A 222,020-nucleotide genomic window follows, 5' to 3' on the forward strand; every position below is an offset into this window, starting at 1 on the left:
TAACAGCGTCCCATTCATAAGCCTCCGTGCAACGTTCTGTTTTGATACAGAATTTGCACTTCGGATGTGAATCCACCTGCTCTGGCTAAGGATCTTTATAATCAGTATTATGTATATTTAATATACTTGAGGAAACGCCGGTTCATCTTGGTCCTTCCATCCCGCGCGACAAATCACCTATGCTGAAACCAGAGGATCAAATACGGTGGGAGGATTGGAATGGCAGATCGGTATGAGACCGGCAAGCAGATGCGCAGGACGGTTCTCGGCGATCAGCATGTCGATCTGGCCGAGGCGCGTCGGACCGATCTGGACGGCCCATTTCAGGACCTTATCATCGAAGCTGCCTGGGGCACGGTTTGGGCGTCGGATGGGATCAGCTTGCGCGAGCGCTCGATGCTGACGCTTGCGCTGCTGGCTGCGACCGGGAATTTTGACGAGATACCAATGCACATCCGGGCCACGGCGAATACCGGTGCGAGCCAGCAGGATGTGGTCGAAACCTTTCAGCACGTGGCGATCTACGCGGGCGTGCCGCGGGCCAACCACGCATTGAAACTGGCCCGGGCCACGTTCGACGAGATGGCGCAACAGGCATGACCGACCTCAAGGGCGGTATGATCCCGCGGGACTGGCGCCATCAACCGCCCGCGTTCACGCCTGACTACAAAAGCAGCCGCTTGCGCTCACCCAAACTGCCGAAACTCTCCATGCCGAGCACGCCCAGCGAGGACAGCGGACCGGTGTTCACACGGGAGATCCTGGGCCCGCTCGACGATGACCTGACCCTGAACCACGCGGCACCGGGAGAAATGGCCATCGGGCCACGGATCATCGTGCACGGCCAAGTAAAGGACGAGATGGGCCGCGGCGTTCCGGGCGCTTTGCTGGAGATCTGGCAAGCCAACGCAGGCGGGCGATATCGCCACAAGAACGATGGCTACCTTGCGCCACTCGACCCGAATTTCGGCGGCTGCGGCCGAGCGATCACGGACGACGAGGGCGGGTATCGCTTCCATACGGTGCTTCCAGGCCCCTACCCCTGGCCCAATGGCGCGAACGACTGGCGCCCCGCCCACATCCATTTTTCTGTTTTTGGTCAAAGCTTTGCGCAGCGACTTGTGACTCAGATGTACTTCGAGGGCGACCCGCTGATCTGGCGTTGCCCGATTGTGGCCACCATCCCGGATCGCGCCGCGATCGAGCGCTTGATCGCGCCGCTCGACATGGCGGCAACGGTGCCCTTCGATGCGCGCGCTTATCGCTTCGACCTTCTGCTGCGCGGACGACACGCGAGCCCATTTGAGAACCGGCCGGAGGGTCTGTGAGGATGAAGCTGCATGAGACAGCATCGCAGACGGTTGGTCCTTACGTGCACATCGGCTGCATGCCAAATGCGATCGGGCTGCATGACGTCTATCCCGAAGATCTCGGCGCCCGTATGCGGGGTGAGAGTACCGAAGGCCAGAAGATCACTATTGAAGGCATCATCCGGGACGGCGCCGGCGCACCGTTGACTGACGCGCTGGTGGAGATCTGGCAAGCCGACGCTCGGGGCCGCTATGGCGCCGACGGCTCAGGGTTTACGGGCTGGGGCCGTGCGGCCGCCGATGCGCAGAGCGGTGTGTGGCGGTTCGAGACGATCAAGCCGGGTGCGGTCGAAGCGATGGCGCCGCATATCACCTTCTGGATCGCCGCGCGGGGCATCAATATGGCACTGCATACGCGCATGTATTTTCCTGAGGACGAAACGCTGCAGGCGAGCGACCCGGTGCTCGCAGGTTTTGTGCCTGCACCCCGCCGCAACACACTGATTGCACAGAAAACGGCAGACTTTATGTACCAGTTCAATATACATCTGCAAGGATCTGAAGAAACAGTGTTTTTTGATGTCTGACCCCTGCATCATTTGTGTCGCCATTACGGGAAGTGTTCCGACCAAGGCAGCGAACCCGGCTGTACCCATTTCGGTTGCCGAGCAGCTTGAAAGCACGCATGAGGCCTTCGAGGCCGGGGCCGCCATCTGTCATGCCCACGTGCGAAACCCCGACGAGACGCCCTCCTCCGACCCGGAGAAGTTTGCGCGCCTGAAGGAAGGCCTCGAGACGCACTGCCCCGGCATGATCATCCAGTTCTCGACGGGCGGGCGCTCCGGTGCCGGGCGGGAGCGCGGGGGGATGCTGCCGCTGCGCCCCGACATGGCGTCGCTCTCGGTGGGGTCCAACAACTTTCCCACGCGGGTCTACGAGAACCCGCCCGATCTTGTCGCCTGGCTCGCCAGCGAGATGCAGACCTATGAGGTGACACCCGAGATCGAGGCCTTCGATTTGTCGCATATCCTGCACGCCATCCGGCTGCATGAGGCGGGAGCGCTCTTTGGCAGGCTCTACGTGCAATTCGTGATGGGTGTGAAGAACGCGATGCCGGCCGACCGCCGGGTGTTTGATTTCTACGTCGAGACGATGAAGACGCGTGCGCCTGGCGCGCTCTGGTGTGCGGCCGGAATCGGCCCGACGCAGATCGAGGTCAACGAGTGGGCGATTGCTGCCGGCGGGCATACCCGCGCAGGTCTCGAAGACAACGTGCGGCTCGACCGGGAGACGCTGGCGCCATCGAACGCCGCGCTGATCCGGCGCGCGGTGGAGCTTTGCGAGAAATACGAACGCCCCGTCGCCACGCCGAGCCAGGCGCGCGAAATGCTGGGGCTGCGGCCAGCCGCAGCCTGAGGCCCCTACCCCAGCGCGTAGCCCGCGCCGCGCACCGTGCGCAGCGGGTCCGAGCCGCCGTGTTGTGTCAGCGCCTTGCGCAGCCGCCCGATATGCACGTCGACCGTGCGGGTATCGACATAGATGTCGCGCCCCCAGACCCGGTCGAGCAGCTGCTCGCGCGAGAAGACGCGCCCCGGCTTTTCCATGAAGGTCGACAGCAGCCGAAACTCGGTCGGGCCCAGTTTCAACTCGGCCTCCCCACGGTTCACGCGGTGGCTCACGGAATCGAGCACGATGTCTTCGTATTCCAGGCGCTCGCCCGCCGCCGCAGGACGGACACGGCGCAGCTGGCTGCGCACCCGCGCCATCAGCTCGATCACCGAATAGGGCTTGATCACATAGTCGTCCGCGCCGGTCTCGAGCCCGCGCACGCGGTCGACTTCTTCGGAGCGCGCCGACAGCATGATGATCGGGATCGATCGCGTCTCGGACTTGATCTTGAGCCTTCGGCAGACTTCGATCCCTGAGAGGTTCGGCATCATCCAGTCGAGCACGATGACATCCGGCGCCGTCTCGTCGACAAGCATCAGCGCCTCCTCGCCATTTTCGGCGCTGCTGACAGCGAAGCCTTCGGCCTCGAGATTGTAGGCCAGAACCTCGCGTTGTGCAGGCTCATCCTCGACGACCAGAACACGGGGTTGATCGGCGGACATGGGACTTATCCTTCTGCTACCACGGATGTTTTGTCAGCTTTCGGGCGCGCATCTTCAGGGTGCTCGCCGGTCACCAGATAGACCACCTGCTCGGCGATCGAGGTCACGTGATCGCCCATGCGTTCGACGTTCTTGGCGATGAAATGCAAGTGCATGCAGGCGGTGATGTTGCGCGGGTCTTCCATCATGAAGGTCAGGAATTCGCGGAAAAGCGCATTGTACATCTGGTCGACCTCGCGGTCGCGGTTGATGACTTCCAGCGCCCATTCCGCATCGCGCTGGATATAGGCGTCGAGCGCGTCCTTCAGCATCCGTTCGACCTCGCGTGACATCCGCCGCAGCGCGCCGGTGCTGTCATCCACGGGCGCCATCTGCGACAGCACGCCGGTGCGCTTGGCCATGTTCTTGGCATAATCGCCGATGCGTTCCAGGTTGGCGCTGATCTTGATGACGCTCAGGATCAAGCGCAGATCGCGCGCGGTGGGCGCGCGCAGGGCGATCACGCGCGCGGCTTCCTCGTTGATCATCTCTTCGAGATCGTCGATGGCCCGGTCGCCCTTGCGCACCTGCTCGGCAAGGTCTTCATCGCGCGTGTCCAGAGACTGCGCGCCTTCGCGGATCGCGGCCTCGACAAGGCCGCCCATCTTCATGATCTGGGCCTGAATGGCCTCCAGATCGCGGTCGAAGGCTGAAGCAATATGTTGGTCTTGCATTTTTTTATCCAATCCGACCGGTGATGTAGCTCTCGGTGCGCGGGTCTTCGGGGTTGGTGAAGATGGTGCCTGTTTCACCATATTCGACGAGGTTGCCGAGGTGGAAGAAGGCGGTCTTCTGGCTGACGCGGGCGGCCTGCTGCATCGAGTGTGTCACGATCACCACCGAGTAGTTCTGCCGCAGCTCGTCGATCAGCTCTTCCACTTGCGCCGTGGCAATCGGGTCAAGCGCCGAGCACGGCTCGTCCATGAGCAGCACCTCGGGTTCGGTCGCAACCGCGCGCGCAATGCACAGGCGCTGCTGCTGTCCGCCCGAGAGGCCCGTCCCGGGCTCTTGCAGACGGTCCTTGACCTCGTCCCAGATCGCGCCGCGGCGCAGCGCGCGTTCTACGATATCGTCGAGCTCGACCTTGTTCTTGGCCAGACCGTGGATCTTGGGCCCATAGGCCACATTGTCATAGATTGACTTGGGGAACGGGTTCGGTTTCTGGAAAACCATGCCCACCTTCGCGCGCAGCTGCACCGGGTCCACCCGCTTGTCGTAGATATCCTCGCCGTCGATGTGGATGTCGCCCTCGACGCGGCAGATATCGATGGTGTCGTTCATCCGGTTCAGGCACCGCAGGAAGGTGGATTTGCCGCAGCCCGAGGGGCCGATGAAGGCGGTGACGGTCTTGTCCTGGATGTCGACGTCCACATCCTTGATGGCATGGATGTCGCCATAATAGACCTGAACGCCCCGTGCGGCGATTTTGATGGCGTCAGCGTCCACGTCTCTCTCCAGTATTCTCATGTCGTTCATTGGGCTGCCTCCCCTTACCAGCGCCGCTCGAACCTGCGGCGCAGGATGACGGCTATGGTGTTCATGGTGATCAGGAACAAGAGCAGGATGATGATACCACCCCAGGCGCGTTCATAATAGGCGGGGTCGGCGCGCTTGGCCCATTCGTAGATCTGCGCGGGCATGGCCGAGTTGGGGTCGAGCAGACCGCTGGCAATGCTGTCCGGTGCGTTCGACGCGATGAACCCCACCATCCCGATCAGCAGCAGCGGCGCGGTTTCCCCGAGCGCCTGGGCCAGTCCGATGATCGTCCCGGTCAGAATGCCGGGCGCGGCCAGCGGCAGAACGTGGTGGAACACCGACTGCATCTTGGACGCCCCAACCCCCAGTGCAGCATCCCGGATCGAAGGCGGCACGGCCTTCAGCGAGGCGCGGGTCGAGATGATGATCGTCGGCAGGGTCATCAGCGTCAGCACCATGCCGCCGACCAGCGGTGCGGATTGCGGCAGATGCATGAACTGGATGAAGACCGCAAGGCCGAGGATCCCGAAGACGATGGAGGGCACGGCCGCAAGATTGGCGATGTTCACCTCGATCAGGTCCGTCAGCCGGTTCTTCGGTGCGAACTCTTCAAGATAGATCGAGGCCGCCACGCCAATCGGCAGGGCCAGTACCAGCACGACCAGCATCATGAAGAAGGACCCGATCATCGACACGCCCATCCCCGCCGCTTCGGCACGGCTTTCCGAGGCGTCTGCGCCGGTGATGAAATCCATGTTGAAGGTCTTCTGCACGATGCCCAGGGGGACCAGCGCATCCACCAGATCGAGGTGCTCGGCGTCTATGTTCTTGTCACGCGCCACATCCTCGCGCTTCACACGGTCCTTCAGGTAGCCGTCGACCCGGCTGGAGGCGAGAATGCGGAACTCGACCGTCTCGCCGATCAGGTCGGGATTGGCCAGAACCGTATCGCGCACCTGGGCGGCAGCAGAGGCCGAGATCATCGCCTTCATGTCGCCGCGGTCCTCCAGCGGCGTCTCGATCCCGTTGTCCTGAACCTGCTGCAGCAACGCGTCCTGAATGAGCGGTGTGTAACCGAAGGTCGACACCTTCGCGATGTCCGACGGATTGCGCTCGCCGTTCTTGTCGAGCTTTTCCGGATCGAGATAGACCGGCACGTTGATGAAGGTCTGTTGAAACGCGCCTGTTCCGCTGCCCACGATCGAGGCCAGGAGAACGAGCAGGAAGAAGATGCCGGTGGCAATTCCCGCAATGCCGTACATGCGGAATCGGGCCTCGGCGGCCTTGCGCTTTTTTGTGCGCGCATCGACGGTTGTCAGAGAGCCGCGGGGCGCTGCGTGCGGCGTGGTCGGCATGCTGGCTTCGGTCATTCGTACTGCTCCCTGTACTTGCGCACGATGTAAAGCGCGAAGACGTTCAGCCCGAGGGTGAGGACGAACAGCGTGATCCCCAGCGCAAAGGCGACGAGGGCTTCGGGCGAGGCAAAGTCGCTGTCACCGGTCAGCTGCGAGACGATCTTCGCGGTCACGGTGGTCATGGCCTCAAAGGGGTTCAGCGACAGCCGTGCCGCGGCCCCTGCACCCAAGACCACGATCATGGTCTCGCCAATGGCACGGCTGGCGGCCAGCAGGATCGCACCGACGATGCCCGGAAGGGCGGCTGGCAGCACCACCTGCTTGATCGTTTCCGACCGTGTGGCACCCAGGCCGTAGGAGCCGTCGCGCAGCGATTGCGGCACGGCGTTGATGATATCGTCCGACAGCGAGCTGACGAAGGGGATCAGCATGATCCCCATCGCGATGCCCGCGGTCATCACCGAGCGCCCGCCGCCCATCCAGCCCACACCGTTTTGGCCGAACACGCTGACCAGCAACGGCCCGATGGTCAGCAGGGCGAAGAGACCGTAGACGATTGTCGGAATGCCGGCGAGGATTTCCAGCATCGGCTTGGCGATGCCGCGCATCCTTTGCGAGGCGTACTCCGAGAGGTAAATCGCCGAGAACAGGCCAATCGGCACCGCCACAATCAGGGCCACGATCGAGATGTAAATGGTACCCCAGAGCAGCGGCAGAATACCTAAGCTGGAGGCCCCGCCCCGTCCCGAGAAGCTCGGCGCCCACTCCAGCAGCGTGAAGAACTCGGCCGCTGGGTACAGTCGGAAGAATTCGATGGTGTTGAAAATCAGCGATAGGACAATCCCAATGGTTGTCAGGATCGCCACCGAGGCCGCGGCGATCAGGATGACAAGCACCCCCTGCTCCACCACGTTGCGGGCCCGGAAGTCGCGTCTGCTTTGCATCACGCCCCAGCCCGCCCCAAGCAATGCAACCGCGAGAACTGCGGCGGTCATGACCGCATTGGAGGTGGCGCTCATCTGTCGGTAGGCCTGCGCCGCGCGCAGGACCGGTTGGGTGATCTGATTGGTGACAACCTGCCCTGCGTCTTTCAAGCGTGCGGTCATGTCGGTGAAGTCCGCCCGTCCGTTGCTGGCCGTATCTTCGTCGAGAAAACCTCTCGCAACCGCGTTGTCGAGACCCTCGGCGGTGCGGCGCACCTCGGCCATCACAAGGCTCAGATTGGCATCATCTGCGATCTCCGAGGCCGGGATCATATCGGCGATCCGGTTCTGTATCACCAGCGGCTGCGCTAACTGCCAGATCACCATCAGACCCAGAGCCGGGACAATCGACTTCATCAGCGCATTCATCCCGTAGTAGACGGGCAAAGAGTGCAGGCCCCGGTTGTCGCCACCGGTACTCGCCAGCGCGCGGTGGCGGCCCAAGGCATAGCCGATGAGTGACAGCGCGATCACGATTGCGGTAAGCCAGAGTAGTGGCATATGTCCCCCAAGTGTCCTGCGTGACGGGTGGTCATGGCACGCAACGGGATGAGCGGCGTGGGCCGCCGCTCATATCTATTTCAATGCTGTTGTCGGGTCTGGATCAGCTGCCGCCGCCCATGACCTTCTCGCCAGAGACGATCTCTTGCGTGCTGGCCAGCTCCGGGTCGGACACCAGACCGTAGGCAGCCAGAGGACCGTCAGGGCCTGCGATCTCATCGGAGACGAAGAACTCTGCGAATTCCTTCAGGCCCGGGATCACGCCGATATGCGCTTTCTTCACGTAGAAGAAGAGCGGACGCGACACGGGATACTCACCGGCAGCGATGGTCTCGGTGGTGGGTTCGATACCCGACATGGTCGCCACTTTCAGCGTGTCGGTGTTGTTCTCGTAGAACGCCAGACCGAAGACGCCGATGGCGTTGGCGTTGGCGTCGATGGAAGCCAGAGTCTCGGTGTAGTCGCCGTCGATGTCGACCGAGCGGCCATCGGTGCGCACTTCGAGGCACGCGTCTTCCGCGTCATCCTCGGACATACCGCCCGCGATCATCGCTTCCATGGCGCCGGTCGCTTCACAGCCTGCCGCGATCACCTTCTCTTCGAAGACTTCGCGTGTGCCGTGCTTGGTGCCCGGGATGAAGGCCAGGATGTCTTCGGCCGGCAGGTCAGGGTTGAAGTCGGACCACTGCGCGTAGGGATTGTCGACCAGTTCGCCATCCACCATCACCTTGGGTGCCAGCGCATTGAAAATGTCCGACGGGGTGAAGGCCGTGTACTCAGGTCCATCGAGCTGGCTGGCGAAGACGATGCCATCGTAACCAATGCGAACCTCGATGATATCGGTCACACCGTTTTCAGCGCAGGCCGCGATCTCTTTCTCACGGATCGCGCGTGAAGAGTTCGCGATATCCGTATGTTCGGTGCCGACGCCCTGGCAGAAGCGCTTCAGACCTGCAGACGACCCGCCCGATTCAATGACCGGCGTCGGGAACTCGAAATTCTCGCCAAACGCTTCCGCGACAATGGACGCGTAGGGCAGCACCGTGGAGGACCCGGCGACTTGCACCTGGTCACGCGCAGCAGCGGTTGTGGCAGACATGGCCGCCAGCGCCAGCGCGGAGGTGGTGAGTTTTGCAAACGACATGATATCTCCTGTCATTGTTCGTTTTTCGAATCTGGTCACCTTCCCGGCGACCTTGAGCTCGTGGGATACGGGCCTCACACAATGCTTTTGTGACAGTTTGGTAACGGTTTTATGACAGCGATTGGCAGATGAGGGAGACCTCTGTAACGCCTTGATTTTAATTCGTTTTTCAGATTGCTCGCCAAAATTGAGTTCGAGCAACCTGCAAAGGCCGGTCCGCTAGCTCTGCGACTCACTGCCGACAGCGGCGATCTGCAAGGGCAGCACAACGGTGAATTGCGCCCCATGTCCCAGCTCGCTGTCGATCTTCAGGTGACCGCGGTGTCGATTGATGATGTGTTTGACAATCGCCAGGCCAAGCCCAGTGCCGCCCAGAGCCCGGCTGCGGTGACTGTCGGCCCTGTAAAACCGCTCGGTCAGACGCGGCAGATGGATCGTGTCGATCCCCGCGCCATAGTCGATCACATGCACCCGGACACCCGGCGCCCGCAAGGCCGGGTCACGCTCCGACCGGTCCAGCCGCACCGTCACGCGCCCGCCTGACGCACCATATTTGATCGCGTTTTCAATGAGGTTCGTGAAGACCTGCATCAGCTGGTCGGCATCGCCTGTCAGCATCACGTCCCCCGCGCCGAAATCCTCTTCGAAGACCACGCCGGCATCGGCTGCCAGTGGCTTGAGCGTGCGCAGCACGGAGGCCAGAAGCGCGGTCAGATTGACCTGATCGCGCGGCCGGACGCGCTCGTCACCTTCCACGCGGCTCAGCGACAGAAGGTCGCCCACCAGCCGGTTCATGCGCCCTGCTTCGCCCTCCATGATGTCGAGAAAGCGGTCGCGGGCCTCGGCATCGCCCCGCGCAGGACCACGCAGTGTTTCGATAAAGCCCATCAGCGCCGTCAGCGGGGTGCGCAGCTCGTGGCTGACATTGGCGACAAAGTCCCGCCGCATCTGTCCGGCCTGCTCGACATCGGTCACATCGAGAAAGCACAAAAGGATGACGCGCTGGTCCGAGATCACGCGGGCGGTGACCCGGAATGTCGTCTCCTGCACGCCGTCATTCGCGAGATAGGGGGCCACGCGCGGGCGGCTGTCGCGCAAGACCGCCTCGACCGCGTCGATCAGGGCCGGCTGCCGCAGCATGGTGACGAAGTTGCGCCCTTCGATCCCCCGCCCGATCAAAGCGCGGGCATCCTCGTTGGCCCCGACAATGCGTTCGCTTCCGTCGATCAGCAGCGCAGGCAGCGGCACCGCATCCAGCATATCGGAGAGCGCCTTGCTCATCTGCCCGGTCTAGGTGCCTGTGGCCGCAGCTACGGCATCGCGGAAGATCCGGCACAGTGCCTCGGGATCCTCCAGCCCGACGGAGACGCGGAAAAACCCCTCGGACATGCCCAGCGCGGCCCGTCGCTCCGGCGTCAGCGCGCGATGGGAGGAGGAGGCAGGATGCGAGAGCGTGGTGCCAACGTCGCCCAGTGTCGGCGCGAAGCTCAGCCCATCCGCCGCCTTCGTGAAGGCGTTGGCAGTCGCCCGGTCCCCCGCCAACTCGAAGCTCACCATGTTGCAGAACTGACCATCCAGAAGATGCTGCGCGCGGGCGTGATCCGGGTGATCGGCGCGTCCCGGATAGATGACGCGCGTCACGCCGGGCAGCGCCGCCAGTGTGTCGGCCAGCTGCGCGGCGGAGGATTGCGCGCGATCATAGCGCAGATCGAAGGACAGAAGGCCACGCTCGGCCAGCCAGCAATCAAAGGGGCTTGGGTTCAGCCCGGCCGTCACGGCAAAGACCCGCAGCCTATCGTTCAGCACCCTATCCCGCGCGGCCACATAGCCCAGCATCACATCGGAATGCCCGGCAAGCAGCTTGGTCAGCGAATGGATCACGATATCCGCGCCCCAGTCGAAGGGCCGGATCGCGCGCGGCGTGGTGAAGGTGTTGTCCACCACCAGCAGCACGCCCCGCTCCTTGCAGAGGGCTGCGAGCCCCTCCAGTTCCGCGACCCGCAGCGTCGGGTTCGAGACCACCTCGATGAAGATCAGCCGCGTCTCGGGCCTGAGCGCTGCGCGCATGGCCGCCACATCGCCGGGATCGACCAGCGTCGTGGCAATGCCTAGCCGCGGCAGATCCTCTGTCATCATGCGCAGCGACCGGCCGTAAAGCTGGTTGCCGCCGATCACATGATCGCCCGCCTGCGTCAGGCCCAGCAGCACCGCCGAGACCGCGCCCATACCCGAGGCTGTCACGACGCCCATATGCGGCGCGTTCTCCAGGCGGTCGATGCGCTTGGCCACCACGTCCGCGTTCGGATGCCCCTCCCGCGCGTAGGTATAGCCGTGCAGATCGCCGTCATATTGCCGGTCCAGCATGTCGGGCGTGTCGGAGGCGTAGACCACCGAGGGGCTCAGCGGTGTCACCACCGGGCGGCTGGCGCTCTCGGGCAGAGCGTCGGGGCGCATCAGAGAGCCGGCGTCGTTTTTCATCTCACCCCTCGATCGGCTGCATGTCGGTCCGGAAGCGGCGCATGTTCTCCTGGTAGTGCAAGGCACTGAGCGTGAGGCCGTGGATCGCCTCGGCATCGAGTTCGCGCACGACCTTGCCCGGCACACCCATCACCAGGCTGCCATCGGGGATCTCCTTGTTCTCGGTGATCAGGGCCCCGGCTCCGATCAGGCAGTTGGAACCGATCTTTGCCCCGTTCAGCACTGTCGCCCCCATCCCGATCAGGGAATTGTCGCCAATGGTGCAGCCGTGCAGCATGACCTTGTGCCCGATTGTGCAATTCTCTCCGATGCTGAGCGGGTAGCCCGCGTCGATGTGAAAGACGCAGTTCTCCTGCACGTTGGAGCCACGGCCCACCCGGATCTCCTCGTGATCGGCCCGGATCGTCGTGCCGAACCAGACCGAGGCGCCCTCCTCCAGCACAACCTGTCCGATCAGATTGGCGTCGGGCGCGACCCAGGTGTTCGAATGAATCTGCGGCTGGCGGTTTCCCAATGCATAAAGTGTCATGACACCTCCTCGAATTCCGATTGCAGGCGGCGCACGTGCTCGGTCAGCTGCGGCTGCTGGCTGCGCCGGAGGCGTGTCGCCGACAGGATCGTTTTCAGTTGCGCTTCGGTCTGGTCCAGATCGTCGTTGACGATCACGAAGTCATAGGCGCCCCAATGGCTGATCTCGTCCCAGCTTTTGGACATGCGCCGGGCGATTGTCGCGGCGTCATCCTGGCCGCGTTTCTCCAGCCGCTGGCGCAGCTCGCGGATCGAAGGCGGCAGCAGGAAGATGGACAGCGTATGCGCGCCGAGGGCCGAATTGGTGATCTGCTGTGCGCCCTGCCAGTCGATGTCGAAGAGCACGTCGCGCCCCTCGTCGATCGCCGCCTGAACGGGCGCCTTGGGCGAGCCGTAGAAATTGCCGAAGACATGGGCATGCTCCAGCATGCCGCCTGCCGCCACCTGCGCCTTGAAGCTGGCCTCATTGACGAAATGGTACTCACGCCCATCGACCTCGCCCGGGCGCGGCGCCCGCGTTGTCGCCGAGATGGAAAACTCGATCTCCGGATCCCAGGCGCGCAGCCGCCGGGCGAGCGTGGACTTGCCCGCGCCCGAGGGCGAGCTGAGGATGATCAGAAGACCACGGCGCGTCGGTGTCATGACTCACTCCACATTCTGAACCTGCTCGCGCATCTGGTCGATCACCGTCTTGAGGGCCAGCCCGCAGCGCGTCAGCTCGGTGTTCTGCGCCTTGGCGCAGAGCGTGTTGGCCTCGCGGTTGAACTCCTGCATCAGGAAATCGAGCTTGCGCCCCACCGGACCGCCCTCGGCGATCAGATCGCGTGCGGCCTCCACATGGGCGGCGAGGCGGTCGATTTCTTCCGTGACATCGGACTTCACGGCGATCAGCGCGAGCTCTTGCGCGACGCGGTCGGGATCTGCGGCGTCGGTGTTCTCCATCACCTTGGCGAGGTTGCGCTTGAGCGTCTCTGCCAGGGTTGCGCCGCGGGCATCGGCGAGCCTTGCCGCCTCGGCGGTCAGCGCCGCGATCTCGTCGAGCTGCGCCAGAAGCAGCTTGCGCAGCGCGGCGCCTTCGCCCACGCGCATCTCGTTGAAATCCGCCAGCAGCGCTTCGGCTTCGGTCATGAGCGCTGCGGCCAGCGGGCCGGCGTCATCCTCGGTGGCGGCTTGCTCCAGCACCCCGCGCAGCGTCACGATGTCGGCGGCACTTGCGGGCGCGAGGCGCACGCCGGCGGCATCGGCCCGCCCTTCGATCACGGCCATCGCCTCGAGAACCGATGCAAGCTGTGCCTCGTTGACCCGCATGGCGCCCGACTGCTCGTCACGGGCCAGGCGCAGCGACAGCGTCAGGTTTCCGCGCTTGACCTCGGCGCTCAGCAGCTTGCGCAGCCCGGCTTCCAGCCCGTCGATCCAGTCGGGCAAGCGCAGGCGCAGATCGAGCCCCTTGCCGTTCACTGCGCGCAACTCCCAGTCCCAGGCATGGGGGGGGAGGCTGCCGCTGGCAGAGGCAAAACCGGTCATGGAGCGGATCATGGTGAGGGCCCTTTCGGCGGTCCGATGTGCCAGCCTTATGGCGATTTGGAGCGGCGGGGCAACCCCTGAGCGCACTCTCGCCGGTCTCCGCCCACTGCTGCAAGGGTTAACCAATTATAAAGATATCGGGGCATTTGTAGAAAATTGATGATATTAATTTTCCGGTAACCAGTTCGGCGCCGTGGTACAGTGTAAAGGCGGTGCTGCGATGTTGATAAGTGAAGAACGCGAGCACCGCATTTTGAAAAGGGGTGGGCGATGGACAACGGCGGCCAAAACACGCACAATGTATTTCGTATGACGCAGCATGTTTCAAAGACCGGTTTTGCACCGCTGGCGCAACTCGAGGCTTATTGGGAAGCCTTGCGCGGCAACCGGTTGATGCCGAACCGCTCCGAGATCGATCCGCGCGGGATCGAACAGGCGCTGGAGTATTCCTTCATCGTCGAGAGAATCGCGCCTGGTATCGCGCGGTTGCGGATCGCAGGCAGCCACCTGAGCGACCTGATGGGCATGGAGGTGCGCGGCATGCCGCTGACCTCCTTCATTGCACCCTCTTCGCGCCGCCAGCTCAGTGACATTCTTGAGGAAGTCTTCGAGACACCGGCAATTTGCTCGATCGAGCTGCACTCCGAACAGAGCGGCAACCTGCCGCCGCTGGATGCGCGCATGCTTCTGATGCCGCTGAAGAGCGATCTGGGAGATGTGAGCCGTATTCTCGGGGCGTTGGTCTCGGTCGGCGACATGGGCCGCAGCCCGCGGCGCTTCGAGATCACGCGTTCCGCCCTGCGTCCGATTGTTGCGGATGCAGCGCTGCCCCCGGTCAAGCGCCGGGAGACACCACCGCCTGCGCCGCAGGCACCGGCGAAGCAGTCCGAACCGGCGTTCCGTGAGACGCAGGCGCCGTTCCGCACGGTGACCCCGCGCCGCGATGCACCCTATTTGCGTCTGGTGAAATCCGACGACTGATTTCTTTTCAGTACGAAGACCTTTCATCTCGGGACCACCCGCACAGAACGTGCGGGTGGTTTCAGTTTGAGCGGTCTCTGATCAGCGCGGCCCGTTGCCTCGGGCGGGACTGCACGGAAGCGCGCAGCGTTTAGCCGGCGGCCTGGCTGCGATGCGCGTCGCGGCGGTTCGACAATTCATCCGCGACCAGGAAGGCGAGTTCAAGCGACTGGCTGGCGTTCAGGCGCGGGTCGCAGGCGGTATGGTAGCGATCTGACAGGTCTTCGTCGCTGACGGCGCGGACACCTCCGGTGCACTCGGTCACGTCTTGCCCGGTCATCTCGAAATGCACACCCCCCGGCACGGTGCCCTCGGCGGCATGCACGGCGAAGAATTCGCGCACCTCGCGCAGCACCGCATCGAAGGGCCGCGTCTTGTAGCCGCTGGACGACTTGATGGTGTTGCCGTGCATCGCATCGCAGACCCAGGTGACATTGGCGCCTTCCTCGCGGACGGTCTTGATCAGCCGCGGCAGATGCTCCCCCACGGCTCCGGCGCCGAAGCGGGCAATCAGCGTCAGCCGGCCTTCCTCGTTCTCCGGGTTCAGCTTGGCCATCAGCTCTTTCAGGTCGTCCGAGGTCATTGTCGGGCCGGCTTTCAGGCCGATCGGGTTCTGCACGCCGCGGGCGAACTCCACATGCGCGCCATCGGGCTGCCGCGTCCGGTCGCCGATCCAGATCATGTGGCCGGAGCCTGCGAGCCATTTGCCGGTGGTGCTGTCGACGCGGGTCAGCGCCTCTTCATACTCCAGCAGCAGGGATTCATGGCTGGTGTAGAACTCCACCGATTTCAGCGTGTGCGCTGTGTCACCGTTCACACCGGCAGCCGTCATGAAGTCCAGCGTGTCGGAAATGCGGTTGGCGATCTCGCGGTACCGCTCGACCTTCTCGCTCTCGGTGAAGCCCAATGTCCAGGCGTGCACCTGATGCACATCGGCATAGCCGCCCGTCGAAAACGCGCGGATCAGGTTCAGCGTGGCTGCGGCCTGCGTGTAGGCGCGCAGCATCTTCTCCGGATCGGGGATCCGGGCCTCGGCGGTGAAGTCGAGCTCGTTGATGATGTCGCCGCGATAGCTCGGCAACTCCACACCGTTCACGGTTTCGGTCGGGGCCGAGCGCGGCTTGGCGAATTGCCCCGCCATGCGGCCGACCTTGATCACCGGCACCTTGGCGCCATGGGTCAGCACGATCGCCATCTGCAGCATCACCTTGAAGGTGTCGCGGATCGCATCTGAGCTGAACTGGTCGAAGCTCTCTGCACAATCGCCGCCCTGCAACAGGAACGCCTCGCCGCGCCCTGCGGCAGCCAGATGCTTCTTCAGGCGCCGCGCCTCGCCGGCGAAAACCAGAAGCGGAAACCGCGCAAGCTGGGCCTCGACAGCTTCCAATGCAGCCTGATCCGGATACTCCGGCATCTGGATCCGCGGTTTGGCGCGCCAGCTCGATTTGGTCCATTCACTCATCGTTTCAACTCCGGGTTGGGCTCGCCCCTCTGCGAGCGCTCACATCACAGCGCTCTCTATACAAAAGGCTTATCGCGGTGACCATATCACAAATTCGACCTCTTGACGTCGCGGATCGCTCATGACCATCTGAGATGGAGACAGGCGCCGATAGCCCTGCCCCCGGGAAGAGATAAGATCAAGAGACGGCCATGTCCCAACAGCACTCCGCCACACGGACCGACCCGCCTGCCGAGAAGCCCCGGCGCTTTGTCTTCGTCCTGCTTGAGAATTTCACCTTGCTCTGTTTTGCCGCGGCGGTGGAAAGCCTGCGGATCGCCAACCGCATGGCGGGGCGCAAGCTCTATGACTGGCACATCGTCGGCGAAGGCGGCGAGATGATCTATTGCTCCGCCGGCAGCGGTTTCAAGCTCGACGGCGATCTCGAGGAGCTGACCCGCGATGATACGGTCATGGTCTGCGGCGGCATCGACGTACAGGCCGCCACCACCAAGCGGGTGCTCGGATGGCTGCGGCGCGAGGCGCGCAAGGGGGTGCTGATGGGCGGGCTTTGCACCGCCGCGCATACACTTGCGAAAGCGGGGCTGCTCGACGGCAAGCGCGCCACGATCCATTGGGAAAACCAGGACAGTTTCTCGGAAGAGTTTCCCGAGGTCGATCTGACCAAATCGGTCTTTGTGGTCGACGGCAACCGCATCACCACGGCGGGCGGGACCTCGTCCATCGACCTGATGCTCAAGCTCGTTGCCGATCATCAAGGCGAGGAGCTGGCCAATATGGTGGCCGATCAGCTGATCTATGCTTCGATCCGGACCGATCAGGACACGCAGCGCCTGTCGGTGCCGACGCGCATCGGGGTGCGGCACCCCAAGCTGAGCAAGGTCATCCAGATGATGGAGAGCAATATCGAAGAGCCGATCAGCCCCTCGATCCTCGCCAAGGACGTGGGCATGAGCACACGTCAACTGGAGCGACTCTTCCGCCGCTATCTCAACCGCTCGCCCAAGCGCTATTACATGGAGCTGCGGCTGCAAAAGGCGCGCAACCTGCTGATGCAGACCGACATGAGCGTGATCAACGTCGCCCTCGCCTGCGGCTTTGCCTCACCGTCGCATTTCTCCAAATGCTACCGCGCGCATTACGACACCACGCCGTATCGCGAACGCGGCAGTCACGCGACGCGGCTGTCGATCTGATCAGGCGCCCGGGCGCGCCATGCGGTAGATCGCGCCGTCGCCCACAGAGACGAACAGGATGCTGCCATCGGGCGCCTCGATGATGTCGCGCACGCGGCTGGTCTCGCCCGTCTCGATCTGTTCGGCTTCGCGGGCACCGTCGCCCGACACTTCCAGCCGCGCGATATAGTCGAACTTGAGCGAGCCCACGAAGACATCACCTTGCCAATCCGGGAACATCTCGCCCTGATAGACCAGCAGGCCCGAGGGCGCCATCGACGGGTCCCAGTAGTATGCCGGTTGCTCCATGCCGGCTTTCGACGTGCCCTCACCGATCGCCCCGCCCGAGTAATGCCGACCGTAGGAGATAACCGGCCAGCCGAAGTTGGCGCCTTTCTTGACGCGGTTGAGCTCATCGCCGCCGCGCGCGCCATGCTCGGAGGTCCAGAGCTGACCGGACGCATCGAACCCTGCGCCCTGCGGATTGCGGTGCCCGAAGGACCAGATTTCCGGCAGAACCCCCTGCTGCCCCACAAAGGGATTGTCCGCTGGCACCGATCCGTCGCGGTTGATCCGCACGATGGTGCCGTTGTGGTTGCTCCGATCCTGTGCCGACGGGCGGTCGCCCCGATCGCCGATCGTGACGAAGAGGGTGCCGTCGGAGGCCTCGACCACACGGCTGCCGAAGTGCCGCCCGCCCGAGCTGCCGGGCGCAGATTCAAAGAGGATACGCAGATCATCAAGGCGCGCGCCATCCGCCGAGAGACGCGCCGCGGCCAGTGCCGTCCCCGCGCCGCCTGTCTGCGGTTTGGAATAGGTCAGGAAGATCTCGCGGGTCTGCGCAAAATCGCGCGCTGCCGTGACGTCGAGCAAGCCCCCCTGCCCGCCTGCCTGCACCTCTGGAACGCCCTCAACGCGCGTCGCCGCCCCGTCCTTGATGTGCAGCAGCGCGCCGTCCCGCTCGGTCACCAGCAAGGCGCCATCCGGCAACACCTCAACGGCCCAGGGCGTGTCGAGCCCCTGCACGACGGGGGTGATCGCCACGCCGCTCTGGGCCAGCGCGGCACCAGGCAACGCGGCAGCGAGAGAGACGTGAAAAAAGATGGCTTTGAGGGTGCGGAAACGGATCATGACACGGTCCTTCTCAACAGTCGGCGATACCGGGTCAGCTAGCGTCGTGCGGCCCCGTCTCAAGCCCCCTGACCGGAATGTGAGTCTGTGCGAAAGCGCTTTTCTTTTCAGCAGACCGGGCATAACCTGTCGCCCGAACGTGATGTTCCAATATGGGAGAAACCAATGAAAAAGATGCTTCTGGCCTCGACGGCCGCAGCACTTGTGGCGACCTCGGCGCTGGCCGACGGTCATGCAAAAGAAGTCAAGCTGGGCATCCTGATCGGCTTTACCGGGCCCATTGAATCGCTCGCAGGCCCCATGGCCGCTGGTGCGGAACTGGCCATGCAGGAAGCGACCGACAGCGGCAAGCTGCTCGACGCGGCCACGGTCACGCCGATGCGCGCCGACACCGGCTGTATCGACAACGGTCTCAGCACGTCGAACGGTGAGCGTCTGCTGGCCGACGGTGTGCACGGCATCATCGGCGGCGATTGCTCGGGTGTCACCGGTGCGATCCTGCAGAACGTGGCCATTCCGAATGGCATGGTGATGATCTCGCCGTCTGCGACCTCTCCGGGCCTGTCGACCGTGGAAGACAATGACCTCTTCTTCCGCACCGCACCGTCGGATGCGCGCGAAGGTGAAGTGATGGCCGAGGTGCTGCAGGAGCGTGGCGTGCAATCCATCGCCCTGACCTATACCAACAACGATTACGGCAAGGGTCTGGCCGACGCAATTGAGAGCAATTTCAAGAAGATCGGGGGCGAAGTGACCATCGTGGCCGCGCATGAAGACGGCAAGGCCGACTACTCCGCCGAGATGGGTGCGCTGGCCTCCGCCGGTGGCGACATCCTCGTGGTCGCAGGGTATCTGGACCAGGGTGGCCTGGGCATCATCAACGCAGCACTCGATTCTGGTGCCTTCGACACCTTCGGCCTGCCCGGCGGCATGATCGGAGACAGCCTGCCCGCAAACGTGGGACCGGCGCTCGATGGTTCATACGGCCAGATCGCGGGGTCGGGCGGCGAAGGCATCGACAAGCTGACCGCGCTGGCGGGGGACGCCTTCGATGCGACCTCGCCCTACACGCCGGAAAGCTACGATGCCGCGGCGCTCTTCATGCTGGCGATGCAGGCGGCGGACAGCACCGACCCTGCGGACTATGGTCCGAAGATCCTCGAGGTGGCCAACGCACCGGGTGAGAAGATCTATCCCGGCGAGCTTGGCAAGGCCTTCGACATCCTGCGCGAGGGCGGCGACATCGACTATGTGGGCGCGTCGGCAGTCGAGCTGATCGGCCCAGGGGAGTCGGCGGGCACCTATCGCCTGATCGAGGTGAAAGACGGCGAGAACACCACCATCGGGTTCAAGTAAGCCGCCGCATCACGACTTGAGCAGCCCGGAGCCATGCGCTCTGGGCTGTTCCAATGATAAGACACGCGCAGCCAGCGCGGATGGGGACTTCGGATGATCGTCGTTCACGACCTTCACAAGCATTTCGGCGGCTTCCATGCCGTTGATGGCGCCAGCCTGGAAATCGAAAAGGGTATGATCACCGGGTTGATCGGCCCGAATGGTGCCGGAAAGACAACTCTTTTCAACGTGATCGCGGGCGTTCTTGAACCAACCTCCGGCCGGGTGACGATGGATGGCGAGGACATCACGGGCCTGCCGCCGCATACGCTCTTTCACAAAGGGCTGCTGCGCACCTTCCAGATCGCACATGAGTTTTCCTCCATGACCTGCCGCGAGAACCTGATGATGGTGCCGGGGCATCAGTCGGGCGAGACGCTGTGGAACACCTGGTTCGGGCGCCGGCGGATTGCGGATGAAGAGCGCGCGCTGAAGGCCAAGGCCGATGAGGTCTTGGAGTTCCTGACCATCGCGCATCTGGCGGATCACAAGGCGGGGCAGATCTCGGGCGGGCAGAAAAAGCTCCTGGAGTTGGGCCGCACGATGATGGTGGACGCCAAGATCGTCTTTCTCGATGAGGTGGGCGCGGGCGTGAACCGGACCCTGCTGAACACCATCGGCGACGCCATCATCCGGCTGAACCAGGACCGCGGCTATACCTTCGTGGTCATCGAACATGACATGGATTTCATCGGGCGTCTCTGCGATCCGGTGATCTGCATGGCCGAGGGCAAGGTACTCGCCGAAGGCACGCTCGACGAGATCAAGGCGAATGAGCAGGTGATCGAGGCCTATCTGGGCACCGGTCTGAAGAACAAGGACAAGGTGGACGCATGAGTGTGGGTGATCCTTGGGGCGCCGCCCCGTTCGGCCCTCAACCTGTCCGCTGGACAGGTTGCCGCTCGCGCGGACCGGGCCTCACCCCCCGGAGTATTTTTGGACGGGTGAAGACATGAGTTCGGATCCCTACTCCGATCGCGGCAACAAGGATCTATCGCTGGGGAATCCGGCGGGCATGGGGACGGCGCGGCCCGTGAAATCCGGCGGGCGTGCCCATGCCGCGGCGGGCGGGCCGTTCCTGATCGGCGAGAAGATGACCGGCGGCTATGGTGCCGGGCCGGACATTCTGCACGATTGCACCATCGCGGTGGATCGGGGGGAGATTGCCGTGATCGTTGGGCCCAATGGGGCGGGCAAGTCGACGGGGATGAAGGCCGTGTTCGGGATGCTGAACTTGCGCGCCGGTCATGTGCGGCTGGATGGGGAGGATATTACCGCGCTGTCGCCGCAGGACCGGGTGGCCAAGGGCATGGGCTTCGTGCCGCAGACCTCGAACATCTTCACCTCCATGACCGTGGAGGAGAACCTGGAGATGGGGGCGTTCATTCGCACCGATGACATCCGCCCCACCATGGAGCAGATCTATGACCTCTTCCCCATCCTACGCGAGAAGCGGCGGCAGCCGGCGGGGGAGCTCTCGGGCGGGCAGCGCCAGCAAGTGGCGGTGGGCCGCGCGCTGATGACGCAGCCCAAGGTGCTGATGCTGGATGAGCCGACGGCGGGGGTGAGCCCCATCGTGATGGATGAGCTGTTTGACCGGATCATCGAGGTGGCCCGCACGGGCATTCCGATCCTGATGGTGGAGCAGAACGCGCGGCAGGCGCTGGAGATCGCGGACAAGGGCTATGTGCTGATGCAGGGGCGGAATGCGTATACGGGGACAGGTAAGGAACTGTTGGCCGATCCCGAAGTGCGCAAGTCGTTTTTGGGGGGGTGAGGATGCGGACGATTTCACTACTTGCATTCGTTTCGTCGCTTGGCTTCTCAACCGGGCTCTACGCTCAAGGATCCATAAAGGAATTCTTCTTTGACGAGTTAGCGCCACGCATCGTTGATGCAGGGGGACTTGAAGTTGCTTGTTTGGTGGAGAACCAATGCATCGATGCAGCCTGTACTGAGCATTCTGATAATAGCGTGTTGGTCGTGAAGCAGCCCGAAGATGGTCGCTCAATCGATCAGCTTCCGGTCTCTGAAATCGCGGCTTTGGAAGCATTGCTTTGGATGGGTAACACGCTGTTAAGCTTGGAAGGCGGCGGTAATGTGGATCATTTCTGGGGTCTTGGGATTCCAAGTTACAACGATGACCTTAGGGCGTCTTTCGTAGCTTCGCTGCAAGGTGGGCAGATGTCACTCACGTTGCAGAATACAAAAACCATGCAAACAATAAGCTACTTTGGAACTTGTGAGGCAGAGAGCTGATGGACTTCCTCAACGCTTTCATCGCCCTCTCGAACTTCGTGATCGTCCCGGCTGTGGCCTATGGCTCGCAATTGGCGCTGGGGGCGCTGGGGGTTACGCTGATCTACGGCATTCTGCGGTTCTCGAATTTTGCCCATGGGGACACCATGGCTTTTGGGGCGATGGTGACAGTGCTCATGACCTGGCTCTTTCAGGCGCAGGGGGTGAGCCTGGGGCCGCTGCCGACCGCCCTGCTCGCCCTGCCCTTCGGGATTCTGGGGTGTATGCTGCTGGTGCTGATCACCGACCGGGCCGTTTATCGGTTTTACCGGGCGCAGAAGGCCAAGCCGGTGATTTTTGTAATTGTGTCGCTGGGGGTGACCTTCATTTTGAACGGCATTGTGCGCTTCATTATCGGGCCGGATGACCAGCGGTTTCTGGACGGTGAGCGCTTCATCGTCTCGGCGCGGACCTTCCGCGAGATGACCGGGTTGCGCGAGGGGCTGGCGTTCAAGACGACGCAGGGCATCACCATTGTCACGGCGGTGGTCGTGGTCGCCCTGCTCTTCTGGTTTTTGAACCGCACGCGCACGGGCAAGTCGATGCGGGCCTATTCGGACAATGAGGATCTGGCGCTGCTCTCAGGCATCAACCCGGAGCGCGTCGTCATGGTGACCTGGCTGATCGTGGCCGCACTCGCCACCACGGCGGGTGTGCTCTACGGGCTCGACAAGTCGTTCAAGCCCTTCACCTATTTCCAGCTGCTGCTGCCGATCTTTGCGAGCGCCATCGTGGGCGGCTTGGGCAATCCGCTGGGGGCGATTGCAGGGGGCTTTGTCATCGCCTTTTCCGAGGTCACAGTGACCTATGCGTGGAAGAAGGTGGTGACATACATCGTGCCGGAGGAGATGGCGCCGAGCGGGCTGCTGCAATTGCTCTCCACCGACTACAAGTTCGCGGTGAGCTTCCTCATTCTGCTCATCGTGTTGCTCTTCAAGCCGACGGGGCTTTTCAAGGGGAAAGCGGTATGAACGCGCCTCTGGTCAAGAACATGATGCTCTTTGCGATTGTCGCCGTACTGATCGCTTATGTGGGGGTGACGCAGGGCTGGAACACGGCGCTGGTGATCGTCAACATGGGGCTGATCTCGGCGATCATGGCGCTGGGGGTGAACCTGCAGTGGGGGTTTGCGGGGCTCTTCAACGTCGGGATCATGGGGTTCGTGGCCCTTGGCGGGCTGGCCGCGGTGCTGATGGGGATGCCGGCGACCCCCGGCGCCTTCGAAGCCGGGGGTTGGACCATCCTCGGGGCGCTTGCCTTTGCGGTGGCAGTGATCGGCGCCGTGGTGTTGCTGCGGTCGCGCATGGCGCCGGGGGTGCTGCGCAAGCTGGTGGTCGTGGGGATGCTGGTGGCCGGGTTCTTCATTTACCGCGCGCTCTTTGATCCGGGCGTGGCGGCGGTGGAGGAGATCAACCCCGCGCTGACCGGCTATCTCGGCGGGCTCGGGATCAACCAGGGGCTCTGGGTGGCGCTGGCCTGGCCGGTGGGCGGGCTCTTTGCCGCCGCGGCGGCCTGGGTGATCGGGAAGACGGCGCTGGGGTTGCGCTCGGACTATCTGGCGATTGCGACCCTGGGAATTGCGGAGATCATTATCTCGGTGCTGAAGAACGAGGATTGGCTGTCGCGGGGGGTGAAGAATGTGGTCGGCCTGCCCCGGCCCACGCCCTTCGAGATCGAGTTGCAGAACGACCCGGCCTTTGTGGAGCGCGCGGCGGGTCTCGGGTTCACCGCTGTCGAGGCCTCGACGCTCTATGTGAAGCTGCTCTATGCGGGGCTGTTCCTGATCGTGCTGCTGGTGCTTCTCTGGATGGCGCAGCGGGCGCTCAACAGCCCCTGGGGGCGGATGATGCGGGCCATTCGCGACAATGAGGTGGCGGCGGAGGCCATGGGCAAGGATGTGACCGCCCGGCATTTACAGATCTTCGTGTTGGGCTCGGCGATCTGCGGGATCGCGGGGGCGATGATGACGACGCTCGACGGGCAGCTGACGCCGGGGACGTATCAGCCGCTGCGGTTCACCTTCTTGGTCTGGGTCATGGTGATCGTGGGCGGCTCGGGCAACAACTTCGGAGCCGTGCTGGGCGGGTTCCTGATCTGGTTCCTCTGGGTGCAGGTGGAGCCGATGGGGCTGTGGCTGATGGAGCTGATCACCTCCGGCATGGCCGATGGCTCGCCACTGAAGGCGCATCTGATCGAGAGCGCGGCGCATATGCGGCTTTTCACGATGGGGCTGGTGCTGCTGCTGGTGCTGCGGTTCAGCCCGCGAGGGTTGATCCCGGAGAGGTAAACTGTCTCTTAAATCTTGCGGAAAAACTCACCCACCGCTCTTGACGAAAGACAACTCGTTTATTCCTGCTTCCGAAAAGCCTCTTCGACTGCAATCGGAACAAAGACCGGCCAACACAATAAAACAACGCCGTTGATGATGGCAGCCCAAAGGTAGTCAAACCGAAATCCAACCACAAAAATGGAGATAAGAGCTGGCGAAGCATATCCGAGCAAGAAGAAAAGGAAGCCTTGTTTGAAGAGCTGAATTCGAGTTTTCTTCATCCTGCATCCTCTGGGTGCAACAGACATACTCTGTGATATATGGTGGAATACACTGAATTGCTTTGGACAACTGGGCTGCAGAGCGATGTAATTCTTTGTGGCATTGAATAGAGTAGAGAGCGTGAAGCATAAAAACAACCGTTGGCTTCAGTTGGTGCTTTGGCTAGTGACTGTTGTTATTGCACTGAATGATCACATCAACGGTATAGACAGCGGCCCTGGTGTTCGCGCTGTCAAAGTCTACGCCTCGGTTGGTTGGATTTATGTGGGTTATTTGTTTGTGAAGTTTAACAGAATTGGGTGACGCACGACAGCGACGTCCGTATGTGCTGCCAGGTGATATAGCCTGCCACAAAAATGCCTATTCGTTTGCGTGAACCGTATTATTCTCGCGCTTTATGCAGCGCGCCCAGATATCCGCCGCGCTGCACCACGATTTTTTGCACCCGCGCATAAGACATTTCGCTTTGCGCAGCTAGCATAAAAACTCCATGACCGAGTCGGGCTCAAAGCCGAAGCAGACGACATCCGCCTTCAAGGCTCACCGCCCCTTGAACAACCCGCCCAAAATGCCGCGGACGAGGCGGCGGCCGGTGGTGCCGGAGAGCTCTTTGATCACCGCATTCGCGACGGCGCCGCCGAGGCTTTGGGACTGGCGGCTGCTTGCGCGGGAGGTAGAGCGGGCGACGCGGGTGCCGGTGTAGCGGCGCGCGGCGCTGAATTCGCGCGCGAGTGGGGACTCCTCTTCCTCGGCGGCTTCTTCGGCTTTAGCGGCCTCTTGCGCGGCCTGATCCGCTCGGCTCTTGAGGATTTCGAAGGCGGATTTTCGGTCCACGGGATCGTCATACTTCCCGGCCATGTCGGAGGCCACCATGAGCGCGGCCCGTTCCGCCTTGGTGATCGGCCCCAGTTGTGAGGACGGCGGTCGGATCAGGGTGCGTTCGACCACGCCCGGCACGCCCTTTTTCTGCAGCATCGACGTCACGGCCTCGCCCACGCCGACCTCGCGGATCGCCTCTTCGGTGTCGAAAGCGGGGTTCTCGCGGTAGGTCTCGGCGGCCAGGCGCAGCTCCTTGCGGTCCTTCGCGGTGAAGGCGCGCAGGGCGTGCTGGATGCGGTTGCCAAGCTGGCCAAGGATGTCTTCGGGCACATCCGCCGGGTTCTGGGTGATGAAATAGACGCCCACACCCTTGGAGCGGATGAGCCGCGCCACCTGCTCGACCTTGTCGACCAGCGCCTTGGGGGCGTCGTCGAAGAGCAGGTGTGCTTCGTCGAAGAAGAAGACCAGCTTGGGTTTCTCCGGGTCGCCCACTTCGGGCAGCTCCTCGAAAAGCTCGGAGAGCAGCCAGAGCAGGAAGGTGGCGTAGAGGCCGGGCGCGCCCATGAGCTTGTCGGCGGCGAGGATGTTGATCTGGCCCTTGCCGTCTGTCCCTACGCGCATGAGGTCGGAGAGCGCCAGCGCAGGCTCGCCGAAGAGCCCTGCCCCGCCCTGGTTCTCCAGCACCAGCAAGCGCCGCTGGATCGCGCCGATGGAGGCGGCGGAGACATTGCCGTAGCGCAGCGAGAGTTCCTTGGCGTTCTCGCCGATCCAGACCAGCAGCGATTGCAGATCTTTCAGATCCAGCAGCGGCAGCCCGTCTTCGTCGGCAAGACGGAAGGCGATGTTGAGGATACCCTCCTGCGCCTCGGTGAGCTCCAGCAGGCGGGCGAGCAGCAGAGGCCCCATCTCGGAAACCGTGGTGCGCACCGGGTGGCCCTGATCGCCGAAGAGGTCCCAGAAGGTGACCGGGAAGGCCTCGTAGACATAGTCGTCGAAGCCGATCTTCTGCGCGCGGTCCGTGAAGGGCCCATGCAGCTTGTGCGCCTCGCTGCCCGGCTTGGCGAGGCCCGACAGATCGCCCTTCACATCGGAGAGGAACACCGGCACGCCGGCCTTCGAGAACCCCTCGGCCATGATCTGCAGCGTGACGGTCTTGCCCGTGCCGGTGGCGCCCGCGATCAGCCCGTGGCGGTTGGCGTAGCGCAGTGAGAGGTGCTGCTGCGTGCCATAATCCGGCCCGCCGCCGCCGATGAAGATGCCTGATGTCATGTGCCGGAGCTCCCCGCCTTCAAAAAAGTCTTTTGTCAGCATAGGTTTTTAACCTTTGCGCGCCATAGTCAATTCGTCCGAGCCGGTACACATGTCCTTCCCGGCGCGGACATCCTCCCTGTCAGACTGGCCGTGCCGCTTATCGGTACGGCCTTTTTTCCGGATGCACGAAATATTTATGTAAGCGGTCTCATTTTTGACGAGTTTCCGGTTGACGCAGCCGATGCCGTCTCGTAGCTTCGCACGCAATAAGTCGGCCAGTCCGACGGGGAGAAAAGAATCGGGGAAGGGATGCGTGTCGCATCCCTTTTCTTATGGGCGGCTTCCCACGAAAAAATGATGGTTTTGGCGGCGATTTGCAGCGCATGGGACTGACAGCCCCCAGGCCACATGCTACACCACGCGAAAGCAATGAGAACGGAGCAATCATGCCCAAGCTGATGTCATTCCCCCTTGCCGGTGCGGCGCTGGCTGTGCCCCTGGCATTTGCCGCCTCGCTGGCTCTGGCGCAGACCGAGACCACCGAAGAGACGCCCGCACAGCCCGCGGAAGAGCAGCAAGCCCCCGGCCCTGCGGACGAGTTGAGCCTCGGGGAACAGGCCTCGAATGAGCCGCAGGTTGGCCAGCCCTATATCACCGAAACCTTCGGGGATTGGAGCCTGCGCTGCATCAAGACCGAAAGTGGCGAGGACCCCTGCCAGATGTACCAGTTGCTGGAGGACGGGGAAGGCGCGCCGATCTCGGAATTCACGCTGTTCCGCCTGCCCGATGGCGGACAGGCCAAGGCGGGCGCGACCATCGTCGTGCCGCTCGAGACATCCTTGCAGGCCCAGCTGACCATGCAGATCGACAACCAGCCGGCGCGGCGCTATCCCTTTGCCTTCTGCAACAACGTCGGCTGCTACGCGCGGATCGGGCTGACCGAAGACGATGTGAATGCCTTCAAGCGCGGCAATGAAGCGATGCTGACGATTGTGCCGGTTCTGGCACCGGATCAGAAGGTCGACATCGTGCTGTCGCTCTCCGGTTTTACGGCAGGATACGAGAAGGCCTCCGTCATCCAGCAATAAGCACCTGGTTGAGGCGTGTGGGTTGCTCCTACGTGGGGCGGTCTGTCTTACGCGGCGCGCAGGGCCAGCACCGCGTTCATACCACCGAACGCGAAGGCATTGGAGATCGCCACCTTGACCTCTGCGTCGCGCGCGTCGTTCGGCACCACATCGAGCGCACACTCGGGATCGGGTTCTTCGTAACCGATCGTGGGGGCGATCACGCCGTCGCGCAGCGCCATGATGCAGGCCAGCAGTTCCACTGCGCCGGTGCCGCCGATCAGGTGGCCGTGCATGGATTTGGTCGAGGAGATCATCAGCTTGTCGGCATGCGGCCCAAAGACATCGGCGACGGCGGCGCATTCGGTCTTGTCGTTGGCCGCTGTCCCGGTGCCATGGGCGTTGATGTAACCGACCTCCTCGCGGCTGATGCCTGCGTCAGCCAGAGCACCCGCCATCGCGCGCGCAGCGCCGTTTTTCGACGGCATCACGATGTCGCTCGCATCTGACGACATCGCAAACCCTGCGACTTCGCAGAGGATCTGGGCGCCGCGGGCGCGGGCGTGTTCGTATTCTTCGAAGACGAACACGCCCGCGCCCTCCCCCTGGACCATACCGTTGCGATTGGCCGAGAACGGACGGCAGGCATCGCGGCTCATCACCCGCAGCCCCTCCCAGGCCTTCACACCGCCGAAACAGAGCATCGATTCCGAGCCGCCCGTGATCATCGCAGGCGCGAGGCCAGAACGGACCATGGTGAAGGCCTGCGCCATCGCGTGGTTCGACGACGCACAGGCCGTCGAGACGGTGAATGAGGGGCCCTTGAGGTTGTGCTCCATGCTCACGTGGCTGGCCGCTGCGTTGTTCATCAGCTTCGGCACCACGAAGGGATGCACGCGGTTCTTGCCGTCCTCATAGACGGAGCGGTAGTTGTCGTCCCAGGTGCTCACCCCACCGCCCGCGGTGCCAAGGACGACGCCCGATTTCGCGGCCAGCTCGCCGCTGAAGCTGAGGCCGGATTGATCGATGGCCTCCTTGGCGGCCGCCAGGGTGAACTGCGTGAACCGGTCGTAAAGCGAGATCTGCTGACGGTTGTAGCGCCCTTCGGCCTCGAACCCGCGCACCTGCCCGCCGATCTGGATCGAGAGCCGCTCCACGTCGCGCAGCTCCAGCGGGCCAATGCCACAGACGCCCTCCCGCATCGCCGCAAGCGTGGAGGGCACGTCATGCCCCAGTGCGTTGATGGTCCCTGCCCCGGTGATGACGACGCGCTTCATCGCCCGTCAGCTCTGCTCCGCCTGGAGCCGCTCGATCCCCGCGACAATCGACGCAACGGTCGAGATATCAAAGTCCGACGCCTGCGGGTCATTGGCGTTGAAAGGCACGGAGATGTCGAATTCCTCCTCGATGGAGAAGATGCTCTCCACCAGGCCGAGACTGTCGATGCCGAGGTCTTCGAGGGTGCTCTCCATGCTCACTTCGGAGGGCTCGAGAACAGCCTGTTCCGCGATGATGGCGATGACTTTGTCCTTGATGCTCATGCGCGCGATCCTCCGGGGCCGTTCGCCTTCGGATTTAGTCATTCCCGCCAGATTTGAAAACCGCTTTCTGAAGGGCCGCGACGTCACGCATCAGCCGCGGCAGGCGGCGCGTGGCCTTGTAGCTTTCCACATGTGTCTCCATTTTCACCGCCGGATAGCCCAGGAGCGAGCGGCCTGCAGGCACGTTGGAGAGGATCTTGCTGCCCCCGCCCGCGATCACCCCGTCGCCGATGAAGATATTGTCGCTGACGCCCACCTGGCCGCCCAGGATCACGTAGTTGCCGATGTCCACCGAGCCTGCGATGCCAACGCAGCCGCAAATCAGACAGTCGGTGCCGATCACGCAGTTGTGGCCGATGTGCACGAGGTTGTCGATCTTGGTGCGGTCGCCCACGACCGTGTCTCGGATGGTGCCGCAGTCGATCACGGAATTCATGCCGATTTCCACATCATCGCCGAGAGTTACGGCGCCCAGTGAGTGGATGCGTGTCCAGGACTGCGCTTGCGTGTCTTGCTGATCGCCCAGCGTGCTGCGCGTGGCTTCAACGGCCGAGCGGTCGGGCGTGACGTAGGAGAAGCCGTCGCCGCCGATGCGCGCACCCGGCTGCGCGATGAAGCGCGCGCCGATGCGGACACGGGCGCCGATGCCGACCCCTTCGCGCAGGAAGGCGCCCTCGCCCAACTCCGCGTCCCAGCCGATGAAGCATTGCGGGCCGATGACAGAGCCTGCGCCGATCTTGGCCCCCGGCCCGATCACCGTCAGGGGGCCCACGCTGACGTGCTCGCCCAGCTCCGCGGTCGGGTCGATCACCGCGGAGGGGTGAATGCCCTCTCCGAACCCCTGGCCCGGGTCCATCAGCTTGGTGATGCCCGACATGGCATACCGCGGCCGCGTCGGGATGATGGCGGCCTTGAGGCCGAGGGCGGCCCAGTCGGCACCCTCCCAAAGCAGGCCGACCTGCGCCGCGCCTGCGCTCAGCGCATCCGCGTATGTCTGGTTGGTGGCGATGGCCAGATCGTCGGGACCTGCCGTCTGCGGCTCGGCCGCGCGGGCAACGCGCAGGCTCGTGTCGCCGAAGGCGTCTGCTGCCAGCGCTGCGGCGATCTCTTCAACGCTGTGGCTGGTCTCTGGCATGATGCGGCCCCCGGTGTCCCCGGGCGCAGATTTACCCCTGAACTGCGCGCAGCGCCACCCCTGCTTTCGCCAGCGCCTCCCAGATCCGGGCGTCACGGCCATAGATGTCGCGGCGGAATTGGGTGCGGCCCTTGCCGTCCACAAAGGCGGTCCGGTAGATGATATGCACCGGGACCGGCTCTTTCAGGTCGACCTGGGTTTCCTTGCCGGTCGCCAACGTCCTCTGAAACAGCCCTTCGGGATCGTTCGTCTGTTTGGCAAGCAGCGTGTAAGCGAAATCGAACGGGTCCGCGAGGCGGATGCAGCCGTGGCTGTAGGCGCGCACTTCGCGACCAAAGAGGTTTTTGGCGGGCGTGTCGTGCAGGTAGATGTTGTGCTTGTTCGGAAACATGAACTTCACCAGTCCAAGCGCATTGCCCCGGCTTGGCGGCTGGCGCATGGCGAAGGGGAAGTTGCGCGCCGTGAACTGGGTGAAATCCACCGCCGACCGGTCCACGCGCCGGCCGCTGCGATCGGTGATCTCGATGTGGTTCACCGCATAGGGGTTGGCCTGCAGTTCCGGCAGATACTCCTTGGTCACGATCGAGCGCGGCACATACCAACTGGGGTTGATCACCATGAACTCCATCACGTCGGAGAACTCGGGCGACTGACGGTCATGCGCGCGGTGGCCGATCACCGAGCGCGTCTCGAAGGTGGTTTTGCCGTTGTCGATGATCTTGGCGCTGAAATCCGTAAGGTTGACCTCGATGTGCCGTTTGCCGCGCTCCTGGTTAATCCAGCGTTCGCGCTCCATCGCCACGATCACCGATTGCAGACGCTCCTGTACGGAGATGTTGATCTCGGTCATCGTGCCGGGTCCGGCGACCCCATCCTGAGCAAGGCCGTGAGCGCGCTGAAAGTCCTGCACCGCGGCGGTCATGTTTGCGTCATAGGTTGGCGCGGCCGTGCGCTTCAGATAGCCCATCCGCACCAGACGGTCACGCAGGGCCACCACGCTGGACCCGGACACGCCGGGCTTGAGCGTCTGGGCCGGCACGGTCTTGCCCCAGCCGCCCTCGGCGAGCAAGCGTTCCAGCCGCAGTTTTTCTTTCATGAGCGCCGTGTACTCGTGGGTCTGCGGCGCCAGAGCGCGAAAAAAGCCCTTTGGTGAAGACTTCGCGAAGTTGACCAGATAGGAGGTGCGGTCGCGATACGGCACGGTGCGGACGATGGCCTTGTCGATGCGGCCCGGGATCAGAACGCCGGTCTGTACGTCGCGGGCGTATTGCAGAAAGACCCGGGCCATCTCGACCTCCAGCAATCCAAGATCACGCGGGGTGCGCGCCGCCTTCATGCGGGCATGCAGGCCGTCCACATCATAGCGTTCTGCCGGCAGACCGTGGTGATCGGCCTTGCGCAGTGCCTCGATGAGGGCGGCGCGGCGGTTCCGGTCGCGCCCCTTGCCGGTCCAGATGCCTTCATAGCCGTTGGCTTGATAGAAGGCGGCGAGATCCTCGTCGCGCGCAGCGGCCTCGGCCACCGCCTGCTTGAAGGCCGTGACCTCGGCTGTGGCGGGCGCCGGTACAATGTACGTCGCCGCTGCCAGTAAGATGCCGGCCAGCATCGTCATCAGCGGTTGTCTGGTCGCCGTCACAAAAGCCATTCTGGACCCCTTACCCAAGTTTTGCCTATGGGTTTTCGCCGGTGCCTCCTGTCAAGTCCAATAACAATTGACCTTTAAGTCAAAGAAACGAGGACGTGATGCAGCGTTGCATCGGCAAAGGAAAAATCGCGACCCGGCAGCAGAATTGGCGAGATTTTGCCTAAAATTGTCCCAAAATTAGCGCTCGGCGTTTCAGGACTTGGTTAACAATCCCCGCTATGACATACCAAAGTTGCATCTGGGGAAGAGATGACATCCTCGTGTAACATCACGGGCAAAGGCAGAATACGGGGCTAAAACCACATGACGACAGACGTTGCATCGAGCATGTCTCGCCGCACTCTTTTGAGCGCGTTTGCGGCAACAGCCATCACCGCAGCACCAACATTCGCCAATGCGGCGGGCTTTCTGCGCGGCGGCGGTGACATCAGGCGGATCAAGATGTACTCCGGCCGGACGGGCGAGCGGATCGACATGATCTACTGGATCGAGGGTGAGTACATCCGCGATGCAGTCAAGGAAATCAATCACTTCATGCGCGATTGGCGCACCGATGGCGTGAAGTCCATGGACCTGCGGACCATCGACATCATGTCGGCTACGCACAACCTTCTCGACGCGACGGAGCCGTACATGCTGCTCTCGGGCTACCGCAGCCCGCAGACCAACGCGATGCTGCGCTCGCGCAGCCGGGGCGTGGCCAAGAACTCGCTGCACGTCAAGGGCCAGGCGGCCGACCTGCGCCTGTCGAGCCGGACGGTCAGCCAGGTTGCTCGCGCCGCCGCTGCGTGCCGCGGCGGTGGTGTTGGTAAATACTCCCGCTCCAATTTCGTGCACATGGACTGCGGCGTGGTGCGCACCTGGGGGCGGTGACACCATCGAATCCGCGCACGCCAGCGCGCAAAGCGGCCTAAGGGCCGCTTTTTTTTGTGTCATTCGGAACTCCGGCCCGCCTACCCTGTCTTGCGTCCGCGCGGGCAGATCGCCCGGATCGCTGAAACACGGTTGTCTTCGACGGACGGACGTCAGAATTCAGGAGCGCAAACGGAGATCTTGATGCTCGCCGGTCCCGGGGAGGAGAAGATTGGTGCGTTGCAACCCGCCCGTGTGCAGTGGGTTGCAACGCCCTTCCGGCTTGCCCAAGCGTTACGCACTTGAATTCTGATTCCGGATGCGAAAATGGAACTTCAAATGAGCAGCTAGTGAAAAGCAAACTTTGGTACTCGTTATTCGACTGCACTCAACTGTGCAAACGATATCCAACACCCACACTGTGCCATTGTTTTGCCTCAATTATGTGCGCGGGTAAATTCGTGTCATTACGTAGGTAAAGTTACCTATGCCGGGGCCGACGCTCAGATCCGCTCGAAGAGCTTCGTCGTGATCGACAAATCCACCAGCTCGGCCACCGAATTCACTCGCATCTTTTCCAGGATGCGAGCGCGGTGATGGTCCACCGTGCGCGGGCTGATCTTGAGCTGGCGCGCCACATCCTTGCTGGAGGCGCTGGACGGGTTCGAGACGAAGATCTCGGCGATCTCGCGCTCGCGGTCGGTCAATTTTTCGAAGCGGGCCCGGGCGTTGCGCGCCTTGTCCCGCCCCTTGCGTCGCTGCGTGTCGATCTTCAGAGCGGCATCGACCTGCTTGATCAGGGCCTCCTGACGAAAGGGTTTTTCCAGAAAGTCGATGGCGCCGAGCTTCATCGCCTGAACCGATTCAGGCACTCCCCCGTGGCCGGTCACGAAGATCACCGGCAGCCCGTAGCCGCGGGTCACCAGCAGCTTCTGCAACTCGAGCCCGGACATCTCGGGCATCCCGTAGTCCAGGATCAGGCAACCCGACTGATCGGGCTCGTATCCGTCAAGAAAGGCCTGCGCCGAATCGAACACGCGGGTGGCGTAGCCGCGCGTTCGCAGCGCCCGCGACAGCGACGTCCGGATGTCTTCATCATCGTCAACGATGAAAATGCAAGGATCAGACGCTGAATTCATTGCGCTTCTCTTTTGCGACCTTCGGCACGAGGGCCGGCACAGTAAAGCAGAACTGCGAGCGGCCGCGCCCGTCCTGCTGATACCACAGTTTGCCACCGTGCGCCTCGATGATCGACCGGCAGATGGACAGCCCCAGCCCCATACCGTCTTCTTTGGTGGTTTCAAACTGCTCGAAAAGGTTGGACGACGGGTCGAACCCTGGCCCCGTATCGGTGATCCGCACCGTGAGCCCACCATCGGCACTGTCCGCCTCGATCGAGACCACGCGTTGCGCCGCGTCGCTGTCGTTGATCGCTTCGATGGCGTTGCGCAGGAGATTGAGCAAGACCTGAGCGATCTGCACGCGCGAGCCGTAGACCGGATCGAGCCCCTGCGTCCGGGTCCGAATGGAGATGCCGTGGTCCTTCGCCTCCGAACCGACCAGGTGCAAGGTCTGCTCCATCAACTCGGCAAAGTCGAACTCGGCCTTCTCGACCCCGTCCTTTTTCACGAAGCCGCGCAGGGCCCTGATGATGTCCCCTGCCCTATGCGCGTGACGGTCAGTCTCTTCGAGGATGGTTTTCAGCTCCTCCGGATCGCTGGCATTCTGCTTCAGCTGATAGAGCGCGCTGTCCATGTTCTGGGTGATCGCCAGAAGCGGCTGGTTCAGCTCATGCGCCAGACTCGTCGCCATCTGCCCCATCACGTTGACACGGCTGGAGTGCGACAGCTCGCGGTTGAGCCGCTGGATCTTGCTTTCGGCGGCCTTGCGTTCGGTGATGTCGTCTACGGTCATGACCGCGTGGCGCGAGTTGCCCGCGTCGTCGCGGATCACGATCACGTTCTCGCTGACCCAGATCACGCTGCCGTCTTTGCGCAGCAACCGCTTCTCATGCAGGTATTCCGACCGGTTGTGGCTGCCGTCTTCGAAGAAGAAGCCCGCGACCGCATCGTCGGGGTGCGAGATCTCATGCACGGTCATGCCGAGCACCTCGGAGGCCTCATAGCCGAGCATCTGCGCGAATTTGTTATTCACGCGCATCAGACGTCCGGTACCCTCCTCGACCTGCGCCATACCCCGCGAAGCCAGATCGAAGGTACGGCCGAATTCGGCCTCGGATCGTTTCCGCTCGGCGATGGCCTGCACCAGTGTCTCGTTTGCCCGCTCCAACTCGCGGTAGGTCTTGGGCAGCGGGTCCGAGGCCGAAATCTCGCCTTGCGAGACGAGTGAAGAGCGCACGGCGAAGGCGCGCACGGGTTTGTGGATGAAATTCGCAAGTGCGAGCCCCAGCACCGCGGTGCAGACCGCGATGGAGGCGGCGATCCAGACGTTCTGTGTCCGGTTGGCCTTGATTTCGCCGGTGAAATCCGCTTCCGGTGCGTAGACGGCGATGGTCCAGGGCAAGGCCTCGCTGATCACGGGCATCAGCGTTGAGACATAGGTAGAGCCGCCGTGGGAAAAGCGGCTGTAGATCTCGCGCTCGACCGAGATATCCGCGTCACCGCTCAGATCGCCAAAGGCCGCCTGTGCGACGGGGTCCCCGATTTCACCGATATTGACAAAACGGAAGGTCCCATCGGCATTTGCGGTGCTGATCAGGTCCTGATTGGGGTGCGCGATCACATCGCCGTTGCGGTTCAGGATCAGCGCCTTGCCGTTGTCACCGATGTTCAGCCGCGACAGGAATTCCGAGATCGAGTCGATGCCGATATCGACACCCACGACACCTTGGAGCGCACCCTCATCGTCGAAGACGGGTGAGGCTGCGGTGATCCCGGGGGTCTGCGATGTGAAAAAGATGTACGGATCGGTCCAGATACTTGTGAGTTTTTCACTCGCGGTCTGATACCAGAGCCGGCTGCGCGGATCGAAGCTGTCCTCGGGGTCCCGACGGTACTCGACCGCAGCATAGGTGTTGTCGCGCCAGATCAGATCGGTCTGGCGGCCGGTTTCGTCCTGACGAATGATCTTCGTCCGGAAAGGCCCTGGCCCGCCGCTGCGCATCACGTAGACGAAGTTGCCCGCTTCATCGCCATAGAACAGCCCTGCGAACTGCGGCGAAATCTGCAACTGCTGAAAGAGAAGCTTCTCCAGCTGTTGGAAATTGTCGCTTGCGATCACCTGATTTTCAGCAAGGCGCGTGGCCAGTTCAGCAGCCCCCTTCGCGGGGGTCAGGAAGCCCTTCGAGTGCTCTATGGTGTTCGTGCCCACATCGCTCAGCAGTTGCCGCGCGTGCTCCAACAGCACCTTCTCCGAGGTGAGAAAGGACGAGAACACCACCACGGTGACTGCAACGAATTGCAGGCCCGCAAGGCAAAGTGCCAGGATCATGCCGAGCGACAGTTTCACCGCAGGTCTCCCGAGCGGCCGTCGCGCAAGGCACCGCAGGGTGGTCGATTTGGCGATAGCGGCTGCGCATGCGGGTACCGCCGTCCTTTGTCCGCCAACAGACCGGTCCGTCTCGTCCGTCTTCGATGCACGCTGTCTTCGTCTCCCCTTCGGAGCCATTGTCGCACAATTTCAAGATTGGGAAAGCCGCAGAGCCTCGAATTGAGCGACAATTCGCTGTATCGCTTCAATATCTGCACTGGTCCAGCGCCGGACAACCACGTCTGCGACAGCCACAACGCCGATCAGTTCCCGGGCCGTACCGCGGATTGGCGCGGCGAGGAAGGCCCGCATGCGGTGGCCCGACCGGATGTCGGCGCGCCGGATCAGCGGATGCGCATAGATGTCGTCGATCGCGAGGCCCGTGTGCAGCGTGACCGTATGTGCGGCGAGCTGGCGCGCCTGGGCGAGCATCGCGTCTTTCTGCGGAGCCGACGGCGCTGGCGCGCGCGCCGTGAGTGTGGCCATGCTGAAAAAGTAGATATTTGGTGCGCCGAACCGGTCGAAGAGGCGTTGGGTCAGAAGATTGCGCTCGAGAGTCGCGCGGCGGGCCCGGTCGGACGACGATTGCGGGTTGCCGGGCGTCTGACCCACGCTGATCGGCTCGCCCCGTTGGCTCGAGGCGGGCATCTGATCCGGTTTGATGCCGGTGTTCACGTATGTCTCCGACCGATGACTGTGAAAAGTGTGCCCGAAATCCAAAGGTGCGAGAATAAGCAGAATTACCTAAGTAGAATTGCCTATCGCAAAGATCCGCGCATCGGCCGCAGCCATCGCGAACGCGCAGCACTCGCGTCCACGGACCCGATCTTGTCGCCTTTGACGTGCGGATGTCGTTGAAGTGGTGGCGGACCCTAGAGGATTCGAACCTCTGGCCTCTGCCTTCGGAGGGCAGCGCTCTATCCAGCTGAGCTAAGGGTCCATCTGCGGGGCGGTATAGCGGGGCGGCTGCGGCGCCGCAACGGCAAAAGACGCGCCGTCCCGTCCCTCAGGCAAAGAGGTCGTGCGCCAACTCCAGCGCTTCGACCAGCACATCCACCTCGGATTTCGTGTTGTAGAGACCGAATGAGGCGCGGCAACTCGCCGGGATGCCGAGATGCGCCATCAACGGGCCCACGCAATGCTGGCCCGCGCGCACCGCGACGCCCTTCTTGTCGAGGATCGTCGAGATATCGTGCGCGTGCCCTGCTCCATCCATGGTGAAGCTGAAAATCGCGCCCTTGTCGGGTGTTGTGCCCTGCACCTGAAGCCAGTTGAGCCCACCCAGCCGCTCGACCGTGTAGTCGCGCAGGCTGTCTTCATGGGCTGCGATGTTCTGCATCCCCAGCCCCATCATGTACTCCAGCGCCACCCCAAGGCCAATGGTCTGCACGATGCCCGGCGTGCCCGCTTCGAACTTCATCGGCGGGTCGTTGTAGATCACCGCGTCCTTGCTGACCTCTTTGATCATGTCGCCGCCGCCGATGAAGGGCTGCATCTCGGCCATGCGCTCGGCTTTGCAGTAGATCGCACCCGAGCCCGAGGGCCCATAGAGCTTGTGGCCTGTGATCGCGTAGAAGTCGGGATCGATGTCCTGCAGATCCACCGGCTGGTGCACCGCGGCCTGACTGCCGTCGATGAGCACGGGGACACCACGGGCATGCGCCTCAGTGCAGATGGTCTTCACATCGACGCGGGTGCCGAGCACATTCGACAGATGCGTGACGGCGATCAGCTTGGTCTTAGGCGTGATCGCATCGATCACCGCCTGCGGGTCGAGCGCACCGGTGCTGTCCACATCGACCCATTTCAGCACCACGCCCTGCCTCTCGCGCAGGAAATGCCAGGGCACGATGTTGGCGTGATGCTCCATCACGCTGAGGATGATCTCATCGCCCGCCTGCATCCGCGGCATGGCCCAGCCATAGGCCACCATGTTGATGCCCTCGGTCGTGCCCGAATTCAGAACAATCTCGTCTTCGGAGGCGGCGTTGAGGAACTTTGCGATGACGCCGCGGACGCTCTCGTACTTCTCGGTTGCAAGATTAGAAAGGTAGTGCAAGCCTCTGTGAACATTTGCATATTCTTGTGCGTAAGCCTGAGTGACCGCGTCGATCACCACCTGAGGTTTCTGTGCGGACGCGCCGTTGTCGAGATAGACCAGCGGCTTGCCGTTCACCTCACGTGACAGGATGGGGAAATCGCCCCGGATTTTTTCGACATCATACATTCGACGGTACCCCCAGCGAGCCGACCCCGATCATCGACAGAACAATGGACAAGCCGACCGACATGGCCAGCGCACCTGCGATCAACACGAAAAAGGCGCGCATCAGCGAGTTCAGATGCAGCCCGACGCTGATGAAGTTGAGAAAGACCCAGAGCGTAGCGACTGCGACGAAGAGCACGAGAAGGCTTGCCAGCGGCGGCACCATCAGAACAGCGATGACGATGGCGACCTGCGCCGCAGCGCGCAGCGTCTGCATCCACACCAGAAGCGCCAGCAGATCGCTCATGTCTTCCGCGCCGCCGATGGCGCGCCCGGTCCAGAACAGCGCATGCACGGTGATGATGAAACCGCCCGCGATGATCATGAAGAGCGTGAAGGGGCTCGACACCATGTTCGCCAGCGGCTCGGGCACCGGGATCACGATGTTGGAGAGGGTCGACATAAAGGTGCTGACGATCGCCACCAGCGCAGCAGCCATCCATAGCACCGCGCGGGGGATCTGCCAGCTCATGATTTCAGCCGCGGCAGACTTCGGATCCCGCAGGGTCAACAGGGCAAGCTGCGGCCAGTTCACGGTTGCGGGAATCATAACGGTGCCCTCTCGGCCGCGATCAGACCGCTGATCCAGAACCAGCCGAAGACCAGAAACCAGGCAAGTCCAACGGTCTGCAGCTCGAGCCCGGGGCCGATGAACCCCGCGATGAGCCCCCAGAGCAGCATCAGCGGCGATGCGGCCAGAAGCGCCCAAAAGAGCGCCAGCCGCGCGCCATAATGGCTGCCCTGCCCGCGAAAAAGCTTGGCGACGAGATGGCTCAACGCCGCCAGACAGTAGAGCGCGAGCGGTGCGATGAAAATCCACGCCATCAGCGAGGCCCCGAGCAGCATGTTGAGCTCGGCCCCCGTGAGATGCGCCTCACGCGCCAGCCGCGGCAACTGCGCGATGAAGACGATCATGCAAGCCGCCATCAGGTAGGCCAGCGCGCGGTCTTCGCGCGGCCCAAGGGCCAGCAACCCGCGCAAGGTTTTGCCCGGGTTGCGATAGGTTGCCGTGATATTGCGTGTGACCGCCATCAGCTGCGATGCCGCTCCAGCCAGGCGGCGAGCCGCCCATTGATCTCTTCGCGCAGGTCCTCGTCCTCGATCTCCTCGACCGCCTCGGCCAGGAAGGCAAGCGTCAGAAGGTCGGTTGCAGGCCCTTTGGGCAACCCGCGTGAGCGCAGGTAGAACAGTGCCTCTTCGTCGATGGCACCCGAGGTGCTCCCGTGCGAACACGCCACATCGTCGGCATAAATCTCCAGTTCCGGCTTGGCAAGGAACTGGCTGTCGTCGTCGAGCAGCAGCGATTGGCTGATCTGGTAGCCGTCGGTTTTCTGCGCGCCGGGTTGCACCAGGATCTTGCCCTGGAAGACACCCGTCGCACCATTGCGCAGCACCTTCTTGAACACCTGCCGGCTTTCGCAGTTCACCGCGTCATGAGTGATGAACACCGTGTCGTCGTGATGAAAATCGCCATCGCCCACACAGGCGCCCGCCACATGCGCCACCGCGTCGTCGCCGGTCAGCTCGATCACGCATTCGTTGCGTGTCAGCACGCCATTTGCGGTCAGCGTGAAGCTCTTGAACACCGATTCCGCCCCAAGCCGCGCAAAGATATGCGTGGCGGCCCTGCGCTCGTGGTCGCGGCCCTGCGCGCGCACATGGTGGAAGATGGCCCCATCGGCGACCTCCACCTCCATGCACTTGTTGAAGCGCGCCGCAGCGGGCCCATTCTCCAGCACCGTGATCTCGGCGCCCGGATCCAGCTTGATCACGTGATGGAGGATCGCATCCGAGGTCTCGGACCGGTGATGATACGTGAGGTTGATCGGCTTGGAGGGCTTGCCGGTCACATGGATCAGCACGCCATCCGTGGCAAATGCCGTGTTCAGCGCAGCCAGCGGACGGTGCACCGGGCTTTGCCCTTTCGCTTCCAGCGTGCCGTAGAGATCACGCGCCCAGTGTATGTCGGTCGTGGCCTCGGCCAGCCGATCGATCCGCACGCCCTCGAGGCTGAGATCATCGGAGGCGTCGGCGTCGAACACCCCGTCGACGAAGACGATGTTCAGCCGGTCCAGCGCTCCGAAGATCGGCGCCTCGTCGTTGTCGAAGAGCGCCGCCGGCACCGCACCCGGCTGTGTCAGCGTGTCGGGGCGCGTGTATTTCCAGTATTCATCTCGCCGTTGCGGCAGACCCATCTGGCGCAGTCGGGCGAGCGCATCGCTGCGCGCCGCCTCCGGCCAGCCGCCCACAGGCAGCGTGAGGTCAGCCAGCCGCGCTTCCGTGGACGAGAGAGTTTCTGCAGCCGCCCCCATCACGCCACCTCTGCCAGGATATCGCCATATCCGTTGGTCTCGACCTCCAGCGCCAGCTCCGGCCCGCCGGACTTGACGATTTTGCCGTCGGCCATGATGTGCACCACGTCCGGCTTGATGTGGTCGAGCAGGCGCTGGTAGTGCGTGATCACCAGGAACCCGCGCCCTTCGTTGCGGAGCGCATTCACACCTTCGGCGACCAGTTTCATCGCATCCACATCGAGGCCCGAGTCGGTCTCGTCCAGGATGCACATCTTTGGTTCCAGCATCGCCATCTGTAGGATTTCATTGCGCTTTTTCTCGCCGCCCGAGAAACCGACGTTCACCGGGCGTTTCAGCATCTCCGCGTCGATCTTCAGCTCCTTGGCGCGCGCCCGGATGAGCTTGAGGAACTCGGCGGCCGAGATTTCTTCCTCGCCCCGCGCCTTGCGTTGTGCGTTCACCGCCGTGCGCAGGAAGGTCATGTTGCCCACGCCGGGGATCTCGACGGGATACTGAAACGCGAGAAACAGGCCCGCCGCGGCGCGCTCTTCCGGCTCCATGTCGAGGATGTCTTCCCCTTCGAGCAGCGCCTCACCGCTTGTGACCTCATAGCCGTCTTTGCCCGAGAGCACGTAGGACAGCGTCGACTTGCCCGATCCGTTCGGCCCCATGATGGCGTGCACCTTGCCGGCCTCGATCTCCAGATCGACGCCCTTGAGGATCGCCTTGTCCTCTTCTTCCAGCTTCACGTGCAGGTTCTTGATGCTCAGCATATGTGTCGTCCTTCTCCTCGCCTCCGTTCGGTGGAGTGCTTCCATTTCAATATGTTACGTACGTTTCTTCAGGTGATCACCACGGCGGTGCCTGAGGCGGAGACCATCAGCATGCTGTCCCCGATCACCTCGTAATCCAGATCGATGCCGACCACCGCATTGGCGCCCAGAGCGCGGGCACGCTCTTCGATCTCGGCCATCGCCTCGTCACGGGCGTCCTTCAGCTTGCTCTCGTAGGCGCCCGAGCGACCGCCGATCACATCCGTAACGCTCGCAAAGAAGTCCCGCACGATATTGGCGCCCATGATTGCCTCACCCACGACGATGCCCTTGTAGGCACTGATCGGACGGCCCTCGACGGTGTTGGTGGTGGTCAGGATCATTGCTGGACCTCATCCTGCACAACCACCTTCCGGCAGTCGGGACAGATCTCGGTATGCGTGCGCGCGCGCTGCAGGATGCTGACCAGTCGCCAGGTCAGCGCGCTCCAGCAGAGAAAGAGAACAAGGCCGATGGCGATCTCGAAGCGTTCGGCGTATGGGGCGATGACCCAGCCGTCAGCGACCATCTCGGCCACAATTTCGTCGTGCCCCATGGACAGCGAGAAGATGATCACATGGCCAAGCGCCAGCAGCGTCAGCGCGCGGGTCTCCGGCAGCAGGCGCCCTGGATGACCCAAACGCACCCGCAGACCGCGCCCCGTATGCGGCTGATCCAGTGCCACTAGCCCGCCGCTCCTGCCGGTGTCGCGCTGCGTATGACCCGCGAGAAAGGACCTCCGATCACATCCGGGACGGAGGCGAAAAAATCCCGCACGATAGTTGCGCCCATGATCGCTTCGCCGACGACGATGCCTTTATAGGCGCTGATCGTGTGGCCTTCGACGGAGTTGGTTGTGGTGAGGATCATTGATACTTCTTCTTTTGTATATCAGCCATCTTCGCATCGCGTTCCACTTTTTGCCGCCGCGCAAAATCATATTTAATTTCGGCTTCAATTTGCTGCGCACGCCTAACTTCCGGAGCTAACCTTCTGGCATGTACCAGCGAAAGCAATGTACTTGTTCCAAACGCTATTAGAACGCCAAGGACAATCAGCCTAATTCCGGTCAGCGCTCCGATTGGAACTAGTATGAAAGGGCCCAGAACGAACAACAGGATGAACAAAAGCGAACCTCCCGCACCAAAAACGAGCGCGGCTTCACTTGCAACCCGCCTACGTGCCGTTTTGGCAATGCGCATTTGTTGCTCAATATCGTAAACAGGTTGTTCCATCTTATGAGTTCCGAGGGCTCACCCCACCGACCCTTCGAGCGAAATCGCCACCAGTTGTTGCGCTTCCATGGCGAACTCCATTGGCAGCGCCTGAAGCACGTCCTTGCAGAAGCCGTTGACCACCAGCGCCACGGCCTCCTCTTCATCCATACCGCGCGAGCGGCAATAGAAGAGTTGATCATCGTCCACCTTCGAGGTCGTCGCCTCATGCTCAACGCGGCTCGAATTGTTCTTCACCTCGATATACGGCACCGTATGGGCGCCGCATTTGTCGCCGATCAGCAAGCTGTCGCATTGCGTATAGTTGCGGCTGTCCTTCGCCTTCGGGTGCATCGAGACGAGGCCGCGGTAGGTGTTCTGCGCCTTGCCCGCCGAGATGCCCTTGGAGACGATCCGCGACTTGGTACGCTTGCCCAGATGCACCATCTTGGTGCCCGTATCGGCCTGCTGCATGTTGTTGGCGATGGCGATGGAATAGAATTCGCCCTGCGTGTCATCCCCGCGCAGGATGCAGCTGGGATACTTCCAGGTCACGGCCGAGCCGGTCTCCACCTGCGTCCACATCACCTTGGCCCGGTCGCCCCGGCAGTCGGCGCGCTTGGTCACGAAGTTGTAGATCCCGCCCTTGCCGTTCTCATCGCCCGGATACCAGTTCTGCACGGTGGAGTACTTCACCTCCGCGTCTTCCTCGACGATGATCTCGACCACCGCCGCGTGCAGCTGCGCGATGTCACGCTGCGGCGCGGTGCAGCCTTCGAGATAGGACACGTATGAGCCCTTGTCGGCGATGATCAGCGTGCGCTCGAACTGGCCGGTGTTCTCCGCATTGATGCGGAAGTACGTCGACAGCTCCATCGGGCAGCGGACGCCCGGCGGCACATAGACGAACGAGCCATCGGAGAAAACGGCCGAATTCAGCGTCGCATAATAGTTGTCGGAGACCGGCACGACGGAGCCGAGGTACTTCTTCACCAGCTCCGGATACTCCTGGATCGCCTCGGAGATCGAGCAGAAAATCACGCCCGCCTTCTTCAGCTCATCCTGGAAGGTGGTCCCGACCGAGACGGAATCGAACACCGCGTCCACGGCGACCTTGCGCGGCGCATCGCCCAGTTCCTCGGCGCCTTCGACGCCGGCGAGGATCATCTGCTCTTTCAGCGGAATGCCGAGCTTCTTGTAGGTCTCCAGCAGCTTGGGGTCGACCTCGTCCAGCGACTTGGGCTTCACTTCCATCGATTTCGGACGGGCGTAGTAATATTGGTCCTGGAAGTCGATTTCCGGGTAGTCGACCATCGCCCACTTCGGCTCTTTCTTCTGCAGCCAACGGTCGTAGGCGGCAAGCCGCCACTCGGTCATCCACTCGGGTTCTTCGTTCTTCTCGGAGATCAGGCGCACGATATCGGGAGAGAGGCCCTTGGGCGCATACTCCATCTCGATGTCCGTCGACCAGCCGTATTTGTACTTGCCGCCAACCTCACGGACAGCGTCCACGGTTTCCTGGTCCACGCCCTCTTTGACGCGGACATCCTCAGCGGTCGAGTGATCAAAAGCTGCCATCTTGCCCTCCAAAGCTCACGCCGCACGGGCGCGGTATCTACGTTCTTGAGCAAGCCAGGCTTCGGCGAACCTCAGCACGTCCTGCTCTGTTGTCTCGAGCCCCAGCGACACCCGGATGGCGCTGCTGGCGGTTTCGTCGTCATAGCCCATCGCACGCAACACCGTGCTGGCGCGCACCTTGCCACTGGAGCAGGCCGAGCCCGCGCTGATGGCAAATCCGGCCAGATCCATCTGCATCACCTGGGTCTCGCCCTTCCAGCCGGGTGTGGCGAAACAGGAGGTGTTCGGCAGGCGGTTGGCGCCTTTCCCGACAAAAATAGTCTCCTTCGCTTCCCCTGCAAGAGCGTTTTCTAGAATCTTTCTAAGTTTTTCGACCGCGTCCCAACGCCCCGCATCCACATCTCGTTTGGCCGCGGCCGCAGCAGCCCCAAATCCTGCAATGCCGATGACGTTCTCGGTGCCCGACCGCCGCCCCATCTCCTGCCCGCCGCCGCGGATCTGTGCGGTCACGTCGAGCCCGTGTTTCACGATCAGCGCGCCGACCCCCTTGGGCCCGCCGAGCTTGTGCGCCGAGGCCATCACGAAATCCGCGCCGGATCGGGCGAAGGAGAACGGGACCTTCCCCAGCGCCTGCACGGCGTCCACCAGGACCCTTACGTCACGCTTCAGCGCCCAGAGCGCTTGCGCGTGGGGCATCGTGTCCTGCAAGACGCCGGTCTCGCTGTTTGCGGCCTGCATGGCGACCACGTCATCCCAGATCTTGTCCTCGAAGCTTTCGCCCTGCGCCGTGCCGGTCAGCACCCCCTCCGCGTTCACATCCAGCAGATGCGTGAGGTCCGCGCCCTCGCTCTGAACCCAGGACAGCACCGCGTCATGCTCGATCCCCGCACTGGAGACGGTTGCAAAGGCGGGGATCGCGAGGCACGCTGCCTCGGTGGCGCCGGAGGTGAACACGACCTCGCCCGGGCTGCACCCGACCAACTCCGCCACCTGCGCCCGCGCGCGCTCAACCAGCGCTTTGGCCGCGCGTCCTTCGCCATGCACGGAGGACGGGTTGCCCACCACCTCCATCGCCGCGATCATCGCATCGCGCGCCTCGGGCCTCAGCGGCGCCGTCGCATTATGGTCAAGATAAACGCGGCTCATTCCCCTTCACCCGTCCCAAAATACTTCGGGGGAGGCGCGCAGCGCCGGGGGCAGCGCCCCCTCATTCGTCCACCACCGCGAAGAGGCTCGGCACCGCGGGACAGGGTGCCAGATCGTTGCTGATGATATCCGACAGCCGTGTCTGATGCAGAAAGACGTAGACATGTGCGCTCAGGCTCTCCCAGAGCCGATTGGTCAGCGACTGCGCCCGGCTGCCCGAGGCCCCACCGGAGACCCCTGCCCCTTTGTGCATCGCATCCACCGTCTCATCCACCGCCGCCAGCACATCCGCCACCCGGATATCCGAGGCCGTGCGCGCGAGCCGATAGCCGCCCCCGGGCCCACGCACGGAGGTCACCAGATCCGCCCGGCGCAGCTTGACGAACAACTGCTCGAGATACGGCAGCGAGATCGACTGCCGCTCCGCAATCTCGCTCAGCGTGATCAGGCTGCCCTCTGGTTGCAGCGCGATGTCGGCCAGTGCGACCATCGCATAGCGCCCCTTCGTCGACAGTTTCATCTCAGAGCCCCTCCAGAAGCGGCTTCCGCCCGCAATGATTGACGCGAGCGTGTTTAACGCCTAAGTGCAGACTTCGCACTGCATCACACGAGTGCGCACTATTTAGAACCGTTCTAAAGAGCCTGAGCGAAGCCGTCAAGATTTCACACTCGGGTCAGGAACACTGTTACAGGGATGCTCATGCCCGAGGTCATTTTTCCCGGACCCGAAGGCCGCCTCGAAGGCCGCTATCACCCCCAGAAAGAGCGCGACGCGCCGATTGCCATCATCCTGCACCCGCACCCGCAATTCGGCGGGACCATGAACCACGTGATCGTGCACCGCATGCACTATGCCTTTTACAATATGGGCTTTACCGTGCTGCGCTTTAACTTCCGCGGTGTCGGGCGCAGCCAGGGCGAATACGACCAGGGCATCGGCGAGCTTTCGGATGCGGCCTCGGCGCTCGATTATCTGCAGTCGATGAACAACAATTCCAAGCATTGCTGGGTGGCGGGCTTCTCTTTCGGGGCGTGGATCGGCATGCAATTGCTGATGCGGCGGCCCGAGATCACCGGCTTCATCTCGGTGGCACCCCCCGCGAACATGTATGATTTCTCCTTCCTCGCGCCCTGCCCCGCCTCGGGGTTGATCATCAATGGCACCGCCGACCGCGTGGCCCCGCCGTCGGACACGGAATCGCTGGTCGCCAAGCTGCACGAGCAGAAAGGCATCACTATCACCCACGAGCAGGTCGAAGGCGCCGGACACTTCTTTGAAGAGCCGCACCTCGAAACCCTGATCGACACGACGACGGCCTATGTGAAGCGGCGGCTGACAGAAACAACGAGGTAAGCTGATGGGCATCGTCGAAGACGTCGCGGACGAACTGGCACTGGAAAGCCTCAAGATCATCAATGCCACCGGCGACGACGCCTTTGTGCAGCGCATTGCCGACACGATCGGCGGATCTTCGCAGACCATGGAAGAGGCGTATCTCACCGCCGTGCGCGTGCGCCGGGCCGAGCAGCGGGCGCGCGAGCTCCTGAAGACGCTCAAGGAGGACTTGGCGCGGCAGCAGGAGCCACCCGCCGGTGAGTGACCGGCTTTCCGCCCAGATTGCCTTCCTGAACGAAGCTGACAAGCTCAAGTCCGTCCTCCGTGCCTCGCGTCTGCATGATGACAGCCGGTTCGAGAATTCGGCCGAGCATTCCTGGCACGTGATGCTGCACGCCCTCGTGCTGGCCGAACATGCGCCCGAGGGCGTGCAGGCCGCCCGTGTGCTGCAGATGCTGCTGATCCACGATCTGGTCGAGATCGACGCCGGCGACACGCCGATCCACGGCGAGGTGGACGTGGCTGCACAGGAGGCGGCGGAACAGGCGGCCGCCGACCGACTGTTTGGCTTGCTGCCGGAGGATCAGGCCGCTGCCTACCGCGCGCTTTGGGAAGAGTTCGAAGCCGCAGAGACCCGCGACGCGCAGTTCGCCAAGGCCATCGACCGGCTGACCACGCCACTTGCCAATCTGGAAAACGGCGGCGCGTCCTGGGCGGCCTATGGTGTCACGATGGACGATATGGAGGCGCGTGTCGGAACCCCGATCGGGCGCGGGGCGCCGGTGCTCTGGGCCTGGCTGCGTCCTCGGCTCGCTGCATTTTTTGCGCGGGCGGGAGGTTAACAGGGGCTCACCCCACCGTGCGCCGCGCACCGACGTGATACCGACGTCATACCGACGCGATACCGACAGGCCACCGACAGCTGTTTTGCGCGCGCCCCGGCGAGCCGCGCGCCCGGTGCAAACCGGTCGGCATATTTCCGGTATACATCTGTATACAGGCTTTCAAAGCGGCGCCAACTGCGCTACACCGCGCGCGACTTGACTCGATACTCGCAACAGGAGCGCTCCATGACCAAGATCAAGGTGGACAACCCCGTCGTCGAACTCGACGGCGATGAAATGACCCGGATCATCTGGGATTTCATCAAGAAGAAACTCATTCTGCCTTATCTGGATGTGGACCTGAAATACTACGACCTCGGGATCGAAGCGCGCGACGAAACCGACGACCAGATCACCGTCGATGCGGCCCACGCGATCAAGGAATACGGCGTCGGCGTCAAATGCGCCACCATCACACCGGATGAGGCACGGGTCGAGGAGTTTGGCCTGAAACAGATGTGGCGCTCGCCCAACGGCACCATCCGCAACATCCTCGGCGGTGTGATCTTCCGCCAGCCGATCATCTGCAAGAACGTCCCGCGCCTCGTGCCGGGCTGGACCAAGCCCATCGTGGTCGGCCGCCACGCTTTTGGGGACCAGTACCGCGCCACCGACTTCAAATTCCCCGGCAAGGGCAAGCTGACGATCAAATTCGTCGGCGAGGATGGCACCGAGATCGAGAAGGAGGTGTTCGACGCGCCGGGCGCCGGTGTGACGATGGCGATGTACAACCTCGATCAGTCGATCATCGACTTTGCGCGCGCCTCCATGAACTATGGTCTCAGCCTCGGCTGGCCGGTGTATCTCAGCACCAAGAACACCATTCTCAAGCAATACGACGGGCGCTTCCTGGAGCTCTTTCAGCACATCTATGACACGGAATTCAAAGAGAAATTCGAAGCAGCCGGGATCACCTACGAGCACCGCCTGATCGACGATATGGTGGCCTGTGCGATGAAGTGGAATGGTGGTTACGTCTGGGCCTGCAAGAACTACGACGGCGACGTGCAATCCGACACGGTGGCGCAGGGCTTCGGCTCGCTCGGCCTCATGACCTCGGTGCTGATGACACCCGATGGCCAGACCGTCGAGGCGGAAGCGGCGCATGGCACTGTGACCCGGCACTATCGCCAGCACCAGAAGGGTGAGGAGACCTCGACCAACTCCATTGCCTCGATCTACGCCTGGACCGGCGGCCTCAAGCACCGCGCCAAGCTGGACGACAACGCGCCGCTTCTGAACTTCGCTGAGACGCTGGAGAAGGTCATTGTCGACACCGTGGAAAGCGGCTTCATGACCAAGGACCTCGCGCTGCTCGTGGGCCCCGATCAGAAGTGGCTGACCACCATGGGTTTCCTCGAGAAAGTCGACGAGAACCTGAACAAGGCCCTGGCGGGCTGAGCCACCGCCATGTCGGAGCTATGGGCCGCAGCGATGCGGCCCTTTTTCTTGTCAGTGGCCGCGATTGTGCAGCCGGTGGTACAGCCGTGCGATGATCCGGCTCGCCGTCTTCTCGAAAAGGCAGGGAACAAAGGCATGCACAAGCGCGGCACCCGCCGCTGCGAAGAGCGATGCGGCAAACCGCAAGGCGAACAGCATGTGTTGAAAGAACGTCTCATCCACGGTCGCGGGATGGGCGAGAAAGATGCGCTGGAACATGGCAGACCTCCTGATGTTTTGCGCAAGCTATCACCAGTGACCTGTGATCGAATCCCAAAATGTCTCTTGATTTCGATTGACGGTGAGATTTTTTCCACACTAGCTTGCCTGAATAATGACACTCGATGAAATCGACCGCAAACTCCTGCGCCTGCTTCAGGCGGATGCGAACACGCCGCTGGACCGGCTGGGCGAGGCCGTGCACCTCAGCCGGAACGCCTGCTGGCGGCGGATCAAGGCGTTGGAGAGCGCAGGCATCATCACCGGGCGGGTCACCGTGCTCGACCCCGAAAAGATCGGTCTCGGGCTGACGGTCTTCATCCTGATCCGCACGAATGCCCACGCGCCCGACTGGCTCGACCGCTTTCGCAAGGCAACGCGCAGCATGCCGGAGATCCTGGGCGTGTACCGCATGAGTGGTGATCTGGACTATCTGCTGCGCGCGCAGGTCGCCGACATGAAGGATTATGACCGGCTTTACCAAGCCCTGATCCAGCGCGTCCCCCTGTCGGATGTGTCAGCGAGCTTCGTGATGGAGCAAATCAAGGAAACAGCGCAGCTTCCGCTTTGAAAGGTCCGCGATGCCCCTGCACTACCTTTACCTGATCGCCGCCGTTGTGGCCGAGACCATAGGCACCACTGCGTTGCAGGCCTCCGCGCAGTTCAGCCGGTTCTGGCCTTCCGTGCTCGTCGTCCTCGCCTATGGCATTTCCTTCTATCTGCTGGCGCTGACGCTGCGGTTCATGCCGGTGGGCGTCGTCTATGCGATCTGGTCCGGGTTGGGCATCGTCCTCATCGCGGCAATCGGCTTTCTGGTGTTCGGGCAGCGGCTCGACCTGCCTGCGATCGTCGGGCTCGGCCTCATCATTACGGGCATCCTCGTGATCCATCTGCTGTCAAATACGACAGCGCATTAACCGCCCTGCCCAGCAGCGCCGGTTTTCGCTGGCATTCGGACCCGTGGCGGGGTATGCGCCCGGCAACATCCGCGCCGCGGCGCGTTTTTCCCCAAGTCAAAGGCTCGGTTCATGGATCTGCGCAACATCGCAATCATCGCTCACGTTGATCACGGCAAGACCACGCTGGTGGACGAATTGCTCAAGCAGTCCGGGACCTTCCGCGAGAACCAGGCGACCACCGAGCGTGCCATGGACAGCAACGATCTGGAGCGCGAGCGCGGCATCACGATCCTGGCAAAGGCGACCTCGGTGGAATGGAACGGCACGCGGATCAATATCGTCGACACGCCGGGCCACGCCGACTTTGGCGGCGAAGTCGAGCGCATTCTCAGTATGGTCGATGGCGTCGTGCTGCTGGTCGATGCCGCTGAAGGGCCGATGCCGCAGACCAAATTCGTGACCTCCAAGGCGCTGGCGCTGGGGCTGCGGCCCATCGTGGTGCTGAACAAGGTCGACAAGCCCGATGCCGAGCCGGATCGCGCGCTTGACGAGGTCTTCGATCTCTTCGCCAATCTCGGCGCCGATGACGAACAACTCGACTTCCCGGCCATGTATGCCTCGGGCCGGAACGGCTGGGCGGATGTGGAGCTGGATGGCCCGCGCAAGGACCTCTCCGCGCTCTTCGATCTCATCGTCGATCACGTGCCGGCGCCGTCACAGGTGGCGCAGCGCGACGACCCCTTCCGCATGCTGGCCACCACCTTGGGTGCCGATCCCTTCATCGGGCGCATCCTGACCGGCCGCGTCGAGTCGGGGACACTGAAAGCCGGTGAGACGGTCAAGGCGCTGACGCGCGACGGCGATCTTGTCGAGAATTTCCGGGTGACCAAGATCCTCGCCTTCCGCGGTCTCACCCAGCAGCCGATCGAGCTGGCCGAAGCGGGTGACATCGTCAGCCTCGCAGGCATGTCCAAGGCGACGGTGGCGGACAGTATCGTGGCCCCGCAGGTGACCGACGCCCTGCCCGCCCAGCCCATCGATCCGCCGACCATCACCGTCACCTTCGGCATCAACGACAGTCCGCTCGCGGGCCGTGACGGTAAGAAAGTGCAGAGCCGGGTGATCCGCGAGCGGCTGATGAAAGAGGCCGAAAGCAATGTGGCGATCAAGGTGACGGACACGCCCGGTGGCGAGGCCTTCGAGGTCGCGGGGCGTGGCGAGCTGCAGATGGGCGTGCTGATCGAGAACATGCGCCGCGAGGGGTTCGAGCTCAGCATTTCGCGCCCGCAGGTGCTCTTCCGCGAAATCGACGGGGTGCGGCACGAGCCCATCGAAGAGGCCACAATCGACGTGGACGATGAATACTCCGGGGCTGTCATCGAGAAGATCACCGGGGCGCGGCGTGGCGAGCTGGTCGAGATGAAACCCGCGGGCGCCGGCAAGACCCGGATCGTGGCCCATGTCCCCTCCCGCGGGCTCATCGGCTATCACGGCGAGTTTCTGACGGACACGCGCGGCACCGGTGTGCTGAACCGCGTGTTTCACGGCTGGGCGCCACATAAGGGGCCCATCCCCGGACGGCGCGCGGGTGTGCTGATTTCCATGGAGAACGGCTCTTCCGTCGCTTACGCGCTGTGGAACCTCGAAGAGCGTGGGCGCATGATGATCGGCGCGCAGACGGATGTGTACACCGGTATGATCATTGGCGAACACAGCCGCGAAAACGATCTGGAAGTAAACCCGCTCAAGGGCAAGAAGCTGACCAACGTGCGGGCGTCGGGCAGCGACGAGGCGGTGCGGCTGACCACGCCGATGATGCTGTCACTGGAAGAGGCGATCGCCTATATCGACGACGATGAGCTGGTCGAGGTCACCCCGAATGCGATCCGGTTGCGCAAGCGCTATCTCGATCCGCATGAGCGCAAGCGGATGGCGAAGGCGGGCTGACGCCGGGCCGGGGGCCAGCCCCCGGACCCCCGGAGTATTTTGCGACGGGTGAAGCTGGAACCGGCTATTCGCTGGTTTCGATGATCATCAGTTCGCGTTCGGACGCGTCCCGGGCGTGGTTTAAGGCGCGCTGATAAGCCTCTGAATTGTAGCATTTCTCAGCCGTCTCGACGTCTGGAAACCGGGCCACAACATTGCGCGGCCGCGCCTGGCCTTCGAGTTGCACGAAACGACCCCCGCGCGCGATGAAATGCCCGCCATGCGCGGCGATGGCTTCTGTCGCGAGCGCCGCGTATTTGGCATAGGCTTCGTCATCGGTGACGGTGACATGTGCGATCCAGAGTGCACCCATTGGATTTATCCTCCCAAGACTTTTTCAGCAGCGGCGATGGCGGCATCGGCATTCGCGGCATTTTTTGCGCCACCCTGCGCCATATCCGCCCGACCACCTCCGCCCTGGCCACCCAGTTCGGCCACAGCGGCTTTGACTACGTCCACAGCGGAGAGCTGATCGGTGAGGTCCGGTGTCACCCCTGCGGCAACGGCGGCTTTGCCGTCCGTATCCGCAATCAGCAGCACAGCGCCGCGGCCGAGCTTCTCCTTGAACTGGTCCACCAGCGCGGGTAGGTCCTTGCCGGTCACCCCCGACAGCACCTGCGCCAGGAAGGGGATACCGGCGATTTCGCGCGTTTCCGGTGCGCTGGAGGTGCCACCGCCGGCCATCGCCAGTTCGCGGCGCAGCTGTGCGACTTCATTGCTCAGGGCGCGCCGTTCCTCCAGCAGGGCCCGGACGCGATCCGGCACGTCCGCGGCCTGCGCCTTGAGGTCCGAGGCCACCTCGGCGAGGCGATGGTCCTGCGCGCGCAGATAGTCCATGGCCGCAGCTCCCGTCAGGGCCTCGATGCGACGCACGCCGGCGCTGCTTGCGCTGTCACCGAGCGTCACGAAGGCACCGATGTCGCCTGTCTGGCGCACATGGGTGCCGCCACAGAGCTCCAGCGAATAGGTCTCGCCATCGGCGCCCTTGCCCGAGCCCGATTTGCGGCCCATGGAGACCACGCGCACCTCATCGCCGTATTTCTCGCCAAAGAGCGCCTGGGCGCCGAGCGCGCGGGCGTCATCCGGCGTCATGATCCGGGTCTCTACGGGCGCGTTCTGGCGAATGTAGGCGTTCACGTCTGCCTCGACCCGGGCGAGTTCCTCAAGACTGAGCGCTTGCGTGTGGCTGAAGTCGAACCGCAGCCTGTCATCGGCGTTGAGCGAGCCGCGTTGGGCCACGTGATCGCCCAAAGCTTCACGCAGCGCCTCATGCAGCAGATGCGTGGCCGAGTGATTGGCGCGGATGGCGCTGCGGCGCTTGTGATCGACCTCCAACTGAACGGCGTCGCCGACAGCGAGGCGCCCGGTGTCGACGGTGAGGTAGTGCGCAAACAGACCCTCACCACGCTTCTGCACGTCGCTCACATGTCCGGAAAACCGTGTCTCGGAGGCCTCATGCGTGCCTTCGAGGATCCGCATATACCCGTGATCGCCGACCTGGCCACCGGATTCCGCATAAAACGGCGTCTGGTTCAGAACGACCCAACCGGCATCGCCTTCGCTGTCCAGCGCGTCGACCTCCTGGCCGTCGCTGGTGACGATTGCGAGCACGACCCCCTCGGCCGTTTCGGTGTCATAGCCCAGGAAGTCGGTTGCACCATGTGTATCGGCCAAATCGAACCAGACGGTGGCATCTGCGGTTTCGCCCGAGCCGGACCACGCGGCGCGCGCCTTGGCCTTCTGTTCGGCCATGGCGGCATCGAAGCCTTCAGTGTCGACGCCCCGCCCCTTTTCGCGCAGCGCATCCTGCGTGAGATCAAGCGGAAAGCCATAGGTGTCATAGAGCTTGAACGCCGCATCGCCCGGTAGATCGGCGCCCTCGGGCAGTTGTGAGAGCTCGTCATCGAGCAGCTTCAAGCCGCGGTCCAGCGTCTGGCGAAAGCGGGTCTCTTCCTGCAGCAGCGTCTGTTCGATCATGCTCTGCGCCTGTCCGAGCTCGGGATAGGCCGCCCCCATTTTCTGCACCAGCGCGGGCACCAGGCGGTGCATCAGCGGATCTTTCGCGCCCAGCAGATGCGCGTGCCGCATGGCCCGCCGCATGATCCGGCGCAGCACGTAACCCCGCCCGTCGTTGGAGGGCATCACGCCGTCGGCCATCAGGAAAGAGGTGGAGCGCAGATGGTCCGCAATCACCCGGTGATGCGTCTTGCCGGGGCCATCGGGGTCCGTGCTGCTGGCATCCGCCGAGGCTTCGATGAGTGCGCGCATGAGATCCGTGGCGTAGTTGTCGTTTGTCCCCTGCAAAAGCGCCGCCACGCGCTCGATGCCCATGCCGGTGTCGATGGATTGCGCCGCGAGGTCACGCCGCGTGCCGTCTTGGAACTGCTCGTACTGCATGAAGACGAGGTTCCAGATCTCGACGAACCGGTCACCATCCTCTTCCGGACTGCCCGGCGGGCCGCCCCAGATGTGATCGCCGTGGTCGTAGAAAATCTCGGTACACGGGCCGCAGGGGCCCGTCGGCCCCGCCGACCAGAAGTTATCGTCCGTGGCGATCCGGATGATCCGATCCTCCGGCACGCCGACCTTCTTCCAGATGTCCGCGGCCTCGTCATCGGTGTGGTAGATCGTGACGTAAAGGCGCGATTTGTCGATGCCCAGATCGCCGGTGACCAGATCCCAGGCGAAGGCGATCGCCTCGTCCTTGAAATAGTCGCCAAAGCTGAAATTCCCCAGCATTTCAAAGAACGTATGGTGCCTTGCGGTGTAGCCGACGTTGTCGAGATCGTTGTGCTTGCCGCCGGCGCGCACACACTTTTGAGCGGTCACGGCCCGAGTGTAATCGCGCTTTTCCAAACCGGTAAAGAGGTTCTTGAACTGCACCATGCCAGCCGCCGTGAACAACAGCGTGGGGTCGTTGCGCGGCACCAGAGGGCTCGACGGCACAACCGCGTGACCCTGCTTGTCGAAATAGGACAGGAAGGTGGAGCGGATATCATTCAGCGTTTGCATGGCGAGCCTTTGCGCGTGAGGTTAGCTCGGGAGAAATAACCCGGCGCTTCGCGCCTGTCCACGGCGATTGCGAACGAAAACAGGGCCGCTCTGAGGAGCGGCCCTGTGTCCGGAGGTGTTGCGGCAGCAAAGTGCCGGACGGGTGACGCCTGTCTTACGCCTCGAGGATGTCGTCATCCTCGCTGTGTTCATGCTCGGGCATGTCGAAATCGAGCCCGTGCGCGGCGCGGATCTTGTCCTCGATCTCCAGTGCCATGGCGGGGTTTTCTTTCAGGAAGGCCTTGGCGTTCTCACGCCCCTGCCCGATCCGCTCGTCGCCGTAGCTGAACCAGGAGCCGGACTTGTCGACAACGCCTGCAGCGACACCCAGATCGAGCAGCTCGCCCATCTTGGAGATGCCTTCGCCGTACATGATGTCGAATTCCACCTGCTTGAAGGGGGCGGCCACCTTATTCTTCACGACCTTCACGCGGGTGTGGTTGCCCACGACCTCGTCGCGGTCCTTCAGCGCGCCGATGCGGCGGATATCCAGGCGGACGGAGGAGTAGAACTTCAGCGCATTGCCGCCTGTCGTGGTCTCGGGCGAGCCGAACATGACGCCGATCTTCATGCGGATCTGGTTGATGAAGATCACCATGCAGTTCGACCGCGCGATCGAGCCTGTCAGCTTGCGCATGGCCTGGCTCATCAGCCGCGCCTGCACACCGACGGAGCTGTCGCCCATATCGCCTTCCAGCTCGGATTTCGGCGTCAGGGCCGCAACCGAGTCGACAATGACCATGTTCACAGCCCCCGAGCGCACCAGCGTGTCGGTGATTTCGAGCGCCTGTTCGCCTGTGTCGGGCTGGCTGATCAGCAGCTCATCGAGGTCGACGCCCAGCTTCTTGGCGTAGGTCGGGTCGAGCGCATGTTCCGCATCGACAAAGGCGCAGACGCCGCCGGCCTTCTGCTGCTCGGCCACGCAGTGCAGCGTCAGCGTCGTCTTGCCCGAGCTTTCGGGCCCGTAGATCTCCACGATCCGCCCCATGGGCAGCCCGCCGATGCCAAGCGCGATGTCGAGACCGAGCGAGCCGGTCGAACTCGCCTTGATGTCCTGCACGGCCCCTTCCTGGCCCAGCTTCATGATCGAGCCCTTGCCGAACTGGCGCTCGATCTGTGCCAGCGCTGACTCAAGCGCCTTCTGCTTGTCTGCGGTTTTCTTGCTGTCCATGCTCAGTAAATCTGCCGTTGCCATTTTGCGCTTCCTCTTAGTGTCACACTTCGCGAAACACGGCAATGCGGGCCAGCGTTTCGTATTGCGATGTTCTCATTGTGTTCCTTATGGGATCAAAAAGAGAACATTTCAATCAAAATTTCATAAAACAACTCTGTGCCGAATCTGGTTAAGGAGAGGTTTAAGGCGGCCCGCCGGGCCCCCGCTGGGCCGTTCGCTCCGGTCACACGCCCGCGCGGCGCGGCGCGCCTGCGATTGGGATTTCGCGAGGCAGCGGGGCGCTCAGTGCAGCTGCTGGTGCACCGTGTCGGTCAGATCGTTGAGTGAAAACGGCTTCGGCAGGAAGACCGAGTTGGGGATCTTGATCTGGGTTTCGCCAAAGCTGTCTTCGGCATAGCCCGAGACGAAGACAACCCGCACCCCCGGCCGATCCTTCAGCGCCTTGCGGACCCAACTCGGCCCGTCCATCCCCGGCATCACCACGTCGGTCACGAAGACATCGACATTGAGGGAGGAATCCTCCAGCGTCTTGAGGGCCGCTTCGGCCGAATCTGCCTCGAGCACCGTATACCCCCGAAGACGCAACGCACGGCTCGCGAAGGCGCGGACCGGCGCTTCGTCTTCGACCAGAAGGATCACGCCGTCGCCGTGTTTCGCGGCGGCTTTCGGCTTCTCCTCGCGCGGCGCGGGCGCGACGACTTCGGAGCGCTCCAGCACGGGGAAGTAGAGCGTGAAACAGGTGCCCGAGCCCACGGTGCTGTCCACGAAGATGTATCCGCCGGTCTGCTTGATGATGCCGTAGGCGGTGGACAGGCCCAGGCCAGTGCCCTCCCCCGTCCGCTTGGTGGTGAAGAAGGGCTCGAAGACCTTTTGCAGCTTGTCGGACGGGATACCCACGCCATCGTCCGAAACCTGCACCGTCACATAGCGTCCGGGCGGCACGCGCACCCGGTCGCGCTCCAGCGGCTTTTCGAGGTCCGTGCATTCGGTGACGATCCGGATCTGCCCGCCTTGCGGCATCGCATCTCGTGCGTTGACAACGAGGTTCATCAGCACCTGCTCGAGCTGCCGCTTGTCGGCGCGTATGGGTTCCAGCACCGGGTCGTGGCTGAGCGTCAAGGTGATCTTCTCGCCCACCAGCCGGTTCAGCAAATGCGTGAGATCCGAGAGCGTATCGCGCATGTCCAGCGTTTCGGGGCGCAGGGTCTGTTTGCGTGAAAACGCCAGCAATTGGCCGACCAATGCTGCAGCGCGGTTCGCGTTCTGGTTGATCTGCACGAGGTCACTGAAATCCGGGTCGCCCTGATCGTGGCGCAGCAGCAGAAGGTCGCAGTGGCCCGAGATCGCGGTCAGCAGATTGTTGAAGTCGTGGGCCACACCGCCCGCCAGCTGTCCGATGGCCTGCATCTTCTGGCTCTGGACGAACTGCGCCTCCAGCGACTTGAGCTCGGTCGCATCGTTCAACACGGCGATGAGCGCGGGCTTGCCGTCTTCGTTCACGCGGTTCAGCGTGACCTGCACAAAGACCTCCTTGTCCGTGCGCTTCAGGCGGAGAAACTCCGATTGCTGCGGGCCACGCCCGGCCAGGGTCTCGGACAGCCAATCGGTGATGGAGCGGCCCAGCCCCTCCATCAGGTCGGCCAGATGCACCTTGTCCTTCAGGCCGACGCCGATCAGCCCGGCTGCCAGCCGGTTGTAGGCCTGGATGTCGCCGTCCTGGCCCACCTTGAGGAGCGGCACGGGCAGGTCCTGAAAGACGTTCCAGCCGTCCTTCGACATGGTCTCGAGCCCGGGCGGCAGAAGGTAGAGCGCGCGGCGGCCGGCGCCTGCGTCCATCTCGCAGATCCGCACCCGCGCGGGCCCGTTTGTGCCGACGATCTCGCAGACGGTACCCGGGATGACTGGCAGTTGTTCGAAGAGGCGATCGAGCGTCTTCACGCGCCCGCCCGCGATCTTGCGGGCCTGCTCGTTCATATAGAGCACCGCATTGGTCCGCCCGACGAGGATCATCGGCAAGGCGGGCCCATCCGTGGCCTGGGCGCCCGCGGGCACATCTTCGAGCCGCCACAGGTACATCTCTTCGCCCGCCTGATGCACAGCCAGGCGAATATGCCCGCGCCGCGTCACCAGATCTTCGCGCGCCGCCCCTTCCTGATCGGCGCGCGACTGCAGGCGAAAGACGATTCCGCTGGGGTTGGCCAGCGTGTTCTTCAGGGTGCTGCTCAGCGTCTCTTCGAGATCCTTGGCAAAGCGTTTCTGGGCCGAGCCATTGGCTGACAGGATCTCGCCCTGCGGATCGACCAGGAAGCTCGGCGACGAATCGTTCAGGATGAGGTCGGAGATCATTGCGACCGTCGCAGCCCGCCGCCGCAGGTGCCGCTGTGCGATGGCCATCAGGACGCAGCAGATCGCGAGCAAGGACAGGCATCCCGCAAAGAGAGCGCGGCGCGTGGTCAGGTCCGACGCGGACAGCGCCAGAACCCCAAGCAAAACAGAGATCAGAACCAAGGTTCCGAGCCGCTTTTGCGCGTTCACGGCGAAGTATGTCAGCTTGGAAGAGGAGAGTGCGCCACGCGACAAAATCAGGCCCCCAGACGGTTCGAATCGCTCCTGCAACTACACGCCTGATGTCTTAATCTAGGCTTAACCACGTCGGCCGTTGCTCGTAAAGGTTGAGTATCCTCAGAGTTTGACGCGCGTCAAGTGTGCTGTGAAAAAACCGTCGCCGTGTTGCTGAATGTCAAACCTCTGCTCCAAGCGGCAAAACCAGCCATTGTGGCCTGCGAGGAAGGCGGCGATACGGTCTTCATTTTCCCGCCTCAAAACCGAACATGTGGCATAGACCAGATGCCCCCCGGCGCCCACCAGGTCCTTCGCTGTGTCGAGAATGCTGTCCTGCACCGCGGTCAACTCGGCCAGGCGCTCGGGCGTCAGGGTCCATTTGCCATGCGGTGCCCGCCGCCACGCGCCGCTCCCGGAACAGGGCGCATCGCAGAGCACGACATCGAAGGGGCGCTCCTGCTCCAGACCCGCGCGGTCGAGCAACCGAATGGCAGCCCCTGCCCGCTGCGCGCGGGATGGCAGATCCTTCATGCGGCCGGCGTCGATATCATGGGCGAAGGTCGTGCGGCCGTCGGCGGCCATTGCAAGCGCCTTGCCGCCGCCGCCGGCGCAATAGTCGAGACACCGCGCGCCGGACGGCAGGGCCGCGACAACTGCCTGAGACGCGGCATCCTGCAGCTCGATCCAGCCTTGAGCAAAGGGTGCGGACTGCTTCACGCGGCGCGCGCCTTCCGTGACCGTCAGCGCCGTCGCGCAGAGCGGGTTCGGGGCGCAGAGAATGCCCTCGGCTTGCAGCGCGTCCTGCGCCTCCGCCCGGCTGGCTTTCCGCAGATTGACCCGCAGCGTCACGGGCGCGCGGCTCTGTAGGGCCTGCGCCGTTGCTTCAGCATGTGCGCCCAGGCTCTCGGCAAACTCCGGCAGCAGCCAGTCCGGCAGGTTCCATCGGACACCGCGGGCCGGCGTCGGCTCCGGCACCTGCGCTTCGTCGTGCGAGAGCGGCTCGGGCGCATGCCTCTCTCCGGTGAAAAGTTGCGCCGGATCGGTCCCGTCTTCCCGCAGCAGCCCTATCATCACCGCCCGCCCGCTCTGCCCGCCGCCCGCGGCCCCGGCCGAGCGCCATCGCCGCAGTGCGTCGAAGACGTGGTCGCGCACAGCCGCGCGGTCCTTCGCGCCGGCAAAGCGGCTGCGCCGCGCCCATTGGGTGAGCGCCTGCTCCGCTGCAGCACCTGCTGTGATGGCGTCGAGAATATCGATCGCCGCCGCGATGCGAGCGCCGGGCGTCATACTTCAAGTAAAGCTTGAGAAAGATCGTGCAAATATTTGTAAAGTAACATCACCCAACCCGGTAGTTGGGACTCTCACGAGTGATCTGCACATCGTGCACATGGCTTTCTTTCAGCCCCGCGCCGGTGATCTTCACGAATTGGCAGTTGGTCCGCATCTCATCCACCGTGGCGCAGCCGGTGTATCCCATCGCAGCGCGCAGACCACCGACCAGCTGGTGGATCACGGCGCTCGCGCTGCCCTTGTAGGCCACCTGCCCCTCGATGCCCTCGGGCACCAGCTTGTCGCTGGCCGCGTCCTTCTGAAAGTAGCGATCCGCCGAGCCGCTGGCCATCGCTCCGAGGCTGCCCATCCCGCGGTAGCTTTTGAAGCTGCGGCCCTGATAGAGGATCACCTCGCCGGGCGACTCGTCGGTGCCGGCAATCATGCTGCCCACCATGGCGCAGGAGGCACCCGCCGCGATGGCCTTGGCAAAGTCGCCGGAGAACTTGATGCCCCCGTCCGCGATCACCGGCGTGTCGCCGGCGGCCTTCGCACAATCCATGATGGCGGTGAGCTGCGGCACGCCCACACCCGCCACCACCCGCGTGGTGCAGATGGAGCCCGGCCCGATACCGACCTTGACCGCATCTGCCCCGGCGTCGATCAGCGCGCGCGTCGCCTCGCCTGTCGCCACGTTGCCCGCCACGATCTGCACTTCGTTGGAGAGCGCCTTGGCCCGGCGCACGGCAGCCGCGACCCCATCGGAGTGGCCATGCGCAGTGTCGATCACGATCATATCGGCCCCGGCATCCACCAGCGCTTCGGAGCGCTCGAAACCCGCATCGCCCACGGTGGTCGCGGCCGCGACGCGCAAGCGCCCCAGTCCATCCTTGCACGCGGTGGGGTTCAGCACCGCCTGTTCGGTGTCCTTCAGCGTCAGAAGCCCCGTGAGCTTGCCGGTCTTGTCGGTGATCAGCAACTTCTCGATCCGGCGCGCCTTCATCAGGCTGATGGCTTCGTCCCGGTCCGCGGGCTCATGCAGGATCGCGAGATTGTCTGAGGTCATCATGACCGAAACCGGCGTGGCATCGTCACTGGCAAACCGCATGTCGCGATTGGTGACGATCCCCACGACACGGCCCTTCTCATCGACGACCGGAAATCCGGTGACGCGATAGCGATCTTGCAGCGCCTTGGCGTCGGCCAGAGTCTGATCGGCACGCAGGGTGATCGGGTTGTAGACGATCCCGCTCTCGAAGCGTTTCACGCGCCGGATCTCGCGCGCCTGTTCTTCGATGCTGAGGTTGCGGTGCACCACGCCGATGCCGCCCGCCTGTGCCATGGCAATGGCCATGCGCCCCTCGGTCACCGTGTCCATGGCCGAACTCAGAAGCGGGATGTTCATGGAAATCGCGCGTGTGACGCGTGTACGGGTATCGGCGGTCGAGGGCAGAACCGAGGAAGCGCCGGGCACCAGCAGCACATCATCAAAGGTAAGGGCCTCACGAATCTCCATTAGCATACCTCGCGCGCGGAGTGACTCATTTGGCAGTTTCCTATTTCACGCGTGGGCCGAAATGAAAAGACCTAAATCTGCGCTGGCCTAGCCCCGCGTACGGCGCCCGGATCGCGCCCAACTGTGCGGCGTTTCACGCAAGTTCATAATCGTTATGACAAATTCAGAGGGGCAATGCCGCGCCCGGCGTATTAAGTGACGCAGATCAGCATGTGCCGGGGCCAGCCCGCGCTAAGGTCCCGCGCAGGGACAGAACAGGTGTGACGAAAAGATGAGTAGCGATCCCCTCGTGGTTTTCACCCCCTCCGGCAAGCGCGGGCGGTTCCCGGTCGGCACCCCGATCCTGACCGCGGCCCGGCAGCTCGGTGTCGACCTCGATTCCGTCTGTGGTGGGCGCGGCATCTGTTCCAAGTGCCAGATCACGCCGAGCTATGGCGAGTTCTCGAAGCACGGCGTCACGGTCCGCGACGACGCGCTGTCGGCCTGGAACAGTGTCGAGCAGCGCTATGACGACAAGCGCGGGCTGGCCAAGGGCCGCCGTCTGGGCTGTCAGGCCACGGTGCAGGGCGATGTGGTCATCGACGTCCCGCCTGAAAGCCAGGTGCACAAGCAGGTGGTGCGCAAGCGCGCCGAGGCGCGGGACATCGTGCTCGACCCCTCGACCAAGCTCTTCTACGTCGAGGTTGAAGAGCCCGACATGCACGACCCTTCGGGCGATCTGGAACGGCTGCGCGCCGCTTTGGAGAGCCAGTGGGAGCTTCAGGATGTCACTGCCGATCTGCATATCCTTCAGACGATGCAGCCGATCCTGCGCAAGGGCGGTTGGAAGGTGACCGTCGCCGTGCATCTGGGCGATCAGGAGAACCGCCCGCGCATCATGAACATCTGGCCCGGGTACTACGAGGGCACGGTTTACGGGCTGGCCGTCGATCTCGGGTCGACCACCATCGCGGCGCATCTGTGTGATTTGCAGACCGGTGAAGTGCTGGCCTCTTCCGGCGTCATGAACCCGCAGATCCGTTTTGGCGAAGACCTGATGAGCCGGGTCTCCTATTCCATGATGAACGCGAAAGGCGCCGAAGAGATGACCCGCGCGGTGCGCGAAGGCATGTGCGGGCTCTTCACCCAGATCGCAGCGGAGGCGGAGATCGACAAGGAGTTGATCGTCGATGCCGTCTTTGTCTGCAACCCGGTGATGCACCACCTGCTCTTGGGGATCGACCCGTTCGAGCTGGGCCAGGCGCCCTTCGCGCTGGCGACCAACAGCGCCCTGCGGCTGCGCGCCGACGATCTGGGCCTGAACATCCATCCCTCAGCCCGCATCTACCTGCTGCCGTGTATTGCGGGCCACGTGGGGGCCGATGCGGCCGCCGTTGCCCTCTCCGAGGCGCCGGACAAATCCGACGATCTGGTGCTCGTGGTAGATGTCGGCACCAATGCCGAGATCCTGCTGGGCAACCGCGAGAAGGTGCTCGCCTGCTCCTCGCCCACCGGCCCCGCCTTCGAGGGCGCGCAGATCAGCTCGGGCCAGCGCGCGGCCCCCGGCGCCATCGAGCGGGTCGAGATCGACCCCGTCACCAAGGAGCCCCGGTTCCGGGTCATCGGCTCAGATCTGTGGTCGGACGAGGAAGGTTTCGAGGCGATGATCGGCACCACCGGCGTGACCGGCATCTGCGGGTCCGGCATCATCGAGATGGTGGCCGAGATGCGCATGCACGGCATCGTCGATGCACCCGGGCTGATCGGCTCACCGGAACAGACGGGCTCGGACCGCTGCTTTCTCGATGGCCGCACCTATTCCTACCTGCTGTACGACGGCACCGATGCGGGCGGGCCCAAGATCACCATCACCAACCGGGACATCCGGGAAATCCAGATGGCGAAGGCAGCGCTCTATTCCGGCGCGCGTTTGCTGATGGACAAATTCGGCGTCGACAGCGTGGACCGCGTGGTGCTGGCGGGTGCGTTCGGCGCGCATATCTCCACGAAACACGCGATGGTGCTGGGGATGATCCCCGATGCGCCGCTCGACAAGGTGACCTCAGCCGGCAACGCGGCGGGCACCGGCGCGCGCATCGCCCTGCTGAATACGGCTGCGCGCGCCGAGATCGAGGCGACGGTGCGTGCGATCCACAAGGTGGAAACCGCCATCGAGCCGCGCTTTCAGGAGCATTTCGTGAACGCCTCAGCGATCCCCAATGCGGTCGAGCCCTTCCCGATCCTCAAGTCCATCGTGAGCCTGCCCGAGGTGACCTTCAACACCGGCGGTTCGGGGGCAGAGGCGGCAGGTGGAGGCCGCCGCCGGAAGCGCCGCGCATGACCCAGGACAACAGCGAACAGGCAGAGTTCTGGACAGGTGAGGCCGGTCCGAAATGGGTTGCACAGCAGGCGCTGCTCGATGCGCTGATGCAGCCCGTTCTGGACGGGGTTCTGGACCGGGCGGCCTTGCGGGCGGGCGACGCGGTGCTCGACATCGGCTGCGGCACGGGCGCCAGCAGCCTGCAGGCGGCGGACCGCGTGGGCGCGGATGGGCACGTGCTCGGGGCTGATATCTCACCGACCATGCTGGCGCTGGCCAAGAGCCGCGGCGCGGGCCGGTCCAATGTCTCCTTCCTGAAGGCTGACGTGGCGCAGCACGGTTTTGAGGCGGGTGGCTTCGATCACCTGATCTCGCGCTTCGGCGTGATGTTCTTTGCCGATCCCGAGGCGGCTTTCAGCAATATTCTGCATGGGCTGCGCCCGGCCGGGAGTGTGACCTTCGCCGTCTGGGGGCCCTTTCCGGACAACCCCTGGTTCAGCCTTGCGGTGCAGGCGGCGAAGGCCGTGCTCGGCGCGCCGCCGCCGGTTGATCCGGACGCGCCCGGGCCCTTTGCCTTCCGCGACGCCGAGCGCGTCAAAGGGATCCTCGCGCACGCCGGGTTCCATGACATCCGCATCGAGGCGACGGATGTGGCCCTGACGCCCCCCGGCACCCGGGCCGAAGTGGCGGCGATGGCGACAAGCATCGGGCCCGCTGCCCGCACGGTTGAATACTTTCAAGGCGACGCCGACGACAGCGCAGCGATCACGGCCCGGGTCGAGGCCGCACTGCAAGACTATGAAACGCCGGACGGCGTGCGCGTCCCGGCCCGGATCAACTATGTCCAGGCGTGTCGCCCTGCCGCGTGATCGCCCTTGACCCCGCGGAGTGAAAGACATACGCCGACATCAGCGGGCGGGTATGGTGAAAAGGTATCACGCGAGCTTCCCAAGCTTAAGTTACGGGTTCGATTCCCGTTACCCGCTCCAGCCTTTTTCAGTCCAGCTCGAACGTCAGGCCAAAGGCGAGCACGCCGTCGGTCGATTGGCCGTCTGCCGGCAGAAGCTGCGCAAAGATATTGCGATAGCGCGCCTGCAGGCCGATGAGCGGGATCACGTCGCCGATGGAATGGTCGAACCTGTCGCCCTCCCCGGGATAGACCGCGAGGCCCGCAAAGGCGCCGATCTCGAATTCCGTCGCCACTTCGATGTCATAGCCGATGGAGATCAGCGGCGAGACGTTGGAATAGCTGTTCTGGAAGACCCCGACCGAATAGTCGAAGGTCGGGCCTTCCCAGGTCAGGAACACACCCGGGTTGAATTCGCGAAAATCCTCTTCCGCATCGAAGTGTTCGGAGCCCAGCAGGATCGAGACGCGGTCGGGGCCGGCAAGCGCCGCGGTGGGCAAGGCTGCGGCAAGGATCAGGGCGGGCAGTTTCATCGCGTGTCTCCGGCAAAGGGTGTTAAATCAGGGGTTGAATACCCTTCTACGCCTTTTTTGCCTGATGTGGGTTAAATCTGGCTTAGCCCGTGAGGATGTTGGAGAACGTGGCGCGCAGGTCACGCTTTAGCACCTTGCCGGTGGCGTTTCGCGGCAGTTCCTCCACGAAGACAACAGCATCGGGCACCTGCCAGGACGCGATCCGGCCGTCGAATATGCTCAGGACGGCCGCCGTGGCCGGCTGCTTGCCGTCTGCTGCCACGGCGACGAGAACGGGCCGTTCGCCCCATTTCCGGTGCGGTACGCCGATCACGGCCGCATCGGCGAGGCCTGGATGTGCGATCGCGATGTTCTCGAGCTCGACCGAGCTGATCCATTCGCCGCCCGATTTGATGATGTCCTTGGCGCGGTCGAGGATGGTCAGATAGCCATCCGGATCGAGCGTCGCGATGTCGCCGGTGTTGAACCAGCCGTCCTGCAAGGTGTCCGCCTCGCTCATATGGAAATAGGCGTCGAGGATGAAGTGCCCCCGCACCAGAAGCTGGCCCTGCGTGCGCCCATCCTGGGGCAGCGGCGCGCCGTCGTCATCGACGATGCGCAGCTCGACCCCCCAGGGCGGACGGCCCTGGTTTTCGCGCAGGCGATGCAGCGCGTCGCGCTCGAGATCGAGGTGTTTGGCCAGCGGTTGATTGACGGTGCCGATGGGCGACATCTCGGTCATCCCCCAGGCATGCAGCGTCTCCACATCATAGCGGTCGCGAAACGTCGCGATCATCGACGGCGGACAGGCAGAGCCGCCCACAATGGTCCGCTTGAGCGACGAGAGCGTGCTGTTCGCCGCCTCGGCCGCCCCGAGAAGACCGAGCCAGATGGTCGGCACACCGAGGGCCACAGAGACGCGATACCGATCCACAAGCCCGACCAGCGAGGCGCCATCGAGGCCCGGGCCGGGCAAGACCATCCGCGCGCCCACCATGGCGCAGGCATAGGGCGTCCCCCAGGCATTGACGTGGAACATCGGCACCACCGGCAAGACCACATCCATCGCCGAGAACCCGAGACTGTCCTTGAGATTGCAGGCAAGGCTGTGCAGGACCGTCGACCGGTGGGAATAGAGCACGCCCTTGGGGTGCCCGGTCGTGCCCGAGGTGTAGCAGAGGCTCGAGGCGGTGGCCTCGTCGAAGCTTGGCCAGGCAAAGCCGGCATCCCCCTCGGCGATCAGATCGTCATAGGCGATCATCTCGGGCAGTGCCTCTGCCGCCTCTCCGACGACGGGGTCCAGCAGCACGATCAGCCGGACGGTTTTCAGCGCGTCTCGCAGCCCGGCGAGCAAGGGCGCGAAGGTGCTGTCGATGAACAGCACCTCATCTTCGGCGTGGTTGATGATGTAGATGAGCTGTTCGGGGAACAGCCGCGGGTTGATCGTGTGACAGACGAACCCGCCGCCCGAGACGCCGAAGTAGATCTCCAGATGCCGGCGGTTGTTCCAGGCGATCGTGCCGCAGCGAGCCTGCGCGCCCAGGCCCCGGCGCGCCAGTGCGGAGGCAAGTCGCCTTGCATTGGCCTCCACCTGCCCCCATGTCGTGACCTCGCTGCCACCGCCAGTGTCGACGGACACGATCTCGGTGCTGCCGTGATAGCGCGCGGCATGCGTGATCAGCCCCGAAATCAGAAGCGGGGCAGTCATCATCTGGCCAAGCATTCTCGCCTCCTCCAATTCGGTGCCGGCCGCTCCACCCTGCATGGGGCGCGCGTGGCTGGCAAGGCTTGGCAAAGCGGGTGGCACTTCGTATGGGAAGGGCATGGACCTGCCCTATCACACCCCGCTGACGCCCGCGCTGCAGACACGGCTCGGCCTCGATCCGACGGCGCCGCTGGCCATGGCGGACCGGGTGCGGTTTTCCGAACTTGACGTGCTGAACCACGTCAACAACGCCGTCTACATGCAATGGTTCGAGCGGCTGCGCATCCGCTATACGCAGGACTGGGGGCTGTCACGCTACATGGGCGCGGGCCACGATCCCCGGATTGTCATCCGCTCGGGGCAGATCCACTACCGGCAGGAGATGCGGATGGATGAGGATTACATCGTCACCTGCGGGTGCACGGCGTTTCGGACCACGTCCTTCTCGCTGGCGCAGGCACTTTGGGCGGGCGGCACGCTGCGCGCCACCTTCGACTGCGTTCTGGTCCTGCTGACGGCGGACGGCGCGGCGCGCTACCCGATCCCGGAGGCGGTGCGCGCGCGGTTCATCGCGGTGGACGGCGCCCACGAGGAAACGGCCCGACCGGGGGTGGCCTGAAGCCCACCCCACCTGCCAGCACGACGGGTGCAACTGACCGGTAGGGTGGGCTTCAGGCCACCCCTGCTCGCCCTCGATGCCGGCGAACGAAGCTCACAAGCTGCGCGGTCGAGGCATCCTTGTCCGCGGCATCCGAGCGGCCCTCCACAACCGGCTGCAAGGAGGTGGCAAGCTCCTTGCCCAGCTCCACGCCCCATTGGTCATAGGAGTTGATGCCCAGGATCACGCCCTCGACAAACACCCGGTGTTCGTAGAGCGCGATGATCTGCCCTAGCGCAAACGGATCGAGCTTGGGATAGGCCAGCGTCGTCGAAGGGCGGTTCCCGGCGAATACGCGGTGGCGCGCCTGCCGCTCCAACTCGCTGCCTGTAAAACCCGCCGTCGCCATCTTCTCTCGCGCAGCGTCGATGTCGCGTCCGCGCATCAGCGCCTCGGACTGGGCGAGGCAATTTGCGATCAGCAGGTTGTGGTGATGCGCGAGCTCGGGCTCGTGCCCTTCCGCGGCGATCATGAATTCGCAAGGCACGACGCGGGTGCCCTGATGGATGAGCTGGTAGAAGGCGTGCTGCCCATTGGTGCCGGCCGCCCCCCAGACGACCGGGCCGCTGGGCCGCGTCAGGGGTGTCCCATCCATCTCGACCCCCTTCCCGTTCGACTCCATCTCGAGCTGTTGCAAATAGTCCGGCAGCCGCGCCAGCCGCTGATCATACGGCAGCACGGCCCGGCTGGCATGACCACAGACCTGCGCGTGCCAGATCCCGACCAGCGCCAGCAGCGCGGGCAGGTTCTCCGACCAGTCTGCGGCCTTGAAATGCTGATCCATCGCCTGCCCGCCCCGCAGGAAGGCATCGAAGGCCTTCGGCCCGATCGCGATCATCAGCGCAAGGCCGATCGGCCCCCACATGGAATAGCGCCCCCCGACCCAATCCTCGAAGCCAAAGACGCTTTCGGCCGGAATGCCGAAGGCCTTGGTCTTCTCTTCGGCGGTACTGAGTGCTGCGAATTGCGTCGCCGGGTCGCCGCCGTGGTCCTGCATCCAGGCCTTTGCGGTGCGCGCGTTCGTCATCGTCTCGATGGTGGTGAAGGTCTTCGAGGCAACGATCACGAGGGTTGTCTTGGCATCCAGCCCGCGCAGCGTATCCGAGATGTGAGCCCCGTCCACGTTCGAGACGAAATGGCAGCGCGGACCGTCGTGATAGGGGGCAAGCGCCTCCACGGCCATGGCAGGCCCGAGATCGGAACCGCCGATGCCGATATTCACCACATCGGTGATCTCGCTGCCGCGGATGTGGTTGGCATAGACGCGCATCCGCTCCAGCGTCGCAAGAACGCCGGGCATCACGTCGAAGCCATCGACGAAGACTGGCCCGCCATCGAGGTTGCGCAAGGCCGTGTGCAGCACCGCGCGGCCCTCGGTGTCGTTGATTGCAGCACCCGAGAACATGGCCGCGCGCTTGCCCTCCACATCCGCGGCCTCGAGCAGATCGATCAGCGCGGCCCGTGTCTCGGCGTCGATGTTGGTCTTCGAATAGTCAAAGAACATGTCGCCCGTCTGGGCCGAGAACGCCGGGGCACGGCCCGGATCGTCAAAAAGCGACAGGATCGGCCGCTCGGCCGTGTCCGCCTGGCGCGCCGCAAGCGCCTGCCAATGCTGTGTCAGGCGGCCCAATGGACGATTCCTCCGGAGATGACGGCGGAAATGGGTGCGTCGGCGGGCGGCAGGGACTGCGCCTTTTCGAAGGCGGCCCGTTTGTCCTCGCCGAAGATCACCAGATGCTTGTCCATGGCGCCGTCAAGGGCCGCCGCGCTGAAGGTGATCCGGGGTTCCGGCTGATCCGCCGGCGTCACGGCGCAGAGCAGCGGCGCGTCCCGGGCCATGGCGGCCTCGGTGCCCGGGGCGCCGGGAAAGAGCGAGGCGGTGTGCATATCTGCCCCCATGCCCAGCAGCAGCACCGAAATGGGCATCTTGTCCGCCAGTGCCTCGGAAAGCTGCGGCGCGGCCTCCGCGGCGCTCAGACCCTCGCGGTAGAAGGGGATGAACTTCGCGGCGGCCGCATTCCCGGTGAGCATCCGCGCCTTCACCAGGCCCGCGTTCGAGCGGGGGTGATCCTCGGGCACCCAGCGCTCGTCGGTCAGCATCACATGCACGCGCGCCCAGTCGATCTCGACCGAGCTCATCGCATCGAAGATCGGCCCGGGCGTGGTGCCGCCCGGCACGGCAAAGCTCGCCACCTCGTGCTGCAACAGGCATTTGCGCAGGTCGCTGGTGATTGCATGGGCGACATTCATGATCGCCATGTCGCGGTCCGCATTCTCCTTGAAGATCATGGGGTCACCTCCCGCCAGTCCCGGTTGTCACGACGCATCAGCTGAGCCGCGGCATCCGGCCCCGCGCTGTGGCTGTCGTAAGGCTTGGGCACATCACCGCGGTTTGTCCACCCCTCGATGATCGGATCGGTCCAGGCCCAGGCGGCTTCGACCTCGTCGCCGCGCATGAAGAGGGTCTGGTTGCCCCGGATCACATCCATGATAAGCCGTTCATAGGCATCGACATTTTCAGCCCCATCCGGCCCCAGTGCATCCGCGAAAGTCATGTCGAGTGGCACGTCGATGAGCCGCATTCCGCCGGGTCCCGGCTCCTTGATGGTCACGCTGAGCTTGATGCCTTCATTCGGCTGCAGCCGGATCGACAGCACGTTGCGATGCCGCCCGGCCTCTTCGCCGAAGATCGAGTGCGGCGTGTCCTTGAAGACGATCGAAATCTCCGAGGAGCGCGCCACCATCCGCTTGCCGGTGCGCAGGTAGAACGGCGTGGCGGCCCACCGCCAGTTGGCGATGTGGGTCTTGAGCGCGATGAAGCTCTCGGTCCTCGATTTGGGGTTTTCCACGGCCGTGCGGTAGTCCGGCAGGCTCTCGGGGTCGTCCGGGTCGGCGCTGTACTGGCCGCGCACGATGTGATGCGGCTGCACCGGCTCGAGTGCGCGGATCACCTTGAGCTTTTCATCGCGCACCGCATCAGGATCGAACCGTGCAGGCGGCTCCATCGCGATGAGGCAGAGAAGCTGCATCAGGTGGTTCTGCACCATGTCGCGCATGGCCCCCGACTTGTCGTAGTAGTCGCCACGCCCGCCCACGCCCACGGTTTCGGCCACGGTGATCTGGATGTGATCCACGAACTGGCTGTTCCAGAGCGGTTCGAACAACATGTTGCCGAAGCGCACGGCCATGAGGTTTTGCACCGTCTCCTTCCCGAGATAGTGATCGATCCGGTAGATCTGGCGCTCGTCGAAGAAGGCCGCGAGATCCTGGTTGAGCTGCCGCGCCGAAGCCAGATCGCGCCCGAACGGCTTTTCCACGACGATACGGCTGTCATCATCGGTCAGCCCGTGGGCGTTGAGCCGCTCAGCCAGATCGCCGAAGAGGCCCGGTGCGACCGAGAAGTAGAACGCCCGCACCACTTTGCGCCGCATGTGGCCGGCCAGGGCGCGCCAGCCGGTTTCGCCGCGCGCATCAATGGCGACGTAAGACAGCGTCTCCAGAAAGGCGCTCAGCTTGTCTTGGTCGACAGCCTTGCCGTCGCCGAATTCCGCGATGGCCTCTCCGATCATCTCGCGGTAGGCCGCATCGTCCATCTCGGCCCGCGCGGCGCCGATCACCCGCGCCTCCGGAGGCATCTGGCCCGCGCAGTAACGCCGGAACAGCCCCGGCAGAATCTTGCGGCGCGCCAGATCGCCCGTGCCGCCGAAAATCACGAGATCGAAGGGATCAACGGGTATAACGCGCGAAACCATAAGGGGTCTTTCCTGAGTGGGTGGCGCGTTGGCCACTGTTCATGTTAGCGCAAACATGCCGCGAATGAAACCTGATCACAAGAGCGTGCAGGTGGGTCAAAAGCTGTTTTCTTGCATTTACCTATCCCCTAGCACAAGGTCACGGCAACAGGCACGCAAGGACCACGACCCAAATGAAAGATCTGGCACCGGCCAATGCAGGCAAGTTCATCGACCCCGAGGTGACCGCCGAAGGTGAACCGCGTGCGACCGTCGCCCTGACCGCGCCAAAGACGCTGTGGTTCAACACCGGCACGCTCTGCAACATCGCATGTCTGAACTGTTATATCGAGAGCAGCCCGTCGAACGACCGGCTGGTCTATATCACCGCGGATGAGGTGTCAGATTACCTCGACCAGATCGATGCGCGCGGCTGGCCGATCTCGGAGATTGCATTTACCGGCGGCGAGCCCTTCATGAACCCCGAGATGATCGAGATGGCGCGCCGGTCGCTGGCGCGCGGATATGAGGTTCTCATCCTGACAAATGCCATGCGCCCGATGATGCGGCGCAAGATGCAGGAGGGTCTGAAAGAGTTGAATGCCGCCTTCCCCGGCAGGCTGACCCTCCGGGTTTCTGTCGATCACTACGAGGCGGACCTGCACGATGCTGAGCGGGGCGCCGGCGTCTTCGAAAAGACCCTCCACGGCATGAGATGGCTACGGGACAACGGGCTGCGCATGGCCGTGGCGGGCCGCTCCATCATGGCGCATGACGAGGCGGAAAGCCGGGCGGGCTATGCCGCGTTTTTTGTCGAGCACGGCTTTGACATCGATGCCGACGATCCGACGATGACGGTTCTCTTTCCGGAAATGGACGAGACGGTCGAGGTGCCTGAAATCACCACCGCCTGCTGGGGTGTCTTGAACAAATCCCCCGATGCGCTGATGTGCGCTTCCTCGCGGATGGTGGTCAAACGCAAGGGCGCGGATCGGCCTGCTGTTCTGGCCTGCACACTGCTGCCCTACTCGCCGGAGTTCGAACTCGGCCACACGCTGGCCGACGCCGAAAAGGCGGTGGCATTGAACCATCCGCATTGCGCCAAGTTCTGTGTCCTCGGCGGGGCCAGCTGTTCAGCCTGATCAGCCGGGAGCCTCCGCTGTCGGACGCAGTTCAGTGCAAGGTAAATTCGCCAGTCACATTGCGCCACTCGCCCGGGCTGATCATCTTGCGGTGGGTGAAGCGCACCGAATGCAGCGGACCTTCGATTTCCGACTTCCAGAAGTCGACGAATTCAAAGAGCCGCGGATGGTCTGGCGCAATGTCGTATTCCTGCCAGATGAAGCTGTTCAGAACGTTCTGATAGTCGGGCATGCGGTAGAAGAATTCAGCCGTGGTCAGGCCGTATCCTTTCAGCATCAATTCGGTTTCGGATCGGTTCATGTGTGTCTCCGCAACTGGTTAACGGGTCCAGAATGGCAGGATCAAATTACTTTTCAATAAAAACAGCCTGTTATCACTTGATGTGCCCGGCTGCCAGCCGGAGGAGACGTGAGGGATTGCACCCTATGTGTCCCCTCTGATAGTGTTGATCCACAATATATAGACCCTGCGGAAAAATTGGGCAATTTACGTGAGCGACACACCACAACCCCCTGAAAATGATGATGAAATGATGCCGGAGCGCCCAGCCTACGATGGGCCGACTGTCAGCATCGAGCATGAGATGCGCACGTCTTATCTCGATTACGCGATGTCCGTCATCGTCAGCCGGGCGATCCCGGATCTGCGGGATGGCTTAAAACCTGTGCATCGCCGCATCCTTTTCGCCATGCATGAGACGGGCAACAGCCACGACAAGGCCTATCGCAAGTCTGCGCGCCCGGTCGGCGACGTGATGGGTCAGTATCACCCACATGGCGATTCGGCGATCTACGATGCGCTGGTGCGCATGGCGCAGGATTTCTCCATGTCGCTGCCTCTGCTCGACGGCCAGGGCAATTTCGGGTCGATGGATGGGGATAACCCCGCGGCAATGCGCTACACCGAAGTGCGCATGGACAAGCCTGCCGCCTATCTCTTGAACGATATCGACAAAGACACCGTCGATTTTCAGGACAATTATGATGGCAAGCAGCAGGAGCCCACGGTGCTCCCTGCCCGCTTCCCGAACATGCTGGTCAATGGTGCCGGCGGTATTGCAGTCGGCATGGCCACAAACATCCCGCCGCACAACCTCGGCGAAGTGGTCGATGCGACGCTGGCGCTGATCGAAGACCCGGACCTGACCTCTGAACAGCTCATCGAGTATGTGCCCGGCCCCGATTTCCCGACAGGCGGGATCATGCTGGGTCGCTCCGGCGCGCGCAAAGCCTATCTGGAGGGGCGCGGCTCGGTCATCGTGCGGGCCAAGACGCGCTTGGAAGAGCTGCGCAAGGACCGCTGGGCGATCGTCGTGGATGAGATCCCCTATCAGGTGAACAAATCCACGATGATCGAGAAGATCGCCGAGCAGGTGCGCGAGAAGAAGATCGACGGCATCGCCCATGTGCAGGACGAATCCGACCGCAACGGGGTGCGCGTGGTGATCGAGCTCAAGCGCGATGCGGTCTCGGACGTGGTGCTGAACCAGCTTTACCGCTTCACACCGATGCAGACCTATTTCGGCTGCAACATGCTGGCACTGAACGGCGGCCGGCCCGAACAGCTGACCCTGCGCAAGTTCCTGACCTACTTCATCGATTTCCGCGAGGATGTGGTTGCGCGCCGCACGGCTTACCTGCTCCGGAAAGCGCGGGAGCGCAGCCATATTCTCTGTGGTCTGGCCGTCGCGGTCACCAATATCGATGAGGTGGTGGCCTCCATCCGCGCGTCTGCCGACGCGGCGGAGGCCCGCGAAAAGCTGATGACGCGGCGCTGGCCCGCCGAACAGATCCTCGATTACATCGCCCTGATCGACGATCCGACCCATACGGCCAATGACGACGGCACCTACAACCTCTCCGAGGCGCAGGCCCGCGCCATTCTCGAACTGCGACTGCAACGGCTCACGCAGATCGGCGTCAAAGAGGTGACCGACGAGCTCGAAGAGCTCGCGGGCAAGATCAAGGAGTACCTCGAGATCCTCGGCAGCCGCGAGCGGATCATGGGCATCATCGCCGACGAGCTGCGTGAGGTGCGCGAACTTTTCGCCGTGCCGCGTCGCACCGAGATCGTCGACTGGTCTGGCGATATGGACGACGAAGACCTGATCGCGCGCGAAGATATGGTCGTGACCGTCACCTCGGGCGGCTATATCAAACGCACGCCCCTGGCCGATTTCCGCAGCCAGCGCCGCGGCGGCAAGGGGCTCGCTGGCATGCAGACAAAGGAAGAGGATGTGGTCACCACCCTCTTCGTCGCCAACACGCACACACAACTGCTCTTCTTCACCACGGACGGGATGGTCTACAAGCTCAAGACCTGGCGCCTGCCGCAGGGCGGGCGGACATCGAAGGGCAAGGCGATTGTGAACATCCTGCCGATCCCCTCGGGTGTCTCGGTGGCCGCGATCCTGCCGATCGACCGGCCGGAGGAGGACTGGTCGGAGCTCCAGATCGTCTTCGCGACCTCCGCGGGCACCGTCCGGCGCAATGCGCTGAGCGATTTCACCAATGTGAAATCCAATGGCAAGATCGCGATGAAGTTCGAGGACGAGCACGCCGAGACCACGCTGATCAACGCGCGCATCGCCTCACCGGATGACGACGTGATGCTGGTCACCGCCTCGGGCCGGGCGATCCGCTTCCCCTCGACGGACGTGCGGGTTTTCAACTCGCGCAGCTCGGTGGGCGTGCGCGGCGTGAAACTCAACGGCGACGACAAGGTTGTCTCCATGTCGATCATTCGGCATTTCGATGCCACGTCGGATGAACGCGCGGCCTATCTCAAGATGCGCCGCGCCATGGCGGGGATCGCAGATGATGCAGAGAGCAACGGCACGGATGAGGAAGAGACCGACGCGAACGCCACCATCAGCCCCGACCGCTATGCCGAGATGTCGGCGGCGGAAAACCTGATCCTGACGCTGACGGCGGGTGGTTCGGGCAAGCTCAGCTCCAGCCACGATTACCCGGTGCGCGGCCGTGGCGGGATGGGCGTGCAGGCCATGGACAAGGCGATGCGCGGCGGTGCGCTTGTGGCCTCTTTCCCTGTCGAGATGGACGATCAGATCATGCTGGCGACCTCCAAGGGCCAGTCGATCCGCGTGCCGGTCGAGGGCATCTCCTTCCGCTCCCGGTCGGCAGGGGGCGTGAAGGTGTTCGACACCGGTCAGGGCGAAGAGGTCGTGAGCGTCGCCTGGATCGCGGATCAGGGCGAGGCCGCCGAAGAGGCGACGGAGGAATAGACGCCGATGCCTTGCCCCCCTTGCTTCAAGGGAGTGTTAAGCCCGGCGCGATAGACCCTGGTGGCGCAGAGTTCGCCAAGGGGTCTCCACATGCTGCACAGGGTTCTGGCGCCAGCCATTCTTCTTCTCGCCGCGACGGCCGCGGCTGCGACACAGTTTCAGAGCGGCGATTGGGCGGCAGCGAAGATGGGCAACCGCTGCTTCGTCTATACCGAACGGGCCGCGCCGGACACCTCGGGGACACTGATCTTCAGTTTCGATGTGAAGGGCTTCAACGCTGCCTTTCAATATGAATACACCCCCTGGCCCGGTGAGACGGACGCCCCATGGGATGAGGAGGATGCGGTCGTCCTCGAGGTTGATGGATCTGCACTCTGGCTTGGTGACGAGATGTTCACGGGCTACGGCGCCGGCGGCTACGTCGCGGAGATGACCGCCGGTTTCGTCCCCGAGATGCTGTTGAACACCATGAGTGCCGCGCAGTCGGTCACGGTCGCCCTTGATCGCGTTTTGCTTGGTGAAACATGGGTTTACGGGGTGTTCTCCATCTCGGGCTTTCGCGAGGCGCTGGCGCGGGCCGCCGAGTGGTGCAGCTTTGATCCCCGCAACCTGCCCCGCTCTTAACGGGACCGCAAGCATTTCAGCGCAGAGTGAGCCGGTGTGACGCAAGAGGTGCTTTCATGAATGTTTACTGCTGCATGATCACGTTGAAAGACGATGCCAAAGCGCTGCTCTTTGCCAAGGCGCTGGATGACTGGATGGGCTATCTGAACAGTCAGGGTGTCATCGGCGGGTGGCGACTGATGCGGCGCAAGCTCAATCTCGCGGCCGATTGCTACCGCGATTTCCTGCTGGAGATCGAGGTGGATGGCCTCGCGCAGCTGGACGACGCCTTCCGCCTGACCGGCGCGCATGACGATGATGTCGCGCAGATGCACCGCGCCGTGAACGATCTGATCGCCTCGGCCGATTTTGCGCTCTACCGCCCCTACCCCGATATGGAGCGCGCCGAGCGTATGGCGCTGCTCTGACGGCTACAGGTCGTAGATGTCGGAAAATTTCTGCTTCAGATAGGCCAGCAGCGGCGCTTCCGAGGGGGCGGCACCGCAGGCCCGCGCAATGACTTCGCGCGGCGCATAGAGCCCCCCGTGCCTTTGCACGTTCTCCCGCAGCCAGGCGGTGGCCCCGGATGCGTCCCCACGGGACAGCTGATCATCAAGGTCGGGAACCGCGGCGCGCATGGCCTCGTGCAGGCAGCCTGCATAGACATTGCCGAGACTGTAGGTCGGGAAATAGCCGAACAGCCCCACAGACCAGTGCACATCCTGCAGCATGCCGTTCGAGGGTTTGTCGACCGCAAAGCCGAAATCTGCGGCAAAGCGGTCGTTCCACGCGGCCTCCAGATCGGCCACGCCGAGATCGCCAGCCATCAGCGCGCGCTCCAGATCGAAGCGCATCAGCACATGCAGGTTGTACTGAAGCTCGTCCGCCTCGGTGCGGATGTAGCCATCGGCAACGCGGTTGACGCTGGCATAGAAGGTCTCTTCATCGCCAATGCCGAAGTCGCCGAAGGCGTCCCGCATCTGGCCGAACAGCCAGCCCGTGAAGGCGCGGCTGCGCCCGATCTGGTTTTCGTAGATGCGGCTCTGACTTTCGTGCACCCCCATGGACACGCCCGCGCCCAGCGGGGTCAGCAGATAGGCGCGGTCGATGTTCTGCTCATATGTGGCGTGTCCAACCTCGTGAATGGTCGAATAGAAGCAGTTGAAGGGATCTTCGGGATTGGTGCGCGTCGTGATCCGCACGTCGAGCCCGGATCCGGAGCTGAAGGGGTGCACCGCCTTGTCGACCCGCCCATGGGTCATGTCGTAGCCGAAGACCTCCGCCAGTGTGCGCGACAGCGCCATCTGTGCCGCCTCGTCGAAGCGGCCGGTCAAGGCCGGGGGCGCCGGCGCCTCGCGGACCGCGGCGCGCAGCTCAGCAAGCGCCGGCCGCAGCGCGCCGAACATCGCGGCCAGCTCATCGCCCGTGGTCCCGGGCTCGTAGTCGTCCAGAAGTGCGTCGTAGAGCGGCCCGCCCTCCGACAGCGCCTGCGCCTCTTCCCGGCGCAGCGCGATGATCTCCTTGAGGATCGGCGTAAAGGAGGCGACATCCTCGTTGGCACGCGCCTCGGCCCAGATGCCCTGTGCCTCTGAGGTCACCCGCGCGATGCGCGTGGCCAGCGCGGCGGGCACCTTGCTGTTGCGCGCGTGGCTGCGGCGGATGTGACGCAGCTGTGCCTGGGCCGTCGCGTCGAGCTCTGCATCTTCGAGTGCCGCAAGCCACTCACCCACCTGCGGATCGATCCGCCGGGCATGCAGAACACCGGCGATTGCGGCACATTCCTCGCCGCGTTGCGGCCCCGCACCACGCGGCATCATGGTCTCCTGGTCCCAATCGAGCCGCCCGGCGATCTGGGCCAGCGCTTCGGTCTCGCGGGTGAAGGCCATCAAGGCGTCATAAGCGGTCATGCGGAAGATCCTCGCAACGATGTGGCCAGCGGGTAGCCGCTGAGGAAACGGGCGCGCAGGATCAGGACCCAGAGGATCACGGCCATCAGCTGGTGGACCAGCGCGATATGTACCGGCGCGCCGTAGAGCACCGTTCCGATGCCGATCACGATCTGCAAGGCGACGGCGGCCAGCACTGCGTTGAAGGCAAAGCGGGTTGCGGCATGCGCGGACTTGCGCCCGCGCAACCAGACGATGATCGCAAAGAGGGCCAGCAGGTAGCCCGTGACCCGGTGGATGAACTGCACCAGCCCCGGGCTTTCGAAGAAGTTGCGCCACATCGGCTCGAACACGAAGGCGCTGGCGGGAAACAGCTGCCCCCCCATCAGCGGCCAGTCCGTGTAGCTGCGGCCGGCGTCGATGCCGGCGACCAGCGCCCCGATCAGGATCTGCAGGAACGCGAAGTGCAACAGACCGGTGGACATGCCCCACTGCTTTGCCTCCTTCGCCCGTCGCGCCTGCATCAGATCGCGCGCGGACCGGCCCAGTTGCAGCACGTACCAGGTGATGAACCCGAGGATCACGAAGGCAAGCCCCAGATGCGTGGCGAGCCGATAGCTCGCCACGTCCACCATGCCCTCGCCTTGTGTGACCCCCGAGGCCACCATCCACCAGCCGATGGCCCCCTGCGCGCCGCCGAGCGCGCCGAGCCACAAAAGCTTGGGCGTCCAGCCCGGTGGGATCTGACGGCGGATCGCAAACCAGCCAAAGCCGAGCGCCCACACGAGGCCGATCACGCGTCCCAACTGCCGATGACCCCATTCCCACCAGTAGATCACCTTGAAGTCCTCAAGCTCCATCCACTGGTTCTGGATCTGGAACTCGTCGATGGCGCGGTATTTGGCGAACTCGCTTTCCCACTCCGCAGCGCTCATCGGGGGCAGCGCACCCGTGATCGGGCGCCACTCGGTGATGCTGAGCCCGCTGTCGGTGAGGCGCGTGAGCCCGCCCACCGCGATCATCAGGAAGACGAGCGCAAAGAGGATCATCAGCCAGATGCGGATCGCGCCGCGCGCGCCCGCGTGGCCCTGATCAATACCGCCTGGCTGTGCGGCTGGCCGCGTGGTCGTGGCCTCGCCAACCTCCTCGAAGAGCTTGCGCTTGCTGCTCATGCGATTGTCCTTGCTTTGATCTCGCGCTGCATACCTAAGACCAACGCACGGCGGCGTCTAGCGCGTCTCGTCGTCGCGCGTTTTCCACCGCATCAGCTGGCGCAACATGCCGTGCAGCATCTGCACATCCGCGCGGGTGAGCGGCATGCGGCTCCACATGTTCCGCAGGTTGGTCCGCATCGACTGCGCCTTGTGGTCCGGGAAGAAGAACCCGGCCTCCTCCATGCGGTCCTGATAATGGTTGGCCAGATGCTCGATCTCGACGGCGTCGGCCCAGACGGTCCCCGCCATCTCGACGGTCTCGTGGGTGATCTCTGCCGTTGCGCGCATCCACTCATAGGCCACAAGCAGGACGCATTGCGCGAGGTTCAGGGATGGAAACGTCGGATTGACGGGAACCGAGATGATGGCATTGGCCCGCGCGATATCCTCGTTTTCCAGCCCCGCGCGTTCCGGGCCGAAGAGCACCGCAACCCGCTGGCCGTCGGCGATTTTCGCGGCGGCCTGTCGCATCGCCTCTTCGGGGCTCACGACCGGCTTGGTAAGATCCCGCGACCGGGCGGTGGTCGCATAGACAAAGGTGCAGTCGTTGATGGCACCCGCCAGATCATCCGTCAGGCGCGCCTCGTCCAGCAGCCGCCCGGCCCCGCTGGCCATCGCCACTGCGTTCTGGTTCGGCCAGCCGTCCCGCGGGGCGACGATCCGCATCCGGTCCAACCCGAAATTCCACATCGCGCGCGCCGCAGCCCCGATGTTTTCACCCATCTGCGGGCGTACCAGGACAAAGGCGGGAGTGGTTGGCAGCTCGATGGGATCGCTCATGGTGGCCTCTTACGGTCGAACCGCGGCGCCCGCAAGCCGCAGCAGCCAGCGGGAGCAACCTGCTGCATAGAAGTTTTCATTCCCAATGAGTTCCGCTACATGCTCGGAAAAAGACTTCGAGAGGACAGCTCATGGACACGCCCGAGCGCCCCCAGCTTTATCTGATCACGCCGCCGGAGATCGAATTGAGCAGCTTTCCCGATCGGCTGGCATCGGTGCTCGATGCGCAGCCCGTCGCTTGCGTGCGGCTGGATCTGGCGACACGCGACGAAGATCGGATCGCGCGGGCCGCCGATGGGCTGCGCGAGGTGACCCATGCGCGCGATATCGCCCTGGTGCTGACCGATCACACGCTGATGTCCGAGCGGTTGGGCCTCGATGGCGTGCACCTGACCGATGCTGCGCGGTCGGTGCGCGCAACGCGCAAGGCCCTGGGCCCCGACGCCATCGTGGGCAGCTTCTGTGGGGCCTCCCGGCACGATGGTATGACGGCGGGTGAGGCCGGTGCCGATTATGTCAGCTTCGGCCCGGTGCGCGCCTCGAATCTCGACGATGGCAGCTTTGCCGAGTCCGCGCTCTTTCAGTGGTGGTCCGAGATGATCGAAGTACCCGTGGTTGCGGAAGGCGGGCTCGATGCGGCAACCGTCGCTCAGTTGGCCCCCTTCACGGATTTCTTCGGGATTGGCGGTGAGATCTGGGACAGTGACGATCCGGTGGGGGCACTTGCCGCCCTGACAGCGGCACTGGGCTGAGCCTCAGAGAAACACCCGCTCGACGAACCAGAAGGCACCCACGGCAGCGATCACGCAGGACGCGGGAACCGCGATGCGCCCCCGGTACCAGGCCTTGCGGCTGAACCAGCCGACCAGCAGGAAGGCGATGGCGATGACCGTCAGCTGGCCGATCTCGACCCCGATATTGAAACCGATCAGCGCCGGAATGAACTGGCCTTCGGGCAGGCCGAACTCACCCAGCACCGAGGCGAACCCCAGCCCATGGAGCAGGCCAAACCCGAAGATGACGGCCGGGCGCCAGGGATTGAGGCCCGAGGTAAAGACGTTCTCGACCGCGACATAGACAATCGAGGCGGCAATCAGCGGCTCAACGATGCTGCCCGGGATGTTCACCCATCCCAGCGCACCCAGCGCCAGCGTGACGGTATGCGCGAGTGTAAACGCGCTGACCTGCCAGATCAGCGGCGCCAGCCGTGTGCTGAGGAAGAAGAGGCCCAGGACGAACAGGATATGGTCCAGCCCCTTGGGCAGGATGTGGTCAAAACCCACCGGTATGTAGGCGCCGAAGGTCTGCCAGCCACTGGCCGCAGCGCCGCCTGCGAGGGGGATCGCCGGGCTGCGCTCGCCACCACTCAGAAAGCCGGTGTAGGGCGCCTCGACCCCTTGCTGGCGGAGTACCAGCGCGCCGGCACCCGTGGGCCAGGTCAGCGTGATCTCGGCTGCGCCTTCGGGCAGCGCCGCGGTCAGGCGCAGCGTCGAGATCCGCGGCAGATCAGCGCCGAGATCAGCGGGGATGTCGAGCCCGCTTTGCTCCAGAACCAGCGCGTCGCCCGCGCTCAGCAGCGGCAGGGCGTTCCACCCGGTGATGAGCTGCGGCACCCGGGCGGCCAGCTGCTCGGGCGCGCGTGCGCGCAAATCCGTGTACGCGGGCCCCGCATCATCGTCGTTTGTGTTTTCCACCGCATCGAGGTCGACACCCGACAGAAACGCCTCGAGATTGATGCGCAGATCGAGCGTCACCACGCCGCCATCTGTCACGGCCAGATCTGCAATGGTCGGCTCCAGCTCATGGGCATGCCCCCGGCCCCCGGCGATCCAGAGGCAGGCGGTTGACAAAGCCGCCAGAAACAACAGCTTCCGAAAGAGGGTCGAAAAGGGAGAGGTCATGCGGGTCTCACGAAATGCGGTGTTTGCGCTCTTGCTAGCGGCTCAGCCCGGGTTTGGCCATGAGTTTTGGATCGACCCCGAGGACTATACGGTCGCGCCAGGGGCGGCGCTGACGGCACATCTGCGCAACGGCGAGGACTTCAAGGGCATCACCCTCGCGTGGTTCGAAAACCGCTTCACCCGGTTCGAGCTGGTGCTGGGGGACAGCGTCATTCCCGTGCAGGGGCGTGCGGGTGACACCCCGGCCCTCGCCACCACTGCGCCGGAAGCGGAGGGTCTGTTGGTTGTCCTGCATGAAACCGCGCCCTCGCAGCTGACCTACAAGGAGTGGCCGAAGTTTCTGAAGTTCGCGGCGCACAAGGATTTCCCCAACGCAGCCGCCGATCATGAAGCCGCCGGTTGGCCCAAGGAGGGCTTCCGCGAGAGTTATACGCGCCACGCAAAATCGCTGATCGCCATCGGCAGCGGCGCGGGCGAAGACCGGGCCTTTGGTCTGGCGACAGAATTCGTGGCGCTGAGCAACCCGTACGAGCCTGCGTTTGACGGCGAGATGCGGGTCCGTGTGCTCTATGACGGCGCGCCGCGCGCGGATGCACAGGTCGAAGTCTTCGAGCGCGCGCCCGAAGGCGCGGTGACGGTCAGCCTGACGCGCACTGACAGCGAGGGCGAGGCCAGCGTGCCGGTCAAGCCCGGCCACAGCTACCTCTTCGATGCCGTGGTCCTGCGCCCCAGCCCCGAGGCGGGCATGGAAGACCGCGCGCCGGTCTGGGAGACGCTTTGGGCTGCGCTGACCTTCTCGGTCCCCGAGTGAGACGCCCTTGAACACGGGCGCGTTCCCGGCCACAAGACCTGCATGACGGCAACACCTGACATCTTATGCATCGGATCGGTTCTCTGGGACGTGATCGGCCGCTCCGCCAGCGTGATGCGGCAAGGCTCGGACGTGCCCGGGCGGATCACGCGCATTCCCGGCGGGGTCGCCATGAATATCGCAATGACGCTGGTGCGCTTCGGGTTCACGCCTGCCTTGCTCACATCGGTCGGGCGCGACGCGGAAGGCGACGAACTGGTCGCCGCCTGTGCCGCGCGCGGCATGATCACCGACACGATCTATCGCTCGGACGATCTGCCCACCGATGTCTACATGGCGGTCGAGGGGGCCAACGGGCTGATCGCTGCCATCGCTGATGCGCATTCGCTTGAGGCCGCCGGGGCCAAGATCCTTGGCCCGCTCTCCGACGGGCGTCTGGCGTCGGCCGAGACACCCTATGATGGGCTCGTGGCACTTGATGGTAACCTCACGCTCGATCTGCTGAGCGAGATTGCCCACAGCCCGCTCTTTGCCAGCGCCGATCTGCGTGTGGCCCCGGCGTCGCCCGGCAAGGCCGAGCGGCTGATCCCGTTTCTGACCGAAGGCCGCGGCACGCTCTATGTGAACCTCGAAGAGGCCGGCCTGCTCTGCAAGCGCAGCTTTCGCGAGTCGCGTGAAGCGGCCGAAGGCCTGCTGAACCGGGGCGCGAAGCGGGTGGTGGTGACCGACGGCGGCTCGGATGCGACCGACGGCCGCCAGGACGGTCTTCTGACCCAAACGCCGCCGCAAGTGCTGGTGACCCGTGTGACGGGCGCCGGCGACACCTTCATGGCCGCGCATATCGCCGCGGGGGCCGATGGCGCAACACCCGAAGACGCGCTCAACCGTGCCTTGCAGGCCGCCGCCACTTACGTTTCCGGAGAGACCGCCCTATGACCGCCCTGCCCCTTCAGCGTTCGGCCGAGGTTGCGGCCGCCGTGGCGACCTCCAGACCGGTGGTCGCGCTCGAAAGCACCATCATCACCCATGGGATGCCCTTTCCGCAGAACCTCGAGGTTGCGCGGCATGTGGAAGATGACATTCGCGGTGGTGGCGCCACACCGGCGACCATCGCGGTGATCGACGGGACGTTGCACATCGGTCTCGATGATGTGCAGCTGGAGCGGCTCGCGCAGGCGAAATCGGTGGCCAAGCTGTCGCGGGCGGATCTCGCGGCCTGCATGGCCACGGGTGGCACCGGTGCAACCACCGTGGCCGCCACCATGATCGCCGCGCATCTGGCGGGCATCGAGATCTTCGCGACCGGCGGGATCGGCGGCGTGCACCGCGGCGCCGAGAACAGCTTTGACGTCTCCGCCGACCTCATGGAACTTGCGCAGACCCCGGTGACGGTGGTGGCCGCTGGCGCGAAGGCGATCCTTGACGTGGACAAGACGCTGGAGGTGCTGGAGACCCAAGGCGTGCCGGTCATCGCCGTCGGTCAGGACAGCTTTCCCGCCTTCTGGAGCGCGCAGTCCCCTCTTGCGGCCCCTTTGCGCATGGACACGGCGGCCGAGATCGCGCGGGCGCACCACATGCGCGGGCAGCTGCACCTGCCCGGCGGCCAACTCGTGGCCCACCCGATCCCGGCGGCGGAGGAGATCCCCGCAGACGATCTTGCGCCGATCATCGCACAGGCCCAGGCGGACGCGGATCGCCATGGCATAAAGGGCAAGGCGGTGACGCCCTACCTGCTGCAGCGGATCTTCGAGCTGACAGATGGCCGGTCGCTGACGGCAAATATCGCCCTGGTGCGCAACAATGCGCGATTTGCAGCCGAGATTGCATCGGAATTGGCCAAGATATCCCGCGGCGCGGGAAGTTGAGCCTGCCCCCGCCGCAAATCCATTGTGCCACCCGCCCAATGCACATAACTACGGGGGGCGTCAGTTAGAGAAGCGTTATGAATACCCCGTTTGACCCCGAACCGCCCGCGGCCCGCCGCAGTCTGATTTCCTGGTTACGCGCCTCTTTCCTGACCGGCCTTGTGGTTATCGCACCGGTGGGCCTGACCATCTGGCTGATCTGGTCCGTGGTGGGCTGGATCGACGGGTTTGTGCTCCCGCTCGTGCCGGGCCCCTACCAGCCGGATCGCCTGTTGCAGGATTGGCTTGGGCTCGATCCCGCGACGCAGGTCAACATCCGCGGCATCGGGGTGGTCATCTTTCTCGTCTTCACGGTGGTCGTCGGCTGGATGGCCAAGGGGATCATCGGTCGGTCGCTGATCCGCTATGGCGAAAGCCTGGTCGAACGCACGCCGGTCGTGCGCACGATCTATTCCGGCATCAAGCAGATCTCGGAGACGGTCTTCGCGCAATCGGAACGCTCCTTCGAAAAGGCCTGCCTGATCGAGTATCCTCGCCGCGGCATCTGGGCCATCGGCTTCATCTCGACCACCACGAAAGGCGAGATCGCAGCACGCGGCAACAGCGGTGCCCCGATGGTCAGCGTCTTCGTCCCGACAACGCCTAACCCGACCTCCGGCTTTCTGCTGTTCTTCCCCGCCGATGACGTGATCGAGCTCGACATGACCGTAGAGGATGCCGCCAAGCTCGTGATCTCCGCCGGGCTGGTTTATCCCAATGGCAAGGACCCGACGCAGCCGCCGCAGGTCCGATAACCTATTGGAACATGTCCACCAGATCGACCGAACTGCGTTTGTTCAGGTCGTTCTTGTGATGCGTGAGGAAGGTATCGGCCGCGCGCTGCCCTGCCTCCTTGAGGCGTGAGAGGGTAAAGGGCGTGGGCACAAGTTTGGTCGCCACCGAAAGCTCGTTCATCAGCGCGTCATCGGCCACCATATGGATCAGCACGCGGCTCTTCTGCTCGGTCGAGAGTGTCCCGCGATCCAGCAGCCGCTGCACGAATTCGATGGCGCGGAGCTCACGCAGCAGCGAGGAATTGAAGCTGATCTCGTTGATCCGGTTCTGGATCGCCTGGGCCGTGCGCGGCAGCTCGGTCCGCTCCAGCGGGTTGATATTGATGATCAGGATGTCATCGGGCAGCGAGGGGTTGAAGAGCGGAAAGAGCGCCGGGTTGCCGGTATAGCCGCCGTCCCAGAAGGCCTCGGTGAGACCGGTCTCGGCATCCTCCACCTCGACCGCCTGGAAGATGGTTGGCAGACAGGCTGAGGCGAGAATCGCCTCGGTGCTGATCTCGCTATCCTTGAACACGCGCACCTTGCCGTTGCGCACCCGTGTTGCACAGATGAAGAGGCACGGCCCCTTGCCGTTCTCTTCATGCACCGCCTCGAAGTCGAACTGTTCCACGATGTCGCGCAGCGGATTGCGATAGAGAGGGCCGTAGGCATAGGGCGAAACGGCGCGCGACCAGGCATCCGCCGCTATCACGGGCCAGGAGTATTCCAGCGCCTGACTGAAATCGCCCAGCGAAAACGGCAGCATCCAGGCCGGGATCTGCAGATCCGGCCGTGCGCCCACCTCCCGCCAAAGCCAGTCCAGCCGGTCGCGCGCGCCCTGCCGGCCCCCTTCGATCATGCCAGCCTTGAGCGCGGCCCCATTCAGCGTGCCCGCCGAGGTGCCCGAGATCGCCGCGATATGGATATCCTCCTCACAGAGGATCCGGTCGAGCACGCCCCAGGTGAAGGCGCCATGTGCGCCGCCGCCCTGCAAGGCCAGATTGATCCGTTTGACCGCCATCGCACCTCTCCTGTCCAGTTTCTTCTGGCCAAAAATATCCCCGCCGGAGGCAAGACACCGTCAAAGAGCCGTCCAGCCACCATCGACGCTGATCGTTGTGCCGGTGATCTGTGCCGCCGCGTCCGAGCATAGGAACGTCGCCGTCCCACCCATCTGCTCGACCGTTGCGAACTCCTTGGAGGGCTGGCGTGTCAGCATCACGTTCTCAATCACCTCTTCGCGGCTCATGTCGTATTCCTTCATCGTATCGGGGATCTGCTTTTCGACGATGGGTGTGAGCACATAGCCCGGGCAGATGGCGTTGGCGGTGATCGGCTCCTTCGCCGTCTCCAGTGCGGTGGTCTTGGTGAGCCCGACGATACCGTGCTTGGCCGCGATATAGGCGGATTTGTAGGGCGAGGCGGTCAACCCATGGGCGGAGGCGATGTTCACGACGCGCCCCCATCCAGCGCTGCGCATCATCGGCAGGGCGGCCGCGGTGGTGTGAAAGGCGGAGCTGAGGTTGATTGCGATGATCGCATCCCATTTCTCGACCGGAAATTCGGGGATCGCGGCCACATGCTGGATGCCCGCATTGTTCACCAGGATGTCACAGCGCCCCGCCGTCTCGATCAGCTGGCGGCACTGATCCCCGTTCGACATATCGGCCTGGATGTAGCGCGCGGCGGTGCCTGTCGTCTCCGAGATCTCGCGCGCCAGCGCGTGGTCTTCATCGGCGTCGGTGAAGGAGTTCAGCACGACATCGGCGCCCGCCTTGGCCAGCTCCCACGCGATGCCGAGGCCAATGCCCGAATTCGACCCGGTGATGACGGCGGTCTTGCCCGCCAGCGAAATCTCGAATGCCATGTGAAGACCCTTCCCAGTGACGCAAATTGCTGCATTGCACGCATCATGCAATGCTGCGTCTGCAAAGGAAACGCCTTTCACCCCGTCGGTTGAGATTGCGCCGAAAGCGCACAACCCAGTGCTGAAATGCGCGGAGAGTTGCTTTGACCAAAAAAAACGCCTGCACGAGGCAGGCGTTAAGTTATTGAGGCAGGTTTCATACAGGCAAGAAACCTATCGAGCAGTGACTTTGTTATAAGCAATCTCGCGCCTGAGGCCAAGCTAAAAGTTTGATAAGACGTAAATACCTCAGTAGTCTGAGCCCCAAGAAAACAAGGGCAGCAGGAGATTGTCTCCGAAATGGGTAATGTTTTTTTCCGCCCGCTTTCGCGGTTTGCAGCGGTCGCAGCAGCGATTCTCTGGTGGCAGCCGGTGCTGGCAGAGCCGTCGCATGGGATATCTATGTATGGCACCCCGGCTCTCCCACCTGATTTTGTGTCTCTGCCCTACGCCAACCCCGATGCGCCCAAGGGCGGCAGCATCGCTTTGGGCAACTCCGGCGGTTTCGACAGCCTCAACCCGTTCATCCGCAAGGGCACCGTGCCCTGGCAGTTGCGGTTTTTGACCCATGAGAGCCTGATGGGCCGCTCCTGGGACGAGCCCTTCACGCTCTACGGGCTGCTGGCCGAATCGGTCGAGGTGCCGGACGACCGGTCCTGGGTGGAATTCACGCTGCGGGAAGAGGCGCGGTTTTCCGACGGCACCCCGGTGACCGTCGACGATGTGATCTTCAGCTACGAGCTGCTCGGCACCGAAGGTCACCCGCGTTATCTCGGCCTCGCCCAGCAGATCGAGAGCATCACCCAGACCGGGCCGCGCAGCCTGCGGATCGCCTTCAACACCGACAATCGCGAGCTTGCGCTGCTGGCAGGGATGCGCCCGATCCTCAGCCGCGCACAATGGGAAGGTCGCGATTTCACGAATGCCGAGCTGGCGGATGTGCCCTTGGGCACCGGGCCTTATGTGGTCAGCGATTATGAGGCAGGGCGCTTCGTGCAGCTCTCCCGCAACCCGGATTACTGGGGTGCGGATCTGCCCTTTCGCCGCGGCACCTTCAACTTCGACGAGATAAGGCTCGATTTCTATGGGGACACTTCGGTGCTGTTCGAGGCGTTCAAGGGCGGGCAGCTCTCGGCCTTGCGCGAATTCAACGCCGAAAAGTGGCAGACGCAGTATGACTTTCCCGCCGTTGAACGCGGTGAGGTGGTCAAATCCGAACTGCCGCATGAACAGCCCTCCGGCATCACCGGCTTTGTGATGAACACCCGCAAGCCGCCCTTTGACGACTGGCGCTTACGCGAGGCGATGATCCAGGCGTTCAACTTCGAATACATCAACGACACGCTCACGGGGGGCGCACAGCCGCGCATCACCTCCTATTTTTCCAATTCCAGACTGGCCATGCATCCGGGCCCGGCCGATGCGGCGGTCACGGCGCTTCTTGAGCCTTACGCCGAGGACCTGCCGCCGGGAACGCTCGAGGGGTATGAGCTGCCCGTCACCGACGGCTCGCTGCGCAATCGCAGGGGCATCCGCGCGGCTCTGAAGCTGTTGGACGAGGCCGGCTGGCACCCCGAGGACGGGGTGATGCGCAACGCCTCCGGTGCGCCGCTTCAATTCACGGTGCTCCTGGAGCAGAGCAACACCGAAGCACTGGCGATCGCCGATCTCTACCTCGGCGCCCTGAAGAGGCTGGGCGTCGATGCGCGCGTCGAGACCACCGACAGCGCGCAATTCACCGAGCGTGAGACGGCCTTCGATTTCGACATGACCTATATGCGGCGCGCCGTCTCCCTCTCTCCGGGCAATGAGCAGCGGTTCTACTGGGGCTCGGAAGCGGCCGAGCAACCCGGCTCGCGCAACCTGATGGGCGTGGCCTCACCCGCCGTCGATGGGATGATCGACGCGATGCTCTCCGCCCGCAGTGAAGAGGAGTTCAACACCGCCGTGCGCGCGCTCGACCGGGTGCTGACCGCCGGGCGCTATGTGATCCCCTTCTGGCAATACACCGATGGGCGGATCGCACATATCCGCGAGATGAAGTATCCCGACTACCTGCCGATCTATGGCGACGGGCCGGAGTATATGCCTCAGGTCTGGTGGTACGAGCCCTCCTGAGCGGCGTCAGACCAGCGACGTCACCCAGAGGATATTGGCGTCTTCCTCGCTGACGGAGACGACGTTGTGGCCCATGGTCGCATCATAATAGGCGCTGTCGCCCCGGCGCATCTCAACGGGTTCGTAGAACTCCGTATAGAGCCGGATTACGCCGGTGAGCACATAGAGGAACTCCTCGCCGTCGTGCCGGACCCAGCCGTCGAATTCTTCCATCTTCCGCGCACGCACCCGTGCGCGATACGGCAGCATCTGTTTCTTGGTCAGCGTCTCGGCCAGCAACTCGTGCTCATAGGTCACGGTGGCCTGCGCCGTGCCCTGGCCCGACTTGGTCACCACCATGCGCCCGTTCACCTGCCCCGCGCGCGGCGGCGTGAAAAGCTGCGGGATCGAGATCTCGAGGCCCACCGCGAGCTTCTTCAGCGCGTCATAGGTCGGCGACATCTGCCCGTTCTCGATCTTGCTCAGCGTCGAGCGTGCAAGACCCGCCTGACTTGCCGCCTGCTCCAGCGTCCAGTCGCGCGCCTTGCGCAGCTCGCGGACGCGCTGGCCGAGATCGACGGGCGCGCCCTCTTCCGAGGTTCCGCTTTCTCTGGCGATCTTGATCAGGGTTTTCGGGTCAGCGCTGGTCATGGCAAAGCTATAGGGCCAAGTGCCCGCGCTTGCAACGCGCAGGGGCGCAGGATAGCACCCGACCATGATCTCCGTCTTCGATGAGGGGGCGCCTCCACCCTGCCCCACCCCCTTCAACCTGGCCGATTATGTTCTGGCGGCCGGACGGCGCCGACCGGAGCGGGACGCGCTGCTTGTGGTGGGCCCGGATAACACCGAACGGTGGTCGTTCGCCGCCTTGGAACGTGCGGTTCTCGGCACCGCCTCGGGGCTTTTGTCTCTGGGCCTGCGCCCCGGCGACCGGGTCTTGATGCGGCTCGGAAATACCGTCGATTTCCCGCTTGCCTATCTGGGCGCGCTCGCGGTGGGGCTGGTGCCGGTGCCGACCTCCGCCGCGCTGACCGAGCCCGAGACGCAGCAGATCCTTACCCAGATTGCGCCGTCTGCGGTGTTGCGTGATCCGGCGGTGGCCTCTGCGGCGCATGACCTGACCGTCGATCTCGACAGGCTGCGCGGGTTCCGCGACCTGCCGCCCGCCGATTACCAGCAGGGCGATCCCGAGCAGCTGGCCTATGTCGTCTTCACCTCCGGCACCTCCGGTCGCCCGCGCGCGGTGGCCCATGCGCACCGGGCGATCTGGGCACGGCGGATGATGTTCGACGGCTGGTACGGCCTTCAGCCCGACGACCGTCTGTTGCATGCCGGCGCTTTCAATTGGACCTACACGCTCGGCACCGGGCTGATGGACCCTTGGACCGTGGGCGCGGCGGCGCTGATCCCCGCGCAGGGCACGGCCCCCGACGCGCTGCCCGATCTTCTGGCGCGCCACAAGGCCACCCTCTTTGCGGCCTCGCCCGGCGTTTACCGGCAGGTCCTGAAGGCAGAGCGCTGGCCATCGCTGCCCACCCTGCGGCATGGGCTGAGCGCGGGCGAGACGCTCTCGGATGCGCTTGCGGCACGCTGGCGCGCTGCCACGGGGACCGAAATCTATGAGGCATTCGGCATGTCGGAATGCTCGACTTTCATCTCGGGCGCGCCCGGGCAGAGCCAACCCGCCGGCACGCTCGGCCGCCCGCAGCAGGGCCGCCGCATCGCCCTGCTCGGCCCCGATGGGCCCGTCCCGATCGGCGTGGAAGGGACGATTGCCGTGCATCGGTCCGATCCGGGCCTCATGCTGGGCTACCTCGGTGCCGCGGCCGAGACGGCCGCTCGGATGCAGGGAGAGTGGTTCCTCACCGGCGATCACGCCACCATGACGGCGGAGGGAGACATCGCCTACCTCGGCCGGACCGACGACATGATGAACGCAGGCGGCGTCCGTGTCTCGCCCATCGAGGTCGAAGCGGTGCTCGCGCAGGCGCCCGGCATCGCTAGCGTCGCCGTGACCGATGTGCAGCTGAAAGCGGATGTGCGGGTGATCACGGCCTTCTACACCGCTGCCGCTGCACTGGACGAAGCGGAGCTGCGCTCATATGTCAGGGAGAGGCTGGCGCACTACAAGCAACCGCGCCTCTATATTCATGTGCCCGAGCTGCCCTTGGGCGCCAACGGAAAAATTCGGCGGCGCGCGCTGCAAGCAAGCTTCGAAGGACAGCTATGACCACTCCGATCAAACTCGACATCATGTCCGACCCGATCTGCCCCTGGTGCTATATCGGCAAGACCCATCTGGACAAGGCGCTGGCCGATCACCCCGAACATCCGTTCCAGATCGAATGGCATCCGTTCCAGCTGAACCCCGAGATGCCGGCCGAGGGCATGGACCGGCGCGCCTATCTCGAGGGCAAGTTCGGCGGCAAGGAAGGGGCTGTGCGTGCCTATGCGCCGGTTGTGGAGCACGCGGAAGCGGCAGGTCTCACGATCGATTTCGAAGGGATGCAGCGCACACCCAACACGCTGGATGCGCATCGGCTCATTCACTGGGCCGGTATCGAGAACCGGCAGACGGCGGCTGTCGAGGCGCTCTTCCAGGCCTATTTCGTCGAGGCGCGCGACATCGGCGATCACGATGTTCTGGCTGACATCGCCGACGGCATCGGCATGGATGCCGCTGTCGTCCGCAAGCTCTTGCAGTCAGACGCCGATGCCGCGGACATTCGCGCCCGCGACGCGCATTCCCGCGAGATGGGCGTGACCTCTGTTCCCACCTTCATCGTGGCGGGGCAGCACGCCGTTCCCGGCGCGCAACCGCCCGAACTTTGGGCAAAAGTGATCCAGGAGTTGACCATGGATGGGCCTGGAGCCGCGCACGCGTGAATGTGTGAATTTGTGAGATTGTCTGCCCTACAACTGTGGGTTACACCAACCGCACCGTAGCCGTCCGGACCGGCGCTGCGGGGTGGGGAGTGTTTGACGTGTCACAGTCGGCATCGCAGCCCGTCATGGGACGGGTCGAGTTCATCGCTTTGATGGCAATGATGTTTGCCACGATCGCGTTTTCGATTGATGCCATGCTGCCCGCGCTGCCCGATATCGCCCGCGAGCTGACGCCCGAGGAGCCGACGCGCGCCCCTCTGATCATGACCGCTTTCGTGCTCGGCATGGGGCTCGGCACCTTCTTCGCCGGCCCTTTGTCGGATGCTCTGGGACGCCGGAGCGTCATGCTCTGCGGGGCGACACTCTACATCGCCGCCTCGGCGGTTGCCTGGGCAAGCTCCTCCTTTGAGGTGGTGCTGGCCGCGCGGATCGTGCAGGGCATCGGGGCCGCGGGCCCCCGCGTGGTCTCTATCGCGGTGATCCGCGACCTCTATGCGGGCCGCGAAATGGCCAAGATCGTCTCCATCGTCATGATGATCTTCACCCTGGTGCCCGGTTTTGCCCCCACGCTGGGCTATCTGATCATGTTGGAATACGGCTGGCGGGGGATCTTCGCAGCCTTCATCGTTTTCTCGGTCATCACGGTTCTGTGGTTGGGTCTGCGCCTGCCCGAAACCCTGGCACCCGAGAACCGCAGGCCGTTGCGGCCACGGCTGATGATCAGCGCGGTCGGCGAGATGTTTGCCCATCCGATCGTGCGCCTGTCGATCATCGTCCAGACCCTCTGCATGTCGATCCTGTTCACCGTTCTGATGATGATCCAGCCGGTCTATGAGCATATCTACGACAAGCAGGACACCTTCCACTTCTGGTTTGGCGGCATTGCGCTTGTCTCGGCCATTGCGAGCTTTCTGAACGCGATGCTGGTTGTGCGTCTGGGCATGCGGCGGCTGATCACCATGGCGCTGGCGGTGCAGATCGTGCTGTCGCTCACCGTGATCCTGCACGAAGGCGCCCAGGGTATGACCGCCTTTGCCATTTTCGCGCTGTGGCAGGCCTATGTCTTCTTCCAGGCGGGCCTGACCATCGGCAACCTCAACGCCATCGCGATGGAGCCCATGGGCCATATCGCGGGCATGGCCGCGAGCGTGATTGGTGCCGTCTCGACCGTGCTGGCCGCGGCGATTGCCTCGCCCATCGGCCTGTTGTTTGACGGCACGATCCGCCCGCTGGTCGGTGCCGTCTTCGTGCTGGCGTTTCTCGCCTTCATTGTGATGCGCTACATGGGCCGGGTGGAGGCGCGTTTGCCCGCAGAGTGAGGGACGCCGCCTTGACGCCTCCTTAGATAATCGCCGTGACCCTTCAGGCGCGGGCGATTGGGACAGCGAAAGAGATCGAGCCCCACAGCGGACAGCCCGAGAGCGGCGTCCTGAAATATCTGAAACGCTCCCGCCCAAGATCGTAGGCCTGCCCCGACCCTCGGTTGGGGGTGAAGCCCCCTCCCGCGGGGAGGGTCGGGGGCTGGCCTGCGATGCCGGCTCAGAACAGTGGGCGGCAATGTCGTTCAGATTTTCAGGAGACCGCCTAACCTGCCTTGGCGCGCCGTGACTTCTTCTGGGCCACGACCTTCTCGGCCAGGTCGCGTGCGATGGCGAATGCGCCTTTTATCTTGTCCGCGTCCGCCTTCCAGTCGCGGCGCACGACGATCTTGTTGTCCTTCACCTTGGCCAGCCCGCGCTGGTCCTGGATGAACGCAACCAACCCTTCGGGCGAGGCGAATTTATCGTTGTGGAACTGGATCGTGGCGCCCTTGGGCCCGCCATCGAGCTTGGCGATCCCGGCCTTCTTGCACATGGCCTTGATCCGCACGACCAGCATCAGCGTGTTCACCTCCTTCGGCAGCTTGCCGAAGCGGTCGATGAGCTCGGCGGCAAAGCCTTCCAGCTCCACCTTGGTGCTAAGGCTGCTGAGGCGACGGTACAGCCCCAGCCGCACGTCCAGATCGGGCACGTAGTCGTCCGGGATCAGCACCGGGACACCCAGATTGATCTGTGGGGCCCATTGCTCGTCCGCATCCGAGAGCCCCTCCATCTCGCCCGCGCGGATCTTGGCGATCGCCTCTTCCAGCATCGACTGGTACAGCTCAAACCCCACATCGCGCATCTGGCCCGACTGCTCTTCGCCCAAGAGATTGCCTGCTCCGCGAATGTCCAGATCCTGACTTGCCAGCGTGAAACCCGCCCCCAGCGTGTCGAGGCTGGAGAGCACGCGCAGGCGTTTTTCGGCTGTCTGGGTGAGCTTGGCGCGCGGTTTGGTTGTCAGATAGGCATAGGCGCGGGTCTTCGAGCGCCCGACGCGGCCCCGGATCTGGTAAAGCTGTGCAAGGCCGAACATATCCGCGCGATGCACCACCATGGTGTTGGCCGTGGGAATATCGAGGCCCGATTCCACGATGGTTGTGGCCAGCAGCACATCGTATTTGCCGTCGTAGAAGGCGTTCATCCGGTCGTCGAGCTGGCCCGCTGCCATCTGGCCATGCGCCACCACGTAGGTGAGCTCCGGCAACTGTTCCTTCAGGAACTCCTCAATCTCCGGCAGGTCCGAAATGCGCGGCACCACATAGAACGACTGCCCACCGCGATAATGCTCGCGCAGCAGGGCTTCGCGCAGGGTGACCGCATCGAACTCGCTCACATAGGTGCGGATCGCCAGGCGGTCGACCGGCGGTGTGCCGATGATGCTGAGATCGCGCACGCCCGTGAGGCTCAGTTGCAGGGTCCGCGGGATCGGCGTCGCGGTCAGCGTCAGCACATGGATGTCGCTGCGCAGCTGTTTCAGCCGCTCCTTGTGCGTCACACCGAAATGCTGCTCTTCGTCGATCACCAGCAACCCGAGGTTCTGGAACCGGATGCCCTTGGCCAGCAGCGCATGGGTCCCGATGACGATGTCCACCGTGCCGCGGCTCAGCCCGTCGCGGGTGGCATTGGCCTCCTTGGTCGAGACGAAACGGCTGAGCTGGTGGACATTGACCGGAAAGCCACGGAAGCGCTCGGCAAAGCTCTTGTAATGCTGCCGTGCGAGCAGCGTCGTAGGGGCGATCACGGCCACCTGTACGCCGGACATGGCCGCGACGAAAGCCGCGCGCATGGCCACTTCGGTCTTGCCAAAGCCCACATCGCCGCACACCAGCCGGTCCATCGGGGTGCCGGAGGTCAGATCGGCAATGACCTCTTCGATGGCGCGCAGCTGATCGTCCGTCTCCTCGTACGGGAAACGCGCGGCGAAGGCATCCCACATGCCCGGCGGCGGTTCGAGCACCGGCGCCTTGCGCAAGGCGCGCTCGGCGGCCACGCGAATGAGCTTGTCGGCGATCTCGCGGATGCGCTCCTTCAGCCGTGCCTTCTTGGCCTGCCAGGCCCCGCCGCCCAAGCGGTCCAGCAACCCCTCTTCATGACCGTATTTCGACAGAAGCTCGATGTTCTCGACTGGCAGGTAGAGCTTCGAGCCTTCGGCATACTCCAGCAGAAGACATTCATGCGCGGCCCCGGCGGCGGTGATGACCTCAAGCCCTGCGTAACGCCCGATGCCGTGATCCACATGCACGATCAGATCGCCGGGGCTGAGCGACTGGGCCTCGGTCAGGAAATTCTCGGCCCGGCGCTTGCGTTTGGGGCTGCGGATGAGCCGGTCTCCCAGAACGTCTTGCTCGGACACGACAGTGATCCGAGCATCTCCCGCCTTATGGCCCCAAGGCCCCTCAAACCCATGCTCAAGCGCCCAGACCGCCAGGTGAAGGCCACGCTTTCCGATCCGCGTGGCGTTCGGAACCGGGATCGCCTCGGCGAGCCCTTCGTCTTCGATCAACCCCGTCAGGCGGTCGCGCGCGCCTTCCGAGTAACTCGCAATGACAACCGGACCTGCCTCAAGCTTTGCCTTAACATGTGTTGCCAAGGCACCAAAAAGGCTCAGAGATTCCTGCTGGCGTTCGGGTGCAAAGTTGCGCCCGAGCCGCGCGCCCGCATCCGTCACGCCAAGGCCGGTCGGCTGTGGCAGGACCGCCAGTTGCAGCACGCGGCGTCCGGCGGTCGCGGCGTGCCAGGCAGCGTCATCGAGATAGAGCGCCTCGGGCCGACAGGGCTTGTAGACGCTGTCCATCTTGGACCGGTTCGCCATCGCCAGGCGACGGGTCTCATATTGGTCGGCAACGCTCTCCCACCGAGCGAGACGCGCGGGTGTCACCTGATCGTCGAGCGTGATCACCGCGCCCGGCAGATAGTCGAACAGCGTCTCCAGCGCCTCATGGAAGAACGGCAGCCAGTGCTCGGCCCCCTGATGCTTCCGCCCCGCGCTTACCGCCTCATAGAGAGGGTCGTCGGTGCCGGCTGCGCCGAACTCGATCCGGTAGGTCTGGCGAAAGCGGCGAATAGCTGGCTCGTCTAGAATGACCTCCGAGACCGGGGCGAGATCCACCTGGTCGAGCGTTTCGGTGGTCCGCTGGGTGGCCGCGTCGAAGCGGCGGGCGCCGTCCAGCACATCGCCGAAGAAATCGAGCCGCACAGGCCCCAGATCGCCGGGCGGGAAGATGTCGATGATGCCGCCGCGGATCGCATAATCGCCCGGCTCCGTCACGGTGGGGCTTTGAACAAACCCCATGCGAACCAGGAAGTTACGCAGCGCTGCCTCGTCGATGCGATCGCCCACGCGCGCGGAGAACGCGGCCTCGGCCAGGGTCGCGCGGGCCGGCAGGCGCTGTGTTGCGGCATTGAGTGTCGTCAGCAGGATGAACTTCGGCGGCATGCCATGCACCAGCCCGGCAAGCGTGGCCATGCGCTGCGCCGAGATATCGGCGTTGGGCGAGACGCGGTCATAGGGCAGGCAATCCCAGCCCGGGAAGGTGATCACCGGCATATCCGGCGCAAAGAACCGCAGGGCCGCGCGCATCGCGGCGAGCCGCTTGTCATCCCGCGCGACATGCAGGATCGGCGCATCCTGCGACTCAAGCTCCTGCAACAGGACGCGAGCGTCGTAACCCTCGGGAACGCCGGAAACGGTGATATGGGATGGATCGGCCATGGGCTGTTTCAATTGGGGTTTGAGCGCGGGCTGTCAACCGGCCAGCGGCCCGATCGTGAAGTTTTGGTACATGCCCCAGAGCGCTGTGATGAAAATAGAGATCATGCCGGTGATCTGGACGTAGAGGCGGTGACGGCTCAGGCGGCGGTGCAGCGTCTCGCCGGTCGCCGCCTCTTCGTGGATCAGCCGGGCCGTGGACAGCGACAGAAGCCCCACGATCGACATCGGCAACCCCAGAAGGAACAGCGCCTGGGCGATCTCGATGGCATAGAAAAACCCCAGCACACAAAGCGCAGTCAGCACGAAGCAGCCAATGCCCAGCAACCACAGCCCCGAGACATGTGCGATGTACAGCATCCGGTTGATGTTGATCCGCACCATGTCCTCCAGGTCCTGCTCGGCCTGCCCGCCGTGGCGCCGGGCGCGCAGCACCATGTCGTAAGGCACACCCAAAATCCAATGGCTGGCGGTCGACCACAGCACCGCAAGTGCGATCCAGAACCACAGGTTCGAAAACGACCGCATGTCGATCAACTCAAAGACGCTCTGGTAAAAATCCAAGGAGATCTGCTTTTGTTGCTTGTTTTGATCCTCTTAGCGAGGCTGCGCCGCAATTCCTACCCTTGGCTTGGTTAAAAATTGATGGCACTGATGAGCTGTCACAGAAACTGGACAGATCCCATGCGCCCCACCCAAAGCCCGTTTCCGGCCACTCGTCTGCGCCGCACGCGCCAGAGCCCGGCGATCCGGGCGCTGACCCGGCAGACCACCCTGAGCGTGGATGATTTCATCTGGCCGGTGTTCGTGCGCGCCGGCGAGGGCATCGAAGAGCCGATCCCCTCGATGCCCGGTGTCTTCCGCCGGTCGGTCGACAAGATCGTGGAGGCCGCCCGCGAGGCGGCAGATCTGGGCATCCCGGCCATCTGCATCTTTCCCTATACCGGTATCGAGGAGCGGACGGAGGATTGCGCAGGCGCCTGGGATCCCGAAAACCATGCCAACCGCGCCATCCGTGCGATCAAGGCAGCGGTGCCCGAGATCGCGGTGATGACCGATGTGGCGCTCGACACCTACAACATCAACGGGCATGACGGGTTTGTCGAGAACGGCGAGATCGTGAACGACCGCACGGTCGAGGCGCTCGTCAAGATGACGCTGGCGCAGGCCGATGCCGGCGCGGATATCATCGGGCCGTCCGACATGATGGACGGCCGCGTGGGCGCGATGCGCGCCGCACTCGAGGCGGCCGGCCATCAGAACGTGATGATCCTCAGCTATGCCGCCAAATATGCCTCGGCCTTCTACGGGCCCTTCCGCGATGCGGTGGGCGCTTCGGGGGCGCTGACCGGGGACAAGAAGACCTACCAGATGGACCCGGGCAACTCCGACGAGGCGTTGCGGCTGATCGAGCGTGACCTCAGCGAGGGCGCGGATATGGTCATGGTCAAGCCCGGGCTGGCTTATCTCGACATCTGCCGCCGGGTGAAAGACAGCTTCGGCGCGCCGACCTATGCCTATCAGGTTTCGGGTGAGTTCAGCATGATCCAGGCCGCCGCGGAACACGGCTGGATCGATGGCGAGAAGGTCATGATGGAGAGCCTGATGGCCTTCAAACGGGCAGGCTGTGACGGCATTCTGACCTACTTCGCACCCGCGGCCGCACGGGTCTTGAATGGATCGCGGTAAGCCGCGCAGCGGTCCAGCTTTTGGATGACAGCGGGCCCGGATCGGCCTATGCTTGCGCTCAAGTCGGGCAAACCGGCACATGAGCAACAAAATTACAGGCGGATGACATGAAAAACTCCAGACTTTCTCGCAGGGGCTTCACCCTCGGCGCACTTGCAGGCGTGTCGGTGACCGCGGCCTGCGGCAACGGCATCGGATCACGCGGAGCGGCCAGCATCGATGCCCGAGTGGATGCGACGCTGGAAGAGATGTACCGGCGCTATCCCAACACCGTGAACCTCGGCGAGAAGTCGAGCGGTATTCTGGTGATGCCGTTGATCACCGAAGCCGGTTTCGGTTTTGGCGGCGCTTACGGACGCGGAGCGCTGCGGGTCAACGACGTGACGGTGGATTACTACTCGAGCACGCAGCTTTCAGGCGGGTTGCAGATCGGCGCGCAGCAGTACACCCATGTGCTGTTCTTCCTGACCGACGAGGCGCTGACGAACTTCCGGCGCTCCCCCGGGTGGGCGGTCGGCGGCGATGTGGAATACGTGATCTCCGACCAGGGCGACGGCGTCAAAGCCGACACCACGACCGCTTTGTCACCGGTTCAGGCAGCGGTGTTCGGACGCGCGGGCCTGCTGATCGGGGCAACGCTGCAAGGCACGAAGTACAACCGCATCATCCCATAGCCGGGCAGCAAGGCCCCGCTCGACCGCGGGGCTTTGCAATTTGCAGAACAGACTTTGCAAATCTTGTTTTCAGAGCATTTGCAAACGTTTGAAGAGGCTGGAGGTGTCCCAGCGGCCACCACCCATTTTTTGCACGTCCTTGTAGAACTGATCCACCAGCGCCGTGACCGGCAGGCTGGCACCGGTCTCATCGGCGGTTGACAGGCAGATCCCCAGATCCTTCCGCATCCAGTCGGTGGCAAAGCCGTGATCGAAGTGATCGTCAAGCATCGTCTCATAGCGATTGCTCATCTGCCAGCTGCCCGCGGCTCCCTGGCTGATGACCTCAACCACAGCGCGGCCATCGAGGCCCGCCTTCTCCGCAAAATGCAGCGCTTCGCTGAGACCCTGAACCAACCCGGCGATGGCGATCTGATTGCACATCTTCGTCATCTGGCCGGCCCCGCTCTCGCCGATCCGCCGACAGATCTTGGAATAGACCTCCATGATCGGCAGCGCGCGCTCGTAAGCGCCGTCGTCGCCGCCGCACATGATCGAGAGTGCTGCATTCTCGGCCCCCGCCTGCCCGCCCGAGATCGGTGCATCGACAAAGCTGACCTGGCTGTCGTTGGCCGCGGCATAGAGCTCGCGGGTCACCTTCGCGGACACCGTGGTGTGATCGACGAAGACCGCGCCGGACTCCATCCCGGCAAAGGCGCCATCGGGACCAAGACAGACCGAGCGGAGGTCATCGTCGTTGCCGACGCAAGCCATCACGAAATCGGCACCGGCTGCGGCCTCGCGTGGTGTAGGGGCCATGGCACCGCCGTGTGTGCTGACCCAATCCTCGGCTTTCGACATCGTCCGGTTGTAGACCGTCACCGCGTGGCCTGCCTTCTGAAGATGTCCGGCCATCGGGCCGCCCATGACCCCCAACCCCAAAAATGCCAGCTTGGCCATCTGATACTCCTCCACTTTTCCGTGTTGCTTTACGTTGGTCACCTACCTAACAGTCAGGGCGCAAGGGTCAACAAAGCAGCGCGGCACAAGCGAGAGGCAGGTATGGCGTTGGTCTTCAAATGGTTGATGCGGATCACGACCGCGGCGGTGGCGCTCGTCGTGTTGTGTGTGTGCATGGTCTATTACCTCGCCTCGCGCTCTCTGCCCGATTATGACAAGACGCTCGAGCTGCCGTATCTGACCGCTGAGGTCGAGATCGTGCGCGACAATGCCAATGTCCCGCATATCTTCGGGCAAACCGACCAGGATGTCTTCTATGCGCTGGGGTATGCCCATGCGCAGGACAGGCTGTGGCAGATGACGATGCTGCGCCGGACCGCACAGGGCCGGCTGTCGGAGGTTTTCGGCACGGCGACTGTCGACATCGACAAGCTGATCCGCCGGCTGGACATCTACACCCGTGCAGTCGCGTCGGTCGAGGCGCAGGACGAGCAGACGATGCTCATCCTGCGCGCCTACGCAACAGGCGTGAACGCGCGGCTGGACGAGATCAATGACAGCGCCCTGGGCCGGGGCGCGCCCGAGATGTTCCTCTTCAATGCGCCGGTCTCGGCCTGGCGACCCGCGGATTCGCTCGCCATCATCAAGCTGATGGGGCTGCAACTGGCCGGGCATCTGGACGAGGAGGTGTTGCGCGCACGCATGTCGCTGGCGCTCTCCGATGCGCAGCGGCTCTCGGACATTCTGCCCGACGCGCCCGGCAGCGGCATTGCCGCGCTGCCGGAATATGCCGAGCTGGTGCAGGGTGTGACCCGCTTTGCCGAGAACACAATGCCGCCTCAGCACCCGCTCTCGCCCTTCAAGCGGCGCATGTTTGCAGGCGCGTCCAACGCCTGGGCCGCGGCGCCCTCGCGCTCGGCCTCAGGTGGCACCTTGCTCGCGAACGATCCGCATCTGGAGTTCACGGCGCCGGCGATCTGGTATCTGGCGCGGCTGGAGCTGCAGTCGGGCGGCGTGATCGGTGGCACGATCCCCGGCATGCCGCTGGTGCTGAGCGGGCGCAGCGAAAACCTCGGATGGGGCCTGACCTATGCCTATATGGACGACCAGGACGCCTATATCGAAGAGTTGAACCCGGACAATCCGGAAGAGTATCGCACACCCGACGGCTTCAAGCCCTTCGAGACCCGCGGCTCGATCATCAACATCAAGGACGCGGCCCCGATCACGATCACCCTGCGCTGGACCGAAAACGGACCCGTCCTGCCCGGCACGCATTACAATCTCGGCACCATCACGCCGCCGGGCCATGTGGCCTCGCTGGCCTGGACCGTGCTCAGCCGCAACGACACCTCGATGGGTGCTGCACTGCGGCTGATGCGGGCCAAATCGGTCCGCGAGGCGATCGCGGCGGGGGAAGGCTATCTGGCGCCTGCGATGAACCTCATGCTGGTCGACCGCGAAGAGATTGCGATGAAGATGATCGGCGCGATGCCCCGGCGCGATGCACGGCATCAGAGCCAGGGCCGCCTGCCGAGCCCGGGCTGGATCGAGGCGAACCGCTGGCAGGGCCGCCTGCCCTACGCCTCGAACCCCGAGTTCGTAGCGCCCAACGGCGGCATCCTCGGCAACACCAACAACAAGACGGTCGATCGGCCGTTCCCCAACCATGTCTCCTTCGATTGGGGCGATACGCAGCGGGTTCAGCGCTGGCAGGGCCTGATGCAGGCGCGCGAGGTGCACACGCGCGACAGTTTCATCGAAGCACAGCTCGACACGGTCAGCTTCACCGCGCGCTCGCTCTTGCCGCTCATTGGTGCCGAGCTGTGGTTCACCGGCGAGGCCGCCCCCGATGGCACGCCGCTGCGCCAGCGCCAGCGCGCGCTCACGCTGCTGGCCGGCTGGTCGGGCGAGATGAACGAGCACATGCCCGAGCCGCTGATCTATGCCGCCTGGCTGCGCAGCCTGCAGGAGAGGATGATCCGCGACGAGCTTGGCCCGCTGGCGAGCGAGATGACCCATGTGGAGCCGCTCTTCATCGAGCGGGCGTTCCGCGACATCGACGGGGCCGCCGTGTGGTGCGATGTGGTGCAGTCGGCGCCGGTGGAGACCTGCGCCGACATGGCGCGGCTGGCGCTCGATGATGCGCTGGTCTGGATCGAGGAGACCTGGGGGCCGGCGCTGGAGACCCTGCGCTGGGGCGATGCGCATCAGGCCACCCACGATCATGCGGTGCTGGGTCAAGTGCCGATCCTGCGGTTCTTCGTGAATATCCGTCAATCCACCAACGGTGGTGACAACACGCTGCAACGCGGATTGACGAAGGGCCGCGGACCCGACCCCTTCCACAACACGCATGGGGCGGCCTATCGTGGTGTCTATGATTTCGCGGATCCCGACAGTTCGGTCTTCGTGACCTCGACGGGTCAGTCGGGGCACTTCCTGTCGCGGCACTACGACGACTTGGCGCAGTTGTGGCGGCGCGGCGAGTACATCCCGATGTCGCTCGATGAAGGGCTCGCGCGGGCTGCGGCTGTGGGGGTGACGATCCTGCGCCCCCGCCCCTGACCCGATGGCGCGCGTCCTGTTGTTTCATAAGCCCTTCGGGGTGCTGTCGCAGTTCACCGACAAGGGCACCGCAGGATCGCCGCGCCCGACGCTCTCGCAGTTCATCGAGGTGCCCGGCGTCTACCCGGCCGGGCGGCTCGACAAGGACAGCGAGGGGCTGCTGGTGCTGACCGACGATGGCCGCGTGCAGGCGCGGATCGCCAACCCCAGGCACAAGATGGCCAAGACCTATCTGGTGCAGGTGGAGGGCGTGCCGGATGCCACCGCGCTGGACCGGCTGCGCCGAGGCGTCACGCTGAAGGACGGCCCGACGCGGCCCGCCGAGGTGACGGCTATTGATGCGCCCGACCCGCTCTGGCCGCGCGATCCCCCGGTCCGGTTTCGCAAGACGGTCCCCGACGCCTGGCTGCGTGTCACCATTCGCGAGGGGCGCAACCGGCAGGTTCGCCGCATGACGGCGCATGTCGGGCTGCCCTGTCTGCGGCTGATCCGGGTGCAGGTGGGGCCGTGGGCGCTAAACCGGCTGGCCCCGGGTGCTTGGCGGTATGCGACGGACGGTGGCCCATAGGCCCACCGCACCTGCCGATCAATCCACGCTCACAACCGTTCGAACTGGGCCTCTTGCTGGGCAGTCCAGCGAACCGTGAGGTCAAACCCGCTGTCGGTCTGCCGCTCGGCTTCGACAAGCTCGTGATCGAAGAGCCAGGCGCGCTTGCGGCCCTCGGCGAAGTCGAGATGCAGGTGGTGTTCGTGCTTCACGCCCTGCAGCTCCGCCGTGATCGCGGCCAGCAGCGCTTCGGTGCCCGCCCCGGTCAGCGCCGAGATGGCAAAGACACGCTCGTCGCGATCGGCCCGCGCCTGCATGGCGTCGCGCGCTTCCGGCTCAAGCAGGTCAAGTTTGTTCCAGACTTCGAAGCTCGGCCGGTCTTCGCGCACGCCGAGCGAGGCCATGATCTCGCGCACGTCTTGGGCCTGCGCTTCGGTCTCGGGGTGCGAGATATCGCGCACGTGGCAGATGACATCCGCCGCCAGCACCTCTTCGAGGGTTGCGCGGAAGGCCGCCACCAGCTCGGTCGGCAGCTCGGAGATGAAGCCCACGGTGTCGGACAGGATCACCTCCGGCCCATCCGGCAGTTGCACCCGCCGCATCGTCGGATCGAGCGTGGCAAAGAGCATGTCCTTCGCCATCACATCTGCGCCCGTGAGGCGATTGAACAGCGTGGATTTGCCGGCGTTGGTGTAACCCACCAGCGCCACGATGGGGTATGGCACCTTGGCGCGCGCCGCACGGTGCAGCGCCCGGGTCTTGACCACCTTGTCGAGCTGGCGCCGGAGCCGCACGAGCTGTTCGTCGATGGCGCGCCGGTCCGCCTCGATCTGGGTCTCCCCCGGACCACCGACGAAGCCCAGACCGCCCCGCTGGCGTTCGAGGTGGGTCCAGGCGCGGACCAGTCGCGTGCGCTGATAGCTGAGGGCTGCCATCTCCACCTGCAACACGCCTTCGCGGGTGGCGGCGCGGTCGCTGAAGATCTCGAGAATCAGCCCGGTGCGGTCCAGCAGCTTCACGCCCCAGGCCTTTTCCAGATTGCGCTGCTGTACCGGGCTGACCGGGCCATCGACGAGCACAAGCTCGATCTCACGCTCTTCCAGAGCATCATGAATTTCATCAATCTTGCCGGTGCCGAAGAGCATGCCGGCGCGCACCGTCTTGAGTGGCACGATTTCGCCACCCAGCACCTCAAGCTCGGGCAGCGCCCGCGCAAGGGCCACCGCTTCGGCCAACCCATGCTCGGCCGGACGGCGATCCGGATCGGATTTGATATCGGGGTGAAGAACCCAGGCGCGAGTCACCCGGCTCGCTTCGCTGTTGTCGACTTGGAACGGCGGCTTGCTCAAGAAGCGTCTTCGCCCTCATAGAGGCTGATCGGCTGGCTCGGCATGATCGTCGAAATCGCGTGCTTGTAAACGAGCTGGGACTGGCCATCCCGGCGCAAAAGCACGCAAAAATTGTCGAACCAGGTGATGACACCTTGCAGCTTGACACCGTTGATCAGGAAGATTGTCACAGGAACTTTTGTCTTGCGAACATGATTCAGGAACGCGTCCTGAAGGTTCTGTCTGTCCGACGCCATTTTAGCACTCGCCTTTTTTCTTGCCGGAGCCCGCAGATCGAGCCCGCCCCTCGTCGGGTAATTATGAAGTGACCGTTCAGGAGATTCCACCCCAAAAAACAGTCCGTTACGGACCTAATAATTGAGACCGTTCAGCTGCGCCACAAATCGGGTGTCAAAAGCGCGATAATGGCAAGGGTTTCAAGACGGCCAAGCACCATGGCTGCGCAAAAAACGGCCTTGGCGGCGCTGCCCAGTTCGGTCAGCATGATCGGCGTGTCTGCGGCCATGGTGATCAGCGGACCGGTCGTCGAAAGCCCCGCGATGCTGAGCACGAGCGCATTCTCGAAGGAGACGCCCAGCAGGGCCAGAAGCATCGTCAGCACGGCCAGGGTCAGCGCAAAGAGCATGAAGAAGATCCAGGCAATGAAGGCGCCGTTTCGCTGCAACCGCCGGGCATCCGTGCCCGCCCCGCTGACCGAGGAGGGATGCACCAGCCGCTCCATCTCGCGCAACCCGTTGAGGTAAAGCGCAAAAACCCGCAGCAGCTTGACGCCGCCTGCCGTGGTCGCCACGCCGCCGCCGATCAGCGCGAGCCCCATGAGGATCAGGCCCGGCGTCTCAAGCCCGGACCAGGCCCGGGTCTGCACCCAGTACTCGCTTGCGAACCCGGTGGTCGTCAGAAACGACATGACCGTGAAGATCGAGCCCCAGAACGCCCGCGCGGCCTGCCCGAGATCATCCTCCGCCGCCACATCGAAAGCGCCGAGCCAGTGCCGCGCAAAGAGGATGAGCGGCACGCCAATGATCAGCACCAGGCCGAGCCGGAACTCGGGGTCGGTGCGCAACCCGCCTTGCGTGGCCGTGATCGTGTCGGAGGAAAAGGTCAGGCGCGACAGGGCAAAGAACATGAAGAGCAGCGCAAGCGCTTCGCCGGTGATGCCGGATCCGCTGAACTCCATGCCGCCGACGGGCGAGATGCCGGATGTCGACATCACGGCCATGGCATGGCAGAGCGCCACGAGCGACGCATCGCCGCTGATCATCAGCAGCACCCACAGCAGCAGCGTCAGGCCGATGTAGATCGGCATGAGCGCCGAGGATACCCGCAAAAGCCGGGTGCGCGGATCGGCCCGGCCGATGAGGCTGGAGAGCGCCTCCCGCTGGCCCGGCTCGGCCTGGGCGGTGACCTCGAAGCCGCCCAGATTGAGCGGCGCAAGGATGGCCGAGGCCGCGATCCACATGACGGCCCCTCCCATCCACCCGACCTGAGCGCGCCAGAGGTGCAAGGTGGTGTCCAGCCGCTCCGGATCGACGAAGAGGGTTGCGCCGGTGGTTGTGACCGCGCTGACCATCTCCATATAGGCATTCATGAAGGTCGTGGTGCCCAGGCCCTCGAAGAACGGTACGGCGAGAAAGGCGGGCAAGAAGACGAAGGTCGAGAACAGCGACAGCAGGGTGCCGAGCGCGCCGTGCTTCGGCCGCCGCCCGGCCATCGCGATGGCGATCATCGCAAAGAGCGTGAGCCCCAGAATGCCGCTGTAGAAGAACATCCGCGCGGTGTCGATGTTGCGCACCACGCCCCCGTGCAGGGCCGGCACCAGCATCGCCACCGAGGCGAGGCCGAAGATCAGCAGAAACAGCGGCAGATCCAGCAGCTGTTCCCAGGCGCTGCGCGGCTTGGCGATCTCGTGGGCGCGTGCCATGCGTCAGAAGAAGTCGATGGAGACCTGCATCAGCCGCTCCACCTCCGGCACATCTTCGGCAAGCGCGAACATGGCCACGACATCGCCTTCGTCGATCCGCGTCGTCCCCAGCGGCCGGATCACCTTGTCGCCCTTGCGCACGGCCCCAACAAGAACGCCTTCGGGGAAGTCGATCTCGTTGATGCGCTTGCCCGCGAGCGGCGAGGTCGACATCACCTCGGCCTCGATCACCTCGGCCTCGGCATCGCCGATCGAATAGACCGCCCGGACCCGCCCGTGCCGGATATGCCGCAGGATCGAGCTCACGGTGGTGGCGCGCGGGTTGATGTAGGCGTCGATGCCCAGCGGGCTCATCAGCGGCACCAGCGTCGGGTCGTTGATCAAGGCGATGGTATAGGGGCACCCTTCCGCCTTGGCGCGGACACAGGCCAGCAAGTTGGTCTTGTCGTCATCGGTGATCGCCAGCATGGCGTCGGCGCGGCTGATCCCGGCCTCGGCCAGAAGGCCCGCGTCAAGCCCATCGCCATTGAGCACGATGGTCCGTTCCAGTGCCTCCGCCGCCTTCTCGGCGCAGATGCGATTCTTCTCGATCACCTTGGCGCGGACACGCTTGGCGCGCGCCTCCAGCGTCTGAGCCACAGCGAGACCGACATTGCCGCCGCCAACCAGCACGACACGCTCCTGCTTGGCCACTTTCTTGCCGAAGATCTCCAGCGTGCGCGGGATGTCGTCCACATGTGTGAAGACGTAGCAGTCGTCCCCCACAAAGAGCTGATCCTTGGCCTCGGGCGCAAAGAGCGTGCCCTCGCGCCGCACCCCCACAACCGTGGCGCGCAGGGTCGAGAAGAGGTCGGTCAGCTGACGCAGCGGCGTGTTCACGACCGGGCATTCCTCTTCGATGGTGATGCCCATCAGATGCGCCTGCCCGTTCATGAAAATCTCGGTATCGAAGGCGGCGGGCGCCGAGAGCCGTTGCAGGGCCGCAGTGGCCACCTCCTTCTCCGGGCTGATCACCACGTCGATCGGCATGTGGTCGCGCCGGTAGAGATCGGAATAGATGGCATTGAGGTAAGACTGGCTGCGCAGCCGGGCGATCTTGCGGTTGATGCCAAAGACCGAATGGGCCACCTGGCAGGTGACCATGTTCACCTCGTCTGAATAGGTGGCGGCGATCACCATCTCGGCGTCCCGGGCGCCTGCCCGCTCCAGCACGTCCGGATAGCTTGCGAAACCGGCGATCCCCTGCACGTCCAGCGTATCGGTGGCGCGGCGCACAAGATCGGGGTTGTTGTCGACGACCGTGACATCGTTGCGCTCGCCCGACAGATGGCGGGCGATTTGCCAGCCGACCTGTCCCGCGCCACAGATAATCACTTTCATGCCTCTGAGGTCCTTCGAGCCATTTCGCGACCTTCTGAATGGCAGATGGCCCCAGAGCGGTCAATTCAATTGTCCTTCGCCGCAATTGGCGTCAGGATGGCGGCATGTTGGGTCTGCGTTCTCTGGTCGGTCTCTCTGTTCTGCTTGCGCTGCTCGCGTCCTGTGCGCCGCTGTCGATCTATCACCGCGATGGGGCGCCGGTGTCGCGCATGCAGTCCGATCTGTTGTCCTGCCAGATCTCGGCGCTCGAGGATGTGCCCGTCTCCAACCAGATCCGGCAGGAGCCGCCCGTCTACATCCCGGCGCGGCGCTACTGCAACTCGGACGGGCGCTGTTACACCCGGGGCGGCTACTTCGAGGAGGGGCGCATCTATACCGTCGATGTGAACGCGGACCTGCGCAGGAAGGCCGAAGGCCAGTGCATGGCCGATCAGGGGTACCGGCCGGTGACGCTGCCGAATTGCCCCAATAGCGTCTTCCGGGCAGCGCCCAAGGCCAGCACCCAGGTCTTGCCGCGCCTGAACCCGCGCAGCTGCGCCATCCGCTACCAGGACGGCACCTGGCAAATTGTGACCCAAGGCGGCTGAAGTACTCCGCCTGAGACCTGAACCACCTTTCGCTGCCTGAGTTCCATGAAATCAACGCAACCGGTGATGTATCCTGTCTCGGGTCAAAGGCGAAAGGCTCCAGCCGCGTCGCATTTGGGCTGGAAGTCCGCCGCTGCGCTTTCTACAGCTTGGCGCCATGGACATGTCACATCTCCCCCGCGCCGATCTGCAAGCCGTCAAACGGGTGGTGCAGGCGCAGTATGCGGCGCTGGCCGACGCGGGGCCGGAGACGGTCGCGCAGATCCTGGCGCAGCGGATGGCGCCCGCCTGCCGCTGGTACGGCATGCACCCCTTTCACGAACAGACCGGCCCGGAGGCGATTGCACGCGCCTTCTGGACGCCTCTCTTGCGTGCGTTCCACCGGGTCCAGCGCCGAGAGGATATCTTCTTTGCGGGGCTCAACGAGATCGACGGGTTTCAGGGCAGCTGGACCTGTTCCATGGGGCACCTCATGGGGCTCTTCGACGCGGCATTCCTGACGATCCCGCCGACCCGCAAGATGGGTTTTCTGCGCTATGCGGAGTTCAACAGGGTTGAAGACGGCAAGATCACCGAGAGCGCGCTCTTTGTGGACCTTCTGCATCTGATGCTGCAAGCCGGGGTGAACCCGCTGCGGGCCGAGCAGACCGGGCAGCATCTGGTCCAGCCCGGGCCGATGACGCACGACGGCCTGCTGCACGACCCGCAAGACCCGGCCGAGAGCGCGCGGACACTGGCGCGCATCAACCACATGATCGGGTCGATCACGCACGCGAATGCCAGCGCCAACCCGCTGCCGCCCGCGCAGGAATTGGCGCAGGACTGGGACGACGACATGATCTGGTGGGGCCCGGCCGGGATCGGGGCGAGCTACACCATCGCGCGTTACATCGAGCAGCACCAGGGGCCGTTTCGGCGTGGGCTCTCCGGGCGCGCCTTCAACGGCCATCTCTGCCGCATGGCCGAGGGGTGCTATGGCGGGTTCTTCGGGTGGCCGAACCTCACCCTCACGAACACCGGCGGCTTTATGGGCGTGCCCGAAAACGCGGCACGCGCGGACATGCGCGTGGTCGATATCTACCGCCGGTCCGGCGACAAGCTGGCCGAGAACTGGGTCTTCATCGACATGCTGCATTTTCTCAAGATGCAGGGCGTCGACGTGCTGGCCGAGATCGCGCGCTAGCTCACTCGGCCGCGTCGGTTTCGACCTCATCCACATGGGCCACGCGCGCCCCGGACTTGGCCGAGGTCACGACCCCAAGCGACTTCAGCTTGCGGTGCAGCGCCGAGCGCTCCATGCCGACGAAGGTCGCGGTGCGCGAGATGTTTCCTCCGAAGCGGTTGATCTGGGTTAGCAGATACTCGCGCTCGAAGGCTTCGCGCGCCTCGCGCAGCGCCAGCGTCGCCAGCGCGCCGGACAGAACGACGCGGTTTTCGTCGCCGCTGCTGTCCTCCGGGCCGGGCAACTCGCGGGCTTCGATCGGCCCCGTTTCGTCGCCGAGGATCAGCACCCGCTCGATCAGATTCTTCAGCTGGCGCACGTTGCCCGGCCAGACCATCGTCTGCATCAGCGCCTCGGCATCGCCGCTCAGGCTGCGCAGCGGCAGGCCCTGGCTTGCATTCATCTCGGCGATGAAATGCTCGGCCAGCGCCGGAATGTCCTCGCGCCGCTCTTCCAGCGAGGGCACCGCAATCGGCACCACATTGAGCCGGTGATAGAGCTCCTCGCGGAAGGTGCCTGCGAGGATCGCCTGCTGCAGATCGCGGTTGGTCGAGGAAATCACCCGCAGATCCACGCGCACCTTGTCGTTGCCACCCACCCGCTGGAACTGCTGGTCCACCAGCACCCGCAGGATCTTCGACTGGGTGCCGACGGGCATATCGGCCACCTCGTCGAAGTAGATCACGCCGCCATGCGCTTCTTCGAGCAGGCCGGGCTCGACCCCGCGCTCGGGCGTCTCGCGGCCAAAGAGCACCTCCTCCATGCGCTCGGGCGCCACACCGGCGCAATTGACGGTCACGAAAGGGGCCGAGGCGCGGTTCGAGTTGGCATGGATGTAGCGCGCGGCCACTTCCTTGCCGCAGCCGGCAGGCCCCGTCAGCATCACGCGCCCGTTCGACTTGGTGACCTTGTCGAGCTGCCCCACCAGGGCGCGGAAGGCCGCCGAGCTGCCGATCATCTCCGATTTCGTCACGTCCCGGCGCCGCAGGCTCTGGTTCTCGCGGCGCAGGCGCGAGGTCTCCATGGCGCGCCGGATCACCACCAGCAGCTGGTCGATGTTGAACGGCTTCTCGATGAAGTCATAGGCCCCCTGCTTGATCGCAGCGACGGCGATCTCGATATTGCCGTGGCCCGAGATGATCACCACCGGCACATCCGGATTGTCGCGTTTGACGGCTTTCAGAATGTCGATCCCGTCCATACGGCTGTCCTTCAGCCAGATATCCAGAACGATCAAGGCGGGCGCCTCGGCATTTATGGCCGCCATTGCGTCATCCGAGTTGCCGGCCAGCCGCGTGGCAAAGCCTTCGTCCTGCAGGATATCCGAGATCAACTCGCGGATGTCGCGTTCGTCATCGACAATGAGAATATCGCTCATGGGTCAAAGTCCTTCCTGGTGGGGAGATGGGGTCGCGGTGCCAGCCATGATGGGCAGTTTGATCACTGCCATGGCGCCGAAATGGGTCTGGCCGTTGAAACGGGGGGCATCTTCCAAAGACAGGCTGCCGCCGTGCTCTTCGATGATCTTCTTCACGATCGGCAAGCCGAGGCCGGTGCCTTCGCTGCGGGTCGTCACATAGGGTTCAAACAGGCGCGCACGGTCTTCGGGAAAGCCAATACCATTGTCGGCTACGGTGATGACAGCTTCGCCCTCATCGGTCGTCAAGGTGACCTCGATGCGCGGAGCGTGGCCCTCAGGCACCCCATTTTTCGACAGTGTTTCAATGGCTTCTCCTGCGTTCTTGATCAAGTTTGTCAGCGCCTGGCTGATCATGGTTGCGTCAAGATCCGCTGTGATCGGCGCCTCGGGCACGGCAATGTCGATGGTGACATCGGGCTGGCCGGTTTGCTGCAGTAAGACCGCATCGCGCACCAGCACACTCAGGTCGATCGGCTTGCGCTCGGGCTCGGGCATGCGTGCAAACTTGGAGAACTCATCCACGATCCGCCGCAGATCACTCGTCTGGCGGACGATCACATCTGTCATCTGGTCGAGCGCCTCACTGTCCTCGCCCACCCGCGGCGAGAATTTCCGCTTGATCCGCTCGGCCGAGAGCTGGATCGGCGTGAGCGGGTTCTTGATCTCATGCGCGATGCGGCGGGCCACGTCGCCCCAGGCCGCCATCCGCTGCGCGCTGACCAGATCGGTGACGTCATCGAAGGCGACCACGTAGCCTTCCAGCGTGCCATCCTGCGACCGCCGCGTGGCCATGCGGACAAGCAGATTTTCCTGCCGCCGCTGACGCGAGACCTTCACCTCCCCCTGGGCCACCTCGTTGCGGGATTTCACGATGGTCTGGAACAGCGGGCCGAACTCGGGGATGACGACCTCCAGCGCGAGGAATTCCTGCCCGCCCTGCCAGTCTAGCAGACGCTCTGCCGCGGGGTTCACGAAGGTCACCCGTCCGCGCGGGTCGAGCCCGACGACCCCCGAGGTGACCGAGCTCAGCACCGAATCGAACAGGCGCCGGCGCCGTTCGATCTGTTCGGTGTTTTCGACGAGTGTCTCCCGCTGGGCTTTCAGCTGGCGGGTCATCTGGTTGAAATAGCGGCCCAGCATCGCGATTTCGTCATCGCCCTCTTCCTCGCGCACCTGCACGTCGAGGTCGCCTGCCCCGACCTGTTGCGCCGCGCCTGTGAGACGGCCGACCGGACCGGACAGCCGTTCGGCAAACCACAGCCCCAACCAGATCGCGGCCAGGATCAGGATCAGCGCGAAGGCGAGGTAGAGCAGAACGAAGTCGAAGAGCAGGCGCCCGCGCTCGCTCTCCAACTGTTGATAGAGCCGCACCGTCTCCTTGGTTTCGTCGAGCAGCGAAAGGATTTCGCCGTCGACGTCCCGGCTGATGTAGAGGAACCGGTCGACGAAGGCCGAGAGCCGCACGAGTGCACGAAACTCATTGTTGTCCCAGTCCTCGATGACCACGACGTCCATCTCGTCGGCTTGGCGCATCTCGGCCTCGGAGGGCGGCTCGAAGTCGAAGAGGTAGGAGCGGTCGCCGCGCGCGCGGATCTCGCGGGTGCCGTCGATCAGGTAGGCTTCGCGCAAACCGCGCTGGATCTGCCGCTGGCGCTCGCCCAGCAGTTCACTGTCGGAGACAGTCGCGCCGGACCGGCGCGCCTCGTCGAGACTACGTGCAAGGGCGATGGCATCCTCCGCCAGATCGAGCCGCTGTTCCGCCTCGTAGGCCTCGGCCGCGGCGAGCGAACTGCCGACCACCTGCCGCACCCGATCAGAAAACCAGCCTTCCAGGCCCACGTTCACCGTCAGGCCGGCAAAGACCGCGACCGTTACGGTGGGAATCAGCGCCAGCAAGGCAAAAACGCCGGTGAGCCTGAGGTGCAGACGCGAGCCGGCCGACTTGGCCCGCCGTGCGGCGATCAGCCGCCCGACCTGCGCCAGGACCAGCGCCGCAACCACCAGGATATAGACCAGATCGGCCATGAGGATGAGGCGCAGGCCGAGGGTCGTGCCCGCCTGTGCCAGCGGGCCGAGGACGAGATAGGTCGAAAGCGCCAGTACCGGGCCGAGCGCCACCAGGCCCAAGGTTGCAAAGTTGCGCACCCGCCGGATGCGGAGCAACCGCCCGAGCCGAAGCCCTAGTGACCTTTCTACACGGGGGTTCACCCGATGCCCTCACTCATGATGTGGCGCATGGAGCGCCGTACCGCCTTATCTTGTGGTCCTGATCGGAGTGTCCCCCAATGGCCACGCGTTGTGTGGCGGTTTTACATCAATTTGCGGCGGCGTGTCACCTCTATATCGAGGTCGGTGATCTTCTTTCTGAGCGTATTGCGGTTGATCCCGAGCAAATCCGCGCATTTCGCCTGGTTGCCGCCGGTGGCCTCCAGTGAAATCTCGATAAGCGGCGCCTCGACCTCGCGCAGGATCCGGGCATAGAGCCCGGCGGGCGGCAGCATGTTCCCGTGCAGGTCGAAGTAGCGGCGCAGATGCCGCTCGACCGAGGCGCCGAGCTTCTCGGTATTGCCCGCTGCCCGCATCGGCTCCAGATCGGGCTGGGCGCCCAGCACCTGCTCGACCTCGCTTGCAGTGATCTCGGCGGCGCGGCTGGTCAGGCCCAGACGGCGGATGGCGTTTTCAAGCTGCCGGACGTTGCCGGGCCAGGAATAGTTGCGGAAAATGTCGCTGGCCTCGCGCGAGAGCTGCCGCGGCGCGGCGCCGGCGGCTTCTGCCTTGGCCAGGAAGTGCGCCGCGAGGATCGGAATGTCATCCACCCGCTCACGCAGGGCCGGCACGCTCAAGGTCGCCCCGCTCAGCCGATAGTAGAGATCCTTGCGCATCTGACCCGCTTCCATATCGGCGTTGAGGTCGGTCTGGCTGGTCGCGAGGAACCGCGGCGCATATTCGCCGGGCGTATCCATCATATGCACGAGGCGGGCTTGCAGCTCCGCCGGCAGATCGGAAACCTCCTCGACCAGCAGCGTGCCGCCTTTCACCCGCGCGAGCAGACGGGCAGGCCCTTCCAGATCCTGCAGATCTTCAGAGGAGGCGGTGACAAACGGCAGATTCCGGCGGTCGGAAAAATCGTGAATCGCCCGCGCGATCAGGGATTTGCCCGTGCCCGACTCGCCCCAGATCAGCACCGGGAGGTCGGTGTTCATGACCCGCGCCACGACGCGGTAGAGCGCCTGCATGACGGCCGTGCGCCCGACCAGAGGCAGGTCGTCGGGCCGCGCCTCGGCGTCATCGGCCACCCGGCGGTTCTGCGGGCGGGTCTCCAGCGCCCGGGCCGTCCGTTTCATCAGGTCCGGCAGGTCGAAGGGTTTCGGAAGGTAGTCATAGGCCTCGGCCTCGGCGGCCTTGATCGCGGTCATGATCGTGTTCTGCGCCGAGATCACGATCACCGGCAGGCCGGGCCGATCCTCGGCGATCTTGGGCAGCATCTCGAGCCCGTTGCCGTCCGGCATCATCACGTCGGAGATCACCACATCGCCCTTTCCTTCCGCCACCCAGCGCATCAGCGTGGTCAGGCTCGAGGTGGCGTGGACCTTGCACCCGGCGCGGGTCAGCGCCTGGGTCAAAACCGTGCGGATCGTTCTGTCGTCATCGGCAACGAGTATTGTGCCATCCATCTGTCAGCTCTCCTCTTTATGCCTGCTGCGCCGATTTCGGCGCGCGCGGCAGTGAAATGCGAAACACGGTGCGTCCGGGGACGGAGGTCACCGAAATCCAACCGCTGTGATCCGAGATGATCTTGCTCACCAGGGCGAGGCCAAGGCCGGTGCCGTTCTCGCGACCCGAGACGAAAGGGTCGAAGACGTCGCCCTTGATCGCCTCGGGCAGGCCCGGGCCATCGTCGATGATCTCGATCTGCAAGGGCAGCGACTGGCCGGTGCCATCGGCGCGGCGCAACCGGAACGAATGCTCGTAATAGCTGTGCAGCCGGATCGTGCCCTTGGTCTTGCCCGCCGCTTCGGCTGCGTTCTTCAGCAGGTTCAGCACCACCTGCAACAGCTGATCGGGATCGCCCTGGGCGAGCGGCAGCGAGGGGTCGTAGTCCTCGACGATCTTCATATGCGCACCGAAGCCCAGCAGCGCGGAGCGGCGCGCCCGGTCGAGCACATCATGCACGTTGACGGCCTGAAAGTCCGGCGACGAGAGGTTGCCGAACTGCTCGACCTGCCCCAGCAGCTTCACGATCCGGCGGCTCTCTTCGACGATAAGATCCGTCAATTCAAGGTCTTCCGTCTTGAGGTTCATGCTGAGAAGCTGGGCAGCGCCGGTGATCCCGGCGAGCGGGTTCTTGATCTCATGGGCGAGCATTTCGGCCATGCCAATCGCCGATTTCGCGGCCGACTTCACCGAATGGTTCTGCGTCATCCGTCCGGCCAGTTCGCGCGGCGAGATCATCAGGATCATATGTCCGGGATGCCCCATGAGTGGGGCGACCTGCAGGTCGGACTGCATCGGGGCCCGCTCGCCGCTGCCCACGTCCACGTCATTGACGAAGAGCGGCGTGCTGGTGCTGCGCGCGCGGTCGAAGGCGGCTTCGAGCGGGTCGTTCACGGCGATCTGATCCCAGACCGGCATGTTGCGCACGGTCTTGGCCGAGACATTGAGGAACCCTTCCGCGGCGGAGTTGATATCGACGATCCTGTCATCGGGTCCGATGATCAGCGTCGGCACCGGCAGGCTGGACCAGATGGCGCGGTCCGAGGTCATGCCGGCACCGGATCATCGGCGCAGCAGGCGTCCCGGATCAGCCTCAGGGTGGTCTCGACATCCGCCGCTGTGAGCACCGCCCGCCGCAGCCCATCTGGCGTTGCGCAGCTGTCCATGTACCACCCCAGATGTTTCCGCGCCACGCGCAGACCGAGCGTGCGCCCGTAAAACCGGATCATGGCATCGTAGTGGCCTGCGACCATATCCGCGAAACCGCCGCCCGTGGGAACTGTGGGGGCGGGTGTGCCGAACAGCCGGTGCGCGATCTCCGCCAAGATCCAAGGGCGCCCCCGCGCGCCCCGGCCGACCATGACGCCATCGGCGCCCGACAACGTCAGTGCCCGCCGAGCGGTGGGGCCATCGACGATGTCGCCGTTGGCGATGACGGGTATTGCGACGGCCTCCTTGACCTCGCGGATTGCGGCCCAATCCGCCGCCCCCTTGTAGAACTGGCAGCGCGTCCGCCCGTGAATGGTGATCAACTGAACGCCCGCGGCCTCGGCGCGCCGGGCGATCTCGGGGGCGTTGCGCATCTCGTCGTCCCAGCCGAGGCGCGTCTTCAGCGTCACCGGGATACTGACCGCACGCACCACCGCCTCGATCAGCGTCAGCGCGTGATCGGGCGTGCGCATCAGTGCCGAGCCGGAGTAGCCTTGTGTGACCTTCTTCGCAGGGCAGCCCATGTTGATATCGATCACATGGGCGCCCTGCCCTTCGACCATGCGTGCGGCCTCCGCCATGGGTGCGGCTTCGCGGCCCGCAAGCTGTACGGCCGTGCCGACATCCCCGAGGCCCAGCTCGGCTTTTTCGCGGCTGCCCGGGCGCGCATTCAGCATATCGTGGCTCGCCACCATCTCCGAGACCACCAGCCCCGCCCCGAACGACGCAACCAAGGAGCGAAACGGCAGATCGGTGATTCCGGCCATGGGAGCCAGCAGCACCGGCGGGGTCAAATCGAACGGAAAGGCAATGGGCGTCAAATGCTTAATCCTTAGGCACTGCTAAAGCCTCTATCAATTGAGTGGTATTCCCTCAATATTCCAAGGGCCTCAGCGTCCGAGGCGGAGAAGTGAATGCACATTTTTTAGGCATATTGCCGGGTTGATTGCCTCCGCTCCCGCAAACCCATAGATAGCATAATATGAGTAGGGGTCGGGCCAGATGAAGATTTCAGCCGTTGTCGTTGCTGCGGGCCGAGGGCTGCGTGCGGGTGGCGATCAGCCTAAGCAATGGCAACCTCTGGCGGGCCGCACCAGCACCTTTTTCGCTTTGCGCGCCTTCGCCCGTCACCCCGACATCGGACCGGTCGTGCTGGTGCTGCACCCCGATGATCTGGAGGCAGATCTCGCGCCCGAGATGCCCGCGGTCGAGGTCGTCGCAGGTGGGGCGACGCGCAGCGCCTCGGTGCGCGCCGGCCTGGAGGCACTGGAGGGCCGCGCGGATCTGGTGCTCATCCATGACGCGGCGCGACCCTGCGTATCGCGCGCCGTGATCGACGGCGTGATCGCCGCCTTGCAGAGCGCGCCTGCGGCCACACCGGCGCTCCCGGTGGTCGACGCGCTCTGGCGGGGGGAGGACGGGCAGGTCGCAGGTTCGGTCACCCGCGACGGGCTGTACCGCGCGCAGACCCCGCAGGGCTTTCATCTTCCGGATATCCTGCGCGCCCATCGGGCCCATCCCGAGGGGGCTGCCGACGACGTCGAACTGGCGCGCCGCGTCGGCTTGAGGGTCGCGATCACGCCGGGCAGCGAAGACAATCTGAAAATCACCCTGCCGGACGACCTTGCCCGCGCAGACCGCATACTGAGGGACCGTGATGGATATTAGGCTGGGCAATGGATTCGATGTGCACGCATTTGGCCCGGGTGACCACGTGGTGCTCTGCGGCGTGAAGATCCCGCATGAGAAGGGTCTGGTGGGCCATTCGGATGCGGATGTGGCGCTGCACACGATCACCGACGCGATCTTGGGCGCGCTCGCGCAAGGCGACATCGGCCAGCATTTCCCGCCAAGCGATCCGCAGTGGAAGGGGGCGGCAAGCGACATCTTCCTGCGCCATGCCGTCGATCTGGCGCAGACCATGGGGTTCGAGATGTCGAACGTCGACTGCACGATCATCTGCGAAGATCCCAGGATCGGACCGCATGCGATGCGGATGCGGCAGGAAGTGGGGCGGATCACCGGCCTCGCGGTCGAGCGGGTCTCGGTCAAGGCAACGACGTCGGAGCGGCTGGGGTTCACGGGCCGCGGCGAGGGCATCGCCTGCCTCGCCACCGCTGCACTGATGAAACGATGACGCGGGTGGCGCGACTCATCGGAACGGTTCTGGGCGTCGGCTATATCCGCCCGGCACCGGGCACCTGGGGGTCCATGGTCGCCCTGCCCTGGGCCTGGTTGCTGCATGTTCTGGGCGGCTTTCCCCTCCTGTTGCTCGCGACCCTTGCGGCGTTCCTCAAAGGGTGGTGGGCCACCGGAGTGATGATCCGCGACAGCGACGATCACGACCCTTCGGAGATCGTGGTTGATGAAGTCGTTGGACAGTGGATCGCGCTTCTGCCGCTGTCGTATCCCGCCTGGTCTATGGGGATCGACATCCTCGCACTCTGGCCCGGCTGGATCGCCGCCTTCGTGCTGTTCCGGCTTTTCGATATCGTCAAACCCGGCCCCGTTGGCTGGGCCGACCGGCGCGGCGATGCCCTTGGCGTCATGCTGGACGACGTGATCGCGGGTCTGCTTGCCGCCCTCGGTGTGCTGCTGCTCGCGGCGCTCTACCACGGGGTGCTGATGTGACCCTCGCGGCCGAGATCGTCGCGCGTGCCACCGCCTCCGGCAAGACCGTCACGGCGGCCGAAAGCTGCACCGGCGGGATGATCACCGCAGCGCTCACCGATATCGCCGGTTCCTCCAACATGTTCGAGCGCGGTTTCGTGACCTATTCGAACGTGGCCAAGACCGAGATGCTGGGCGTGAAACCGGCGACACTTGCGGCGCATGGCGCGGTCTCGGAAGAGGTGGCGGCGGAAATGGCGCTGGGGGCCCTTGCGCGCGCCGGTGCCGATGTGGCGGTTGCCGTGACGGGCATCGCCGGGCCCGGAGGCTCCGAGTACAAGCCCGAGGGCCGGGTCTGCTTCGGTTTGGCCGCGGGCGAGCGGGTGATCACCGAAACGATTGATTTCGGTGCGCTCGGCCGCGCCAAGGTGCGGGCCGCCGCGCGCGATCATGCGTTGGGCCTGCTGAGCGGCCACCTCTGAGCGGCCGTCACCCCTCGGCCTGCGGTTGCCCGTAAAGCTCTTCCGCGCGGCTCTCGAAGGCGCGCACGATGCGCAGCATCGCATCGTTGAAGACCACGCCGATCAGCCGCTGCAGGATCATGTTGCGAAAGGCGAAATCGACGAAGAAGCTGACCTCGCAGCCCCCGTCCACATCGCGGAAAGCCCAGTTTGACTTCATGTAGCGAAACGGGCCGTCGAGATATTCTGTGTCGATCTTCTTGTCCGCGGGCATCAGCACAACCCGGCTGGTGAAGCGCTCGCGGAAGACCTTGAAGCTGATGATGAGGTCGGCCTCCATCACCTCGCTCTCGCCGTGCGGTGTCACCGATTTGACGCGCGCGGCCGAGCACCAGGGCAGAAACTGCGGATAGCTGCCCACGTCCGCCACAAGGTCATACATTTGTTGAGCGCTGTAGGGCAGCGTGCGAGTTTCGGCGTGGGTCGGCATTGAATTGTCAGATCGTGAAGGTTAGCCATCCATGTGCTGTGTCCTCAATCCAAGATCAAGGTCTAACCCATGTCCGAGCGTCCTTATGTCATAGATGAGTTAATCTCGGCTAAATCGATCGCGGCACGGATCGAGGCGCTGTGCCGCGAAATCCAGGCCGAGTTCAGCGAGACCGACAAGCTGGTGGTTGTCGGGCTGCTGCGCGGCAGCTTCGTCTTCATCGCCGATCTGGTGCGCGAGCTCGATCTGCCCATCGAGGTCGATTTCCTCGAAGCCTCCAGCTATGGCGACGGCATGGAGAGCACACGCGAGGTGCGCATCCTGAAGGATCTGCGCGGCGCCGTAGAAGGGCGCGACGTGCTGGTCGTCGAAGACATCGTCGACACCGGGCACACGCTGAATCACGTGATGCAGCTGCTCAAAAGCCGCCGCCCCGCCCACCTGAAATCCATCGCGCTGCTCGACAAGCCGAGCCGCCGCGAGGTGGACTTCAAGGCGGATTGGACAGGCTTCGAAATCCCCGACGAATTTGTCGTGGGCTACGGTATCGACTTTGCGCAACGCAACCGCAACCTGCCGTTCATCGGCAAGGTTCGGTTCACGGAAGGGGCAGCCTGAGGGCAGGCGATCAGCTTTTCGCGCGGGCCTGTGCGGCCACGCGCGGACGGCTCGCACCATCCTGTGCGTCGCGCGCCATGATCGCAAAAATCGCGTCGTCAATATGGTGGGAAGCGACGTCATAGCGCTGGCGGTCCAGTGCTGAGTTGATATCGCGCAGGGCCAGAATTGCCCAATGGATGTCGGTCATCTTTTCTGCCTTACAAAGAGTGGAAATCTCGGGGCCGAAGTACCGAACTATCATTATAAATGTCACGGGAATGACGCGCGCAATTTCCCCCAATTACGCAACGTCACGTTGTATCAGGCGATCCCGAGCTTCCGGTTGCGGGCCGCGCGCAACCGCGCGAAGTCGTCACCCGCATGATAGGAGGACCGCGTGAGCGGGGTCGCGGACACCATCAGGAAGCCTTTTCCGAAGGCCGCCTTCTCATAGGCGGCAAACTCATCGGGGTGCACGAATCGATCAACGCGGTGATGCTTCGGGGTCGGCTGGAGATATTGCCCGATGGTCAGAAAGTCGATGTCGGCGGCGCGCATGTCGTCCATCACCTGCATCACCGCCTGCTTGTCTTCGCCCAAGCCCACCATGATCCCGGATTTCGTGAACATGGCCGGGTCAAGCTCTTTCACCCGCTGCAGGAGCCGCAGCGAATGGAAATAGCGCGCGCCCGGGCGCACCTCGGGGTAGAGCCCGGGCACCGTTTCGAGGTTGTGGTTGAAGACGTCAGGCCGCGCCGCGACGACGACCTCCAGCGCTTCGGGCCCGCATTTGATGAAATCCGGCGTGAGAATCTCAATCGTGGTTTCCGGGCTGCGGTGGCGGATGGCGCGGATGGTCTGCGCGAAATGATCCGCCCCGCCGTCCTCCACATCGTCGCGGTCCACGGAGGTGATCACCACGTGATTGAGCCCCAGTTTCTCGACCGCATGGGCCACGCGCCCCGGCTCGAAGGCATCGAGTGCCTCGGGCGGCTTGCCGGTCGCGATGTTGCAGAAGGTGCAGGCCCGGGTGCAGACCTCGCCCATGATCATCATCGTGGCGTGGCCCTGGCTCCAGCATTCTCCCACGTTGGGGCAGCCCGCTTCTTCGCAGACGGTGACAAGCTTGTTCTCACGCATGATGCGGGCGGTTTCCGCATAGCCCTTGCCGCCGGGCGCCTTGACGCGAATCCAGTCGGGCTTCTTCGGCTGCGGATTGTTCGGGCGGCGCGCCTTTTCCGGGTGGCGCTGTGCAGGTATCTTCAGATCGCGCGGGGCCATGGAGCATGTTCCTTCACAGGGCGGGGCCGAAACGGCCCAACGGTTCCCTCATATCTAGTCGATGTGATACCTCAGGTTCAACCGGGCGGCCCGTCGCAGGCTGCATGGCAGACCCCGCAGCGATGACATGGCAAAACGGGGCGCACCGATCCGGTGCGCCCCGTTCGAGGTCTCGATTGCCTGCCTGTTTATGCCTCAGCCGATCAGCGGCCCGCCCGGGCCTACCGTCTCGTCATAGTGCCGCTTGAGCCGCATCAGCGCGATTCGCAGCACGATCTTGCCCGACCGCGCGGACCAGCCGAGCTTTTTCTCTGCTGTCTCCAGCCCTTCCAGATAGCAGCAGCAGCGCAGCGCCACATCCGACAGGCCAGGCCCCAGATCGGACAGCGCATCGGCGACACGCCGGCGTGCGGTGGACGGGCCGTCGCCGACGCCGCTGTCCGGCACGAAGTCGCCCCGTCCGCCGGAGGTCAGGAACCGGTCCCAGTTCTGTGTGACACGCGGGCCCATCTGCGCGAGTTCGAAGTCCTCGCGCAGACGCTCCCCGACCGTGACCAGTGCATCGGTCAGGAACGGCTCCCCGTTCTTGTCGCGCCGCCGGGCCAGCGCGGTCAGGGGGCTTTCTGCGAGATTGTAGCGCATCCGCCGCGGGCGGCCGCTGTCGGTGTCGGGCAGTGTCTTTTCGCCCCAGATGCGATGTTGCCCGGCGAAATCCGCCTGAACATCGGAGAACCCGCCCGGTGTGGTTGCGCCCTCTTCGTCCAGCATCGACTCGAGGGCCGCGCGGCCGGCGGGGGTGATCGTGTAACGCGTGATCTTCCCGGTGGTCTGAGCCGTGATCCAATCCTTGAGGGCCATGGCTTCAGCGATCTGGCGCGTCACAACGCCGGTGCGCGTGGCCTGCCCGCCTGCGCCGTCGCGCACGATCACCGCCTTTTCCATCTCGGCCGCAACGGCGAGCACCGCACCGGTCTCGCACAGCCGGCGCAGGACGCGGGCGCCCTCCGCCATCAGGGTGGCTTCGCTGGGCGGCTGGTCTTCGGCCGGCGTCGGGGCCGTGATACGGTCTTGGAAGCTCATGCGCGATTGATCCTTCTGGTTGGCATGTCCTGCCTCCGAACGAGGAACGAAATGAGCGGCCCCCAGGCTCTTGAGTGCCGCATCCACAAGCGGATCGTCCCGCCGCGTCTCGACCCGGCGGATCTGCCGCAAGATCGTCGAGGCGTGGCAGCCCGCCGCCCGCGCCAGAGCCCGGATCGGCAAACCCGCTTCGGTATGGGCGAGGTACATCTGCGCCGCTGCCGGCACCCAATCCGGAAGACCGGCATCGGCGCCACTCAGGGCGGAAGAAGACATTCGCTCCAGCTCTTTCATCGGGTGAGATCCAGCATCGTGACGTACCTTGGTTGTATTGATTTTCACCTGCACAACCTAAAGATGAATTGGTTACCCGTTCGTTAACAGTTTCTGATTTAAGGATTATTCTTGCTAAATTCTAAACAGTATTTACACCGCCGAACGGCGGAGTACGGCGCTGCGCAACAGCTGCTCCGCAACGATCCGGCCAGGTCCGGTCGGAGCGGTCTTCCAGGTATGCCGCACGAGAAACCGGCTGACTTCGGACTCTTAACAACTCCCTAACCGACCCGCGCGCGGGACCCCGCCCCGGCGCAACGCCGGACGTGACCGTGTAGTATTGCGGCAGCTGGGCACAAAAGCTCACGGGGAAAACGGTACAAAGGAATAGACAATGCAAGATCTGATCTCGATGCTGCACGCAGTCCGTCGGCCACCGCTTCTGATGCGCGCCGCGCGGATCGGCGCGGAGGACTACAGGCGGTCCGTGCACCTGCCGCGTCTTCTGGGTTATGGCGTGCTGCCGCGCCACGGTGCGGCCCTGTTCAAGCTGATGGAGATCGAATCCGATCTGAATGGCCAGCGCCTCAGTGGCGATACCAGCTACAGCCTCATCCGACACGTCGATGTTCTGATTGCGATGTTGGGCGAGGCCCGCGTGCTCAAGGCGTCACAAGCGGCCTGAACGGCTCACATGAAGCTGTCGGGCATCTCCGCTTTCTTCCGCGCAATGAAATCGGACAGGGCCTCGTTGATCGCAGGGTCGAGCGGCGGCTGCTGATAGTCGCCCAGCAGTTTTTCGACACGCAAACTGGCAAGAGTTTGTGTGTCGCGCGCGCCCTCGTCTTCCCATGTTTCAAAGGGTTTGTAGTCGAGCAGATCGGACTTCCAGAAGGCCGATTTGAAGTTCTGCTGCGTATGGGCGCATCCCAGATAGTGACCCCCTGGCCCCACCTCTCGGATGGCGTCCATGGCTTGCGCGTCATCGTCCATCGGCACACCGCGGGCCAGATGATGCAGGGTGCCGAGCTGGTCCGCATCCATCACGAATTTCTCGAAGGACGAGACCAGCCCCCCTTCGAGCCAACCGCAGGCGTGCAGCATGAAGTTCACGCCTGCCAGCAGCCCCATGTTGAGGCTGTTTGAGGTTTCATAGGCCGCCTGGGCATCGGGCAGTTTCGAGCCGCAGAATGACCCTGCGGAGCGGTATGGCAGCCCCATGCGCCGGGCGAGCTGTCCTGCGCCATAGGTGATATGCGCGGCCTCCGGTGTCCCGAAGGTGGGCGCACCCGAGTTCATGTCGATCGACGTTACGAAGGCGCCAAAAATCACCGGTGCTCCGGCCCGGATGAGCTGGCTATAGGCGATGCCCGCCAGCACCTCGGCCAGTACCTGCGTCAGCGTGCCAGCAACCGACACCGGCGCCATGGCCCCACCCACGATGAAGGGCGAGATGATGCAGGCCTGGTTGTTCTTGGCATAGACCTCAAGCGCGCCCATCATCACATCGTCGAAGGTCATCGGCGAGTTGATGTTGATCAGCGAGGTCATCACCGTGTTCTGCTGCACGAAGTCCTTGCCGAAGAGGACCTCGCACATCTCCACCGAATCCTGTGCGCGGCTCGGCTCGGTCACGGAGCCCATGAACGGCTTGTCACTCAGCGTCATATGGGCGTGCAGCATGTCCAGGTGCCGCTTGTTCACCGGCAGGTCCGTGGGCTCGCAGACCGTGCCGCCCGAGTGGTGCAGCCACTTCGACATATAGCCGAGCTTCACGAACGTGCGGAAATCCTCCATCGTGGCGTAGCGGCGCCCGCCCACCGCATCGCGGACGAACGGCGGGCCATAGACCGGGGCGAGCACGAGAGTCCTGCCGCCCACCACCACGTTGCGCGCGGGGTTCCGGGCGTGCTGGGTGTAGCTTGCCGGCGCCGTTGCGCAAAGCTGCCGCGCGAGGCCGCGCGGGATGCGCACCCGCTCACCATCGACCTCCGCCCCCGCTGCGCGCCAGCGCTCAAGAGCCGCCGGGTTTTCGACGAAGTTGACGCCGATCTCTTCGAGGACCGTCTCTGCATTCGCCTCGATGATCTCCAGCGCCTCGTCGTTGAGCACTTCGAAGTTGGGGATGTTCCGCTCGATGTAGCGCGCCGTCTCGAAGGAGACTGCACTGCGGGCAGCGCGCCGCGCCGCTCCTCCCCCACCCCGGCCCCGTCTGCGCTCTGCTGCTTCGGCCATCTGTCATGCTCCCGATGTCTCGCTTGCGCCGGTGCTATCCTATTCCGATCCGCAGCCTCATCCGTATAGCGGCCATGCAGGGCAAAAAGCGACATGGCCCCGGCGCCCCACCTCTTCTTCTGGCCGGAAATATCCCGGGGGTTTGGGGGCTGGCCCCCAATCCTGCCCTTGCCACTTCTGACCCGCGCCCCTAATCAGCATGCATGAGCACATCCGATCACGACCGCCTCCTCATCATCGATTTCGGCAGTCAGGTCACGCAGCTGATCGCCCGGCGCCTGCGCGAGCTGAAGGTCTATTGCGAAATCCACCCCTTCAACCACGTGGATGATGCGTTTCTGACCAAGTTCGCCCCGAAGGCGGTGATTTTCTCCGGCGGCCCGGCCTCGGTTTTCACCGACGGCGCGCCGATGCCTCCGAAGTCGGTGTTCGAGCTCGGGGTGCCGATCCTCGGCATCTGCTATGGCCAGCAAGTGATGATGCAGTGCCTGGGCGGCAAGGTCGAACGCGGCCACGGCACCGCCGAGTTTGGCCGCGCCTATGTCACACCCGAGGCGCGCAAGCTCGCCCTGCTGCAAGGTTGGTTCGAGGCCGACCGCGAGCAGGTCTGGATGAGCCACGGCGATCACGTGAGCGAGATCGCCCCCGGCTTTGAGGTCTACGGCACTTCGCCCAACGCCCCCTTCGCCATCACCGCCGATACGGAGCGGGACTTCTACGCGGTGCAGTTCCACCCGGAAGTGCACCACACGCCGAACGGCGCCAAGCTTTACGAGAATTTCGTGCGCCTTGCGGGCTTCACCGGCGACTGGACCATGGGCGCCTACCGCGAAGAAGCGATCAAGCGCATCCGCGATCAGGTGGGCTCGGGCCGCGTCATCTGCGCGCTCTCTGGTGGCGTCGACAGCTCCGTCGCCGCGGTGCTCATCCATGAAGCCATCGGCGATCAGCTCACCTGCGTCTATGTGGACCACGGGCTGATGCGCAAGGGAGAGAGCGCGCAGGTCGTGGGCATGTTCCGCGAGCACTACAACCTGCCGCTGATCCATGCAGACGAATCCGAGCTCTTCCTCGGCAAGCTCGAAGGCGTCTCGGACCCCGAGACCAAGCGCAAGATCATCGGCGGGCTCTTCATCGACGTCTTCGAAAGACATGCGCAGGAGATGGGCGGCGCGGATTTCCTCGCGCAAGGCACGCTCTATCCGGATGTGATCGAATCGGTCTCCTTCTCCGGCGGGCCCTCGGTCACCATCAAGTCGCACCACAACGTGGGCGGGCTGCCGGACCGCATGAACATGCAGCTTGTCGAGCCGCTGCGCGAGCTCTTCAAGGACGAGGTCCGCGCTCTGGGCCGCGAGTTGGGCCTGCCGGAAAGCTTCATCGGTCGCCACCCCTTCCCCGGCCCAGGCCTTGCGATCCGCTGTCCGGGCGAGATCACGCGCGCCAAGCTCGATATCCTGCGCGAGGCCGACGCCGTCTATATCGACCAGATCCGCAAGCACGGGCTTTACGATGAGATCTGGCAGGCCTTTGTCGCCATCCTGCCCGTGCGCACCGTGGGCGTCATGGGCGATGGGCGCACCTATGATTATGCCTGCGCGCTGCGGGCTGTCACATCGGTTGACGGGATGACCGCGGACTATTACCCCTTCTCGCATGAATTTCTGGGTGAGACGGCGACGCGGATCATCAACGAGGTCCCGGGGATCAACCGCGTCACCTACGACATCACCTCCAAGCCTCCGGGCACGATCGAATGGGAATGACATGATGCAGACGAGTCTGCGGCTATGGCGACTACCGGGGCTGAAACACTAGCGCCCCTTTCGCCTGTTCCGCCCTGTCCGCATCAAGGTTTCCCCCATGTCCCCCGTTTTGAAGGCCGCGCTCTGGATGAGCGGCGCCATCGCCTCCTTCTCCACCATGGCCGTTGCCGGCCGCGAGGCGGCCGCCCAACTCGATACATTCGAGATCATGATGTACCGCAGCTTGATCGGCGTGGTGATCGTCTGTCTGCTGGCATGGCTGCTGGGCACGTGGCGCGAGATCAACCGCCAGAACCTGCGCGCTCACACAGTGCGGAACCTGGCACATTTCACCGGGCAAAACCTGTGGTTCTACGCGGTCACGGTCATTCCCCTCGCCCAGGTGATCGCCCTGGAGTTCACCTCGCCACTCTGGGTCATCGTGCTCTCGCCGCTGATCCTGGGCGAGCGGCTGACCCTGGTGCGCGCCGCCGCGGCCTTGGTGGGGTTCCTCGGCATCCTGGTCGTCGCTCGCCCGGATATGGCCGGGGTCAACCTCGGGATCGTCACGGCGGCCTCCTCGGCGATCTTCTTTGCCCTGACGATCATGTTCACCAAGCGGCTGACGCGGACCCAGTCGATCACCTGCATCCTGTTCTATCTGACCACCATGCAGCTGGTCATGGGGCTGGTCGCGGCGGGCTATGATGGCGATATTGCCTGGCCCGAGCCTGAGACGGTGCCTTTCGTCGTGATGATCGGGCTCGCAGGCCTCATGGCGCACTTTTGCATGACGAACGCCCTTGCCATCGCACCCGCCACGGTTGTCGTGCCGATTGACTTCATCCGCCTGCCGGCCATCGCGGTCGTGGGCATGCTGCTCTATTCCGAGCCGCTGGACGTCTTCGTGTTCCTGGGCGCCGCGATCATCTTCATCGGCAACTATTGGAACATTTGGGTCGAAACACGCCAGAAAACTTGATTTTACGTGAGGTCACACCTCAAGCTTCCCCGGCGTCAAGAATTGACCGGTCAGGGAATCGTGCTTAGGTGCGCTCGCCTGTTTCCGCAGACAACCAACAATTGCAGGCGCTTCTTCTGGGGAGGAGATAATGATGAAAAACTACCTTACAAGTGTAACAGCATTGTGTCTGGCCGCAGGCGGCGCGCACGCCGGTGCCTTGGACCGGACGGGACAGTCGATCGAAGTGCTCTTTGAGCAGGGTCGGTATGCGGAGTTCAGTCTTGGGTATATTTCACCCGACGTGACCGGTCAGAGCGTAAGGGCAATCGGCCCGTTCCCCGCTGGCACGGCGTCCGGCGACATCGGGGTGAGCAACTTCAATTTTGGCGCCGCATACAAAGCGGACCTTAACGACACCTGGTCCTATGCCATCATCTTTGATCAGCCCTTCAAGGCTGAGGTTGAGTATCCAGACGGCACGAATTACTTCGCGCAAGGATCTAACGCGCAGTTCGATACCTACGCTGTGACAGCACTTCTGCAATACAACATGCCGAACGGATTCTCAATTTACGGCGGTCCCCGCTTCCAGAACTCGGATGCGAGCGCTCGGATCGGATTTGTAAACAACTATGATGTCGTAGCAGACGGCGACTGGGGTGTCGGTGCCGTTGCCGGCATTGCTTACGAACGGCCCGAGATCGCATTGCGAGTGTCGCTGACGTATAGTTCCGAAGTCGCACATTCCAACGACGTTACGGAAACCTTCAACAATGGTGCTGTCACGTTCCCGGGCAGCGTTGCGGACTTCGAGACACCGCAATCGGTCAACCTCGAGTTTCAAACCGGGATTGCAGCAGATACGTTGCTGTTCGGCGGCGTGCGCTGGGTGGACTGGTCGGACTTCGACCTGTCTCCGGAGCGTTATGTTGCCGCCACCGGTCAACCGCTTTTGAGCTACATTGACGACACCGTCACTTACAGGCTCGGCATTGGCCGCCGACTCAACGAGACATGGTCCGTTGCCGCTTCCATCGGATACGAGGAGAATACCGGCAACTTGTTCACCAACCTCGGACCGGCGGATGGCGGCGAAAGTCTGAACCTTGCCGCGATCTATACTCAAGGCAACATGAAGATCACCACTGGTCTTCGTTATCTCTGGATCGGGGACACCACGACTGCTGTGTCGGGCTCACCGGGAGCGCAGTTCAATGGCAACGACGCTATCGCCCTGGGTGTCAAAATCGGCTACAATTTCTAATAGCTAGACTTCCGAACACACTCGTAAGCCCCGTGGACGCCGCTCCGCGGGGCTTTCGCGCAGGATCCGGGTGGTTCGCCGACCGCAGGCCACATAAGCTCCGCCCATGACCCAGCAGATGACCCTCTCTCCCAGAACATGGAGCGCGCTGCTCCTGCTCGCGCTGATCTGGGGGGCGTCGTTCCTGTCGATCCGCATCGCACTTGACGAGATCGGGCCGCTCACGGCCGTGGCGCATCGCACGCTCTGGGCCATGCTGGTCCTCTGGGGTGTGGTCTGGGCCATGCGCCTGCCGATCCCGCGCGATCCGCGCATCTGGGGCGCGTTTTTCGGGATGGGGCTGTTCAACAATGCCATCCCCTTCGGACTGATGGCCTGGGGGCAGCTTCATGTCGAGACCGGACTGACCTCGATCCTGAATGCGGCCACCGCCGTCTTCGGCGTGATCGCCGCAGCGGTGTTTTTCACGGACGAGCGCTTGAGCCTGCGCAAGCTGATCGGTGTGGGCCTGGGGTTTTTCGGTGTGGCCACGGCCATTGGCCTTGAGAATCTGCGCGAGTTCGACCTGCGCGCGCTGGCGCAACTGGCGATTTTGGCTGGCACCGTCTCCTACGCGCTCGCAGGTGTCTGGGGGCGCAAGACGCTGGCCGGTCTTCCCGCCCAAATGGCCGCTGCGGGGATGCTGACAGGGTCGACGGCCATCACCCTGCCCCTCGCCCTCATCGTCGAGGGGCCGATGCGGTTTGACCTCGCGCCGGGCACTGTCTTGGCCATTGCGTATTACTCCGTGATCGCCACGGCTGGGGCCTATCTGCTCTACTACTACGTGCTGGCGCGCGCCGGCAGCGGGAATCTTCTGCTCGTCACGCTGCTGATCGCGCCGGTGGCGATCCTGCTCGGCGCACTGGTGCGGGATGAGGCGCTGAACCCCAACGCCTATCTGGGGTTTGCCATTCTCGCGCTTGGGCTTCTGGTGCTGGACCGACGGCTCTGGCGCCGGACCCGGAAGCACCCAGCCGCGATTGACCCGATCCGAAAACGACCCTAGGTGTGGTCCGCATCACGGCCCTCAGGACGCGCCCTATGCTCTATTCTTCCGCCGCCGACTGGCGCGCTGCCCCCCGCAAATCCGTGCTGGTCTACGGCATGTCGGGGCTGGGCAAGACCCATATGTCCAATCTGCTGCGCGACAGCGGCGACTGGTTTCACTACTCCATCGATTACCGCATCGGCACGCGGTACATGGGCGAATACATCGCCGACAATGCCAAGGCCGAGGCGATGAAGGTGCCCTTCCTGCGCGAGCTGCTGATGAGCGATAGCATCTACATCGGCTCGAACATCACCTTCGACAACCTTGCTCCCGTCGCGACCTATCTCGGCAAGCCGGGCGATCCGGGCAAAGGCGGGCTGCCCATGGCCGAGTACACGCGGCGGCAGGAGCAGTTCCGCCAGGCCGAGATCGCCGCCCTGCATGACACGGTGCATTTCGCCAAACGGGCCGATGCGCTTTACGGCTATCCGCATTTCATCTGCGACACGGGCGGGTCGATCTGCGAATGGGTGGATCCGGAGGACGACGCCGATCCGATCCTCTCTGAGCTGGCGCGGCATTGCCTTCTGGTCTGGATCAAAGGCGATGAGGCCCATACGCAGGAGCTGATCCGCCGCTTCGACCGCGCCCCGAAACCGATGGCCTATCAGCCCGCGTTTCTGGCAAAAGTCTGGAGTGAATACCTTAATGAAAACAATTTCGTGGAAAGCGATGTTGATCCTGATGCCTTCGTGCGTTTCACCTATGCCAAGGCGCTGGCCCACCGCCAGCCGCGCTACGAGGCGATGGCGCGCTGGGGGATCACCGTGACTGCCAATGAGGTCTCGGCCATGTCCACGCCCGACGATTTCACCGACCTCGTGGCACAGCGCCTCTAGGATGCGTCACCGAGCTGTGAGCATCCGCCCCTTGAGACCCATCAACCGAGAAGCTATCTGACTGCCCTGTTCAGACGCCGGAAAACACGCATGCCCATCAAGATCCCTGCCGACCTCCCCGCCTACGATGTGCTCACGCGCGAGGGTGTGATGGTGATGGACGAGGACCAGGCGGCCCGGCAGGACATCCGGCCCCTGCGCATCGGGCTTCTGAACCTGATGCCGAAGAAGATCCAGACGGAGAATCAGTTTGCCCGGCTGATCGGCGCCACGCCCTTGCAGATCGAGCTGAGCCTCATTCGCATGTCCGAGCATCAGACCAAGAACACCGCTGCGGAGCATATGGAGAGCTTCTACCGCCCCTTTCAGGAGGTGAAGGGCGAGAAGTTCGACGGGCTGATCATCACCGGCGCGCCGATCGAGCATCTGGAGTTCGACCAGGTGACCTACTGGGACGAGCTGTGCGAGGTGATGGACTGGACCCAGACCAATGTGACCTCGACCTTCGGCGTCTGCTGGGGCGGCATGGCGATGATCAACCACTTCCACGGGGTTGAGAAACACATGCTCAAGGCGAAGGCCTTCGGCTGTTTCCGGCACCGGAACCTGGCGCCCGCCTCGCAGTACCTGCGCGGGTTCTCGGATGACTGCGTGATCCCGGTCTCGCGGTGGACGGAAATGCGCCAGGACGAGATTGACGCGACCCCGGGGCTGAAGACGCTCCTGGGCAGCGATGAGGTCGGCCCCTGCCTGGTGGAGGACGCGACGCATCGCGCGCTCTACATCTTCAACCACTTCGAATACGACAGCGACACGCTCAAACAGGAGTACGACCGGGACGTCGCGAGCGGCACGCCGATCAATGTGCCGCTGAACTACTACCCCAACGACGATCCGAGCCAGGCGCCGCTCAACCGCTGGCGCAGCCATGCGCATCTGCTCTACGGCAACTGGCTGACGGAGGTGTACCAGGATACACCCTATGATATCGATGCGATCGGGCGTTAGACGGGTGCTGGCCACCACGCTGATCTGCCTGACGGCCGTTGCGGTTGTCCAATGGCGGGCCTCGGCGCGCGAGGCACGGACGGCCGAGGCCTATCCGCCCACCGGCCAGCTGATTGCCGACAAGGCACGCGAGGTTCATGCGCAGGTCATGGGTGAGGGCCCTGATCTCGTGCTGATCCATGGCGCATCGGGCAGCCTGCGCGAGTTTACCTTCGCGCTGGCGGAGCGGCTGAAGGACCGCTACCGGGTCATCCTGCTCGACCGCCCGGGGCTGGGGTGGACCGACCGCGCCTCTTATCGCTTCGAAGGCGTCTTGAACCGCGCCGCGGAATCGCCAGCGGTCCAGGCTGAGATGCTGCAGGCTGCCGCTGACGCGCTCGATGTCAAAAACCCGATTGTGCTGGGGCACTCCTTCGGCGGGGCGGTCGCCATGGCCTGGGCCCTGTCGCGCCCCGAGGATACCGCCGCTGTCGTCATGGTCTCGGGCGTCTCGCAACCCTGGCCGGGCGAGCTCGACTGGCAATACCGGATCATGGATACGGCTCTGGGCGATCTGCTGATCCCGCCGCTGGTGTCGGCCTTCACGCCGGAACGCGTGATCCGGAGCAATGTCGAGGCGATTTTCGCGCCGCAATCCATGCCGGACGGCTATCTGGAGCACATCGGGCCCCGGCTTGCGCTGCGGCGTCAGACCTTCCGCGCCAACGCGCAACAGGTGAACCGCCTGCGCCCGCATGTGGTGGACATGTCGAGCCGATACCCCGACTTGAAGATGCCGATCGAGATCCTGCATGGCACCGCGGATGAGATTGTTCCGCTGCGCATTCACAGCGAGCCTTTGGCCCAGCAGGTCCCAGGTGCGGTGCTCACCCGGCTGGAGGGTGTGGGGCATATGCCGCAGCATGTCGTCCCCGATGAAGTGGAGGCCGCGATTGACCGTGCGGCGACCCGCGCGGGTTTGCGTTAAGCCTGTTAACATCCCATATTGAGGGCAGAACACCTGCCCTGGAGGGCCCATGGACCTGCCATTTGACGGCGCAATCAGCTCCTTTTTTGAAACCGAAGCCCCGCAGCCAATTCGCGACGCAATCCGAAGGGGTGAGCGGGGTGATATCCTCTCGCCGACCTATCCCCACAGCGACCGCTTGGCGCGCAAGCCCTACGAGGGTGATCTGCGGGCCTTGCAGATCGAGCTGGTCAAACTGCAGGCCTGGGTCCGGGAGAGCGGCGCGCGGGTCGTCCTCGTCTTCGAAGGACGGGATGGTGCCGGAAAAGGTGGCACAATCAAACGGTTCCGGGCCAATCTTAATCCCCGTGGCGCGCGGGTCGTCGCCCTGGCCAAACCGACCGAGAAAGAGGCCGGCGAGTGGTACTTTCAGCGCTACGCCCGGCAGTTGCCGACCGCGAGCGAGCTCGTCTTCTATGATCGCAGCTGGTACAACCGAGGTGTCGTGGAAGAGGTCTTCGACTTCTGCACCCCGACCCAACGCAAGCATTTCTTCCAACAGGTCAACCCGTTCGAAGAGATGCTGGTGGATGAGGGCATACATCTCTTCAAGTTCTGGCTGAACGTGGGCCGCGCCGAACAGTTGCGCCGCCTCATGGCCCGCGAGCGCGACCCGCTGAAACAGTGGAAGCTGAGCTGGATCGATGTCGAGGGCCTGAAGCGTTGGGACGCCTATACACAAGCGATCGCCGAGACGCTGACTGCGAGCCATACCGAGACCGCCCCCTGGACCATCGTGCGCTCGGACGACAAGCGCCGCGCGCGGCTGGCGGCCATTCGCACCGTGTTGCATGGGATCGACTATGCGCGCAAGGACGTGAAGGCCATCGGCAAGATCGACAACAGCATCTGCGGCGGACCGGACGTCTGGGATGCCTAAACGCGGTTACCACCACGGCAACCTGCGGCAAGCGCTGATCGATGCGGCGTTGGAGCTGATCGAGGCCCGGGGGCCTATGGGCTTCACGCTGTCCGAAGCGGCCAAGCAGGCGGGCGTGACCCCGGCGGCGGTCTATCGGCACTTCGAAGGGCGCGAGGACCTGATCGCCGAGGCCGCCTTGCAGGGCTACGAGATCTTCGGGGATCTCATGCAATACGCTTATGACAAGGGCCAACCCTCGGCCCTGTCGGCCTTTACGGCCACCGGTCGGGCCTATCTCGCCTTCGCGGGCAAGTATCCGGGTCACTATATCGCGATGTTCGAAAGCGGCATCTCGGTGAACCGGACCCCGGAATTGGCAGCCGCCGCGACGCGCGCAAACGATGTGCTGGAGAAGGCCGCAACCGACCTCAGCCAGCATATCCCCGCGGACAAGCGCCCACCCGCGTCGATGTTTTCAGCGCATATCTGGGCGCTCAGTCACGGGGTGGTCGAGCTTTTTGCCCGCAACTCGCCCGGGCGCGCGTCGCCCTTTCCGGCGGACGACCTGCTCGAGACCGGGATCGGCATCTATCTGCGGGGACTTGGCCTGATCAGCCCGGACGACTGAAGTAGAAATCAGGCCGCCAGATAGGGCCGCAACGCCGTCGCCTCGGTCGCGGTCAGTGTCATTGACGCGGTTGCGCCAAATCCATCGTAACCGGCCGCAAGCGACGGGAAGAGTGATTGCAGCTCGCCCCGCGGCGCGACCTCGAGCGCACCGACCGACTGTTCGGCGTAGAAGAAGCTCTCGCTCAGCGCGCCACTGGCCCGGACGATCTGGTGGCTGTCGAACATGAAATGGGTGTAGCGTACGGTGTCGCGCGGCTCGATTCGGACGCCGGGCAGACCGACCAGATGCTTCGCCGCGATCAGCACCTGGGGCTTTCCGAAGAGCAATTCGGCCATCGGCGTTTCGGCCCACATGCGATGCTGTTGCGACACCACCAGTGCCCTGTCGTTGCCAAAAGCGCCCGCCTCGAAGATCACGGGCGCATAGTCTCCCTGCCCCGCCACGGTGGTGCTGGCAACCCAGCGGACCGGCGCGGCACCGCTGTCCTTGGTCCAGATCTCCTGGCCGGCTTTGATCTCCTCGACCGAGATGTCGCCATCGGGCGTGTCGATCCGGGTCCCGTCCGCAAAACAGGGCGCGAAGCTGTTGTAGGTTGACGCGCCGTTGTTGCTCCCGCTGACCTTGACGTAAGAGGCACCGTCCTGCAGGACGGTGGTGGTCGAATAGCCCCAGATATCGCTGAAGTTGCCGTTCTTGGAATAGACGTTGACGGTGATGACCGGGCCCGTGGTACTGCCGTTGTCGTCGAGCTGCTGCAACCGGATGATCGATTCCGACTCGACCCGGGTGCCATTGGCCACCAGCCCCTTGCCATCCACGATCCGGTGCTGGTTCGCTCGCGAGTCTTCGAAAACGTTGGAGTTGCCGCCCGTGTCGTTCAGCGTAATGACCTCGCCACTGCCTGCGGTGTACTGGAAGATGGTGCCATTCGGCGTATTGCCGTTGTTGATGATGGGGTTGCCGACAAGACTCGACTTCGGGCTGGACGTGACAATGAGATTCTCATTGTCGAAGGCCACAAACGTCCTGAGAACCATAACCGCCTCCCTCGTGAACGGATTTGGGTGAGCGTAGCGGGGATTCGCGGGCGCGCGAAGCCCTTGCGCTGCCAAAAATCGGTTCTGTTGCCGATTTTGCGCGGTTTTCGGCGGATTTGACCGGATCGGCATACCCGTAGGTTGTGCGTGCCGGTCCCAAAACGAAGGGCCACCACAGCGGGCAGCCCTTCGACGTGTCTTGCCTGTCTTTAGCGCTTGGAGAACTGGAAGCTCTTGCGCGCCTTGGCCTTGCCGTATTTCTTGCGCTCGACCACGCGGCTGTCGCGGGTCAGGAAGCCGGCGGCTTTCAGCGCGCCGCGCAAGCTGGGATCGTAAAGCTGCAGCGCCTTGGAGATGCCGTGCTTGACCGCACCGGCCTGACCCGAAAGCCCGCCGCCCTTCACGGTGGCCACCACATCGAACTGGCCTTCGGTGCCCGAGACGGAGAACGGCTGGGCCAGGATCATCTGCAGCACCGGGCGCGCGAAATAGTCGTTCTGCGCCTTGCCGTTCACGGTGACCTTGCCGGAGCCGGGCTTGATCCAGACGCGGGCGACGGCATCCTTCCGCTTGCCGGTGGCGTAGGAGCGGCCCAGATCGTCGCGCACGGGCTCGCGCGGGGTTTCGACCACTTCGGGTGCGGCCTCAAGGCCAGCGGCCTGGCCGAGCTCTTCGAGGGTGTTGATTTCGTCAGCCATGCTCATGCACTCCGGGTGTTTTTGCTGTTCATGGATTTGACATCCAGAACTTCGGGGCTTTGCGCCTCATGGGGGTGATCACCACCCGCATAGACGCGCAGGTTGGTCATCTGTTTGCGGCTCAGCCGGTTGCCGGGCAGCATGCGCTTGACGGCGAGGGTGACGACCCGCTCAGGATGCGCGCCTTCGAGGATCTGCGCCTTGGTGCGCGACTTGATCCCGCCAGGATGCCCGGTGTGCCAGTAGTGGTTCTCGTCGCGCTTCTTGCCGGTCAGCTGGATCTTGTCGGCATTGATGACGATGACATTGTCACCCATGTCCATATGCGGTGTGAACGACGGCTTGTGCTTGCCACGCAGACGCATGGCCACGATCGACGCAAGACGGCCCAGAACAACGCCCTCGGCGTCGATCAGGATCCATTTCTTGTCGATATCTGCGGGTGTTGCAGAAAAGGTTTTCATGGACGGTTCCCCGGTTGAGGTGAAAGGCGGCCTCTGACGGTGCCGCCCCGAATTCGATTGGCGGTTTATAATCGACCGAACGGCCACGTCAAGCACGTTATGTCACGATTTATCATTCAGAATCAATGCGTTGCAAAATAGGTATTATTATACCCCATATGCTTGCGCGATATTTTTCCTTGAAACCCGCGCGCAAAGGCACAGAGTGCGGCACAGCGTGCTGTAAAGGGTTTGGCCTGAGGTCGTCTATGGAGTCCAGTCTTGTCGATGCCGCCTTGGGCGCAGTTTTCCTGCTTGCGGGCGCGACCTGGCTGGGCATCTCGCCTGTCCGGCGGCTCATCCGCATCTACGAGGCCAAGCATGAGCTCAAGCACGGCTCTGCCGGCTGGTTGCGCAGCCTCAGCGGCTGGTCGCTCATCGCGCTTTGGCTGCTGGCCACATGGTTCGTCGCCACCATCATAGGCGACTGGGGGGCCACCGGAGACCTGCCGGGCGCGATGGACCGCTCGTGGCTGCGGCTGCGCATCATCCTGGAGATTCTGATCGCCATTCTGGAGTCCGACAATTGACCGAAGCGGCGGCGATCCAGACGGCATTGCAGTGCCCCGCCTGCGCTGGTCAGTGCACCTTCTTGCCCACAGAGCAGGCGCTGGCCTGTCAGAGCTGCGGATCGACGCACCCGATTGAGCTGGACGACGATGCCGATGCTGCGGCAGAAACCCCCTATGGTGTGGATCTGGTGGCCGAAGACAGGCCCGTTCCACAGCAGGTGCGCGTGCATCACTGCGAGACCTGCGGCGGCGATGTGATCTTCACCGGGCCGATCCTGTCCGAGCGCTGCGCCTATTGCGACGGGCCTGTGGTGCTGGCACTGCAGGACACCGGCTTTGCCACCATGGGTCTGATCCCCTTTGCGATCGGCGAGGAAGAGGCGCAGGCTTGCGCGCAGCGGTGGGTGTCGCGGCGGATCGCTGCCCCCAGCGATCTGAAAGGGATCATCGCTGAGGCCCGTGTCGCCGGGCTCTACGCGCCGTTCTGGACCTTCGACAGCACCGAAACCATCCGCTATTGGGCGCAGTACCGGACCGGGTCGGGCAATCATGCCCGCACCCGCTCGACCGAGGGCGATATGGAGATCGTGTTCGACGATCTGCTGATGCCCGCCTCGCCCCATGTGACCCCGCTGATCCGCGATGGCATTCTGCATGAGTTCGACCCCGCGCGACTGCGTCCCTATGATGCGGCGTATCTGGCGGGCTTCGCCGCCGAGCAGCATCATCAGACCGTGGAGGAGGGGCTCGCGGCCAATGCGGACGACAAGGACCTGCTGATCCGCAACCGTATCCGAAAACACATCGACAAATCGCGGATTGTCAGCCTGGAGTACCAGTCGGACACCACGGGCATTCACTATCGCCGCATCCTGCTGCCGGTCTGGATCCTGCATTACAGCTATGAGGATCAGCCGATGAAGGTCGTGGTCTGCGGGCTGCACGGCCGCACTTTTGGCGAGCGGCCGTTTTCCACCTGGAAGCTGGCGGGCTATGCCGCCGTGCTCTCGGCGGTTGCGATTGGCTTTGGCGTGGGCTGGGGGGCTGGGGGGCTGCTCTAGCGGCGATCAGACACCCAGTTGCTCGGGCGGGCTGTCGAGCAGGTCGCGCAGCCGCATCATCGCCGCCTCGAAGGTCTTCAGCGAAACGCCCGCGTTGACAGCCATGCGCACCGCATGTGGCGCGCGCGCCTCGCGGCAGACGAACTCTTCAGCCGAGCGGATCTGCACGCCCTGCGCTTCTGCTGCCTGGCAGAAGGCCCCCGCCCGCCAGCCCACCGGCAGCCGCAGCCACAGGAACGGAACCCCGGGCCGCCAGACCAGATCATAAGCGCCGAGCACGTTCACCGCACATTGCACATAGGTGTGGAACGCCCGGGTTGTCGCCTCTGCCACGCGGTCGATGTCAGGGTGGGTCAGAAGGGCCGCGCAGACATCGGTCATCGGCGTGGCAAGACCGAAGAACCCGTGCTCGGCGGACCGGCGCAGGACGTGCGATTTGCCTTCGGGCGCAATGGCATATCCGAAGCGCAGCGCAGGCGTGATCGTCTTGGCGATGGAGGAGACATACCAGCCGCGCCCCGGCGCCAGCATCCGGTAGGCGGGCGCGCGGTTGACACCCATCCGGTAGCAATCGTCCTCGACGATCTGGAAATCGCGCTGGCGGGCGATGCGCGCAATGGCCTCGCGCCGGGCGACCGGCGTGAAGCCGCAGGTCGGATTGTGCACCTCCGGCGAGGTACAAAGGACTTGCGCGTCATGCGCCCGCGCCACGGCCTCAAGCGCCTCGGGGATGATCCCCTCCGCATCCATCGGCACGGGCACCACATCCGCGCGCAACAACTCGGCCGCGCGCCGGAAGCCCGGATAGGCCAGTTCCTCGATCAGCACGGTGGGCTTGCGCCCCTCCAGAATCGCCTGAAGGATGAGCAGGATGCCGTTCTGCCCGCCGTGGCACAACACCACGTCGCGTTCATGCAGCGGTCCGAGCGGTGTGCCCTTCAGCCAGTGCACCACCGCGTCGCGCGCAGGGCGCGCGCCGCTCCGGCTGGGATAGTGCATCACGCCCGAGGGCGGCACCTTGGCCACCTGCGCCATGACCTGGCGCACCAGCTTGTCCTGCCCGACGCAGGGCAGATGCGGTGAAAACAGGCTGACATTGTGCGGGTCTTCCTCCACACCCGCGCTGTGCTTGATCACGTCGATCTCGATGGGCGCGTCATTGGCAGGCGTCGCACGCGGCGGGGCGACGAAGGTCCCGCGCCCGACCTCGGCGGTCAGCGTCCCCTCGTCGGTCAGGATCGTATAGGCGCGGGCGACGGTGCCGGGCGTGATGCTCAACCGCCAGGCCAGATCGCGCACCGGTGGCAGCTTGTCGCCGGGCTTCAGAGCACCGGCGTCGATGCCCTTGCGGATGCTCGAGACGACAGCCTGATACTTGGGCCCCTGCCCCGTCACCAGCTCCGGCTGCCAAATTGTACTCATTACAATGTTTTCCTAGCCTGGATGTATCAATCATCGTATCAATATTGCATAGCGATACCGCTATATTGTGTCAATACAATTTTAGGAGAGTCCCATGGCACACGCAACAACTCCATCCTCCCGGTCCCTGGCCTATCTCAATGAGGTCAAGGAGATGCCACAAGTGGCCATCCTCGCGGTCGAGTTTGCTGTCTGCGTGTCCAAATGGACCACACGTCGCCGCACGCGCCGCGCGCTGAAAAAGCTCACGGTCCGGCAACTGGACGACGTGGGGCTGACACCCGAGCAGGCTCGGCACGAGGCTGCCAAGGTGTTCTGGCGCGCGTAACCTCCCCGGTACGCGACCAGACCTCTTCCTCAGGGCCGGGCTTGTCCCGGCCCTCTTTTATCAGGCGCGCGGCGGAATGGCGTAGGTCAGGCTCGCCCGGGCCACCGGTTCGGACATGCCGTCCGAGTAGATCAGCACGTCGCTGACCGAGAGTTGTTTTCCGAGCTTTAGCAAGCGCACTTCGCCGCGCAGGTCGGCGCGCGCCGCGGGCTTGCGCATGAAGTCGATGGCGCAATTCGTCGTGACTGTTAGCGCCTCGGGGCCGATGCGGGCCAGCGTGATCAGATAGGCCGCCACATCGGCCAGCGCGAACATCGCGGGCCCCGAGACCGTCCCGCCCGGACGCAGATGCTTGTCGCCAACCTTCAGCCGGACGGTCAACCGGTCGCTGCTGACCTTCTCGACGACAAAGTCATCCGCGACCTGCTCGAACACCCGATCCAGAAAGGCGTTCAGCGCTGCGGCGTCCATCTTGATGTCCATCGTGCCCCCTTTTGGGCAGACGGTGTGCGAAACACGGAAAAAGCGCAAGCGACTGTGGCGATGGGCGCAGCCTGACGCAGCGTCCGGGCATTGTTTCCAGATCCTCGCATCACAGTTTCCGCCTGCGGTCTTTCAATTCGGGCAGAACCGGGGCAGAAGTGCGGCGCGGTCACTGACCGATCCGATTTGGGTCGCCGCCGGCGGAAGGTCCCTCCACGCCAGATCTCTCACTGGCGCGACAGTCTCGCAGCGGCGACCCCAAAACTGCTCATCAGCGCCTTTCGAAGACAGAAGCCTCGGCCGCCGGTTGCGTCGCTGCGCGCCCTGCCCTACATGATCCGGCATGGCAGAGGAGCTTCATATCGTGGGTGGCGGCATGGCTGGGTCCGAAGCCGCGTGGCAGGCCGCCAATATGGGGGTGCGCGTCGTCCTGCATGAAATGCGCCCCAAGGTGGGCACCTTCGCCCATCAGACCGGCCTGCTGGGCGAGATGGTCTGCTCGAACTCGTTCCGTTCGGACGATGACGAGCAGAACGCCGTGGGTCTGCTGCATTGGGAGATGCGGGCGGCAAACGGGCTGATCATGCAGATGGCCGACAGGCACCGGCTGCCGGCAGGCGGTGCGCTCGCGGTCGATCGCGAGCCTTTCGCGCAATCGGTGACCGATGCGCTCACGGCGCATCCGAACATCCGCCTCTCCTATGGTGAGATCACCGAGCTGCCGGCGCAGGGTCAGTGGATCATCGCGACCGGCCCGCTCACCTCCTCCGCGCTTGGTCAGGCCATCGCGGCGGAGACGGGGGCCGAGGCGCTCGCCTTCTTCGACGCCATCGCGCCCATTGTCTATTTCGACAGCATCGACATGTCGAAAGCCTGGATGCAGTCGCGTTACGACAAGGGCGATACCGAGGAAGAACGGACCGCATACCTGAACTGCCCGATGGACCGCGCCCAATACGAAGCCTTCATAGACGCGCTGCTCGCGGCCGAGAAGACCGAGTTCCGCGAGGGCGAGACCGCCGGCTATTTCGACGGCTGCCTGCCCATCGAAGTCATGGCCGAGCGCGGGCGCGAGACGCTGCGCTTCGGTCCGATGAAGCCCGTGGGCCTGACCAATCCGCACCAGCCCGAGGTGAAACCCTATGCAGTCGTGCAGCTGCGGCGGGACAACAAGCTGGGTACGCTCTACAACATCGTCGGGTTTCAGACCAAGATGAAATACGGTGCGCAAGCCGATGTTTTCAAAAGTATTCCCGGGCTAGAAGATGCGAAATTCGCCCGGCTTGGCGGTATCCACCGCAATACGTTTCTCAATGCGCCGACACTGCTGGATGGGCAGATGCGTCTACGCTCGCGGCCGAACATCCGCTTTGCGGGCCAGATCACCGGCGTCGAAGGCTATGTTGAATCCGCTGCCATGGGGCTGCTCGCAGGGCGCCTGGCCGCGCAGGAGATGCTCGGATACCCGCTTGAGACGCCACCCGACTGCACCGCGACCGGTGCGCTCATCACCCACATCACCGGCGGGGCCGAGGCCAAGACCTTCCAGCCCATGAATGTGAACTTCGGTCTGTTCCCGCCTGTCGAGGGGCTGAAAGGCGGGCGGCGCGGCCGCAAGGATCGCTACAAGGCCTATACGGATCGCGCCAAGGTCGCATGGCAGGCCTGGCTCGGTGACGGCGCACTGGACGCCGCTTAGCCCGGACGGTTATCTTGCTGTCATGGGACAGGAGTATCTCGACAAAGTCTACGACGCCCGGGATCCGCAAGAGACCCGCGCACTCTACGATGCGTGGTCCGCGAGCTACGAGGCGGAGGTCGGCAAGAACGGCTATGTGACGCCCAGCCGTGCGGCGCATGCCTTGGCCAAATTCACAAAGGATCAGGCCCAGCCTGTGCTCGATTTCGGCTGCGGGACCGGGCTGTCCGGACTGGCGCTGAAGCTCTCTGGGTTCGAGACCATCGATGGCGTTGATCTCTCCCCGGACATGCTCGCCCAGGCCGAGGAAAGGCGTCTCTATCGCAGGCTGACGCTGATCGAGCCGGACGGCCCGCTGCCGGTCAACCTGGCGGATTACGCGGCGGTCGCGGCCATCGGCGTGATCGGTGCTGGGGCGGCCCCGATCTCGGTCTTCGATGACCTGATGCACGGGCTGAGGCGCGGCGGCCTATTGGTCCTGTCGCTGAACGATCACGCGCTGCAGGACCGCGCCAACGAAGCGCGCATCTGCGAGTGGGTCGACTGCGCTGCGGCGCGGTTGCTGTTTCGCGAAAACGGGCCGCATCTGCCCGGGATTAACTTGAACTCCAACGTATACGTGCTTGAAAAAAATTGATATTCCGAACACGGTTTGCGCCGTCGCCGACAGGGCTGCTGCATCTGGGCCATGCCTTCTCGGCTCTGACCGCCTATGAAATGGCGCGCGCGGCGCATGGAACCTTCCTGCTGCGTATGGACGATATCGACCGGGTCCGCTCGAAACCGGAATACGAGGTGCAGGCCAAGCAGGATCTGCACTGGCTGGGGGTGCGCTGGCCGGAGCCGGTGATGCAGCAATCCCGGTCCGAGCCCCGTTTTCGGGCAGCACTCGACGAGCTGGCAGCGCTCGGCCTGCTCTACCCCTGCTCCTGCAGCCGTGCCGATATCGACGCGGCCGCGGGTGCGCCGCAGGAGGGCGTGCCGACGCATGGGCCGGATGGCCGGATCTACCCCGGCACCTGCCGGCACCGCAGCATGGAGAGTTATCTCGAGGGCGACGCGGTGCGTCTTGACATGGCGAAGGCAATTGTCGCCGCGGGGCCATTGCCGCAGTTCACCGAGACTGGTGCCGCATTCGAAGGCCGCCATACCCTGCAGGCCGAGGACCTGCTTACCACGGTCGGGGATGTCGCGGTTGCGCGCCGGGGCATGGCGGCGGCCTATCATCTCTGCGTGGTTGTGGATGATCATGCGCAGGACATAACGCATGTGATTCGGGGGGAGGATCTGTTCGACGCCACCCGCATTCACGTGCTGCTGGCGCATCTGCTGCGCCTGCCGGTGCCCGAGTACCACCATCACCGGCTGATCCGTGATGCGGCCGGTAAACGTCTGGCCAAGCGCGATGACGCGCGGGCCATCCGGCTCTTCCGCGATCAGGGGGCGACCCCAGAGGACATTCGCGCGATGGTTGGCCTGCCGAGCAGCTGAGACGCTACATCGGCGTCAGACGTTCGACTTCCTGCCCGTCCGCAATGCCGGTGTAAAAGCAGCTGCGCCGACCCGTATGACAGGCCGGGCCGGTCTGACGTACCTGCACCAGCAGACAGTCGCGGTCACAGTCCACCCGCATCTCGACCAGCGCCTGATGGTGGCCGCTGGTCTCGCCCTTGACCCAGAACGCCTGCCGCGACCGGCTCCAGTAGGTCACCTTGCCCGTCTCCAGCGTCTGCGCCACGGCGGCGCGGTTCATCCAGGCCATCATCAGCACCTCGCCGCTTGCCGCATCCTGCGCAATCGCGGGGATCAGGCCGGCGTCGTTGTACCGCAGAGTGTCCGGATCGAAAGGCGCGGGATTGGGGGGCATGCCAAAAACCTTTTTGCATCTGCTGCCAGAGGATTTATGTATGAAAGCCGTAACCAACGGAAGGCCAGGCCAAGCCATGTCGGGCGAAAACGATCTGATAAAGCTGTATTCGGGCAAGATCCTCGCCCTTGCGTCCGATATCCCGCATCTGGGGCGGCTTGAAGCGCCCATGGCAACGGTGAAGAAACGCTCTCCGCTCTGCGGCTCGGCTGTGACGGTCGATCTGAATGTCGAAGACGGCCGCGTCAGCGCCTACGGACAGGACGTCAAGGCCTGCGCGCTTGGCCAGGCGGCGGCTGCGGTGACCGGCGGCGCGATCCTCGGGCGCACGCTCGAAGAGATCGAGACTGCCCGTGACGAACTGCGCGCGATGCTGAAGGAGGGTGGCCCGGTTCCGGCCGCACCCTTCGCCGGGTTCGAGGTGCTCGAACCCGCACGGGACTATCGCAACCGGCACGCGTCGATCCTGCTCAGCATTGAAGCGGCTTGCGAAGCGATGACACAGGCGCTGCGGGCAGATTGCGCCTGAGGCTCGCGACGAAATTAGCAATTTTTAAGTAAACCCGTGACATCCTGCGGCTGACTGACATCGTAGGGCGCCATGACCGTTCACCCCCAGCTTTCCGACAGCATCTACACCGACCGGTTGACCGAAGCCGCCGCCGCCCTTGGCTATGAAATCGTTGATATCTCAGGTTTTCTAGACCTCGTGGAGGAGCATGCCCGCGCGCAGCGCAAGGGCCTGGCGGTGCTCGGCGCGCGGGCTGACGACATGGGGCGCGCCAATTCCGATGTGCGGGATGCGGTGCAGACCATGGCGCAGAACACCGGCGAGACGGCACAGGATGTGAAATCCTCCGCCGCGCTCATGCGAACGACCGGCGAGAAGACCCGTACGGTTGCCGGCTGGGTGCAGGACCTGTCGCAGCGCACTGAAACGGTAAGCGATACGCTCTCGGCGGTGAAGACCAACAACCAGCAGATCGCGAGCATCGCCACACAGGTCAACACGCTTGCGATCAACGCCAAGATCGAGGCCGCGCGCGCCGGTGAGGCCGGGCGGGGCTTTGCTGTCGTGGCCGAGGCGATCAACGATCTGTCGCAGAAGACACGGGATGCGGCCGTGCAGATTTCCGACAACATCGAAACACTTACCAACTGGATCAGCGCGCTCGGGCAGGAAGCCTCCGGCATTGCAACCCAGGCGGCCGAGGTTCTGGAAAACGCCAGTGGCACGGATACGGCCTTGAGCCGGATGGAGACATCGATTTCCTCGGCCAACGAGCAGGCCCAGCGGATCGCCCAGCAGGCTGAACGCATGGAGACCGCGATGGCCGATTTCGCGCCCGCGCTCAGCAGCATCGACGCCTCGGTCAACAGCACCTCAACCGGCATTGAACAAACGCACGAGCGGATCCTGAACCTGATCGACACCTCCGAAACGATCGTGCAGTCGACCGCGCTGATCGGGGGCAACTCCGTCGACACACCCTTCATTCAGCGGGTTCAGAGCCTCGCACGGGCGCTCTCACAGCGCCTGGAGGAAGCCGTCGACAGCGGCGCGACCTCCATGTCGCAGCTCTTTGATCGGACCTACCGGCCGATCCCCGGCACCAACCCTGAGCAGGTTATGGCCGAATGCACGAAGATCATGGACGAGGTGCTGCCCCCGCTGCAGGAGCCGGTGCTGGAGATGGACAGCAAGGTCGTGTTCTGTGCGGCGGTGGACATCAACGGCTACCTGCCCACGCACAACCGCAAGTTCTCGCAGCCGCCCGGTGATGACCCGGTCTGGAACATGGCCAATTGCCGCAACCGGCGCATCTTTGACGACCGTGTCGGCCTGAAGGCGGGCCGCAATACCGAACCGTTCTTGCTGCAGGTCTATCGCCGCGACATGGGCGGTGGCGAATTCAAGATGATGAAGGACCTCTCGGCCCCGATCTTCGTGAAGGGCAAACATTGGGGCGGGCTGCGCCTCGCCTATACCTTCTGAAAAAAACGCCGCACGTCCCGAGCAGGACGGCGGCGTCAGGTGAAGCGTCTCTCACGTGGGACCCGGGCACGGGGTGCAGGGGGCAGATCCTGCTGAGACAGGGAACAGGCAGCGTTCGTCTCATTGACCAGCCGGGGAAAGCGCTGGCCCGTGCGCGGCGCGAGATCGCAGGCAGAAATCAGACAAAGAACGGCAGGTGCAGACCCACCACAAGCATCACGACGAGCGCCACGGCCCCAGCCATATCCTGCACCAGTGTCGCCTGCGAGCGGGATGCGATGGATCTGATCTGTGTGAACATGACGTCTCTCCGTTTTGTTGCTTATTTGTTCTCATATTTTTAACCATGTGTAAAGAACTTAATAGGAACATTCGCGAACAAATTTTCACACACGCTCTAACCGACTGAAATCAAACGGATCGCTTCTTCCTGTCGCATCAGCCAGAGCAGCAGGCGCGCCGCCTGCCCGCGCGGGCCCGACAGCTCCGGATCTTCTGCGAGCAGACGACGCGCGTCGCTTTGTGCAATGGCCATCAGCCCCGCCTGACGCTCCAGATCGGCCACGCGGAAGCGGGGCAGACCGGACTGCGCGGTTCCGATAACGTCGCCCGCCCCGCGCATCTTCAGATCTGTCTCGGCGATGGCAAAGCCGTCCTCTGTTTCGCGCAGCACTTCCAGCCGTTGGCGGCCGCCTTCGGAGAGCGGTGCCTGGTAGAGCAGCAGGCAGGTTGAGGCCTCCGTTCCGCGCCCGACGCGTCCGCGCATCTGATGCAGTTGCGCCAGCCCAAAGGTTTCCGCCCGTTCGACGACCATGATTGTGGCGTTCGGGACGTTCACGCCCACCTCGATCACCGTCGTGGCGACCAGCACCTTCGTTTCGCCGGCGACGAAGCGGGCCATCGCCGCATCCTTCTCGGGCGGTGGCATCTGGCCATGCACCAGCCCCACAATCCCCTCACCAAGGGCGGCGCGCAGATGCTTGAACCGGGCCTCGGCAGCCGTCAGATCGACCACTTCGCTTTCCTCGACCAGAGGGCAGACCCAATAGCACTGTCGGCCCTCGGCGATCACGGCGCGCAGCCGCGCGATTACCTCGTCCATTCGTGCAGTGCTGATCATCGCCGTCTTGATCGGCTGCCGCCCGGGTGGTTTTTCGTCGAGCACCGAGACATCCATGTCACCGTATTGCGCCAGCGCCAGCGAGCGTGGGATCGGTGTCGCCGTCATCACCAGCACATCAACGCCTTCGCCTTTGCGGCCAAGCTCCAGCCGCTGGCGCACACCGAACCGGTGCTGTTCGTCGATCACCGCGAGGCGCAAATCCTTGAACTGCACATCGGCCTGGAACACCGCATGGGTGCCCAGCAGGATCTGAATGTCACCCCGCGCGAGTGCGGCGCGCTTGCGCTGCCGCTCGCTCCCCTTGTCGCGCCCGGTCAGAACCTCCACCACGACGCCCGCGGCCTCGGCCAGCGGCTGCAGCGACTCAAGGTGTTGCCGCGCGAGGATCTCGGTCGGAGCCATCAGCACGCCCTGCCCGCCCGCCTCGACCGCGCGCAGCAGGGCCATGAGCGCCACCAGCGTCTTGCCGGCGCCGACGTCCCCCTGCAACAGGCGGTTCATCCGCTGGGGCGCGCTCATGTCGGCGTTGATCTCGTCGACCCCGCGGGCCTGTGCCCGGGTCGGGCGATAGGGCAGCGCGGCCAAGACCGCTGCTTGCAACTGCCCGTCGCCTGTGGTCACCCGGCCGGGCTTGCGCCGCTCGGTGGACCGGGCCAGAGCCAAGGTCAGCTGATGCGCCAGCAACTCGTCATAGGCCAACCGTTCGCGGGCCGGTGCGTCTGCTGCCAGATCCTCCTGCCGTGAGGGCGTGTGGGCCGCCGCCGCCGCTGGCGCAAAATCCGGCCAGCCCGCGCGCTCTTTCTGCGCCGGATCAATCCATTCCGGCATATCCGGCACGCGGCCGAGCGCGCCCCGCGTGGCCTTGAACATCAGCTTCTGTGTCACACCGGCCGTCAGCGGGTAGACGGGTTCGAAGGGTGGGATCTGATCGGCCTCATCCTCGGGGAGGATATGATCGGGATGCACCATCTGCGCGATGCCGTCGAAGCTTTCGACCTTGCCCGAGACCACGCGGCGGCTGCCTTCGGGCAGCGCGGTTTTCCAGTAATCGCCACGGGCATGGAAGAAGACGAGTTGAAAGGAGGTCTGCGCATCCTCCACATGGATCCGGTAGGCGCCGCCCTTGCTGCGCGCGGGCGTATGGGCGCCGATCTGGACTGCGACGGTCAGCGTTGTCGGCAGTGCCGCGCCTTGGATGGTCTCGCGACGTCGGCGGTCGACGCCGGCGTATGGCAGCGTAAAGAGCAGATCGCGCGGCGCGCGGATGCCCAAGGCCTCCATGTGCGCGGCTGTTTTTGGCCCGATTCCGGGCAGCGTCTTCACTTCGGCAAACAGCGGGAAGAGCTGTTCGGGCCGTCCGCTCATGCGCCCGCGATCAGCGACAGCCAGCCGTCTTCATCCAGGGTCTCGATGCCAAGCTCGGCCGCCTTTTTCGCCTTCGACCCGGCGCCCGGCCCGGCAACGACGATATCGGTCTTTGCCGAGACCGAGCCCGAGACCTTCGCGCCCAACCGCTCGGCCCGCGCTTTGGCCTCGGCGCGGGTCATCTTCTCGAGCGTGCCGGTGAACACCACCGTCTTGCCGGCCACCGGGCTGCCCGCCGTGTCTGGCCGGCGCACATCCTGCACCTCGAGCTGCGCGATGAGCCGGTCAATGGAGGCCCGCTCGGCCGGCTGCGCCAGCGTCTGCACCAGCGAGCTGGCCATGACCGTGCCGACGCCATCGATGTCCGTCAGCTCGCGCCAAGCGGCATCATCGGGATCCTGCGCTGCCCGCATCGCGGCCTCGAAGGTCTCCCAGTCGGTGTAGTGCATCGCGATCATGTTGGAGGCTGCTTCACCCACATGGCGTATGCCGAGGGAGAAGATGAGGCGCGAGAGCGGGATTTTCCGTTTCTCGTCAATGGCATCAAAGAGATTGGTCGCAGATTTCTCGCCCCAGCCGTCGCGGTTCTTCAGTTGCTGCACGCCCGAGCCGAAGCGGGCGCGCAGGGTGAAGATGTCGGCCGGCTCCCGGATCCACCCGTCGGTATAGAATTGTTCAACCTGCTTGGCGCCCAGGCCCTCGATGTCGAAGGCTGCGCGCGAGACGAAATGCTTCAGCTTCTCCACCGCCTGGGCCGGACAGATCAGCCCGCCGGTGCAGCGGCGCACCGCGTCGCCCGGTTCGCGCAGGGCTTCGCTGTCGCATTGCGGGCAGCGGGTCGGAAACACGTAAGGTTCCGCGTCTTCGGGCCGTTTGGACAAATCCACGTCAGCCACCTTCGGGATCACGTCGCCGGCTCGGTAGACCTGCACCCAGTCGCCGACCCGGATGTCCTTGCCGCCGCGGATCTCGGCCCCCTTGTTGTCGCGCCCGGCGATGTAATCTTCGTTGTGCAGCGTGGCGTTCGAGACCACGACACCGCCGACCGTGACGGGCTGCAGGCGCGCCACGGGCGAGAGCGCGCCCGTGCGCCCGACCTGGATGTCGATCGCATCGAGCCGGGTCCAGGCGAGCTCGGCCGGGAACTTGTGCGCGATGGCCCAACGGGGCGTGGTGGATCGGAAGCCCAGCCGGTCCTGCAGCGTCAGATCGTCGACCTTGTAGACGACGCCGTCGATGTCATAGCCGAGGGTCGCACGCTGTGCCTCGATCACGGCGTAATGCGCGATCAACTCCGCCGGTCCATCGCATCTGCGGGTCAGCGGATTGGTCTTGAAACCGAGGGCCGAGAGCCGCTCGATCGCGCCCATCTGTGTCTCTGCCAATGGCGCGGAGACGGCGCCCCAGGCATAGGCGAAGAACCGCAGCGGGCGCGCGCGCGTGATCTCGGCGTCGAGTTGCCGGAGTGAGCCCGCGGCCGCATTGCGCGGGTTTGCGAAGACCTTGCCGCCGCGTTCGGTCTGGCGCGCATTCAGCGCCTCGAAGTCGGGATGCGACATGTAGACTTCGCCGCGCACTTCGAGCAGGTCGGGCGCTCCGGTGAGCATCGTGGGGATGTCATCGATGGTGCGGGCGTTTGCAGTCACATTCTCGCCAATACTGCCGTCGCCCCGCGTGGCCGCCTGCACAAGCTCGCCCTTTTCATATCGCAGGGAGAGCGACAACCCATCAATCTTGGGCTCCGCCGTATAGGTCAGAGGCGCGTCATCGCCCAAGCCGAGATACCGGCGAATGCGGCTGTCGAAATCGGTGATGTCGTCGTCGCCAAACCCGTTCGACAGGGACAGCATCGCCACCGCATGGGTGACTTTGGAGAAGCCTTCGGCGGGGGCGGCTCCGACCTGATCGGACGGGCTGTCGGGGCGCTTCAACGCAGGGAATCGCGCTTCGATGGTCGCGTTGCGCTGTTTCAGGGCATCGTAATCGGCATCCGACATCTGCGGATCGTCAGCGCCATGATAGGCGACATTCGCTTTTGCCAGAAGATCGGCCAGCCGCGCAAGCTCGGCCTTGGCCGCAGCTTCGCTCAGATCCTCGATGTCGGTTGAAGACGCCAAGACCTGCCCCTTTCCTCTTCGCGCATATGACTAGATATGCGCAGGTCCGGATCAGGTCCAGTCGATTTCAGAAGGGGGAGGCGCGTTGCGCTGGTCCGGCACCGGATTGCCGGGCCGGACCGCGCCGCTGCTGCTCGTCAGGCGCCTATGGCAAGGCGTTGTGGATCATCTGCCTGGTTCGGCTCCGGATCGCGGAGCACATAGCCCCGGCCCCAGACCGTCTCGATATAGTTTTCGCCGCCGGTGGCGTTGCTCAGTTTCTTGCGGAGCTTGCAGATGAAGACGTCGATGATCTTGAGTTCGGGCTCGTCCATGCCGCCGTAGAGATGATTGAGGAACATCTCCTTGGTCAGGGTGGTGCCCTTGCGGAGCGAAAGCAGCTCCAGCATCTGGTATTCCTTGCCGGTCAGGTGCACAGGCTTGTTGTCCGCGCTCACCGTCTTGGCGTCGAGATTGACCGAGATGAGGCCGGTGTCGATCACCGATTGCGAGTGCCCTTTCGAGCGGCGGATGATGGCGTGGATCCGCGCCACCAGTTCCTCGCGGTGGAAGGGCTTGGTCAGGTAGTCATCAGCACCGAACCCGAAGCCCTTGATCTTGTTCTCGGTATCATCCGCGCCAGAGAGGATCAGGATCGGCGTCTCGATCCGCGACAGGCGCAGCTGGCGCAGAACTTCGTGACCGTTCATGTCCGGCAGATCGAGGTCGAGCAAGATGAGGTCATAGTCGTAAAGCTTGGCCAGATCGATCCCTTCCTCCCCCAAATCCGTGGCATAGACATTCAGATTGGCGTGGGTCAGCATCAACTCGATGCTTTTTGAGGTCGTGGGGTCGTCTTCCACTAGCAGTACGCGCATGATTTTCTCCGCATCGGGTGAACGTTTTGTCGGAATTAACCGTGCACAAAAAGGGTTAATCACACGTTACCGTCAGCGATAAACTTACCTTAACAACTTAAGGTTGTCTATATCTTTGTAGCGCTGTGGCTTTCAGGGCATCCTCTCCATGCTCGGACACAGCCTTCACCCATTCGTGAAACTCGTCTTCGCTGATCTGATACCGCTTGAGCGCATCGGTCTGCGTAATCAACCCATAGGCGACTCCACGCACCACCGCGGCCTTGCGCGAGGCGACCCAACGCTTTGTATTTGCGGGCGGAAGATCGGCTTGTGTCATCACACTCCCATCCGCCAGTGTCACCGATCGGGGCCCATCGACTTTCTTCAGATACATCACTCATACCCATTACAACTCAGTCGGGCAGACCTTGACGCGCGCGCCTTAAAGACCGATGAAGCGCGCTCTTGAGAGTAGTTAGGATTTTCCTATATTTTCGCGGAGTCCCGGAGACAGCCCATGCCGCTCGACCACACTGCCCCTTTGAACTCGCTCGGCTTTCCCAAGCCGCCCGCCGAGACGCGGGTTGTCGTCGCGATGTCCGGTGGCGTCGACAGCTCTGTTGTCGCCGCCATGCTGGCCGAAGAAGGCTATGACGTGGTGGGTGTCACCTTGCAGCTCTACGATCACGGTGCGGCGCTGGCGAAGAAGGGCGCCTGCTGCGCCGGGCTCGACATTCACGACGCCCGCCGCGTTGCCGAGACCATGGGGTTCCCGCACTACGTTCTGGATTATGAGAACATTTTTAAGGATGCTGTGATTGACGAGTTTGCCGACAGCTATCTGGGCGGTGCGACACCTGTGCCCTGCATCCGCTGCAATGAGCGGGTGAAGTTCAAGGATCTGCTGGAAACCGCCAAGGATCTCGACGCCGATTGTATGGCGACGGGCCACTACATCCAGCGCAAGATGGGGCCGCACGGAGCCGAGCTGCACGCCGCCGCAGATGCGGCCCGCGATCAGAGCTATTTCCTGTTCTCCACAACACCGGAGCAACTCGACTTTCTGCGCTTTCCGCTCGGCCATCTCGCCTCCAAGGCCGACACCCGGGCGCTTGCGGCCCGCTACGAGCTCAGCGTGGCGGACAAACCGGACAGCCAGGACATCTGCTTTGTGCCCAACGGCGACTATGCGTCAGTGATCCGCAAGCTACGGCCCGAAGCGGCCGACCCGGGCGAGATCGTGCATGCCGATGGGCGGGTCCTTGGGCACCACGCCGGGGTGATCAACTACACCATCGGGCAGCGGCGGGGCCTCGGCATCGGTGGGCTGGCCGAGCCGCTCTACGTGGTGAAGCTCGATCCGCAGGCCAAGCGGGTCATCGTCGGACCGAAGGAGCTGCTGGCCACGCGCACCGTGCCCGTGCGCGAGATCAACTGGCTTGGCGATGCGCCCTTTACGGCGCGCGAAGCCTGGCCGCTTGCAGTGAAGGTGCGCTCTACCCGGCCGCCGACAGAGGCGGTGCTCCGGCCCATCAGCGCGACCGAAGCGACGGTCGAGCTGCTGACACCAGAGGAAGGCGTGTCGCCCGGGCAGGCCTGTGTCTTCTACGACCCCGACGGGACGCGCATCTACGGCGGCGGTTGGATCCACAAGGGATGAGCCGCCCGCGCCACGCCCGCGTGGCGCCTGTTTGGGCCTTCGGGGCCAAACGCATCGTGTCAGGCGTCAGCCTGGCCGTTTGTCAGAGAGACGCGACAGAACCGCACGTGCAGCCCGCAGGCCCGGGTCATCGCCGCCTTCGCCCAGCCGCTGCATCGTGACCTCCATGGCGGACTGCTGGGCCTCCGGCGCAGCCATCACCTCCAGGATGCCGGCACCGATCTTCTCGGGCGTGCAGTCGGGGCCGAGGAAATCCGGGACCACCCGTGTGTCGGAGACGAGGTTGACCAAAGTCACCGTATCGACCAGTGCCATGGCCTTGATAATATTGAAGGAAAGCCAGTTCATCTTATAGGCGATCACCATCGGCGTGCGCGCCGCCGCCAGTTCCAGCGAGACCGTGCCCGAGGCCGCGAGGGCCACATCCGCGGCCCGGAACGCCGCCCGCTTGATCCGACCCGCCTCCTCCAGCGACATCTGACGCGGGTCGAGCAGCAGGGGTTGCACCGGCCAACCGCGCAGTTTCTCCTGCACCAGATCGGCCACCGGACCAGCCGCTGGGACAACCACCTTCAGGTCGGGATGCGCGGTCAAAACCGGTGCAATGGCCTGCCCGAAGATCTCGCCCAGCCGCTCGACTTCGCCGCGCCGCGAGCCCGGCAACACCAACAAGAGCGGCGCAGACCCGATGGCGTGTTCGGCCCGAAAGGCCTGCGCGTCTGCGTCGGTTGCTTGCGGTTCGGCCACCACGGGATGGCCGACGAAGTCACAGACCATGCCATCGACGCTCATCAAGGGCGGCTCAAACGGGAACAGGGCCAACACATGGTCGATCACCTTCGCCATCTTCTGCGCGCGCTTCGGTCGCCAGACCCAGACGGTGGGCGCCACGTAGTGCACGGTCCGAATGTTGCTGGCCGCCTTGACGCGGCGCGCCACGCGCAACGAAAAGTCCGGGCTGTCGATGGTGATCATGACGTCCGGGGCGGTCTCGATCACGGCCCGCGCGGTTTCGTTGATCCGCGCCATCAGCGCGCGATATTTCGGCAGGATCTCGGCGATGCCCATCACGCTGAGCTCTTCCATGGGGAAGCGGCTGGCGAGCCCCTGCGCCTGCATCTCGGCACCGCCGATCCCGTCGAATCGGACCTTCGGGCAGAGTGCTTTCAGCCCGGCCATCAGCGCCCCGCCCAGCCGGTCGCCCGAAGGCTCGCCCGCGATGATGAACACCCGCATCAGTCCGGTGCGCGCGCCCAAAGCACGAGCCCGGCCGCATCGGCGGCGGCCACTGTCGCTTCAGGCTCCAGAAGGATCACACCGCCGGCTTCGACCACGAGCCCGGCGAGCCCCGCCGCTGCGAGCCCGGCGACCGTCTCGGGCCCGATGGTGGGCATGTCGACGCGCAGGTCCTGGCCGCGCTTCGGCCCCTTCACCAACACGGCGCGGGCCTGGGTCACCGCATCTGGCAGCGTCTTCAGCATGTGATCGGTGCCCCCCAGCGTCTCGATGCCCCAGATCTGCCCGGCGCCCACAACGCAGCCCTGACCGACGTCAAGCGGGGCCAACGCAGCCAGAACCTCGCTGCCGCGCGCCATGTCGGAGGTCATCTGATCATCAGGCTGAGCGGCGCTCAGCACACCTTCGCGGACCAGCAGATCCGGCACCAGCTCGTGCGCGGCGCGGACCGTCAGCCCGGCCTGTTCGAAGACTCCGATCACCGCGCTCAAGGCCCCGTCATCGCCCGAGGCGATGGCCTTCATCAGCGTGGGGACCAGCGGCAGGGTCGCGGCATCGATCTCGCTGGGATCCACCGGCGGACGTTCGATCCCGCCGCAAAAGCAGACTTCCGTGACCCCGCGCGCCTTGAGATCCGCCAGCAGGCTGCCGATCTGTTCGAGACGAAAGGTCAGATCCGCCGCGAGCCCATCCGGCTCGAACCCCTCGAGCACGCAGACCAGCGGCGCATCGGGCACGCTCTGGGCGATGCGGGCGGGCAAACCGCCCCGTCCTGCCACCAGCGCCAGCATCAACCGGGCGTCAGGAAGTGGCGGTCGCTGTCTGCGAGAATGAAATCGACGATCTCGAGCACATAGTCGCTGGTCGTCTCCTCCTTGAGCCGTCGCGCGCGGTCGTGGAAGGTGCCCTCGCCTTGCGCCAGCATCTGGAAGGCAGCTCTCAACGCGGTGATGTCGGCCCGGGCCACGCCGCGCCGCTTGAGCCCCACGAGGTTCAGCCCGTCGAGTTCGCCGCGCGGCGCCTGTACGAGGCCGTATGGAATAACGTCATTCGTGACCATCGTGACCGCGCCGATGATCGCCCCGCGCCCGATCCGCACAAACTGATGCACGCCTGACAGACCGCCGACGATCACATCGTCCTCGATGATGCAATGCCCTGCAATCGCGACGGAATTCACGATGACGCAGTTGTTCCCGATGGTCGCGTCATGCGCAATATGACAGCCCGCCATGAAGAGGTTGTTGTCGCCGACGCGGGTGACGCCGCCGCCGCCTTCGGTGCCGCAGTTCATGGTGACATGCTCGCGAATGCGGTTGCGCTTGCCGACGATGAGCTCGGTCGCCTCGCCCTTGAACTTCAGATCCTGCGGGATCTCGCCGATCACCGCGAAGGGGAAAATGACCGTGCCCTCCCCGATCGCGGTCTGCCCCGTCACGACCACGTGGCTCTTGAGTTCGACACCCGGCCCCAGGGTGACGTTCGGACCTACGCAGCAAAACGGGCCAACCGTGGCGGTCGGGTCGACCTGCGCGCCGGCGTCGATCACCGCACTGGGGTGAATTTTGCTCATCGGCGCTATCCCAGATCCATCATCGCGGTGAACTCGCATTCGGCGGCCATCTCGCCCCCGACCGAAGCCACACCGCCAAACCGCCAGACCTTGCCGCCGGGCTTGCCGCGCAACGTCTCCACCTGCATCTCGAGCACATCGCCCGGCACGACCTTACGGCGGAACTTGGCCTTGTCGATGGCCATGAAATAGACCTTCATGTTTTGATCCGCCATCTCCAGCGACACGCCGACCATCACCGCCGCCGTCTGCGCCATCGCCTCGATGATGGTCACGCCGGGCATGATCGGCAACCCGGGAAAATGCCCCTGAAAATGCGGCTCGTTCATGGTCACATTCTTGAGGCCCTTGGCCGAGGAGGTGCCGTCGATCTCGACGACCTTGTCCACCAAAAGGAACGGATAGCGATGGGGAATGATCCGCTGGATCAACTGGATATCGGCGCTGGTCTGGGTGCCTGTTGCGGGGGTCGTCATCACTGCTGTCCTTTTGTCCTCAAGGGCTTGACCCTCTGCCTAACAACTCAAGCCCAGTGGAGCAAGCGTGGCGCGCACCTGCTATTCGAGCGGCGCGCGCCCGTCGCCGAGGACCGCGTTCAGCCGCTCCGTCGCAAGGTCGGTGATGTCGATGGCGTTGGAACTGAGGAAGAGCGCGCGCTTGTCCATGATCACGGCCGCGCCCGCTTCGCGCATCAGCCCCTCCAGCACGGGCGCCGCGGCGTTGAGAAACACGTTGCGGCGCTGTTCGAAGTCCTGGCTGAGCTCGCGGTTCTTGGCATCCTGCGCGCGGCGTGTGGTCTGGACCTTCTCGTCAAAGGCGTCAGCCAGTGTCCGGAACTCTGCCGGATCCATCGTGGCCCGCTGTTCGGTCAGCGCCTGCTCCTCGGCCTCCAGAGCCTCTTCGATGCGCCGGTTCTCCGCGGCCAGTTCGGCGCCCCGTGCTTCGAACTCCGCGACGGTCTGCTTTCCGAAATCGCTTTCGGAAAACAGCCGGTCGGAATCGATGGTCAGGATCGGGCTTTGGACCGGTCCGATACCCTGTGCGGCCGCCTCGCCGGGCAGCAGCCAGACCCAGGCTGTCAGAACAAGTGCGAGACTGGCGGTCAGCCGTCCCACCGGCTCAGAAGGTCGTGCTCAGCGTCAGCTCGAAGCTCTGATCACGGTCGAAGTCCTCTTTGCGGATTGCCTCGGTAAAGTTGAACCGCAGCGGTCCCACCGGTGTGTTCCACAGAACTGCAAAACCGATCACATGCCGGAACGACCCGCCCTCGCCCACAATCGTGCCGCCAGCGGTGTTCACGTCGCTGAGGTCCCAGAAGTTGCCCACGTCGTAGAAGACGCCCCCGGTGATGCCGTATTCCTCGGGCAGGCCAAGCGGGAATTCGGCCTCGAAGCGCGCAGCCAGATAGAGATTGCCACCCAAGGGATCCTCGCCGCTGACCGAGAGGTCGCGCGGCCCGATGCCGCCTGGCTCGAAGCCACGAATGATGTTGGTGTTGTTCAGGAAGCGGTCGACCGCACGATTGGTCCCATCACTCCAGGTCAGTGCGCCCCCTTCGAGCGAGGCGCGCAGGGTGACCTCTTCGTTGAAGACCTTGGTCTCCCCAATGGCGCGGGCAATGGTCTGGATGTATTGGCTGTCGCCACCGAGGCCTGCGAAGTCCTGCGAGAACTGCAGCAGGTAGCCCGAGTTGGGGTCAAGCCCGCCGATGCGCGTATCATATGTGAACTGATACCCGATGGAACTGCTGGTCTGCTCGCCCACCGCGATCTCGTTGCCGATCACCACACCGTTCTCCGGCGTCTCGCGTGCAGTCATCTCCGACTGCTCGATGGTATAGCGCAGTTGGAGTGTCGAGCTCTCGCCGACCGGGAAGGTCAGGGACGGCTGCAACAGGATCCGCTCGGTGTCATAGGTGGTGAAGGAGCTGTCCGTCTCCGCCAGTTCGGCCCGCAGCCCAAAGGTCAGGTCGCGCCCAAGGAAGGCCGGCTCCTGGAAGGCGATGCCATAGCGCTCGGAATCCTCAGCCGTCGATACATTGATGCTGAGCCGCTGCCCGCGTCCCAGGAAGTTCTCTTCTGCAAAGCGGATCACAAACCCGAGCCCGTCGTTGTTCGAGAACGATGCCCCGAAGCCGAAGGAGCCGGTGGGTGCCTCTTCCACGTCCACATCCACGACCACCTGGTCCGGGGTCGAGCCTTCGCGTGCATTCACCTCCGCGGTCTCGAAATAGCCCAGGGCCCGGATCCGCTCCGCCGCCTCGCGGATTTCACGCGGGTTGAACGGGTCACCCTCGACGCTGCGGAATTGGCGCCGGATCACCTGGTCCAACGTGGTGGTGTTGCCCTCGATATCGATCCGCTCGACGAACACGCGGGGCCCACGGGTCAGAACATATTCGATGTTCAGAGCGAGGTTGCGGTCGTCGCGGGTGACCCGCGGTTCGACCCGCAGGAAGTCGACGCCATCCCGCAGCGCCTGCCGCTCCATCCGTGCGATGTCGTTTTCCACCAGTGAGGGGGAATAAACCACGCCCGGTCTGATCCTGGCGATCTCGCGATAGAGGTCCGCATCCGCGCCCGGCACGTTGCTTGTGACCGTGATCTCGCCGAAGCGGAACTGCTGACCTTCCTGAACATTGAAGACGAGGAAGTAACCATCGCGCTCTTCAGCGAGTTGTGCGTTCACCGAGTTGACGCGGAAGTCCACATAGCCGCGCGACTGGTAGAAATCGCGCAGCAGCTGCCGGTCGAACTCGATCCGGTCTTCGATCAGCGTATCGGCGCGCACGAAGGCCCGGAAGAAGCCCGCCTGCTTGGTATCGAGCACCCGGCGCAGACGGCGGTCCGAGTACGCACGGTTGCCGACAAAACTCAGCCGTTCGATCTCGATGTTGTCGCCTTCGAAAATCTCGAACACCAGATCGACCCGGTTGTCCGAACGCCGGATGATCGTCGGCGTGACCCGCGCAGACAGCCGCCCCTCGGTGGCATAAGCATCGGCGATCAGCTCTGCATCGCGCTCGGCCTGGGCGGGGTTGAAGACACGCCGCTCGTTCGAGTTGATCGCCGCGGCGAGCGCCTCGTCATCGATCCGCCGGTTGCCCTCGAAACTGATGCGGTTGATGGTGGGGAATTCCACCACCGTGATCCGCAAGCTGTTGCCGCTGGGCGCAAAGTCCACATCTTCGAAAAGCCCTGAGTCGACGAGCCGCTGGAAGGCGGCGTTGAGTTCTGCCGCACTCACGGTCTGGCCCGGCGCGATTCCGGCGCGCGTCAGGATCGCGGCGTCGCCGACACGCAGGTTGCCCTCGACCGTGATCGTGCTCAGCGTGAATTGCTGTGCCTGCACCGGCGTTTGCTGTGCGATCCAAAGTGCTGAAAATGCCAGACAAAATGCGAAAGCGCGCAGCACTGCCTTTACGGAAGTGGTGCGCCCAACAACCCGCGGGCCTGCGCCCCGTTGACCCCAGTTCATGACCTGCCCCGTCCTCAGAGATTTATGGTCATCTGAGTACCGGCAATAGCCCGTCTTGTCAAAACCATGTGGTCGAAAATCGACGGATCACTAAATGAGTGTTGTCGAGGGGTCGCGCACCGATGGCCGAGCGGGACGCTCAGCCGAAGCTTGCGCTGATCCAGGCCCCGGCGCAGAGCGACAGAGCGATCGTTCCCAGGTAAAGCGCGCGATCCCAGTTCAGGTCCATCAGAAGGCTCAGGCCGCCAAAGCTGTTGTGTGTCGGACGCATGTCGTATCTCCGTTCCATGACAGCACCGTAGCGTCCAAATGCGACGGCAGTTTGGCCAAATGTGGCACGATCAGGGCATTTCGCTCCGGTCCCTGAGGTCAGGGACAGAAAATGTCGTTGGCCAGCGCGAAGACCATCAAGGTCAGCACAGTTGCGAGCCCGATGCTCATCAGCACGCGGAGCGCGCGGTCGCTGGGCGGTTTTCCGACCACGGCCTCATAGGCGTAAAACACCAGATGTCCGCCATCGAGAGCGGGCACCGGGAAGAGGTTCAAAAGCCCCACCGCCGTGCTCAGCACCGCGATGAACCAGATGAAGGATTCCGCGCCCTGGCTTGCCATCGCGCCCGAGGTCTGCGCGATGCCAATCGGCCCGCTGAGATTGCAGGTGCTGATCGCTCCGGTGATCATATGCGCAAGCCCGCTGAGCGAGCCTTCGATGATCCGCCCGGTCTGGCGTACGCCGCTTGCAAGCGCCTCGCCGATCCCCGGTGTCTCGGTGGCGGGCTCGAAGGCGAGCCCGCCCGCGATCCCGATCCGCCACTGGGTCTCGAAACCGCCGCCAGGCTGCGGTTCGTCCACCCGCTTGGGTGTGAGTGTGACGTCGATTTCTTCGCCACCCCGCCAGACCCGCAGGGCAAGTGGCGCGCCATTGCCCCCCTCGACCCGCTCTTTCAGCTGGTCGAAGGCGAAAATCGGGTCTCCATCAACGGCGATGATCACATCATCCACTTCCAGCCCCGCACCCATTGCAGCACTCTGAGGGCTGACACCGGAGACGAGCGGTGGCAGCAGATAGGCGCCCGGCACGACCGTTTCATCCCCGTTGCGCCGGACCAGATAGTCCAGCACCGGCTCCTGCGGCAGCGCATCGAGGAAGTCGGAATAGGCTTGTGCGTCTTCTGTCCTGGGAATGGGCACGCCGTTGACGCCGATCACCTCGTCCCCCGTCTCGAGGCCGCGCTGCTCGACCGGCAAGGGCCGCAACTCACCCACTGTGAGCGGATCGCGCGAGACACCGCTTGTGGCGACCACAGCGGCAAACACAAGGATCGACAGGGCGAAATTGAAGATCGGTCCCGCCGCCACCGTTGCCGCCCGCGCCCAGAGCGGCGCACCGTGCATCGTGGCCCGCAGGCGCTCGGGGTCTGCGGCGGCCTCCGCCATCGCGGCGTCGTCCTTGCCCGAGGCCGCATTGGCATCGCCCGCGAACTTCACATAGCCGCCGAATGGCAAGGCCGCGATCTGCCACTTGGTGCCGCGCCGGTCGACCAGCGACCAGAGCACAGGGCCGAACCCGATCGAGAAGACATCCGCATGGATCCCCGACCAGCGGCCCACGATGTAGTGCCCGTACTCGTGAATCGCGACGATCACCGAGAGCGCCAGCACAAAGGCCGCAATGGTCCAGACCAGACCGCCGAACTGCGGGATCAACGCAAAAATATCCAAAATCTACCCTGCTCTTCTGTGAATGACCGCACGCGCCTCTTGCCGCGCGAGATGGTCCACGTATGCCACGTTATCAAGGGTCATGGTGGCATCAATATGACCGGGTGTCGCTGACATCTGCGTCAGAACCTCTTCGACAATGATGGCCATCTCGTTAAAACTGATCTCTTCGGCGATGAAGGCGTCGAGCGCGGTTTCCTTCGCCGCGTTGAAGACGGCCCCCGCCAACCCGCCCGTCTCCATGACCTCGCGCGCCAACCGCAGCGCGGGCCAGCGCGTCTCGCAGGGGGCGCGGAAGCTCAACTGCCCGATCTGCGCGAGGTCCAACCGCTCTACCGGCAGGGTGCGGCGCTCGGGCCAGTGCAGCGCGTAACCGATGGCGTGGCGCATGTCCGCCGGGCCCACATGCGCCATCAGCGCCCCGTCGCGAAAGCCCACCATCGCGTGGATCATCGATTCCGGGTGCACCAGCACCTCGATCTGCCGTGGTGAAACGCCAAAATACTCCCGTGTTTCAATGAGTTCCATCGCCTTGTTAAACATGGAGGCGGAATCGATGGTGATCCGCTGACCCATGTCCCAATTGGGATGGCTGGAGGCTTCGGCCAGCGTGGCATTCTCCAGATCCTCGACGGGCCAGTCGCGGAAGGCGCCGCCGCTCGCGGTGATGATCAGCCGCTCGACCGCCTCCATATCCTCGCCCACGAGCGCCTGAAACACCGCCGAATGCTCGCTGTCGACGGGCAGCAGCCGTGCGCCCTGCGCCTTGGCCGTCGACAGCATCAGCTGCCCGGCACAGACCAGCGATTCCTTGTTGGCCAGCGCCAGGGTGCCGCCCTGCTCCAGCGCCGCAAGCCCCGGGGCCAGCCCTGCCGCCCCCACAATCGCCGACATCACCCAATCCGCCGGGCGTGCCGCGGCCTCGATCACCGCCGCGGTCCCCGCAGCCGCCTCGACGCCGCTCCCGGCAAGCGCAGCGTTCAGCTCGTCCAGCAGATGATCATGCGCCGTCACTGCGATTTCAGCCCTCAAACGACGGGCATCGCGCGCCAGCTGCGCGATGTTGCTGGCGCCCGTCAGCGCGACGACCTGGTAGTCCTCGGGCGCGCGTGCGATCAGATCGATGGTGTTTTGGCCGACGGACCCTGTGGCGCCGAAGATGCTGACCCGGCGCATGTTCACCTCAACATCACGGTGGAGCCGATCAAAGGCCCCCCGATGATCAGCAGGAAGATCGCCGCCCCCAGCATTCCGTCGAACCGGTCCAGCAGGCCGCCATGCCCGGGGATGAGATTCGAGCTGTCCTTGACGCCCACCCGCCGCTTGATCGCGCTTTCGGCGATATCGCCCATCTGGCTGGCCATGGAGACGGCCACGGAAATGCCGATGAGCTGCGGGCCGGCCCCGGTCTTGGCCATGAAGAGCGCGCCGACGATGGCCGCCCCGAGCCAGCCGAAGCCGGTGCCCGCCCATGTCTTCTTGGGGCTGACGCGCGGCCAGAACTTTGGCCCCCCAATCAGGCGCCCGGCAAAATAGCCGACGACATCCGTGGCCACCACCACCGCCACCATCCAGAGCATCCAGTTGAAGCCCAGCGTGTCGCGCACGGCCATCATGCCAAAGCCCGCCAGCAACACCATGACGGTGAAGACCATGTAAATCGTGCGCAGCCGGGTGAGCTGGCCAAAGCCCACCAGCGCCGCGGCCAGCAGGATCGGCAGCGCGAAGCCCGCAGGCAGGTAGCTCGCCAGCAGCAGCGCCGAGCCGGTGAGCAGGCCCATCTGCAGCGGCACCCGGTCGGGCGCGCGGATCATCACCGCCAGCTCCCAGACCATGATCCCGCAGATCGCGGCCACCATCACGTGGAAGATATGGCCCCCGGCCCAGACCCCAGCCAGGCCCAGCACCACCATCGCGGCACCCGAGCCCATGCGGGTCGCCAGATCCGACCACTTCTCCCCCGCCTCCGCCACGCGCGCTTACGCTTTCACGCCGCCATAGCGGCGGTCGCGTCCTCCGAAGGCCGCGCACAGGTGCTGAAACTCGTCCCGGGTGAAATCGGGCCAGAGCGTGTCGATGAACTCGTATTCGGAATAGGCCGACTGCCAGAGCAGGAAGTTGGAAATCCGCGCCTCGCCGCTGGTGCGGATCACCAGATCCGGGTCCGGCAGCACATGCGTGTCGAGATAGCGTGGCAAGGTTTCCTCATCCACATCCTCGGGGCTGAGCTTGCCGGCGGCCACATCCGCCGCCAGCCGCTTGGTCGCGCGCGCCACCTCGTCCCGGCCGCCGTAGTTGATCGCTATGGTCAGATGCACGCGGCTGTTCTGCGCCGTGACCGCCTCCAACTCCCCCATCATCTCCTGCAGCTTGGTGTCGAGCCGCAGCCGGTCGCCGATGAAGCGGACCCGCACCCCGGAGGCAACCAGCGCACGGGTCTCCTTGATGATATAGCGGCGGAACAGGTTCATCAGCCCGGCCACCTCGACCTGCGTGCGCTTCCAGTTCTCGGTCGAGAAAGCGAAGATCGTCAGGTAGTCGACCCCGATCTGCGGACAGGATTCAACGATCTCGCGCACCCGGCGCGCCCCCGCGTGGTGCCCGTAAAGCCGTGGCCGCCCCCGCTGTGTGGCCCAGCGTCCGTTGCCATCCATGATGATGGCCACATGGCGCGGACAGCCCGGGACCAGGTCGACTTTGGGTTGGGGCATGCCCGCCATAATGGTCTCCTGTAGGGCGCGCGGCTGACTGTCAGGCGGCGCCGGGGGTGGCAGATGAGCCCTCTCCGCGGGCGGCCTGCCAGAAATTTGTGACGTGCCTATGGCACATCGAAGATGTCCTCGCGGACGCGTGCGCCCCGATCAGACCTGCATGATCTCGCTCTGCTTGGTCTCCAGCATCTCGTCGATCGACTTGATATGGCGGTCGGTAATCTCCTGCACCTCGCTCTCCCAGAGCTTCTGGTCATCCTCGGAGAGGCCGTCGGCTTTCGCCTTCTTGATCTGGTCCATCCCGTCCCGGCGGACGTTGCGCACCGAAACCCGGGCATTCTCGGCGTATTGCCCGGCCACCTTGGTGAGTTCTCGGCGCCGCTCTTCGTTGAGCTCCGGAATGGGCAGCATGATGATCGTACCGTTGAGCTGCGGGTTGATCCCCAGCCCGCTCTCGCGGATCGCCTTCTCGACCTTGCCCACCAGCGCCTTGTCCCAGACGTTCACGGTGACCATGCGCGGCTCGGGCACGTTTACCGTGCCCACCTGGTTGATCGGGGTCATGGAGCCATAGGCGTCGACCATCACCGGCTCGAGCATCGAGGCCGAGGCGCGCCCGGTGCGCAAGCTCGCGAATTCGGTGCGCAAATTCGCCATAGCCCCATCCATACGCCGCTCCAGATCGTCGGTATCCAGCATAAAATCGTCTGACATAACTTCTTCCTGCCACAAGGTCTTTCCGGGTGCGAACCGCCCGGGATCGTATTTGGCATGTGTATAAAGCAGGAGATATGCGAAAGGCCAGAAGGAGATGCAGTCGATTTGTGTCATACGGGCGCACAATCGCCCGGTCTGGCGGCGCCTAGCCCTGCACCCGCGTATAGGTGCCCTCGCCCGCCAGAATCCCGCGGAACCCGCCCGGCTCGTCCAGCGAAAAGACGAAGATTGGCAGGTTGTTGTCCCGGGCCAGCGCGATGGCGGAGGCATCCATAACCCCCAGCCGCTTGGTCAGCACATCATCGTAGCTCACCTGCTCGTAGCGCTTGGCGTCCGCGTGTTTCGCCGGGTCCTTGTCGTAGACACCATCGACGCCGTTCTTGCCCATGAAGATCGCCTCACAGGACATCTCGTTGGCGCGCAAGGTCGCTGCCGTATCGGTGGTGAAATAGGGGTTGCCGGTTCCTGCTGCGAAGATGCAGACCCGCTTCTTTTCCAGGTGGCGCACAGCCCGGCGGCGGATGTAGGGTTCGGCCACCTCGTTCATGGTGATGGCGCTGATGACCCGCGTGAAGACGCCAAGACCTTCCAGCGCCGATTGCATCGCCAGCGCGTTCATGACGGTTGCCAGCATCCCCATGTAATCCGCCGTTGTCCGCTCCATCCCCTGAGCGGAGCCCTGCAGACCGCGGAACACATTGCCGCCGCCGATCACCATGCAGATCTCGACCCCGAGGTCGTGCACCGACTTGACCTCGCGTGCGATCCGCTCGACCGTCGGCGGGTGCAACCCGAACCCCTGATCTCCCATCAACGCCTCGCCCGAGATTTTCAGCATCACCCGTTTGAATTTGGCCTGCGGCTCGGCGTCGGACATGAAATGGGCTCCTGCTGCGTGGGGTTTTGTTTCGCGGCAAAATGTCCGAAAAGCAGGCGGACTGCAATGCACCCCCCAAGCAGGATGGCAAGAAAATGGTCGCCGGCCTCTCCGCCCCTCTGACGCGCCTGATTGCGGGGCTGTCGCCCAGCCGTCCGGTGCTCATCGCAGGACCCACGGCGTCGGGAAAATCGGCGCTGGCGCTCGAGATTGCGGCACTGCAGGGCGGTGTGATCGTGAACGCCGATGCGAGCCAGGTCTATGACTGCTGGCGAGTCGTGACCGCGCGCCCCTCAGAGGACGAGATGGCCCGCGCGCCGCACCGCCTCTATGGCCATCTGGCGGCTGACGCGCCCTACTCCGCCGGCCACTGGCTGCGAGAGGTTGCGCCGCTGCTCACCGGCGCAAGGCCGATCGTCGTGGGCGGGACAGGCCTGTACTTCACTGCGCTGACGCGGGGCCTTGCGGATATCCCGACCATACCGCCTGAGGTGCGGGTCACTGCGGATGCGATGCCGCTCGATGCGCTGCTGGCTGATCTCGACCCCGAAACGGCCGCGCAGATCGACACGGCCAACCGCGCCCGGGTGCAGCGCGCCTGGGAAGTGCTGCGGTCGACAGGGCGTGGTCTGCGCAGCTGGCAGGTCGAGACCGCGCCGCCTCTGTTGCCGGAAAGTGTGGCTCACACGCTGGTGTTCGATGTTTCGAAGGACTGGCTGCTGGATCGCATCGCGCAGCGCTTTGACCAGATGCTGGCGGAGGGCGCGCTGGACGAGGCGCGCGCGGTGCTGCCCGATTACGACCCGGGGCTGCCTGCGCACCGCGCCATCGGGGCGCCGGAACTGATCGCTCATTTGCGCGGCGAGATCACGCTGGAGGAGGCGCGCGACAGCGCCATCATCGCCACCCGGCAATTCGCGAAACGGCAGCGCACGTGGTTCCGCTCAAAAATGTCGCGCTGGCAGCCTGTTTCTCCTGTTTAGGCCGGATTTTGCCCATGGCTGAGAGGTCAAGTGACCTCTGCTCGCGTTAAGATTACGGTAATTTAATTAAAATACCGTCTATTCAAACAGGGGGTGCCATGTCGTCGAACCGGCCGAAGATACTGTCGCTTTCACAGCTCAGCCAGGGACAGGACTGGCGCCTCAACCTCGTGCATGACCATCCCGATCACCTGCTTGTCTGGGTCACCCGCGGGCAGGGGCGCGTGCTGATGGACGGCCAGCGCCGCGGTGTCGGCACTCACAATGCGCTGATCATCCCCGCGTGCCATCTGTTCTCGCTCGACCTCGGGCGGCAGGCGATTGGCCAGGTGGTCGTGATCCCGGGGGAGACCGGCCTCGCGATGCCGCAGATCCCGCGTCTGCTGCGGATCCGGGATGCCAGTGCAATGAACGAGCTCAACGGCCTGATCGAAGCCGCGAGCCGGGAACAGGCCAGCAATCGCCCGCTCTGCGCCCAATCCATGGACGCTTTCGGGGCGCTGATTTCGGTCTGGATCCAGCGGCAGCTGGCGCTGGAGGAGCACGCACCCGATCCGCAGAACGCGGCGGTGCGCCTCTGCGGTGCCTATTGTGCGCATATCAACGCGCATTTCTCGGCGCCCATGACCATGTCGGACCATGCCGCAGCACTTGGCGTGACGCCCACACATCTCTCGCGCGCCTGCAAGGCGGCCACCGGCAAGACGGCGGCGGAACTGTTGACCGAGCGGGTGCTGCACGAGGCGCGCTGTCTTCTGTCCGGAACGGATGTGCCGGCGCAGGACATCGCCCGGCACCTCGGATTCGGCAGTGCCGCCTATTTCACCCGCTTCGTGCAGCAGCACACGAATGCGACGCCAACGGCGCTGCGCAAGGCCTCGGCCACCGCTCTGAAGGCCGCCTGAGCCCGCGCGCGGCGCCTTGGGCGCCGCGGAGGAAGCATCGGTTTGCGACCCCCAAGATGTCGCAAATGTGCAAGTATCCGGCGCAAGCCTCCATTGACGCCTCCCCCCAACTCATGCCTGATAGGCCCAGAATACAAACTGGCCGTGCTGGATTGCGGTCCAAAACCGGGTGCGGATCAACGACTCCGGCCTGACAACAGGGGCACTGATGGGACTCTTCATTCTCAGACGCCTGGGCGTCATGTTGCTGACGGCCTTGTGCCTGACGTTCATCGTCTTCTGGCTCACCAATCTCTACCCGAACCTTGAAAAGCTCGCCAAGACGCAAGGCAATTTCCGGATGTCGGACGAGGCCGTGGCCAGCTATCTGGACAAGAACGGCTATCTCGAGCCGCTGCCGGTGAAGTTCGGCCAATGGCTCGGCGTGCTGCCGGGCTGGGTCAAGGAGGTCGACGGCACCGAGACCGGCAAGTGTTTCAACGCCGGCACGCCCGTGGAGGCGCGCCCCACCTTCTGCGGGGTTCTTCAGGGAGACTGGGGCTCTTCCACCGTCTTCAAGGCCGATGTGGGCGGGATCGTCGCTGAACGGTTGGGGCTCACCGGCAAGCTGATGTTCTTCGTGATGCTGCTGATGGTGCCCATGGCGCTGCTGATCGGGGTGCTGGCGGGGATGCGCGAGGGCTCGCGGCTCGACCGGTCGCTCTCGACCTTGTCCATCGCCTCCACGGCGACGCCGGAATATGTCTCGGGCGTGATCTTCATCGCCGTCTTCGCCTCCTCCGCAGGCTGGAAGATCTTCAACGGCTCGGCCACCAGCGCCATGGAGGACGCCACCTTCGTCAACTTCACCCTGCCCGTGGTGACTATCGCGCTGTACGGCATGGGCTACATCGCGCGGATGACGCGGGCCAGCATGACAGAGGTGATGACCGCGCAATACATCCGCACCGCAAGGCTGAAGGGCGTGTCCTTCGGCAATATCGTGTTGAAACACGCGCTCAGGAACGCGCTGATCGCGCCCTTCACCGTGATCATGCTGCAGTTTCCGTGGCTGCTGAACGGTGTGGTGATTGTCGAGACGCTCTTCAACTACAAGGGCTTCGGCTGGGTGCTGGTGCAGGCTGCCGGCAACAACGACATCGAACTTCTGCTGGCGGTCTCCGTCGTCTCCGTGATCGTGGTTCTGGCGACACAGCTGATTTCCGACATCGGCTACGTCTATCTCAACCCGCGCATCCGCATCTCGTAAAGGAGTCCGTTCATGGAACCGTTGACATGGGGTGAGATTTTCGTCCGGGTGGTCCTGCAGCTGACGCCGGTCTGGATTGCGTTGGTTGTGATCTTCGCACTGTCGATCACCTTCAAGCGTCGGCTCGGCCTCTACGGCAAGCTTTTTGACAGCACCGTCGGCATGATCGGCTTCGGGCTGGTGATGTTCTGGGTCTTTGCCGGCATCCTCGGCGGGCCGTTGGACATGATCGTGACCCACGATCCGCTGAGCCAGATCTCGGGCATGAAGAACAAACCGCCCGGGACCGCGCTGCTGAGCCCTGACGAAGGGCAATACGAATACTTCCTTCTGGGCGGTGACAATCTGGCGCGCGACGTCTTCAGCCGGGTGATCAAGGGCGCCTGGATCGTGGTGCAGATCGCGCCGATGGCCACGCTCTTCGCCTTCATGGTCGGCATCACGCTCGGCCTGCCAGCGGGGTACTATGGCGGCCGGCTCGACACGGTGCTGTCGTTCCTGGCGAACCTGATCCTCGCCTTCCCGGTGATCCTGCTCTTCTACCTGTTGGTGACACCCGAGATCGTGCTGACCGGCATTCCGAACTACATGGCGCTCTTTCTCTTCGTCTTTCCGCTGGTCTTTGCCACGATCCTGCTGAACTCGCGCTATCACACGCAACCAAAGGTGCGTACGCCGCTTCTGATTGCGGTGATCGGTTTGTTGGGGTGGCTCTACCTGTCGCTGGTCTCGACCAATGGCGCTGTGGTGGCGACGCCGGACTACCGCATCGTCGGACTGCCGACATTCGTCGATCTCTTCGACATAGACCCTGGCATTCTGGTGGTCTTCGTCTCGGTGGTCTTCGTGAACTCGCCCACGGTCTTCCGGATCGTGCGGGGGCTGGCGATGGACATCAAGACCCGCGACTATGTGGCCGCGGCCCAGACCCGCGGCGAAGGCCCGTGGTACATCATGCTGTGGGAGATCCTGCCGAATGCGCGTGGGCCGCTGATCGTCGATTTCTGCCTGCGGATCGGCTACACCACCATACTGCTGGGCACTTTGGGCTTCTTCGGGCTGGGTCTGGCGTCGGAAAGCCCCGACTGGGGCACGACGATCAATTCCGGCCGGCAGCTGTTGCGCGCATTCGTGCACCCCGCCGTGGTGCCGGCGGTGGCGCTGCTGACCATGGTGCTGGGCCTGAACCTGCTGGCGGATGGGCTGCGCGAGGAGAGCTTGCGCGACTGATTGAAACGGCCGGGGGCTGTCTGCCCCCGGACCCCCGAGGATATTTCTGGCCAGAAGAAGCGATCAATCGCTCTGGCACTCCGGAGAGGAGATGGACATGCCGAAGACCGACTACGATGGTCCCATTCTCGAGATCGACAAGCTATCGATCTCCTTTTTCACCCGGCTGCGGGAGATCCCGGCGGTGATGGACTTCTCGGTCAAGGTTGCACCCGGCGAGGCCGTGGGTCTGGTGGGAGAGAGCGGCTGCGGCAAATCCACCGTCGCCTTGGGCGTCATGCAGGATCTGGGCAAGAACGGGCGCATCGTGGGTGGCTCGATCACCTTCAAGGGCCGGGATCTCAGCGCGATGAGCGCGGACGAGTTGCGTACCATCCGCGGTAGCGAGATCGCGATGATCTATCAGGAGCCCATGGCCTCGCTGAACCCGGCGATGAAGATCGGCAAGCAACTGATGGAAGTGCCGATGATCCATCAAGGCATGTCCGAGAAGGATGCTTATGAGCGCGCCTTGCAGGTGGTGACGGATGTGAAGCTGCCGGACCCCAAGCGCATGCTGAACTCCTTTCCGCACCAGCTGTCCGGCGGGCAGCAGCAGCGCATCGTGATCGCGATGGCGTTGATGTCGGAGCCATCGCTTCTGATCCTCGACGAACCGACGACAGCGCTCGACGTGACGGTGGAGGCCGCGGTGGTCGAGCTGGTCAAGGATCTCGGCAAGAAATACGGCACCTCGATGCTGTTCATCTCCCACAACCTCGGGCTTGTGCTCGAGACCTGCGACCGCATCTGCGTGATGTATTCCGGCGAGGCGGTAGAGCGCGGCTCCATCGAGGATGTCTTCGACAAGATGCAGCACCCTTATACGCAGGCGCTCTTTCGCTCGATCCCGCTGCCGGGGGCGGATAAGAACGCCCGCCCGCTGGTGGCGATCCCCGGCAACTTTCCCTTGCCTCATGAGCGGCCCAAGGGGTGTAACTTCGGGCCGCGCTGCGACTATTTCGAAGCCGGGCGCTGCGATCAGGGGTTCATCCCGATGCAGCAGGTCGATGCCGACGCGCGGCACGAGACGCGCTGCCTGCGGTTCCGGGAGATCGATTGGGCCGCCCCGCCGGATGCCGGCGATGCGAAAGCCAAGCCCGAGGCGGGGGACGTGGTGCTGAAGATGGACAACCTCAAGAAATACTATGAGGTCGCGGCCAACGCGATCTTCGGTGGTGGCAACAAGAAGGTCGTGAAGGCCAACGAAACGCTGAGCTTCGAGGCGCGCGAGAGTGAGACGCTGGCCATCGTGGGTGAATCCGGCTGCGGCAAGTCCACCTTCGCCAAGGTCCTGATGGGGCTGGAGACGGCGACCGAAGGCGAAATCCTGCTCGGCAACCGGCCCATTCAGGACATTCCCATCGAGGCGCGCGACACCAAGACCGTCTCGGACGTGCAGATGGTCTTCCAGAACCCGTTTGACACGCTGAACCCCTCGATGACCGTGGGACGGCAGATCATGCGTGCGCTCGAGATCTTCGGCATCGGCGAGAGCGACCGCGACCGCCGCGACCGCATGCTCAAGCTGCTCGATCTGGTCAAACTGCCGCGTGAGTTCGCCGATCGCATGCCGCGGCAACTCTCGGGCGGGCAGAAGCAGCGGGTCGGCATCGCTCGTGCCTTTGCGGGGGATGCGAAGATCGTGGTGGCGGATGAGCCTGTCTCGGCGCTCGACGTCTCGGTGCAGGCGGCGGTGACCGATCTGCTGATGGAAATCCAGCGCGAGCACAAGACGACGCTGCTCTTCATTTCGCACGACCTCAGCATCGTGCGTTATCTCAGCGACCGCGTGATGGTGATGTACCTGGGCCATGTGGTGGAACTGGGCACCACCGATCAGGTCTTTGCCCCGCCCTACCACCCCTACACCGAGGCGCTGCTCTCGGCGGTGCCGATTGCGGACACGTCGGTGAAAAAGAAGCACATCGTGCTGGAGGGTGACATCCCGTCGGCGATGAACCCGCCCACCGGGTGCCCGTTCCAGACGCGCTGCCGCTGGAAGAGTGAGGTGGCAGGCGGGCTCTGTGAGAAGGAGGTGCCGCCGGTGCGCGTGCTGGCGGGCAATCACCAGATCAAGTGTCATCTCAGCGACGAAAAGCTGGCCGAGATGGAGCCTGTGATCGAGGTGGGTGTTGCTGCGCAATAGCGGAAGATGGGGGCGGCGCAGGCCGGGGGAAGAAAACCTGCGCCGCCAGCACGTCGAGCCACGGGGCGGCGGCATCTCGGTGCGATCGGAGTGAAGCGGCGGAATACCCCGCCACCTCAATGCTTTAGCTGCCGGTGTTGATGTCTTCTTCGGGCAGCATCTCGACGACCCGGTCCGCAAAGGCGGTCAGCATCGCGTCGTAGAAGTCGTCCTGGCTGGGCGGAATTGCGACATAGCCAGCAGGCACGGCGCTTTCGTCCGTATGGGCGGAGAGACGGATCGTTTCGACGACCTGACGGCTACCGCCTTCGAAGCTCACGAAGCCTTCCAACTCGTTGAATTCCGCGCTGTCCGGCAAGATCGTGTCGCCATCGAGGCTCACACGCTTGATCTTCACGGTCAGGGTCGGGTCGGACGGGTCGTTGCTCAATGCATCGATACGCTCGATCAGGGCGCGCTCCAGATCTTCCGCAATCGTTGGATAGAGGTCCAGTGCGTTGCTGCCCTGCGGCGCTTCAATCTTCGCCTGTACATCAATGTCATTAACGCCGGCAATCGCGCCAGAGGCAGCCAGTGCAGCGAGGCTCACAGTTGCGGCGATGGTTGTCTTCTTCACAAAATCGAACATCAGAAATGCTCCTTTCAGGTCCGTCATGCAAGCGGCGCGGTGTGCGGCGCTGCGATATGGCCAGAACGGAAGCGGCGCGGAAATGGTTCCGCATCGGCCTGTCCGGGATGTGGACGAGACCGGGCCCGAAGGTGCCTTTGGTACACGCCCGGACGGCAAAAATGTATTTTTTTCAATCGCCTGTGGTGATGAAGGCCATCAGCGGGAAAACGCTGATCAGACAGAGGCTGCGGCCGTCAGATCATCATCGTCACGACAAGGCCGGTCAGGTAGCTGAGGGAAAACAGCGCGAAACCGGGCCGTTTGCTCGCGACAACCAGGGAGGCCAGCATCAGCAGCGGGGCCAGTGCCAGGGCCCCCAGCGACGGCAGGAACATCATCTGGTTGAGCTCGGTCCCCGGACCCCAGGGTGAGTTCTCGGACGTCAGCCCCGTCAGCATCACTGCGGCAAGCGCCCCCAGCACGGAGCCGAGCGCAATGGGCTGAAGGTGATCGAAGATGCGCAGGCGCCGACGCGCCTTTCGCCGGATTGCCTTTGGCACCGGCTGAGAGCGCAGCGCGCGGATCGGGGCCTTCTCGCGCGCAGGCGCAAGCCCCTCATGGGCGCGGTTGATGCGTTCGATACGTGCGTGAAATCCAGTTGTCGCCATTCTGTCATCCCGTCATTCGTTTACCGGACTCTGGCGTCGGATTCGGGCGGCACTATGACGGCTGGAAGGAGCGATTGTGACATGCGGCGGACAGGCGAGCAGACGCAGAGGCCCCTTACCGGCCTGCGATGACTTTCACGTAGTTCTTGGTCTCGCGGAAGGGGGGGACGCCGCCGTATTTCTTCACCGCGCCCGGGCCTGCATTGTACGCAGCAAGCGCCAGCCGCCAGGTGCCGAAGGTGCGGAACTGTTCCTTCAGATAGCGCGCACCACCGTCCAGGTTCTGCTCAGGGTCGAGCGGGTCGACCCGTAGGCTGCGGGCGGTCTGCGGCATGAGTTGCGCAAGCCCCAGCGCGCCCTTGTGCGACTTCGCGCGCGGGTTCCAGTTCGATTCCTGCTGGACCAGCCGCAGGAAGAGATCTTCCGGCACCCCATGCCGGCGCGCTGCATCCTTGGCCATCTGCAGATAGGCACCGCGGTAGCGGCCGTTATACTGCGGCGTGGCCCATTTGCTCGGCGTGTGGACCGTCGGCGGCTGCAGCCGCACAGAGTTGTTGTATTGGCTCGCGGCGCGTGTATCGAGGATCTTCTTCTGTGCCGCAAAGAGCTTGGTTCGGCTCTTGCTCGACATGGTCTGGGCCGCGACAGGCACGCTCGTTGCTGCAAAGGTCAGGACCAGCAGTGCGCTGCCCAGCCGATGTCCCCATGATGTCGCCCGATCACCCATGCAAAGCGCAATACCCCGGATTGCGCTTGCATTCCAGCCTTTTGCGCGCTCTGACCGAGAGTTCAACCCAGGGTGTTAAGTGCGTGGTAAGCACCTTGCGGTCAGTGTAGGTTTAATCAAATTGTACGGACCGGGATTCGGCAACGGCTCTCGCGGTGACACGACAGCAAGCAAACGAAGGGGGGCGCAATGGCCGGCTCTGTGAACAAGGTAATTCTTATCGGCAATCTCGGGCGCGACCCGGAAGTGCGCAGCTTCCAGAACGGCGGCAAGGTCTGCAACCTGCGCATCGCCACCTCGGAGAATTGGAAAGACCGCAACACTGGCGAACGCCGGGAAAAGACCGAGTGGCATACGGTTGCGATCTTTTCCGAACCGCTGGTGCGGGTGGCCGAGCAGTATCTGCGCAAGGGTTCCAAGGTGTACATCGAAGGCCAGCTGGAAACCCGGAAATGGCAGGACCAGTCGGGACAGGATCGCTACTCCACCGAGGTGGTGCTGCGCCCCTACCGGTCCGAGCTGACGATGCTCGATGGCCGCGACGGCGGCGGTGGCATGAGCGGCGGCGGTGGCGGCGGCTCCATGGGGTATGACGACCGCGGTGGCGAGAGCTATGGCGGCGGGTCCAGCCCGGCGCCCTCGCGCGACCTGGACGATGAAATCCCCTTCTGAGCCCAGTCTCACAGTGCGTCTGCTGACCCAGCAGGACGCGGACGCGCTAACAGCCCTCTACAACGAGCTGACCTTCGGACCCAAGACGGCCTGTACTCATGATGTGCTGGCGGTGCTGGCGCATCCGGGCACAACGATCCATGGCGCGTTGGCGGCGGATCGGGTGATCGGCATGGTCACGCTGCACATCCTGCCCAATGTCACCTGGGACGGACGGCCTTACGCGCTGATTGAAAATGTGGCGACAGCGGGGGATTGGCGGTGGCGGGGCATCGGGCGGCGGGTGATGCAGTCGGCAATCGACCATGCCCGCACTCAGAAGGTCTACAAGATCATGCTGCTCACCGGCCAGAAGCGCGGGGCGCGGGGGTTCTATGAGGCGCTGGGGTTCGACTGCGAAGACAAGCACGGTATGGTGATGCGCTGGGACTAGTCAGCAGGCCAAGAGTTCGCGCGACAGCGGAGCGCATTTGCTAAGAGGTTCCTGTGGCTGCCCTCCCCGTCTATGCTGCAGCGGTGTGAGAATGAGACCGCATCCGATCCTGACACCACGCGCAAAGGGCATCGCCCGACCTGGAGGGCGTTTCCGGCGGTATCACGGTGGACCGCATCGACACCAAGACATACGTGCTGCTAACCGCGACGTCGCGAAATCGCCCTCCGGGGGGAGGTCGGGCGATGCCCGGCGGTGCCGCCGGGCGAGACATCTGAAAGTCGCGCGCTCAAGTCATGAAACACGGAACAACTGTGCCTTCGCAAGCCTAAACCGCCACCGCCAGCCCATCCTCCAGCACCCCGCGCACCATCTCCCCCGGCACATCCGAGGTGACGAAGGCCTCGCCGATCCCGCGCGCCAAAATGAACCGCAGCGTGCCCTGCACCACCTTCTTGTCCTGCGCCATGAGCCCCAGGAGCGCCTCTGCCCCCGGGAGATCGCCAGGAATATCGGCCAGATCCGTCTTCATACCCATCGCTTTGAGATGCGCGCGCACACGGCTCGGGTCTTCCTGGCTGCAGAACCCCAAGCGGGACGACAGTTCGAAGGCCAGCACGCAGCCGATCGCCACGCCCTCCCCGTGCAAGAGCCGGTCGGAATAGCCCGTCGCCGCCTCCAGCGCGTGGCCGAAAGTGTGCCCTAGGTTCAGGAGCGCGCGGTCCCCCTGCTCCGTCTCGTCTCGGGTCACGATGTCGGCCTTCATCTGCACCGAACGGCGCACCGCCTCGACTCGCGCGGCCATATCACCCGCGGCGAGCGCCGGGCCCTGCCCCTCGAGCCACTCGAAGAAGCCGGCATCGCCGAGCAGCCCGTATTTCACGACCTCGCCATAGCCCGCGAGGAAGTCACGCGGCGCGAGCGTGCCCAGCACCTCCGTATCCGCCAGTACCAGTGACGGCTGGTGAAAGGCGCCGATCAGGTTCTTGCCCTGCGCCGCATTGATCCCGGTCTTGCCCCCGACGGAGCTGTCCACCTGCGCCAGCAGCGTCGTGGGGATCTGGACAAAACGCACGCCGCGCCGCAGGATCGCAGCGGCGAAACCAGCCAGATCGCCGATCACCCCGCCACCGAAGGCGACCACCACATCGCCGCGCTCGACCCGCTGGTCGAGCAACCAGCCCACGCTCTGCTCCAAAGGCCCCCAGGATTTCGTAGCTTCCCCCGCGGGCAGCGCCAGTGCCTCGGACGCGATGCCCTCCGCGGCAAGGCCCGCCGTCAAAGCCTCCAGATGCAGGCTCGCCACGGTCTCGTCGGTCAGGATGCTCACCTTCGGGCGCGAGAGCAGCGGTGCAATCTCTGCCCCCGCCCGCGGGATCAGCCCCGGCCCGATCCGCACCTCATAGGCCCGCCCCGGCAGATCCACTGTGACGGTTTCACGCATCGCCGCACACCAGAACATCAGCCCGGGTCAGCAGGACCTCGGCCACGCGCTTGGCCATCTGTTCGATGGCCACGGGTGGTGCGCAGGGCACCCGCAGATCGGCCTTGGCGTATTCCGGCACGCGCGCGGCGTAGAGCTCGGTGAGTGTCGCCTTGGGATCGGGTGTGCGCAGCAATGGCCGGGTGTCGCGGTGGCGGACGCGGCTCCACAACAGCTCGAGATCAGCGTCGAGCCAGACTGCAACGCCATGGGCCGAGATGTTGGCCCGGTTGACCTCCGAGAGAAACGCGCCGCCGCCTGTCGAGAGAACGCAGGGCCTGCCGCCGAGCAGGCGCGAGATCACCTCGGCCTCCCGGGCGCGGAAGAACGGCTCTCCATCGCGGGCGAAAATCTCCGGCACGGTCATGTTGGCCGCGGCCTCGATTTCCTGGTCCGAATCGAGAAACGGCACCTGCAACAGCTGCGCGAGCGCCCGGCCCACCGCCGTCTTGCCCGCGCCCATCATGCCCACCATCACCACGGTCTTTTTCAACATAAATGCCGCCGTGTGGTTCCCTTCGGTCACGGATTGCTGAAATTCGCTCATATTTCTCTGAATGACGTGATATTGCACAAAAGGCCATATATATATTCGGAAAAACAGGCAGGCAAATAAGGCAGTACAACAATGTTTCGCCTCTTCAAGCTTTTGGTCTTTCTCCTCGTTGTGGGGGGCATCGGGCTGGTCGGCTACGCCTATGTGGGCCCGTTTTTCGGAGCCGATTTCTCGGCGCCACAAGACGAGGTGCGCGTGCCCGTGACGCTGGATGCGGATTAGGCCGCTTGCATATCTCTGGGCATTGACCACAGCAGGCACGCTCGGCGCACAGGAGGCACCGCTCTCCGTGATCGACTGGGTGCAGCAGAACCCTGATCAGCCCGCGATGACGTCGGTTGCCTTGCCCCGAGGCGAGCCGCCGGTGGCCGCGTCGGGTGTGGTCCCGACGGTTGACGTCAAACCGCTCGATCAGGAGGCCACCCGCATCATCGGGCTGGTGCCGGCCAATGTGACCGGCCTGCCGCAGGACCTCTGGAAGGCAAGTGATCCCGAACGCCTCAGCCGCCAGTTGACCGCTCTGCCCGACTTCCGTCTGCCTGCCGCGCAGGCGCTTCTCTTCACCGCGCTGTTGACCGAGGCCGAGGCGCCGGGCCGCGATGCCGAAGAGGAAGATCTCTTCACCCTGGCTCGTGTGGAATCATTGCGCCGCTACGGTGCGCTCGACCCGGCCCAGGCGCTGATCGAGCAGGCAGATGTGACGCGCGACACCGCGCATTTCGCCGCCTACATGGATCTCGCGCTGCTGACTGGCGAGGAATGGCGGGCCTGCAGAACGCTGAGCGCACACCCCGCCCTCGCCCCGGGATTGGCGGCGCGCATCTTCTGCGCGGCGCGCCAGGGCGATTGGGCCACCGCGGCGCTGCTGTTCGACACCGGGCGCGCTCTGGACGCGATGAGCCCGGCGCAGATCGACCTGCTCGACCGGTTCCTGCACCCCGAAGCCTTCGAGGATGCGCCCCCGTTGCGGCCCGCCCGCGACATCACGCCCCTGCTCTTCCGGCTGCATGAAGCGATTGGCGAGCCGCTGCCCACACGGTCGCTGCCACGCGCCTTCGCCGTTGCGGACCTGCGCGATCTGGCCGGTTGGAAGGCGCAGCTCGAGGCCGCAGAGCGCCTGGCCGAGACCGGTGCGCTGCCCGACAACCGCCTGCTGGGCCTCTATTCCGACCGCCAGCCTGCCGCGTCCGGCGGCGTCTGGGATCGCGTCCGGGCGATCCAGCAACTCGACACCGCGCTTGCAACCGGCTCGGGGGCGGCGGTGGGCAAGACGCTCCCCGCCGCCTGGGCGGCAATGCAGCAGGCGGGCCTCGAGACCACCTTCGCCGGGCTCTTCGTCCCCCGCCTCTCACGCGTCCCTCTCGATGGGCGATCCGCCGAACTGGCAGAGACCCTGGCGCTGCTGTCACCCGACTATGTCGCTGCGGCACAAGGGAGCGATCGCGCGTTTCTGAAGGCCGTTGCGGTTGGCGATCCCTCGGGCATGGCCGTCGGGGATGAGATCGCCCGCGCGATCCGCGATGCGTTCGCACCCGATGCAGCCCGATCCGAGCTGCTCGTGCAGGCGCGCAGCGGCCAGCTCGGCGCCGTGATCCTGGAGACGCTGGTGCTGCTCGAGGATGGGGCTGCCGGAAACACCCCGGCGCTCACCCAGGCTCTCGCGACCTTGCGCGCATTGGGGTTCGACGACACCATGCGCAGAGCCAGCCTTCAGATCCTGCTCTTGGAGCGTTTCGGATGAGCGCGCGGGGGAACTGGATCTCTGCCTTTCTCGAGGCGCAGGCGGCCGAGTTGGGCGCGGCACGCAACACGCTTCTGGCCTATGGGCGCGACTTGCAGGACTTCGAAAGCTGGCTGGTCGACCGGGACAGCGATTTCGAGGCGGTGCAGAAGGTCGACGTCGAGGCCTACCTCATCCATTGCGACGCGCACGGGCTGTCCCGGGCGACCCGGGCGCGGCGGCTTTCGGCGATCAAGCAGCTTTATCGGTTCGCTTTCGAAGAAGGCTGGCGCAGCGAGAATCCCGCCATCCAGATCGCTGGACCCGGGCGCGACAAGCGTCTGCCGCAGACTCTGTCCGAAGAGGAGGTCGACCGGCTGCTCGAGGCCGCCCGCGCCTCGGGACGCTCCGAACGCGACCGCGCGCGCAACACCTGCCTGATGGAGTTGCTCTACGCGACGGGCATGCGTGTCTCGGAACTGGTCAGCCTTCCGGTCAGTGCGGCCCGCGGCGATCCGCGGATGCTGCTGATCCGCGGCAAGGGCGGCAAGGAGCGTATGGTGCCGCTGTCCCCGCCGGCACGCGAGGCGCTGGCCGATTGGCTCAAGGTGCGCGACGCGATGGAGGACACGCGCCGGGCCGAGCGCAAGCCGCCGTCGAAATACCTTTTCGTTTCACACAGCGCTGCGGGGCATCTCACGCGTCATCGTTTCTATCTGCTGATCAAGGAATTCGCCGTGGCCGCGGGCGTCTCGCCCTCCAAGGTGACGCCGCACACGCTGCGGCACGCCTTCGCGACGCATCTGCTTGCCAATGGCGCCGATCTGCGGTCGATCCAGACGCTGCTCGGCCACGCCGATGTCGCCACCACCGAGATCTACACGCATGTGCTGGAAGCGCGGCTGTCAGAGCTGGTGCTGACCCATCATCCGCTGGCCAAGGAGGGCGAGCGTAAGTCTTCCGGCAAGATCTCCTCGGACGGCCAATAGCCCGTGAGAAGCCCCGCATCATAGCCTTGCGTCAGCCCGGCGCGCCGCATCTCGGCTGCGGCGGCCTCCGCATCATAGCGCAGCCGGTGAATGCGCATCTCGCCACCGTCCAGCACGCCAAAGCGGGTCTGTTGCCGCCCGTCGTGGGGCGGTATCCCGATCACGCCCGGGTTCATCCAGAAGCCGCGTCCGGTCTCTCGGAGGAAGGCCAGCCCGCAGTGCCCAGCGATCACATGATCGACCGGTCCGATCTCGGCCTCGATCGCGTCCCATTCCTCATCGAAGACCGCTTCGGCATCATTCGGCCAGATGAACCGTGCCACATCCGTCATGCCGCCGTGGATCACCGCATAGCGCGCGCCCTGATGGCGAAAACTCACGATGTCCGGGCAGGCCCGCATCCACGCGCGCGCGGCCTCATCCACATGCGCGCGTGCATAGGGGTACCAGCCGAGGCTCAGCATGTCGCAGGTGCTGCCCTCTTCGAAGCCGCAGCCGCACTCAATCGCGCCCGCCCCGATCTGCTTTTCGCAATTGCCTGCCACCACCGCAGCCCCACTCTGCCGGATGAGCTCCACGCAGACCTGGGGCGCTGCACCATAGGCCACGATGTCGCCGGTGCAGATCATCTGCGCGCCCGCAATGCCGCGCGCGGCGGCCTCGCCGAGCAGTGCCCGCGTGGCCTGCGCGTTCGAGTACGGCCCGCCAAAAAGCAACACTGGCCCGTTGATCACGCCCAGATCACGCAGCATGCGCTGCTCCCGACTTGAATGCGGCAGGTGTCATGCCCATAACCAATGCAATCTCATCTTAGGGTAACATTCCAAATGGAAACGGCGACGGCAACGCTTGATGGCGCATTCTGGCTCACGGCAGGCGGGATTTTGTTTCTGCTTGTTCTGTCAGGCTTTTTTTCGGGCTCTGAGACGGCGCTGACCGCTGCCTCGCGCGGCAAGCTGCGGGCGCAGGCCGACAAGGGCTCCAAAGGGGCGCAGCGCGCGCTGCGGATCACCGAGGACAACGAGCGCCTGATCGGTTCGGTGCTGCTGGGCAACAACCTCGTGAACATCCTCGCCGCGTCGCTCGCCACTGCAATCTTCACCCGTGCCTTCGGCGAAAGCGGCGTGGCGCTGGCCACGCTGGTGATGACCCTTCTGGTGCTGATCTTCGCCGAGGTGCTGCCCAAGACCTATGCGATCACGAATTCCGAGAGCGCAGCCTCCATGGTGTCCGGCCCGATCTCGATCGTGGTACTGGTGTTCTCCCCCATCGTCGCAGCCGTGCGCCTGCTGGTGCGCGGCGTGCTGCGCATCTTCGGCGTCAGGATCGACCCGGACAGCAACATCCTCGCCGTGCGCGAAGAGATCGCCGGCGCCCTGCACCTGGGCCACTCCGAAGGCGTCGTCGAGAAGGAGGACCGTGACCGTATTCTCGGCGCGCTCGATCTTGGCGACCGCGTGGTGGAAGAAATCATGCTGCATCGCTCCAATATCGAGATGATCAACGCGGAGGACGATCCGCAGAGCATTCTCGAGCAATGCCTCACCTCCAGCCACACCCGCCTGCCGCTCTATCTCGACGACCAGGAAAACATCATTGGCGTGATCCACGCCAAGGACCTGTTGCGCGCCATGTACAAGATCATCGGCGGCCCCGATGGCGATGCCGCCAAGCTGCGCGACTTCAAGATCACCGAGGTGGCGATGGAGCCCTATTTCGTGCCCGAAACCTCGACGCTGGATGAGCAGATGCGCCAGTTCCTGCGGCGGCACACGCATTTTGCGCTGGTGGTCGACGAGTATGGCTCGCTGCAGGGGCTGATCACGCTGGAGGACATCCTCGAAGAGATCGTGGGCGAGATCACCGACGAATTCGACCCCGGCGACGATCAGGCCGTGCGGCCCGGGCCCGATGGGCAGTTCGTGGTCGACGGTGCGATGACGATCAGGGACCTGAACCGGGCCACCGACTGGAACCTGCCCGATGACGAGGCCAACACCGTGGCCGGGCTGGTGATCCATGAGGCCCAGATGATCCCCACCAAGGGCCAGGTCTTCTCGTTTCACGGCTTCCGTTTCGAGGTTATCGCCCGCGACGGCAACCGCATCACCGAGCTGAAGATCCGCCCGCTCTGAGGCTTAGGCAATTTCCGCAGTGCGGGACACAGTTGCCGTTCGCCCCGCTTGCGCCAATGACTGTTTTCTCACGACGGCCTAAAGCCTAAGTACCAGAGGACAGTGGTCAGAGATCTCGGGGTCGTAGATCACTTCGAAGCTGCGGACAGCCTCTTCCTGGTCGATCAGCATGTAATCCGCAAATTTTCCGGGCTTCTTGTACTGGGAGTTGCGCGTGCTATCGAAACCTCGTCCCGTCACAAGTTCCGAGAACCCCGCTTCAGCCAGTATCGCAAGCGTTTCGCCGTCAGGCTCCACGTTGAAATCGCCGCAAATTACATTCAGATCACCGGGTGCGGAAACCTGTCGGGACAGCTCGAGCAGTTTTCTGGCCTGTTCAGCGCGTTCGGGCGTGTCCATTTTTCCGTTGAGGTCCCGCAGGCCATGCATGTGCGCAACGCTTACGGATCGATCAGCAGCATAGTCATACACACGAACGCCGTGCGCACTCCGGGATCGGGGATGGTCACCGTAGCCGACCGGCGAATAGTCCTTGTGCACGAAACCCTGCACCTGCCCAATGATCGGAAGCGCGCGATGCACGAATGTCGCGAGCCCCCATTGTGACGGGATTGACTGATCCCCGTCCCAAAGCACGCCCTGAGCGGCTGGGCAGAACACAGCCTGATGATCCTGCAGAGCTTGGGACACGTCCCGAAACAAGTTCGCCCTTTGCGGAAGAACATGATCGCCGTCTCGGTACGTTAGCCAGTCCTTTTCCGTGGTGGGGCTATGAATGACTTCCTGAAGGCAGAGGATTTCGGGAGCCTCGTTCGACAGATACGGCAGCAGCTCTTCGTGGAGTTTTCCACCCCATCCGTTCAGGCACATGACTTTCAAAACGTAAATCCCATCCCGGCGTCATCTTTCCATGGGCCGTTGGCAAATGACCCGAATTTCGACCAACGTTCCTTCGGTAATCAACTCCGTCGTGCCGATACAAGACCACGCCGGATAAGGTGCTGCAACGAACTCGTTCTTCACCTTGATGAAGGCATCTAGGTGCTTGCGCAGGTCCACGTGGTAGGTCGTCATTTCAACGACGTTTTCCCATGACAAGTCACCGGCGGCCAAGGTGTCTGAAAGAAATGAGAACGCTTCGCGGAACTGCTCCTCTGGGTCGTCAGAAACGGTTCCATCAGGTCTGCAACCGGTCGCGCCGGAAAAGAAGATGTAGCCCCGAGTGTCGAGACCAGGAGAAAGATGCCACTGATCGTGGAAATGCGAAAATGCGGGTGCCGAGAAGGTCTGGCGCATGATGCCTCCTGATTTTCGGCGCACATTGGAGTGGCCAATAGCTGGTACAACCCGTTTCTTGCGCAAATCATCTTTGCAGACATTCCTGCGTTTTGCAGCATCAGTCAAAGTGGGCTCAAAGCCCTCCGTACGGACGATCGGGCGTGCAACGGCCGGGACCTTGGCCAAAACAGATCCTCAGCACCGTGGCGAGACACCTGACCCTAAGATGTCTCGGGCCTCTCGCCGGCACCGCGCTCCTCCAGGATCTCGTCGATCAGCCCCCAGTCCAGCGCCTCCTCCGGGGTCATGAAATTGTCCCGGTCCATGCCCTTTTCGAACTCTTTCGCCGTCTTCTTGCAGTGCTTGGCGTAAAGGCGGATCATGCGCTCCTTGGTCTGCCGGGTCTCCTCGGCGTGAATGAGGATGTCCGTCGCCTTGCCTTGGTACCCACCTGCGGGCTGGTGGATCATCACATTCGCATTCGGCAGTGCCGCACGGTGCCCCGCCGCCCCCGCCATCAACAGGAAGGAGCCCATCGACCACGCCGTGCCCATGCACAGCGTATGCACCGGCGCGCGGATGTATTGCATCGTGTCGTACATCGCAAAGCCACTGCTCACCACGCCGCCGGGCGAGTTGATATACATATGGACCGGCTTCTTCGGATTGTCCGCCTCCAGAAACAGAAGCTGCGCGCAGACGAGTGCCGAGACCTGGTCGTTCACCTCGCCGTTCATGAAGATGATCCGTTCGCGCAGCAGGCGGGAATAGATGTCGAACGACCGCTCTCCACGGCTCGACTGTTCGACCACCATGGGGACGAGTTGCATCGTATCGCGCATCGGCGAATCTCCTTTTTCACAGGTTTTCAGGTGGTTAAAGCGTCAGGCCGCCATCTTCAGGCCCGGCCCATTGGTGTTCGCCACCTCAGTCGGCGTTCGGGTCATCCGGTGGACCACACGCAGCCGGGTTCCGCCCCGTTCATTCGGGCTGATCTCGAAGCTGACCCGGCTGTCCGGCCACGGCGCCTCCTCTTTCATGTCGTAGGAAACGCGTGCGCCCCTCTCCACCGGCGTCGGATCGGCCAGGTCTTCAGTGGGCAGCCATTGCTCGCGGAACTCCGGGATCGTGACCGCCCGCCGAACTTTCTCGGGCGGTGCGTCGAGGTCGTAGTCGAGCACGAGGTCGGTCTCATCCGTCATTGATCCATCTCCTTCAGAAGGGCGCGCAGCGCATCGATCCGGGCGGGCCAATAGGCGCGGTACTTGCCCAGCCACAGCGCGATTTCCGCCAGCCCGTCGGGGTTCACCTCGTAGTTCACGTAGCGCCCCTGCCGCTCTTCCCGCACCAGCCCGGCCCCACGCAGCACCGACAGATGCTGCGACATCGCGGGCTGGCTGATCGCGATTCCCTCGCGCAAGGCGCTCGCGTTCATCGCCCCGGTCGAGAGCTTGTCAAAGATGCGGCGGCGTGTCGGGTCGGCCAGCGCTTTGAAGATATCGTCCTGATCCATGGAATCACATAAGCACATACTTATGTGATTGGCAAGTGAGAGGCTTCGACGCAGATCTGAAACGCCAACACGTTACGCCAGGGCAGCGCCCGACGGTGCCCGTCGGTCGAAAGATTTCAGCAGTTCACCTCAGGCCCCCCGGCCTAAGCCCTGAGCCGCGCCCCCTCCGGATCAAACGGCGGTGCCTCGAGGATCACCGCCTTATGCGGCCGCCCCAGTACCATGACATCCACCTCATCGTTCGGGCCTGCATTCTTTACGAACCCTAGCGCGAGGCTCATGCCCACCGAATAGCCGTAGGCGCCCGAGGTCACCCGCCCGATGCCCTGCCCGTCCTTGAAGATCGGCTCGCCCCCCGTGGCATCCGCCTGCGAGGCATCGGTCTCGGCGCCATCCAGCGCCAGCAGCACCAGCCGCTCGCGCGCGTCCTGCGCCAGCGTCTCCGCCACCGCACCCTTGTTGAGAAAGTCCTTCTCCATCCTGCAGAGCCGCTCAAGCCCCACCTCCTGCGGCCAGTATTCCGGCGAGTACTCGCGGGACCAGCTGCCATACCCCTTCTCGATGCGCAGCGACATCAGCGCGCGGCTGCCCACCGGGCCCGCGCCCACGGCCTCGCCCGCCTTCAGCAGTAGCTCCCACAGCCGCGCCTGATCGCCCGCCTCGCAGTGCAGTTCCCAGCCCAGATCGCCGGTGAAGCTGACCCGCAGCGCCAGCACCCGGACCCCGCCGATCTCGATCCGGCGGCTTGTCATGAAGGGGAAGTGCTCCGTCGCCAGCGACGCATTCGTGAGCCGCTGCAGCATCTCGCGCGACTTCGGGCCGGCCACGTTGAAGCCGCAGATGGCCTCCGTCCGGCTTTCGAATGTCGTGCCCGCGGGCAGCGGCACCTGCTTGAAAAACCGCTGATGATAGCGCTCCGCCATGCCGGAGCCGATCACCCAGAACTCCTCATCGCTCACGCGCGTCACCGTGAAATCCCCTGCGATCCCCCCGCGCTTGCCGATGAGCGGGGTCAGGCACGACCGTCCCACGGCACGCGGCATCCGGTTGGCGAAGATCGCGTTCAGCCAGTCTTCCGCCCCCGGCCCGGCACAGCGGTATTTCGCGAAATTCGAAATGTCGATGATCCCTGCCCGCTCGCGCAGCATCCGGCACTCCGCGCCCACAGGCGCGAACCAGTTCTGCCGCGTGAATCCCTCCGTCTCCGCCTGTCCCGGTTCAACTCCGTACCAGAGTGGGTGCTCCCAGCCATAGTTCAGCCCGAAGACAGCGCCCGCCAATTTCTGTGTCTGATAGACCGGACGGGTGCGTACGGGTCGCCCCGCCGCGCGTTCCTCATTGGGGAAGTGGATCTTGAAGCGGTTGGCATATTGGTCGCCCACCCGCGCCTTGGTAAAGGCCGCATCGGCCCAGGTCCCGAACCGTGCCACATCCCAGGCGAACATGTCATATCGCGTCTCGCCGGTGACGATCCAGTCGGCGGCCAACAGCCCCATGCCACCCGACTGCGAAAAGCCGGGAATGATCCCGTTACAGCAGAAGTAATTGTCCAGCTCCGGCACCGGACCGAAGAGCACATTCGAATCGGGCGACCAGATCATCGGCCCGTTGATCACCCGTTTGATGCCCGCCGCGCCCACCGCCGGCACCCGCTCAATCGCCCGCAGCATGTTCTCCTCGATCCGCTCCAGATCGTCCGCGAAAAGCTCATGCCCGAAGCCCTGTGGCGTGCCCTCTTCCGCCCAGAAGCGCACGTCTTTCTCATAGGCGCCCACCAGCAGGCCCTTGCCCTCCTGGCGCAGATAATACTCGCCGTCCCGGTCCGCGACCGAGGGCAGGCGCCGGTCCAGGGCATCGATCTCCGCAATCGTCTCGGTCACGAAATACTGATGCTCGGTCGGCTGCAGGGGCAGCGTCAAGCCCGCCAGAGCCGCCACCTCGCGCCCCCAGAGCCCGGCGGCGTTCACCACCCAATCGGCGCGAATGTCGCCCTTGGCCGTGCGCACGATCCAAGACCCATCCGCCTGCGGCTCGGTGCCCGTCACAGGACAGAAGCGCACAATCTCAGCCCCCGCGGCCCGCGCCCCCGCCGCATAGGCATGGGTCACCCCCGAGGGGTCCACATTGCCGCCGTCAGGCTCCCACATGATGCAGCGGATGCGGTCGAAGTCGACGAGCGGGTGCAACCGCTCCGCCTCGTCCCGGCTCACCTCGTGGAAGTTCATGCCATAAAGCTTCGCCTTCGCCGCCTGCAGCCGCAACTGATGCTCGCGCGCCTCCGTCTGTGCGAGGTACAGCGAGCCCGGCTGGAACACCCCGCAACTCTGCCCTGTCTCCGCCTCCAGGTCGTTGTACAAATTCATCGTGTAGTGCTGAATGCGGCTGATATTGGTGCTGTCATGCAGCCCGTGAATGTTCGCCGCCGCATGCCACGTCGACCCGCTGGTTAGCTCATCGCGCTCCAGCAGGACCACATCCCGCCACCCCAGCTTGGTCAGATGATAGAGGATCGAGCAGCCAATGACGCCGCCTCCGATGACAACGGCCTGAGCATGGGTGCGCATGGGGCGGGTCCTTTATGCGATGTCCTGCCGCACACCCTGCCGCAGCGCATCTCGTCTGGATTGCGCAGGCGCGACATATTCCGTCGCGGTCGGACAATCGCTGCACGAAGAAACGCCGGACGCAGACGGGACCGGACAGGCGGATACCCGCTGCTCTTCAAGGCACGCAGGTTGTCGGACAGCAGCACCCCGAGGCATGTTGTTGACGCGCCGCCGTGACACGCTTTCGGACGCCAAGGAAAGGACACCGACATGATGCCTCGAGCCCTCGCCAGCACCTTGATCTTTTGCCTTCTGGCCTCGAGCGCCTGGGCGGACCTGATCGTGATCAATGGGCGGTATGTCGTTCCGAAAGAGTCGGTCCGCGGATACTTCTACCGCCAAAGCAACCAGCAGATGGTGTTCGACATCCGCTGGAGCGACTGGTCCACGCAGTACAGATGCGATGACGAATATGACCAGACGCGGATCCTGGCTGCTTCCCTGAACTTCGTCATGGAAGTGGACGAGGCAGACGCTTTGGATTTCGGCGAATTCCTCGAAGGCCAGGGCTTCAACGGCTGCGCAAAGTTCTAGCCGCGCGTCGGCGCGCTCCCGCCCCCGACGAAATGGACATGCGAAATCACGGTGGGCCCTGCGGTCCCCGGCCCCATGTGCGATGCCCTGGTCGCGACGGCGTTGAGACCCATGCGCCGCTGCTCGCTTGCTGTGCCCAGCCGAGGCCGCGATCGGCTCAGCGATCCACTGGATTGACGTCCGGCCAATCATGGACAATAGTTATCCATGATTCGACGAAGGCATCACAGATGAAACTGAGCGACGGCATAGAACAGGCCCTGCATTGCGCCACGCTTCTCGCGGCCCTGCCCGACGGCGGTCTGCTGTCGGCCAAGTCCATGGCGGAATTTCACGGGGTCTCCATCAGCTACCTGCTCAAACACCTGCAGGCGCTGTCGAAGGCGGGCCTCTTGCAGACCGAGCCCGGCCCCCGCGGTGGTTACAGCCTGGCGCGCAGGCCCGATGAGATCACTCTGCTCGACGTGGTGCTCGCTGTCGAAGGGCCGGAGCCCGCCTTTCGCTGCAAGGAGATCCGCCAGAACGGCCCCGACCCGCTGCCGGCGAAACACTTCAAGGCGCCCTGCCAGATCAACGCGGCGATGCTGCGTGCCGAACGCGCCTACAGGGCCGAGTTGCGTCGGGTGACGCTCGCCGACCTGCTGGCGGAGCTTTCCGAGGCCGATACCGATGGACGTATCGCGGCCCGCGGATGCGCCTTCTTCGACACACATATCCGACACCCCAAGCCTGAGAGGACCAACCGATGACCCAACGCCTTGACTACATGACCGCCGCGCCCGACGCCGTGAAAGCCGTCTATGGGCTGGAGCACTACATCGCCAGCCAATCAGGTCTTGAGCCGCGGCTCATTCACCTGCTGAAACTGCGCGCTTCGCTGATCAACGGCTGCGCCTACTGCGTCGACATGCACACGCGCGAGGCCCGCAAGGATGGCCTTTCTGAGCAATGGATTGCCCTTGCGGGCGTCTGGCACGAAGCCGCGGTCTACACCCCCCGCGAACGCGCGCTGCTGGCCTGGACCGATGCGCTGACCAACATCGCACAGAGCGGCGCGCCGGATGCGGCCTATGAGGCGATGTGCGACCACTTCACGGAGACGGAGATCACCAATCTCAGTGTCGCGATCAGCACGATCAACGTCTGGAACCGCCTCGCCGTCGGCTTCCGGATGCAGCACGCCGTGGACCGCGCGGCCTGACCTGCGCAAGACGCTCGAGCGCGCCGATGGAATAAGCACGGCGGGCCTCTTGTAGTCGCCTCAGCCGATGCCGATCTGCACTCAGGGCAGCATCGCGAAGAGGTGAAAGATGTCCGCGGTTGGCTTCATCCTGTTGGGTCTGGCGGGTCTCATCCTCGGGGGCGAGATGCTTGTGCGCGGGTCGGTCTCGGCGGCCAAGGCCTTCGGGATCTCGCCCATGGTGATCGGCCTCACTCTGGTCGGCTTTGGTACCTCGACGCCGGAACTGGTGACGAGCCTTCAGGCGGCGCTGAGTGGCTCCTCCGGCATCGCGATCGGCAACGTCGTCGGCAGCAACATCGGCAATATCCTGCTGATCCTCGGCCTTGCAGCCCTCCTCGCCCCCATTGTCGTGACACCGGCCGCCATTCGACGCGACGGCGCGGTGATGCTGGCGGCCACGGCGCTCGCCGGGGTGGTCTTCCTTCTGGGTGACATCGGGCGTCTGACCGGCCTGCTCTTCGTCGCGGCTCTTGCGAGCTACCTCACCGCGACGCTTCTTGCGGAACGGCGCGCGGCCCGCTCGGCGGCCGGTGCCGTCTATGCCGCCGAAGCGGAGGCGGTACCCGGCCCGGACACCGGCCTTGCCCTGTCGCTCGCGCTGGCCGCAGGCGGGCTGGTCCTGACCATCGTCGGGGCCCGGTTTCTGGTAAGCGGCGCGGTCAGCACAGCTGAGGCCGCGGGGCTTTCCGAAACGGTGATCGGCCTGACCATCGTCGCCATCGGCACCTCGATGCCGGAACTTGTGACCTCGGTCATCGCGGTCCGCAAGGGCCAGGGCGAGGTGGCCCTGGGCAATGTCATCGGCAGCAACATCTTCAATCTTCTGGGGATTCTCGGCGTCACGGCCTTGGTGCAGCCGATGCGCGTGCCGCCCGAGATCCTGCGGCTCGATCTCTGGGTCATGGCCGGCGCGAGCGTTCTGCTCGTCGTTTTCGCCCGCACCGGGTGGCGCATCGGACGGCGCGAGGGTGCAGTACTGCTCGCGCTCTATGTGGCCTATCTCATCTGGGTGCTCCTCTGATCCGGTCAGCGTCGCGCAGGACCGGCCACCTGCCTTCTGAAACCGGCAAGATCTGTCGTTTCTGAAACAGCCCAGGTGGCGCGGCGTTCGGAGAGTGGCCGCGTCGAACCTTGGAGGCGCCCATGCAAACCACCACCCGTGTCGCGATCATCGGAGGCGGCGTTGTCGGCTGTTCGGTGCTCTATCATCTGACGAAACTCGGCTGGCCGGACGTGATGCTGCTGGAGCGATCCGAGCTGACGTCTGGCTCAACCTGGCACGCCGCGGGTGGGTTCCATACGCTCAACGGCGACACCAACATGGCGGCTCTGCAGGGTTACACGATCAAGCTTTACAAGGAATTGGAAGAGATCACCGGCCTGTCCTGCGGGCTCCACCACGTCGGGGGCGTGACGCTGGCCGACAACCGGGACCGCTTCGACATGCTGCTGGCCGAGCGCGCCAAGCACCGCTTCATGGGGCTGGAAACAGAGATCGTCGGACCGGACGAGATCAAACGGATCGCCCCAGTGACCAACATCGACGGTATTCTCGGCGCGCTCTACGATCCGCTCGACGGCCACCTCGACCCCTCGGGCACCACCCACGCCTACGCCAAAGCCGCGCGGATGGGCGGTGCGACCATCGAAACCCACTGCATGGTGCGCGAGACCAACCAGCGCGCCGACGGCACCTGGGATGTGGTCACCGACAAGGGCACGATCCACGCCGAGCATGTCGTGAACGCCGGTGGGCTTTGGGCGCGCGAGGTCGGCGCCATGGCTGGCATCTACTTCCCGCTGCACCCGATGGAGCACCAATATCTGGTCACCGACGAGGTGCCGCTCATTTCCGAGCTGATGGCCGAGGGGCGTGAGCATCCGCATGTGATGGACCCTGCGGGTGAAAGCTACCTGCGCCAGGAGGGCAAGGGCCTCTGCATCGGGTTTTACGAGCAGCCGTGCCGACCCTGGGCGGTTGACGGTACCTCGTGGGCGTTCGGGCAGGACCTGCTGCCAGATGACTTTGACAAGATCGAGCAAAGCATTGATTTTGCGTACAAACGCTTTCCCGACTTGGAGCGCGCCGGGGTCAAGAGTGTGATCCATGGCCCCTTCACCTTCGCACCTGACGGCAATCCGCTCGTCGGCCCCGTGCCGGGCGTGCGCAATTACTGGTCTGCCTGCGGCGTGATGGCTGGCTTCTCGCAAGGCGGCGGCGTTGGCCTGATGCTGGCGCAATGGATGATCGAGGGAGAGACCGAGCGCGACACGATGGCGATGGATGTGGCACGCTTCGGCGATTGGATCACGCCGGGGTATACCTTGCCGAAAGTCATTGAAAACTATCAAAAAAGATTCTCCGTCGCTTACCCGAACGAAGAACTTCCCGCAGCGCGTCCCTATCGCACCACTCCGATGTATGACATCTTCTCCGAGATGGGCGCGGTCTGGGGCCAGCAATATGGGCTCGAGGTCGCCAACTACTTCGCACAAGGGGATGAGCCGACCTATGAAACGCCATCCTTTCGCCGTTCCGACGCTTTCGCCGCAGTCGCGCGCGAGGTGAAGGCCGTCCGACAAGCCATTGGAATAAATGAGCTTCAGAACTTCGGAAAGTATCGCGTCACGGGGCCACGATCGCGTGACTGGCTGAACCGCATCATGGCGGGCCGCGTGCCGCCGCCGGGACGGCTCAGCCTGACACCGATGCTGTCGCCCAAAGGCAGGCTGATCGGGGATTTCACAATCTCATGTCTGGGAGCGGAGGAGTTTCAGCTGACCGCCTCTTACGGCGCGCAGGCCTTCCACTGGCGCTGGTTCCTTCAACAGGCAGACGAGGGTGTCACCCTTCAGAACATCAGCGATACCCGGACAGGGTTTCAGATCGCGGGCTCCCGCGCCCGCGATGTGCTCGCTGCGTCCACGCGCAGCGATATCTCGGATATGCGTTTTCTGGACGTCCGGCGCCTGACGGTCGGCATGACGGACTGCATCGTGCAGCGGGTCAGCTACACGGGCGATCTGGGCTATGAGATCTATTGCGATCCTATAGCGCAGCGCGCGCTCTGGTCGACGCTGTGGTCGGCGGGTCAACCGCACGGGATCACCCCCTTCGGCATGCGCGCGATGATGTCGCTGCGGCTCGACAAGTTCTTCGGCAGTTGGATGGCGGAATTCTCGCCGGACTACACCGCGGCGGAAACCGGACTCGATCGTTTTATCTCGTTCAAAAAGAACGAGACGTTCATTGGGCGCACAGCGGCCGAAGCCGAGCGCGAGACCGGCCCGAGCCGCCGGCTGGTGGCCTTTGCCGTCGACGCGGAGGACGCCGATGTTCACGGTTACGAGCCGATCTGGCTCGACGGGGATGTGGTGGGCTTTTGCACCTCGGGCGGCTACTCGCACCATGCGGAGACGTCCGTTGCCCTTGGGTTCCTGCCCGCCGACCGCGCGAGCGAGGCACCCGACGTGGAGATCGAGATCCTCGGACAGATGCGTCCCGCGCGCGTGTTGACGACGCCGCTCTTCGACCCCGATGGCGCGCGTATGCGGGGCTAGCGGGCGCTTTCGGCGGGTCTGCATTTGCGCTATCAGAGGCCATGACCTCCGATACGGTGAGCGATCTTCCCATCATTCTGTTGGCCGCAGGACAGTCGCGGCGCATGCGCGGTGCAGACAAGCTTCTGGAGGAGGTCGACGGCCTGCCGTTGCTGCGCCGCCAGGCCGAGCTCGCCTCGGCGGTGACGACCGGCCCCGTTCTCGTGGCGCTGCCGCCGGCGCCGCACCCGCGCTATCGGAGCCTCGATGCACTCGCGGTCGACCGTGTTCCGGTTGCTGATGCCGACGAAGGGATGAATGCGAGCCTGCGCACAGCCTTTGCAGCCCTGCCGCGCGGCGCACCGGCTGCGATGCTGCTTCTGGCGGATCTGCCGGAGCTGACGAAAGAGGACTTGAGGGTCGTTCTGCAAGCCATTGATCTCAAACCGGAAGCACTTATCTGGCGTGGCGCGACGGAGGACGGAAAACCAGGCCACCCGATTGTTTTTGCGGCACCGCTTTTCGAGGCCTTCGCGAGTTTGCAGGGCGATGGCGGTGGGCGTGAGGTCGTCGCCAAGGCCGGCAGCCGGGTCGCGCTTATCCCCTTGCCGGGCCAGCACGCCCGCCGTGATCTCGACACACCCGAAGATTGGGCCGCATGGCGGGCTGAGCGGGCGGCGCGGAACAGCCGCTGAGCGCTCGGGTCAGACGTTTCGCTTCGCTCCTTTTGAGCAGCCTGCGCGCAGCGGGATATGACAGCCGGCCGGCTGGGGTTCTCAATTCGGGAAAGAGCTCCTCCAAAGTGCTGCGCTGCGCATGATCCAATCCGCCCAGGCTCTGGTCAGCGGGCTGAAAGCTTTCGGTCCAGGCTCCGTCGGAGAGGATGACCTCGTGCTGCTCGAACATGATGTGAATGTAGGTGATCGCAGGCACAACCGACCGCTGGACCCCGGGCAGGCTCGCCAGATGCTTGGCAGCGACCAGGACCTCGCGCTCCTCAAAGCAGAGTTGCGTTTGGCTGTTTGACACCAGGACCCGGTGGTTGGGGCTGAGCAGCATGTCGCGCGCGGGCAGCCCGGCGCCCAGACATCCCTTCGGGATCATCACCGGCCCAAGGTGTGGCGCGCGCGAAAGCTCCTTCCCGGACAATCTCCGGCGGCCGATCCAGGAGATTGTCCGGAGTCCGTTGTCGCGGGTGATCACACGGTCACCGGGCCGCAAGTCGTCGACCGCGCGCTGCCCGTGCGGCGTGGTGATCAGGGTGCCCGGCGTGAAGCAAATGGGCGTAGCTGCCTTCTGGACCGCCTCCACAATCTCAGCGGCAGGCTCTCGCTTGAACGATTCACTCTGGCCGAGGTGTCGGATGACATCGTCCGACCGGGCGGCAGGCATATCGCGGAGACCGCCACTTTGGTGTGTGGATCGTGGCTGGTCGTCCGCCAGCTGAGTGAGACCTCCCTCTGACAACGCAGTCTCGACGCCGGCGCAATCGTCCTGAGTGATGGCTTCAAGCTGCTCAGAACTCGAAAACGCACCGAGATATGCTGCATTCGGATCGGTGATGCTCTCCCCCATCGTCGTCCTCTATACCGCCAACCACGCCAGACGCGCCTGGCCGGTTCAAAAATCGTACCGTCTCCCCTATCCGACCGCGTCGGCACCGCAGGTACTCAGCGGTGGGATCCTCTTCCGAAAGCGACTGGCCACTCCCACAGCCTGCTCAGAAAAGGATGCGATCTGTTGTACTCAATGCGTCAAAGCCCACAAAGGGGAATTTGCCGGAAACGCTCGCAAATCAACGCGGTAGCAGGGTGCAGCGTGCCGTGGTTGGCCGGACAGGCGACTGCACAAAGTAAGATTGTTTCGCCGCAGATGGCGCGAGATGTTATGCAAACTCGAATGAATTAAGGCAATTGCACCGGCAGCACGACTGCTGTCCCGACCGCACGGTCGAGTTTGCGTTTCCATACCGGCAACAGTGTAACCCGCTATGCGAGTGGAAGATTTTCGCCGGTCGCCGGTGGGTTTCCGCTGCAATTTCAACAAATTCGCGGAATCCTGCCAGGTGGCAGAGTGCCAGACCGTCCTGGCCCTGCCGCGATTCGAGCCCCGTCGCGCGCGGTATACGACCCGCACACCGGGCACGTTGGTGCTGAGGTGGTACCCAAGGCCGGACTCGAACCGGCACGGTATCACTACCGGCGGATTTTGAATCCGCTGCGTCTACCATTCCGCCACTTGGGCACGAAACCGTGCTTACCCAACCTTGAACACGGCGTCTAGCCCAAAGCTCCGCTCTGCAGAGACCGGCGCTTCCACCGCCGCAGCCGTGCCTGCCGCCCGCGCTGGCGCAGCCGTGTCCAATTTGTTAGGCGGTGCAAAGGAGCCTGTGGAATCAATTGGGTGCAGGGCTCAAGGAGATACCCGCGTGACGGCCTACGCCATCAAAGACCTCGCCATTTCAGACCGCCTCGACCAACTGGCGGAAGGCGCGCCCGGCAGTGCGGTCTCGCTTGCCTGGATTCTGGGTCAGCTGCACGAACGGGCCTTTGGCCTGTTTCTTCTCGTGCTCGCGCTGCCCTGCTGCATCCCGTTTCTGTATGGGATTCCGCAGATTGTCGCCTTGCCGCTGATGTTCGTCTCGGCACAGATCCTGATGGGGCGAGAGACACCCTGGCTGCCCGAACGGCTGGCCACCCGAACCGTCGCGGTCGACGGGCTGCGGAACCTCGCGCGCCGCGCCGGCCCGTGGCTCCGCCAGATCGAGGCCTTCAGCCGCCCGCGTCAAACCCAATTGACGCGCGCGCCCCTGGACCGCTTTGTGGGTCTTGCCCTGGTGCTTTTCAGCGCCTCCATTCTCGTCCCCATTCCGGGGACCAATACCGTCCCGGGCTTCGCGGTCGTCCTCGTCTCGATGGGTCTTTTGCAGCGCGATGGCTTGCTGGTAATCCTTGGAACCTTGCTCGGCACCGCCTGGATCGCATCCCTGATTTTTGCCGGGGCGACACTGGCCAGCCTGATCAAAGGATGGATGGGCTTTTGACCCGCAGCCACCTGATCTCTTTGGCTGCGCTGGGATCGGCGGCGCTGCTCATTGGCGCTTTCGCGTTTCAGCATCTGGGTGGGCTCCCACCTTGCGCGCTCTGCATCTGGCAGCGGTATCCGCATGGGGTTGCCGTGCTGATCGGCCTCGTGGCGCTGCGGGTGCAGCACGGCGCTCTGGCTGCCGCGGGCGCGCTTGCCGCCTTTGCCACCGGCGCAGTCGGAGCCTTTCACGTCGGCGTTGAACAAGGCTGGTGGGAGGGACCGACCACCTGTTCGGCAGGCTCGATCCAGGGCCTGAGTGCTGACGACCTGCTGGACCAGATCATGGCTGCCCCGCTGGTGCGCTGTGACGAGATCGCCTGGCAGATGCTGGGCATCAGCATGGCGGGCTGGAACGCGCTTTTGTCCTTCGGGCTCATGGCCCTCTGGCTCGCGGCGCTGCGGCGCATCTAACTGTCCTTTCGGGTGCTCAGCAGGAGGCTCGTTTCACTTGCGGTCACCCCGTCCAGCCGGCGGATCTGGAACAGGATCTGGTCGAAGCGTTCGAGCGTGTCCGTGCCGATCTCGGCGATCACGTCCCACCGGCCATTGGTCGAGTGAACCCGGCGGACCTCGGGCATACCCGACAGCTGCCTCAGAATACGGTCGGTGCCGCGGCCCTCGATGGCGATCATCATCAATCCACGCACCGGGTCGCTGAGCACATCCTGCTTCAGCACCACCGTGAAGCCGAGGACATCGCCTCGCTCGCGCAGTTTCGCCAGCCGGGCGCGGACCGTGGCACGGGTGAGCCCCAGCTCAGCGGCCAGATCAGAGAGCGAGGCGCGCGCATCGTGCCGCAGCGCACCGATGAGTCGCCTGTCCATATCATCCATACTGAGTGTCCAATCTGTTCAGCTGGAGAACAATATGATCAAAATGATCGCTTGTCTATCGCACGAAACGATCACTACCTTGGCGCGACCTGTTTCGAGATGGAGCCTCTGATGACACCACAGACCTGCATTCTGTATGGCGCGCCGATGGACAGCGGCAAGCGCCGCCGCGGCTGCCTGATGGGTCCGGATGCCTACCGCACCGCGGGGCTGGCCGAGGCGTTGCAGGGCCTGGGCCATCGGGTCGAAGACCGTGGCAATGTTGGGCCCGCCGCCTTCACGCCCGCGCCTCATGCGCGCCTGCACGCGTTGGAAGAGACCATCGCCTGGACCACGGCGCTTGCCGATGCCGCGGAACGCGGGTTGCAAGAGGGTGTGCCGATCTTCATGGGGGGCGATCACGCGCTGGCTCTGGGCACCGTGCTCGGCGCGATGCGCCATGCGGACGCCGAGGGGCGCCCGCTCTTCGTGCTCTGGCTCGACGCGCATAGCGACTTCCACACCCCTGCCACAACCGACACCGGCAACCTTCATGGCACGCCCCTGGGCTATGTCACGGGCCGCCCCGACTTCGACGGCTTCCCGGCGATCGGTACACCCCTGCCGCAGGAGAACATCGCCATCATCGGCCTGCGCTCGGTCGACAGCGCCGAACGTGCCGCGCTGCAGGAGACGACGATCCAGCGTGTTGATATGCGCGAGATCGACGAGACCGGAATCGCCAGGCCGCTGGCCCGCTTTCTTGACCGGGTGACGGCAGCCAACGGGATGCTGCACGTGTCCCTCGACGTCGATTTCCTCGACCCGAGCGTGGCCCCTGCCGTGGGCACCACCGTACCCGGCGGCGCCACCATCCGCGAGGCGCATCTGGTCATGGAGATGCTGCATGACAGCGGCCTGATGACCTCGCTCGATCTGGTCGAACTCAACCCCTTCCTGGACGAGCGCGGGCGCACGGCCCAGGTGATGGTCGATCTGGCCGCCTCTGCCCTGGGGCGCCGGGTCTTCGACCGCCCCACCCGCGCCTATTGATCCGGCGCGACGCAACAAAAGGACATCTGCATGACCCAAACTGCCCCGTCCGAAAAGGCGCTCGTGCCTTTCGTCTCGGTCGACAACATGATGCGGCTGATCCACCGCATCGGCATCGAGGAGATGCTGCGCGGCCTTGCCGAGTACATCGAAGCGGATTTCAAGCGCTGGCATCTCTTTGACAAGACGCCGCGCGTCGCCAGCCACTCTGCTGAAGGGGTGATCGAGCTCATGCCCACCTCCGACGGCGAGGTCTATGGCTTCAAATACGTCAACGGGCACCCGAAGAACACGGCGGACGGGCTGCAGACCGTCACCGCCTTCGGTCTGCTCGCGGATGTGGCCTCGGGGTATCCGGTGTTGCTGAGCGAGATGACCATGCTGACCGCCATGCGCACCGCCGCCACATCGGCGGTGGTCGCCCGCCTGCTGGCGCCTCGGGCCAGCACCGTCATGGCGATGATCGGCAATGGCGCCCAGTCGGAGTTTCAGACCCTGGCGATGAAGGCGATCTGCGGGCTGGAGGAGGTTCGGCTCTTCGACATCGACGCCGAGGCCACCCGGAAGTGCGCAGCCAATCTCGCTGGCCTGGGCGTGACCGTGACGGAGTGCAGCAGCGCCGAAGAGGCCATACTGGGCGCGCAGATCATCACCACCTGCACCGCCGACAAGCAATATGCGACAATCCTGACCGACAACATGATCGGATCGGGCGTGCATATCAACGCCATCGGCGGCGACTGCCCCGGCAAGACCGAGCTTGCGCCCGCCATTCTGCATCGCGCCGAGATTTTTGTGGAATACCCCGAGCAGACCCGGATCGAAGGCGAAATCCAGCAGCTGGCCGATGATCATCCGGTGACGGAGATCTGGCAGGTGCTGACGGGCAAGGCTGAGGGCCGGCGCGCGGAGGAACAGATCACGCTCTTCGACTCCGTCGGGTTTGCCATCGAGGATTTTTCGGCCCTGCGCTACGTGCGTGACCAATTGGACCGCACCGGACTTTACGATGCACTCGATATGCTGGCCGACCCGGACGACCCGCGCGACCTCTTCGGCATGCTGCAGCGCTCACGGCCGAGCTAAACCGTTTTGGGCGTGCCCAAAACCGAATGATGGCATGCGCGCCGCAGGCGCGCTCCGCCGGATCAGGAGATCATCGCGCGGTCACGTCGTGGCCGTAGACCCAGTCGAACTGCCGCATCATCAGCCCCGGGGCGATCCGGCTGCCGAGCGACAGACCGAGATGGGCCAGCTGTCGCACCGGGCCATGGCGCAGATGATACTTCCAGGCGTTGGTGCTGGCCGCGTCGATCACCTTGACCGCCCGGGTCCGCCGCACCGACTGATACTGTTCTGCCGCAGTGCCGGCCGCGAGACAGGCGGCGAGCACCCAGGCATCCTCCAACGCAAGGTTTGCGCCCTGCGCAAGGAACGGCAGCGTCGGATGCGCCGCATCGCCCAGCAGCGCCACATTGCCATGCATCCAGCGCTCCGCCACCGGGTGACGGAAAAGCCCCCAGCGGCTGACCTGCTGCACCTTCGCCAGAAGGTCGGCGACCGGCCCGCCAAAATCCGCAAAGACGTCGCGCAGGACATCCGGATCGTCCTCGTGATGCCAGCCTTCATCCGCCCAGGCCTCCCGCTCCTCTACAGCGACGAGGTTCATCATGCTGCCGCCCCGCAACGGATAGCTGACCACGTGGCGCCCGGGCCCCATCGAAACCCGCACCTCCGGTGCCGGATCACGCGCAGGCACCGTCGCGCGCCAGGCCACCTGGCCGGTGAATGCGGCCCGCGAGCCCGGAGAGACCGCCGGGCGCCCGACCGAGTGGATCCCGTCGGCGCAGATGATCACCTCGGCGTCCGCATCTTCTCCGCTCGCACGCGTGAGCCGGGGTGTCGCGCCAGGCGCAATCGCCGTCACCGCCTGTCCCAGCTGCAACGCCACACCTGCGTCCCGCGCCGCCTGTGCGAGCACACTGACCAGATCGTGGCGGTGCACGAAGAGATAGGTCTGATCGCGCAGCCGGCGCAAATCCAGGCGCGCCACCTCTCGGCCGGCCTTGTAGTCGGCCAGGACAACGGCCTCCGCCGCCACGGCGCCGCGATCCAGAAGCGCTGTCTCCAGCCCCAGCGCCCGCAGCACGGCCAGCCCGTTGGGGCTGACTTGCAGGCCCGCGCCGACCTCCCGGATCTCGGGCGCCCGCTCGTAGAGGGTGACTGCAACACCCCGGCGCGCCAGTGCCGTAGCGCAGGCCAGGCCACCGATGCCCCCGCCGACGACAATCGCTGTCCCGATCACGACGGGCCCTCAAAACAAAAACGCCGAAGCCCTCGCTTCGGCGTTTTCGCGGTCGATGGTATGTCTTCGGTCAAGGCGATCCTGATGAGGTCAGTCGTCCCGATGGACCTTCTCGCGGCGCTCGTGCCGCTCCTGCGCCTCGAGGCTCATGGTTGCGATCGGACGCGCATCGAGCCGCTTGAGCGAAATCGGCTCGCCGGTCACCGAGCAATACCCGAATTCGCCCTCGTCGATGCGGCGCAGGGCCCCGTCGATCTTGCTCACCAGCTTGCGCTGGCGGTCGCGGGTGCGCAGCTCCAGCGCGCGGTCGGTCTCTTCCGAGGCGCGGTCGGCCACGTCGGGAATATTGCGCGTGCCATCCTGCAGACCTTCGATGGTGTCGCGGCTGCCAGCCAGAAGCTCGGCGCGCCAGTTCAGCAGCTTGCGGCGGAAATACTCAACCTGCCGTTCGTTCATGAACGGCTCGTCTTCTGCCGGACGGTAATCATCCGGCAGAAACAGTTCCTGTTTCATCGGCTTCCCCTCAACATGGCTAACATCTGTCATTCGCTACTTGTCCCTAGGCCAAGTGCCCCCGTGGGGCACGATCTACCGCACGTCATTTCGATTGTCACTACACAATACGGCAGAAATACCGCTAAAAGCATCACAACTCGGAGCGTCACAAGGGGTTGACACGACATGAAATTCCAAGGCACCGCCGATTACATCGCAACAGACGATCTGACGATCGCAGTGAATGCAGCGGTGACGCTGGAGCGACCGCTTCTCGTGAAAGGCGAACCCGGCACCGGCAAGACCGAACTGGCGCGCCAGGTCAGCGCCGCACTTGATCTGCCCATGATTGAGTGGAACATCAAATCCACAACCCGCGCGCAGCAGGGCTTGTACGAATATGACGCCGTCAGCCGCCTGCGCGACAGCCAGCTGGGCGACGCGCGCGTGCATGACGTGGCCAACTACATCCGCAAGGGCAAGCTCTGGGAGGCGTTCGAGGCGGATCAGAAAGTGGTGCTGCTGATCGACGAGATCGACAAGGCGGATATCGAGTTCCCGAACGATCTTCTGCAGGAGCTCGATAAGATGGAGTTCTTCGTCTACGAGACCGGCGAGACGATCCGGGCGCGGCACCGGCCCATCGTGATCATCACGTCGAACAACGAAAAGGAACTGCCCGATGCGTTCCTGCGCCGCTGCTTCTTTCACTACATCCGTTTTCCCGATATGGAGACGCTGCGCGCGATTGTCGAGGTCCACTTCCCCGGCATCAAGGATAGCTTGCTGACCACGGCGCTCACCCAGTTCTATGAGGTTCGCGACCAGGCCGGGCTGAAGAAAAAACCCTCCACCTCCGAGGTGCTCGACTGGTTGAAGCTGCTTCTGGCCGAAGATCTGAGCGCCGAAGACCTCAAGACCTCGGGTGCCAACGCCCTTCCGAAGCTGCACGGCGCGCTGCTGAAGAACGAGCAGGATGTGCATCTCTTCGAGCGCCTGGCCTTTCTGGCACGCAGCGGACGCTGAGGCCCCGGGTTTGACAGCGCCTGTCCTTCGCGGCACAGTGCGTCTGTGATGATCTGCGGCACCAAGATCGCGGACAAGAGCTTAGGCAGGCAAGACAATGACAGATCCGGGGACGGTATCCCTGCGCCCTTTGCGCGCGGCGGACAAGGCGGAGTGGGCGGACCTCTGGACGGCGTATCTCGCCTTCTATGAGACATCGCGGCCCGCGGACCTCTACGACCTCTATTTCGAGCGGCTTCTCGGAGACGATCCGCAGGACTACGCCTGTATCGTTGCGGAAGCGGGCGGGCGTCTGGTCGGTCTCACCCACTATCTGTTCCACCGCCACGGCTGGTCGGAAGAAAACGTGTGCTATCTTCAGGATCTCTACGCCGTGCCCGAGGTGCGCGGCCAAGGCGTTGGCCGAGCCCTGATCGAGGCGGTCTATGCCGCGGCGGATGCCGCAGGTGCCCCCGGTGTCTACTGGCTGACACAGGACTTCAACACCACCGCGCGCCAGCTCTATGACCGCATCGGCGTGAAGACGCCCTTCATCAAATACAACCGTCGATGATGCGCCGCCTGCTCCTGCCGTTCGTGCTGCTGCTTGGCGCCTGCGTTCCCGTCACCGAGGGCAACACCCCGTCGCGGGCAGTGATCGCCGACAGCACCCTGCCCCCAATGAAGACCTTCGGCCGTGCCGAGATCTTCCGCCCGCCGCTGGACAACGCCACGCTTGTGCAGGACTTTCTGGACCTCTCGTTCCAGTTGGAAAGCGGGAGGCCGCTGCCGGTCCTGACCCGGTTCGAAGGCCCCATCAGCCTGCGGGTGACGGGCGCGCCGCCTCCGACCCTCGCCGCGGATCTTGGACTGCTGCTGGCACGGCTGCGCACCGAGGCCGGCATTGACATCCGCACCACCACCCGGCCGGAGGCGAGCATCACGATCGAGGCGGTGTCGCGCGCGGATATCCGCCGCGTGCTGCCGCAAGCCGCCTGTTTCGTCGTGCCCAATGTCGGATCGCTCCGGGAGTATCGCGGCGCGCGGCGCAATCCGCGGACGAATTGGGCCCAGCTCACAACCCGTGACCGGATCGCCATCTTTGTGCCGCGGGACGCGAGCCCGCAGGAAACCCGCGATTGCCTGCATGAGGAGCTGGCGCAGGCGCTCGGCCCGCTGAACGATCTCTACCGTCTGCCCAACTCAGTTTTCAACGATGACAATGTGCACACTGTGCTGACGCATTTCGACATGCTGATGCTGCGGGCGACCTACGCGCCAGAACTGCGCTCCGGCATGTCGCGGTCGCAGGTGGCAGAGCGGCTCCCGGCCATCTTCGCCCGGCTCAACCCCGCGGGACAAACCGGCCCGCGTCCGCGCGCAGCACCAACCCCACAGGCGTGGCGCGAAGCCATTCAGACTGCGCTTGGCCCCCGCAGCGGGGAAGCCGCGCGCCGCACGGCAGCCCGGCAGGCGGTCGCGATTGCCGAACAGCAGGGCTGGCGCGACAGCCGCCGGGGTTTTGCGCACTATGCTCTGGGTCGGGCCCTTCAAGGCACCGATCCGGTCGCGGCACGGCGCCAGTATCTCGTGGCCGACGGCTTTTATGCCCGCTCCGCCTCGACCCGGCTGCACCGCGCCTATGTCGCCACCCAACTGGCCGCCTACGACCTCGCCGCCGGTGACGGCCCCGCCGCGCTGCGTCGCATCGCCCCGCATCTCGGACCTGCGCGGGCCGCACAGAACGCATCGCTGCTCGCGACGCTGCAACTGATGCGCGCCGAAGCGCTCGATCTGACGGGGCGGCAGGCCGAAGCCTCCAGCGTCCGTCTGGACAGTCTGGGATGGGCGCGCTACGGGTTCGGCCCAGACTGGGCGGTCCGGGCGAAACAGCGTGAAATCGCGACTTTGACCCCGCAAAACCCGCCCGCGTGAGCTGACGAGGACTCTGATGATCGGGATCGGAATCACCCTGCTGGGTGCAGTGATTGGCGGTGTGACCGCGGCCCGCCGCAAGGGCAACCGCAAGGATATTGCGCAATACGCGGCGGTCTATGCGCTGATCTTTACGCTGGTCTATCTGGTCGTCTCTATTATCGGCCTGCGCGTGTTGCTATAAGCACCGGATGTTCCTGCCCTTCTTCGACGCCCTGCGCAAAGCCGCCGTCCCTGTGTCCCTGCGGGAGTTTCTGTCCTTCCTCGAAGGGCTTCAAGCGGGCCTGGCCACCTATGACGTCGAGGCATTCTACTACCTCGCCCGCATCACGCTGGTGAAGGACGAACGCAACATCGACAAATTCGACCAGGCCTTTGCCGCGGCCTTTTCAGGCCTCGATCAGATCACGGCCGAGGAGGTGCTTGAGGCCGTCGATATCCCGCGCGACTGGCTTGAAAAGATGGCCGAAAAGCACCTGAGCCCTGAGGAACAGGCCGAAATCGAAGCCCTGGGCGGGTTCGACAAGCTGATGGAGACGCTGAAAAAACGCCTGGAAGAGCAGCGGGGCCGCCACCAGGGCGGCAACAAGTGGATCGGCACCGCCGGCACCTCGCCCTTCGGCGCCTACGGCTACAACCCCGAAGGCGTGCGCATCGGGCAGGACCGCTCGCGCCATCAGCGCGCCACCAAGGTCTGGGACAAGCGCGAATTCCGCAACCTCGACGACACGGTTGAGCTCGGCACCCGCAACATCAAGGTGGCGCTCAAACGCCTGCGCCGCTGGGCCCGGGACGGTGCCGAGGAAGAGCTGGACCTGAACGGCACCATCCGCGCCACGGCCGAGCACGGCTATCTCGACGTGAAAACCCGCCCAGAGCGGCGCAACGCCGTCAAGGTGCTGCTGTTTCTGGACGTCGGCGGCTCCATGGACCCCCATGTGAAAGTGGTCGAGGAGCTGTTCTCCGCTGCGCGCGCCGAGTTCAAGCACATGGAATACTACTACTTCCACAACTGCATCTACGAAGGGCTCTGGCGCGACAACCGCCGGCGCTGGGACGCCCAGACGCCGACGCACGAGGTGCTGCATACCTACGGGGCGGACTACAAATGCATCATCGTGGGTGATGCGTCGATGTCGCCGTACGAGATCGCCTACCCCGGCGGGGCCAACGAGCACTGGAACGCAGAGAGCGGCGCCACCTGGCTTGCGCGTCTGCGTGCGCAATGGCCCGCCACGCTCTGGATCAACCCCGTGCCCGAGAAATACTGGCCCTACACGCAGTCCATCTCGATGATTCAAGAGGTGATTGGCCCCGATGCAATGGTGCCGATGACCCTCTCCGGTATCGAGGCAGGCATGAAGATCCTCAGCCGCTGACCGGGCCTTCTTCTTCTGGCCAAAAATATCCCCGCCGGAGGCGCCGGAACTTGCCGCCGACGCGGCCGGGTCCCATATTCATCCCATGATCAAATTCACGCCGATCCTTCTTGCGATCCTCTACGGGCTGGTCATGTACCGCTTTTCCGCATGGCGGACGGCCAAGCAGCTTGACGCGCGCTCGACCGAGCTTGCGGATCCTCAGCTCAAGAAGCTAATGGACCGGATGGCCGCTGCGCTGGAATTGCCGCGCATCCGCGTGCACATCTACGAGATCGACCCGGTGAACGGCCTCGCTGCGCCCGATGGGCGCATCTTCATCACCCGGGGGTTCTACAATCGGTTTCGCAGCGGCGAGGTGACCGGCGAAGAGATGGCCAGCGTCATTGCCCATGAGATGGGTCATGTGGCCCTGGGCCATTCCCGCCGGCGGATGATCGACTTTTCCGGGCAGAACGCGCTGCGCACCGCGCTTGCGATGGTGCTCGGCCGCTTCATCCCCGGGGTCGGTGTCTGGATTGCGGGCATGCTCACCAGCCTGCTGGCTGCGCGCCTCTCGCGCTCCGACGAATATGAAGCCGACGCCTATGCCGCGGCGCTTCTGACCAAGGCGGGCATTGGCCTCGACCCCCAGATCAGCCTGTTTCAGAAGCTCGATGCGCTGACCCAGCAGAATGGCGGCACAATGCCCGCGTGGCTCATGAGCCATCCCAAGACCGAGGACCGGATCGCGGCCCTCAGGGCGCTGGAAGCCAAATGGGTGCCGGCCGACTGAGAGCGCCCTTACCCGGTCAGGGCCTTCGCGAGGCGCGGCAGGCGGGCTTTCTTGAGCAGCGCGCGCATCGCCCACGGCTGTCCCGACAGGCGCTCCGCCTCGTCGCGCACGGTGTTGGCGACTTCTGCGACCACCCCAGGATCGGCCCGCCAAAGTCGGTACAGATGCTCATCCGGGGTCAATCGTATCAGCCCTTCTTCGAACAAGATGCCTCTCGGGAAATCTTTTGCATTCAAAGTCATGATGCCCACACTTGATGTAGAGATCGCTGTTGCCAGCACGTGTATGTCATGCGCGTCCGGCAGCCAGAGCCGCGCTTCGAGATGCGGCGCTGCAGCGGCCCCCGCCCTCGGCCATTTGGCCCGCACCAAGGCGATTTCGGCCCGCGCCTGCGCCTCGCCTGCCGGCCCGAGCTTTTGCGCCGCCCGGCCCCACTCTTCAAGGATTCGCGCAGACCAGACAGGCTCGAAGGCGCCGGTCGCGGCGACACCCAGAAGCATCTCCCGCATCACGGTCGGGTAGAGCACGCAGGCATCGAGCGTGATTTTCATGGCTCAAACCCGGAAGAACAACGCTTTGAGATAGCCGCTTTCCGCCAGTTGCGGGACCTGCGGATGATCCGGGCCGGCAAAGCCCGTGTGGATCAGCACGGCGCGCCGCCCCGCGCGCCCGATGCCGCGCGCGCTCGCACCACGGAAGGCTGCGAGATCTGCCGCATGCGAGCAGGAACACAATCCCAGTATCCCGTTTTCCGCCACCAGCGGCGCTGCAAGCCGGGCAATTCGCTCGTAGGCGCGCAGACCTGCATCGAGAGCAGCGCGCGAGGGCGCAAAGGCTGGCGGGTCGCAGATCACCACGTCGAACGCCGCACCCTCTGCGCGCAGGGCCGCCAGCACCTCGAAGGCATCGCCCTGCCGTGTCTCGAACCGATCCGAGACACCGGCCGCCGCCGCTCCCGCCCGGGCCAGCTCAAGCGCGGGCTCCGATCCGTCGACGGCCAGTGCCGAGGCGGCCCCACCCGCCAGCGCCGCGAGGGAGAAGCCGCCCACATGGCTGAAGACGTCGAGCACGCGCGCGCCGCGCGCGAGGCGGGCGGCGAAGGCATGGTTCGGGCGCTGATCGAAGAACAGCCCGGTCTTCTGCCCGCCGGTCACATCTGCCATGTAGGTGGCCCCGTTCATGGGCACCGGGATGGGCGCAGTCGGTGCGGGCCCGCTCAGCACGCCGGAGCGATCGTTCAGACCTTCGAGGCCGCGGGTTCGGCCCGAGGCATTCTTCAACACCACTTTGGCGTCAAGCGTCGATTGCAGCGCCGCTGTCAGCGGGTCGAGACAGGTTTCAGCCCAGGCGGCATTGGGCTGGATGACGCAGAGATCGCCAAACCGGTCGATCACCACACCGGGCAGCCCATCGGCTTCGGCGTGGATCAACCGGTAGAAGGGCGCATCGAAGAGCTGCGCGCGCAGCGCCAGCGCGCGCACCAGCCGGCCCTCGAACCACGCCTGGTCGATCCGAGCCTCCGGGCGGGTGTCAAGCATGCGCGCGATGATCTTCGAGTGGGGATTGACCCCCACGACCCCCATCGGCTGGCGCTTGTCGTCTTCGAGCACTGCGAGAGTACCGGGGGCCAGCGCCTTTGTGCGGCGATCCGTCACCAGCTCGTTGGCATAGACCCAGGGAAAGCCGTGCCGGAGGGCGCGCGCGTTGGCTTTGGGTTTCAGACGAACCACCGGGCGGACGGCCTGGGCGGAAAAGGAAGAAGCTGCTGTCATGGCCCCCTTCCTCTAGTCGGTTCCGGGCCGCTGTGAAAGCTCGGAGTGGTGTGCAGGCCGCTCGGCTCAGCTCCGCCGCTTAGGCGCCAGGTGCGACCAACTCTGTTTGAATCACGTGCGCGAGATGATCGGTGATCCGCACTTTCTGAGTCAGCCCCTCACGTTCCGCATCCAGCGCGCGCTGCCCGCCGAAGCCCCTGAGGTTGGCCTTCACCACACGGCGATCACCCAAGGGTACGCCGGTCTCGGCATGGCGCAGAGAGAACGCGAAGCGGATCGCGTGCACGCCACCCACGGTGTAGCGGGCCTTCTCGGTCAAGGCGTGGAAGCGCAGCACCTCGATGTCCAGCACGGCCGGTGTGCCGCGCGACATCGCGGCTGTCCCGCGGGCCATCGCCGTCTCGAAAATCGCCTGCACCTGCGCATGACGGTCGCCCGGTGCGTCGCCGCGCCAGACGATGTCGCCGGAGGGGTAGTACCTGTTGGCCTCGGACACCTGCAAGGCGTCCGGAACCTGAACGTTCACCGCCCGGATATGGAGCGGCTGGTGCTGCGCCGGACCTGACGCGGCCTCCGGGGGCGCGACACTGTCAAAAAGCGCACCGCGGCTTGCGCTATCTGGCACCGCGCATCCCGCCATCAGCACGGCGAGCCCCACCGCCGCGCCTGTTCTCATCGGTGTCATAAGTGTCTCCGCACTCGGGGCGACTTCTGCCTGCCAGAGGTTTGTTGCAGAGGGGTCTAGCGGCCGACTGCGGCTCAATTGTGACGAATTTTAGGTAAAACTGACGCGAATGCCCGTCAAAATGCATCAGTTGCGCGGCCGCGAGCGCCATCCGCCGCGCCGCCGCGGTGCAGCCATACCGCCGAGCCCTTCGGTCATGACTTCCGTCATCGGATGATCGGGATGCGCCGCGCCGTAGCGGGTCAGCAGCGCTTTGAGGACCAGCCCGGTGTCTTGTTCGAGCGACAGGCTCAGCGCCCAGTCGAGGAAGATCGAGCGGCATTCGCTCTTGCTGATGCCGTCAATGCGATAGGCCTCGAGGATAAGTCCCTTCGGGTCGTTCTCGTCCCCCTTCATGTGGCACCGCCCGCGGTCAGGGCTGCGTCGATATAGGCCGCAGATGCGGCGTAATCCGCTGCGAGTTTGCTTTCGAGATCCGACATCCGCTCCTCCCCCAGCGTACGCAGCAGGAAGGCGTGGCCGGATGGGCCCAGGGCCTCCGCGTCCAGTGGCCGGTCCGACAGCAGCTGCACCGCCTGATGTAGACGCGAGTAGAACGCGTGAAACTCGGTGAGGGCCATGCCCGATGCGTCATTAAGGAGCCCGGCTGCGACAGCGGCGCGCAGGCCGGCCTCGGTCTGGCCGCTGGTGTCGCCCTGCAACAGCGCACCAGCCTGCGCCAGCAGCTCGATTTCCTGCAGCCGTCCCGGCCCGCGCTTGGCATCCCAAAGCCCGGTCGGGATCTTCGCCGCCCGAATGCGATCGCGCATGTCACGCACCTCGGCAAGCACTTTCTCCTGCGCGCGGGGCTGGCGCAAAAGATCCTGCCGGAACGCCTCGACATCCGCGGCAAGATCGGCAGGCCCCGCCACAACAGAGGCGCGGGTCAGCGCGAGGTGCTCCCACACCCAGGCCTGGTCTGCCTGATAGCTCTGGAACGCGGGCCAGCTCGTCGCGACAGGGCCCTGATTGCCGGAGGGTCGCAAGCGCATGTCGACTTCATAGAGCCGGCCCTGCGCCATCGGGGCCGTCAGCGCGGTGATCAGGGCCTGCGTCAGCCGCGCATAGTAGAGCCGGCTCGAGAGCGGCTTTGCGCCCTGCGAGGCCTCTTCGCCCTGCGGATCGTAGATCACGATGAGATCGAGGTCCGAGCCCGCGTTCAGCCGCCCTGCCCCGAGCGAGCCCATGCCAAGCACCACCGCGCCGCGCCCCGGCGGCGGGCCGTGCCGCGCGGCAAACTGCGCGGTCACGAGCGGCCAGAGCACCACAAGGACGGCGCGCGCGAGGTCTGCGTATTGTTGCGCGGCGGTCTCCGCCTCGATCAGACCGCGCAGCAGGTGCACACCGACGCGGAAATGCCACTCCTTGGCCCATCGCCGGATCGCATCGAGCCGTGTCTCATAATCGGCCTCGGCCTCCAGCCGCGCCTGGAGCAGTTGCGCCAGCCCCTCCTGCCCCGGCCAGTCGGTGAAGAAGTCGCCGCCGATGACCGCATCGAACACGCCTGCATTGCGCGACAGATACTGGGCCAGTTCGGGGGATGTGCCGGTGATGTCGATCAGCAGGTCTGTCAGCTGCGGGTTGGCTTCGAGCAGCGAAAAGAGCTGAACGCCCGCCGGCAGCCCCGACAGGAACCCGTCAAAGGCCAAGAGCGCCTCCTCGGGCCGCGACGACTGCGCCAGCCGGGCCAGCAGATCGGGGCGCAGCCGCTCGAATATCGCCCGGCTGCGTTCACTGCGCAGGGCCGGGTAGCTCCGCCAGCGGGTGAGAAGGTCGTGCTCGACATCGGCGGTTGCCGGGCCTGCGGGTTTCGACGGGGCGAAAAACTGCTCCATCGTGTCATGCACCGTCTGCAGCCGCTCGGTCAGCTCGGCTTCGAGCGCGCTGCGGTCGCGATCCATCAGACAGGCCAGCCGGTCAAAGCCCTCCGGACTGCGCGGAAGGCTGTGGGTCTGGGCGTCGTTAACCATCTGCAAGCGGTGCTCGACCGTTCGGTGTGCCACGTAGTGCTCGGCCAGCATGTCCGCGGTCTCGTCCGGAACCCAGCCCTTGGCGGCCAGCGCGCGCAGCCCGTCCACCGTGCCGCGCACCCGCAAATCCGGGTCGCGCCCGCCTGCGATCAGCTGCCGCGTCTGCGTGAAGAACTCGATCTCGCGGATGCCGCCGCGGCCCAGCTTCATATTGTGCCCCGGCAGGGTGATCGGCCCGCCCAAGCCCTTGTGCTCGCGGATCGCAAGCCGCATGTCATGGGCGTCCTGAATGGCCGCGAAATCGAGGTGGCGGCGCCAGACGAAGGGCGACAGATCGTCGAGAAACCGTTGTCCGGCCACCCCGTCCCCCGCCGCGAGCCGCGCCTTGATGTAGGCCGCGCGCTCCCATGTCCGGCCGAGGCTTTCATAGTAGCGCTCGGCCGCCTCCATCGCGATGCAGACCGGTGTGACCGCGGGATCGGGCCGCAGCCGCAGATCCGTGCGAAAGACATAGCCCTCGGGCGTGATCTCGCTGAGCATCGCCGTCATCGCGCGGGTTGCCCGCACGAAGCTGGACCGGGCCTCGTAGAAGTCGTCGGGATCGAAGCGTGTCTCGTCGAAGAGGCAGATCAGATCGATGTCGGAGGAATAGTTGAGCTCGCCCGCGCCCATCTTGCCCATGGCGAAGACGCACATGCCGGCGGCGTCCTCGAGGTCGTCTTCGGTGGCGCCGGGCAGCTTGCGGCGCCGGATCTGCACGGCGAGGGCCGCGCGCAGCGCGGATTGGCAGGCGGCATCGGCAAAGGCGGTCAGCGTGCCGGTTACCTGCCCCAACGGCCAGGCGCCTCCGAGGTCGGCCAGCGCGGTCATCACCGCCACCCGGCGCTTGGTCTGGCGCAAGCCGCGCGGCAGATCCTCATCAGGCAAATCGCGCAGCGCTGCAATCTGGTCGGCAAGCGCCGCGTCCGGACGGGTCAAGGCCTCCATCAGCCATTCCGCCTCCCTTTGCACAAGCGACAAGAGGTACGGGCTCGATCCCGCGGCCCCGTGCACAAGAGCGCGCAACTCGGGGGTAAGGCCGGGCAGCGCAGCGACGCCTTCCGCGCCCCGTTCAGGGTCGAAGGCACGCGGGCAGCGTGTCATTTCGGCGGCCAGACTCATGACGCAGGCTTAGCCAGAGATGCGGGCGGGGTCAAAGCTTCGATGGGGTCCACCAGAGCATCGGTACGGGGTTTCGTCGCTCCGGACAACGGGAAGCACAGGCAAAAAGACCGTAGCCAAATACCTGTTTTCAAACCGTTTCTCTAAAAAATGTAAAAAACATTCACATCGCCCCTTGCAAGAGCGGCGCCATGTGCCAATCTTAACAATGTGAAAGACATTCACATCCCGGCAAATCCGAGGATCCCACACACGCAAACAGAAAGGCACGTCAATGACCACCGCCACTCAAGTCACTCCCCTGCCCAGCCAGCCCGGTTGGTTCACCCGCGCCGAGACCTGGCTTGATTCCAAAGGCAAGGGCGCGTGGATCGCGGCCATGGTCTTGGGTTTCGTCTTCTTCTGGCCCGTGGGGCTCGCCCTTCTCTTCTACATGATCTGGAGCAAACGCATGTTCACATCCTGCAGCCGTAAGACCACTTCGATGCGCCATGGCATGCGCGCCATGCGGCCCAGCGGCAACTCGGCCTTCGATGCCTACAAGGCCGACACCCTGCGCCGGTTGGAAGACGAGCAGCAGCAGTTCGAGGCCTTCCTGGAGCGCCTGCGCGAAGCGAAGGACAAGGCGGAGTTCGATCAGTTCATGAACGACCGCGCCCAGAAGAACGGCGACACCACCGCCGAAGCCTGATCAAGGAGCGTGCCGGGGCGACCCGGCACAGCCTGTTTCAAAGAACCAGACCCAAGGCAGATGCGATGGCCCCCCCCGATCCTCAGGCACAGCCCGACTTCTACAAGGATGTTCCGCTCAAGCGCCTGTTGGCCTGGGCGGTCGATGCAACGGTGACGGCGCTGGCCTGCCTGATCATCCTGCCTTTCACCTTCTTCACGGGGCTTTTCTTCTTTCCCCTTCTGTTTCTGGTCGTTGGCTTCCTCTACCGGATGGTCACTCTGGCCAACGGATCGGCCACCTGGGGCATGCGGCTCTTCGCGATCGAGCTGCGCCGCCCGGATGGGACGCGGCTTGATGCCGGAACGGCCTTTGCGCATACGCTTGGATATTCGGTCAGCTGTGCGATAGCGCCACTTCAGTTGATTTCCATCGTCATGATGGCCACGACCGAACGCGGTCAAGGTCTCACCGATCACGTCTTGGGAACAGTGATGGTCAATCGCCGGGCCGAAGCGGCCTGATCGGCAAACTTCGGCTTGGCGGCTGGCGCGGGTCTTGTTATCTTCCGGTTGTAAAAGCTGGAATCCCATGCGCCACACGTTGCCAATCGCCCCGCAGTTTTATGTAACTGCCCCGCAGCCCTGTCCGTATCTGGACGGGCGGATGGAGCGTAAGCTGTTCACGGCACTGCAGGGCGAAAACGCGGACAAGCTCAACGACAGCCTGTCGCAACAGGGGTTTCGGCGCTCGCAGAACGTGCTCTACCGCCCTTCCTGCGCGGAGTGCTCCGCCTGTCTGAGCGCGCGTATCGATATCGCGGCCTTCAAGCCCTCGCGCAGCCAGCGCCGCACCGCCAACCGCAACACGGACCTCAAGCGCCGGGCCACCTCGCCCTGGGCCTCCGAAGAACAGTACGAGCTCTTCCGCAGCTATCTCGACAGCCGCCATGCCGAGGGGGGCATGGCTGATATGGACGTGTTCGAGTTCGCCGCGATGATCGAGGAAACCCCGATCCGCAGCCGTGTGGTGGAATACACGGACAAGGAGACAGGTGCGCTCATCGGCGTGAGCCTGACGGATGTGCTCGCCGATGGCCTGAGCATGGTCTATTCCTTCTACGCCCCGGACGAGCAGAAGCGGTCCTTGGGCACTTACATGATCCTTGACCACATCGACATCGCGAAAGAAGCCGGGCTGCCCTACGTCTATCTTGGCTACTGGGTGCCGGGCAGTCAGAAAATGGGCTACAAGTCCAAGTTCTCCGGACTCGAGGTCTATGTGGGCGGCAGCTGGCAGAAGATGACCGACCCCAGCGCCTTCTCGGCGGATATGCATCCGCTGTCGACCGATCCGATTGCAGAGCAGGTCGCCAACATCCACCTGCCCGACACCCGCCCGACGCGGTAGCAGCATCGGTCAGCGCTCGGCGCCTCACCTTTCATTTTCCTGTCGTGAACATCTGTTTTCTGTGGCGAATGGCGGGCCACTACACTTTATTGGTGTATGTGCGTTAACGCTCACATCAAGACGGGAGAGGACATCTGATGAAATTGACCTTACTGACGACAACCGTCGTCGCCACGGCCGCGGCAACCTCGCTGGCAGCGCAGAACAGGATCGACGGCCAATCGCCGGACGCACCGGAGCTGGCCGCCTATGGCGCTCTGCCCGTCGGGGTGCGGCAACTGGACTTCGTGAACCCCGATCAGATCGACATCCTCTCCATCGACCCGGCGGGCGACCCGCCCGCGGACTTGCCAAGGTACGACCGCCCGCTGACGGTCGAGATGTGGTACCCGGCCGCTGAGGGCGCGAGCGGCGAGACCTCGCTCAACGCCTATCTGCGGGATGGCACGACCGAGGTCACCCTGGAAGGCCGCGCAGTGCGCGACGCAGCTCCGGCGGCAAGCGGCGAGCCCTTCCCGCTGCTGATGCTCAGCCACGGCTATCCCGGCAATCGCTTCCTGATGTCGCATCTGGCGGAGAACCTCGCCTCGAAGGGATATGTCGTCGCCTCGATCGACCACACCGACTCCACCTATCGGGACCAGTCCGCCTTTGGCTCGACACTGGTCAACCGACCGCTCGATCAGTTGTTCGTGCTCGAACAGATGGCGCAGCTGAACACCGACGGCGGCTCGGAGTTTGCGGGGCTGATCGACGCCGACAACACCGGGCTCATCGGCTACTCCATGGGCGGCTATGGCGCCATCGTGACCGCCGGCGGTGGTGTCACGGAAACCTCTGTCGGCTATCCGTGGGGCGGGCCGCAGGGCACGCTGGGCATCCATCAGGCGGGCAGCGAGACCCATGAGGCGCTGCCGGATCCCCGCATCAAGACCGCCGTCGCGATCGGGCCCTGGGGTATGAACACCGGGTTCTGGGATGCCGAGGGGCTGGCCGGGATCGAAATCCCGATGCTGTTCATCGCCGGATCGGAAGATGCCACCTCGCTCTATGAAGAGGGGATCCGCGCGATCTGGGAGGGGGCGAGCAGCGTCGACCGCGCGCTTCTCACCTTCGACGGGGGCGGTCACAACACCGTGGCGCCGATCCCGGCCCCGGCCGAGAGTTTCTATTTCAACGACCGGCTCGGGTTCAACGTGTCCGAGCACTACACCGACTCGGTCTGGGATACGGTCTTCATGAACAACGTGGGCCAGCATTTCCTCACCGCCTGGATGGATCTGGAACTGAAGGGCGAGACGGAGAAAGCCGCCTATCTGGATCTTCTCGACATCGGCAGCGAGGGGCTGTGGTCGGTCAACGCGGATGGCAGCTTGCGCGATGACCACACCTATTGGAAAGGCTTCGCTGAAGGCACCGCCGATGGCCTGCGCTACGAGGTCCTCGAGGCAACGCCCCCGGCCGTGCCGCTCCCGGCCTCGGCCTGGCTGCTCATCTTTGCGCTTGGCGGGCTTGGGGTGATGCGCCGCGCCCGCTGAGCCATTCCGGAACCGATCACAGAAAAAGGGGCCACGCGGCCCCTTTTTCTGTTCGTTGATCAGACCGCCGTCAGTTCGGGATCAGATCCGGAACCAGGGTCACGATGCCCGGGAAGGTCCAGAGCAACGCCAGACCGGCCACCTGGATCAGCACGAAGGGGATGATCCCGCGATAGATATGCCCCGTGGTCACCTCCTTCGGCGCGACCCCTCGGAGATAGAAGAGCGCAAAGCCGAAGGGCGGCGTCAGGAACGACGTCTGAAGGTTGACCGCGATCATGATCGTCACCCACTTGGGGTCGAAGCTGCCGCCATAGATCACCGGCCCGACGATGGGGATCACGATGTAGATAATCTCCAGGAAATCAAGCACGAAGCCCAGCACGAAGAGCACGATCATCACGATCAGAAAGACCTTGAACTCATTGTCGAAGCTCTTGAGGAACTGCTGGATGTAGTGCTCGCCCCCGAAGGAGATCACCACGAGGTTCAGAAGCTGCGAGCCGATGAGGATGGTGAAGACCATGCTGGTAACCTTCGCCGTCTCGCGCACGACCGGGCTCAGAACGCCCGAGGTGTAGAGCACCCAGCAGGAGAACAGCAGGCCGAAGAGCGCATAGAGGTAGGCGGCATAGGCCACGATGAAGGCGAACCAGCTTTCAAAACCCACGTTGCCGTTGTTGATGCGCAGGTCGAAGTTGATGCCCACGAGGATGCAGACGATGATCGCCAGCGTCGCCCAGATGATCACCTTCGGCGTGCGATCCTGATCCTTGAGCTTGCGGTAGGCGGCGAGCATGATCGCGCCCCCTGCCCCAAGGGCGGCCGCTGGTGTCGGGTTGGTGATGCCGCCGAGGATGGAGCCCAGCACCGCGACAATCAGCACCAGCGGCGGGAAGACCACGCGGATCAGCTCGTTTTGCGCGCAGATCTTCGTGGCATGCGTCACACCGTACATGAGGGCGGCAAAGGGCAGCGCCATCAGTGCCGCCATCGTGCCCGAGCTTGTGGCCGGCCCGACCATGATGATGTCGACCAGCAGCATCAGGATGGCTCCCACAGCCCCGATGATCAGCGGCTGCGGCGGCGCGGACGGCGACACGCCGCGGGCCGTGGTCAGGAACAGCGAGGTGAGCACGATGATGATGCCAATGCCGGTGCCGATGGGGGCAGCATTCGCGATCTTGGCCGCGCGCGCCTCGGCCAGTTCCTCTTCGGAGAGGGCGCGGGAGGCCTGCACGCCGCCCGCCTCATTGATGGCCGCCTGCTCCGCCACGGCAGCGTCCCAGGCCGCCTGCCCGTGCAGCTCGATCATCGAGGCCTCGCATTCCGGCCCGACATTGGTGCGCAGCGACGCGCCCTCGCCGATGTCCGAGAACCGCGAGACGGTCGTGGATTGGTCGCCGATCACGTTGAGATTGCCCAGCAGTATGGCCCCGACGACAATCGCCAGCGGTGCGCCAAGGAACCAGGTGAAGGCCTCGTTGCGGGTGACCGGCTCGGCGTTGGTGCTGCCCATTTCGACCGCGGGCGCATTGTCGGGGTTCAGAAGCGCATAGCCGAAGGCATAGAGCGCATAGAGCAGCGCCAGCATGATGCCCGGCAGCAGGGCCGCCTGGAACAGGGTGCCGACCGAGAGCACCGCGGGCTCGCCAAGGTAGGTCAGCGCGTCGGTACAGCCGGCAACGGTCGCGCGCTGCTCCTGCGCCGCCGAGTAGAGATCGCCCGCCAGGGTGCCCAGCAGCACGATGACGATGGAGGGCGGGATGATCTGCCCCAAGGTCCCGGACGCGGCAATGACACCGGTCGAGAGCTCTGACGAATAGCCATTGCGCAACATGGTCGGCAGTGCCAGCAGCCCCATGGTCACCACCGTCGCGCCGACGATACCGGTGGAGGCGGCGAGGAACGCACCCACAACCACGATGGAAACGGCCAAGCCACCCGGCAGCGGGCCGAAGACGCGCGCCATGGTGGTCAGCAGGTCGTTCGCGATCTTGGAGCGCTCCAGCGTGATGCCCATGAGCACGAACATCAGCACGGCAAGCAGTGTCTCGATGGACTGTCCCGCGAGGACGCGCTCGTTCATGCGGTTCACCACGAAGGAGACATTGCGGTCGAGCGCCGTCTCCCAACCTTGTGGAAAGACCGGCAGTTCGACCCGCGGCAAGTCAGGGTATCGGAAGACGGAGATGGTATCGGGCTTCACGCCGGAGTTCACCAGATCCCGGTAGACCTGGCTGCCGGTGTCGATGGCCTGGTGGATGAGCAGCCCGGCGCTGTCGAGGGCGGCGATGATCCCGAAGGAGATCACCCCGGCACCCGCGATGGCGAACGCCACCGGAAAACCCGAGAGGATGCCGCCGAACAGGCAGATGAAAACGATGATCAGGCCAACTTCTACGCCGTCCAGTCCGAAAAACATGAGTTCAGTCCCTCATTGCGCTGCGTATGTCGCGGCGTCCGTTAGTGTGTGCCTTCGTAGGCCTCTTCGCCCTCGCCCAAGCTGTCGCGGTCGAGGTACTTGTTCTCGCTCTCCGGGCCTTCCTTCCACTCCAGGTACGAGCGGAAGAACATCGCCACGGCTTGCAGGAACACCATCGCGGTGAAGGCGCAGAGCAGGATCTTGAAGAGGAAATAGCCGTTGAAGCCGTTCGGGCTGAAGCCGATGGTCTCGACATTCCAGCGCAGCGCGCGGGACTTCAACAGCAGCCGGTCCAGTGTGTCGGAGGCCGAGGGGTTCGGCACGATCAGGTGGCGCCACAGGAAGAACCAGCCGTAAAGCCAGATCATCACCGCTACCGGCATCATGAAGAACACGGCGCCGAACATGTCGATGACCTTCTTGGTGCGGAAGGCGACGGCGGAATAGACCAGATCGACCCGGACGTGGCCGCCCTGTACGAAGGTGTAGGCCATGCAGAGGCAGACCACCATCGCGTTGTAGAGCTTCAACTCTTCCGCGAACCAGCTGATATCGAATTGCAGCGGGATGCCGAAGCCGATGGAAATGTCGGGCCGGGTGAAGATCCGCTGCATGAAAACGATGACGATCTGCTGGATCACCATCAGGAGCCCCGCCCAGGCGAAGAACCGGCCGACGGTATTGGCAAAACCCTCCAGCGCCCGAACGCAGCCCCAGAGGAATTCGTTCCGCCACAGGCCGACCGCAAAGACGATCAGGAAGGCGGTCAAGACGACAAAGAAGAATTCAACCGATCCGCCGTAGTAGACGAAGCGCATGATCGCTTCCTTGTTCGACCAGTCGAGCCAGAGCGAGGGATGCGTGATCGCGTAGAAGAAGTTATAGACCGACAGGCCGATGTTGGCGAAGAACCAGAGCACCCCATCGACGATGATGGAGAATGAGCCTACGGCTTCGCTTGCGTCGTTTTCCATATGTCCCCCTCCCTTGTTGCGCGCCTCTTCTCACGCTGCAAGGTCTCGCCCGGATGTCAGGCCCGCAGGCCTGCGTGGTGAAAGGGGCCGCCTGCCGCAGCCCCTTCCGGTGTGATGGTTCGATCAGCCGTTGGCCAGCACGCGGTTGCGCTGTGCCACGTAGAAGCCGTCAGACTTGAGCAGCCAGTCGGAACTTTGCGCCAGCGACTCCTCGAAGGATCCGCGGATCTTGGCAAAGATCTCGTCGCCCATGTTCTCGTCCATGACTTTCTTGGAGGCCGCGCCGAAGGCATCCCACACATCGTCCGGGAATTGCAGGGTTTTCACGCCCTGTGCCTGCAGCCGTGCCAGTGCCGCGCCGTTGTTGGCCAGGGTTTCGGCCAGCTGGGTGTGCGTGGTCGCCATGGCGGCGTTGGAGATGATCGCCTGATGCGCGGGGCTGAGGTCGTTCCAGACGTCGAGGTTGCAGGCCGCCGCCAGCGCGGAGCCCGGCTCGTGGAAGCCCGCAGTATAGTAGACTTTCGCCACTTCCTGGAAGCCCGCGCGCTCGTCCGCGAAGGGGCCGACCCATTCCAGGCCGTCCAGTGCGCCGGAGCTGAGCGCCTGATAGAGTTCGCCACCCGGGATGTTCTGCACGGATGCGCCCAGCTCGCCGAGCACCTTGCCGCCGAGACCCGGCATGCGGAACTTCAGGCCGTTGAAGTCGGAGGCGGAGTTGATCTCATTCCGGAACCAGCCACCGGATTGCGAGCCCGAGTTGCCGGCAATGAAGGACTTCAGATTGAAGATTTCACCCAGCTCGGTGTGCAGCTCGTGGCCGCCGCCGTGGTGATACCAGTTGGTCACTTCCTGTGCGGTGCCGCCGAACGGCACGGCTGTGAAATAGGCATAGCCCGGGTGCTGACCGATGAAGTAGTAATCGGCCGAGTGGTACATGTCGGCCTGACCGGACGAGACCGCATCGAAGACTTCGAACGCGCCCACAAGCTCGCCCGGCGCCTTCTTGTCGATGGTCAGCGTGCCATCGGACATCGCCCCGACCATCTCTTCGAAGTAGGTCGCCGCATCGTCCAGAACGGCGAAGCCGCGCGGCCAGGATGTCACCATTGTCAGAACGCGGTTGCCTTGTGCAATCGCAGGTGCGGCCAGTGTCGTGGCCGCGGCGGCAGACCCGCCCAATGCAGATGTCTTCAGAAATGAACGACGGTTCATCTTGGATAATCCTCCCAGATATGTCGCCCGTGGCGCGGAAGTTCGCCCGGGTCGTTTCGAGTGTGGCCACACTAGCGAGCCGGATTTCAAATGAAATACCTACTACTGCGTAGATCGGCAGCATTTGGGCCAATTTGGTCATATTTTTTGGCCGATTTTCAGCGGCGCGTCACCATCCCTCGTCGAATCGTCACCGGGATCGGGCGCGATCTGACTTTGATTCGCCCCAATTTCCACGTAACCAGTCTGCCATGAAACGGATTGGTGCTCTTTTCCGCCCCAGCTATGCACAAAAGCTGTCGCTGGTGGCCACCGTCCCGCTGATTGCGGCGGTGGCGGCGATTGCCGTGCTGGTGGCCTACCAGTCCCGCACCTTGGCCGAGCGCGAGATCAAGGCGCTGGAGACCCAGCTTCTGGAAGCGAAGAAGGCCGAGCTCGCCAATTACGTCACCCAGGCGCGCAACGGGTTCTACTTCATCTATGGCAACGCCGCGCCGGATGATCAGGAGGCACAGGACCGCGTGGCCCAGATCCTCTCGGCGATGATCTATGGCACGGACGGGTTCTTCTTCGTCTACGACTACGATGGCACCAACCTAGTCAGCCCGCGCCAGACCGAGATGATCAACCGCAACTGGTCGGGGCTCGCCGACAGTGAAGGCACCCCCATCGTTGATGAGCTGATCACCATCGCGCGCTCCGGCGCGGGGTATCACAGCTATCTCTGGCCCAAGCCTTCCACGGGCGAGGAAGCGCGGATGATCACCTATGTGACCAGCTTTCCCAGCTGGCGGTGGGCTGTGGGAACGGGCGTCTTCATCGACGATGTGCTCGCCACCGTGGCCTCTGCGCGCGCGGATGTGGAGTCGCGGGTGCAACGCACGTTCTTCTATATCGGCATGATCACCCTGGCCGCCCTGCTCGCTGTCTTCCTCACGGGCATGGGGCTGAACATCCGCGAACGCAGGCTGGCGGATGCGAAGTTGAAGAACCTGACCCAGCGCGTGCTCGACGCGCAGGAGGAAGAGCGCGGGCGGGTGGCGCGCGAATTGCACGACGGCATCAGCCAGCTGCTGGTCGGCGTGCGCTATGCACTGGACACCGCGCGCCGCAAGCTCGACCGCGGCGATGCCAGCGCAGCCGATCCCTTGAAGAAGGGCATCGAGACATTGGGCGAGGCGATCTCCGAGGTGCGGCGGATCAGCCGTGATTTGCGCCCCGGCGTGCTCGACGACCTTGGTCTCGGTCCCGCGATCAAGGCGCTGGCCGACGACTTTCAGGAACGCACGGGGCTCGAGGTGAGTTTCCAGACGGTGGTTTTCCGCAACCGGCTCGACGGCGAGGCCAAGATCGCCATGTACCGCATTGCGCAGGAGGCCCTCACCAACATCGAGCGGCACGCCCACGCCAGCCACG

The 222,020-nt window shown here is 64.1% G+C and carries 218 protein-coding genes, 3 tRNA genes and 1 pseudogene (1 of these 222 running past the window's edge); 101 read left to right on the forward strand and 121 right to left on the reverse strand.

Going from position 1 to position 222,020, the window contains the following annotated elements:
• The first annotated feature begins 219 nt into the window (after positions 1-219).
• From pcaC to MUB52_RS05240, 4 genes are read left to right on the forward strand one after another with little or no spacing between them, the layout of a single operon-like run.
• Positions 220-600, forward strand: a complete 381-nt coding sequence (pcaC, locus tag MUB52_RS05225) for a 4-carboxymuconolactone decarboxylase (protein WP_263843153.1) — start codon at positions 220-222, stop codon at positions 598-600.
• Positions 597-1,328 (forward strand): protocatechuate 3,4-dioxygenase subunit beta, encoded by a 732-nt coding sequence (gene pcaH, locus MUB52_RS05230; protein ID WP_263843154.1) that lies wholly within the window; start codon positions 597-599, stop codon positions 1,326-1,328. Before pcaC ends, pcaH begins: the two co-directional genes overlap by 4 nt.
• A gap of 2 nt (positions 1,329-1,330) precedes the next feature.
• Positions 1,331-1,897: a protocatechuate 3,4-dioxygenase subunit alpha gene (gene pcaG, locus MUB52_RS05235; RefSeq protein ID WP_263843155.1), complete on the forward strand. Its 567-nt coding sequence runs from the start codon at positions 1,331-1,333 to the stop codon at positions 1,895-1,897.
• A complete protein-coding gene (locus MUB52_RS05240; RefSeq protein WP_263843156.1) occupies positions 1,890-2,726 on the forward strand; it encodes a BKACE family enzyme in 837 nt (278 codons plus the stop codon). The genes pcaG and MUB52_RS05240 overlap by 8 nt, the downstream gene beginning before the upstream one ends.
• A 5-nt stretch (positions 2,727-2,731) precedes the next feature.
• Here the strand turns inward: MUB52_RS05240 and phoB are convergent, their stop codons facing one another.
• The 11 genes from phoB to MUB52_RS05295 all read right to left on the reverse strand — a co-directional run bounded on the left by phoB (position 2,732) and on the right by MUB52_RS05295 (position 13,461).
• Positions 2,732-3,421, reverse strand: a complete 690-nt coding sequence (gene phoB, locus MUB52_RS05245; RefSeq protein WP_263843157.1) for a phosphate regulon transcriptional regulator PhoB — start codon at positions 3,419-3,421, stop codon at positions 2,732-2,734.
• Between the two features lie 5 nt (positions 3,422-3,426).
• Positions 3,427-4,134 (reverse strand): phosphate signaling complex protein PhoU, encoded by a 708-nt coding sequence (gene phoU / locus MUB52_RS05250; protein WP_263843158.1) that lies wholly within the window; start codon positions 4,132-4,134, stop codon positions 3,427-3,429.
• A 4-nt stretch (positions 4,135-4,138) separates the two neighbouring features.
• Entirely contained in the window at positions 4,139-4,936 is a 798-nt protein-coding gene (gene pstB, locus MUB52_RS05255) for a phosphate ABC transporter ATP-binding protein PstB (RefSeq protein WP_263843159.1), read from the reverse strand.
• A gap of 14 nt (positions 4,937-4,950) precedes the next feature.
• The gene (pstA, locus tag MUB52_RS05260) at positions 4,951-6,306 is read right to left on the reverse strand and encodes a phosphate ABC transporter permease PstA (protein ID WP_263843160.1); all 1,356 of its coding nucleotides are present in this window, start codon (positions 6,304-6,306) and stop codon (positions 4,951-4,953) included.
• Positions 6,303-7,775 (reverse strand): phosphate ABC transporter permease subunit PstC, encoded by a 1,473-nt coding sequence (pstC, locus tag MUB52_RS05265; protein ID WP_263843161.1) that lies wholly within the window; start codon positions 7,773-7,775, stop codon positions 6,303-6,305. Before pstC ends, pstA begins: the two co-directional genes overlap by 4 nt.
• 103 nt (positions 7,776-7,878) lie before the next feature.
• A complete protein-coding gene (locus MUB52_RS05270; protein ID WP_263843162.1) occupies positions 7,879-8,919 on the reverse strand; it encodes a substrate-binding domain-containing protein in 1,041 nt (346 codons plus the stop codon).
• Between the two features lie 219 nt (positions 8,920-9,138).
• On the reverse strand, positions 9,139-10,200 hold the full coding sequence (locus tag MUB52_RS05275; RefSeq protein WP_263843163.1) for a sensor histidine kinase: 1,062 nt from the start codon (positions 10,198-10,200) through the stop codon (positions 9,139-9,141).
• A 9-nt stretch (positions 10,201-10,209) separates the two neighbouring features.
• Positions 10,210-11,397 (reverse strand): trans-sulfuration enzyme family protein, encoded by a 1,188-nt coding sequence (locus MUB52_RS05280; RefSeq protein ID WP_263843164.1) that lies wholly within the window; start codon positions 11,395-11,397, stop codon positions 10,210-10,212.
• A gap of 1 nt (position 11,398) precedes the next feature.
• Entirely contained in the window at positions 11,399-11,926 is a 528-nt protein-coding gene (locus MUB52_RS05285) for a gamma carbonic anhydrase family protein (protein ID WP_263843165.1), read from the reverse strand.
• A complete protein-coding gene (gene gmk, locus MUB52_RS05290; protein WP_263843166.1) occupies positions 11,923-12,567 on the reverse strand; it encodes a guanylate kinase in 645 nt (214 codons plus the stop codon). Before gmk ends, MUB52_RS05285 begins: the two co-directional genes overlap by 4 nt.
• 3 nt (positions 12,568-12,570) lie before the next feature.
• Entirely contained in the window at positions 12,571-13,461 is an 891-nt protein-coding gene (locus tag MUB52_RS05295; protein ID WP_263843167.1) for a YicC/YloC family endoribonuclease, read from the reverse strand.
• Between the two features lie 258 nt (positions 13,462-13,719).
• Between MUB52_RS05295 and MUB52_RS05300 the strand changes: the two genes are divergently transcribed.
• Complete coding sequence (locus MUB52_RS05300; RefSeq protein ID WP_404818188.1) at positions 13,720-14,430, forward strand: PAS domain-containing protein; 711 nt, start codon at positions 13,720-13,722, stop codon at positions 14,428-14,430.
• A 130-nt stretch (positions 14,431-14,560) separates the two neighbouring features.
• Here the strand turns inward: MUB52_RS05300 and MUB52_RS05305 are convergent, their stop codons facing one another.
• The gene (locus MUB52_RS05305) at positions 14,561-15,931 is read right to left on the reverse strand and encodes a class II 3-deoxy-7-phosphoheptulonate synthase (protein ID WP_263843169.1); all 1,371 of its coding nucleotides are present in this window, start codon (positions 15,929-15,931) and stop codon (positions 14,561-14,563) included.
• A gap of 191 nt (positions 15,932-16,122) precedes the next feature.
• Between MUB52_RS05305 and MUB52_RS05310 the strand changes: the two genes are divergently transcribed.
• Entirely contained in the window at positions 16,123-17,127 is a 1,005-nt protein-coding gene (locus tag MUB52_RS05310; RefSeq protein ID WP_263843170.1) for a GlxA family transcriptional regulator, read from the forward strand.
• On the opposite strand, the gene MUB52_RS05315 is transcribed toward MUB52_RS05310, so the two are convergent.
• Entirely contained in the window at positions 17,128-18,237 is a 1,110-nt protein-coding gene (locus MUB52_RS05315; protein WP_263843171.1) for a PQQ-dependent sugar dehydrogenase, read from the reverse strand.
• Positions 18,238-18,402: 165 nt separating this feature from the next.
• Between MUB52_RS05315 and MUB52_RS05320 the strand changes: the two genes are divergently transcribed.
• The 6 genes from MUB52_RS05320 (at position 18,403) to MUB52_RS05345 (ending at position 24,217) form a co-directional block, all read left to right on the forward strand.
• On the forward strand, positions 18,403-19,593 hold the full coding sequence (locus tag MUB52_RS05320; RefSeq protein WP_263843172.1) for an ABC transporter substrate-binding protein: 1,191 nt from the start codon (positions 18,403-18,405) through the stop codon (positions 19,591-19,593).
• 93 nt (positions 19,594-19,686) lie between these two features.
• Positions 19,687-20,469 carry an ABC transporter ATP-binding protein gene (locus tag MUB52_RS05325; RefSeq protein ID WP_263843173.1) on the forward strand — a complete coding sequence of 261 codons (783 nt, stop codon included), beginning with the start codon at positions 19,687-19,689 and terminating at the stop codon, positions 20,467-20,469.
• Positions 20,470-20,584: 115 nt separating this feature from the next.
• Entirely contained in the window at positions 20,585-21,409 is an 825-nt protein-coding gene (locus MUB52_RS05330) for an ABC transporter ATP-binding protein (protein WP_263843174.1), read from the forward strand.
• Positions 21,410-21,411: 2 nt separating this feature from the next.
• Positions 21,412-21,891, forward strand: coding sequence for a hypothetical protein (locus MUB52_RS05335; RefSeq protein ID WP_263843175.1), 480 nt, complete (start codon positions 21,412-21,414; stop codon positions 21,889-21,891).
• A complete protein-coding gene (locus MUB52_RS05340; RefSeq protein ID WP_263843176.1) occupies positions 21,891-22,901 on the forward strand; it encodes a branched-chain amino acid ABC transporter permease in 1,011 nt (336 codons plus the stop codon). The genes MUB52_RS05335 and MUB52_RS05340 overlap by 1 nt, the downstream gene beginning before the upstream one ends.
• Positions 22,898-24,217, forward strand: coding sequence for a branched-chain amino acid ABC transporter permease (locus MUB52_RS05345; protein WP_263843177.1), 1,320 nt, complete (start codon positions 22,898-22,900; stop codon positions 24,215-24,217). The genes MUB52_RS05340 and MUB52_RS05345 overlap by 4 nt, the downstream gene beginning before the upstream one ends.
• A 59-nt stretch (positions 24,218-24,276) precedes the next feature.
• Here MUB52_RS05345 and MUB52_RS05350 read toward each other — a convergent pair whose 3' ends face one another.
• Both MUB52_RS05350 and MUB52_RS05355 read right to left on the reverse strand, forming a co-directional pair.
• Positions 24,277-24,480, reverse strand: a complete 204-nt coding sequence (locus tag MUB52_RS05350; RefSeq protein ID WP_263843178.1) for a hypothetical protein — start codon at positions 24,478-24,480, stop codon at positions 24,277-24,279.
• A 541-nt stretch (positions 24,481-25,021) separates the two neighbouring features.
• On the reverse strand, positions 25,022-26,569 hold the full coding sequence (locus MUB52_RS05355; protein WP_263843179.1) for a DUF853 domain-containing protein: 1,548 nt from the start codon (positions 26,567-26,569) through the stop codon (positions 25,022-25,024).
• A 428-nt stretch (positions 26,570-26,997) separates the two neighbouring features.
• Here MUB52_RS05355 and MUB52_RS05360 point away from each other — a divergent pair, with 428 nt between their 5' ends.
• The gene (locus MUB52_RS05360) at positions 26,998-27,639 is read left to right on the forward strand and encodes an invasion associated locus B family protein (RefSeq protein WP_263843180.1); all 642 of its coding nucleotides are present in this window, start codon (positions 26,998-27,000) and stop codon (positions 27,637-27,639) included.
• 47 nt (positions 27,640-27,686) lie between these two features.
• Here the strand turns inward: MUB52_RS05360 and MUB52_RS05365 are convergent, their stop codons facing one another.
• From MUB52_RS05365 to MUB52_RS05380, 4 genes are read right to left on the reverse strand one after another with little or no spacing between them, the layout of a single operon-like run.
• Entirely contained in the window at positions 27,687-28,895 is a 1,209-nt protein-coding gene (locus MUB52_RS05365) for a beta-ketoacyl-[acyl-carrier-protein] synthase family protein (protein WP_263843181.1), read from the reverse strand.
• 6 nt (positions 28,896-28,901) lie between these two features.
• Positions 28,902-29,159, reverse strand: a complete 258-nt coding sequence (locus MUB52_RS05370) for an acyl carrier protein (protein WP_263843182.1) — start codon at positions 29,157-29,159, stop codon at positions 28,902-28,904.
• Positions 29,160-29,193: 34 nt separating this feature from the next.
• Positions 29,194-30,294, reverse strand: coding sequence for a UDP-3-O-(3-hydroxymyristoyl)glucosamine N-acyltransferase (locus MUB52_RS05375; RefSeq protein WP_263843183.1), 1,101 nt, complete (start codon positions 30,292-30,294; stop codon positions 29,194-29,196).
• 31 nt (positions 30,295-30,325) lie between these two features.
• Positions 30,326-31,906, reverse strand: a complete 1,581-nt coding sequence (locus tag MUB52_RS05380) for a L,D-transpeptidase family protein (protein ID WP_404818197.1) — start codon at positions 31,904-31,906, stop codon at positions 30,326-30,328.
• Positions 31,907-32,242: 336 nt separating this feature from the next.
• On the opposite strand from MUB52_RS05380, the gene MUB52_RS05385 reads away from it, so the two are divergent.
• Positions 32,243-32,812, forward strand: a complete 570-nt coding sequence (locus MUB52_RS05385) for a YcbK family protein (protein WP_263843185.1) — start codon at positions 32,243-32,245, stop codon at positions 32,810-32,812.
• A gap of 482 nt (positions 32,813-33,294) precedes the next feature.
• On the opposite strand, the gene MUB52_RS05390 is transcribed toward MUB52_RS05385, so the two are convergent.
• The 16 genes and pseudogenes from MUB52_RS05390 to MUB52_RS05465 all read right to left on the reverse strand — a co-directional run bounded on the left by MUB52_RS05390 (position 33,295) and on the right by MUB52_RS05465 (position 46,110).
• A complete protein-coding gene (locus MUB52_RS05390) occupies positions 33,295-33,930 on the reverse strand; it encodes a response regulator transcription factor (protein ID WP_263843186.1) in 636 nt (211 codons plus the stop codon).
• Positions 33,914-36,259: a cache domain-containing protein gene (locus MUB52_RS05395; protein ID WP_263843187.1), complete on the reverse strand. Its 2,346-nt coding sequence runs from the start codon at positions 36,257-36,259 to the stop codon at positions 33,914-33,916. The genes MUB52_RS05390 and MUB52_RS05395 overlap by 17 nt, the downstream gene beginning before the upstream one ends.
• Before the next feature lie 171 nt (positions 36,260-36,430).
• Positions 36,431-36,955, reverse strand: coding sequence for a GAF domain-containing protein (locus MUB52_RS05400; protein WP_263843188.1), 525 nt, complete (start codon positions 36,953-36,955; stop codon positions 36,431-36,433).
• 188 nt (positions 36,956-37,143) lie between these two features.
• Positions 37,144-37,220, reverse strand: a tRNA-Arg gene (locus MUB52_RS05405).
• Positions 37,221-37,286: 66 nt separating this feature from the next.
• Positions 37,287-38,507, reverse strand: a complete 1,221-nt coding sequence (locus MUB52_RS05410) for a cysteine desulfurase (RefSeq protein ID WP_263843189.1) — start codon at positions 38,505-38,507, stop codon at positions 37,287-37,289.
• Entirely contained in the window at positions 38,500-39,096 is a 597-nt protein-coding gene (locus MUB52_RS05415; RefSeq protein ID WP_263843190.1) for a YIP1 family protein, read from the reverse strand. The genes MUB52_RS05410 and MUB52_RS05415 overlap by 8 nt, the downstream gene beginning before the upstream one ends.
• Positions 39,093-39,578, reverse strand: a complete 486-nt coding sequence (locus tag MUB52_RS05420) for a YIP1 family protein (protein WP_263843191.1) — start codon at positions 39,576-39,578, stop codon at positions 39,093-39,095. The genes MUB52_RS05415 and MUB52_RS05420 overlap by 4 nt, the downstream gene beginning before the upstream one ends.
• On the reverse strand, positions 39,578-40,858 hold the full coding sequence (gene sufD, locus MUB52_RS05425) for a Fe-S cluster assembly protein SufD (RefSeq protein WP_263843192.1): 1,281 nt from the start codon (positions 40,856-40,858) through the stop codon (positions 39,578-39,580). The genes MUB52_RS05420 and sufD overlap by 1 nt, the downstream gene beginning before the upstream one ends.
• Complete coding sequence (gene sufC, locus MUB52_RS05430; protein ID WP_263843193.1) at positions 40,858-41,613, reverse strand: Fe-S cluster assembly ATPase SufC; 756 nt, start codon at positions 41,611-41,613, stop codon at positions 40,858-40,860. Before sufC ends, sufD begins: the two co-directional genes overlap by 1 nt.
• Before the next feature lie 68 nt (positions 41,614-41,681).
• Positions 41,682-41,996, reverse strand: a complete 315-nt coding sequence (locus tag MUB52_RS05435) for a YbjQ family protein (protein WP_263843194.1) — start codon at positions 41,994-41,996, stop codon at positions 41,682-41,684.
• Complete coding sequence (locus MUB52_RS05440; protein WP_263843565.1) at positions 41,993-42,337, reverse strand: hypothetical protein; 345 nt, start codon at positions 42,335-42,337, stop codon at positions 41,993-41,995. The genes MUB52_RS05435 and MUB52_RS05440 overlap by 4 nt, the downstream gene beginning before the upstream one ends.
• A gap of 50 nt (positions 42,338-42,387) precedes the next feature.
• Positions 42,388-42,522, reverse strand: a pseudogene (locus tag MUB52_RS05445) (heavy metal-binding domain-containing protein); the annotation flags it as partial.
• Positions 42,519-42,887: a hypothetical protein gene (locus MUB52_RS05450; protein WP_263843195.1), complete on the reverse strand. Its 369-nt coding sequence runs from the start codon at positions 42,885-42,887 to the stop codon at positions 42,519-42,521. The gene MUB52_RS05450 and the pseudogene MUB52_RS05445, both read right to left, overlap by 4 nt.
• Positions 42,888-42,905: 18 nt before the next feature.
• Positions 42,906-44,444 carry a Fe-S cluster assembly protein SufB gene (sufB, locus tag MUB52_RS05455; RefSeq protein WP_263843196.1) on the reverse strand — a complete coding sequence of 513 codons (1,539 nt, stop codon included), beginning with the start codon at positions 44,442-44,444 and terminating at the stop codon, positions 42,906-42,908.
• 15 nt (positions 44,445-44,459) lie between these two features.
• Positions 44,460-45,590, reverse strand: coding sequence for a cysteine desulfurase family protein (locus tag MUB52_RS05460; protein WP_263843197.1), 1,131 nt, complete (start codon positions 45,588-45,590; stop codon positions 44,460-44,462).
• A 61-nt stretch (positions 45,591-45,651) separates the two neighbouring features.
• Positions 45,652-46,110 (reverse strand): Fe-S cluster assembly transcriptional regulator IscR, encoded by a 459-nt coding sequence (locus tag MUB52_RS05465; protein ID WP_263843198.1) that lies wholly within the window; start codon positions 46,108-46,110, stop codon positions 45,652-45,654.
• Between the two features lie 180 nt (positions 46,111-46,290).
• Between MUB52_RS05465 and MUB52_RS05470 the strand changes: the two genes are divergently transcribed.
• From MUB52_RS05470 to MUB52_RS05485, 4 genes are all read left to right on the forward strand, one after another.
• Positions 46,291-46,944, forward strand: a complete 654-nt coding sequence (locus tag MUB52_RS05470; RefSeq protein ID WP_263843199.1) for an alpha/beta hydrolase — start codon at positions 46,291-46,293, stop codon at positions 46,942-46,944.
• Positions 46,945-46,948: 4 nt separating this feature from the next.
• Positions 46,949-47,191 carry a hypothetical protein gene (locus MUB52_RS05475; RefSeq protein ID WP_263843200.1) on the forward strand — a complete coding sequence of 81 codons (243 nt, stop codon included), beginning with the start codon at positions 46,949-46,951 and terminating at the stop codon, positions 47,189-47,191.
• Positions 47,184-47,768, forward strand: coding sequence for an HD domain-containing protein (locus MUB52_RS05480; RefSeq protein WP_263843201.1), 585 nt, complete (start codon positions 47,184-47,186; stop codon positions 47,766-47,768). Before MUB52_RS05475 ends, MUB52_RS05480 begins: the two co-directional genes overlap by 8 nt.
• Positions 47,769-47,996: 228 nt before the next feature.
• Positions 47,997-49,211: an NADP-dependent isocitrate dehydrogenase gene (locus tag MUB52_RS05485; RefSeq protein ID WP_263843202.1), complete on the forward strand. Its 1,215-nt coding sequence runs from the start codon at positions 47,997-47,999 to the stop codon at positions 49,209-49,211.
• A gap of 51 nt (positions 49,212-49,262) precedes the next feature.
• Here the strand turns inward: MUB52_RS05485 and MUB52_RS05490 are convergent, their stop codons facing one another.
• Positions 49,263-49,469: a DUF6356 family protein gene (locus MUB52_RS05490; RefSeq protein ID WP_263843203.1), complete on the reverse strand. Its 207-nt coding sequence runs from the start codon at positions 49,467-49,469 to the stop codon at positions 49,263-49,265.
• 115 nt (positions 49,470-49,584) lie between these two features.
• Here MUB52_RS05490 and MUB52_RS05495 point away from each other — a divergent pair, with 115 nt between their 5' ends.
• The 3 genes from MUB52_RS05495 to typA all read left to right on the forward strand — a co-directional run bounded on the left by MUB52_RS05495 (position 49,585) and on the right by typA (position 52,315).
• Positions 49,585-50,040, forward strand: coding sequence for an Lrp/AsnC family transcriptional regulator (locus MUB52_RS05495; protein ID WP_263843204.1), 456 nt, complete (start codon positions 49,585-49,587; stop codon positions 50,038-50,040).
• A 10-nt stretch (positions 50,041-50,050) separates the two neighbouring features.
• Complete coding sequence (locus MUB52_RS05500) at positions 50,051-50,386, forward strand: SMR family transporter (protein WP_263843205.1); 336 nt, start codon at positions 50,051-50,053, stop codon at positions 50,384-50,386.
• Between the two features lie 111 nt (positions 50,387-50,497).
• The gene (gene typA / locus MUB52_RS05505; RefSeq protein ID WP_263843206.1) at positions 50,498-52,315 is read left to right on the forward strand and encodes a translational GTPase TypA; all 1,818 of its coding nucleotides are present in this window, start codon (positions 50,498-50,500) and stop codon (positions 52,313-52,315) included.
• A 64-nt stretch (positions 52,316-52,379) separates the two neighbouring features.
• On the opposite strand, the gene MUB52_RS05510 is transcribed toward typA, so the two are convergent.
• From MUB52_RS05510 to guaB, 6 genes are all read right to left on the reverse strand, one after another.
• Complete coding sequence (locus tag MUB52_RS05510) at positions 52,380-52,667, reverse strand: DUF1330 domain-containing protein (RefSeq protein ID WP_263843207.1); 288 nt, start codon at positions 52,665-52,667, stop codon at positions 52,380-52,382.
• Positions 52,668-52,672: 5 nt separating this feature from the next.
• Positions 52,673-55,366: an alanine--tRNA ligase gene (gene alaS, locus MUB52_RS05515; protein ID WP_263843208.1), complete on the reverse strand. Its 2,694-nt coding sequence runs from the start codon at positions 55,364-55,366 to the stop codon at positions 52,673-52,675.
• A gap of 154 nt (positions 55,367-55,520) precedes the next feature.
• Positions 55,521-56,600 carry a recombinase RecA gene (gene recA, locus MUB52_RS05520; protein WP_263843209.1) on the reverse strand — a complete coding sequence of 360 codons (1,080 nt, stop codon included), beginning with the start codon at positions 56,598-56,600 and terminating at the stop codon, positions 55,521-55,523.
• Positions 56,601-56,861: 261 nt separating this feature from the next.
• Positions 56,862-59,159 carry an ATP-binding protein gene (locus MUB52_RS05525; protein WP_404818189.1) on the reverse strand — a complete coding sequence of 766 codons (2,298 nt, stop codon included), beginning with the start codon at positions 59,157-59,159 and terminating at the stop codon, positions 56,862-56,864.
• A gap of 102 nt (positions 59,160-59,261) precedes the next feature.
• Positions 59,262-60,425 carry an RsmB/NOP family class I SAM-dependent RNA methyltransferase gene (locus MUB52_RS05530; RefSeq protein WP_263843210.1) on the reverse strand — a complete coding sequence of 388 codons (1,164 nt, stop codon included), beginning with the start codon at positions 60,423-60,425 and terminating at the stop codon, positions 59,262-59,264.
• 49 nt (positions 60,426-60,474) lie between these two features.
• A complete protein-coding gene (gene guaB / locus MUB52_RS05535; protein WP_263843211.1) occupies positions 60,475-61,923 on the reverse strand; it encodes an IMP dehydrogenase in 1,449 nt (482 codons plus the stop codon).
• A gap of 271 nt (positions 61,924-62,194) precedes the next feature.
• Here guaB and MUB52_RS05540 point away from each other — a divergent pair, with 271 nt between their 5' ends.
• The 3 genes from MUB52_RS05540 (at position 62,195) to MUB52_RS05550 (ending at position 65,211) form a co-directional block, all read left to right on the forward strand.
• Positions 62,195-64,243, forward strand: a complete 2,049-nt coding sequence (locus MUB52_RS05540) for an ASKHA domain-containing protein (RefSeq protein WP_263843212.1) — start codon at positions 62,195-62,197, stop codon at positions 64,241-64,243.
• Positions 64,240-65,091: a class I SAM-dependent methyltransferase gene (locus tag MUB52_RS05545; protein WP_263843213.1), complete on the forward strand. Its 852-nt coding sequence runs from the start codon at positions 64,240-64,242 to the stop codon at positions 65,089-65,091. The genes MUB52_RS05540 and MUB52_RS05545 overlap by 4 nt, the downstream gene beginning before the upstream one ends.
• A 46-nt stretch (positions 65,092-65,137) precedes the next feature.
• Positions 65,138-65,211, forward strand: a tRNA-Gly gene (locus MUB52_RS05550).
• 7 nt (positions 65,212-65,218) lie between these two features.
• On the opposite strand, the gene MUB52_RS05555 is transcribed toward MUB52_RS05550, so the two are convergent.
• Entirely contained in the window at positions 65,219-65,662 is a 444-nt protein-coding gene (locus MUB52_RS05555; RefSeq protein ID WP_263843214.1) for a hypothetical protein, read from the reverse strand.
• Positions 65,663-65,744: 82 nt separating this feature from the next.
• Positions 65,745-67,364, reverse strand: coding sequence for a long-chain fatty acid--CoA ligase (locus MUB52_RS05560; RefSeq protein ID WP_263843547.1), 1,620 nt, complete (start codon positions 67,362-67,364; stop codon positions 65,745-65,747).
• A gap of 100 nt (positions 67,365-67,464) precedes the next feature.
• On the opposite strand from MUB52_RS05560, the gene MUB52_RS05565 reads away from it, so the two are divergent.
• Positions 67,465-67,965: an acyl-CoA thioesterase gene (locus tag MUB52_RS05565; protein ID WP_263843215.1), complete on the forward strand. Its 501-nt coding sequence runs from the start codon at positions 67,465-67,467 to the stop codon at positions 67,963-67,965.
• A 52-nt stretch (positions 67,966-68,017) separates the two neighbouring features.
• Here the strand turns inward: MUB52_RS05565 and pgi are convergent, their stop codons facing one another.
• The 3 genes from pgi to zwf are packed head-to-tail and all read right to left on the reverse strand — an operon-like array spanning position 68,018 to position 71,756.
• Entirely contained in the window at positions 68,018-69,625 is a 1,608-nt protein-coding gene (gene pgi, locus MUB52_RS05570) for a glucose-6-phosphate isomerase (RefSeq protein WP_263843548.1), read from the reverse strand.
• Positions 69,622-70,293: a 6-phosphogluconolactonase gene (gene pgl, locus MUB52_RS05575; RefSeq protein ID WP_263843216.1), complete on the reverse strand. Its 672-nt coding sequence runs from the start codon at positions 70,291-70,293 to the stop codon at positions 69,622-69,624. Before pgl ends, pgi begins: the two co-directional genes overlap by 4 nt.
• On the reverse strand, positions 70,290-71,756 hold the full coding sequence (zwf, locus tag MUB52_RS05580; protein WP_263843217.1) for a glucose-6-phosphate dehydrogenase: 1,467 nt from the start codon (positions 71,754-71,756) through the stop codon (positions 70,290-70,292). The genes pgl and zwf overlap by 4 nt, the downstream gene beginning before the upstream one ends.
• Positions 71,757-71,929: 173 nt before the next feature.
• On the opposite strand from zwf, the gene MUB52_RS05585 reads away from it, so the two are divergent.
• Positions 71,930-72,877, forward strand: a complete 948-nt coding sequence (locus tag MUB52_RS05585; RefSeq protein WP_263843218.1) for a radical SAM protein — start codon at positions 71,930-71,932, stop codon at positions 72,875-72,877.
• A gap of 31 nt (positions 72,878-72,908) precedes the next feature.
• On the opposite strand, the gene MUB52_RS05590 is transcribed toward MUB52_RS05585, so the two are convergent.
• Entirely contained in the window at positions 72,909-73,178 is a 270-nt protein-coding gene (locus MUB52_RS05590) for an usg protein (protein WP_263843219.1), read from the reverse strand.
• Between the two features lie 229 nt (positions 73,179-73,407).
• On the opposite strand from MUB52_RS05590, the gene gyrA reads away from it, so the two are divergent.
• From gyrA to MUB52_RS05605, 3 genes are all read left to right on the forward strand, one after another.
• Positions 73,408-76,122 (forward strand): DNA gyrase subunit A, encoded by a 2,715-nt coding sequence (gene gyrA / locus MUB52_RS05595; protein WP_263843220.1) that lies wholly within the window; start codon positions 73,408-73,410, stop codon positions 76,120-76,122.
• Positions 76,123-76,212: 90 nt separating this feature from the next.
• Entirely contained in the window at positions 76,213-76,746 is a 534-nt protein-coding gene (locus tag MUB52_RS05600) for a hypothetical protein (protein ID WP_263843221.1), read from the forward strand.
• A 56-nt stretch (positions 76,747-76,802) separates the two neighbouring features.
• Positions 76,803-77,153 carry a DUF6614 family protein gene (locus MUB52_RS05605; protein WP_263843222.1) on the forward strand — a complete coding sequence of 117 codons (351 nt, stop codon included), beginning with the start codon at positions 76,803-76,805 and terminating at the stop codon, positions 77,151-77,153.
• A 3-nt stretch (positions 77,154-77,156) separates the two neighbouring features.
• On the opposite strand, the gene MUB52_RS05610 is transcribed toward MUB52_RS05605, so the two are convergent.
• The 3 genes from MUB52_RS05610 to MUB52_RS05620 are packed head-to-tail and all read right to left on the reverse strand — an operon-like array spanning position 77,157 to position 80,605.
• Positions 77,157-78,632, reverse strand: coding sequence for a carboxypeptidase M32 (locus MUB52_RS05610; protein ID WP_263843223.1), 1,476 nt, complete (start codon positions 78,630-78,632; stop codon positions 77,157-77,159).
• Positions 78,629-79,783, reverse strand: coding sequence for a heme A synthase (gene ctaA, locus MUB52_RS05615; RefSeq protein WP_263843224.1), 1,155 nt, complete (start codon positions 79,781-79,783; stop codon positions 78,629-78,631). The genes MUB52_RS05610 and ctaA overlap by 4 nt, the downstream gene beginning before the upstream one ends.
• Positions 79,784-79,840: 57 nt before the next feature.
• Entirely contained in the window at positions 79,841-80,605 is a 765-nt protein-coding gene (locus tag MUB52_RS05620; protein WP_263843225.1) for an RNA methyltransferase, read from the reverse strand.
• Positions 80,606-80,736: 131 nt separating this feature from the next.
• Here MUB52_RS05620 and MUB52_RS05625 point away from each other — a divergent pair, with 131 nt between their 5' ends.
• Entirely contained in the window at positions 80,737-81,357 is a 621-nt protein-coding gene (locus MUB52_RS05625; protein ID WP_263843226.1) for a thiamine phosphate synthase, read from the forward strand.
• A 3-nt stretch (positions 81,358-81,360) separates the two neighbouring features.
• Here the strand turns inward: MUB52_RS05625 and MUB52_RS05630 are convergent, their stop codons facing one another.
• The gene (locus tag MUB52_RS05630) at positions 81,361-82,506 is read right to left on the reverse strand and encodes a HupE/UreJ family protein (RefSeq protein ID WP_263843227.1); all 1,146 of its coding nucleotides are present in this window, start codon (positions 82,504-82,506) and stop codon (positions 81,361-81,363) included.
• On the opposite strand from MUB52_RS05630, the gene MUB52_RS05635 reads away from it, so the two are divergent.
• The 4 genes from MUB52_RS05635 (at position 82,505) to MUB52_RS05650 (ending at position 85,976) form a co-directional block, all read left to right on the forward strand.
• Complete coding sequence (locus tag MUB52_RS05635; RefSeq protein WP_263843228.1) at positions 82,505-83,317, forward strand: DUF4198 domain-containing protein; 813 nt, start codon at positions 82,505-82,507, stop codon at positions 83,315-83,317. The two genes, MUB52_RS05630 and MUB52_RS05635, sit on opposite strands and share 2 nt — an antisense overlap.
• Before the next feature lie 42 nt (positions 83,318-83,359).
• The gene (locus MUB52_RS05640; RefSeq protein ID WP_263843229.1) at positions 83,360-84,253 is read left to right on the forward strand and encodes a PfkB family carbohydrate kinase; all 894 of its coding nucleotides are present in this window, start codon (positions 83,360-83,362) and stop codon (positions 84,251-84,253) included.
• Positions 84,250-85,182 carry a pseudouridine-5'-phosphate glycosidase gene (locus MUB52_RS05645; RefSeq protein WP_263843230.1) on the forward strand — a complete coding sequence of 311 codons (933 nt, stop codon included), beginning with the start codon at positions 84,250-84,252 and terminating at the stop codon, positions 85,180-85,182. The genes MUB52_RS05640 and MUB52_RS05645 overlap by 4 nt, the downstream gene beginning before the upstream one ends.
• 77 nt (positions 85,183-85,259) lie before the next feature.
• A complete protein-coding gene (locus MUB52_RS05650; RefSeq protein ID WP_263843231.1) occupies positions 85,260-85,976 on the forward strand; it encodes a DUF502 domain-containing protein in 717 nt (238 codons plus the stop codon).
• Between the two features lies 1 nt (position 85,977).
• Here MUB52_RS05650 and MUB52_RS05655 read toward each other — a convergent pair whose 3' ends face one another.
• Complete coding sequence (locus MUB52_RS05655) at positions 85,978-87,015, reverse strand: patatin-like phospholipase family protein (RefSeq protein WP_263843232.1); 1,038 nt, start codon at positions 87,013-87,015, stop codon at positions 85,978-85,980.
• Positions 87,016-87,075: 60 nt separating this feature from the next.
• Positions 87,076-87,861, reverse strand: a complete 786-nt coding sequence (locus tag MUB52_RS05660; RefSeq protein WP_318527402.1) for a 3-hydroxybutyrate dehydrogenase — start codon at positions 87,859-87,861, stop codon at positions 87,076-87,078.
• Positions 87,862-88,200: 339 nt separating this feature from the next.
• Between MUB52_RS05660 and MUB52_RS05665 the strand changes: the two genes are divergently transcribed.
• Positions 88,201-90,018 carry an extracellular solute-binding protein gene (locus MUB52_RS05665; RefSeq protein WP_404818190.1) on the forward strand — a complete coding sequence of 606 codons (1,818 nt, stop codon included), beginning with the start codon at positions 88,201-88,203 and terminating at the stop codon, positions 90,016-90,018.
• A 6-nt stretch (positions 90,019-90,024) separates the two neighbouring features.
• Here MUB52_RS05665 and MUB52_RS05670 read toward each other — a convergent pair whose 3' ends face one another.
• Positions 90,025-90,648, reverse strand: a complete 624-nt coding sequence (locus tag MUB52_RS05670; protein ID WP_263843233.1) for a helix-turn-helix domain-containing protein — start codon at positions 90,646-90,648, stop codon at positions 90,025-90,027.
• Between the two features lie 64 nt (positions 90,649-90,712).
• On the opposite strand from MUB52_RS05670, the gene MUB52_RS05675 reads away from it, so the two are divergent.
• From MUB52_RS05675 to MUB52_RS05685, 4 genes are all read left to right on the forward strand, one after another.
• The gene (locus MUB52_RS05675; RefSeq protein WP_263843234.1) at positions 90,713-92,227 is read left to right on the forward strand and encodes a class I adenylate-forming enzyme family protein; all 1,515 of its coding nucleotides are present in this window, start codon (positions 90,713-90,715) and stop codon (positions 92,225-92,227) included.
• Positions 92,224-92,883 (forward strand): DsbA family oxidoreductase, encoded by a 660-nt coding sequence (locus tag MUB52_RS05680; RefSeq protein WP_263843235.1) that lies wholly within the window; start codon positions 92,224-92,226, stop codon positions 92,881-92,883. Before MUB52_RS05675 ends, MUB52_RS05680 begins: the two co-directional genes overlap by 4 nt.
• Before the next feature lie 93 nt (positions 92,884-92,976).
• Positions 92,977-93,036 (forward strand): hypothetical protein, encoded by a 60-nt coding sequence (locus MUB52_RS24055; protein ID WP_404818198.1) that lies wholly within the window; start codon positions 92,977-92,979, stop codon positions 93,034-93,036.
• The gene (locus tag MUB52_RS05685) at positions 93,036-94,202 is read left to right on the forward strand and encodes a multidrug effflux MFS transporter (RefSeq protein WP_404818199.1); all 1,167 of its coding nucleotides are present in this window, start codon (positions 93,036-93,038) and stop codon (positions 94,200-94,202) included. The genes MUB52_RS24055 and MUB52_RS05685 overlap by 1 nt, the downstream gene beginning before the upstream one ends.
• A 265-nt stretch (positions 94,203-94,467) precedes the next feature.
• Here the strand turns inward: MUB52_RS05685 and mfd are convergent, their stop codons facing one another.
• Together mfd and MUB52_RS05695 are read right to left on the reverse strand one after the other, a co-directional pair.
• Positions 94,468-97,956 (reverse strand): transcription-repair coupling factor, encoded by a 3,489-nt coding sequence (gene mfd, locus MUB52_RS05690; RefSeq protein WP_263843236.1) that lies wholly within the window; start codon positions 97,954-97,956, stop codon positions 94,468-94,470.
• Positions 97,957-97,989: 33 nt separating this feature from the next.
• Positions 97,990-98,517, reverse strand: a complete 528-nt coding sequence (locus MUB52_RS05695) for a component of SufBCD complex (RefSeq protein WP_263843237.1) — start codon at positions 98,515-98,517, stop codon at positions 97,990-97,992.
• Between the two features lie 120 nt (positions 98,518-98,637).
• Here MUB52_RS05695 and hemB point away from each other — a divergent pair, with 120 nt between their 5' ends.
• Together hemB and MUB52_RS05705 are read left to right on the forward strand one after the other, a co-directional pair.
• Positions 98,638-99,642, forward strand: a complete 1,005-nt coding sequence (gene hemB / locus MUB52_RS05700; protein ID WP_263843238.1) for a porphobilinogen synthase — start codon at positions 98,638-98,640, stop codon at positions 99,640-99,642.
• 107 nt (positions 99,643-99,749) lie between these two features.
• A complete protein-coding gene (locus MUB52_RS05705; RefSeq protein ID WP_263843239.1) occupies positions 99,750-100,316 on the forward strand; it encodes a lipid-binding SYLF domain-containing protein in 567 nt (188 codons plus the stop codon).
• 69 nt (positions 100,317-100,385) lie between these two features.
• On the opposite strand, the gene MUB52_RS05710 is transcribed toward MUB52_RS05705, so the two are convergent.
• Complete coding sequence (locus tag MUB52_RS05710) at positions 100,386-101,255, reverse strand: NAD(P)-dependent oxidoreductase (RefSeq protein ID WP_263843240.1); 870 nt, start codon at positions 101,253-101,255, stop codon at positions 100,386-100,388.
• 102 nt (positions 101,256-101,357) lie between these two features.
• Between MUB52_RS05710 and MUB52_RS05715 the strand changes: the two genes are divergently transcribed.
• Together MUB52_RS05715 and MUB52_RS05720 are read left to right on the forward strand one after the other, a co-directional pair.
• Positions 101,358-103,823, forward strand: coding sequence for a penicillin acylase family protein (locus MUB52_RS05715; protein WP_263843241.1), 2,466 nt, complete (start codon positions 101,358-101,360; stop codon positions 103,821-103,823).
• A gap of 4 nt (positions 103,824-103,827) precedes the next feature.
• Positions 103,828-104,391 (forward strand): pseudouridine synthase, encoded by a 564-nt coding sequence (locus tag MUB52_RS05720; RefSeq protein WP_263843242.1) that lies wholly within the window; start codon positions 103,828-103,830, stop codon positions 104,389-104,391.
• Positions 104,392-104,420: 29 nt separating this feature from the next.
• Here the strand turns inward: MUB52_RS05720 and hflX are convergent, their stop codons facing one another.
• From hflX to trkA, 4 genes are all read right to left on the reverse strand, one after another.
• A complete protein-coding gene (gene hflX / locus MUB52_RS05725) occupies positions 104,421-105,719 on the reverse strand; it encodes a GTPase HflX (protein ID WP_263843243.1) in 1,299 nt (432 codons plus the stop codon).
• Positions 105,716-105,955: an RNA chaperone Hfq gene (gene hfq / locus MUB52_RS05730; protein WP_007119530.1), complete on the reverse strand. Its 240-nt coding sequence runs from the start codon at positions 105,953-105,955 to the stop codon at positions 105,716-105,718. The genes hflX and hfq overlap by 4 nt, the downstream gene beginning before the upstream one ends.
• Before the next feature lie 131 nt (positions 105,956-106,086).
• Positions 106,087-107,640, reverse strand: coding sequence for a TrkH family potassium uptake protein (locus MUB52_RS05735; protein ID WP_263843244.1), 1,554 nt, complete (start codon positions 107,638-107,640; stop codon positions 106,087-106,089).
• A gap of 3 nt (positions 107,641-107,643) precedes the next feature.
• Positions 107,644-109,020, reverse strand: coding sequence for a Trk system potassium transporter TrkA (gene trkA / locus MUB52_RS05740; RefSeq protein WP_263843245.1), 1,377 nt, complete (start codon positions 109,018-109,020; stop codon positions 107,644-107,646).
• A gap of 104 nt (positions 109,021-109,124) precedes the next feature.
• Between trkA and MUB52_RS05745 the strand changes: the two genes are divergently transcribed.
• Together MUB52_RS05745 and MUB52_RS05750 are read left to right on the forward strand one after the other, a co-directional pair.
• Positions 109,125-109,607 carry a hypothetical protein gene (locus MUB52_RS05745; RefSeq protein WP_263843246.1) on the forward strand — a complete coding sequence of 161 codons (483 nt, stop codon included), beginning with the start codon at positions 109,125-109,127 and terminating at the stop codon, positions 109,605-109,607.
• A 163-nt stretch (positions 109,608-109,770) separates the two neighbouring features.
• Positions 109,771-110,790 (forward strand): ester cyclase, encoded by a 1,020-nt coding sequence (locus MUB52_RS05750; RefSeq protein ID WP_263843247.1) that lies wholly within the window; start codon positions 109,771-109,773, stop codon positions 110,788-110,790.
• Between the two features lies 1 nt (position 110,791).
• On the opposite strand, the gene ntrX is transcribed toward MUB52_RS05750, so the two are convergent.
• From ntrX to dusB, 5 genes are all read right to left on the reverse strand, one after another.
• Positions 110,792-112,207, reverse strand: coding sequence for a nitrogen assimilation response regulator NtrX (gene ntrX, locus MUB52_RS05755; RefSeq protein ID WP_263843248.1), 1,416 nt, complete (start codon positions 112,205-112,207; stop codon positions 110,792-110,794).
• A 3-nt stretch (positions 112,208-112,210) separates the two neighbouring features.
• Positions 112,211-114,457: a sensor histidine kinase NtrY-like gene (locus tag MUB52_RS05760; protein ID WP_263843249.1), complete on the reverse strand. Its 2,247-nt coding sequence runs from the start codon at positions 114,455-114,457 to the stop codon at positions 112,211-112,213.
• A gap of 101 nt (positions 114,458-114,558) precedes the next feature.
• Entirely contained in the window at positions 114,559-115,923 is a 1,365-nt protein-coding gene (locus MUB52_RS05765; protein ID WP_263843250.1) for a sigma-54 dependent transcriptional regulator, read from the reverse strand.
• A gap of 16 nt (positions 115,924-115,939) precedes the next feature.
• Complete coding sequence (locus MUB52_RS05770) at positions 115,940-117,013, reverse strand: two-component system sensor histidine kinase NtrB (protein WP_263843251.1); 1,074 nt, start codon at positions 117,011-117,013, stop codon at positions 115,940-115,942.
• Complete coding sequence (gene dusB / locus MUB52_RS05775; RefSeq protein ID WP_404818193.1) at positions 117,010-117,993, reverse strand: tRNA dihydrouridine synthase DusB; 984 nt, start codon at positions 117,991-117,993, stop codon at positions 117,010-117,012. The genes MUB52_RS05770 and dusB overlap by 4 nt, the downstream gene beginning before the upstream one ends.
• A gap of 181 nt (positions 117,994-118,174) precedes the next feature.
• Here dusB and ispD point away from each other — a divergent pair, with 181 nt between their 5' ends.
• Genes ispD through MUB52_RS05795 form a run of 4 tightly spaced genes read left to right on the forward strand, consistent with a single transcriptional unit; the run spans position 118,175 to position 120,264 of the window.
• On the forward strand, positions 118,175-118,840 hold the full coding sequence (gene ispD, locus MUB52_RS05780; RefSeq protein ID WP_263843252.1) for a 2-C-methyl-D-erythritol 4-phosphate cytidylyltransferase: 666 nt from the start codon (positions 118,175-118,177) through the stop codon (positions 118,838-118,840).
• Entirely contained in the window at positions 118,830-119,309 is a 480-nt protein-coding gene (ispF, locus tag MUB52_RS05785) for a 2-C-methyl-D-erythritol 2,4-cyclodiphosphate synthase (protein ID WP_263843253.1), read from the forward strand. The genes ispD and ispF overlap by 11 nt, the downstream gene beginning before the upstream one ends.
• Positions 119,306-119,803, forward strand: a complete 498-nt coding sequence (locus MUB52_RS05790; protein ID WP_263843254.1) for a phosphatidylglycerophosphatase A family protein — start codon at positions 119,306-119,308, stop codon at positions 119,801-119,803. The genes ispF and MUB52_RS05790 overlap by 4 nt, the downstream gene beginning before the upstream one ends.
• On the forward strand, positions 119,800-120,264 hold the full coding sequence (locus MUB52_RS05795; protein WP_263843255.1) for a CinA family protein: 465 nt from the start codon (positions 119,800-119,802) through the stop codon (positions 120,262-120,264). Before MUB52_RS05790 ends, MUB52_RS05795 begins: the two co-directional genes overlap by 4 nt.
• 7 nt (positions 120,265-120,271) lie before the next feature.
• Here the strand turns inward: MUB52_RS05795 and MUB52_RS05800 are convergent, their stop codons facing one another.
• Positions 120,272-120,733, reverse strand: a complete 462-nt coding sequence (locus tag MUB52_RS05800) for a type II toxin-antitoxin system RatA family toxin (RefSeq protein WP_263843256.1) — start codon at positions 120,731-120,733, stop codon at positions 120,272-120,274.
• A 69-nt stretch (positions 120,734-120,802) separates the two neighbouring features.
• Between MUB52_RS05800 and hpt the strand changes: the two genes are divergently transcribed.
• Positions 120,803-121,351: a hypoxanthine phosphoribosyltransferase gene (gene hpt, locus MUB52_RS05805; RefSeq protein ID WP_263843257.1), complete on the forward strand. Its 549-nt coding sequence runs from the start codon at positions 120,803-120,805 to the stop codon at positions 121,349-121,351.
• Between the two features lie 10 nt (positions 121,352-121,361).
• On the opposite strand, the gene MUB52_RS05810 is transcribed toward hpt, so the two are convergent.
• The 3 genes from MUB52_RS05810 to MUB52_RS05820 all read right to left on the reverse strand — a co-directional run bounded on the left by MUB52_RS05810 (position 121,362) and on the right by MUB52_RS05820 (position 123,970).
• Complete coding sequence (locus MUB52_RS05810; RefSeq protein ID WP_263843258.1) at positions 121,362-121,541, reverse strand: hypothetical protein; 180 nt, start codon at positions 121,539-121,541, stop codon at positions 121,362-121,364.
• 113 nt (positions 121,542-121,654) lie between these two features.
• On the reverse strand, positions 121,655-122,614 hold the full coding sequence (gene lipA / locus MUB52_RS05815) for a lipoyl synthase (protein ID WP_263843259.1): 960 nt from the start codon (positions 122,612-122,614) through the stop codon (positions 121,655-121,657).
• 195 nt (positions 122,615-122,809) lie between these two features.
• Positions 122,810-123,970: a helix-turn-helix domain-containing protein gene (locus MUB52_RS05820; protein ID WP_263843260.1), complete on the reverse strand. Its 1,161-nt coding sequence runs from the start codon at positions 123,968-123,970 to the stop codon at positions 122,810-122,812.
• 394 nt (positions 123,971-124,364) lie between these two features.
• Here MUB52_RS05820 and MUB52_RS05825 point away from each other — a divergent pair, with 394 nt between their 5' ends.
• Positions 124,365-124,655, forward strand: coding sequence for a DUF6477 family protein (locus tag MUB52_RS05825; protein ID WP_263843261.1), 291 nt, complete (start codon positions 124,365-124,367; stop codon positions 124,653-124,655).
• A 5-nt stretch (positions 124,656-124,660) separates the two neighbouring features.
• Here MUB52_RS05825 and MUB52_RS05830 read toward each other — a convergent pair whose 3' ends face one another.
• Positions 124,661-126,205, reverse strand: coding sequence for a trimethylamine methyltransferase family protein (locus MUB52_RS05830; RefSeq protein WP_263843262.1), 1,545 nt, complete (start codon positions 126,203-126,205; stop codon positions 124,661-124,663).
• Between the two features lie 203 nt (positions 126,206-126,408).
• Here MUB52_RS05830 and guaA point away from each other — a divergent pair, with 203 nt between their 5' ends.
• From guaA to MUB52_RS05875, 9 genes are all read left to right on the forward strand, one after another.
• Entirely contained in the window at positions 126,409-127,971 is a 1,563-nt protein-coding gene (guaA, locus tag MUB52_RS05835) for a glutamine-hydrolyzing GMP synthase (protein ID WP_263843263.1), read from the forward strand.
• Between the two features lie 97 nt (positions 127,972-128,068).
• The gene (locus MUB52_RS05840) at positions 128,069-128,932 is read left to right on the forward strand and encodes a DMT family transporter (protein WP_263843264.1); all 864 of its coding nucleotides are present in this window, start codon (positions 128,069-128,071) and stop codon (positions 128,930-128,932) included.
• 133 nt (positions 128,933-129,065) lie between these two features.
• Positions 129,066-130,178, forward strand: a complete 1,113-nt coding sequence (locus MUB52_RS05845) for an OmpP1/FadL family transporter (protein ID WP_263843265.1) — start codon at positions 129,066-129,068, stop codon at positions 130,176-130,178.
• Between the two features lie 106 nt (positions 130,179-130,284).
• On the forward strand, positions 130,285-131,226 hold the full coding sequence (locus tag MUB52_RS05850) for a DMT family transporter (RefSeq protein ID WP_263843266.1): 942 nt from the start codon (positions 130,285-130,287) through the stop codon (positions 131,224-131,226).
• Between the two features lie 35 nt (positions 131,227-131,261).
• Positions 131,262-132,110, forward strand: coding sequence for an ATPase (locus tag MUB52_RS05855; RefSeq protein ID WP_263843267.1), 849 nt, complete (start codon positions 131,262-131,264; stop codon positions 132,108-132,110).
• A 90-nt stretch (positions 132,111-132,200) separates the two neighbouring features.
• On the forward strand, positions 132,201-133,118 hold the full coding sequence (metA, locus tag MUB52_RS05860) for a homoserine O-acetyltransferase MetA (protein WP_263843268.1): 918 nt from the start codon (positions 132,201-132,203) through the stop codon (positions 133,116-133,118).
• A complete protein-coding gene (locus MUB52_RS05865; protein ID WP_263843553.1) occupies positions 133,102-134,085 on the forward strand; it encodes an alpha/beta fold hydrolase in 984 nt (327 codons plus the stop codon). Before metA ends, MUB52_RS05865 begins: the two co-directional genes overlap by 17 nt.
• 49 nt (positions 134,086-134,134) lie before the next feature.
• On the forward strand, positions 134,135-135,004 hold the full coding sequence (gene ppk2, locus MUB52_RS05870; protein ID WP_263843269.1) for a polyphosphate kinase 2: 870 nt from the start codon (positions 134,135-134,137) through the stop codon (positions 135,002-135,004).
• Complete coding sequence (locus MUB52_RS05875) at positions 134,997-135,614, forward strand: TetR/AcrR family transcriptional regulator (RefSeq protein ID WP_263843270.1); 618 nt, start codon at positions 134,997-134,999, stop codon at positions 135,612-135,614. Before ppk2 ends, MUB52_RS05875 begins: the two co-directional genes overlap by 8 nt.
• 8 nt (positions 135,615-135,622) lie before the next feature.
• Here MUB52_RS05875 and MUB52_RS05880 read toward each other — a convergent pair whose 3' ends face one another.
• From MUB52_RS05880 to rplM, 3 genes are all read right to left on the reverse strand, one after another.
• Complete coding sequence (locus tag MUB52_RS05880; protein WP_263843271.1) at positions 135,623-136,654, reverse strand: Hint domain-containing protein; 1,032 nt, start codon at positions 136,652-136,654, stop codon at positions 135,623-135,625.
• A 209-nt stretch (positions 136,655-136,863) separates the two neighbouring features.
• Complete coding sequence (rpsI, locus tag MUB52_RS05885; RefSeq protein WP_263843272.1) at positions 136,864-137,352, reverse strand: 30S ribosomal protein S9; 489 nt, start codon at positions 137,350-137,352, stop codon at positions 136,864-136,866.
• A 2-nt stretch (positions 137,353-137,354) separates the two neighbouring features.
• A complete protein-coding gene (gene rplM, locus MUB52_RS05890; RefSeq protein WP_263843273.1) occupies positions 137,355-137,816 on the reverse strand; it encodes a 50S ribosomal protein L13 in 462 nt (153 codons plus the stop codon).
• 248 nt (positions 137,817-138,064) lie between these two features.
• Between rplM and MUB52_RS05895 the strand changes: the two genes are divergently transcribed.
• Together MUB52_RS05895 and MUB52_RS05900 are read left to right on the forward strand one after the other, a co-directional pair.
• Positions 138,065-138,385 (forward strand): hypothetical protein, encoded by a 321-nt coding sequence (locus MUB52_RS05895; protein WP_263843274.1) that lies wholly within the window; start codon positions 138,065-138,067, stop codon positions 138,383-138,385.
• Positions 138,382-139,428 (forward strand): hypothetical protein, encoded by a 1,047-nt coding sequence (locus MUB52_RS05900; protein WP_263843275.1) that lies wholly within the window; start codon positions 138,382-138,384, stop codon positions 139,426-139,428. Before MUB52_RS05895 ends, MUB52_RS05900 begins: the two co-directional genes overlap by 4 nt.
• Before the next feature lie 6 nt (positions 139,429-139,434).
• Here MUB52_RS05900 and MUB52_RS05905 read toward each other — a convergent pair whose 3' ends face one another.
• Complete coding sequence (locus tag MUB52_RS05905) at positions 139,435-140,850, reverse strand: aminotransferase-like domain-containing protein (protein ID WP_263843276.1); 1,416 nt, start codon at positions 140,848-140,850, stop codon at positions 139,435-139,437.
• 94 nt (positions 140,851-140,944) lie between these two features.
• On the opposite strand from MUB52_RS05905, the gene MUB52_RS05910 reads away from it, so the two are divergent.
• A complete protein-coding gene (locus MUB52_RS05910; RefSeq protein ID WP_263843277.1) occupies positions 140,945-141,178 on the forward strand; it encodes a DUF1127 domain-containing protein in 234 nt (77 codons plus the stop codon).
• A gap of 60 nt (positions 141,179-141,238) precedes the next feature.
• On the opposite strand, the gene MUB52_RS05915 is transcribed toward MUB52_RS05910, so the two are convergent.
• Positions 141,239-141,661, reverse strand: coding sequence for a PaaI family thioesterase (locus tag MUB52_RS05915; RefSeq protein WP_263843278.1), 423 nt, complete (start codon positions 141,659-141,661; stop codon positions 141,239-141,241).
• 343 nt (positions 141,662-142,004) lie between these two features.
• Here MUB52_RS05915 and trmFO point away from each other — a divergent pair, with 343 nt between their 5' ends.
• From trmFO to gluQRS, 3 genes are read left to right on the forward strand one after another with little or no spacing between them, the layout of a single operon-like run.
• A complete protein-coding gene (trmFO, locus tag MUB52_RS05920) occupies positions 142,005-143,360 on the forward strand; it encodes a methylenetetrahydrofolate--tRNA-(uracil(54)-C(5))-methyltransferase (FADH(2)-oxidizing) TrmFO (RefSeq protein ID WP_263843279.1) in 1,356 nt (451 codons plus the stop codon).
• A 22-nt stretch (positions 143,361-143,382) separates the two neighbouring features.
• Entirely contained in the window at positions 143,383-143,997 is a 615-nt protein-coding gene (locus MUB52_RS05925) for a class I SAM-dependent DNA methyltransferase (RefSeq protein ID WP_263843554.1), read from the forward strand.
• On the forward strand, positions 143,994-144,851 hold the full coding sequence (gene gluQRS / locus MUB52_RS05930) for a tRNA glutamyl-Q(34) synthetase GluQRS (RefSeq protein ID WP_263843280.1): 858 nt from the start codon (positions 143,994-143,996) through the stop codon (positions 144,849-144,851). The genes MUB52_RS05925 and gluQRS overlap by 4 nt, the downstream gene beginning before the upstream one ends.
• Positions 144,852-144,855: 4 nt before the next feature.
• On the opposite strand, the gene hisI is transcribed toward gluQRS, so the two are convergent.
• Positions 144,856-145,227, reverse strand: coding sequence for a phosphoribosyl-AMP cyclohydrolase (gene hisI / locus MUB52_RS05935; protein ID WP_263843281.1), 372 nt, complete (start codon positions 145,225-145,227; stop codon positions 144,856-144,858).
• 76 nt (positions 145,228-145,303) lie between these two features.
• Here hisI and MUB52_RS05940 point away from each other — a divergent pair, with 76 nt between their 5' ends.
• Both MUB52_RS05940 and MUB52_RS05945 read left to right on the forward strand, forming a co-directional pair.
• Entirely contained in the window at positions 145,304-145,756 is a 453-nt protein-coding gene (locus tag MUB52_RS05940; protein ID WP_263843555.1) for an iron-sulfur cluster assembly scaffold protein, read from the forward strand.
• Positions 145,757-145,828: 72 nt separating this feature from the next.
• Positions 145,829-147,223, forward strand: coding sequence for a methyl-accepting chemotaxis protein (locus tag MUB52_RS05945; protein WP_263843282.1), 1,395 nt, complete (start codon positions 145,829-145,831; stop codon positions 147,221-147,223).
• A gap of 178 nt (positions 147,224-147,401) precedes the next feature.
• Here MUB52_RS05945 and MUB52_RS05950 read toward each other — a convergent pair whose 3' ends face one another.
• From MUB52_RS05950 to sciP, 5 genes are all read right to left on the reverse strand, one after another.
• Complete coding sequence (locus tag MUB52_RS05950) at positions 147,402-147,524, reverse strand: hypothetical protein (protein WP_263843283.1); 123 nt, start codon at positions 147,522-147,524, stop codon at positions 147,402-147,404.
• A 96-nt stretch (positions 147,525-147,620) separates the two neighbouring features.
• Positions 147,621-149,711 (reverse strand): ATP-dependent DNA helicase RecG, encoded by a 2,091-nt coding sequence (gene recG / locus MUB52_RS05955; protein WP_263843284.1) that lies wholly within the window; start codon positions 149,709-149,711, stop codon positions 147,621-147,623.
• Positions 149,708-151,828 (reverse strand): NAD-dependent DNA ligase LigA, encoded by a 2,121-nt coding sequence (gene ligA, locus MUB52_RS05960; RefSeq protein ID WP_263843285.1) that lies wholly within the window; start codon positions 151,826-151,828, stop codon positions 149,708-149,710. The genes recG and ligA overlap by 4 nt, the downstream gene beginning before the upstream one ends.
• A gap of 137 nt (positions 151,829-151,965) precedes the next feature.
• On the reverse strand, positions 151,966-152,685 hold the full coding sequence (ctrA, locus tag MUB52_RS05965) for a response regulator transcription factor CtrA (RefSeq protein ID WP_263843286.1): 720 nt from the start codon (positions 152,683-152,685) through the stop codon (positions 151,966-151,968).
• A 97-nt stretch (positions 152,686-152,782) separates the two neighbouring features.
• Entirely contained in the window at positions 152,783-153,061 is a 279-nt protein-coding gene (gene sciP, locus MUB52_RS05970) for a CtrA inhibitor SciP (RefSeq protein ID WP_263843287.1), read from the reverse strand.
• 123 nt (positions 153,062-153,184) lie between these two features.
• On the opposite strand from sciP, the gene mnmA reads away from it, so the two are divergent.
• The gene (gene mnmA / locus MUB52_RS05975; protein ID WP_263843288.1) at positions 153,185-154,327 is read left to right on the forward strand and encodes a tRNA 2-thiouridine(34) synthase MnmA; all 1,143 of its coding nucleotides are present in this window, start codon (positions 153,185-153,187) and stop codon (positions 154,325-154,327) included.
• Positions 154,328-154,393: 66 nt separating this feature from the next.
• Here mnmA and lpxB read toward each other — a convergent pair whose 3' ends face one another.
• The 13 genes from lpxB to pyrH form a co-directional block, all read right to left on the reverse strand.
• Positions 154,394-155,563 carry a lipid-A-disaccharide synthase gene (lpxB, locus tag MUB52_RS05980; RefSeq protein ID WP_263843289.1) on the reverse strand — a complete coding sequence of 390 codons (1,170 nt, stop codon included), beginning with the start codon at positions 155,561-155,563 and terminating at the stop codon, positions 154,394-154,396.
• Entirely contained in the window at positions 155,563-156,354 is a 792-nt protein-coding gene (locus MUB52_RS05985; protein WP_263843290.1) for an LpxI family protein, read from the reverse strand. The genes lpxB and MUB52_RS05985 overlap by 1 nt, the downstream gene beginning before the upstream one ends.
• Positions 156,354-157,136, reverse strand: coding sequence for an acyl-ACP--UDP-N-acetylglucosamine O-acyltransferase (lpxA, locus tag MUB52_RS05990; protein ID WP_263843291.1), 783 nt, complete (start codon positions 157,134-157,136; stop codon positions 156,354-156,356). Before lpxA ends, MUB52_RS05985 begins: the two co-directional genes overlap by 1 nt.
• A 5-nt stretch (positions 157,137-157,141) precedes the next feature.
• Entirely contained in the window at positions 157,142-157,612 is a 471-nt protein-coding gene (gene fabZ / locus MUB52_RS05995) for a 3-hydroxyacyl-ACP dehydratase FabZ (RefSeq protein WP_263843292.1), read from the reverse strand.
• Between the two features lie 81 nt (positions 157,613-157,693).
• Positions 157,694-158,251 carry an OmpH family outer membrane protein gene (locus MUB52_RS06000; protein ID WP_263843293.1) on the reverse strand — a complete coding sequence of 186 codons (558 nt, stop codon included), beginning with the start codon at positions 158,249-158,251 and terminating at the stop codon, positions 157,694-157,696.
• 4 nt (positions 158,252-158,255) lie between these two features.
• A complete protein-coding gene (gene bamA, locus MUB52_RS06005; RefSeq protein ID WP_263843294.1) occupies positions 158,256-160,613 on the reverse strand; it encodes an outer membrane protein assembly factor BamA in 2,358 nt (785 codons plus the stop codon).
• A 139-nt stretch (positions 160,614-160,752) separates the two neighbouring features.
• On the reverse strand, positions 160,753-160,884 hold the full coding sequence (locus tag MUB52_RS06010; protein WP_263843295.1) for a hypothetical protein: 132 nt from the start codon (positions 160,882-160,884) through the stop codon (positions 160,753-160,755).
• 98 nt (positions 160,885-160,982) lie between these two features.
• A complete protein-coding gene (gene rseP / locus MUB52_RS06015; protein WP_263843296.1) occupies positions 160,983-162,335 on the reverse strand; it encodes an RIP metalloprotease RseP in 1,353 nt (450 codons plus the stop codon).
• A gap of 3 nt (positions 162,336-162,338) precedes the next feature.
• Positions 162,339-163,511, reverse strand: a complete 1,173-nt coding sequence (gene dxr / locus MUB52_RS06020) for a 1-deoxy-D-xylulose-5-phosphate reductoisomerase (protein ID WP_263843297.1) — start codon at positions 163,509-163,511, stop codon at positions 162,339-162,341.
• A gap of 2 nt (positions 163,512-163,513) precedes the next feature.
• A complete protein-coding gene (locus tag MUB52_RS06025) occupies positions 163,514-164,266 on the reverse strand; it encodes a phosphatidate cytidylyltransferase (RefSeq protein WP_404818200.1) in 753 nt (250 codons plus the stop codon).
• A 48-nt stretch (positions 164,267-164,314) separates the two neighbouring features.
• Complete coding sequence (gene uppS / locus MUB52_RS06030) at positions 164,315-165,055, reverse strand: polyprenyl diphosphate synthase (protein WP_263843299.1); 741 nt, start codon at positions 165,053-165,055, stop codon at positions 164,315-164,317.
• A 141-nt stretch (positions 165,056-165,196) separates the two neighbouring features.
• Positions 165,197-165,760: a ribosome recycling factor gene (gene frr / locus MUB52_RS06035; RefSeq protein ID WP_263843300.1), complete on the reverse strand. Its 564-nt coding sequence runs from the start codon at positions 165,758-165,760 to the stop codon at positions 165,197-165,199.
• 148 nt (positions 165,761-165,908) lie between these two features.
• A complete protein-coding gene (gene pyrH / locus MUB52_RS06040) occupies positions 165,909-166,640 on the reverse strand; it encodes a UMP kinase (RefSeq protein WP_263843301.1) in 732 nt (243 codons plus the stop codon).
• Positions 166,641-166,735: 95 nt separating this feature from the next.
• Here pyrH and miaA point away from each other — a divergent pair, with 95 nt between their 5' ends.
• From miaA to MUB52_RS06065, 5 genes are all read left to right on the forward strand, one after another.
• Complete coding sequence (gene miaA / locus MUB52_RS06045) at positions 166,736-167,623, forward strand: tRNA (adenosine(37)-N6)-dimethylallyltransferase MiaA (protein WP_263843302.1); 888 nt, start codon at positions 166,736-166,738, stop codon at positions 167,621-167,623.
• 98 nt (positions 167,624-167,721) lie between these two features.
• Complete coding sequence (locus tag MUB52_RS06050) at positions 167,722-168,528, forward strand: AraC family transcriptional regulator (RefSeq protein ID WP_263843303.1); 807 nt, start codon at positions 167,722-167,724, stop codon at positions 168,526-168,528.
• Positions 168,529-168,736: 208 nt separating this feature from the next.
• Positions 168,737-169,777, forward strand: a complete 1,041-nt coding sequence (locus MUB52_RS06055; protein ID WP_263843304.1) for an ABC transporter permease — start codon at positions 168,737-168,739, stop codon at positions 169,775-169,777.
• A gap of 12 nt (positions 169,778-169,789) precedes the next feature.
• Positions 169,790-171,007 carry an ABC transporter permease gene (locus MUB52_RS06060; RefSeq protein WP_263843305.1) on the forward strand — a complete coding sequence of 406 codons (1,218 nt, stop codon included), beginning with the start codon at positions 169,790-169,792 and terminating at the stop codon, positions 171,005-171,007.
• A 97-nt stretch (positions 171,008-171,104) separates the two neighbouring features.
• Complete coding sequence (locus MUB52_RS06065; RefSeq protein ID WP_263843306.1) at positions 171,105-173,195, forward strand: dipeptide ABC transporter ATP-binding protein; 2,091 nt, start codon at positions 171,105-171,107, stop codon at positions 173,193-173,195.
• A 124-nt stretch (positions 173,196-173,319) separates the two neighbouring features.
• On the opposite strand, the gene MUB52_RS06070 is transcribed toward MUB52_RS06065, so the two are convergent.
• From MUB52_RS06070 to MUB52_RS06080, 3 genes are all read right to left on the reverse strand, one after another.
• Entirely contained in the window at positions 173,320-173,823 is a 504-nt protein-coding gene (locus MUB52_RS06070) for a hypothetical protein (RefSeq protein ID WP_263843307.1), read from the reverse strand.
• 236 nt (positions 173,824-174,059) lie between these two features.
• Positions 174,060-174,473, reverse strand: coding sequence for a hypothetical protein (locus tag MUB52_RS06075; RefSeq protein ID WP_263843308.1), 414 nt, complete (start codon positions 174,471-174,473; stop codon positions 174,060-174,062).
• 115 nt (positions 174,474-174,588) lie between these two features.
• Complete coding sequence (locus MUB52_RS06080) at positions 174,589-175,200, reverse strand: lytic transglycosylase domain-containing protein (RefSeq protein WP_450103977.1); 612 nt, start codon at positions 175,198-175,200, stop codon at positions 174,589-174,591.
• Between the two features lie 189 nt (positions 175,201-175,389).
• Between MUB52_RS06080 and ssb the strand changes: the two genes are divergently transcribed.
• Positions 175,390-175,872 (forward strand): single-stranded DNA-binding protein, encoded by a 483-nt coding sequence (gene ssb / locus MUB52_RS06085; protein ID WP_263843309.1) that lies wholly within the window; start codon positions 175,390-175,392, stop codon positions 175,870-175,872.
• The gene (locus MUB52_RS06090) at positions 175,856-176,305 is read left to right on the forward strand and encodes a GNAT family N-acetyltransferase (protein WP_263843310.1); all 450 of its coding nucleotides are present in this window, start codon (positions 175,856-175,858) and stop codon (positions 176,303-176,305) included. The genes ssb and MUB52_RS06090 overlap by 17 nt, the downstream gene beginning before the upstream one ends.
• A 328-nt stretch (positions 176,306-176,633) precedes the next feature.
• Here the strand turns inward: MUB52_RS06090 and aroB are convergent, their stop codons facing one another.
• Together aroB and MUB52_RS06100 are read right to left on the reverse strand one after the other, a co-directional pair.
• A complete protein-coding gene (aroB, locus tag MUB52_RS06095) occupies positions 176,634-177,749 on the reverse strand; it encodes a 3-dehydroquinate synthase (RefSeq protein WP_263843311.1) in 1,116 nt (371 codons plus the stop codon).
• A complete protein-coding gene (locus MUB52_RS06100; RefSeq protein ID WP_263843312.1) occupies positions 177,742-178,335 on the reverse strand; it encodes a shikimate kinase in 594 nt (197 codons plus the stop codon). The genes aroB and MUB52_RS06100 overlap by 8 nt, the downstream gene beginning before the upstream one ends.
• An 81-nt stretch (positions 178,336-178,416) precedes the next feature.
• Between MUB52_RS06100 and MUB52_RS06105 the strand changes: the two genes are divergently transcribed.
• From MUB52_RS06105 to MUB52_RS06115, 3 genes are read left to right on the forward strand one after another with little or no spacing between them, the layout of a single operon-like run.
• Positions 178,417-178,566 (forward strand): hypothetical protein, encoded by a 150-nt coding sequence (locus MUB52_RS06105; protein WP_263843313.1) that lies wholly within the window; start codon positions 178,417-178,419, stop codon positions 178,564-178,566.
• 22 nt (positions 178,567-178,588) lie between these two features.
• Positions 178,589-180,085 carry a hypothetical protein gene (locus MUB52_RS06110; protein WP_263843314.1) on the forward strand — a complete coding sequence of 499 codons (1,497 nt, stop codon included), beginning with the start codon at positions 178,589-178,591 and terminating at the stop codon, positions 180,083-180,085.
• Complete coding sequence (locus MUB52_RS06115) at positions 180,082-181,053, forward strand: site-specific tyrosine recombinase XerD (protein WP_263843315.1); 972 nt, start codon at positions 180,082-180,084, stop codon at positions 181,051-181,053. Before MUB52_RS06110 ends, MUB52_RS06115 begins: the two co-directional genes overlap by 4 nt.
• On the opposite strand, the gene MUB52_RS06120 is transcribed toward MUB52_RS06115, so the two are convergent.
• Positions 180,990-181,805: a metallophosphoesterase family protein gene (locus tag MUB52_RS06120; RefSeq protein ID WP_263843316.1), complete on the reverse strand. Its 816-nt coding sequence runs from the start codon at positions 181,803-181,805 to the stop codon at positions 180,990-180,992. The genes MUB52_RS06115 and MUB52_RS06120 overlap by 64 nt on opposite strands.
• 75 nt (positions 181,806-181,880) lie before the next feature.
• On the opposite strand from MUB52_RS06120, the gene MUB52_RS06125 reads away from it, so the two are divergent.
• Complete coding sequence (locus MUB52_RS06125; protein WP_263843317.1) at positions 181,881-183,188, forward strand: HlyC/CorC family transporter; 1,308 nt, start codon at positions 181,881-181,883, stop codon at positions 183,186-183,188.
• A gap of 78 nt (positions 183,189-183,266) precedes the next feature.
• Here MUB52_RS06125 and MUB52_RS06130 read toward each other — a convergent pair whose 3' ends face one another.
• The 6 genes from MUB52_RS06130 to MUB52_RS06155 form a co-directional block, all read right to left on the reverse strand.
• Entirely contained in the window at positions 183,267-184,058 is a 792-nt protein-coding gene (locus MUB52_RS06130) for an endonuclease/exonuclease/phosphatase family protein (protein WP_263843557.1), read from the reverse strand.
• 30 nt (positions 184,059-184,088) lie between these two features.
• Positions 184,089-184,652, reverse strand: coding sequence for a RidA family protein (locus MUB52_RS06135; RefSeq protein WP_263843318.1), 564 nt, complete (start codon positions 184,650-184,652; stop codon positions 184,089-184,091).
• 35 nt (positions 184,653-184,687) lie between these two features.
• Entirely contained in the window at positions 184,688-185,308 is a 621-nt protein-coding gene (locus MUB52_RS06140; protein ID WP_263843319.1) for an ATP-dependent Clp protease proteolytic subunit, read from the reverse strand.
• A 42-nt stretch (positions 185,309-185,350) separates the two neighbouring features.
• A complete protein-coding gene (locus MUB52_RS06145; protein ID WP_263843320.1) occupies positions 185,351-185,668 on the reverse strand; it encodes an SRPBCC family protein in 318 nt (105 codons plus the stop codon).
• Positions 185,665-185,979 (reverse strand): ArsR/SmtB family transcription factor, encoded by a 315-nt coding sequence (locus MUB52_RS06150; RefSeq protein WP_263843321.1) that lies wholly within the window; start codon positions 185,977-185,979, stop codon positions 185,665-185,667. The genes MUB52_RS06145 and MUB52_RS06150 overlap by 4 nt, the downstream gene beginning before the upstream one ends.
• A 143-nt stretch (positions 185,980-186,122) precedes the next feature.
• Positions 186,123-188,543 carry a GcvT family protein gene (locus tag MUB52_RS06155; RefSeq protein WP_263843322.1) on the reverse strand — a complete coding sequence of 807 codons (2,421 nt, stop codon included), beginning with the start codon at positions 188,541-188,543 and terminating at the stop codon, positions 186,123-186,125.
• 252 nt (positions 188,544-188,795) lie between these two features.
• On the opposite strand from MUB52_RS06155, the gene MUB52_RS06160 reads away from it, so the two are divergent.
• The 6 genes from MUB52_RS06160 to MUB52_RS06185 all read left to right on the forward strand — a co-directional run bounded on the left by MUB52_RS06160 (position 188,796) and on the right by MUB52_RS06185 (position 194,597).
• A complete protein-coding gene (locus MUB52_RS06160; RefSeq protein ID WP_263843323.1) occupies positions 188,796-189,119 on the forward strand; it encodes a hypothetical protein in 324 nt (107 codons plus the stop codon).
• 230 nt (positions 189,120-189,349) lie between these two features.
• Positions 189,350-189,868, forward strand: coding sequence for an RrF2 family transcriptional regulator (locus MUB52_RS06165; protein WP_263843324.1), 519 nt, complete (start codon positions 189,350-189,352; stop codon positions 189,866-189,868).
• Positions 189,865-190,320 carry a carboxymuconolactone decarboxylase family protein gene (locus tag MUB52_RS06170; RefSeq protein WP_263843325.1) on the forward strand — a complete coding sequence of 152 codons (456 nt, stop codon included), beginning with the start codon at positions 189,865-189,867 and terminating at the stop codon, positions 190,318-190,320. Before MUB52_RS06165 ends, MUB52_RS06170 begins: the two co-directional genes overlap by 4 nt.
• Positions 190,321-190,429: 109 nt before the next feature.
• A complete protein-coding gene (locus MUB52_RS06175; protein ID WP_263843326.1) occupies positions 190,430-191,383 on the forward strand; it encodes a calcium/sodium antiporter in 954 nt (317 codons plus the stop codon).
• A gap of 122 nt (positions 191,384-191,505) precedes the next feature.
• Positions 191,506-193,923, forward strand: coding sequence for a GcvT family protein (locus MUB52_RS06180; RefSeq protein ID WP_263843327.1), 2,418 nt, complete (start codon positions 191,506-191,508; stop codon positions 193,921-193,923).
• 41 nt (positions 193,924-193,964) lie between these two features.
• A complete protein-coding gene (locus MUB52_RS06185; protein WP_263843328.1) occupies positions 193,965-194,597 on the forward strand; it encodes a nucleotidyltransferase family protein in 633 nt (210 codons plus the stop codon).
• Here the strand turns inward: MUB52_RS06185 and MUB52_RS06190 are convergent.
• Both MUB52_RS06190 and MUB52_RS06195 read right to left on the reverse strand, forming a co-directional pair.
• Positions 194,500-195,477, reverse strand: a complete 978-nt coding sequence (locus MUB52_RS06190) for a Hint domain-containing protein (RefSeq protein ID WP_263843329.1) — start codon at positions 195,475-195,477, stop codon at positions 194,500-194,502. The genes MUB52_RS06185 and MUB52_RS06190 overlap by 98 nt on opposite strands.
• 583 nt (positions 195,478-196,060) lie before the next feature.
• Positions 196,061-196,146, reverse strand: a tRNA-Leu gene (locus MUB52_RS06195).
• 184 nt (positions 196,147-196,330) lie between these two features.
• Between MUB52_RS06195 and MUB52_RS06200 the strand changes: the two genes are divergently transcribed.
• On the forward strand, positions 196,331-196,945 hold the full coding sequence (locus MUB52_RS06200; protein WP_263843330.1) for an exopolysaccharide biosynthesis protein: 615 nt from the start codon (positions 196,331-196,333) through the stop codon (positions 196,943-196,945).
• Positions 196,930-197,400, forward strand: coding sequence for a disulfide bond formation protein B (locus MUB52_RS06205; RefSeq protein WP_263843331.1), 471 nt, complete (start codon positions 196,930-196,932; stop codon positions 197,398-197,400). Before MUB52_RS06200 ends, MUB52_RS06205 begins: the two co-directional genes overlap by 16 nt.
• Here the strand turns inward: MUB52_RS06205 and MUB52_RS06210 are convergent.
• On the reverse strand, positions 197,397-197,822 hold the full coding sequence (locus MUB52_RS06210; RefSeq protein WP_263843332.1) for an Lrp/AsnC family transcriptional regulator: 426 nt from the start codon (positions 197,820-197,822) through the stop codon (positions 197,397-197,399). The genes MUB52_RS06205 and MUB52_RS06210 overlap by 4 nt on opposite strands.
• Positions 197,823-197,933: 111 nt before the next feature.
• Here MUB52_RS06210 and rocF point away from each other — a divergent pair, with 111 nt between their 5' ends.
• Positions 197,934-198,854: an arginase gene (gene rocF, locus MUB52_RS06215; RefSeq protein WP_263843333.1), complete on the forward strand. Its 921-nt coding sequence runs from the start codon at positions 197,934-197,936 to the stop codon at positions 198,852-198,854.
• 30 nt (positions 198,855-198,884) lie between these two features.
• On the forward strand, positions 198,885-199,940 hold the full coding sequence (locus MUB52_RS06220; protein WP_263843334.1) for an ornithine cyclodeaminase: 1,056 nt from the start codon (positions 198,885-198,887) through the stop codon (positions 199,938-199,940).
• A gap of 70 nt (positions 199,941-200,010) precedes the next feature.
• On the opposite strand, the gene MUB52_RS06225 is transcribed toward MUB52_RS06220, so the two are convergent.
• Both MUB52_RS06225 and dksA read right to left on the reverse strand, forming a co-directional pair.
• Positions 200,011-201,159: an FAD-dependent monooxygenase gene (locus MUB52_RS06225; RefSeq protein ID WP_263843335.1), complete on the reverse strand. Its 1,149-nt coding sequence runs from the start codon at positions 201,157-201,159 to the stop codon at positions 200,011-200,013.
• Positions 201,160-201,249: 90 nt separating this feature from the next.
• The gene (dksA, locus tag MUB52_RS06230) at positions 201,250-201,672 is read right to left on the reverse strand and encodes an RNA polymerase-binding protein DksA (RefSeq protein ID WP_263843336.1); all 423 of its coding nucleotides are present in this window, start codon (positions 201,670-201,672) and stop codon (positions 201,250-201,252) included.
• Between the two features lie 168 nt (positions 201,673-201,840).
• On the opposite strand from dksA, the gene MUB52_RS06235 reads away from it, so the two are divergent.
• The 6 genes from MUB52_RS06235 to MUB52_RS06260 all read left to right on the forward strand — a co-directional run bounded on the left by MUB52_RS06235 (position 201,841) and on the right by MUB52_RS06260 (position 206,748).
• A complete protein-coding gene (locus tag MUB52_RS06235; RefSeq protein WP_263843337.1) occupies positions 201,841-202,680 on the forward strand; it encodes an AAA family ATPase in 840 nt (279 codons plus the stop codon).
• A gap of 97 nt (positions 202,681-202,777) precedes the next feature.
• The gene (locus MUB52_RS06240; RefSeq protein WP_263843338.1) at positions 202,778-203,233 is read left to right on the forward strand and encodes a GNAT family N-acetyltransferase; all 456 of its coding nucleotides are present in this window, start codon (positions 202,778-202,780) and stop codon (positions 203,231-203,233) included.
• Positions 203,230-204,594 (forward strand): DUF2927 domain-containing protein, encoded by a 1,365-nt coding sequence (locus tag MUB52_RS06245; RefSeq protein WP_404818194.1) that lies wholly within the window; start codon positions 203,230-203,232, stop codon positions 204,592-204,594. Before MUB52_RS06240 ends, MUB52_RS06245 begins: the two co-directional genes overlap by 4 nt.
• Before the next feature lie 16 nt (positions 204,595-204,610).
• Complete coding sequence (locus tag MUB52_RS06250; RefSeq protein ID WP_263843339.1) at positions 204,611-204,778, forward strand: hypothetical protein; 168 nt, start codon at positions 204,611-204,613, stop codon at positions 204,776-204,778.
• 7 nt (positions 204,779-204,785) lie between these two features.
• Positions 204,786-205,973: a vWA domain-containing protein gene (locus tag MUB52_RS06255; protein ID WP_263843340.1), complete on the forward strand. Its 1,188-nt coding sequence runs from the start codon at positions 204,786-204,788 to the stop codon at positions 205,971-205,973.
• 85 nt (positions 205,974-206,058) lie between these two features.
• Positions 206,059-206,748 carry a M48 family metallopeptidase gene (locus MUB52_RS06260; protein ID WP_263843341.1) on the forward strand — a complete coding sequence of 230 codons (690 nt, stop codon included), beginning with the start codon at positions 206,059-206,061 and terminating at the stop codon, positions 206,746-206,748.
• 8 nt (positions 206,749-206,756) lie between these two features.
• Here the strand turns inward: MUB52_RS06260 and MUB52_RS06265 are convergent, their stop codons facing one another.
• From MUB52_RS06265 to MUB52_RS06285, 5 genes are all read right to left on the reverse strand, one after another.
• Positions 206,757-207,299 (reverse strand): RSP_2648 family PIN domain-containing protein, encoded by a 543-nt coding sequence (locus tag MUB52_RS06265; protein WP_263843342.1) that lies wholly within the window; start codon positions 207,297-207,299, stop codon positions 206,757-206,759.
• 3 nt (positions 207,300-207,302) lie between these two features.
• On the reverse strand, positions 207,303-208,520 hold the full coding sequence (locus MUB52_RS06270; protein ID WP_263843343.1) for an RSP_2647 family RNA methyltransferase: 1,218 nt from the start codon (positions 208,518-208,520) through the stop codon (positions 207,303-207,305).
• 79 nt (positions 208,521-208,599) lie between these two features.
• Entirely contained in the window at positions 208,600-209,205 is a 606-nt protein-coding gene (locus MUB52_RS06275; protein ID WP_263843344.1) for a DUF6778 family protein, read from the reverse strand.
• A 126-nt stretch (positions 209,206-209,331) separates the two neighbouring features.
• A complete protein-coding gene (locus MUB52_RS06280; RefSeq protein WP_263843345.1) occupies positions 209,332-209,601 on the reverse strand; it encodes a hypothetical protein in 270 nt (89 codons plus the stop codon).
• Positions 209,598-212,375, reverse strand: a complete 2,778-nt coding sequence (locus tag MUB52_RS06285; protein WP_263843346.1) for a [protein-PII] uridylyltransferase family protein — start codon at positions 212,373-212,375, stop codon at positions 209,598-209,600. Before MUB52_RS06285 ends, MUB52_RS06280 begins: the two co-directional genes overlap by 4 nt.
• Positions 212,376-212,649: 274 nt before the next feature.
• Here MUB52_RS06285 and MUB52_RS06290 point away from each other — a divergent pair, with 274 nt between their 5' ends.
• From MUB52_RS06290 to MUB52_RS06305, 4 genes are all read left to right on the forward strand, one after another.
• Positions 212,650-213,066 carry a DUF2852 domain-containing protein gene (locus MUB52_RS06290; RefSeq protein ID WP_263843347.1) on the forward strand — a complete coding sequence of 139 codons (417 nt, stop codon included), beginning with the start codon at positions 212,650-212,652 and terminating at the stop codon, positions 213,064-213,066.
• 65 nt (positions 213,067-213,131) lie between these two features.
• Entirely contained in the window at positions 213,132-213,569 is a 438-nt protein-coding gene (locus MUB52_RS06295) for an RDD family protein (protein ID WP_263843348.1), read from the forward strand.
• A gap of 67 nt (positions 213,570-213,636) precedes the next feature.
• Positions 213,637-214,455 (forward strand): arginyltransferase, encoded by an 819-nt coding sequence (locus MUB52_RS06300; protein WP_263843349.1) that lies wholly within the window; start codon positions 213,637-213,639, stop codon positions 214,453-214,455.
• A gap of 137 nt (positions 214,456-214,592) precedes the next feature.
• Entirely contained in the window at positions 214,593-215,993 is a 1,401-nt protein-coding gene (locus MUB52_RS06305; RefSeq protein WP_263843350.1) for a poly(ethylene terephthalate) hydrolase family protein, read from the forward strand.
• 70 nt (positions 215,994-216,063) lie between these two features.
• Here the strand turns inward: MUB52_RS06305 and MUB52_RS06310 are convergent, their stop codons facing one another.
• From MUB52_RS06310 to MUB52_RS06320, 3 genes are all read right to left on the reverse strand, one after another.
• Positions 216,064-218,418 carry a TRAP transporter large permease subunit gene (locus MUB52_RS06310; RefSeq protein WP_263843351.1) on the reverse strand — a complete coding sequence of 785 codons (2,355 nt, stop codon included), beginning with the start codon at positions 218,416-218,418 and terminating at the stop codon, positions 216,064-216,066.
• A 41-nt stretch (positions 218,419-218,459) separates the two neighbouring features.
• Positions 218,460-219,392, reverse strand: coding sequence for a TRAP transporter small permease subunit (locus tag MUB52_RS06315; RefSeq protein ID WP_263843352.1), 933 nt, complete (start codon positions 219,390-219,392; stop codon positions 218,460-218,462).
• 123 nt (positions 219,393-219,515) lie between these two features.
• Positions 219,516-220,604: a TRAP transporter substrate-binding protein gene (locus MUB52_RS06320; protein WP_263843353.1), complete on the reverse strand. Its 1,089-nt coding sequence runs from the start codon at positions 220,602-220,604 to the stop codon at positions 219,516-219,518.
• A gap of 251 nt (positions 220,605-220,855) precedes the next feature.
• Between MUB52_RS06320 and MUB52_RS06325 the strand changes: the two genes are divergently transcribed.
• Positions 220,856-222,020: the 5' portion of a cache domain-containing protein gene (locus tag MUB52_RS06325; RefSeq protein ID WP_263843354.1), read on the forward strand. The gene runs 257 nt beyond the window's last position; 1,165 of the gene's 1,422 nt are visible here — the first part of the coding sequence; the start codon lies at positions 220,856-220,858; its stop codon lies off the right edge, out of view.

The sequence above is a fragment of the Roseobacter sinensis genome, assembly GCF_025755255.1.
Taxonomy (GTDB): domain Bacteria; phylum Pseudomonadota; class Alphaproteobacteria; order Rhodobacterales; family Rhodobacteraceae; genus Roseobacter; species Roseobacter sinensis.

What these genes read in the sequence shown, in the direction of transcription:
- pcaC (WP_263843153.1), top strand. Translation starts at nt 220, where the DNA reads ATGGCAGATCGGTATGAGACCGGCAAGCAGATGCGCAGGACGGTTCTC.
- pcaH (WP_263843154.1), top strand. Translation starts at nt 597, where the DNA reads ATGACCGACCTCAAGGGCGGTATGATCCCGCGGGACTGGCGCCATCAA.
- pcaG (WP_263843155.1), top strand. Translation starts at nt 1,331, where the DNA reads ATGAAGCTGCATGAGACAGCATCGCAGACGGTTGGTCCTTACGTGCAC.
- MUB52_RS05240 (WP_263843156.1), top strand. Translation starts at nt 1,890, where the DNA reads ATGTCTGACCCCTGCATCATTTGTGTCGCCATTACGGGAAGTGTTCCG.
- phoB (WP_263843157.1), bottom strand. Translation starts at nt 3,421, where the DNA reads ATGTCCGCCGATCAACCCCGTGTTCTGGTCGTCGAGGATGAGCCTGCA.
- phoU (WP_263843158.1), bottom strand. Translation starts at nt 4,134, where the DNA reads ATGCAAGACCAACATATTGCTTCAGCCTTCGACCGCGATCTGGAGGCC.
- pstB (WP_263843159.1), bottom strand. Translation starts at nt 4,936, where the DNA reads ATGAACGACATGAGAATACTGGAGAGAGACGTGGACGCTGACGCCATC.
- pstA (WP_263843160.1), bottom strand. Translation starts at nt 6,306, where the DNA reads ATGACCGAAGCCAGCATGCCGACCACGCCGCACGCAGCGCCCCGCGGC.
- pstC (WP_263843161.1), bottom strand. Translation starts at nt 7,775, where the DNA reads ATGCCACTACTCTGGCTTACCGCAATCGTGATCGCGCTGTCACTCATC.
- MUB52_RS05270 (WP_263843162.1), bottom strand. Translation starts at nt 8,919, where the DNA reads ATGTCGTTTGCAAAACTCACCACCTCCGCGCTGGCGCTGGCGGCCATG.
- MUB52_RS05275 (WP_263843163.1), bottom strand. Translation starts at nt 10,200, where the DNA reads ATGAGCAAGGCGCTCTCCGATATGCTGGATGCGGTGCCGCTGCCTGCG.
- MUB52_RS05280 (WP_263843164.1), bottom strand. Translation starts at nt 11,397, where the DNA reads ATGAAAAACGACGCCGGCTCTCTGATGCGCCCCGACGCTCTGCCCGAG.
- MUB52_RS05285 (WP_263843165.1), bottom strand. Translation starts at nt 11,926, where the DNA reads ATGACACTTTATGCATTGGGAAACCGCCAGCCGCAGATTCATTCGAAC.
- gmk (WP_263843166.1), bottom strand. Translation starts at nt 12,567, where the DNA reads ATGACACCGACGCGCCGTGGTCTTCTGATCATCCTCAGCTCGCCCTCG.
- MUB52_RS05295 (WP_263843167.1), bottom strand. Translation starts at nt 13,461, where the DNA reads ATGATCCGCTCCATGACCGGTTTTGCCTCTGCCAGCGGCAGCCTCCCC.
- MUB52_RS05300 (WP_404818188.1), top strand. Translation starts at nt 13,720, where the DNA reads ATGGACAACGGCGGCCAAAACACGCACAATGTATTTCGTATGACGCAG.
- MUB52_RS05305 (WP_263843169.1), bottom strand. Translation starts at nt 15,931, where the DNA reads ATGAGTGAATGGACCAAATCGAGCTGGCGCGCCAAACCGCGGATCCAG.
- MUB52_RS05310 (WP_263843170.1), top strand. Translation starts at nt 16,123, where the DNA reads ATGTCCCAACAGCACTCCGCCACACGGACCGACCCGCCTGCCGAGAAG.
- MUB52_RS05315 (WP_263843171.1), bottom strand. Translation starts at nt 18,237, where the DNA reads ATGATCCGTTTCCGCACCCTCAAAGCCATCTTTTTTCACGTCTCTCTC.
- MUB52_RS05320 (WP_263843172.1), top strand. Translation starts at nt 18,403, where the DNA reads ATGAAAAAGATGCTTCTGGCCTCGACGGCCGCAGCACTTGTGGCGACC.
- MUB52_RS05325 (WP_263843173.1), top strand. Translation starts at nt 19,687, where the DNA reads ATGATCGTCGTTCACGACCTTCACAAGCATTTCGGCGGCTTCCATGCC.
- MUB52_RS05330 (WP_263843174.1), top strand. Translation starts at nt 20,585, where the DNA reads ATGAGTTCGGATCCCTACTCCGATCGCGGCAACAAGGATCTATCGCTG.
- MUB52_RS05335 (WP_263843175.1), top strand. Translation starts at nt 21,412, where the DNA reads ATGCGGACGATTTCACTACTTGCATTCGTTTCGTCGCTTGGCTTCTCA.
- MUB52_RS05340 (WP_263843176.1), top strand. Translation starts at nt 21,891, where the DNA reads ATGGACTTCCTCAACGCTTTCATCGCCCTCTCGAACTTCGTGATCGTC.
- MUB52_RS05345 (WP_263843177.1), top strand. Translation starts at nt 22,898, where the DNA reads ATGAACGCGCCTCTGGTCAAGAACATGATGCTCTTTGCGATTGTCGCC.
- MUB52_RS05350 (WP_263843178.1), bottom strand. Translation starts at nt 24,480, where the DNA reads ATGAAGAAAACTCGAATTCAGCTCTTCAAACAAGGCTTCCTTTTCTTC.
- MUB52_RS05355 (WP_263843179.1), bottom strand. Translation starts at nt 26,569, where the DNA reads ATGACATCAGGCATCTTCATCGGCGGCGGCGGGCCGGATTATGGCACG.
- MUB52_RS05360 (WP_263843180.1), top strand. Translation starts at nt 26,998, where the DNA reads ATGCCCAAGCTGATGTCATTCCCCCTTGCCGGTGCGGCGCTGGCTGTG.
- MUB52_RS05365 (WP_263843181.1), bottom strand. Translation starts at nt 28,895, where the DNA reads ATGAAGCGCGTCGTCATCACCGGGGCAGGGACCATCAACGCACTGGGG.
- MUB52_RS05370 (WP_263843182.1), bottom strand. Translation starts at nt 29,159, where the DNA reads ATGAGCATCAAGGACAAAGTCATCGCCATCATCGCGGAACAGGCTGTT.
- MUB52_RS05375 (WP_263843183.1), bottom strand. Translation starts at nt 30,294, where the DNA reads ATGCCAGAGACCAGCCACAGCGTTGAAGAGATCGCCGCAGCGCTGGCA.
- MUB52_RS05380 (WP_404818197.1), bottom strand. Translation starts at nt 31,906, where the DNA reads ATGACGATGCTGGCCGGCATCTTACTGGCAGCGGCGACGTACATTGTA.
- MUB52_RS05385 (WP_263843185.1), top strand. Translation starts at nt 32,243, where the DNA reads ATGACGACAGACGTTGCATCGAGCATGTCTCGCCGCACTCTTTTGAGC.
- MUB52_RS05390 (WP_263843186.1), bottom strand. Translation starts at nt 33,930, where the DNA reads ATGAATTCAGCGTCTGATCCTTGCATTTTCATCGTTGACGATGATGAA.
- MUB52_RS05410 (WP_263843189.1), bottom strand. Translation starts at nt 38,507, where the DNA reads ATGTATGATGTCGAAAAAATCCGGGGCGATTTCCCCATCCTGTCACGT.
- MUB52_RS05415 (WP_263843190.1), bottom strand. Translation starts at nt 39,096, where the DNA reads ATGATTCCCGCAACCGTGAACTGGCCGCAGCTTGCCCTGTTGACCCTG.
- MUB52_RS05420 (WP_263843191.1), bottom strand. Translation starts at nt 39,578, where the DNA reads ATGGCGGTCACACGCAATATCACGGCAACCTATCGCAACCCGGGCAAA.
- sufD (WP_263843192.1), bottom strand. Translation starts at nt 40,858, where the DNA reads ATGGGGGCGGCTGCAGAAACTCTCTCGTCCACGGAAGCGCGGCTGGCT.
- sufC (WP_263843193.1), bottom strand. Translation starts at nt 41,613, where the DNA reads ATGCTGAGCATCAAGAACCTGCACGTGAAGCTGGAAGAAGAGGACAAG.
- MUB52_RS05435 (WP_263843194.1), bottom strand. Translation starts at nt 41,996, where the DNA reads ATGATCCTGACCACCACCAACACCGTCGAGGGCCGTCCGATCAGTGCC.
- MUB52_RS05450 (WP_263843195.1), bottom strand. Translation starts at nt 42,887, where the DNA reads ATGGAACAACCTGTTTACGATATTGAGCAACAAATGCGCATTGCCAAA.
- sufB (WP_263843196.1), bottom strand. Translation starts at nt 44,444, where the DNA reads ATGGCAGCTTTTGATCACTCGACCGCTGAGGATGTCCGCGTCAAAGAG.
- MUB52_RS05460 (WP_263843197.1), bottom strand. Translation starts at nt 45,590, where the DNA reads ATGAGCCGCGTTTATCTTGACCATAATGCGACGGCGCCGCTGAGGCCC.
- MUB52_RS05465 (WP_263843198.1), bottom strand. Translation starts at nt 46,110, where the DNA reads ATGAAACTGTCGACGAAGGGGCGCTATGCGATGGTCGCACTGGCCGAC.
- MUB52_RS05470 (WP_263843199.1), top strand. Translation starts at nt 46,291, where the DNA reads ATGCCCGAGGTCATTTTTCCCGGACCCGAAGGCCGCCTCGAAGGCCGC.
- MUB52_RS05475 (WP_263843200.1), top strand. Translation starts at nt 46,949, where the DNA reads ATGGGCATCGTCGAAGACGTCGCGGACGAACTGGCACTGGAAAGCCTC.
- MUB52_RS05485 (WP_263843202.1), top strand. Translation starts at nt 47,997, where the DNA reads ATGACCAAGATCAAGGTGGACAACCCCGTCGTCGAACTCGACGGCGAT.
- MUB52_RS05490 (WP_263843203.1), bottom strand. Translation starts at nt 49,469, where the DNA reads ATGTTCCAGCGCATCTTTCTCGCCCATCCCGCGACCGTGGATGAGACG.
- MUB52_RS05495 (WP_263843204.1), top strand. Translation starts at nt 49,585, where the DNA reads ATGACACTCGATGAAATCGACCGCAAACTCCTGCGCCTGCTTCAGGCG.
- MUB52_RS05500 (WP_263843205.1), top strand. Translation starts at nt 50,051, where the DNA reads ATGCCCCTGCACTACCTTTACCTGATCGCCGCCGTTGTGGCCGAGACC.
- typA (WP_263843206.1), top strand. Translation starts at nt 50,498, where the DNA reads ATGGATCTGCGCAACATCGCAATCATCGCTCACGTTGATCACGGCAAG.
- MUB52_RS05510 (WP_263843207.1), bottom strand. Translation starts at nt 52,667, where the DNA reads ATGGGTGCACTCTGGATCGCACATGTCACCGTCACCGATGACGAAGCC.
- alaS (WP_263843208.1), bottom strand. Translation starts at nt 55,366, where the DNA reads ATGCAAACGCTGAATGATATCCGCTCCACCTTCCTGTCCTATTTCGAC.
- recA (WP_263843209.1), bottom strand. Translation starts at nt 56,600, where the DNA reads ATGGCAACGGCAGATTTACTGAGCATGGACAGCAAGAAAACCGCAGAC.
- MUB52_RS05530 (WP_263843210.1), bottom strand. Translation starts at nt 60,425, where the DNA reads ATGACGCCCGGCGCTCGCATCGCGGCGGCGATCGATATTCTCGACGCC.
- guaB (WP_263843211.1), bottom strand. Translation starts at nt 61,923, where the DNA reads ATGGAGATTCGTGAGGCCCTTACCTTTGATGATGTGCTGCTGGTGCCC.
- MUB52_RS05540 (WP_263843212.1), top strand. Translation starts at nt 62,195, where the DNA reads ATGAGTAGCGATCCCCTCGTGGTTTTCACCCCCTCCGGCAAGCGCGGG.
- MUB52_RS05545 (WP_263843213.1), top strand. Translation starts at nt 64,240, where the DNA reads ATGACCCAGGACAACAGCGAACAGGCAGAGTTCTGGACAGGTGAGGCC.
- MUB52_RS05555 (WP_263843214.1), bottom strand. Translation starts at nt 65,662, where the DNA reads ATGAAACTGCCCGCCCTGATCCTTGCCGCAGCCTTGCCCACCGCGGCG.
- MUB52_RS05560 (WP_263843547.1), bottom strand. Translation starts at nt 67,364, where the DNA reads ATGCTTGGCCAGATGATGACTGCCCCGCTTCTGATTTCGGGGCTGATC.
- MUB52_RS05565 (WP_263843215.1), top strand. Translation starts at nt 67,465, where the DNA reads ATGGACCTGCCCTATCACACCCCGCTGACGCCCGCGCTGCAGACACGG.
- pgl (WP_263843216.1), bottom strand. Translation starts at nt 70,293, where the DNA reads ATGATCTTCAAGGAGAATGCGGACCGCGACATGGCGATCATGAATGTC.
- zwf (WP_263843217.1), bottom strand. Translation starts at nt 71,756, where the DNA reads ATGGTTTCGCGCGTTATACCCGTTGATCCCTTCGATCTCGTGATTTTC.
- MUB52_RS05585 (WP_263843218.1), top strand. Translation starts at nt 71,930, where the DNA reads ATGAAAGATCTGGCACCGGCCAATGCAGGCAAGTTCATCGACCCCGAG.
- MUB52_RS05590 (WP_263843219.1), bottom strand. Translation starts at nt 73,178, where the DNA reads ATGAACCGATCCGAAACCGAATTGATGCTGAAAGGATACGGCCTGACC.
- gyrA (WP_263843220.1), top strand. Translation starts at nt 73,408, where the DNA reads ATGATGCCGGAGCGCCCAGCCTACGATGGGCCGACTGTCAGCATCGAG.
- MUB52_RS05600 (WP_263843221.1), top strand. Translation starts at nt 76,213, where the DNA reads ATGCTGCACAGGGTTCTGGCGCCAGCCATTCTTCTTCTCGCCGCGACG.
- MUB52_RS05605 (WP_263843222.1), top strand. Translation starts at nt 76,803, where the DNA reads ATGAATGTTTACTGCTGCATGATCACGTTGAAAGACGATGCCAAAGCG.
- MUB52_RS05610 (WP_263843223.1), bottom strand. Translation starts at nt 78,632, where the DNA reads ATGACCGCTTATGACGCCTTGATGGCCTTCACCCGCGAGACCGAAGCG.
- ctaA (WP_263843224.1), bottom strand. Translation starts at nt 79,783, where the DNA reads ATGAGCAGCAAGCGCAAGCTCTTCGAGGAGGTTGGCGAGGCCACGACC.
- MUB52_RS05620 (WP_263843225.1), bottom strand. Translation starts at nt 80,605, where the DNA reads ATGAGCGATCCCATCGAGCTGCCAACCACTCCCGCCTTTGTCCTGGTA.
- MUB52_RS05625 (WP_263843226.1), top strand. Translation starts at nt 80,737, where the DNA reads ATGGACACGCCCGAGCGCCCCCAGCTTTATCTGATCACGCCGCCGGAG.
- MUB52_RS05635 (WP_263843228.1), top strand. Translation starts at nt 82,505, where the DNA reads ATGCGGGTCTCACGAAATGCGGTGTTTGCGCTCTTGCTAGCGGCTCAG.
- MUB52_RS05630 (WP_263843227.1), bottom strand. Translation starts at nt 82,506, where the DNA reads ATGACCTCTCCCTTTTCGACCCTCTTTCGGAAGCTGTTGTTTCTGGCG.
- MUB52_RS05640 (WP_263843229.1), top strand. Translation starts at nt 83,360, where the DNA reads ATGACGGCAACACCTGACATCTTATGCATCGGATCGGTTCTCTGGGAC.
- MUB52_RS05645 (WP_263843230.1), top strand. Translation starts at nt 84,250, where the DNA reads ATGACCGCCCTGCCCCTTCAGCGTTCGGCCGAGGTTGCGGCCGCCGTG.
- MUB52_RS05650 (WP_263843231.1), top strand. Translation starts at nt 85,260, where the DNA reads ATGAATACCCCGTTTGACCCCGAACCGCCCGCGGCCCGCCGCAGTCTG.
- MUB52_RS05655 (WP_263843232.1), bottom strand. Translation starts at nt 87,015, where the DNA reads ATGGCGGTCAAACGGATCAATCTGGCCTTGCAGGGCGGCGGCGCACAT.
- MUB52_RS05660 (WP_318527402.1), bottom strand. Translation starts at nt 87,861, where the DNA reads ATGGCATTCGAGATTTCGCTGGCGGGCAAGACCGCCGTCATCACCGGG.
- MUB52_RS05665 (WP_404818190.1), top strand. Translation starts at nt 88,201, where the DNA reads ATGGGTAATGTTTTTTTCCGCCCGCTTTCGCGGTTTGCAGCGGTCGCA.
- MUB52_RS05670 (WP_263843233.1), bottom strand. Translation starts at nt 90,648, where the DNA reads ATGACCAGCGCTGACCCGAAAACCCTGATCAAGATCGCCAGAGAAAGC.
- MUB52_RS05675 (WP_263843234.1), top strand. Translation starts at nt 90,713, where the DNA reads ATGATCTCCGTCTTCGATGAGGGGGCGCCTCCACCCTGCCCCACCCCC.
- MUB52_RS05680 (WP_263843235.1), top strand. Translation starts at nt 92,224, where the DNA reads ATGACCACTCCGATCAAACTCGACATCATGTCCGACCCGATCTGCCCC.
- MUB52_RS05685 (WP_404818199.1), top strand. Translation starts at nt 93,036, where the DNA reads ATGGCAATGATGTTTGCCACGATCGCGTTTTCGATTGATGCCATGCTG.
- mfd (WP_263843236.1), bottom strand. Translation starts at nt 97,956, where the DNA reads ATGGCCGATCCATCCCATATCACCGTTTCCGGCGTTCCCGAGGGTTAC.
- hemB (WP_263843238.1), top strand. Translation starts at nt 98,638, where the DNA reads ATGCGCCCCACCCAAAGCCCGTTTCCGGCCACTCGTCTGCGCCGCACG.
- MUB52_RS05705 (WP_263843239.1), top strand. Translation starts at nt 99,750, where the DNA reads ATGAAAAACTCCAGACTTTCTCGCAGGGGCTTCACCCTCGGCGCACTT.
- MUB52_RS05710 (WP_263843240.1), bottom strand. Translation starts at nt 101,255, where the DNA reads ATGGCCAAGCTGGCATTTTTGGGGTTGGGGGTCATGGGCGGCCCGATG.
- MUB52_RS05715 (WP_263843241.1), top strand. Translation starts at nt 101,358, where the DNA reads ATGGCGTTGGTCTTCAAATGGTTGATGCGGATCACGACCGCGGCGGTG.
- MUB52_RS05720 (WP_263843242.1), top strand. Translation starts at nt 103,828, where the DNA reads ATGGCGCGCGTCCTGTTGTTTCATAAGCCCTTCGGGGTGCTGTCGCAG.
- hfq (WP_007119530.1), bottom strand. Translation starts at nt 105,955, where the DNA reads ATGGCGTCGGACAGACAGAACCTTCAGGACGCGTTCCTGAATCATGTT.
- MUB52_RS05735 (WP_263843244.1), bottom strand. Translation starts at nt 107,640, where the DNA reads ATGGCACGCGCCCACGAGATCGCCAAGCCGCGCAGCGCCTGGGAACAG.
- trkA (WP_263843245.1), bottom strand. Translation starts at nt 109,020, where the DNA reads ATGAAAGTGATTATCTGTGGCGCGGGACAGGTCGGCTGGCAAATCGCC.
- MUB52_RS05745 (WP_263843246.1), top strand. Translation starts at nt 109,125, where the DNA reads ATGTTGGGTCTGCGTTCTCTGGTCGGTCTCTCTGTTCTGCTTGCGCTG.
- MUB52_RS05750 (WP_263843247.1), top strand. Translation starts at nt 109,771, where the DNA reads ATGTCACATCTCCCCCGCGCCGATCTGCAAGCCGTCAAACGGGTGGTG.
- ntrX (WP_263843248.1), bottom strand. Translation starts at nt 112,207, where the DNA reads ATGAGCGATATTCTCATTGTCGATGACGAACGCGACATCCGCGAGTTG.
- MUB52_RS05765 (WP_263843250.1), bottom strand. Translation starts at nt 115,923, where the DNA reads ATGGATGGCACAATACTCGTTGCCGATGACGACAGAACGATCCGCACG.
- MUB52_RS05770 (WP_263843251.1), bottom strand. Translation starts at nt 117,013, where the DNA reads ATGACCTCGGACCGCGCCATCTGGTCCAGCCTGCCGGTGCCGACGCTG.
- ispD (WP_263843252.1), top strand. Translation starts at nt 118,175, where the DNA reads ATGAAGATTTCAGCCGTTGTCGTTGCTGCGGGCCGAGGGCTGCGTGCG.
- ispF (WP_263843253.1), top strand. Translation starts at nt 118,830, where the DNA reads ATGGATATTAGGCTGGGCAATGGATTCGATGTGCACGCATTTGGCCCG.
- MUB52_RS05790 (WP_263843254.1), top strand. Translation starts at nt 119,306, where the DNA reads ATGACGCGGGTGGCGCGACTCATCGGAACGGTTCTGGGCGTCGGCTAT.
- MUB52_RS05800 (WP_263843256.1), bottom strand. Translation starts at nt 120,733, where the DNA reads ATGCCGACCCACGCCGAAACTCGCACGCTGCCCTACAGCGCTCAACAA.
- hpt (WP_263843257.1), top strand. Translation starts at nt 120,803, where the DNA reads ATGTCCGAGCGTCCTTATGTCATAGATGAGTTAATCTCGGCTAAATCG.
- MUB52_RS05810 (WP_263843258.1), bottom strand. Translation starts at nt 121,541, where the DNA reads ATGACCGACATCCATTGGGCAATTCTGGCCCTGCGCGATATCAACTCA.
- lipA (WP_263843259.1), bottom strand. Translation starts at nt 122,614, where the DNA reads ATGGCCCCGCGCGATCTGAAGATACCTGCACAGCGCCACCCGGAAAAG.
- MUB52_RS05820 (WP_263843260.1), bottom strand. Translation starts at nt 123,970, where the DNA reads ATGTCTTCTTCCGCCCTGAGTGGCGCCGATGCCGGTCTTCCGGATTGG.
- MUB52_RS05825 (WP_263843261.1), top strand. Translation starts at nt 124,365, where the DNA reads ATGCAAGATCTGATCTCGATGCTGCACGCAGTCCGTCGGCCACCGCTT.
- MUB52_RS05830 (WP_263843262.1), bottom strand. Translation starts at nt 126,205, where the DNA reads ATGGCCGAAGCAGCAGAGCGCAGACGGGGCCGGGGTGGGGGAGGAGCG.
- guaA (WP_263843263.1), top strand. Translation starts at nt 126,409, where the DNA reads ATGAGCACATCCGATCACGACCGCCTCCTCATCATCGATTTCGGCAGT.
- MUB52_RS05840 (WP_263843264.1), top strand. Translation starts at nt 128,069, where the DNA reads ATGTCCCCCGTTTTGAAGGCCGCGCTCTGGATGAGCGGCGCCATCGCC.
- MUB52_RS05845 (WP_263843265.1), top strand. Translation starts at nt 129,066, where the DNA reads ATGAAAAACTACCTTACAAGTGTAACAGCATTGTGTCTGGCCGCAGGC.
- MUB52_RS05850 (WP_263843266.1), top strand. Translation starts at nt 130,285, where the DNA reads ATGACCCAGCAGATGACCCTCTCTCCCAGAACATGGAGCGCGCTGCTC.
- MUB52_RS05855 (WP_263843267.1), top strand. Translation starts at nt 131,262, where the DNA reads ATGCTCTATTCTTCCGCCGCCGACTGGCGCGCTGCCCCCCGCAAATCC.
- metA (WP_263843268.1), top strand. Translation starts at nt 132,201, where the DNA reads ATGCCCATCAAGATCCCTGCCGACCTCCCCGCCTACGATGTGCTCACG.
- MUB52_RS05865 (WP_263843553.1), top strand. Translation starts at nt 133,102, where the DNA reads ATGCGATCGGGCGTTAGACGGGTGCTGGCCACCACGCTGATCTGCCTG.
- ppk2 (WP_263843269.1), top strand. Translation starts at nt 134,135, where the DNA reads ATGGACCTGCCATTTGACGGCGCAATCAGCTCCTTTTTTGAAACCGAA.
- MUB52_RS05875 (WP_263843270.1), top strand. Translation starts at nt 134,997, where the DNA reads ATGCCTAAACGCGGTTACCACCACGGCAACCTGCGGCAAGCGCTGATC.
- MUB52_RS05880 (WP_263843271.1), bottom strand. Translation starts at nt 136,654, where the DNA reads ATGGTTCTCAGGACGTTTGTGGCCTTCGACAATGAGAATCTCATTGTC.
- rpsI (WP_263843272.1), bottom strand. Translation starts at nt 137,352, where the DNA reads ATGGCTGACGAAATCAACACCCTCGAAGAGCTCGGCCAGGCCGCTGGC.
- rplM (WP_263843273.1), bottom strand. Translation starts at nt 137,816, where the DNA reads ATGAAAACCTTTTCTGCAACACCCGCAGATATCGACAAGAAATGGATC.
- MUB52_RS05895 (WP_263843274.1), top strand. Translation starts at nt 138,065, where the DNA reads ATGGAGTCCAGTCTTGTCGATGCCGCCTTGGGCGCAGTTTTCCTGCTT.
- MUB52_RS05905 (WP_263843276.1), bottom strand. Translation starts at nt 140,850, where the DNA reads ATGAGTACAATTTGGCAGCCGGAGCTGGTGACGGGGCAGGGGCCCAAG.
- MUB52_RS05910 (WP_263843277.1), top strand. Translation starts at nt 140,945, where the DNA reads ATGGCACACGCAACAACTCCATCCTCCCGGTCCCTGGCCTATCTCAAT.
- MUB52_RS05915 (WP_263843278.1), bottom strand. Translation starts at nt 141,661, where the DNA reads ATGGACATCAAGATGGACGCCGCAGCGCTGAACGCCTTTCTGGATCGG.
- trmFO (WP_263843279.1), top strand. Translation starts at nt 142,005, where the DNA reads ATGGCAGAGGAGCTTCATATCGTGGGTGGCGGCATGGCTGGGTCCGAA.
- MUB52_RS05925 (WP_263843554.1), top strand. Translation starts at nt 143,383, where the DNA reads ATGGGACAGGAGTATCTCGACAAAGTCTACGACGCCCGGGATCCGCAA.
- hisI (WP_263843281.1), bottom strand. Translation starts at nt 145,227, where the DNA reads ATGCCCCCCAATCCCGCGCCTTTCGATCCGGACACTCTGCGGTACAAC.
- MUB52_RS05940 (WP_263843555.1), top strand. Translation starts at nt 145,304, where the DNA reads ATGTCGGGCGAAAACGATCTGATAAAGCTGTATTCGGGCAAGATCCTC.
- MUB52_RS05945 (WP_263843282.1), top strand. Translation starts at nt 145,829, where the DNA reads ATGACCGTTCACCCCCAGCTTTCCGACAGCATCTACACCGACCGGTTG.
- MUB52_RS05950 (WP_263843283.1), bottom strand. Translation starts at nt 147,524, where the DNA reads ATGTTCACACAGATCAGATCCATCGCATCCCGCTCGCAGGCGACACTG.
- recG (WP_263843284.1), bottom strand. Translation starts at nt 149,711, where the DNA reads ATGAGCGGACGGCCCGAACAGCTCTTCCCGCTGTTTGCCGAAGTGAAG.
- ctrA (WP_263843286.1), bottom strand. Translation starts at nt 152,685, where the DNA reads ATGCGCGTACTGCTAGTGGAAGACGACCCCACGACCTCAAAAAGCATC.
- sciP (WP_263843287.1), bottom strand. Translation starts at nt 153,061, where the DNA reads ATGTATCTGAAGAAAGTCGATGGGCCCCGATCGGTGACACTGGCGGAT.
- mnmA (WP_263843288.1), top strand. Translation starts at nt 153,185, where the DNA reads ATGCCGCTCGACCACACTGCCCCTTTGAACTCGCTCGGCTTTCCCAAG.
- lpxB (WP_263843289.1), bottom strand. Translation starts at nt 155,563, where the DNA reads ATGCGGGTGTTCATCATCGCGGGCGAGCCTTCGGGCGACCGGCTGGGC.
- MUB52_RS05985 (WP_263843290.1), bottom strand. Translation starts at nt 156,354, where the DNA reads ATGCTGGCGCTGGTGGCAGGACGGGGCGGTTTGCCCGCCCGCATCGCC.
- lpxA (WP_263843291.1), bottom strand. Translation starts at nt 157,136, where the DNA reads ATGAGCAAAATTCACCCCAGTGCGGTGATCGACGCCGGCGCGCAGGTC.
- fabZ (WP_263843292.1), bottom strand. Translation starts at nt 157,612, where the DNA reads ATGACGACCCCCGCAACAGGCACCCAGACCAGCGCCGATATCCAGTTG.
- bamA (WP_263843294.1), bottom strand. Translation starts at nt 160,613, where the DNA reads ATGAACTGGGGTCAACGGGGCGCAGGCCCGCGGGTTGTTGGGCGCACC.
- MUB52_RS06010 (WP_263843295.1), bottom strand. Translation starts at nt 160,884, where the DNA reads ATGCGTCCGACACACAACAGCTTTGGCGGCCTGAGCCTTCTGATGGAC.
- dxr (WP_263843297.1), bottom strand. Translation starts at nt 163,511, where the DNA reads ATGCGCCGGGTCAGCATCTTCGGCGCCACAGGGTCCGTCGGCCAAAAC.
- MUB52_RS06025 (WP_404818200.1), bottom strand. Translation starts at nt 164,266, where the DNA reads ATGGGCTCGGGTGCCGCGATGGTGGTGCTGGGCCTGGCTGGGGTCTGG.
- uppS (WP_263843299.1), bottom strand. Translation starts at nt 165,055, where the DNA reads ATGGCGGGCATGCCCCAACCCAAAGTCGACCTGGTCCCGGGCTGTCCG.
- frr (WP_263843300.1), bottom strand. Translation starts at nt 165,760, where the DNA reads ATGTCAGACGATTTTATGCTGGATACCGACGATCTGGAGCGGCGTATG.
- pyrH (WP_263843301.1), bottom strand. Translation starts at nt 166,640, where the DNA reads ATGTCCGACGCCGAGCCGCAGGCCAAATTCAAACGGGTGATGCTGAAA.
- miaA (WP_263843302.1), top strand. Translation starts at nt 166,736, where the DNA reads ATGGTCGCCGGCCTCTCCGCCCCTCTGACGCGCCTGATTGCGGGGCTG.
- MUB52_RS06050 (WP_263843303.1), top strand. Translation starts at nt 167,722, where the DNA reads ATGTCGTCGAACCGGCCGAAGATACTGTCGCTTTCACAGCTCAGCCAG.
- MUB52_RS06055 (WP_263843304.1), top strand. Translation starts at nt 168,737, where the DNA reads ATGGGACTCTTCATTCTCAGACGCCTGGGCGTCATGTTGCTGACGGCC.
- MUB52_RS06060 (WP_263843305.1), top strand. Translation starts at nt 169,790, where the DNA reads ATGGAACCGTTGACATGGGGTGAGATTTTCGTCCGGGTGGTCCTGCAG.
- MUB52_RS06065 (WP_263843306.1), top strand. Translation starts at nt 171,105, where the DNA reads ATGCCGAAGACCGACTACGATGGTCCCATTCTCGAGATCGACAAGCTA.
- MUB52_RS06070 (WP_263843307.1), bottom strand. Translation starts at nt 173,823, where the DNA reads ATGTTCGATTTTGTGAAGAAGACAACCATCGCCGCAACTGTGAGCCTC.
- MUB52_RS06075 (WP_263843308.1), bottom strand. Translation starts at nt 174,473, where the DNA reads ATGGCGACAACTGGATTTCACGCACGTATCGAACGCATCAACCGCGCC.
- MUB52_RS06080 (WP_450103977.1), bottom strand. Translation starts at nt 175,200, where the DNA reads ATGGGTGATCGGGCGACATCATGGGGACATCGGCTGGGCAGCGCACTG.
- ssb (WP_263843309.1), top strand. Translation starts at nt 175,390, where the DNA reads ATGGCCGGCTCTGTGAACAAGGTAATTCTTATCGGCAATCTCGGGCGC.
- MUB52_RS06090 (WP_263843310.1), top strand. Translation starts at nt 175,856, where the DNA reads ATGAAATCCCCTTCTGAGCCCAGTCTCACAGTGCGTCTGCTGACCCAG.
- aroB (WP_263843311.1), bottom strand. Translation starts at nt 177,749, where the DNA reads ATGCGTGAAACCGTCACAGTGGATCTGCCGGGGCGGGCCTATGAGGTG.
- MUB52_RS06100 (WP_263843312.1), bottom strand. Translation starts at nt 178,335, where the DNA reads ATGAGCGAATTTCAGCAATCCGTGACCGAAGGGAACCACACGGCGGCA.
- MUB52_RS06105 (WP_263843313.1), top strand. Translation starts at nt 178,417, where the DNA reads ATGTTTCGCCTCTTCAAGCTTTTGGTCTTTCTCCTCGTTGTGGGGGGC.
- MUB52_RS06115 (WP_263843315.1), top strand. Translation starts at nt 180,082, where the DNA reads ATGAGCGCGCGGGGGAACTGGATCTCTGCCTTTCTCGAGGCGCAGGCG.
- MUB52_RS06120 (WP_263843316.1), bottom strand. Translation starts at nt 181,805, where the DNA reads ATGCTGCGTGATCTGGGCGTGATCAACGGGCCAGTGTTGCTTTTTGGC.
- MUB52_RS06125 (WP_263843317.1), top strand. Translation starts at nt 181,881, where the DNA reads ATGGAAACGGCGACGGCAACGCTTGATGGCGCATTCTGGCTCACGGCA.
- MUB52_RS06130 (WP_263843557.1), bottom strand. Translation starts at nt 184,058, where the DNA reads ATGTGCCTGAACGGATGGGGTGGAAAACTCCACGAAGAGCTGCTGCCG.
- MUB52_RS06140 (WP_263843319.1), bottom strand. Translation starts at nt 185,308, where the DNA reads ATGCGCGATACGATGCAACTCGTCCCCATGGTGGTCGAACAGTCGAGC.
- MUB52_RS06145 (WP_263843320.1), bottom strand. Translation starts at nt 185,668, where the DNA reads ATGACGGATGAGACCGACCTCGTGCTCGACTACGACCTCGACGCACCG.
- MUB52_RS06150 (WP_263843321.1), bottom strand. Translation starts at nt 185,979, where the DNA reads ATGGATCAGGACGATATCTTCAAAGCGCTGGCCGACCCGACACGCCGC.
- MUB52_RS06155 (WP_263843322.1), bottom strand. Translation starts at nt 188,543, where the DNA reads ATGCGCACCCATGCTCAGGCCGTTGTCATCGGAGGCGGCGTCATTGGC.
- MUB52_RS06160 (WP_263843323.1), top strand. Translation starts at nt 188,796, where the DNA reads ATGATGCCTCGAGCCCTCGCCAGCACCTTGATCTTTTGCCTTCTGGCC.
- MUB52_RS06165 (WP_263843324.1), top strand. Translation starts at nt 189,350, where the DNA reads ATGAAACTGAGCGACGGCATAGAACAGGCCCTGCATTGCGCCACGCTT.
- MUB52_RS06170 (WP_263843325.1), top strand. Translation starts at nt 189,865, where the DNA reads ATGACCCAACGCCTTGACTACATGACCGCCGCGCCCGACGCCGTGAAA.
- MUB52_RS06175 (WP_263843326.1), top strand. Translation starts at nt 190,430, where the DNA reads ATGTCCGCGGTTGGCTTCATCCTGTTGGGTCTGGCGGGTCTCATCCTC.
- MUB52_RS06180 (WP_263843327.1), top strand. Translation starts at nt 191,506, where the DNA reads ATGCAAACCACCACCCGTGTCGCGATCATCGGAGGCGGCGTTGTCGGC.
- MUB52_RS06185 (WP_263843328.1), top strand. Translation starts at nt 193,965, where the DNA reads ATGACCTCCGATACGGTGAGCGATCTTCCCATCATTCTGTTGGCCGCA.
- MUB52_RS06190 (WP_263843329.1), bottom strand. Translation starts at nt 195,477, where the DNA reads ATGGGGGAGAGCATCACCGATCCGAATGCAGCATATCTCGGTGCGTTT.
- MUB52_RS06205 (WP_263843331.1), top strand. Translation starts at nt 196,930, where the DNA reads ATGGATGGGCTTTTGACCCGCAGCCACCTGATCTCTTTGGCTGCGCTG.
- MUB52_RS06210 (WP_263843332.1), bottom strand. Translation starts at nt 197,822, where the DNA reads ATGGATGATATGGACAGGCGACTCATCGGTGCGCTGCGGCACGATGCG.
- rocF (WP_263843333.1), top strand. Translation starts at nt 197,934, where the DNA reads ATGACACCACAGACCTGCATTCTGTATGGCGCGCCGATGGACAGCGGC.
- MUB52_RS06220 (WP_263843334.1), top strand. Translation starts at nt 198,885, where the DNA reads ATGACCCAAACTGCCCCGTCCGAAAAGGCGCTCGTGCCTTTCGTCTCG.
- dksA (WP_263843336.1), bottom strand. Translation starts at nt 201,672, where the DNA reads ATGAAACAGGAACTGTTTCTGCCGGATGATTACCGTCCGGCAGAAGAC.
- MUB52_RS06235 (WP_263843337.1), top strand. Translation starts at nt 201,841, where the DNA reads ATGAAATTCCAAGGCACCGCCGATTACATCGCAACAGACGATCTGACG.
- MUB52_RS06240 (WP_263843338.1), top strand. Translation starts at nt 202,778, where the DNA reads ATGACAGATCCGGGGACGGTATCCCTGCGCCCTTTGCGCGCGGCGGAC.
- MUB52_RS06245 (WP_404818194.1), top strand. Translation starts at nt 203,230, where the DNA reads ATGATGCGCCGCCTGCTCCTGCCGTTCGTGCTGCTGCTTGGCGCCTGC.
- MUB52_RS06250 (WP_263843339.1), top strand. Translation starts at nt 204,611, where the DNA reads ATGATCGGGATCGGAATCACCCTGCTGGGTGCAGTGATTGGCGGTGTG.
- MUB52_RS06255 (WP_263843340.1), top strand. Translation starts at nt 204,786, where the DNA reads ATGTTCCTGCCCTTCTTCGACGCCCTGCGCAAAGCCGCCGTCCCTGTG.
- MUB52_RS06260 (WP_263843341.1), top strand. Translation starts at nt 206,059, where the DNA reads ATGATCAAATTCACGCCGATCCTTCTTGCGATCCTCTACGGGCTGGTC.
- MUB52_RS06265 (WP_263843342.1), bottom strand. Translation starts at nt 207,299, where the DNA reads ATGAAAATCACGCTCGATGCCTGCGTGCTCTACCCGACCGTGATGCGG.
- MUB52_RS06270 (WP_263843343.1), bottom strand. Translation starts at nt 208,520, where the DNA reads ATGACAGCAGCTTCTTCCTTTTCCGCCCAGGCCGTCCGCCCGGTGGTT.
- MUB52_RS06275 (WP_263843344.1), bottom strand. Translation starts at nt 209,205, where the DNA reads ATGACACCGATGAGAACAGGCGCGGCGGTGGGGCTCGCCGTGCTGATG.
- MUB52_RS06280 (WP_263843345.1), bottom strand. Translation starts at nt 209,601, where the DNA reads ATGAAGGGGGACGAGAACGACCCGAAGGGACTTATCCTCGAGGCCTAT.
- MUB52_RS06285 (WP_263843346.1), bottom strand. Translation starts at nt 212,375, where the DNA reads ATGAGTCTGGCCGCCGAAATGACACGCTGCCCGCGTGCCTTCGACCCT.
- MUB52_RS06290 (WP_263843347.1), top strand. Translation starts at nt 212,650, where the DNA reads ATGACCACCGCCACTCAAGTCACTCCCCTGCCCAGCCAGCCCGGTTGG.
- MUB52_RS06295 (WP_263843348.1), top strand. Translation starts at nt 213,132, where the DNA reads ATGGCCCCCCCCGATCCTCAGGCACAGCCCGACTTCTACAAGGATGTT.
- MUB52_RS06300 (WP_263843349.1), top strand. Translation starts at nt 213,637, where the DNA reads ATGCGCCACACGTTGCCAATCGCCCCGCAGTTTTATGTAACTGCCCCG.
- MUB52_RS06305 (WP_263843350.1), top strand. Translation starts at nt 214,593, where the DNA reads ATGAAATTGACCTTACTGACGACAACCGTCGTCGCCACGGCCGCGGCA.
- MUB52_RS06310 (WP_263843351.1), bottom strand. Translation starts at nt 218,418, where the DNA reads ATGTTTTTCGGACTGGACGGCGTAGAAGTTGGCCTGATCATCGTTTTC.
- MUB52_RS06315 (WP_263843352.1), bottom strand. Translation starts at nt 219,392, where the DNA reads ATGGAAAACGACGCAAGCGAAGCCGTAGGCTCATTCTCCATCATCGTC.
- MUB52_RS06320 (WP_263843353.1), bottom strand. Translation starts at nt 220,604, where the DNA reads ATGAACCGTCGTTCATTTCTGAAGACATCTGCATTGGGCGGGTCTGCC.